The organism is Bacillus aerolatus (assembly GCF_009183655.1).
Lineage (GTDB): Bacteria > Bacillota > Bacilli > Bacillales > Domibacillaceae > Pseudobacillus > Pseudobacillus aerolatus.
In genome coordinates this window covers 1-230,686 of record NZ_WEIO01000004.1, presented here as the reverse complement: position 1 = coordinate 230,686, position 230,686 = coordinate 1, and the positions used below count along the sequence as shown (strand labels likewise).

Here is a 230,686-nt window from a genome sequence, read left to right as displayed (position 1 = left end):
GACTCTTCGGTTCTTTGCTCTTGCTCCGTTAAAGCAAGACCCAGCTGTTTTTTTATTTGGATTGCTGTTAGCATAACTGTATGAGAGTTCTTTTGAATTCTTCCGTTTTGATTAAATGCTCTGCCTAACCAAAGTTCATGATTGGAGCGAGACCAATCTATATTTTGTAATTTTGATAAAATACTTTTCCAGTTATCGAAATGAAACAATCTTAGGTAATGTCCTACTATGCCGATGCTTTCTAGAAAAACGCCGTGTCCAACAATAAAGCTCATTCGCAATTCTTTAGGGGTTAATTCTCTGTTCATTATAAGTTTCCATTCAGTGATAGAATCCGAGAAGAGGTTCCAAAATTCGATTAAAAACTGCTCATCTCCTTCTACAATCAAGTCGCCTTTTTTTATATTCAATAGGCGCAGGTTAGTATTATAGATATGGTTTAATGCAACAATTTTTGGTGAATTTTTAGATAAAGAAACTTTTTCTTTATCGGTGTATCGGCGTAAAAACGCAATCTCTTCTACAATTAATTTTGTAACGAGAGACATTTTATCACGATGGTCATACAAAATTCCAATGGATGACGTTGTATTTACTGCATGTCGGTTTAGATCAGAAAAAATCTGCTGAGAGCGTTTCAGAGCTGTATCATGGTAGAAAACTACTGAAATTGTTTCGTTGCCAAGATCAGGTTGTATTTTTAACGCTTCTTCTATTGCCGCTCTCCGATGCTGGCCATCATTAATGAGGAAACGTGAATCCAAAGAGATGGATAAATTTCCAATATCTTTTTTGCCGGGCTCTTCTGAGAATGCGGTAAAATGAATTTCGCCATCAACAGAAGCAGTTAAAGAAGAAAAGACATAATCATTTCGGTTTTCAACAATATAATTGGTGATGTCAGGGATTCTACTTTTATTCAGAATTCTTTGAGCTCTGTGTTCTGGCGGGATTTCATCTTCATCAAATAAAAAAAGTCTGGGTATAATTTTTAAAGGACACATTGCAATATAATATTCTTTTCCTGCTTGATAACCGCGAATAGCAGGGAAATTATAATTAAATCCGGCTTCCATCTAATCACCTCTACGTACGTAAAATCACCTTCTTTTATTATATTACGTACGTACTAAAGAAGTAAATAATTAACTTCAAAAGGTAGAAATTAAGTATGTTAAAATAAGAGGAAAATTGACAAGGATATGGAGGTTATAAAAATGGGCCAGTACTGCTCGTTTCTTGAACCTTTCAATAAAGAGCTATACGATATTGCTTTAAAAATTGATGATCTTATTTTTCTGGAATCCGCTTCAGCTTTAGTGAAGTCAAGAACTTTTGTTGAATCACTTGTAGAGGATATTTTTAATAGAGAAAAATATGAAGCTATTTATAACGTAAGCCTAAAGGATCGGATTGAGAAGCTATATCAAAGGAAGGTTTTTAAAAATCAAGTATATGAAGCGATGAGCTTTATTCGTATCAATGGAAACAAGGCTGCTCATGAATCGTCCGGTGATTACATTATTAATGCATTAAAGGCTCACCGTGTCATCCATCAATTGAGCAAATGGTATATTAACAAGTATTTAGGCGAGGAGATTGTCTTGCCGGACTACAAAGAACCAAAAGCAAAGCAGCCGGAGATAGACAAAGAAATGATTGAACAGCTTGTCCAGCAACACATTAAAGAGTTAGCTGGTGAAAAAGCACTTCATCCATCCCCTATAGTAGAACCGAGTGAAGGGGCAGAAGAAAGTGAAGCACCAAAAGAATATGCGTTAGAGCCACTAAAAGAAGGTCGGAGTTATCTTGTTAGGGAATTGGAGCGTCTTAGAGCATCTTCAAAAGAAGCGCTAGAAAATGCTGATAAAGGTAGCTTCGACCACTTTAAGAATTACTTGCATGTGGAAAGACCTATCCAGAATTTGGTGGAAGAAGCGCTAGAAAATGCGAAAAATCAAGAGAGAACGCTTATATTTTTAGCTGGAAGCGTTGGTGATGGCAAATCTCATTTAATTTCCTACTTGCAGCAAAACAAGCCAAAATTAGTAGAAGACTTTCTAATTATAAATGATGCAACGGAAAGTGATGACCCGAGAAAAAGCAGTTTGGAAACTTTGGCTGAGAAGCTATCCGCTTTCAGCGATAAGGATGATCCAAAAAAACCGCAAAAAGTCATTGTGGCAATTAACTTGGGCGTTATTAATAATTTTATCTCCACCACGTTTGAACAACAATCTTTTGAGAGAATCCATCAATTCATTCATGAAAGCAGTCTATTTTCAAATGAAGCAAAAATGATGGTTGCTAATAATGAGTTTACCCTTATTAACTTTTCTGCATCACAACCATTTACGTTGACAGAAGGAAAGATGTTTTCCAGCTATTTCTTAAGGCTGATGGAGCGAGTTACCACTCCATCATTAGAAAACCCTTTTTATGCTGCTTACCGAAAAGATATTGAAAACGGAATAAATACAATTGTGCATTTGAATTTTGATTTATTAAGTGATAGTGAATTTCAAAATAAAATTGATTTGTTGTTATGTCAAGTCATTTTAAAAGATAAGCTTGTTGTGTCAACACGTTCTTTTTTAAACTTCTTAGCAGATATTTTAATTCCGAGTGATGTTGACGTTTTTGAGCTAAGACAAGAAAATCTGCTCGAACACGAAAGATTAAGTTATTCACTTGTAAATTTGCTTTTTACAAGAGGAGAACGTTCAGATATTTTAAGAGCTTTCGCCGAAATGGATCCAATTCATACTAGAGATCATTTTTTTGATCAAGTGATGAATGATTTATATAATCTTAATTATTTTAATAAATCTATACAGAAATATTTAAAAGACCACATAACAAGCACACTTTTTGAGCCGATTGCCAAATTAATGGAAAATGATACAGAGGAAACTGTGGTTGGCGATCAGACGTTAAAATTAATTACGGAAACTTTTATAAGAAGTATCTATTTAACAAATAAAGTTAAAATAGAGCAAGAAGAAATTTTTTCGTTGTACGCCAACTATTTATATGCATACAACCGTCAAGATAAAAGGGTGCTTCAAAAACTATATGGATTAGTACACTCGGCTGTTATTAATTGGAGAGGCTCTCCAAAGCAAGGTTATGTTTATTTGAATAAGTTAACTGAGAATTATAGAGTAGCTCAAAAGTTAAATTTTGAGCCAGTCTTTGGAATGAAAAAAGCGATTCTTGAAAAAGAAATGGACACATTTGAAGGAGTCATTCGATTATACGTTTCATATGATGTAGATCACCCTGAAGATGCTATTTGTCTTGAAATAGATTATCCGCTGTTTATTCTTCTTTATCATGTAACGAGAGGGTATAGACCAAGTAATCAAGACCAGGAAGATGGACTGACTTTTGTTCATTTCATGGAAAGTATATTAAGAATCGGCAAGAAAAATCAGCCACTGCTTATTCATCATCATGAGAACAAAGAATTTTATAAACTAAATCAAAATGTTTTCACATCATCTTATGCATTTGAAAAGGTGGAACAATAGATGGAACGTTTTTTCGAATTTGAAGAAATTGAAAGGGTTTTAGCAAAGAAACAATCCAAAAATGGATTAACCCACGATACGGGGACTGTAAAGAGTGCTCTTCCTTTTAATTCTTCGAAGGTTACAAGTGTATTTAAAGATAGTTTCCGAGAGATTGTAGGGGAATTAATTCGCTACACAACGGGTAAAAAAATACCAGCTGCATTACTAGAAGACGAGGATGGTTTCTCGGATAAGCCGTTGGTTAATAAGGTTACCCAAGGGATAGAGTTTGACGATGATGAGTCGGAAGAAGTTTTTATTGGGTTTTTAGAAGATTATTTATACGGCGAAAACAAGAAGGTTCGCCCTTTGCACCTCTATTTATTCTTGTATATTGCCTTAGGGGAAAAAGACGAAAATGAAAAGAAAAAATATGCCCGTTTTATTCACGAGGTTTTCTATGAAGAAAAAGAAGAGATTAGAGAGATTTTCTTAAATAAAGAAACTGATAATCTGCTAACACAGATGATTATCGAATCATTGCCGGTTATGGAAGAAAACAAGAAGAAACAAGCACGGGCGTCTTATTCAAGAGTTAATCAATCATTAGTAAACATATTCCAGCAAGACTTTATTTATCTTAGTGGGAAAAAAGAATACTTTCTTAAACAATTCCCTTTACTGCTTCATTATTATGTTTTTCAATATATTCTCCAACTGTTGCTTTCCTCACAAAGCTTTGGAAGTTATGCTACAAAAGAAGTGAAGGCATTGCACTTTGTTTTAGATTGGGAAACTGGTATAGGGTCTTACCGGGATGCTGTAAAAGATTATAGTCTTGTAAAAGATCATGCTAAAAGTTTGTTTGTTCATATCCATTGCCAATCTCACTTAAGCTATCATTCATTAAATAAAGGAGATTCAAGAGAATTCTTTACCTATCACGAGGTGCTGGAGAAAGTACTTTGTTTATCTGAAGAACAGCAACAAATTGAGAAAAAAGCCCTGCAGGAATGGATTAAAACTTATTGTGAATTTGCAAAGGTAGAGCTCCCCACAGCTTTAGAAGAAGGGCAATTCACAGATTTATTCAGGGAGTTATTTAACTGTCTGAAAAAAGGGATGAGTGAAGAGGTATGCATTAAATATGGAAAGAATATAGATCAAGTTGGTTCTTCCGTAGCTCTTAAGAGCAGGGGAAGGCACGGGAATATACTGAACCTTACACAAGAGCTTTTCCTTTTACTTTGTGCAGTAGCAGTTAAAGATCGGAAGATACCTTTGAAGGAATTATTTGCACAGCTTGAAAAAAGGGGAGTTATATTCGACCGTTATTCAAGAGGAGAAGCCATAAAGCTATTAGACCAATTAAATCATATTGAAAAAAAGAGTGATAGTGGTGATGCACAATATGTCAAACCAATTCTTTAATTTTATTGCTAAATATATTGCTGAATATTTTCAGGAGAAAAGCTTAATGGCTGGAGAACGCTATTATCTCCAGTTGAACTCTCAGGAAGATATCGAGACTTTTATCCAGTCATTAAACGGAATTATAACTACTGACACATTTTCGTACAAATTAAAGAGCGGTGAAGATTATACGACCCCTTTAATATCATATGAGAGAACTCCAGATTTAATTATCGCTTATAATAGTCCTGAAATCACTCCAGATTTTCTTGTAACTCTTAGAAACCGTGTCAGTGATCAGGAGGTAGGAACCGTATGGGAAGGGAAGTCATTACTGCTTCTTATTACAGGAGAGTTAGATTCCATTACTGGTGGAAGTATCTCGCTCCAAAGCGAGAACATGCCTTTCCACACAAATGAGCTTTCGAAAAAAGTAAAAACTGAAATTGCCGAAACGATTGTGGATAAAACAGACAAGATCGTTTTAAGCAAGTATATTGATCAGCTAGATGAAGAACGAAAAACTCACTTCATCAACTTTTATGATTATCGTGACATATTGGAGATTGTCATGAAAGGATCGTTAAGTATAAATGACTACAGCAAAATGGAACTGTTTAAGGACAAAGAGTTAAGCACATTTAAAGGGGGGAACTTACAAAAACGACTTGAGAAAAATCGAGAAATTTTTACCGCGGTAAAAAGAATTAAAGAGTTGAATTTGGATGAGAGTGAGTTGGAAAAGTATTTCATGACCAAGGATATTCCAACTTTTAAAAAAGAAGACTGGGAAGAGGTGCCTTTTCAGTCTGTTTATAAATCTTATGAAGCCCGGCAAAATTTGAATAAGAAAACGAGAGTGGAGCTTAAGGAATTAAAACTTCCGGATCATATTAAATCCTTTAGTCGCCGTCTTAGCGATACGGCTGCTGGAAAAAGAAAGCATCAAGTTATTATTTTTACAGATAATCAAGAAGAAATTGAATTGGAGGCTTTCATTAGTATTGAGCACAGTGAAAAAAGCTCTTTACAATCGTCTTATTTAAAAAAAGGACGCCTTGCTGATATAGAGATAAAGAAGAACCGGTTAAAAATCCACTTCCCGGAAATTGGTAAAGAGCCCCTGTTTGAAAAAATTGTGTATAAGCATGAGGATAGTACGACATTAAGTGTAGAGTTGCATATTTGCATACTCCCTTTAATAACTAATGTTTTAGATCGTTTTCAATACAGTTACGAAGTGAATGTTAGAAGCAAACAACTAGTAATACCGATGGGGGACTATAAAGTACAATTCGGAGAAGTTGGAGAAGAATCTCAAGTCACTTTGCGTGAAAATGGAGAAATAATTGATTATCCGGGTGAGTCGCTGCTAACTTGTAAAGTAGATGAGAAGCTAGCAGAAAGCGAGGAAGTGATCCGCTTTTACTTAAAGGTATCAGACATTTCTCTACCAATTGAATTACAAGGAGACAAAAGTGTCCTTGTACCAATCAACGCGGCCAGATTAGCTCAAGTTAGACGGGAAGAGAAGATGGCGTTTACCTATGATGATGGAAAAGTGGTAAGTAATGAGTTTCACTTTTCTTTAAGCAGCTCATATCGAAACTTTATTGAAATTGAAATTGAATGGCTCAAAAATGGGGTAGCTTCAGGTTTTTATCAAAATGGTTCTTTTATCAAAAATGAAAGTATTATACTACCTGATGACTTGCGGGAAGCTTATAGCCGCTTTTTAACATCATTTTTCAAACAGGCTCCGTCTTTGCATACATGGAGTAGGGAAACAGTAGACAGAGCGGTGAAGTATTTGAAGGTTTTTAACCAACATGTGTCTTCAATAAGTGAGGAGAAACCAGCCGGAAGAATAGGGTTAAATGTTTTTTACCTGGGGGCAATTCATACACCTGAAGAAATATGGCTTACCCCATTTAATCCGTTAAATGTCGCTTTTAGGTTGCAACAAGAAAAAGAAATTGAACAAGAGAAAATTGATTTAACTATACTTGAACGTCTTCGTCCGGATAGTCTTCTTCCGTATATCTTTGGGGAGTCCAATCAAGTATACAGTCCTGATACTCAGCAATCAATTCCGGGATGGGTTGTATATAAAACAATCGATTTAGCTAATGTCGCTGACGCAGACCTGTTCTTGAATAAAGTTGTAAAAGATAAGCTTTCACAATTTGAAAAGCACTTTACCTATTATTTTCTTAGTCAATCAAAGGCACCGTTTAAAATGAATATCGTAAATGTTTTAAATGATTACCAGGCGATTAGAGGGCTCTTACAATGGTATATTGAAAAGTTGGATAAAAACCCTATTGAACCTTTTGTACTACAAGTGTTCATTTATCGAACGAATCTTGGGGAGTCATCAGCTGAATTATTTAGCTCTTTGAAGGATGCCAATGAACTATCGCAATCTTTTCAACTCAAATTAAAAACAACAAATACGGATTTGTCGGAAGATGAGATTTTTAAAATCATTCAACGGAATGTTAGCTTTTATATAAAAGAAGAAATTCGCGATTTAGAATATGCCCATGTGACATTTTATAAAATGCACGCTAAGCAACAGTTTGCTGTACAGCAAATGAATCAACTTGAGTCAGGGGTATCTATGCAGGGTCTATATTCTTCTGTTCCATCTCGTAAATTCGAGGAAGATTACCGAAGCGGATTTGGTACTAAGGATTTAAATATAGATGGCAATCTACTTTTAGCTACAAGTTATTATATTAATGAATTAGCGGCCAATATGGAAAATGGAGCATCTAACACATATGTAAAAGGGCGAGGAATTGTTTCGAGAACTTCTTATGAAGATATTGATATGATCGAAAATATTCTTGAACATTCTGTATGGGCTACGTTTGTTGATCCTGGGGTAGAGCTAGACTTTTTCGAAAATCTTTTCGAGGATCTCATTGTTATTCATTATAGTGATCAGTATTCTTCTTCAACAAAGTATGATGCGATCACTGTAACAAAAAAATCAAAACAATTTTTTGGAGCAATTCAGGATTATTTAAACAAGCTTCCTATTCAGTCTGGAATTAACCCGAGTAAAATACATTCTATTATTTCAGATTTTAATACGATTAATGGTGAATGGCTGTTAAAGATTGTAGGAAGCCGGGGACAATATACTAGAGAAAAGTTAAGTATTATTGCTGCTATCAAGGTAGCTCTAGCATATTTAGATCATGAGCGAATTTTATGGGTTCCTGTTTCCTTGGAAGAAATTCTGCGAGTAGCTGGGGCAGTGAGCTTAAATAAGAGAAATGGTGTATTCACTGCAAAAAATTTAGGGGTTTCCGGACAGCACAGTGATGATTTATTAGTCATTGGGTTAGAGCAAAAACAAGAAGAGCTAGTCATTCATTTGTACCCAATTGAGGTGAAAGTTGGTCGGAATGAATCGAGTGTAATGAAAAAGGCGCAAGAGCAAATTGAAAAGACTGTACGTTTATTGAGAGAGGAGCTAATCAATAAACAAGATGGTTTTATGAAGAAATTCCATCAAAACTTTTTCGTTCAGCTGTTCATTTCTAATGCTAAAAGAATGAATGAAACCAACTTTTTTCCAGCAAGGGAATATGATTTGCCGGCTTCACTATTAGAAAAGTTGAAAAGTGGAGAATATGAATTTTCTCTTGATCTTCGTTCATATATCGGCCAGGGAGGAATAATTTCTTTCAAAACAGAAACTACCATGAGAACTAACAAGTTGCAAGAGGATATCTTAAAAATTAACTTACCTGAAGATGATGTTGGGGAAAGTTTACTGAAAAGCATTGATGAGATTGAAAAGTGGCTATTTATTGATTCATCAGAGCTGGTCAGAGAGAATGTTTTGAAATATTCTTATGGAAATAACGAAGAAGAGGCGTTAGGAGAGAATAAAGTAAATAGGATTATGAAGTATTTCTCATAAAAAAGTGGACAGCCTTTCAAATGGCTGTCCTTCTTTTAATTTAAGATGGCTAAGCGGCTATCACTTATACTGCCTTTTTGTTGAAAGCTTTGTTTCAGCAGGCGCAAGCCTTTTTCAATATAGAAGATCATTTGTTTATGGACATCTTCTTCATTTAACGGCTTATTAGCCTTGTGAATAATTAAATGCTTAAACATTAAAAATTCTTCATTCTTAATAATATTATCTGGAATTGTCCATTTAGGTGTAGAGGATGCATCTACAATTGTTTGTTCTTCCGAACTTAGCCCCTTTGCTAATGCCACCTTAATAACTAGCGGGCGCTCAAGTTCTAACTCTGCTTCTGCCAGATCAAGTATATCCTTTCCATCCTTTGATAAATTCATCTTTCGATTGGACATTTTATTTCACCTCTACTAAGTTAAAATAGCCATGACGAATGATTGTGTATTTTTTCTCTTCATCATAGTCGAGCAAATATTGTTTCGCTGAATGTTTCTCCATTAGCTCAACATACTCTTCCGTTATTTCTGTATCTGTTGACAAGATAATTACCTGCTTGGATAGCTCTGTATAATAATGTTTCACCAAGTGATTCCTGTGAATGCTGTCCAGGCGGCCTAAAGGAGTATCGATTACCATAGGTAATTCTAAGTCTGATGCTTTAATTAATGCCCAAATAAAAGATGATGAGATTAACTGCATTTCACCAGCAGAACGGTCGTACATACTAATTTCCTGTCCGCGATCGTTATATAGTTTAATGCTGTAGCTTGTTCTATCAAACACAATTCTACTAAACTCATTTGTTTTTCTAATAAGTTTATTCAACATAAAACTAAACTGGTCTTGGATTTGCTGGGCTTTCAATTCTGTCATTCGCTCTAAATATTCAGTAGTAAAAGCTTTAAGTCTTGAGATATATTCCAGCTTTTGCTCAATTAATTCAGTTGATTCACCTTGATCAGCAGAGCGGGAAAGCTTATTTTTTAAATTGGTCACAGCTTCGCGAAGAGGTGAAAGCTTAGTATTTGCAGATCTCATTCTAACTTGTAATTCTCCTAGACGCTGATTAAGGACAGAAATGGTATTATTATCTTTAGAGACATCAACTGTCGTCGGAGCATCGAGAATTTGAGCTTCTAACTTTTCATATTGATCATGTAATAGCTCGATTTCTTCAATATATTTTACTAATGTATGCTGATCTAGGATATTTAGAGAAAGTAGTGTCTGGTAATCTTTTGTTGATAAATCATGTATCTCTTCAACTTCTTGAACGTTAAAAGTTTTCTTTTCTTTCTTCAGCCAAATTGCTTCCCCTATTTTTTTTATTTGCCTCAACTGTTCATCAGATAGAGGGGGATCGATTGGTGACTGAAGCAGTTGTTCAATAAATTCATGATAAGGAGCAAGTGATGATTCTTTCATAATTTTTGCGACCTTTTGCTCATTCTCTTTTTTTACCGAAGCTTTCATTTCTTTAATTAAATCAGCAAGAAGAATTAAAACAATGTTATTCTTGTAATGCTTCTTGAAAGATTCCCTTTTTAATTCCAATTGTGTGGAAATTTGAGCTTGTTTTTTTACAAGAAGTTCACGAGATGCTGAATTAGATGTTAATTTTTTATTTCGTTCAGCCGTTACTTCATTTAATTCAGCCTTGATCTTTTCTGTTTTTTTCCGAAAGCCAATGATTCTTTCTTCTAATTTTTGAAGTTGCTCTTCTTTATCTATCAGTTCTTTTTTATAGCTCTCAACAGTGGCAGCGTTCGTAGATGAACGCATCTTTTTGTATAAAGAGCTCTCCAGAGAATCTAAATCTTTTAATAGATGCTTATAAGTATCTAAACCGGTAATTTTATGAATAGCCAACCTCATACTAGAAGCGTCTTGTTTAGTAATCAACTCTCTTATTTCTTCACCATCAAATATAAAGAAAGGAGCAGCGTTATATGGGATGACTCTATCAATAAAGCGGTTAAAAGCATTGATATCTGTAACATTTAAATTTTTGTTGCGAAAGACCCCAACTTTTTGGATAGTTCTGTTTTCGTGGACTCTTCGTTTAAGATGATCAAAAAGCCATTCGACCTTAATGATATATTCTTCGCCATTATCTAATTCAATAATTAGGGAAACTGAAGATTCACGACCGCCTTCATCAAAATAAGTATCATTAATTGTATTGGAAAAGACTCTCTTCTTCTCCTCGTCACTGATGCCTCTTTCGCCAAATAGTACATATTTAATCGCCTTCAAAATCGTTGTTTTTCCGGCTCCATTCAAGCCTCCAAATAGTATGATATTTCTGCTTTCGGATAGATCGTCTTCAGATAAAGAAAGGTTAATTTCCTGAATACCGTAATAAGTTTTATAATTATTAAAGATTAATTTTTTAAAAAGCATATATTATTTTTCTCCCCGGTCTTCGCTAATTTGAACAGCGATTAAGGCTTCAAGCTCATGTAGTTTTTTAGCTTCGCTACGCTGTTCATACATGTTAGCGTTGGATTCTTTTTTTAATTTGCTTATTAAAGAAGAGGAGAGATCATGCTTTTTAAGCAACTCCCTCAATAAGGATTTTTCTTCTATATTCATTTTAATCCACTCCGATTTAAATTTAATAACTAATTAATAATATTAGGATAATGAAGGGTATATACTACTATTATAATAGAAAAAACGAATATTTTGAAACACCCGGATAAAGTTAACAGTATAAAACTAAGTAAGGTTGCGATGATTGAGTATATAAGTTCTAAATATAGAACAAAAGTAAAAAGAGTTAGTTCAGCTGCTGAAGAAGTAATGGCTTTTGAAAGTAAAGATAATCTTCATCAATATACAGATAATAAAAGAAGCTAATGTCCTATATGTAGTAGGAGATTAGCTTTTTTCCTCTTTAAATAGACTTTTCTAGCACCCTTCCTTAGAGTCACAGCCTTTTTGAGTAATCTTAACCAAAGTCAGGTTCTTCAGGATTAGGTTGTATTGTATACACAATTAACCAATCATGATCTTCTTTATCTAATCGTTCAATCTCGGCTTGGTCATCTCTTTCAATTGCATCCTTTACTTTTTTACATGTAAAATGTACTGTATAATCCTCACGAGCAAGAGAGAGTGTTTCTTCATTATCGAATTGTAGCACTAGCGGACTGTTACAAACTACGCAGTTATCTATTTCATAATTATCAAAACCTTTTTCAACATCTTGCAAAAAGCAAGATGGACAATATCCCTTCACTTCAGAACCGTATGATTGAAATTTATCCGTTTTAATAGCTTCTTCAGAATCAATAGCGCGATTACATTTAGAGCATGTAACTTGTGACATCTATTTTACCCCCAAAAAAGTACTTTTTATTAATTATATACTAATACGCGTGTTGATTATCTATAGCTTTCTATAAATAAACGATAAAAAGGACACACTCTTGTAAAAGGTAAGTACTACCAAACAATTTACGAGAAGAGGTGTCCACTATGAAGCAGAATGCTTGTACCTTTCTATCATTCCCTATACTAAGGAGCAAAACCCTATAACTCAATTGAATTAATTGAATACGTTATGTTTGCAATTACCATTGTAAGTATGTTTTTGCTTTTTTGTTAGCGTGGTCCACTTTTCAAAGATGATCTGTCAAAAACAAAATGATTAAGTACCGTTGGATCAGGAATTGCTTAAGCTAACTACTTTTAATATTGGCTTCGATAATTGGATTTATTCTTTTCACGGTAAGGTTAACTCAAGCAGACTTCTATGCATTTCCGATTGATTGGGCAGTTGGCTTAATTAGCGTGTTTACCACACTGTCTTTCCGGACGATATATCACGCTTGTTTGAGTGTCATCGGCAAGAGGGTTGGAGAGAAAGAAGCTCCTTTTATGGCTAAAAAGGTAAAAAAAAATGCTGGAAAAAAAGTTGGATAAAAAGGAGGAAATACTATTTAGCATTTAGGAAAAGCAGAGAATGGGACAGCTGGAAAAGAGGATTTAAAAAAGTAGTAAATGCACTTTCAGATAACATAGAATTCAACCTTTTTCATAAATAGAAAAAGGGAATTATTTGGACAATCCAACTATGAATAAGCCCGCACTTCTTAATCCATCTTATTAAGTGAAGCCAATTAGAAGGGAGACGACTCAAATGAGCCAAAAACGGGAAAAAGGCTACAGCCAAAAAGGAAAACCGAACAGTGACACGGTAAGCCGTACAATTGCTGCGGAGGAGTTAGAAAAAGCCATTCATCCGACAAAACGCCGGAATACTGGACAATAAGCCGCTTGATTAGCGGCTTTAGCTTTTTGTAAAGGTTTTTATTTGTTTGTGCAAACTGGCGCCAATTCATTTTTCAAGTGGATATGAACGAAAGAATCGGGGAAACTATCGGTGACTCATCACAATTGAAAGGGAGGAATGACTAAATGGTTAAGCGTAAAGCTGAAAAAAATGTTTTAGAAAAATATGCGAAAACGCCGAAAGAAAATATTGAGAAAGCGGATTATACCGTAGAATTTTCTGATGGAGAAGATCCAATGAAAGGGGCAAATGGCAACTCTCATCTCGGTCGGAAAGGCAGAGGCAAATGATGAGAAAAAAAGAAGAGTTGAATCACCGTGAAGAATATGGGGCGGAATTTGGAGATGTGAACGCAAGTAAATATTATGAGATCCGGGCAGGAGAAACGGAAAATAAGCAAAAAAAAGAAAAGAAAAGTGACACTAAATGCTAGTCAGGCCGTCGAGAAACCTCGACAGCCTTTGTTTTATTTATACTCACCTAAACAAATCCCCGCTAGCTTCATCTAGTCTGTAGACATTTACTACACATAATCTTTCACCATTTCATTCCTTTTTCTTCTCCTCATCCTGTTGTTTTTTAAGGGCAATCAGGACGTCCTGCATATCACTTTTTCCATCTCCGTTTAAATCGGGAATGATATTTTCATTTGGAGTTGCTGGATCAGAATTTGTGGCTGCCGCTAATTTTGGCTGTTTCGGTTTGATGACGAAGGTGAATACCATTAGAAGGATGATGAGCAATCCTGCCACGCCGTCAACAATATAGAATAGCGTTTGATAGTCAGACCAAAGGATTTTACTGTCATCGATTTTTTTCTCGGAATTGGAAATGTATTGTTTTACTTCCGAATGATTCGGGAAGATCCTTTCGACTGCTTCGAACTTTTCTAATGCATTTTTATAGTAGCCGCCCCAATATAGTATTAAGCCTTCTTTAAAGAGCTTATCTGTCCGGCTGCTTGTGTTTTTTGCCCCTGCTTGATTAACAAATTCTTTAACGGTATTGACAGGCACGGCAAAGTTGAAGCCTTGAACTTCCTGGCCATTTACCGTATCCCCTCTAAATGTCAGTAAACCAATGACTTCCCCTTTTTCATTGATGACCGGTCCGCCGCTATTTCCGTGTGTCGATGCAGCATTTAATTGAATAACCGGGCTTCCTTGTTCTGTCTTTTTTGACGTAGCTGAGATTTGTCCAGCGTTCATGGAAGATTCTAAAGATGAATCAGGTGATAACAACTCTGACTCTGCTGCTGCAGGATACCCAATCACCCAAATATTGTCTTGGTCCGCTATTGTTTCTGAATTCCCGAGTGGCAGAGTAGGAAGGTTCTTTCCTTCAATTTTAAGAACCGCTGCATCTTTTCCTTCATTAATAGGGGCACCATAGCTTTTCACTTCGCCATCGAGAACATCCCCGCCCGGTAAAATTACCTTTAACACTTTAGTCACTTTCGTGTACTGAGTATACTCCACCATATAATCATAGGCTTCGTTATAATCTACTTGAAAATGCTCAGCAACAATGGTGACCAGTTGTTCAAAGGCTGCGTTAGCAAGATCGGCCTCTTCCATTTTGGAGCCTTCCACAACATGGGCGTTGGTGACGATATAGCCGTCAGAGCTAATAATGGCACCCGATCCAGAGCCTCCGATAAGAGTTTGATAATCTATTTCCTGCAGGAGGGCATCGACTTCAGGAAAATAATCATTAAACTGCCATTCAACAACCGCGTAATCGATCACTCTTACTACTGCTGGCTTCGAGTATTCGGACAACTTTTGAGCTTGAGAAACGTTTGAAGTGTCTGGCCTGATATTTAGTAAAAAGAAGGATGTAACAATTACGGCTATGAGCAAAATACTAAACGGCACGGTAAAAAGAGCTTTTTTCTTCAGCATACTCACCTCTTCGTATTGTAATGGGGATTTTAAATCCAATACAATATACTCACATTTGCAGCCAAATGAGCTTTGTACTAAAAAATAAATAAGCAGTAAGGTGCCCAAAGGTGGGGTGCCAGAAATCATCCATTCGCTGAACTATTCACATACATTCATCATACTTGCAACGGCGCTAAAAGAATGAATAGTGTGGATTATTCATTGGGGGCATAAACAAACGCCAAAAAAATTTGTAAATAATTTTAATCTTGCGACAAAATAACAAAGTATATGACATTATTACTGTGATATAAGTAATGTGTGTGCTTTAATAATATTTAGAAAACTTATCATAGAAAAGGGACACATGTTTCGGCAACTACAAGCAGGAATATGGAAACAAAGTTTAAGAAAATAATATGGCGGCGGTGTTTTTATTGAAAACAAATAGATTAGTATTCGTATCTTTGATTCTTTCTAGTTTAGCTTTAACGACAGCTTGTGCAGCTCAGGAAGCGGGTAAACATATTCAAGCAAGCGAAATAACGAAAGATGATGAAATGGAGCAGCCGGTTGTGCCTTCAGAACAAAAAGAACAGCCTAAAACAATCAAGAAAGTGAATGAAACCGAGGAAACATTTCTTAAAATTGAGCCAAAGGAAAATCCAATAATCTTTTCTGAAATCCTTCCAAATGACAAATTACATGAACTAAAATCAGTACATACGTTTCCTAAGGTGTATACGGAAGTGGAAGGTGTGTTAACTTTCCGTGGAAATAATTTGAGAGATGCCCCTAGTTATGGCAAAGTGAAAATGAATCCTGCCTCTTTAGAGAAAATGTGGTCATTTTCTACAGGTTCAAGTCCTAAATGGGGAGGAGGGGCCGGATGGACAGGGCAGCCGGCCATTATCAAGTGGGATTCAGACGTTAGAGAAATGATGAATCTTAAGGAAGAATTTAAAGATAAGGAACATTTCACAGAGGTGATTCATGCGAGCCTTGATGGGAAAATTTATTTCTTTGACCTTGAATCTGGTAAACAATCAAGAAATCCGATTAATATTCACAACCCTATTAAAGGAAGCGTATCCATTGATCCGCGCGGCTATCCGCTGCTTTATACGGGGCAGGGAATCCCTCAGCAAGGAGAAATCGGTTTTCGTATTTTCAGTTTAATAGATGGAGAGGTGCTGCACTTCATTCCAGGGATTGACTCGGATGCCTATCGTCCATGGGGAGCTTTCGATGGTTCTGCTCTTGTGAATAGAGAAACGGATACTCTTGTGATGGGCGGTGAAAATGGATTATTTTACAATGTAAAATTAAATACCGTTTTTAACAAGGAAGAGAAAAGCATTAAGGTTACTCCGGAACAGATTACATATCGCTACAAAGTGAATGGGAATGATTATCAAGGGATTGAAAACTCTACAGCTGTCTATAAAAACCTTGCTTTTTTCGCAGATAATGGAGGAAGTGTTCAAGGGGTCGATTTAGTGACAATGAAACCGATCTGGGCGCTGTCAGGGACTGATGACACGGATGCGTCGATTGTGATTGATGAAGAGGAAACGACTCCTTTCCTATACACAGGAACAGAAGTAGACAAATTAAGAGGAAGCAACAGCCATTCCCTTATACGCAAAATAAATGGGGTAACAGGTGAGGTTATTTGGAAAAAGGGATATCCTGCTTTTTATAACGAAAGTGTTAATGGAGGCATGCTCGCTACACCGATTATTGGAAAAAATGAAATAAAGGATTTAGCCATTTTCACGATTGCCCGGCACAAGAAGATGGACGCCGGATTGATGGTCGCTCTTAATAAAACGACCGGCGAAGAAGTATGGCGATGGGAAATGCCAAGTTACACGTGGTCATCTCCAGTTGCTGTGTACGATAAAAGTGGACAAGCATATTTGATTCAGTGTGATTCAATCGGTACGATGCATTTGTTAAACGGAAAAACAGGAGAGATCATCAATACACTTCATCTAGGATCCAACATCGAAGCCTCACCCGCTGTTTTTAACGACTCCATCGTTGTTGCCAGCAGGGGAGGGCAGATTTTTAGAGTGAAGGTGAAATAGAGGGTTTAGGAAGAGAAAATGAACAAAAACACTGATCTGGCTATCATCAGTGTTTTTGTTTTATTTTTTATCCGGCTGGGTTTAGAGACAGTTTAGAGTGTAGATCAGTTATTTACAAAAATATTTATTCGTCCGTATTACCAGGATTTTGCCTCTCTTGGCTATCTTCCAGTAAGCCTTCGCTGCCTGGAACGATATCATCATTCTCGTCCACGCCATTTCATAATATTCCGGATAAGCTGGAAGGTGAAATGGTAAAATAGTAGATTAATCAATAGAGTAAACTAAAGGCAAAAAATAATGAGCAGGGAGATAGTGTAAGCGACCTTGTTGTTTCAATTTTTATTAACAAGGCTGCTTAATTGCTACTATAAAGCTTTTATGGTGGATTCTATCGTCAAGTGAGATTGTTCGGTTTTTAAGGTGGGCGGTGCGCAAAATTCACGCATCTGCTTTCGTGAACGTGCCAATAACTTATATCTCCTTTGTTTTAAAAGTAACCCCCACACCTATCAGTATGTACGGTGGTGTGAGGAGGCGGGGGTTAGTCATCGTCCTTGCTCGATTAAAATGCTGCTTCGTCTCCATAGCCGAGAATAATCACTTTCGTTTTACTTTGTCCTTCCAGTTCTTTCTTTAATTCTTCATCTTTTCCTATCATCTCTCCCACAACTGGGAAAGACACCAGCAGTGCATCTAACGTTTCAGGATTTGATGCTGTCTCCCTTGTTGGAAAGGTATGGCTTGGAATGACATAATCCACATCAAGCAGATGCTTCACCGCATACGCTGCTTCTTTCGGTCCCATTGTAAATTGACCTGATGAAGAAAGAATGGCAATCGATGGGCGGTAGATATCTTGAAACAATTTCATATCCAACATCACATTAGTATCACCCGAATGATAGACAGTCTCATCATCATGGAAATCAAAGATATACCCCGCGGACTCCCCTGCATAGATGGGCGTGCCTTCTGTTTCACCGTAGCTGGATGAATGGCGTGCCTGTACCATCGTCGCCGTCATATCTTCGTACGCAAAGGAGCCGCCAAGATTGAGCGGATAGACATGTTGAAATCCTTGTTGCATAAGAATCATTGCCAGCTCATATTGAGCGATAATCAGGCAGTCCGGATTCGAATCCCTCAGCTTTTTGAGCCCGCTTACATGATCAAAATGTCCATGAGTCAAAAACACTCCGTCAATGGTTTGTAAATACTCCTTTGTCTGATATTTTGGGGGGCATCCTGGATTCATATCAAAAAACGGATCCACCAAATACCTTTTTCCCTGTTGGCTCGTCAACACATACATCGCATGCCCGATACGTAAAATTTTCATTTTATTTCCCCTTTACACATCTTTTATTCAAAGATATGGTTTTTTTCTCCCTGTCAGTCTATGCACTCTTTTCGTCTTTCAGCACTTTAGTCATAGGGAGAGGCCGACTGAGTGAACATGTCGGTCTTTTTCTTTGGCTAAAAATCAATAATAAAATGTAACGGAACCATAAAAAAAATCCGCTCTGTCTCAAATGAACAGGCGGATTTATGAAAAAGATACAGTTGTAAAAATCAATCGTTTATTCCTCCACTTTGCTTAGGCAGTATTCACATTCAGTGTGATAAGACTCGTGTTGTTCGATGATTTGTCCTCCGCATTGGCAGCATTCTTTTCCTGGAATGTTTCGGTAAAATTCTAATGGCATCATAGTGATGACCTCCTCGTTTTTTATTTATTTATGTGTTGCTGTTAAATTCATTGTATTATAACAGTTAAGAAAAAACAACCCCTGTTATACAATTGTTTTAAAAGTTTTTTAAAAATTTAATTAAATGCTAAAAGGCGGTTACCAAAGGTCGAAAGATTCGATTTTGGCAACCGTGAAATGATTTCATGTTAAAACGACAAAACTAGTGGTTATTTATCCTAAGATTCAACAACCTCGACAATGGTTCTTTCTTATAATGAGAAAAGTGATAAGAAGGAGGTGGAATGAATAAGAAGAGATCAAAGGTACTGGATTGGGGATGAATTTGCTTAATGCATCACTACTGATGATACTTTGTGATAGTGTTCTGATGATTGTAATGCTCTGAATTACTGGAATGTTTTTTAAAAAAAGGAGGTTTTACTATGATTGATCAAGCAAAGAAGGTTTATTTAGAGAAAGATAAGCTAATTCTTGAGAACAACATAAAGCCCCTTATTACGAAGGAGTTAATTGAGGAGCATAGGAAAACCCCAGTTGGGCGACATAGCCACGAATTGACTCTCGTGCTTAACTACTTTCGAAGAAATCACGAAGAAATCGCAGGAAAGGATTTAATTGTTTGCACAGAGCCACATAAAAAATGGTGTCTCGGAGAACATCCAGGTAAACGAGGCGTTCCTTATAAAGTATTTGAGGATGAATGTTTTGATTCGCGTGAGGCGGCAGAGCATGGATTGTTCCTTAAAAGATTAAAAAAGCATGGTTTATTAGATAACTAGATAACTAGATTATTAGATACCTAAATACCTAATGAGGGAGACGATCGTTTATGAAGATTACCGGTTATACTGACCGAATGAGTGTCCAGCCTGGAGAAAATATTAAATTCATGGTGAACAGTCACCATAAGAAATATAAAGCGGAAATCGTCCGGCTTATACACGGAGATTCAGATCCTAAGGGGCCAGGTGTAAAAATTGAAAAAATAGCTGCAAGAGTAAATAAAGAATATAACGGCAGAAAACAAGACATACATATGGGGTCATACATCAAGTTTGATGCCCATCGTATTTTTGAACAAATAAGTAGTTTCTCTTTACAAGCAATGATTTTTCCTACGACCCCGGAATTAGGAACACAAGGGATTCTTACAAAATGGTCGCCTGCAGATCAGACAGGGTATGGATTATTTATTGATGAAAAAGGCTGTCTAGCTTTATGGATTGGAGATAAAAAGGGGAACGTTGAAAAAATAAGTACGAATCAACCATTAGTTTCAGGCTGCTGGTATTTTGTAGGCGGCTCATTTGATGCAGACAGCGGAAAAATGACCATTTTTCAAGAAGCCGTGATCAGTAAAACAAATGGAAGATTTTCATTGCCTTATGGAGCGGACAACCAGAATATAAGCAATGAAAAAAATATCAAGGTTCAACCTTGTGCAGATAACAATGCACCGTTTTTAATTGCAAGTATCTTTGAAAAAAAATCAGAAGGTAAATACAAAGTCATCAACCGATATAATGGGAAAATTGACCGGCCGCGAATGGCTAGTATCGCATTAAGCAAAGAAGAAATGACTGCGTGGATCGATCATCCTTCTGGTGAGGGATTAGTAGCAGCGTGGGACTTCTCTGAAGGAATCACCAAAAAAGGGTTTAAGGAACTAGAAAAAGTATACGATAAGTCTCCAAATCAAATACACGGCGAAACCGTCAACCATCCAACGCGTGCAATGACAGGGTATAACTGGACATCAGAGGAACAAAACTTCGTCCATGCCCCGGAACAATACGGAGCGATTCATTTTCATGATGATGATCTGACAGATGCAAAGTGGGATGTAGACTTTGAGTGGAAAGTGCCTGACAATCTGAAAAGCGGCGTGTACGCAGCTCATGTCTGTGCGGGAGATGATGAGGATTACATCACATTTTTCGTCAGACCTAAGAAAGGACAACCGACTGCGAAAACGGTTCTCATCATTCCTACTGCTAGTTATTTAGCTTACGCAAATAATCGCTTTCAAGATATTCCACTTGCGCAGCTAATGTTTGGACGAGCGCCAGTCGTCCAGCAGGAAGATATGTATCTCGGGGAACACGCTGAATATGGGTTGTCGACATATGACCATCATAATGATGGGACTGGGGTCTGCTTCTCATCTAGCTTACGTCCGATTTTAAATATGAGACCGAAATATCGCCATAACCTTTCGCCTTCCTTATGGCAATTCAATGCGGATCTTCATTTAGTTGATTGGCTGACGGAAAAAGGGTTTGATTTTGATGTCATCACGGACCAGGACCTTCATTTAGAAGGAGCTGAACTGCTCAATCAATACCGGGTAGCCATTACAGGATCTCATCCGGAATATTATTCTGGACAGATGTTAGATGCAATTGAGGATTTCCAAAGCGACGGCGGCCGTTTTATGTATATGGGCTCGAATGGATTTTATTGGGTCGTTGCGTTCCATCCGGAAAATCCAAACATTATGGAAGTAAGGAAAAATTACGGAAACCAAGGATGGAAATCAAAACCAGGTGAGATCCATTTAAGCTTTACAGGAGAGCAAGGAAGTATTTGGAAGCACCGAGGCAGAGCTCCTCAAAAAATATGCGGTACGGGATATGTGGCGGAAGGCTTTGAAGTGTCTTCTTACTACCGTCGAACAGAAGAAAGTTTTGATCCAAAGGTAGATTGGATCTTTGAAGGTATTGATAAGGATGAAAAGATTGGAGACTTCGGTCTAGTGGGCGGAGGAGCGGCTGGATTAGAATTAGATATTTATGATACAGAGCTTGGCACCCCGTCACATGCCGTCATTATTGCTTCATCGGAGAATCACACAAGTGTGTATATGCCAGTTGCAGAAGAACTATACTTTAACATTCCTGGTCTGTCAGGTGCAGAAAACCCGAGAGTGAGAGCCGATATGGTGTATTACCCTACGCCTAATGGCGGAGCTGTATTTTCTACTAGTTCCATTGCTTATTGCGGCAGTTTATCTCACAACAATTATGATAATAATATCTCTCAGCTCACTGAGAATGTATTAAGAAGATTTTTGTCAGACCAGCCACTGCCTTGGGGAGAAAAAGAACAGGCATTAACTAAATCCTAATAATTGGATAAAAGGAAGTATCCTTCTCTGTGTCAATTGACACGGAGGAGGATACTTTTTTTAGGGGGGAAAGCGAAAAATCATTAGATAACTCATTTGCTTCATTATCGCCTCTTTTGTTTTATCATCGAGCTGCGTGCATATTCTGGCTGTTCCTGCGCATGAATCGGACCTGGGACTGTTGCGGTCAACTCTTCGCCTCTACTATAAAAAATAGCAGCACAAATCATGACCGTGATTTGTGCTGCTAAGCTTAGTATGTTTGTGTTATTTACTTTTTTTGGGCTGTATAGCAGCCATAGACGTTTTGGTTTTGTTTAAACCTTGAAACAATGTCATGATCTGCTGGTTAAGAAATTTGTCCTTATTGGCATTTTCAAGATCTTTTTCCGCTTGCCGTTTCTCCTTAGTAAGGATCAATTCTGTTAAATATTCATTTTGTTTTTTCAAGTCTTGTAACAATTGTTTTAACTCGGTCAGTTCATGAGTAATATCTTCAATGCGCTGAGGGGATGAAGCTGTATCTTCCTCTTTTTGTTTTGGAGGCTCTTTTAATACATCTAAAGGTTTGTTTTGATTTAATTTAGCAAGGTCTTTTACAGAACTCATAAGCGCATCATCGGTAAAAAGGTTTGTGGCCATTTTCAATATAGAACCCATATCAATAGAAGTTTCATCATTCAATAAATCGGACGTGAGCTTCATAACAGTTTCCCTCTTAACAGAGTTGTCATCTTTCTCTTGACTTGTTTTAGATTCAACGATTTCCTTATTATTGTCTGTCATAGGATAGTCTCCCTTTTTTAGAAAATAGTCAAACAATCTCTTACATGATGTATTCTATGAAGAAAGAACCGAATAGGTATCATCTGTTTTTTGTTATTATCTAAATACACAAGCACGACTTGCCTGGCCATATTAAAATTCCTGGGAGATCAATCTATTTCTAGTTGATCTCCCAGGAGTGTTGCAGCAGCATTCCATTCTGAGATTTGCCAGTTCTCTAATTTAGATCAATCTAAGGTTATAAATCTTCTTTGGTTATATTCCGTTTTCAAGGGTTATTAACATCCGAGGACAGCGCAGATCGCATCTCTGATTGCCTCTTCTTGCTCAGGAGTGCCAAGTAATGAAGCTAAGAGTAAAGCAACTAACAATACAACCACAATAAGAAATGTCGCAAGGTTAAAGTTCATATATTCCCCCCCTTTCATTTTTTAACTACAATATAAGGACATGTCCTTATATTGATATATTATGTAAAGTCAATAAGATGGCTTGGACTAATATCATAATAGAGAAAAAGAGCAATAAATTTAGTTAATAATAGGCTCTGCTAATTAACTCTGTTGATTTGTGAATCCAAACAGAGTTATTCCGAAAGAGGCTGAACAAAAAGGTTTGGGGAAAGTCATATTATGTATTGTTGTGATCTAACTGAATCTTTGCTCCGGGGTAACTACTTTGGAAGTGAGAAACGAAAAAAGGACATCTCCATGACGAGATGTCCCTTTTCTAGTTATTTATCAAACTGAAGCCGAAGCATTGATACTCACTCTTGCTGCTCTTTCTTTCTTGCCGTGCAGGAAGTAGTAAAGGGCAGAAGTTGCCAGAATCATCACGCCTATAATGACATACAGAGTACTATAGCCGGTTAATGGAATGATGAACCCAAGTAGATAAGGGCGGAATCCAAGTTCTGCATCAAGAAAGATAAAGAAGGTCGACGTCGCCAGTCCCATGCGATGAGGAGGAGTCAATTTAACTGCGACCGCCTGGGTGCTTGACTGCATATTGCGGAAGCATAGACCAATAAGGATACCGGCTAATAATAAAGTTCGCACCTTTCATGTCCATTAAGCGGCCTGTGAATGGGCATGATACTAATACTGCTGCTGCGTATACCACGAAAAAGAAGCTTGCTGTATTCACTAGGTCGATTTCCATCGCAAACGGTTGCTAAGTAACGATAATGTCTTAAAAATCATGTTATTCGTTGCTACCTATTTTACCCTTCTCGAAATCGCAAAACAGCTATCCTTTAGTGAAATTCATTTTTGACGGATAGAATTTCTTTATTTGCAAAAAGTAGTATGGTTTAGTGATATTTAAATTTGAGGAGGCCTATTTTAGAGAATGCTTTTATGAATAGTAACCGGCACGCTTATGACGTATGGCAATACATGGCTAAAAACGGTTATTATCCATTAATGCCAGCATCTGATGAAGCCATTCAAGCCATCAGTGCCATGTATCAGCCTATTCCTGAACAATAGAAATAGCCAATGCTCACTGAAGAGATATTGGCTATTATTTTTTAAGAAGTGAATAGAGACTGCGTTCAAGGAGAAAGAGAATGATTACTTTTATTTAGGTGAAAAATTGGTTGGAATAAATTCAATCGTGCGTCGTAAGGAAGAAAGACATAAGGCAGAACAATTTTCAAATCCATTAATACATAGACGGATTCATGGAAGTGAAATATACGTACCATTAGATCTTGAAAGATTATGGAATGGGTAACATGCTGCGATGCTAATTTGAAGAGGTTCTTATTATTAGCAAGATAAATGTAGTCAACAAAAAGCACTGATTTAGCTATCATCAGTGCTTTTTGTTACGTCTGATTTTATTTTTATCCGGCAGGGTTTGAAGACGGTTTATACTATAGACCTGTTATTTACGAAGGTATTTATTCATCCTTATTATTAGGGTCCTGCATATCTTGATTATCTTCAATTATATCTTCATTATTTTCACCGTTACCAGGAGTCATATCATTATTCTCATTCATATTATTTTCACCATCAGGAACCATCTCATTGTCCCCGTTCGTACCATTTTCACCATCAGGGATTATATCATTACCCCCGTCTGTATTGTTTTCGCCGTCAGGAACTATATCATTGTTTTCATTCGTCTCATTCATATTATCATTTTCAGGTGTTTGCTGCGTATCATTTTCCTCTTCTGCCGGATCATCATTATTACAGCCCATTAACACAACGGCAGATAACAAAAACACAGGTAATATACGTAACCACTTTTTAGGCATTTTCGTTTCCTCTCTTTCCAATATTGTCTTTTTTGTCGCTTTATCATCTTGTTCAATCTATTCAATTTTTATACAATAACTTAACGTCTGCTAAAGGGCAGGGTAATTCAAATGCTTTACTAATCATTTCATTAGCTGTTAAATGGAGGAGAAGATGGGGAGGAAGATACTCCCGTTGCAAAGAACAATCAAAGGAGTTGATTCTTCATGTCTGAACAATTTGAACTGGCAACGTTTGCGGGAGGCTGTTTTTGGTGTATGGTATCTCCGTTTGACGAACAGCCGGGGATTAAAGAAGTGATCTCGGGCTATACAGGCGGCCATGTAGAAAACCCGACTTACGAGGAAGTATGCTCTAATACAACCGGACATTATGAAGCGGTCCAGATTGCTTTTGATCCTGCTGTTTTTCCATATAAAAAATTATTGGAGCTGTTTTGGCAGCAAATTGATCCGACGGATGCGGGCGGACAGTTCAATGACCGGGGGCTGTCCTACAGGACGGCAATTTTTTTTCATAATGAAGAACAAAGGAAAATGGCTAAGGCTTCGAAAGCAGAGCTTGCTGAAAGCGGCCGCTTCCAAAAGCCGATTGTAACAGAAATCTTGCCGGCAGGTCCCTTTTATCGGGCAGAGGAAAAGCATCAGCATTATTATAAAAAGAATTCCTTTCACTATAATCTTTATCAAGAAAGTTCCGGACGGGCGCGCTTCATCCGTGAGAATTGGAAAAAACGTAAAAGCGATGAGCAATTGCGGGAGGAGCTAACGCCGATTCAATACGAAGTAACAAGGAATAATGCAACGGAGCCGCCGTTTCAAAATGAATATTGGAACCATACCGAAGAGGGAATTTATGTCGACATCATTTCAGGGGAGCCGCTGTTTAGTTCGACAGATAAATATGATGCAGGCTGCGGCTGGCCGAGCTTTACGAAACCGCTGCACCGCATGGAAATGGAAGAAAAGTTCGATACCTCGCACGGAATGCGGCGAATCGAGGTTCGTGCTAAAACGTCCGACTCTCACCTGGGCCACGTATTTGATGACGGGCCTGGACCGGATCGTGCGCGATATTGCATTAACTCAGCAGCTCTTCGATTTGTGCCCAAAAACAAGCTCGAAGAAGAAGGCTATGGAGAGTTTGCAAGTTTGTTTGATAATTAATAAAATAAACCATAAAAGAGCAGCCGACTTAATTAGTCCGGCTACTCTCTTGTACTTTTATTCGCAATGATTGTTGTTAACGACATATTAAGAGAAGCCTGGCAGATACAAAAGAGCTGCAAGGGCTTCGCTGCTGCAGGTTAAAAAGGTTGGACAATCCAGGAGAAAGCAAAGAAGATTGCTGGCAAACCTGGCTGGTGAGTACCGGGGGAGAACAAGAGTCAAAAAATTAGGAGACTGTCATAAGCAGCTTACTGAAATAAAAATTTTTAGGCGATATAATCTTCCTTATGAATGTCATCAGACTCACTTTTGCTATAATATTTTCCTTTTGTAAAAATCGCTAGAATCACTGTGAGTACAGCTGCTAAAATTGCAGCAAAGAACGCGGCAGTACTTTGTAAGAATTCTCCCATAAAGCCTAATGCAGCGATTGTTCCTAAAGCGCTTGATACGAGCAAAGACACGACTCCAACAGGGTTCCATTTGTACAAGTACTCCTGTCGGGCCTCATAATAACCGGGGCCGATCTTTAACATTTTTTTCACGATCATGGCATCACTGACTAATATAGCTGCCCAGGCTAATAGAAAGACTCCTTGGAATGTCATGGCTGTATCCAAATGATCCACGATGCCGCCCAGCATTAAAGCCATTGCAATTATACCCGTTACAACAACCCAGAACCGTCTGCCCGGTGTAAAATTAAAGATATTTTCGAAGAAGTTGGCCAGCGATAAGGAACTGCTATATATATTTGTCACATTAATTCGCAGTTGGGTTAACATGGTGAACAATGCGCCGCCAATACCAAGGAGCAAGACGATGTAAACACCCGGATTCGGCTCGCCTAGACGAACACCAAACCATATACCAAGACCGCCCATGACACCAAAACAGAAAATCTGAGGAATAAATCCAATGGCAACTGATCCTATTTTGATATCTTTCGGTTTAAGGAAGCGGGCATAATCCGAAGCAAGAAGGGCTGTCAGACCCATGATTCCATGGTGCATTCCGATACAAAGCAATAAGGCTTTTCCGCCGACTTCAACGCCCTCCGGCATATATGTCCAAAAACTTCCTTCGTATACTGAAGGGGTGTAGATCGATACAACGATGGCAGTTACTAGAAAAACACCGAAAATCGGTAAAGACCATTTTTGTAATTTATCCAGTTGTTTTATACCGAACCAATTCAAAGGGATAACAATGGTTCCGAAGAAGATGATTAGCGCCCATTCTGGGATAACGGGGAAGAAGGTATGAACCGCAGAAACTAAAATCAAGCCTTCAAATGCACAATACATAATGAAGTTTGTTGCATAAATGAACGAAGTTAACGATGCGCCTATGTAGCCGAATCCGCCGCCTCTGGATAATAAATTGACGTTCATACCGGATTTTGCCGAAAGATAAGCAATGAATGTTCCTAGTATACCGGCAACGATGATTGCGTAAACGGAGGATATAATGGCATTAATGGCTCCGAACTGAAGCGCCATAACGCTTCCCATTTGAAAATAAAAAATAGCTGTTGCTATGCCAAAGGTAATATTTGTAATACTTAACCAACCCATATTCCTTTGTTGCCGCGGCACTCTGTCTAATGAATAATCATCCTTCATTTCTTCTGTCACTTTGTGATCTGTTACTCGGACAGATCCCATACTTATCAGCTCCTTATTTGTGTGTAATTTCACAATCTTACTTTTTTTAACTCTTTAATCATAACGATATAATCAAATCGTATCAAACGTCATTATTGCGTTTATTTTGTTATAAGACTGTAAAGGATCCACCTTATCTGCCTATTACTCTTTATATCTTAGAAATAGTGACATATACTACCCGATCGGTGGGATAATGACGATATTTTCAAGTTCATAAAAATCGTTCTAAGTTATTATAGATCAAACCAATGAAAAGATTTGCCCATACTTCCTCGAACTTCTTTTGGTAATTAAGTTCGAGAAAGAAAAAATTTCTACTTAATTCAAATTTGTTAGTTTCTGACATGTAGAACGTCAGCTAACCTCATTTTACTATCGGGTCTTTCACGTGGAGTTATGTTCATAATGAAATATCCAATTATTAGAATTAGGATGACAAGCGAATAAAATAATGTGTTTACAGGGTGATCGTGGTCAACAATAATCAGTCTTATCATTGCTGTGATGCCTATATATAAAAAATATCTAAGAGGGAAATGATATTCTTCTTTGAAGTATTTAACAATCATAGTAATAAACTCAAAATATAAAAAGAAGGTAAGTATATTGGCAAGAAACAGTTTATAGTCATTACTGCCTTTTTCTATCAAAACCTCACTGAAAATAATTAATTCCTTAACTAATAAAAAAGATAGAATAAGCGCTAGGAAAACGAGAGAAGTATTTAATATTATTTGGAGAATCTTAGGAATAATATGTATAAAAAAAGTGAAATCCTTTTTGGTCTTAAACATGCAAACCTTCCTTCCCGTTATTTTAAAATATAGGTGCTAAAAAAGTTATTCCGATTATTAAAAAAACCGAGATGGTTGAAAAAGGGCAGTACATAGTTATCTTCAGTTGGAGAAGATTCTAGTCATTAAAGAATTAATAGCAACTAGAAAGGCTGTCGACAAAATCGACAGCCTAAAATACTCCATCCGAAGATTCAGGCATTTCTCTTATCTGTTTTCTAAGCAAGAACAAACAAGCGATTTTCAGCCAGACTCTTTGTTCAATCGAAATAAACAATTCGGCAGCTATAAGATCTTCCCATATCTAAAGTTGATACGCTTTCTCGTTGGCATAATTTTTAAGCTCTTCTTTGATTCCATTGAATTCTATCAAAACCCTTCGTGTATCAATACTTTGAATATTTACCAATTTTCAATATTTATAATATTACAACTTTTGAAAAGGAAATATAAGTATCAATCCTTATGAAATGTTATATGTTTTTGACTTGGTATTCCTTTTTACTTTCTTTCAACAACATATGAGCAGAAGAAATGAACAGCTTTTTGTATAAGTTCAGTAATTTTACTTGAGCAAATGGCCATGCCAAATATTTTGGCCTATATCCCTTTTGCCATTATATTAATTCTTTTCCTGGCGGCCTCACTGGATTCTGCTGCCTTATTGATCACGTGATCATCCTGTTTCCATTTTGAACGGTTTTACGAAGATTCAATAAACATAGGCATTTGAATCAGTAACAATCCCCACCCATTGTTCATATCTTGTTTGGGAGAGTATTAGAAGCACCTGATTATGTTTTTTCTGTTCCCCTTTCATGTTGCCTGTGCACCCTTATTATTTAATACACGGAGGTTATCAAAATGAATGAATTCCAAAACGAACTTCAAATGATGAATGTTGGCGATTTCCAGACAAGCGAGGCAGTTCCTTTGGATCAAAACCAGTACTATATGGATGATTCGTCTCGACAATTCGTTGGTTTCGGTGGTTTCGGCCGTTGCTTTAGTTGTTTTAGTTGTTTTCGTTGTTTTAACTGCTTTAACTGCTTTAACTGCTTTCGTTGCTTTAATTGTTTCCGTTGTTCTAATTGTTTTCGCTGCTCTAATTGCGGCGGTCGCTGCGGCCGTTGTAGTCGTTGCGGTGATTAATAGTTCTGAGAAGAGATTGTCCCTGCATGAGTTGTTGCAGGGACTTTTCTCTGTAAGATTAGACATAAGAGACAAATTGTCTTACATAGGATTGTAGTGAAAGTGATGATGCAGATTTTAGAATAGCTGCGGATTAGGAGGAACGGAATGACAAATTTAGCACCTTCTATGCGTCTGAAAGTGAAAAGGGACACGTTTTTTCTCCCTGATCCAAACAACGGTGTGTATTTTCGGAACAACTTAAGTTCGTTCCGTATGGAAGGCAGTACGATCGTTCAGTGGATTGAAAAGCTATTACCGATGTTCAATGGGGACTACACGTTGAGGGATTTGACAGATGGATTGCCGGGCCCATACCGGGATCGGGTGTTTGAAATTGCAGAAGTTCTGTACCGAAACGGATTTGTTCGGGATGTGAGTCAAGACCGACCGCATCAATTGGCGGATCAGGTTCTTAAAAAGTATGCTTCTCAAATTGAATTTTTGGACAATTCGGGCGATTCAGGTGCGTACCGTTTTCAAACCTATCGTCAAGTAAAAGTGTTGGCAATTGGCTCTGGCCCTTTTTTAATTTCGTTGGTTTCTGCATTGATTGAATCCGGATTGCCTAAATTCCATACTTTCATTACGGACTCGGTACCGACTAATAGACGGCGGTTGAGGGAACTCGTGGCACATGCACGTAAAACAGACCCCGAAGTAGAGGTAGAGGAGGTCGTCCTGCAGAAGGAAGAGATAAGTTCTTGGAGGGAGATTGTGCAGCCGTTTGATTCGATATTGTATGTGTCACAGGAGGGGGATGTAGAGGAATTACGATTACTTCATACGGTTTGCAGGCAAGAGAAGAAGATGCTGCTCCCCGCTATATGTCTTCACCAGGTAGGTTTGGCAGGACCGCTCGTACATCCGGACTCTAAGGGGTGTTGGGAGTCTGCGTGGCGCCGTATACACCAATCTGTGTTTAATAAAGACCAGCAATTCCCCACTTTCTCTTCCACAGCAGGAGCGATGCTGGCCAATGTGATTGCATTTGAATTGTTTAAAGAGACGACAAGAGTGACCGAATCAGAACAAAACAATCAATTCTTCCTGCTTGATATGGAAACAATGGAAGGAAACTGGCATTCGTTCCTGCCTCATCCGCTGGTGACCGGACATGCGGGAGCCGAATGGGTTCAAGATTTCGATCAGCGGCTCGAACAGAAATCGGGCAGAGGTGAGCCAGGCAGATTGTTTATTCACTTCAGCCGGTTGACATCGGAACAATCAGGCATTTTCCATATTTGGGAGGAGGGAGATTTACAGCAGCTGCCGCTGGCCCAATGCCGCGTTCAGGTCGTCGACCCGATGTCGGACGGACCGGCTGAGCTGTTGCCAGACATCGTTTGTACAGGTATGACACATGAGGAGGCACGAAGGGAAGCGGGTCTGACAGGGATTGAAGCGTATGTGTCGCGAACAGTCAGCCAGCTCGTTACGACTCTGCCTCCACAGCAGGAAGTAGAGAATAATATGGCAGCACTACAGGAATTTGTCGGCGTCGGAGCAGGGGAAACGTTTGCGGAATGTGTTTGCCGCGGGCTGCAAAGGTGTTTAGACGGTGAATTCCGCAAGCGACAGTTCAACGAGAAGAACCTTGTTGCTCGGGTGCAGTTGGACGCGGTAGAAGATGAACGCTGCCGGTTTTATTTACAGGCACTGACCACGATGCAAGGTGTACCGATGATTGGCTTAGGAGAGGAAGTGGCCGGTTACCCTGTCGTATGGGTCGGTACAAATGATAGCTGGCATGGCTGTGTAGGTTTGAATATAACAATGGCGCTGCGGAATGCGTTACAACAGGCAATTATGAAAGCCCAAAATGAAGCGGCTTGCCTCACGGCGGCGCAAGGGTTGGAAGTTTCGACCGTGCTTCAAGAAGAAACAGGACCGCTAAACCTTGTGATTCCCGCGGGTGAAGAGACGACACAATCCGAAGTTTTGCAGTCCGCTATGCAAGTTTTAGAACGGAACCATAAGCGGCTCTTAGTCTTCGAACTAGAAATGGAACCGTTTTTGAAAGAGGAACTGGCAGGGGTGTTTGGTGTGTTGTTGCGAGAGGAGGAATCAAGGTGAATGCTGTCGTGGTAGTTGTCGGAGAAGGAGTGTTGGCAGACCGCGTGTACGGAGAACTGTCCGGCCAATACGAGGTAATTCGCCAGACCGATTTCGAGGCAGGGATACCGGAAACGACTAATATGGCTCTGGTGTTGCAAGATGCCTGGAATCCCTCTGTTCATCAAAAGGCGGAAGAAGTGTTGCGAGCAGCCGGCACTCCTTGGCTGCGAGGTTTCGTTTCATTTGGCGAGGGAGTGATCGGTCCGCTAGTTCGCCCAGGTACGCAGGGGTGCTCCCAGTGTGCAGATTTGCGACATCTCATGGCAGGACGCGACCGTAGAGAGATGAGGGAAATACGACAGCAACTGCAGACGCACGGAGGAATACAGCGTGACGCGGCGGCATCACGCACTGGACTTTTGCAGATGGCTCATCTGATCGGGGCGGAGGTAGAGAAAGTGATGAAAGGTGAGCGGGCTCACTCGGAAGGGCGTGTATCATTAATCAACTTGAAAACATTGAGTAGTTCATGGCATTCTTTTCTTCCCAACCCGTTGTGTACGGTTTGTGGCCGATTACCCGATGATTCACCAACGGCGGCCCGGATTTCACTGCAGCCAAGTCCGAAGATCAGCACCGACAGTTACCGCTGCCGTTCGATGGATGAGTTGAGTAAAGTGCTAGCCAAAGATTATCTAGATCACCGGACTGGCTTTTTGAATGATAAAATGTATGACCTCGTGCCGCCATTTGCCGATGTAAGTGTCAATCTGCCTTTGTTCATCGGGGACGAGGGAGCAGGAGGCCGGACTCATTCATACGCGGTAAGTGAGTTGACTGCCATTTTGGAGGGGTTGGAGCGGTATTGCGGTCTGGAGCCCCGCGGCAAACGGACAGTAATCCATGATAGTTACCGTAATTTGAAAGATCAAGCACTCAATCCTATCGAGTTAGGCGTGCACGCAAAGGAACAATATGCACAACCTGGTTTTCCGTTCAGACCGTTTAATCCTGATCGCTCAATCAATTGGGTATGGGGCTATTCGTTTCTGCAAGAGCGTCCGATTCTCGTTCCAGAGTTGTTTGCTTATTATAGCTTGGGCTGCGGGGAGGGATTTGTTTATGAAACTTCCAACGGATGCGCATTAGGCGGAAGTTTGGAAGAGGCCATTTTCTACGGTATTTTGGAAGTGGTGGAACGTGATTCGTTCCTGATGACTTGGTACGCAGAGCTGCCTCTCCCGCGTCTTGATCCTTATTCGGCTAACGACAAAGAGTTGGAATTGATGATCGACCGCGTACGAGCGGTAGGAGGATATGATCTGCATTTTTATAACTCGACGATGGAGCACGGAATTCCAAGCGTATGGGCGATGGCGAAAAACAGGAAGCAAAAAGGATTGAACATCAATTGCGCGGCCGGAGCTCATCTGGACCCAGTACGGGCGGTAAAAAGCGCGGTTCACGAGTTGGCTGCCATGATGCTGACGCTCGACGAGAAATTTGAGGAAAACCAGGAGGAGTATGTGCGAATGCTGCAAGATTCTTCCCTAGTACAGAAGATGGATGATCATGGCATGCTGTACGGTTTGCCGCAAGCAGAGGAGCGCCTGCAGTTTTTGCTGGATGATAATCGTCCGTTGCGAACGTTTGACGAGGAATTCAAGTGGAAGTCGAATCATACAGATCTGACCGATGATCTGCAGGACATTCTTCAGAAGTTTCGTCGATTGAACCTTGATGTAATTGTGGTGGACCAGACAACACCGGAAACCATACGGAATGGATTGCATTGCGTGAAAGTGTTGATCCCGGGGATGCTGCCGATGACATTCGGACATCACCTTACCCGCGTAACAGGACTGGAGAGGGTGCTGCGGGTACCAATGGAACTTGGATATAGGAAGCAGCCGCTGACACTTGAACAACTTAATCCACATCCGCATCCGTTTCCATAAGCTGTAACTAGGAGGCAGAAGGATGAGTCTAGAGACATTTCTGCACAATCTACACTTTGACATTGACAAGGCAAGCCCGGTGGACTCGGAAGTGGATTGGGAAGATGCACCCCTTCCGTATAAGCTTTACCGTGGCTTGCCTGTTTTTCCATTATCTTTGGAAGTACCGTTGACGCTCGAAGAATGGAAAGCACCAGAACAGCCTGATTTTTGGAAAATCAGTTATTTTCTCTGGTATGTATTTGGCCTTACTCAATTTTCCGAGACAGCCTTTCCTTCCATAGATCAAGCGCCGGAACTAATGCAGTCGTTTCGGCGTTTTGCTCCTTCCGGGGGAGCATTGTATCCAAACGAATTGTACATGTATTTGAAGATGGAGGATTTGCCTGTTGGGGTGTACCATTATGATGTGGCACACCATCGCTTAGTGTTGTTGCGAGAAGGTAATTTCGATTCCTATATAGCCCAGGCTCTTGGTAATCGCTGTGACATGTCCGCTTGTTTTGGTGCTGTTTTTGTGTCGACAATGTTTTGGAAAAACTTCTATAAATACAATAACTTTTCCTACCGTCTGCAAGGGTTGGATGCTGGTGTGCTGATTGGACAGTTGCTGGAAGTGGCGAAACGGTTTGGCTTCGCATCGGGGGTGTATTTCCAATTTCTTGACCGGGCCATCAACCATCTGCTTGGACTATCCGAAAAAGAGGAGAGCGCGTATGCGGTTATCCCGCTATCGGTGGAACCTACAATCTGGTTTACTAATGTCAGTGACACAGGCGGGCTTGTCTCTGCAGCCGAATTGTGCCGAGAGTTGACAGCGATTCAGTGTAATCATTACGTCCGGTCACGGAGAGTCAAAGAGTATCCGATGTTAACCAGAATGAATGAAGCGTCCATGATGGAATCAACGGAGGCGTTTCGGCAGATTAATGCGAAGGAGAATATGAGTTGTGAGGGGCAAGGGATAGCTCTGCCTCCCGCGAAGCGGTTGTCGGATGATCTGGCGTCGGTCTGCCGAAAGCGATATTCACCGGACATGGATTTCGTTTTAGGAAAGGTAAGTCAACCGCAGCTGGCCACTCTGCTGCAGGAGGCGACGGCTTCTTTCTCGTATCGAAATGATTTGGATGGAGCACAAAGGAAGTGCGAGCCCCGTGTCTCACTGTACGGCTGTTTGTATCATGTTGAAGGCATTGCGGATGGTGCTTATCGTTATGACAGTACTGCTCATGCGTTACAACAAGTACATCGCGGGGATCATCGACTCCAGCTGCAATATGGAATGTCTTTAGATAATGTAAATTTGCTCCAAGTACCGCTCTGCCTGCATGTGGCAGGAGACAAGGATTACTCCAAAACAGCACTGGGATACAGAGGATACCGCATCCAACAAATGGAAGCGGGCATGCTCGTGCAGCGATTACTGTTAACGGCATCAGCCATCGGGATGGGGGGGCATCCACTTCTCGGATTTGATGCCAACTTGTGTGATGACATTTACAAGATGGATCCACAAGGAAAAACTAGCCTCATCCAAGTCCCGATCGGTCCCTATCGACATCGCCCTTGGCTGAGGGGAAGCTTGTATAATTAAGCATAAAGAGAAAAGCGCCATGAATTTAAAAAAGCGGTCTTAAAAATTTAGGCGGCGCGCATAATTCCGAAGTTCTCGCGCACAAGTTGGACATGAGCGCGCATAAATTCGTGATTCCCGCGCATAAATCCATAATCGCCGCGCATAAAATTCAAAAAATAGCGCACAAAGCGCTGCTGCTTCATTCTATTTATTTAAAAAGGCGGAGGGTGTCCGAAAAGCCTTGCTTGTCGGATACCCTTTTTGTATCTAATGTTTTATAAGTGCAACAAGGAATAAGATTAATGGTAAAGTTGAGAAATATGGAAGACTTGATAAAGTATATAAACTAGTTGGTTACAATTAAATAGGTATTAATATTAAGGAAGGAAGTGCAAAACTATGGATTTCGAAACAGTTATGCAGGAGCTTGAAGCCCTCGGCAAGGAACGAACTAAAAAAATGTACATATCCAATGGTGCGCACGAGCCGCTTTTTGGCGTGGCTACCGGTGTTATGAAACCAATTGCAAAGAAAATAAAAATAAATCAACGTTTAGCTGAAGAGTTTTATGCCACAGGTAACTACGATGCAATGTACTTTGCAGGCATTATTGCAGACCCAAAAGCCATGACTGAGTCGGATTTTGATCGTTGGATGGATGGAGCGTATTTTTATATGTTGTCCGATTTTGTGGTGGCAGTAACTTTATCAGAGTCAGATATTGCACAAGACGTTGCTGATAAATGGATTGCAACTGGTGACGAGCTGAGAATGTCAGCGGGCTGGAGTTGCTACTGCTGGCTTTTAGGGAATCGACTAGATAATGAATTTTCCGAAAGCAAGATTTCCAATATGCTTGATATTGTGAAAAATACGATTCATGATTCGCCAGAACGAGCGAAATCCGCTATGAATAATTTTTTATACACAGTGGGGATTTCATATTTGCCGCTACATGAAAAGGCAATTGAGACCGCAAAAGAAGTAGGTACAGTAGAAGTCAAACGAGACAAGAAAAAAAGCAGTTTCCTAAACGCTTACGAAAGTATTCAAAAAGAAATTAATAGAGGGAAGCTTGGTTTCAAACGCAAATATGTAAGATGTTAAAAATTAGCTTGGCATCGGGGGGGTGATCCATGAAGGATTGACGCTCTTTTTGTTTATTGTAAAGTTTTAGTTTGCAAGGTTTTTGGACCAAACTTGATAGAAAATTGGATATCTATGTTAAAGTTTAAAAGCGATTGTGAAGATTTGTACTTAAACAAACGGGTTAGTTAAAGAAGAAAAAATTTTTTCAATAAAAACACGGGGGGCAATTAGCCCCCGTGTTGAATTACTTTTGATTCTCTAACGTTAAATTCAATCCTTTTTGATAATATTGCTTCATCATTTCTTCAGGAACCATATTTCCGCCAGTCCCCCAAATAATGTGCGTACCCTTACTCATTTTTTCTGTTAAATTATGCTTCAGTAAATAATCGGTTCCTTCTTTACATAATTTAATGGGTCCTATCATGCCTGCCAGTGCTGAAGGTTCTAAATGAATCCCCTCTGTATCAACTAGTTCCTTTAATAACTTATACAACTGTTCATCGCTAACCGTATAATTACCACTTAGAAACGGTTCTATAGTTTTACCCACAAATCCAGATGGCTTTCCTACAGCAAGTCCATCTGCGTCTGTTACATTATCAATACCAACATCTTCTACAGAAACTTTATCATGAAGTCCAGTCATTAAACCAAGTAACATACAGGGGGAGTGAGTAGGTTCTGCAAAGAAACAGTGAACATGGTCTTGATACAATAATTTCAAACCAAAAGCTATGCCTCCGGGACCGCCGCCTACCCCACATGGGAGGTAAACAAACAAAGGATGATTTTCATCTATTGTTATCTCTAGCTCTTCTAATTGTTTCTTCAATCGAGATGCAGCCACTGCATATCCTAAAAATAGATCGTGAGAATTTTCATCATCCACAAAATAACATGTTGGGTCACTATCTGCTTGGATTCGACCTTCCTCTACTGCTTTACTATAGTCCGCTTCATATTCAACAACCTTAACATTTTTGTTTCGAAGTAAGTCTTTTTTCCATTGTTTTGCATCTGCCGACATATGAACAGTCACATTGAAACCTAACTTTGCACTCATGATGCCTATACTAAGTCCTAAATTTCCAGTCGAGCCTACTGCGATTGAATATTGTGAGAAGAATGTTCGAAACCTATCACTATCTAAAATCGAATAGTCATCTTGAATCGTCAACAATTGATGTTGAAGAGCTAATTCTTCTGCATGTTTGAGAACTTCATAAATCCCGCCTCTTGCTTTTATAGACCCTGATATAGGAAGGTGACTATCACACTTAAGCAATAATTCACCTAATATAGGTTGTTGGTAATTCTGTTCTAAGGATTGTTTCATGGAAGGAATTCTCGCTAAAGGAGATTCTATTATCCCATTCATCTTTTTTGTTTCTGGGAAAACCTTGGCAATATATGGAGCAAAACGTTTCAATCTTTCCTCTGCATCCTTTACATCATCTTGAGTAAGGGGGGATTTTTTAATTCCTGTTTTGAATTTTTCAATATTAGGATTTAACCACAAAGTTTCCTCCATCGAAATAAGTTTGTTTAGTAAAGGATAGTGGTCTTTCCATGTTTGTAGATCGCTGCATTCAATCTCTTTCATTTAGTTAATCCTCCTAATTGACTTGATTATAGCCATCAAAACGAAGTAAAATAAAATATAATTTAATAAACGTTAAATAAAAGTTAACACAAATTATTTTTATTGTTAAGTTTTATTTAAAATAATTAAATTAAAATTAACGATTTATTGTTAAGGAGTGCATAACAGTGGAAAATATAGATATTGGTAAGAAGGTTGAAAAATATAGAAAAGCTAAAGACTTAAGCATTAGAGAATTAGCAAAGTTAGCTGAAATAACGCCTTCAATGTTGAGCCAAATCGAACGTGGTTTAGCCAACCCTTCTATTCAAACTCTTAAAGCTTTAGCGAAATCCCTAGACGTTCCTACATTTAGCTTTTTCATTGAAGAAACAAACACGGTTGATTTAGTTGTTAGGTCTAGTCAACGAAAGAAAATGATCATTGAAAACTTATCTTATGAGCTAGTTTCGCCTGATTTTACTGGAAACCTGGCAACAGCCATTATGAATTTTCCGCCGAACACTGCTTCATCTGAGAAACAGCTGGAGCATAAAGGAGAAGAAGTTGCTTTTGTATTAGAGGGGAAAATTAAAGTGTTTTTAGATGATGAAGAATACATATTGGAACCTGGTGATAGTGTAAAAATACCGGCACAAATGAAGCATAAATGGGAAAATAATTTTAATGAAAATGCTGCCATACTTTTTTCGGTGACTCCATCAGCTTTTTAATTTTCTTGTGGCTTGATCAAAAGCGGGAAAAAGCGATCAGCGGCTCACGAAGAATACATATATCATGCCTGTAAAAGAGAAGTGGTTTGTCTTTTGGGGCGGAGCGAATCAATTCTTCAACTACCACTACGTCATTGAAAGCCAAAGATACGCTTATGATCTAATCATAATGAAAAATGGCGAGTCCTATCATGAATCACCAGATAAAAATGAAAACTATTACGCTTTTAGCAAAAAAATAACGGCCCCAGCGGAAGGAAAAGTTGTCAAAGTATTGGATGGAATCAAAGACAATGTGCCGGGAGAGACGGACCCGATCTGGCCGGAAGGAAACACTGTCGTGATTGAACATGAAGGCGGAGAGTACAGCATGCTTGCTCACTTCAAACAAGACTCCATCCTTGTAGAAGAAGGGCACGTGATCGTCGGCTCATCCAACTTATCTGCTTCCGCATAAGATGGCACGATGGTATTGTTGCGGTGTATTAGGCGAGTTGTACGGCGGAGGATCTGAAACTAGATTTGCTAGAGATCTACCAGAGGTAATTGACTGGACTAAGGGAGGATCGGAACCTAGTACTGTCAGAGATGCTAATTTTGCTGCGGAAAGACTTTATTCACTTCGTACACGTAATAGTGCTGCATACAAAGGGTTACATGTAATGTTAATGAAGGCCGGGGGGAAGAGATTTCATATCTGGAATACCTATTGATGTACAAACTTATTACGGCGGCCAAATAGATATTCATCACATATTCCCGAGAGCGTATTGCGAAAAAAATGCCATAGATAAAAAAATGTATGATTCAATAGTGAATAAAACACCACTTTCTTACAAGACGAATAGAATCATTGGCGGAAACGCACCGAGTAGATATCTCCAAAAAACACAACAACAAAGGCAGATTACTGAAAATGACCTTAATAACATATTAAGAACGCATTTAATTGATTCTAAAGGTAATCTATGCGAATAGAGATGACTCATTCAGATTTGATACGGAGAACCGTGTCACAAATAGTGGTAAAGAAGAAAGTAGAATTAGCCATGGACAAAGAACTGCTATCACAACTGTATTTGGCAATCAATTGATGTAGTAAATGGCGGCATATTTATAAGTGCTATATACTAAATATGCAATCTCATTTTATCGCTTGAAATGGAGTCTCTGCGGACATATTTTATTAAAAAGGAAAGAGCCAATGGCCTTTGAAGACAATTAGCCTAACACGCGGCCACTCCACGTAAAGCGCAGTGGTATGCAAAATTCATACTGCCACAACATACATTTTTTGAGTGTCAACAACAATCACAACTCTTATAATTAAGTCTAATTCGACAATCTCTCCTTCTACAACTATATGTAGGGGGGATTGTCTTTTAATTGTTTGAAACACTTCTTAAATTTCAGGATAACTTAATATAATATATGGAGGGATAGCTCAGCAGAAACAATTTATTATGTTTTAGTATTATAGTTAAGGGAAAAGTACTCATGAACACAAACAAAGGAGGGATTTCGATTATGAAAATAGCCGATATAATGACTTCCAATGTTGAATGGTGTAAACCGGAAAGTAAAATTTATGAAGCGGCCGAGAAGATGAAAGAGCTGGATGTTGGTGTAATGCCGATCTGTGACAGTGGCAGTGTGGTAGGCGTTGTGACAGACAGAGATGTTGTTATCAAGGGTGTGGCCAATAATATACCTGTTGATGCCCAAGTTTCACAAGTAATGAGTACGGATCCAGTCACGGGGAATCGGAATATGCTTGTTGAGGACGCAGCAGAGCTGATGGCAGACCATCAAATCCGCCGTCTGCCAATCGTTGATGATGACAAACTCGTTGGAATAGTTTCTTTAGGAGATCTTGCTGTCAACCAGAACACGGATCGCAAAGCGGGAGAGGCGCTTGAAGATATTTCTTATCCATCCGAGCCAGAGCAGTAAGATAATAGTGCCTATCACTCCCCGAGCTTTGTTGAAAGAATAGTCATATAAAAGAGAAGGAGAGCCACCGCGTAGTAGGGGAATGGCTCTCCTTTTTAGTGAGAGCCGTTATGCAAAGAAAAAAGTAACTGCCTAAGCACATTAATTTAATTATTATACATGAATAGCTTTTTAAAATATATTTGCACACTTAAACAGCGAGCATTACAATTGATATAAATAAATGGTAATGAATGGTGATCATATGGAGAATTTTATTCAAAATTTAGAGGCCTCTTTACATAAGGGATTTATCGATCAAAGTTATAATCAATTTGGAAACTATAAGCCTAAGCTGTTAGTGAATAATGTAAAAGAAAATGAAAATGAAAATGTCTTAACTTCGTTGCTAGAGGAGCTTGAACATAGTAATTCCTTTATTTTCTCAGTCGCTTTTATTACAGAAAGCGGTCTTGCTACTCTTAAATCTCATTTTCTCGATCTTAACCGAAAAGGAATCAAAGGGCGCATATTAACATCGACATTTTTGAATTTCAATCAACCGAAAGTATTTAGAGAGTTGCTGAAAATTACAAATGTAGAAGTGAGGTTGACGAGTGTAAAAGGCTTTCATTCGAAAGGTTATATTTTTGACCATGATACACATTATTCACTTATTGTTGGCAGCTCTAATTTAACGGCACATGCGCTAAAGGTCAACTATGAATGGAATGTGAAGCTCACGTCACATGAAAATGGAGAGATTGTTCACCATTTTAAAAATCAATTTGAGGATGTTTGGAAAAATGCTCATCCATTGACTGAACAATGGGTTGAAGACTATGAAAAAACGTATGTTCAGCTTGTCGATAGAAAGGTAATGGATCAAGTAGTAGAAATGCCTGCTTCCTATACGTCGAATTCTTTGAAAGATTCGATAGAGATTAAGCCGAATAAAATGCAGCAAGCGGCTTTACAAGAGATTCAGACTGTCCGGGAAGCGGGAAAGGATAAAGGATTAATTATTTCAGCAACAGGGACGGGGAAAACCTACCTTTCCGCATTTGATGTGAGACGCTTTGCACCTAAACGAATGCTATTTATCGTTCACCGGGAGCAAATATTAAACAAAGCAAAATCTGATTTTCAGCGGGTGCTCGGTGGGATAGATGAAGAGTTTGGCACGTTAACAGGAACAAGTAAACAAACAAACGCCAAATACTTATTTACGACAATCCAAACGATTTCAAAAAAAGAAACATTGCACCAATTCGATCGGGATTCATTTGATTACATTTTAATTGACGAAGTGCATAAAGCTGGTGCTGAATCGTATCGAAGAGTCATTGATTATTTCACACCTAAGTTTTTGATGGGAATGACAGCAACGCCTGAACGTACAGATGATGTTAATATTTATGAATTATTTGATTACAATATCGCATACGAAATTCGTCTTCAGGAAGCACTTGAAGAAGATATGCTTTGTCCTTTTCACTATTTTGGTGTGACGGACCTTGAGTGTAACGGCGAGATCATTGACGATACGACAGTTTTATCGAAGCTCGTTACTGAGGAACGTGTGAATCATCTCATTGAAAAGATTCATTACTATGGATTCTCTGGCAAGGAAGTAAAAGGACTAATCTTTTGTAGTAGAAAAGAAGAAGCGCGAGAGCTATCTCTTCGGCTAAACGAAAAAGGTTTCCGTACCATTGCTTTAACAGGGGATGATTCGCAAGAGGAAAGAGCATGCCGTGTAAAGGAATTAGAAGATGGTCTACTCGACTATATATTAACTGTGGATATTTTTAATGAAGGGATCGATATTCCGAGCGTTAATCAAGTGGTCATGTTAAGACAAACACAATCGAGTATCATTTTCATTCAGCAGCTTGGAAGAGGACTCCGCAAACATGATTCGAAGGATTTCGTTACGATCGTCGATTTTATCGGTAATTATAAAAATAATTATTTAATTCCAATGGCCCTTTCAGGAGACAAATCGCAAAATAAAGATAATATACGGCGACGAACAAAGGATACAAGTTATATTAAAGGCGTCTCAACGGTGAACTTTGAAGAGATCGCTAAGAAAAAGATTTTTAAAGCCATTAACAGTAGTAATTTGACGGCAATGAGCGTTTTAAAAGAAGCCTTTGTTAATTTGAAAAATAGAATTGGCAGGGTTCCGTATTTATATGATTTTGTATTAAATCATTCGATTGATCCAGTTGTGATTGCAGAGAAGCACTCGAATTATCATCAATTTTTAGTAAAAATGAAAGAAGAAGTTCCTTCGCTAACGAGCTACGAAAACAAAGTGTTAACGATGCTTTCATTAGAAATATTAAATGGAAAGCGGAAGCATGAAATTTTGTTATTGGAGTTGTTACTGCATAAAGGAGAAGTAACGTATGACGATTATGTCCGTTGTTTAGCTGAGTCGAATTGTCGAGCGGATAAAGATACAATTGTGTCTGTTCAGCGCATATTTGATTTATCGTTTTTCACTCAAAGTATGAAGAAAAAGTATGGGGAACAGCCAATTATTGCTTTAAAGGAAGAGAAGAATTTTGTATTTAGTGATTTGATTAAAGAACGTCTGAAGGAAAATAGTTATTTCAAAGAAATGGTCATTGATATCGTCCAAAGCAGTAAAGCCAAAAGTGAATCTTACCGATGCAATCAGCCGCTCACTTTGTATGAAAAATACTCAAGAAAAGACGCCTGCAGGCTCCTAAATTGGAACAGCGATGAAAGTTCGACGATGTATGGATACAAAACAAAGTACGGTACTTGTCCAATCTTTATCACATATCATAAAAACGACGAAGTAGAGTCCAGTGTCAATTATGGGGACGAGTTTCTTAATCAAGATGTTCTTAAATGGTACACAAGAAGCAATCGAACATTGAAATCAGAGGAAGTTCGAACCATTATTGAAGCAGAAGAAAATCATATTGACGTTCATATTTTTATAAAAAAGGACGACGATGAAGGAAGCGACTTTTACTATTTAGGACAGGCTACTCCCGATAAAAAGAGCGTGGAACAAACTGAAATGAAAGATAAGAACGGAAAAAATATTCCGGTTGTTCGCATGAACATGGTGATGGAGCAATCCGTTGATAGTCAGCTTTATCACTATATTAAGAATGAAACAGACGATTAAGAAAGTTGAATCACCTGCACGGAATGATAACCCCATGAGCATAAAATGGCGATTGCATCATCCCGTGCCGGAAGATTTATATATTGATTTTATCCGTTAACAAGTTTATCAATCGTCGGAATATCAGCGGGTGCCCATTCTAATGAGCGAAGCTCTTGGAGGGGCACCCATTTTAATTCAGCATGTTCTTTTGCTGTTGGTGTTCCTTCAATGATCACTGTTTTGTATGTAAGCAAATTGACAATGACATTTGGATATTCGTGTACAACATCCTCAATGAGCTCATGCACTTCCACTGTACAGTCTAGCTCTTCTTGAATTTCTCTTATTAAAGATTCTTCAGGTGTTTCTCCTTTTTCAATTTTCCCGCCTGCGAATTCCCAAAGGTTTGGAAGTGCCATTTCTGGTGAGCGCAATGCACAGAGAACATTGCCTTGTTCGTTTATACAAACTGCCGCCACAACTTTCACTGTTTTTTTCATAAAAGCCTACTCCTCCCACTACTTAAGTTAACTATTTTTTTCGAAATGAATTCATTTTACTTATTTAATCTAACATATTGAGGCTGTTTATGTATTAGGAAAAACAGTATAATTAATTCGGTCCTTTTAGAGTGTTATATATTAGTAGGAAGGAAAATAAGGGAACATGGAAAGGAAGTCTTCTTAATGTTTAAACAGCGAGTGAGAGCTATGATAGCTTTTACATTAATTATTGCTTTTTCGCTAGGTGATATCTTACCGGTTTTAGCGTCAACAGATTTAACCCCGCCAACACTAAAGAGTATAAAGCTTGATAAAACAGCAGTTCAGCCAGGGGATGAGATCCATATTCAAGTCGAGGCAGAAGATTTGGAATCGGGCATCTCGGATGTTACTACACATCGAGTGGTACAAGTAAAGAAGCAAGGTGGAGATACAGATCAATATGTTTACCTAACATATAACTCTACCACCAAGAAATACGAAGGTACGTATAGAGTGCCAAGCAATGCAATCAATGGTACATGGTATACATCATGGATTTACTTTGTTGATAAAGTAGGAAATCAAAGTAGCTTGTTCCCGCGTGAAGGAAGTAACTTTTATCAAACATTTAGCGTTTCTAATGGAAGTAATGATTTAACCCCGCCAACACTAAAGAGTATAAAGCTTGATAAAACAGCAGTTCAGCCAGGGGATGAGATCCATATTCAAGTCGAGGCAGAAGATTTGGAATCGGGCATCTCGGATGTTACTACACATCGAGTGGTACAAGTAAAGAAGCAAGGTGGAGATACAGATCAATATGTTTATCTAACATATAACTCTACCACAAAGAAATATGAAGGTACGTATAGAGTGCCTAGTAATGCAATAAATGGTGTATGGTATACATCTTGGGTTTACTTTGTTGATAAAGTAGGAAATCAAAGTAGCTTGTTCCCACGTGAAGGAAGTAATTTTTATCAAACATTTATTGTTTCTAATGATATAGTTCCTCCGAATTCTCCAATAGTTAATGAAGTGAGCGATAATCATACGAGTGTGACAGGAACAGCCGAAGTGGGATCCATCGTGACGATTAAGGCTGGTGCGACAGTATTAACTAGCGTCACTGTTGGTACGGATGGGAAATTTACCGCAACAATTCCCGTCCAAAAAGCGGGAACAAAGTTAACGGTCACTGCAACAGATAAAGTCGGAAACATGAGCGAGGCGAAAGAAGTGATCGTAAAAGATGCGACCGCTCCAGGCGTTCCAAGTGTAAGTGAAATAACGGAGAAATCCACGAATGTGACAGGAACAGCAGAAGCAGGGTCTACCGTGACGGTTAAGGCTGGCACGACAGTATTAACTACCGTCTCCGTTGATGCTGATGGGAAATTTACCGCAACAATTCCCGTCCAAAAAGCGGGAACAAAGTTAACGATCACTGCAACAGATAAAGAAGGAAACATAAGTGAAGCGAAAGAAGTTATCGTAAAAGATGCGACTGCTCCAGGCGTTCCAGATGTAAATGAAGTAACGGAGAAATCCACGAATGTGACAGGAACAGCAGAAGCAGGGTCTACCGTGACGGTTAAGGCTGGCACGACAGTATTAACTACCGTCTCCGTTGATGCTGATGGGAAATTTACCGCAACAATTCCCGTCCAAAAAGCGGGAACAAAGTTAACGATCACTGCAACAGATAAAGAAGGAAACATAAGTGAAGCGAAAGAAGTTATCGTAAAAGATGCGACTGCTCCAGGCGTTCCAGATGTAAATGAAGTAACGGAGAAATCCACGAGTGTAACAGGAACAGCGGAAGCAGGTTCTACCGTGACGGTTAAGACTGGTACGACAGTATTAACTACCGTCTCCGTTGATGCTGATGGGAAATTTATTGCAATAATTCCTGTCCAAAAAGCAGGAACAAAGTTAACGATCACTGCAACAGATAAAGACGGAAACATAAGTGAAGCGAAAGAAGTTATCGTAAAAGATGTGACTGCTCCAGGCGTTCCAAATGTAAATGAAGTAACAGAGAAATCTACGAGTGTGGCAGGAACAGCGGAAGCAGGTTCTACCGTGACGGTTAAGGCTGGCACGACAGTATTAACTACCGTCTCCGTTGATGCTGATGGGAAATTTATTGCAATAATTCCTGTCCAAAAAGCAGGAACAAAGTTAACGATCACTGCAACAGATAAAGCCGGAAACATAAGTGAAGCAAAAGAAGTTACGGTAAAGCAGGTTGCTTCGGTAATTTCTTTCTCTGATGTCTTAAAAAGCGAACGTTTCTACAATGAGATTTACACTTTAAGTAATGAAGGTATTATTACTGGCTTTCCAGATGGAACATTCCGGCCGAATACAACGGTAACGAGAGCACAGGCCGCGATTATGATTGGCCGTGCATTGGAGCTAACAATCGATTCAACAGAGACGACATTTAATGATGTGTCATCTTCTTCAAAAGCAGCCGGCTACATCGCAGCTGCATATAAGAGCAAAATTATCACGGGTTTTCCGGATGGCACATTTCGCCCGGACGAAACCGTTACCCGCGGTCAGATGGCTATTTTCTTAGCTAGAGCCTTTAAGTTGCAGGACACGACTAAAATCAATTTTTCTGATGTCGCGGAAAATATGGCGGCATATGAATCAATCAAACGCATTCTAGCAGCTCAAATCACAGTCGGTTATCCGGATAATACTTTTAAACCAACAGCAGATGTTACAAGAGGACAATTTTCGGCCTTTTTGACTCGAGCACTGCAAAAAGCTGCTCAATAGAAGAACAATTAAAGAGGAAACAGCCGCTCCTAATAGGTAGTTTTTTAGCCATCCTAGTTTTTCAGGGTGGCTATTTTAATGGAGGAAAACACAATATAGTATATAAATGTTTGGAGAGGGAATTAGGTGCTAGACACTATCAAGATAATATTGAGACTGTTTATGTATTAGGAAAAACAAATTAGGATTGCCCAGCGTGAAGGTATTGAGTTTGCTAAAAAGCAGGGGGAATTCCGAGAAGGGAAAAAAGATACCATGCAAAAATGATATGCATGGTACTCTGTTTTATTAATTTATAATTTTGATTCTCTAACAAATAGCAAAATGGAATTAGCTAATAGCTTCATTCTTGGGATAAAAGTGTCAAGTTCCATATATTCGTCCACCGCATGCCAGTTCCCACCGACGGGACCCATCCCACATATGGTCGGAACGCCTAACGAAGCAGTGAAGCCTGCATCTGCGGCGCCTTTCGTCCGTTGCTCAGTTATTGTTAAATTTAAGACTTCAGCAGCTTTTTGAACAACATTGTACATTTTTGAAACACCTTCGTGCTTTTCCATTGGCTGTATGCCAATTCCGCCTGTTAGTTTACTTTTTGTTCCTGGGATATACGGTGTTGCAACAATTTCTTTAATTTGATCATAAAGCTCGTTAAAATCTTCTTCTGACCAGAAGGCAGAGTGGATTGTAGCAACAGCGTAGGGAGACACCATATTATTACTTATTCCTCCTTCAATTTTTCCAAAGTTTACAGTCGTCCCTTTTTTATCATCCATTAGCTGTTTTATTTTAACCATTTTTAAAGCGAGTTCGTCGTTAGCACTAATACCATCTTCTATGAAAGCTCCGGCATGGGCTGCTCTTCCTTCAATTTCAATCTTCATGTGAGCAGAGCCTTTTCTTGATGTAACGATTGACCCATCTGGTCGAGCGGCTTCTAAGTTAAACACAGCAAGAGCATCTTTGGCTCTCTCTGCAATCACATTTCTTGATATAGGGGAGCCGATCTCTTCTTCGGGTGTAAATAGTAATTCAATGTCACACATTTCTTCGTATGCAAACTCTTGTAAGGCAATGGCGGCATTAATCATGGATACAAGGCCTGCTTTCATATCAGATACGCCTGGCCCACGCAACAGATTTCCTTCAATCTTAAAAGGGCGTTGTAAGGTTGTACCCGGCGGATGAGGGGTATCTTGATGCCCCATTAATAAGATTTTTCCTTGTTTTTTTCCTTTAATCACGGCAATAATGTGATCCCCAAACTCCCCATTCTCACGGATCTCATAAGGGATTCCGGAATCTTCTAGTCTCTTGCGGATAACTGCTCCAACTCTATTAACTCCGTCTTTATCGTAGGAGAAACTATCAATATTAACGATTTCTTCAAGGAATCTTAAAGCATTTTCTTTTTGGCTATCCAAGTAATTATTGATTTTTTGTAACACGGCATCTTCTGTGTAACAATCTTCTTTAAGAAGCTTTTCCATGCTTAACCCTCCTAATTTTATTCCAAACAATTCTTTCAATAACAGAGAAGGTGATGATCCCAATTACAAGGCTTGCCGGCCTAGTAGGGACCCGCGCGTATATTTCACCCATGAAGGACAGCTTCCTTCTTCATATTGTCCTTAATAACTTCGGGATCTGCCTTAGCAATGCCAAACCCTGTAAAAATGTAAATAAGGGCAAATACAACTGCCAGATAGACCACTGGGGTATAGAGAATAAATTGGCCAGTTGGAACATTCAAAGTGCTTGCGATAAAGACACCTGTTGTACTCCAAGGAATCGCTGGTCCAAAAGCGGAACCTGAATCTTCAAGTGTTCTCGATAAGTTTTTTCGATGAAGGCCATATTTATCATACAATGGTGCAAGCATTGGCCCGAATACTGAAAACGATACGTACCAACTACCAGTTATTGTATAAAAGAGACCGTGTATAGATAGACAAGACGCCATCATTGTTTTCCCCGTTTTAGCTACTTTTACGATCTTTTCCAAGATAACTTGAACGACTCCCGATGTTCTCAGTGGGGCACCAAACAAAGCTGCAGCAAATATGACAGCCACTGTACTATACATGCTCGATAATCCGCCTTGCTGTAACATTTCATTGACGATTTTCACATTTGTTGTATCCGTAAAACCATTGTTAAGTGTATTAGCTATTTCTAAAAGATCTCTACCTTGAAAGAACACTGCCAATATACAACCTAGCAAAATTCCAATTCCAAAAACAGGTAAAGTCGGTTTCTGTTTAAAAATTAAGAACAATACGATCAGAGGGGGTAACAAGAGGATTGGACTTAAGTTAAAATTCGCCTCCAGTGTAGACATGATTAATTCTATATTTTTCGTATTTTGGACTTGTTCGTCTAACTGAAAACCTAAGATGATATAAAGAATTAAGGAAATAACAAAACAAGGTATGGTCGTGTACATCAAATGTTTAATGTGTTCAACAATGTTCACTTCCGTTAAAGCAGCTGCCATAATAGTTCCATCAGAAAGTGGTGACAGTTTATCACCAAAGTAAGCTCCTGCCACAATCGCTCCGGCGCTATAATGAGGAGGGATCCCAAATCCGATTGAAACACCCATAAGAGCGACACCAATGGTACCAATCGTCCCCCAGGAAGTTCCTGTCATTAAAGACATTAAAGCGCATGCCAGAGCGGCGGCAACCAAAAATATCGATGGTTTTAAAATTAACAAACCATAATATATGATGACAGGGATCGTGCCTGCTAACATCCAGGCTCCAATTAACATCCCGACACCAAACATAATCAAAATAGGAAGCAACACCTTTCGCAGGGTATCGATAATATCGTTTTCGATGTCCTCCCATTTAAACCCCCACAATAGTGAGAGAATAATAGCCGCTATTCCTGCAGTGATAAGTACAATCGCTGCAGGAGCTTTAACGAACAGTAAGCCTGCAAAGATAATTAGAATTGAAACGATCAATAGTGTAATTGCTTTCGTTAATGAGATTGAATTCTTCATCGCTTTGTCCTCCTTTTAGTTAAATAGCTTCTCGGAATTTGCCGATTCAGGTGGGGAAAGGGGCTCATCCAATTTTCATTCCTCCTGCATGGGGAGGAGAAATTTTGGTGACCACTTGCTTATGGCAAAAAACACTTATGGAACGCCATGTTCAACTGCGAAATACGTTTGTACCTTTGTCAATAAAAAACCAACGTTTATCATTGATAGATAACCTCCAGCTCACTATTTTTGATTAACACATTGCTCAATAACCTCTATAATTTTAATTGGATTACTTTTAGCTAAAGATAAAATTTGCAAGCGTTTTCAAAATTAAAAATTAATAGCAATTTTTATGCGTCGCCGAAAGACTCTTCTCTTCACTGGTGAATCAGGTGCTTTCAAGCTTTCTTGTCCTATGACCGAAGAACATCACGGATTTAGATTATTTTTTGAATAATGTTTTAATTCAGAACTTTATGTTTTTATATTAACTTGGTTTTTTATAAATGTAAAATATATATATTATCTATTATTTATACACGATATGTATATAATGGAATTAATCTAGTTACATTCATTATTGAAAGTGCATTAATAGAGAATTGGAAATTAAGGGGAGGGATTTTGAGACTGTGGATATACAAAAACTTCGTTACTTCGTCGAAATTGTAGAAAAAGGTTCTTTAACAAAAGCAGCAATTGCACTAAATATGACACAACCTCCTTTAAGTTCTGTCATTAAAAAGCTAGAGTTGGAATTAGGAGTTCAATTATTCGACAGAAGAGGGAAAAGGTTAATTCTTACAGATACGGGTCGGTTGCTTTACAATCGTGCAAAAAATCTTATTGCTTCCGCTGATACAATTATGAATGAGTTGGTCGAACAAAATAAAGGCTTAAAAGGGCAGGTTGCTGTTGGTTGTTCAACTAATGCCAATCTAACTATTATTCCAAAGGTGGTACAAAGAATAAATGATACATCAAATATTGTCATTAACGTAAAAGAAGGTAACACATCTTACATATTAGATGAATTAAGAAATCATAAGTTAGATGTTGGTATCGTTAGAAATGTGTTTAAAAAGGATGATTTGCATAATGAAATACTATTCACTGAGCCATTAATGCTAGCTCTTCCTCCTAATCATAGATTATTACGGAAAAAAAGGGATGTAAGGATAGAAGATCTAAAGGACGAGAAGTTTTTATTACAGGCTACTACTTTTGGACATGGAATTTCAGAAATAATTATTGAGGAATGTCAAGCGAGCGGTTTCTTTCCAAATGTTATATATTGGGGGACAGAAACTTTGCCAATGTTGAATATGGTGCAAATGGGTCTAGGAATTGCCTTTTTACCAAAATCCTTCCTGAAACTAGAAAGCTTTAATTTTCCGCCTATAGTTGAAATAGAAGATTCTAGATTAGTCATCAAAATAAGTCTCGTTACATTTAAAGATAGAATTCATAAAGCTTCTACAGATAAATTTTTAGAAATTACCAAAGGGGTAATTGATGATATGTATGACTTCACAGAACTTTATTCTTAAAGAACTGGCAACGTTAACATTATTGTTGTGATGGTCGTTATACAAAGAAAAAAGTAACCGCCTAGCCTCCGACCAAAGAGTAAGGTAGTTACATTTTTTCTAAATACTACTTATTCGCTTTTAGACCAGCCGCTCTTCATGCGGCATGTAGTTGCTTTGATCGAGTGTGAGCCGCCAAAGTATAATGTTAAATAGGTTAAGTGTTCATTTATCTTGAATTTTGTAAAAAGGCTCTTTTCTAAAAGATTGTTGCTTTTAAAACGAAAACTGTTGAAGGTTGATTGGAGCGGAAGTGCGAGACTCCTGCGGGAGAAGCGGGACAGGTGAGACCCCACAGGCGTTTACGCCGAGGAGGCTCACCGCCCGCCCCGCGGAAAGCGAGCAACTGCAGCGGAAATCAACCAATCCGCACTACTTGGTAAATAGCAACAAACTTTACGAAAACAGCCTGTAAAAAACAGTGAGGAAAGGAAGAAAAACATGCTCAAAACATTCACTTTAAAAACGAACAATCGTGATCAAATGATCGATGTCACTCAACAAGTACAGGATTTCATTATGGAAAAGGGCATACGGGACGGAGCAGCCGTTGTTTATTGTCCTCACACAACAGCTGGCATTACGATTAATGAAAATGCCGATCCAGACGTAAAACGTGATATGATCCGGCGCTTTGATGAAGTTTATCCGTGGGAACATGAGCTGGATCGGCACGCGGAAGGCAATACCGCGGCACATATGAAAGCAAGTACAGTGGGTGCGTCGCAGCATGTCATTATAACTGAAGGTCGTTTGCTTTTAGGGACGTGGCAAGGAATTTATTTTTGTGAATTTGATGGACCGCGTACTCGCACCTTTTACGTGAAAATCGTATAAGGGCTCAATAAAGCAAAGAGGAGAAAAGCGCTAAGCAGCTTTTCTCTTTTTTTTTTACCTTCCAGTTAAAAGGGGGCATGTTATTTTTTCATGAACATGGAGATCATTGGACTTATCTGACTTTGTATTTTATTAATTTGCTGCGCAGCGGCTACAATCTTTTCTATGTCCAGATTCCCATCAGAGTTTTGAAACAGGGACATGAAATTTGCTGCAGATGGACTTTGTCGGCCTTGAAATGGTCTACGCGGGGGAACAGAGCGATACGGGGGCATTGGTCGTCGTCTTGGTCCCATAGGAAACATACACATAACACCTCTTTTCTTTAATCCCTACTACATATTATTCACTGGAACGATTTCTGAAAGGATGTATGTCCTAAATTATAAAATTTGTAAAAGGTATAGGAACATTTATTTAAATTCCACAAATGGTGTTAGATGAAATGAGCATTATTCGAACGGATGAGTGGTTACTCGATTCATATCATAAGCCGATCGAAATATGTGAAAAAATAAAGAATTATTTTAATGGTGTTTCAGCTGCTAAAATCTATGGTTACTATATGGATTGCGTTTATACCCAAAAATGGCCGGGTATTGTGTCGAATGCTACTTAGTTAAAAATTGTATGGGGAAAACGGATTAACTTGCAAGGATCTAATGAATGAACGATCTGAAAGAATGGCTAAAATTGAACCCTCTTTATAAGCGTGGAATGATATTCAAACTAAGTTGTAATAGAAGCTTTAACAATGGTCGTTTTTAAGGTTAGATGCTATTTATGCGGCATGTGGCTGCTTGGATCGGGTGCTGGCCGTACTCGATCTTTTTTTATCCGTCAAAAAGCTTATCCACCGTCGGAATATCAGCGGGTGCCCATTCTAGTGAGGGAGGGGCACCTATTTTAATTTGGTATGTTTTTTTCATAAAACCCTGCTCCTCCCACTACTTAAGTTTCTTATTTTTTCAAAATGAATTCAGTTTCCTTATTTAATCTAACACACGACAAGTCCGCGCTGCAGCTCGGGGATGCTTAGAAAGACGAGTCGTTTGATGGAAAGTTTAATAAATGAATAAATAGTATTTTTCGGAACTTAAAGGTCTCTTTTTCTCTTTTTAGGATTAGAAGAGAAGGAAGACTATTTATACAAAAATGGTTTGAAATAGCATTTTGAAGGCTTTGAACAAATTTTTGAAAATTGGCACAATAATTGCAAATCGTTAAATGTATACTGATTTTCCAGTTGAATTGGTCAAGAACATTCAAAAAGGAGTGAGAAGCAGATGGCGGGAACTTATAGCCCTCCTTCTACAGAAGGAAAAGAAGAAGACTTTACTCTTGAAAAAGTACCAGAGCATGCGAAGACAATGAAGTGGGGAAGCCTGGTGAACACGACCATTGGCATTGCGACAGCGATGGTTTTTATGCAGATGGGCAGTATGATGGCGATGCGTTTCGGCTCTATGAACGCGTTAGTCGCAGAAATTTATGCCACGGTATTAACGACGATCCTTGGTGTTGGCATTTGCTATTACTCAGCAAAGTCGGGAATGAACGTGAACTTAATGGCTCGTGGCGGCGGATTTGGGTACATTGGTGCGTCTGTTACATCTATTATTTACGCTTCAAACTTCATTATGTATTGCGCAATTGAAGGAGCGATTATGGCATCTGCTGTACACGCGTATTTGCCTATCGTTCCAGTGCAAGTGTATATGATTTTCTTTGGGCTGGCTGTTATCCCGTTAAATTGGTTTGGTATTAAGCAGCTGGACAAATTACAAAAGTGGTCACTGCCTATCTATCTCGTATTGTTAGGGGCCGCAATTTTTCTCTCATTTAAAATGGTACCTAAATATGAAGGTAGTATTTTTTCATTTCTTCCAGAAGGACAGGAATTTGGCGGAGCAAGTTTACTAGCCTGTATCGGGATTATGAATGGGCTTGTTGGCATTTTGCCGCTTGTAATGACGGACTATGCCCGCTTTATAAAAAAGGATGAGCTGAAAATTGGTGTATTTATGGTAGGGTTTGTTCCTATGCTCATCTCTTTTTTTATAAGCGGTTTAATTGGAATTTATTTTGGCGTACGTTTTGCTGAAGAAAACCCGGGTATTTATTTCGTGCAAATTTTAGGAATTGGCGGAGCGATGTTTACCATTTTAACGCAGCTCCGAATAAACATTAACAATCTTTATAGTGGATCATTATCGCTTGCGAGCTTTTTTGAAAACGTATTCAAATTTAAGCCGAATCGAACATTTTGGGTAGTAGTGGTAGCCTTAGCGGCCATTGGACTAATGCTTTTGAATGTACTTGATTATTTAGGGGCGCTTTTAACATTTCAAGGTGTATTTTTGTTTGCATGGGTATCCATTATTTTAACAGATGCAGTGATCGTCAAACGTCTGTTGAAAATAGGTCCGCCTTATTTTGAATATAGACAGAAATATTTGTATGCGTGGAATCCAGTAGGCGTCGTTTCGTTAGTTGTTTCAAGCTTTATCGGTACACTTGCCGCTTTTAATTACTTCGGACAATTTTTCACAAATACATCTGCCTTTTTGTCAGGAATCATCGCTTCTTTGCTTTATATTGCTTTAGCAATAGCGACTAAAGGAAGGTATTACATGAAACAGAAAGCCGAAGATGTTCTTGAAGATGATCACATTGCTTAAATATCGATGGTTTAGTTTTATATATGCCTACTTATAGAAGGGGTAATAAATTTTTTACTATACGACGGAGGAGAGAACATGGATTTAAAAAATAAAATTGCTATTGTGACGGGAGCCGGCTCAGGGATCGGCAAATCTATTGCAAAGACATTCGCAAAAGCGGGAGCGACGGTTGTCATTGCAGAAATAAACGAGGAAAATGGCCGAAATACAGCAATGGAAATGAAGGAAGAAGGATATCCTTCCATGTATTTGAACACTGATGTTTCTTCATCAGCAAGCGTTCAATCAATGATTGAACAAACGAATGATCAATTTGGCCGTCTCGATATTTTAGTTAATAATGCCGGATTGGAATACTTTACAACGATTGAAGAAACGACTGAAGAGCAATGGTCTAAAACGATGGATGTCAATCTTAAAGGCGTATTTCTCGGTATAAAGCATGCTATCCCGATGATGAAAAAACAAGGACAAGGCAGCATCATCAATATTGCCTCAGTTGCCGGTCTTTCTGCTTGGCCGGGATTGGGTGTTTATTCTGCAGCTAAAGGTGGGGTTGTGCAATTAACGAAAGCAGCGGCGGTCGAAAATGGAAAATACGGTATTCGTGTAAATAGCATTTCACCCGGAGCCATTCGAACGCCTTTACTGGAGGAACAATATATTGGATCTACAAATGATCCCGCTGCACTCGAAGCAGAACTATTAAAGCGTAATCCGTTGAAACGTTTCGGTATGCCTGATGATATTGCGGAAGCAGCTCTTTATTTAGCAGGAGAGCGGTCTCAGTTTGTGAACGGGCATTCCTTAGTTGTTGATGGGGGGCTTACTTCGTTTGTCGGAGAGCTTATTTAAGGAAGAGAAGAAATGAACTTAAAGGTCCAAAAAAATATAAAAAGTGAATTTAATGAACTTGTTAGACATTGTGTAGATTGTAAAATATCAACTTATTTTTCAATAGGATAAATAAATTTATTTTAATTGGTAAATATCGAGAAAAAAGATGTAAAAGCGGAGGGGTTTCTATGAAACTAGCAGGAAAAAAAGCGTTAATAACTGGAGGAGCAACGGGGATTGGCCGCGGCATTGCGGATGCGTTTGCGAGAGAAGGGGCTGATATCGCTATAAATTATTTTGGCAAGGAAGAAGAAGCGATTTCTGTTCAAAAAGAGTTAGCAGCTGAGTATGGGGTTACTGTTGTACTGATTGAGGCTGATATAACAGATGAAAACCAAGTGGAAGAAATGATAACTACAGCTGTCAATGAGCTCGGAAGAATTGATATTTTGGTTAATAGCGCGGGAATTCTCAATCAAATGCTCCTGAAAGATATGACCGTAAAAGATTGGGATCAAATGATTAAAGTGAATCTGCGGGGGCCGTTCCTTTGTACAAAATCTATCTTGCCTCATATGTTGAAAAATAATTATGGGCGTATCATTAATATTGCTTCTCAGCTTGGTCAAATCGGGGGAGTGGAACTATCTCATTATTGTGCAGCAAAGGCGGGAGTAATTGGATTTACAAAGTCAGTAGCTCGGGAAGTGGGGCAATACGGAATTAACATTAATTGTATTGCGCCAGGTCCGATTGAAACAAGCATGATTAAAAACTTAGATCATAATTGGAAAGAACAAAAAGGAAAATCCCTTCCGATTCCCCGTTTCGGGTTAGTGGAAGAAGTGGCGCCGACAGCAGTGATGCTTGCTTCTGATCCAGATGGAAACTTATACACGGGGCAGACGCTGGGGCCGAACTCAGGCGATGTTATGTTGTAAATCATAAGAGATGGCATGTATATTGCATATATAAAGTATATTTTAATTTTTTAAAAATTCAGGGGGGTTAGAAAATGTGTGATTTCCATCTTCAATTAAAACCAGGTAAATTTGAACATCAACGTCAATTAAAAGTAAGTAAAAGTCCTTGGGGACCGGATGATGAGATAGGGAGATTAAATTTAATTACGACAGAATCGAAGGAAAAAGTGCTTTCATCTATTGATCAAACGAAAACATTTGATTTGACTGTTAATTATTTTATGGGGATGCCGTCATGGTCCGCCGCTGGGGATCCACCTTATCAAATTTGGATGACACATACACCGACAGGAAACGTGAACGACAATTTGCTGAACGTATCAAAAGAAAGCAAAGAATTGATCAGCTATTCAGGTGATGCCATTTCTATGTACACGCACTGCGGTACCCATATTGATACATTTAACCACTTCGGTTACAGAGGAGAAATTTGGAACGAATTTAACGAGAAGGAGCATCTCGGAAGCCGTCATTGGAATAAATGTGGACCAGAAAAATTCCCAGTTATTATTGCGCGTGCCGTTATGCTTGATATTCCAGATGCGAAAGGCGTTGAAAGGCTGCCAGAATCTTATGGAATTGGGAAAGCAGATCTTCAAGATGCAATGGATAAGCAAGGAGTATCCATTGAAGAAGGGGATATCGTGATGATCAGAACTGGCCAAATGACTGTTTGGCCGGACCGCGATAAATATTTAACAAATTCGCCGGGACTTAACGTTGAAGGTGCTGAATTTTTAGCTGGTCTCGGTGCGATGATTATTGGAGCAGATAATATTGCGCTGGAACAAAATCCGTCTCCTGAGCCGGATAACTATTTCCCTGTACACACTTACTTATTCTCGGAAGTTGGTATTCCAATCATCGAACTATTGTGGCTGGAAGAACTGGCGAAAGAAAAAATTTACGAAGTAGGATTCGTGGGAAGAGCTATGCCGCTTGTCGGAGCGACAGGAGCACCTCTGCAGCCAATTGCATTCCCATTAAAACGATGACATAAAGGGAGCTGCATCTCGGTGGAAAAGATTGAGTATGGGGAGATATTGAACTGGGATTTAATTGCTGTATCGAAAGCGCTGCAATCTCGGCAACTATCACCTAAAGAACTGACAAAATTAATGCTGGAGCGCATTGAAGCCATCAATCCGGAGTTGAATGCTTTTATTACTGTTCTGCACGAAGAAGCAATGGCTTCTGCTGCGAAGGCAGAGGAGGAAATCATGCAAGGGACTATTAAAAGTCCCCTGCATGGCATTCCGATTGGCTTAAAAGATTTAATTTACACAAAAGGTATTCGGACGACAATGGGCTCAAAAATTTATGAGGATTTTCTGCCTGATTATGACGCTTCTGTTGTCACAAAATTAAAGGCAGCGGGCGCGATTATTGTTGGGAAATTAAATACACATGAATTCGCTTATGGCACAACAGGTGATACATCTTATTTTGGACCGGTACGCAATCCGCATGATACGGCGAAAATAACGGGCGGGTCCAGCAGCGGATCGGGAGCTGCAGTAGCCGCTCATCTATGTTATGCCGCCCTTGGAACGGATACAGGCGGTTCTATCCGTATCCCCGCGTCTTTTTGTGGTGTTGTCGGAATGAAGCCGACATTTGGAAGAGTCAGCAAATGGGGAGTGTACCCGCTTTGCCCAACGCTGGATCATGTCGGGCCGATGACTAAAACGGTAAGAGACAATGCGATGATGTTAAATGCTCTTGCTGGATATGACCCGCAAGACCCTTTTTCCGCGGCAAAAGAACCGGAAGATTTCACGGAAAAGCTGGAGGAAGGAGTGCAAGGATGCGTGATTGGTATCCCCTCTTCTTTTTTCTTCGAACAGCTGGATAGTGAGATTAAAGTGAAAATGGAGCAAGTCATCTCTATTTACAAAGATTTAGGTGCCTCGATCCGTTTTATTGAAATAGAAAATCTAGAAGAATTATCAGAGGCTCATGGTACGGTGTTAAGAAGTGAAGCGTATGCCACGCACAAACTTGATCTCGATAATAAAACGGGTCTGTGGGAAGATGAAGTGAAAGATCGTCTCCAAACAGGTGAAGATGTGAGGGCATTTGAATACTTAGAAGCGCAGGAAATAAGGAAACGGGCCATTCAATCATTCAACAAAGTATTTGAACAGGTAGATGTTCTGCTTACACCGAATACGCCGATCATGCCCCTCAATTTGTATGAGCGCGAAGTGGTGGTGAATCATAAAAAAGAACACATTTTTTCTGTTCTTAATAAATTTACGGGTCCTTCTAATTTAACGGGTTTGCCGTGTATGTCGGTTCCTTGCGGCCTTTCTAATGCAGGGCTTCCTATTGGGTTCCAGCTGACGGGCCGTGCTTTTGATGAGAGCCGTTTGTATCGTTTTGCTTACTCTTTTGAACAAGCAGTATTTAACAAATAAAGAATCGTTTTTTCAGCATCCCCAACTCATTTATATACTGAGTTGGGGATGTGTTTTTTACGGAGGAAACAGGTGATATGATAAGGTTATTAAGTGGGGGTGTCAAAATGAGCAAGGAAAAGGACGTTAACAATTTATTAGAGCAGGCACTTAAAAGTTTAAAAATAGACGTTCACATTTTCGAATCAGCATCCGGGACGAAGCCTGTCATTGATAGTGATTCACTCGTCGAGCATTCCACCAAGTTCAAGGTGGCAGATCGTGATTATACAGCCAATCTTGTCATACATAAAGAAATACTCGTATCTTTGCTGAGTCAATGTCCGGAATATTCCGATATGGAACTAGATTTAAAAACAATTCTTGATCATTGCCGGGAGGTCATCTTCGTTTCAGATGCATGCGGCAAAGCTTTACGGGTGAGCTCTTCATGGAAAGATCTTTGGAAGGCGGAAGGAAAAGACTTTTTTGAAAAAGGAGTGTTTCAAGTTGAAAAAGAAGGAGTTATTTCTCCTTCAGCCACACGGTTAGTTTCCGAGAAAAAAGAACAAGTGCAAATTGTTCAACAGACAAATACGGGCAGAACGTTAATGGTAACAGGTATCCCGATTAAAAATAGAGCCGGCGATATTCAGCGAATAATCAGCATATCGGAAGACATCACCGAAATCAGTTCATTGAAACAAGAGTTGAATAAAGAAAAGGTAAAAAACAAGCGGTTGCACGCGCTTTTATATGATAATGCAGTTCCATCACTTGTATTTAACAGCGATGCTATGAATAATGTCATGTTGATGGTTTTTAAAATTGCCAATGTTGATTCGACCGTTTTAATTACAGGGGAATCTGGGGCAGGAAAAGAAGTGATCGCTCATTATATTCATCAATGGAGCGATCGCGCAGCTAAGCCATTTATTAAAGTCAATTGCGGCTCTATTCCGGAAAACTTACTTGAATCCGAGCTTTTTGGTTACGCAAAAGGAGCTTTTACAGGTGCATTGAAAGAAGGAAAACAAGGGTTATTTGAAGCCGCTGACGGCGGAACAATTTTCTTGGACGAAATTGGGGAAATGCCTTTTTCCCTCCAAGTAAAATTACTGCGGGTGTTACAGGAACAAGAGGTTACGAGAATTGGTGAAACAACGCCAATCAAAATTAATGTACGTGTCATTACGGCAACAAACCGCAATCTTCTAGAAGAGGTAAAGCAAAAGAACTTTCGTGAAGATTTATACTACCGTCTTAATGTGGTGCCTGTTCATATCCCACCTTTGCGTGACCGCCAGGCAGATTTGCTGCCGCTCATTTTACACTTTACGGAGGAATTCAATAGGAAATTCTCTAAAACAAAGGTGTTTTCCCAAGAGGCGATTAAACATTTTTATTCCTACAACTGGCCCGGTAATATACGAGAGCTGCGCAATATCATTGAACGGCTTATCGTGATGACCGATACTGATTATTTGGAGCCCGCTCATTTGTCGTTCTTTTTAAAGCATGAGTCTAAGGAGAATGTAATGACGCAACCTTTGGAGTTGCCTAGAGGTAAAGCGGCCTCTCCTTCCCTTTTGACAACGGATAATCAGCCTTTTTCATCATTAGCTCGGCTGGCACGCCATTACCGAAAACTTGGAATTACCCATGGAGAATGGGGACTTATTTGCGCTATTTTTTCATATGAAGCAGACAATTGGACGTTCTATATATCAGAGGAAGAACTAGCTGCACACTTAGAATGCGGTACTCGCCAAATTCGTAAGTGGTTGTATTCTTTAAGGAAAAAAGAAATGCTGATCGTCGAACGCTCGTGGAAAAAAACAGGTTATAATTTCAAGCCTTTAATGGAGTTAGTTTAGAAATTGCACGTCGGTTTGTGTTATCCGATTGAAACGAACAGGCTGTCAAAACTTGCGAATGAAAACAACAGTCTTTTACTAGTTTCAGATAATAATTTCAATTCCAGCCAGATTTGGATATTCGTGTACGCCTAATTCTTTTATCATCGGGTTGCGCGCACATTTCAGTGGTTCTCGTGCATAAATCAGACGTAGACGTGCACAAATTCGCCAAATTCGTTCACCATACGGCACCGCGCTGCTAGTTGTTTTTTAAGGGCAGGCGGGACATCCTGCATATCATTTTTCTCATCCTAACATATATTGGTATTAATAGGTAAAGGGGTGCGGATATGAGTGTTGTTCGAACGGATGAGTGGCTGCTCGATTTCTATTATAAGCCGATTGAAATATGTAAAAAAATAGAGGATTATTTTGAGGGTGCTTCAGCTGCTGACATCTATGGTGAATTAACTTGGCACGGGATGTATTGCCGCCCGGACAAGAACGGATTTGAAGTAGTAGAAAATTTACAGAAAAACAATGTATGGGAAATTGTGCAAAAAGAGGAGCAAGAACTGAGAAAACTGTGGAGCGGTCCAGATATCCCCATCTTTATTTTGCCATCAGATACAAACAGCCGAAGAATGAAATATGAATATAACGGAAAATCAGGTTTGGCCTTCAAGAATAAGTTATTTTTATTTATTTCGGAAAACAATACGGAAAATGAAATAAGAGCGATACTTACGCATGAATACAACCATGTTTGCCGGTTAGGCAACTATCAAAAAAATGAAGAGGACTATGTATTATTGGACTCTATTATTATGGAAGGATTAGCTGAAAATGCAGTTCGTGAAAGAATTGGCGAAGAATTCGTTGCGGCTTGGACAGCGTATTATTCAACTGAGGAGCTAGAAAAAATGTGGAAAAACCTCATGCTCCCAAATAGAAAGGTGCCGAGAATCCACCGTAAGCATCATAGTATATTATATGGATTGCGATTGTATCCAAAAATGGCCGGATATTGCGTTGGATATTACTTAGTTGAAAAGTATATGAAAGAAAAAGGATTAGCCTGTAAGGACTTAATGAATGACCCATCCGAAAAAATTGCTAAAGTTATGGATTAATAATGGTGATTAGTACAACGTTTTACATTTTACGCTAATAATTGATTTGAAAGGTCATGAAACACGAACAAGAACCACAGTGGTACTTCCAAAATGATATAATATTATAAATAATCTGTCATTTTTTAAGACAAAGTTCATTTGATGTGTTAATCTAAATAAAATGAAATTCACTAGGGGTGCTTTACGGCTGAGAGAAGAAAATGATATTTTCTTCGACCCTCTGAACCTGATCTGGTTAGTACCAGCGAAGGGAAGTGATGTTGTTTAACGTTAATCTTACCATTGATTAATTGGAAAAACAGGATCACTTTATGTGGTGCTGTTTTTTTGTTGCCATTAAATCATTGGTGCAAATGTAAAGTTAAGAGATTTGGCTGAGGACCAGAATTTCGGTAAGTAATAATCACAATTGTATATAGGGAGGAAGACGCATGGAAAGTTTAAAGTTTGGTCTTGAATGGTATTTAAACCCAAATCACCTTCCGTTTTTGGTTGGAATCGACAAGGGGTGGTTTGCAGAGGTTCATTTGGATGTTGAAATGATAGAACCTGAAGCACACTTTGATGCAATTGATGAAATTTATAAAGGGAATATGGATCTTGCTGTTACGGAACCTCTTCATTTAGTGCAGGACCGGCTGCAAAACCATGATGTCGTTGGCTTCTCCAGGTATTTGCAATCCGACAGCGGCGTCATGTTTTTGAAAGATAAAGGGATTACGAGACCAAGGGATATGATTGGTAAAAGATTAACTTATCCGAGTGCTCCAGGGCCAACGGGGTTAGCCTTTATTAAATCACTCATAGAGGCTGATGGAGGACATTGTGATGTAAATGATTTAATTCCGATCAATAAAGGATTTTATCATACGGATGCTTTAATTAACGATGAAGCCGATATCGCTTTTTCCGTACAGCAGCATCATGAATTAATCGAAGCACGGGAACGTGGGTATGAACCAGGATTCTTTTCGTTGAAAGAATGGGGGCTTCCTGCGGGAGGGAATTTAATTTTAGTTACTTCACGAGAGGTTTTCAGTAAACGGCATGAGGAGATTGGCAGATTCCTAGAGGTTTTGAAAAGAAGTAATGAATTTATTCGAAACAATCGTGAGGAAGCAAAAGAGATTTACTATCAATTTACGAAAAAAGATCCAATGAATGCGATCGAAGCGGCTATTGTAAATGCGACATTAAATTATTTTACAGAAGATTTCTCCATGCCGCTCGATTATTTTGATCATTTACAAAAATGGCTTAAGCAATCAGAACTGACCGATTCATTACTAGAGCCTGATGAATTCTGGACAAATGAGTTACTGTTAGAAAAGTCAAGAGGAGGAGTAAATAGTGGAAATTAAAGATCAAGTTGTATTGGTAACTGGAGCAGGCAGAGGATTAGGAGCAGAAATTGCAAAAGCGTTTGGACGTGAAGGGGCGCGCGTCATTGTCAACTATCATCAAAGTGAAAAGAAAGCGAAAGAAGTCGCACAGAATATTGGAGACCGTGCGATTGCCATTCAAGCAGACATCACCGACAAAGAGCAGGTTCAAGCTATGTTTGATGAAGCGGAAAAACATTTTGGCCAGGCGGTGACAACCGTCATTAACAATGCTCTTATTCATTTTAAATTTGATGCTGTGAACAGAAAACACGCAAAAGTGATCGATTGGGAAGACTACGAAACACAACTAAAGGGGAGCGTGAAAGCAGCTTTACATACAACGCAGGCTGCCTGTGAAGGAATGGCTAGATTGAATTTTGGGAGAATCATAAACATTGGAACAAATTTAGTGCAAAACCCTGTCGTCCCTTATCATGACTATAATACAGGGAAGGCAGCATTAATCGGTTTCACGAGAAGCATGGCACGTGAACTCGGAACAGATGGCATTACTGTGAATATGGTTTCGGGTGGGTTATTGCAAAAAACAGATGCAAGTGCATCGACTCCTGATGAAGTCTTTGATCTGATTAGAGACAACACGCCATTAAACCGGGTAACAACTCCGGAGGAACTAGCGGATGCCACATTATTTTTCGCATCACCATGGAGTCGTGCCGTCACAGGACAAAACTTAGTTGTCGACGGTGGACTCGTCATGGATTAAACAATCGTAATAATCAAAAATGGAGATTTGCTGGACCGGCTGAGTGAACATGCCGGTCTTTTTTCTTTGCTGAAAACGAACAAAGAATAGAACGGAGCCACAAAAAAATCCGCTCTGTCTTTTAGAAGAACAGGCGGATCTATGAGCAGGGTTTATGGGCAGCAATCAAATTTATTCCTCCACTTTGCTTAGGCAGTATTCACATTCAGTGTGATAAGACTCGTGTTGCTCGATGATTTGTCCTCCGCACTGGCAGCATTCTTTTCCTGGAATGTTTCGGTAAAATTCTAATGGCATCATAGTGATGACCTCCTCGTTTTTTATTCATTTATGTGTTGCTGTTAAATTCATTGTATTATAACAGAATTTAAAAATCAACATCTGTTATATAATTGTTTTTCGGCATTTTTCGACAAGCTTAATTAGATATAAAAAAACTGTTGCCAAAGCTGGAAAGATTCCGCTTTGGCAACAGGAAATAATTGGTATGAGTGTTTGTGGAACAATGGATGGTTAAGCAGGAAGAAGGTTTCCTAATTTCCTGAAAAGCCATTAACAAAAAAAGTGATCGTTTCCATTTCCTCTTCGCTCAATTTTCTTTGCTTACTCTCAGACATTTCCTGAACGACAGCTTCTTCGTTTCCCTCATGCTTTTTAGTCAAAAAGGCTGCGCTTTTCATAAGCTGAAGGAAGGAGCTGAAATCTTCTTTCGTTAATGGTCTGTCATGATGAGAGAGGAAAAAGATATCCGCATCGTACTTTTCAATTTGCTGAATGAGCTGGAGCGTATTGTCAATCGTGTAATTCCAGTTTTTTGAGTAGAGGTTGGCATACAGGCAATCCCCTAGAAAAAGAGCTTTTTCTTCTTGAATATAGACGATGCTGGAGTCATGGGAGTGATCGCCGCCTACATGTTCGATTAGACAAGTCACCCCGCCTAAATTCACTTTCATGCGGGTTTCAAATGTAAGATCGGGGTCAGGAAGAAAAATATCTCGTTCGTTCCCGAGCTCTTTCTTGATTGCATCTGCACAAAAGGGGATTTCTATTCCTTCTTTCACACGTTGATCTAATTCTTTATCTTCCCAGGACAGCTCTTGTAATTCTTTAATTTTGTTATACGTCTCGTCATGAGCAATAATCGGCGCTTGTATTTCTCGCATGCCAAATACATGGTCCCAGTGCCAGTGAGTGAGAACAAGCAAGTCTCCTTTAATATTACGTTCTTCTAGTTGGTCTAGAAACAACTTGGCATGACTTGACGAGTTTCCGGCATCGATGAGCAGCGTTTTTTCTTCTCCTGTGATAGCTGCTAGTATAGGACGGTCCGTTTCCTGATACGGCGGTAAGTAAAAGAGGCGATTAGAGATTCTTTTTAATGTTTGCAATTTTGTACTCTCCTTGCTGTTTTTATTGATAAGTTTGATTCTTAGTGTGACCACGGTATTTATTTTTAACATAGCATACAAGAAAAGAGAAGAGAAAGGTTTAAATATTAACTGGATATGAGCGAATATGAATGCTTGGATTTACGGTGTTAAAGTTAATTTTTGGGGTTGGAAAATTGGAGAAAAAGAATAAAGAACTCGAAAAGGAGAATAAGCGATTACGTGAAAAGGAAAATGAAAAGATGGCTGAATACTTTAAGGAGATATAAATCTTGTTCAATGAACGGGCAGATTAGTGTAATAAAGAGTCCAAGCGTTATAATTAAGGAGTCAGCCTTATTCAGCTTTTGCTACTTTCGAAAAAATTAAGTAAAAAGAATCGTTGCTCGAATATTCACTAAAAGGCATAATATTAAAGAAAATTATAATTGTTTTATAAACGGCACAATCATATAATTGTGTGAAAAAGGATGCGTATCATGCCAATTAATTCTTTTGATAACTATCCGATGAGCTGGAAGCCATCGATTGATAAAGCTGAAAAGCCTATTTATCAAGCACTCGCAAGGCAATTGGAACAGGATATACTAAACGGAGTTTTGCTGCCTGGAACAAAACTTCCTCCACAAAGAGAACTGGCTGATTATTTGGATTTAAATCTGAGTACCATTTCAAAAGCTTTTAAAGTGTGTGAGTTAAAGGGCTTGTTAAGTGCATCAGTTGGAAGTGGGACATTTGTATCGTATGATGCGTTATCGAATGTGTATTTACTTGAAGATACAAAGCCGAAGCACTTAATTGAAATGGGAGCAACACTTCCAGATAATGCTTCTTACGAGCCACTGTTACTCCAACTAAAAAGTATGCTGCAAGAGACAGATTATGAAAAGTGGTTTGGTTATGGCCGGGCAGGAGAAAGCCTTTGGCAAAAGGATGCAGCTATAAAGCTAATCCGAAGAGGTGGGTTTGAAACAACCGTTGATCACATTTTATTTGCAAATGGGGGTCAAAATGCGATTGCTGCTACACTAGCAAGTCTTTGTAAGCCTGGAGAACGCATTGGTGTTGACCAGCATACGTACCCTGGCTTAAAAACTGTTGCAGCGATGCTTAATGTGCAAATAGTACCGATAAAATCAGAGAACTATGAAATGAGTCCAACGTCTTTTGAATATGCGTGTAAAAATGAAAATATTAAAGGCATTTACTTGATTCCAGATTATCATAATCCGACTGCTTCCTTTATGTCGGTCGAGAATCGAAAAATGATTGCAGCAATTGCCAAAAAGTATAATCAGTTCATTATTGAAGATGGCTCGTACCATCTACTCAACAAAAAACCACTGCCAGCAGTCGCATCATTTGCGCCAGAACAGGTTATCTATATTGCAAGTTTATCTAAATCATTAGCACCAGGCTTACGACTAGCCTATGTAGCAGTGCCGAGTCAATTCAAGGAGCTAATTTCAAAGGCACTTTATAACTTAAATATAACAGTGTCCCCGTTATTAGCAGAACTGACAGCACGTACGATTGTATCGAATCAATTTGAATTCTTAATTGAGAGTCATCAGGAACAAACCATTTGCAGAAACCAAGTCGTAAATCGATATTTGGGTGACTATACGTGTCTAGGTGTTGAAACAGGCATCTTTCGTTGGCTGCTATTACCAGGCAAGATTACAGGTGCTGAATTTGAAACGTTAGCTGCACAAGAGGGAGTACAAGTGTATGCGGCTGAACGCTTTGTAGTTGGAAAAAGTTGTCCAGAAAGGGCAGTAAGGGTTTCTGTCTGTGCACCAAATACGCTTGAAGAGCTTGAGCAAGGATTGATTATCCTTAAACGTTTGCTAAATGATTTTACCTAATATTGTTCGCCATACAATTATAATATTGTATGGTTTTTTTGTGCGTGTTATGATGATTCAAATCTTGTTGGAAGTTTAATAAGAAATAGAATTAGGTTTCTAGAAAGGTAGGTTAGATTATGTTACATAAAGATAGTGTAGAAGCGTTAGACGCCCAAACAGCTTCGTTACAAAGCTACATTCGTTCTTCAGAAAAACAAAAAGCGTTATACAAGCGTACGTTATTCGTCATAAGTGTTTCACAAATTTTTGGCGGAGCAGGATTAGCAGCAGGAGTTACTGTGGGGGCACTGCTTGCACAGCAAATGCTTGGTACTGATGTGTTTGCTGGACTTCCTTCAGCTTTATTTACTTTAGGGTCAGCAGGAGCAGCTTTATTTGTGGGGAGACTTTCTCAACGCTATGGACGTCGTATAGGTCTGACAGCGGGTTTTATGATCGGTGGACTTGGAGCAATAGGAGTCATAATTGCAGCAATAATAAATAGTGTTTTCCTGTTATTTACTTCCCTACTTGTTTATGGTTCAGGGACAGCAACAAATTTACAAGCTCGTTATGCTGGTACGGACTTAGCGAATAGTAAACAACGAGCAACTGCTATTAGTATTACTATGGTTTTTACAACATTTGGTGCAGTTGCAGGTCCGAATTTAGTGAATGTGATGGGGAATTTCGCTCTTTCTATTGGTGTTCCATCACTTGCTGGTCCTTTCATTTTAGCAGCAGCAGCATATATCTTAGCAGGTGTTGTCCTTTTCATAATGCTTCGTCCGGATCCATTCGTTATAGCTAGAATGATAGAAGCAACCAACCAAGAACCTAGTGATAATGGACATTTGGCAACAACTGAACATACAGAAAACAAAAGAGGCATAATCATTGGTGCAACAATTATGGTTCTTACTCAAATTGTAATGGTAGCTATTATGACAATGACACCAGTTCATATGAGACATCATGGACATGGCTTGGGTGCAGTAGGTCTTGTTATTGGTTTTCATATAGGTGCCATGTATCTCCCTTCACTGGTTACAGGTATCCTTGTTGATAAGTTGGGGCGTACTGCGATGGCTATTGCTTCCGGAACTACATTGCTTCTGGCAGGTTTGATAGCAGCATTTGCACCTGGAGATTCTATGGTTCTCCTAGTAATTGCTCTTTCTTTACTTGGATTAGGATGGAATTTTGGTTTGATAAGTGGGACTGCACTTATTGTTGATTCAACTGAAATTTCCACACGGGCTAAAACTCAAGGTACAGTGGATGTTTTGATTGCGTTGTCAGGGGCTGTTGGCGGAGCATTGTCTGGAATGATTGTGGCAGGTTCAAGTTATCTAACATTATCATTTACTGGAGCGATTTTATCCTTATTACTAATTCCAGTGGTGATATGGTCTCGTGGAGGTGAAAAATAAGCCAAATTGTTTTACGAAAACAGTATTTTTGGGGGAAATATTTGTGGAACTAAATGGGGGCGTTAGTTGAAGAAGAAATTAAAAAAAGGACCACACATATTAGACATATCTAAAATGTGTAGTCCTTTTTTTATCAGCTATCTCACCTATCTAACCTAAATATAATAGCTATTGTCATACTGCTAATTTGTATTCTGTTTACTGTGTTATTTTGGACTTATTTATTGTGAAACCACTGATATATCAATAGAAATAGCCAACCATTTTTTAGTGCAACTTAGTCTGCTATTCCTTATGTTTCTTCACAAGAAAGGAACTGTTTAGGCATAAACAGTTCAGCTTTTTTCATATTTTCTTTAAGCCGCTCGATCTTTGATCGGCTTCTTCACAGTCTGCAAAGCAAAAGGACTGTAAAGCAAAATTTCTATAGCCAGAAGCAAAAAGATCACCGGCACACCTGATGCCAAAATAGTTTCCCTTATAAGTATGAGGAAGGCGGCATCCGGTTCAACAAGTGAAGTAAACGTATAAAACATGGCGAACGTAAAGATTCTGCTCCATTGGGTGACGTCGTATGTCCAGAGGCCTTGTTTGAATCCGTAGCGTTTCAGCCGTTTGACGAGGCGCTTCATTTCGATGGCTTCGACGAGTATGAACACGCCGACGACGACGAGCCAGAGTGAGAGAGTCAATTGCCTGCTGACGGCTTCTGACATGATGCAGGCGAATCCGGTAATAGATAAGGCGCCGTGCAAAATGCAGTTTGTGTTGGCCCAGTGGTCTTCGATTGTCCAATCGGCGGTGAAGCGGTGTTTCATAATAAAGAACGCACCGATCAAGTATAGGCTAAGTCCGATCCCGATAAGTGCCCGGTCGAGCATGATCGGTACAGTTTTATGGACGACATTCAGCAGTAGGACGATGGACTGGGTGCTGACGGTTGTCAGCAGCAAAATACCGTGTACGTGTTTGTGGCGCAGTTCATAAAATGAGCGAAGGGACAGCCCGATATAGATGAACCAGAGCCCGACATTGATAGATGAAAGTACGACGGCGGCCATGCGCCAGTGGGTAAATTGTTCAAAAATAAGAATAGCGCAAATGGACGTGCCGGCGATCCACGTGCCGATCCCAAACCGGTTGACGGGATTGGTCATGTGCAGCGCGGTGAACTGCTTATGAACGGCCGCTAGGGTAATGGAAAAGACAAACGCCAGCCACAAGGCGATGTTCAATAAGCTGAACACTTTTAACGACACATGATCGGACGTGTACAGATGATAAAGAACTCCGTGGATGATGATGCCAATCGACATGACGATCGCCATCGTGGATGTTTTAATATAAATTTTTTTTAGAAAAATGATGGCCATCATGCAAAAACTGATGACGGCAAATATAGAGAAGTAGACCATTGTTTTCACCGTTCTCACGTTTATTGTCTCTTTTTAGGATATCACGATTTCTAAATGAAAGGGAGGGGTTTTCGGTAGTGAGGGTGAACAGCACACCGAAATATGGCAGTTCCAAATTCAGTGAATAGCTGATTTTTGGGACTGCCTCATTCAATGAAGCGGTGCCAGATTGTGCACTAGTAATTGGCGTTTATGCGCGGCTATGATAGATTTCTGCACAGGAATCACTGAGATATGCACAGCAAACAGACTTATGCACCGATCCTCGGGCGTTGTGCACGAGTTACACGAATTTCTGCGCGCTCATGCCCGATTTCTGCACGAGAAACATTGGAATATGCACGCCGCCCGATGCCGATGGTAACTGGAGTGATTCATCTCTTATTTTACAGGACCATGATTGATGCTGCTCAGTTGATCGTTCACTTCAAATATCTTTCCATGGACTTCCGCGATTCCGAATCCATTTAATCGTTTTGTGTGTTTCGTTAAATAGTTTTCGGCGTCTTCTTTCGTTTCAAAAAGATAGATGCCGCCCGCTTCTTTTGTTTCTCTATTCTCTGTCCAAATCTTCCAGATGAATCCTTTTTCTTCATTGATGCTTTGCGCTAACTCCATAAATGCACCTGTCATTTCAGCGCCGAATGGTCCTTGATGGTTGAAGTCGACTTGCAGTAAATAGGCCATGTTTCAGTCTCCTTTATTTGGATTGTTTTTCGATATAAGTTTCCCCAAGAATGTCTTTTAATTCGCATTCATCAGCGGAAAGCTGTTGTTGAATAAAAGAAGTCGCTTTCTCTTGCTCAATATCATACATAACTTCTATTTCTTTAGAAAACAATAGCTTTTCTTTTTCAAGGAGCTGGGACAGTCCAGGCTGCGGCTTTGGCTGTAGTTCTACGTTAGGAAGAACTTGTTTTAGTCCATTCACATAATGTTCCAGTGAACGCGCGCCGACGATTTTGGCGCCTTTGTTTTCTTCATTGACCATAATGATCGTTGGGAATCCGCGGACGCCGAGTTTTCCGGCAAGGGCAAAGTCTTGATCCAACAGCTGCTGGGCGCTTGGCTGGCTTGCCTCTTCGACTATTTTTGCTCCGTTGAGCCCGAGCTTGTTCACGATATCAATCAGCACTTGATCATCCCCGATATTGCGGTTAAAAGCAAACACAGCTTCGCGCGCACGGCGTAAAAAGATGATAGCGAGCTGTTCATCTTGCTGCTGAATCACTTTAAATACGCGGGACGGGATATACGATGATTGAACAGGATTGTCATACCACAATGATCCGTCAATCGGCATGCGGGAATGCTCGCCGACTTCACGCCAGTGAGGCGCCACACTGGCAGGGCCAGAAATGCCATTTTTGACATCCGCAAATCCTTCCCAGCCTTTCAGCAAGCCGCCCATGACGGTATGGATGTTGAAGTAGTGGCCGTATTGTATTTCAAACCGGCGAAGAACGGGCTCGAGTGCCCAGCAGTGAGAGCAGATCGGATCAGTTACATAATAAAGCTCGATCGATTTTTTTAAGTGATCCAGCTGGATGATTTCCATTTCTTCTTCTCCGCCTGGCCCGCATACGCCTGTTTCCAAGTCACAAATCATGTTGTTATTCTTCATATAAATCTCCTCTTTTCCTTTGTTTTTTGGCTTCTAAATCCATATGCTCCTGCGCCCATTTTTGAATGGGCTGTAAAGCAATGGAGAGGGATCGCCCTTTTTCCGTTAATTCGTAGGAAATGATGACAGGCGATCCACCCGTCACATTCTTTTCAATTAAACCGTGTTCGATAAGCTCAGATAACTTCAGCGAAAGGGCTCGCGGAGTAATATCCGGAAGATCCCGTTTCATTTCAGTAAAATGAGCCGTGCTATCTTTGCAAAGGGACAAGTAATGAATAATTAACCCGTTCCACTTCTTGCCTAGTATTTGGAATGAAAGCTCTAAATAGGGACAAATATTAATCAGGATCACCTCACTTTAATATAATTAGTATACTACATATAAAAAGTATATCAACAAAAACAAATAAGTTGAATATTTTTAATGTTTAAATAAATTTGTTACTATAGTAAACAAATTAGTAATAGATAAAATACATTGTTGCAGATCTAAGATAAGGAGTTGATGATATGGATGCAATATCCGGTGAATCATGAAAAATTCATTAAAGGCAGATATATTTATCATTTTTATTGGTAATGTTTTCATGGGATTTGCTTATGCAAAGTGGGTGGTACCTAACAATATTATTAATGGTGGGGTAACAAGTCTATCAATGATATTGAATAAAGTTTTACATATACCGCTGCTTTATTTAAGCAATGGAATCACGGCATTATTGTTAATCGTATGCTTACTATTTTTAGGGAAAGAAAACTTTTTAAAATCAATTTGCAGCAGCATTTTTTATGCTAGTTTCTTTTCCTTGTTTTATAGCCTTCCATTTGATTGTACGGTAAATATAAGTGTGGACCTTTTATTAGCATGTATCTTTATTGCTTTCGGATATTATTGTTGTATTTCTACAAATGCATCTACAGTTGGAATCGATGTTATAGCACTTGTCATGCATAAAAGAAACAATAAAGTAAATATTGCAAAATCCATTCGATATATTAACGTTTTTGTATTAGTTTTCGGCTTTGTTGTATTTGGCTGGCAATCAGTAGTAATCGGGATTATATTCACTTATATTTATTCTTCGTTATTAGGTCTATTAATGAAGCGGGAAAAATTATTTTATAATAAAAAATCTTTTTATTAGGCTGTTTTCGTAAACTTTGTTGCTATTAGAAGAGGGTTGGTTGATTTCCGCTCCAGGATACTCGCTTTCCGCGGGGCGGGCGGTGAGCCTCCTCGCCGCTTTGCTCCTGCGGGGTCTCACCTGTCCCGCTAATCCCGCAGGAGTCTCGCACCTTCCGCTCCCATTACACTTTTTGTCATAAGAATATACTACAAAAACAACAATCTTTTAGAAAATAGCCTTTTATTAAGATTTGATTAACTATCTATTCACTTTTAATGCCGCTTTATTAGAAAGAGATTTGAATTATCAGAAAAATATATTAAAATAAATATGAAAGGAGGAAACGTCTAACCGATCATTATTAATAGATGAATGGCCAGGAATTGTGATACATACGATAGTTCAGTATAAAAAATTCTAGATTACTAGGGGGATGGAAACATGAATGTACCGCTTGTTGTCACGCAATTTCTTGATCGGGCTGTTACGTATTATGGAGAGAAAACGGCTGTTATTACAGAGACGAAATCACTTACTTATAAAGAATTGTTTGGCAGAGTGCAGCGCTTGTCTCATGGATTAAAAGAGGAAGGCGTTCAAAAAGGGGACAGGGTTGCTTATCTTGCGCCGAATTCGCTTGAGATGCTGGAAGGGTTTTACGGATTGTATCAAATCGGTGCCGTGATGGTTCCGCTCAATATTCGCTTAAAACCAGAGGATTATTTGTTCATTTTAAACCATAGTGGAGCTAAGCTTCTTTTCGTAGATGATGAACTTTATCCATTAATTGAACCAATCAAAGACAGACTAACGACAGTGGAGAAAGTGATCGTGCACGCCAAGTCTGAAGAATGCCCGGAAGCCGGTTATGACGAGTGGCTGTCGCGTTTTTCTGAAACCGCTTTCAATCGGGAGGACGTTGGTGAAGAAGATCTTGCCAGCCTTTTGTATACGAGCGGCACAACAGGAGATCCAAAAGGAGTGATGTTGACGCACCGCAATAACTATTTGCATGCGATGTCATCGATGCATGCCTTGCGCGTGTCAGACCGGGATGTGTATTTGCACGTGCTGCCTATGTTTCATGTAAATGGCTGGGGGTCTCCATTTTATTATACAGCTAATGGTGCCACTCACATTTGTTTAAAGAAAACAGACGCAAAAGCCATTTTTGAAGCGTGTGCCGTACATAATGTAACGGTGATGCACATGGCTCCAACCGTTTTAAATAGCTTGCTTCAATTTAATGAAGAGAATGCGCCAATTATCCAGCGGAATTTGCGTGTGGTCATTGCCGGGTCTGCGCCGCCGCCAGCTTTTGTGGCACGTGTGGAAGAAGAACTTGGCTGGGAGTTCATCCAAGTGTACGGAATGACGGAATCGTCCCCGCTCAGCACGTATTCTATCATTCGGCCCCAGCACGATACGCTTTCCTTGGAAGAACAATACCGCATGAAAGCAAAAGCGGGATTTGCGATGATAGGCAATGAAGTGCGCGTCGTTAATGAACTTGGGGACGAGGTGCCTCATGACAGAACATCGATAGGAGAATTGACGGTTAGAAGCCACGGTGTAATGAAGGGATACTGGAAAAATGAGCAGGCGACAATGGAAGCGATTCGGAACGGCTGGCTGTACACAGGAGATATGGCCACAGTTGACGAACATGGCAATATCGATATCGTTGACCGGAAAAAAGATGTCATTATTAGCGGTGGTGAAAATATATCTTCCATTGAAGTCGAAGGTGTGTTGTACGAGCATCAAGACATTTTAGAAGCGGCTGTTATCGCTGTTCCACATGAAAAATGGGGAGAGACTCCTCACGCATTTGTCGTCAAGCGGTCTTTTTCGAATGTAACAGAACAAGATTTAATCGATTTCTCAAGAAGCCGCCTTGCCCATTTTAAAGCGATAACAGGAGTTACATTTGTAGAAGAGCTGCCCAAAACGGCATCAGGCAAAATCCAAAAAGTGCATTTGCGCAATGAGTATTGGGACAAGGCAGGCAACACTGGACGTTTTGTGAATTAACTTGCAGTGGCTGCTCCTGTAATTGAGCAGAGAAAAAAGAGCTTGTACCGGCCGAGTTTATCCGGCAGCACAAGCTCTTTTTGTTGTTAAGTCAGCGGGTTATTCAATGGGTCTCTTTTTTCATAAAATGCTTTATAGAGAATCGTTACATTATTATTTTATAATGTGATAAAGCTAAAGTGATTTTACTGTCGTTGGAGGTGGCTGTTTTGATTAAAATTAAGCTCGTTGTTCCGCGCAAAGGATATATTATGGATGCCTTTGAAAGATTTGAAGAATTCAACCGATTGGAAGCGATAGAAAATAGGGGCAATGAATTGGAGGAGTTTGAATTAGAGGAAGTGGTGGTGGCTGCTGATCAGATTGGAAAGTTGAAACTGGATGCTGATGTGGTCATCTCGAGGGGGTTGGTTACGAAACTTTTAAAAGAAAGCAATGAATTTATTCCTATCGTTGATATACCGGTACAAGGAATTGATCTCATTCGGTGTTTGTATGATTGTAAAGCACATTTTGGCAGAAAAAAAGTGGCCGTTATTGGAGCGCTGAATATGATTTATGGGGTGGAAAATCTCGCGGACATTGTTGATTTGCCTATTCAGTCCTATATTTTGAATGATATTGAGTCCTCAGTCAGCTTAGTAGATTTAGCTGCTAGTGATGGCTGTGAGGTGGTGCTAAGTGGGTTGAGTACGTGTAAATATGCGGAAGAGATAGGATTAGGGGCCATTCTCGTTGAAACCGGGAAGGAATCCTTTCGGCAGGCGTTGATTGAGGCGAAGCGAGTAGCCCTCGTCAGCAGAAGGGAACAGGAGAAAGCTAAACGTTATCAAACGATTCTTAATTACGCTTATGAAGGGGTGATAGCCGTAGATTTAAAAGGGAAAATATCTGTATTTAATACGGCGGCTCAGGAGATATTATCCATTTCCAAGGGAAGCTTAATCGGAAATTCTATATACGATGTAGTAAAACAAGGGAAATTTCGTCATATGCTGCTCAGTGATGGGGAATACCAGGAAGATATTGTTGCCTACCAATCGATCCAATTGTCAGTGAAAAAAGTGGGGATATTTTTGAAAGGCAAAAAAGTAGGCGATATGGTCGCCTTTCAAGATGTCACAGGTATTCAGGAGATGGAAGGAAAGATCCGCAAGAAAATTCATTTGCGTGGACATGTGGCTAAGTACACGTTTGAAGACATTTTGTTTCAGAGTGAGGAAATTAAGAAGACGATTGAAACGGCTCAACGTTATAGTGAAGTAGATTCAAACATTCTTATTATTGGAGAAACGGGAACAGGCAAGGAAATATTCGCTCAAAGCATACACAATCATAGCAATCGGAAAAATAATCCGTTTGTAGCGATTAATTGCGCGGCACTTCCTGAAAACTTATTGGAAAGCGAGCTGTTCGGATATGCAGAAGGAGCTTTTACAGGAGCGATGAAAGGCGGTAAACAAGGATTTTTTGAATTAGCCCATAGAGGGACGATCTTTTTAGATGAAATTGGGGAAATTTCTCCTAAACTGCAAAGCCGGCTGCTTCGTGTTCTGCAGGAACGGGAAATTATGCGCATCGGTGATGATAAAGTGATCCCGGTTGATGTGAGAATTGTGGCGGCAACGAACAAAAATTTAATGCATATGGTCAAAAACAGTGAATTTCGGGAGGATTTGTATTATCGCTTAAGTGTATTAGATCTCGTATTGCCTCCTCTTCGTGAACGTAGAGAAGACATTCCGTTATTAGCGAATGCTTTTCTCCAGAAAGGTCTTTCGAATCAAAAACAAATCATGATTACGGATGCGGCCAAGAAAAAGATGAGTGAGGAGAATTGGGAAGGGAATATTCGCCAATTACAAAACTTCTGTGAGCGATTAAGCGTTCTCTATAAAGATAAGATAATTGATGTGTATGATATCGAAAAGTATTTTCCGAATAAGAGTGAAGAGAAACTACTGCTGAATCAAGCGGCAGAAAGGGAGATGTCATCTGGAGAGAATTTATCCGAGCGTGAAAGAATTCTCCAGACGCTAAAAAAGGTTAACTATAATAAAGGAGAAGCTGCCTTTGAGTTAGGGATGAGCCGCACAACTTTATGGAGAAAGCTAAAAGGTTTGAATATTGAAACGAAATGAAACATGATGAAACAATTTGTTTCGTAATGAAACGAATTGTTAACTTTATTGAAGGGTAAATTGGAGAACGAATGGGCTCTTTTCTTGAATAAACTGATGTTTTTGAATCTTGGCATAAATATTGCAAATATATAAACAAAGGCTGGGATAGATTTTTCCTTAGCTATTTTTCCCGGACTTTTTGAACAACCTTTAAAAGATTGGACATCAGTTTAACATGAAAGAGGGGGTTATGTGAGTTATTTAGTGTATATTCCTCAAGATATTGAAGAAGAGGGAAAAAATTATTTATTAGGGAAAGGCTATAAGATTAAATTGGGTTCTGATTTGGCGCAAGAAACTCTTATGAAAGAGGTCAAGGATTGTGATGCAGTATTAACGAGGTCAACGGCTGTTATTAATAAAGAAGTCATTCAAGCCGGTGAAAATCTTAAAGTGATTGCTAAGTATGGGGTGGGCTTGGATAATATTGATATCGAAGCGGCCACAGAGCGAGGCATTTATGTAACGAATACGCCAGAGGCAAATGCGAATGTTGTAGCCGAACATGTCATGGCGTTCATTCTATCTTTATCCAAAAACTTGAGCCAGGCTGACAGAGAACTGCGCAGCGGAAATTTTGCTATCCGCAATCAACTTTTTGGCATGGACTTGGAAGGCAAAACATTAGGGATTATTGGTCTTGGAAGAATTGGAAACATACTGGCAAAAAAGGCTTCTAAAGGCTTCGATATGAAAGTTATTGGCTATGATCCTTATGTGGCAGCCAGCTCGAACCCGGAATTAGAAATAGTGACGGATTTAGAATGGTTATTCAGAAATTCTGATGTCATCAGTCTTCACCTGCCGTTAACGGAAGCAACAAAAGGGACAATAGGAAGCCGGGAGTTTTCCTGGATGAAATCTTCGGCCTATTTTGTTAACGCTTCCAGAGGCGGCGTGGTAAAGGAAAATGATTTAGTAGAAGTTTTGCAAGCAGGCAAAATTGCCGGAGCGGGAATAGACGTATTTGAAGTTGAACCTCCTGACAAACGGAATCCTCTTTTTAAATTAGATAATGTGATTGTCAGCCCCCATAATGCGGCATTGACGAAGGAAGGTTCGATCCGCATGGCTGTCCATGCAGCCATGCAAGTGGATCAAGTTTTTACTGGCGTAAAACCGAGTTGGAATGTTAATGATCCTTTAGTTAAAGGGCTGTCGATATAATTATCTGTTTATTTAGAACAATCTAACAGAAGAGGTGTTTCTCCCGATTGTTGGTCTATTTATTGATAAAGAATAAGGATGGTGAACGAATGAAGAAGATCATTTATGTGACAAGTGTAATTCCAGCATTAGGCTCGCTTTTCGTTATCAATCGAGTCGAACCTTACGTTTTAGGCATGCCGTTCGTTCTTTTTTGGGCCATAATGTGGGTTTGTCTTACATCGATGTTTTTGTTAATTACGAATAAACTTGATCCTGCAAACAAGGAGGAAGAATAATGAACGCAGCCCTTCTTGTTATCCTTTTCTTTCTAGGTCTCTGTATGTGGTTAGGGCTTCAAGCCCGCAAAGGTAAAAATATGAGCTTGGAACAATGGGCGGTAGGTGGACGAGGTTTCGGCGGCGTTTTGATCTTCTTTTTGATAGCCGGTGAAATGTTTACGACCTATACTTTCCTAGGAGCAAGCGGCGGCGCTTATAGATCCGGTATTCCTCCTGCTCTATACGCTTTTAATTGTTTCTACTTTGTAATCGCTTACTGGCTGTTGCCGCCCATTTGGAAGTACGCTAAAAAAAATAATGTTATCTCGCAATCTGATTTTTATGACAAAAAGTACAATAGCCCGGCGTTAGGTGTGCTTGTGGCGGTAATCAGTGTTATTTCGATTATTCCTTATTTGATTATGCAGTTAAAAGGGTTAGGGATTATTGTATCGGAAACTTCCTATGGCACGATCTCTCCAAACATGGCCATAGTTGTAGGGGTCATTGCGATTACGATTTACGTAACAGCTTCGGGTATGCATGGCGTCGCGTGGACGGCCATTATTAAAGATATTATGATTTTGGCGGTTGTCGTCTTTATGGGCATTTATTTCCCTCTTCATTATTACGGTGGTTTGCAGCCGATGTTTGAAGCGATTGATACAGCGAAACAAGGGTTTTTAATATTCCCTGAACAAGGACTGAGTATTTCATGGTTTATTTCCGCTACGGTTATGACAGCACTGGCATTTTACATGTTTCCTCATATGCTGGCGGGAGTTTTCTCTGCAAAAAGTCCGAAATCGCTTCGTTGGAATGCCGGGATTATGCCGATTTATCAAGTAATTATTATTTTTTCACTGTTTATTGGTTTTTCTGCGATTCTTCAAGTTCCGAACTTACAAGGACCTGACGCGGACTTAGCTTTATTTAAGATGGCGAAGATGTCATTTGATCCTTGGTTCGTTGGAGTGATTGGAGCATCAGGGGCGATGGCTGCCCTGATACCTAGCTCATTGGTGTTGACGGCAACAGCTACGATTCTTTCTAAAAATATATATAAGGTATGGAAACCAAATACAACAGATGACCAGCTTGCAAGAGTGAGCCGGATGTTAGTTCCTGTCATTGCTTTGGTGACTCTTTATTTTACGTTTAATGGCGGGGAGTCCATTTTTACGTTGTATCTTATGGCTTATAGTTTTATGGCACAGTTGTTCCCGGCACTATTTTTCAGTCTATGGAAAAAGAATCCCGTTACCGTCCAGGGAGCTTTTGCCGGAATGATTGTTGGGATTTTGATCGTCATCTACTCGACGACTTCAGGTACGACAATTGCTACATTATTCCCATCTCTTCCACAAGTAATAAAAGATCTTGACGTAGGATTAGCTGTATTGCTGATCAACATTGCTGTGACGTTAGGAGTCAGTGCAGCTACAAGGAAACCAGCAATCAAAGTGGAAGAAGAGAATAGAGAAGTTACTGAGCTTGGCAAACTCGTTAAATAGGTTTTAAAAAAGGATTCGAAATGAAGATAAACATAGCTTACTAGAGATAAAAACATGTTCTTGAAAACAGGAGGCTTATTTATGAAAGTTAGTGGAGGTAAAGCAGTCGTTGATGTCATGGTGAAAGAGGGAGTAAAGAAAGCTTTTTGTGTACCCGGTGAAAGCTATCTAGGTGTCATGGATGCGCTTTATCAACATCCCGAAATTGAACTTATTTCAGCCCGTCATGAAGGAGGAGCTTCTTTTATGGCGGAAGGGTATGCCAAGGCATCCGGTGAGGTAGGCGTTTGCATGGCAACCCGCGGAGTAGGGGCTACAAACCTAGGGATCGGAATTCATACCGCTGCCCAGGATTCAACTCCTATGGTTGCACTTATTGGCCAAGTTGAACGACCTTTTAAAGGAAAGGAAGCGTTTCAGGAAGTAAACTTGGCAGACTTCTTCAGTCATTTATGTAAATGGACGGTAGAAATTGATCGTGTAGAAAGAATTCCAGAATTGTTGCACCGGGCATTTCATATGGCGCGTTCGGGGCGTCCAGGTCCTGTTTTAGTGTCTCTGCCGCACGACATGTTAGAAGATGAAGCAGTAATGGCTGATTATTCTTCTTATCAATTGAATCGCCCTTATCCGCATAATGAAGAAGTAGAGCGGGCGGTAGAAGCGATACGACATGCAGAGCGTCCGGTATTGATTGCCGGCGGCGGTGTCATTCATGCGAAAGCCAGCTCACTGCTTACGCAGTTTGCCGAGACAATGAATCTTCCTGTCGTCACCGCTTTCCGCCGGTTTGATGCGTTTCCGAACGTGCATCCTTGCTATGCGGGATGGCTCGGTTTTGGCACACCTTCATATTTGCTTGAGGCAATTCGGGAGGCAGATGTAGTCGTCGCATTGGGGACACGCTTCTCTCAAGTAGGAACACAAGATTACACCTTGCTTTCTGAAAAGACAAAACTGATCCATGTAGATATTTGTCCCGACATTTTCGGGAAAGTGTATGCTCCTTCTCTCGCTATTGAAGCAGATGCCAAGGGTTTCTTAGAGCAGGCGCTGCAAGCAACTGGTTCACAACCAGTTGTATCGGACAATGAGAGAGTAAGAGAATTGCACGCTAAATACATGGAGTTTTCTGAACCGAAGGCTGACTATACGGAAGAATTCGTAGACATGGACGGATTGATGCATGATATTGTTGCCGAGCTTCCGAAGGATACGATTATTACAAATGATGCCGGTAACTTCTTTGGCTGGCTGTCCCGATATTACCGTTTTGAACAGGAAAATACTTACGTAGGACCGACTTCGGGGGCGATGGGGTATGGACTGCCTGCAGCGATTGGAGCAAAGCTGGCACAGCCTCATAAACATGTCGTTTCTTTTTCAGGAGATGGCGGCTTTATGATGACACTCCAAGAGATTGAAACGGCCGTGCGCTATAAAATTCCGACCATATCCATTGTCGTGAACAACAATATTTATGGAACCATTCGAACGCATCAGGAAATGCATTTTCCAGAACGGGTCATTGGAACAGACTTGTCTAATCCAGACTTTGCCGAATTAGCCCGCTTGTTTGGGGCACATGGTGAAAAAGTTGAAAAAAATAGTGATTTTGCGCCAGCGCTGCAAAGAGCGATAGCTTCCGGCCTTCCGGCTGTGATCGAAGTTGCGGTCAATCCAGAGATTTTATCTGTAGGCCAAGATAAGAAAAAAGTACAGAAAAAGCTCGCGTCCAGCAAATAATGGCGGACGTCTAATTGTTGAAATGAAGTTTTAAAAAGAAATGTAGATAACTGGAGGAGAAAATATGCGTTATTTAAATTACATTAATGGACAATGGAAAGAACCAACTACAGGGGAATATAAGGAAAATCTTAGTCCGCATAACGGAGAAAATCTAGGGGAGTTTCCATCTAGTGCGGCAGCTGATTTACATGATGCGGTAGCAGCCGCAAAAGAAGCATTTCCAGCTTGGAAAAACCTTTCGTTTCAACAGCGTGCGGCGTATTTGCAAAAAGCAGCCGACATTTTAAAACAGAATGTGCAGGAAGTAGGCCAAGATCTAATAAAAGAAGAGGGGAAAACATTCGCGGAAGGGATGGGGGAAGCCAATCGTGCCGCCAGCATTCTTGAGTATTATGCAGCGGAGGCACGGCAGCCGCTTGGAGAAGTAATCCCTTCAGCGAATGCGAATACATTTTTGTACACAACTCGTACGCCGCTCGGTCCCGTTGGATTGATTACTCCATGGAACTTTCCTATTGCTATACCTGTATGGAAACTGGCGCCGGCTCTTATTTATGGAAATACAGTCGTCATTAAACCGGCCGATCTTACACCGAAATCGGTCTACCATGTAATGAAAGCATTTGATGAGGCAGGTCTTCCAGCTGGTGTTATCAACTGCGTATTCGGAAGAGGTTCTGTCATTGGAGCTGAATTAGTGGAACATCCGGATGTAAAAGCGATATCTTTTACCGGTTCGAATCAAGTAGGCCAGCAAATTCAAAAACAAGCTGTTGAACACGGGAAGAAAGTGCAAATGGAAATGGGAGGAAAAAATCCGCTCGTCGTCCTCGCTGATGCTGATCTTGAAAGAGCGGTGGAAATTGCTGTCGGCGGAGCCTTTAAATCGACGGGGCAAAAATGCACAGCTACTAGCCGGGTGATTGTCGAAGAAGGAATTTACGAAGCGTTTCGCGATCGTCTTGTCGAGCGTACGAAAGAATTGAAAGTGGGCGACCCACTCAATGAAGAAACATATATCGGTCCAGCTGTATCGAAAGCGCAGCGCGATGGAGTGCTTGAAATGATCGAAGTCGGGAAGTCAGAAGCAACGCTCTTATGTGGAGGCGAGATTCCGGCAGAAGAGGAACTGGCGAACGGATTTTATGTCCAGCCAACGATCTTTGAAAACGTTCCACAAGATGCCCGCATTGCGCGCGAAGAAATTTTTGGACCAGTTATTGCCCTTTTTAAAGTGAAAAATTATGAGGAAGCCGTGAAGATGGCGAATGATACAGAGTTCGGATTGAGCGCAGCCATTTGTACGAATAATTTGTCAGTGGCTCAGCGTTTCATTGAAGAAATCGAAGTAGGACTTGTTCATGTCAATTCGGAAACAGCAGGAACAGAACCGCAACTGCCATTTGGCGGCTGCAAAAACTCAAGCACCGGCAGCCGTGAACAAGGGAAGAGTGCTGTTGAGTTTTATACAGAAGTTAAGACCGTTTATATGGACCGGATGTAACTGGGAATTTAAAAGTTGTAGCGAAGCGGTTTTTTAAAATTAAGTAATTATCAGGAGGGATTTTCATTATGACTACGAAAGAAAATATACAGTTTAGCCCAACGCAACCTTATTCACGATATGTAGATCCGGAGATATTTAATGAAGAAAGAAAAAAGATTTTCGAAAAAAACTGGATATTCGTGGGGCATGCCAGCCAAGTTGAAAAAGTGGGCGACTTCTTGACACTTGATGTTGCCGGGGAGCCTATTATCGTCACTCATGGTACGGATGGTGAGCTTCGGGCTTTCTACAATATTTGCCCGCACCGTGGAATGAAAGTGGAAAAGCGCGACCAAGGAAATAAAAAAGTGCTGCAGTGTGGATACCACGGATGGACATTTAAATTAGATGGCGATGTAAATAGAGCACCCAATTTTAAAACGAATGAGCTGGGGGCACACAGCTGTATGAAATCGATTCGATTAGAAGTTCAGCATTCAATGATCTTTGTTAATCTAGACAAAGATGCTCCTTCGCTTTCAGAAGCATATCAAGAATTTTTAAGTGAAATGAAAAAGTTTTCCTTTTTTGATTCCGTAAAGCTGGTTAGAGAAACCCGCCGCGAAGTGAAGGCGAATTGGAAGTCGGTTATTGATAACTACCTTGAATGTGATCATTGTTCCATTGCCCATCCCGGTTTTGCCAAGTCTTATGACTTATCTAACTTCTGTACCACTACGCATGACAAATTTACTCATCAATATATGGCAGCAAGCAAAAATGCTGATGAAGGTGACCTTGCGCGTTTTTATTGGATCTGGCCAAATATGATGGTTAACGTTTATCCAGGAGACGGCAATGTGAATACGATCCAAGTTATACCTGTTGATGCAGAGACGTCGTTATGTATTTATCGCGATTATTCCCTCGATGAAAAAATAACGAAAGAAAAAGAAGACTATTTTAAATTTGTCGATCAAGTACGCCTGGAAGATTTTCAACTAGTGGAAGAATTGCAGAAAGGCCTGGGCTCCAAGGCATTTGCAAATGGTATCTTTTCTCCAACTGAAAATGCGGCAGTCTATTTCCATGAGCTGATTGAAAAGGCCTTGAAGGATGAATAACTGCACGAGAAAACAGAGCTTGCTAGTAATAATATAAAAGAAAATAACATAACAAAATAACGTGGAAAAAAATCCACGTTATTTTGTTTAGAGTGATTATACAAGCTCAGCTGCTTTATTTCTTTTCTTATAAAACTCTTTTAAAAAACTCTGCTCATACGCAAACCCTGTGCGGATGAGCGTTTTTTCATTATAAGATGCCGCGGCCAGCTGCAATCCGACCGGAAGTCCGTTTGAGGCAAATCCGCTCGGGATCGATAAAGCGGGTTGGCCGGTTAAGTTGAAGACGGCAGGGTAGCGGATCATCGCGTTGAATGTTGTTTCTCTTTTGCCATCGATTTCAAATTCTTCGACGCCGATTTTCTGGGCGGTGTCCGGCAGCGTTGGCGTGGCAATGACGTCGATTTGCTGGAACAGCTGCTCAAATTGTTCAGTGAGTTCCGCTTTTCTTTTTAACGCTTTAATATAATCAAGAGCGGAGAATGTGCGGCTCGCCTCAACAGCGGCGCGGACATCTAGGCCGAACTGATCGATCGCCGTGTTCATGCTATGTTCGTGGATGAAGCCGGCTTCGGAAACAGCAAGGACGGACACTAAAGAGAGGTCGTCCATTGTGAACGGAATATCGATGTCGATAAGCACCGCTCCGAGTGTTTCAAGGTTGTCGAGCGCCTGTTTGTAAAGAGCAGCCGCTTCCTTGTCGATTTGTTCGTTAAAGTAATTTCTCGGGACGCCGACCCGTAAGCCGCGGATGTCTTCCTGCAAGTTCTCAGAATAAGAGACGCCGGTTAACGCTTCCATCATGACAGCTAAATCATCGACATTTTTTGTGAGTGGTCCGACGTGATCAATTGACCAGGAAATGTTTTTGACACCAGACGCATCGACTAAGTTATATGTAGGTTTTAAGCCGACAACGCCGCACGAAGCGGCCGGAATACGGATCGACCCGCCTGTGTCAGTGCCGATCGAAGCGGCGCAAAGAGAAGCCGCAACAGCTGCTCCGGATCCGCCGCTTGATCCACCCGGCGTATATTCTTTATTCCACGGGTTTCTGACCGGTCCGTAAAAAGGGTTGTTCGACGTGATGCCGAATGCGTACTCGTGTAAATTCACTTTTCCGAGATTTACCGCGCCTTCCCGCTGAAGCGTGCGGATGGCGCCGGCATCGGTATCCGGGATAAAATTCTCTTCGATTTTCGATCCGCTCGTCGTTCGAATGCCTTTCGTGTACAAGTTGTCTTTATAAGAAATTGGCACGCCTTCAAGAATGCCCGTCGATTCATTCGCTAAAAATTTTTTCTCGGAGATTTCCGCCTGCTTCAACGCTTGCTCGGTACATATCGTAATGTACGCGTTCAAGTCTCGATTTTGGTTGATCCGGTCTAAATAAGACTGTGTCACTTCCACCGGCGAAAACTCTTTCTTTTCAAAGCCTGCTTTCAGTTCACGAATCGTTAAGTTCCTCATCATCCATCCCCCTTATAGTTCAATAGTCCACCTCCCTCATCGTAGCATATTACTGATCAGAAAAGATCAAATATTAAAATAAATCGAAGTATTTTTGCTCTGTTTTTCCCTATTCTTTGATACAGTAATAGTAGTCAGTAAAAAGGGGGAGAGATGGAAAATGGAGAAAGCGGAACAGCAAAACTTGTTTAAAGAAGTGATGGGGAATTATCCGACGGGCGTAACTGTGGTGACCGGGGTGGCGGAAGATGGAACACCGGTTGGTTTGACGGTGAATTCGTTTGCGTCTGTTTCTCTTGATCCGCTCATGGTGCTCTGGTCGATTGACCATAAAGTGTCGACGATTAAAGCGTTCACGGAAGGCGGCAAATTCGCTGTCCACGTCCTGGCAGGCGAACAGCAGGAGCTTTGCAAAACGTTTGCAAGTAAAGGTGTTGACCGCTTCAGTACGTGCAAATGGGAAATGTCCGAAGGCGGCCTGCCAATTATTGAAGAGGCGTTCGGCGTACTCGAATGTGAGACTTTTAAAGCGGTGGAAGCGGGTGACCACACGATATTGATCGGCAATGTGACGAATATCCATCTTGATAAAGAAAAAGACCCAATGCTTTACCACCGCCGCTTCTTCGGCCCGATTCCGGCAGGATTTTATACGGAAAAATAATAAAACAGCGCCCGCTGGCCAGTTGCAGCGGGTTATTTATTTTAAAAGACGGGAGAAGAGAACAGATGGAAAACAGCAAGATCGAACTCGTAAATTTCGCTGTAAGTATGCCGAAAAAGATGAAATACGGCACAGGTAAAGAAATGGAAACGGGGATTTGTAAAGATACAGTGGAAGAAGCTTTTTTATCAAAGCAAGGGTTTCGCGGCGATGGAGTGGGTGATTTACGCCATCATGGCGGTCTTGACCGAGCTGTTTGTATGTATTCATACGAACATTATTCACTTTGGAATCAAGAATTTCAAACGTCATTGCCTCTTTCGGCATTCGGTGAAAACTTGACTGTTACAAATATGCTGAAACGCGATGTTTGCATAGGAGCTGTGTATCGATTAGGAGATGCTGTTATTCAAATCACACAAGGCAGAATTCCGTGCAGCACGATCACAAAGAGGACCAATATCCCGCATCTTTTAAAAAGAATAGTCGAGACTGGATTTACTGGTTACTTGTGTCGCGTTCTTAAGGAAGGAATTGTTAGAAAAGATTCTGATATCACACTAATAGAACCGCACCCGAAAAGAGTGTCTATTCTTTTCGGGAATAGAGTTTATTTTGACAAGCATCAAGGTAGAGAAGGAATCCAAAAAGTATTAGAAGTAGAGGAATTAGCTGATGACTGGCGCGAAAAGTTAGCTGGACGGTTAGACAAGTTAATATAAATCCTGTATATAGTTCATGTAGAAAAGTGTCCAGGAACGGTACTTTTTTGTGGTTTTATAACTTTCTAAAGAAAAAATAATTGGAAAACCCGTCTTACATATTTACATGAAAGGGGTATTGTTACCATTTACTATAGCTTTTCCGAACGAGAAAACCCATGAAGGGCGTTAGTCCGCCTTTAGGCATGGGGTGATAGGGAGGCCGGTCAAGGGATAACATTGGCTATCCTAATTTACAGAAATTTCACAAAAACAAAATAGATATCCACCTCTAATTGCCATATAATGAATATATAGCAGGGAGATGAAACGATTGACCATGTATGTAACGCAAAGTAATCAAATTAGAGGTCTGTCCAAAGAACAATTCAAACAGTTAAAAGAGATGTGTCACTATGCAAAGAACTTGTACAATGTGGGGTTGTACAATGTTCGTCAACATTACTTTACAGAAAAATCTTTTCTAAAGTACGAAAGCAATTATCATGTATCGAAGACGAATGAGAATTACAAGCTTCTTCAAGCTGGAGTTTCTCAACAAATTTTGAAAGTCGTCGATCGTTCTTTTAAAAGCTTCTTTAATTTAATGAAGAAAGCCAAAAAGGGCGAGTATCGTTTTCGGGACATTAAAATACCAAAGTATTTAAAGAAAGACGGACTGTTCACGCTCATTTTCTCTACAAATGCCATGGCCATTAAAGATGGATATTTTCGTGTACCTGTATCCAATCTATATAAGAAATTGAATTCGGAATACAAAGATATTCTGATTCCTTTCCCTTCAAGGTTAGAAGGAAAGAAGATGAAGGAAGTTCGGATTGTTCCTCGAAACAATGGGCAGTTTTTCAATATTCAATACGTGTATGAACAGCCGTATGAAACAACAGAACTAGATGTTGATAAGGCATTAGCCATTGATATAGGACTCAATAATCTCGCTTCTTGTGTAGATACAGACGGGGCATCCTTTTTAGTGGATGGGAAAAGACTTAAATCAATTAACCGTCTGTATAATAAGAAGAAAGCAAGATTGCAGTCTGTTGCTATGAAACAAGGAATGAAATACACGAAGCAAATAGGTTCCATCACTTTGAAGCGAAATAAACAAGTAAATGATTACATGAAAAAGAGCGCGAGAATCATCATTAATTACTGTTTAAAAAACAAAATAGGAAATCTCGTCGTTGGGTACAACGACGATTTTAAAAGAAACATCAACATTGGCAAAAAGAATAATCAGCAATTCACTCAAATTTCTTTTGGCCATCTTCGAGAACAGCTTCTCCATCTTTGTGAGAGATATGGAATCGAATATGTGGAACAAGAAGAATCCTATACAAGCAAGGCGTCTTTTTTTGATAATGACCACTTACCTAAATGGAAACCAGCAGATGAAGAAAAACACATTTTTAGCGGCAAACGTGTCAAACGTGGTTTGTACCGCACATCTACTGGATATGAACTAAATGCTGACGTAAATGGAGCTTTAAATATTTTACGCAAAAGTAACTTGATGGATTGCAAAATCTTACAAGCTAGAGGGTGTTTGGCTCACCCACTAAGAATAAGGGTCGTTTGACCAAACTTCTTTTAAAGAATCCTACCGAAATACTGTAAAGTATGAGGCTTGTGGCTTTAGCCGTGGGAGAAGTCAACCGAGGGCAATTTCCTTTTGGACCTTCCGGATATAAAGATTGTTGGCAATTAAGCTCAGAATGACAATCATCATTCCTGCCAGTTCAAATAGGCTCAGTTCATATCCTTGAATGACTGATATGACGAAGGTCGTGACCGGCAGCAAATTCATAAAGACAATGCCGTTAATAGGTGTTAGGATTTTATTCCCGGCATTCCAGCTGAACACAGCTAAAACCCCTGCAATTAATGATATATAGATGAGTGCTCCCGATATATCACTAAACATTTTGATAGTTGGAACATCCAGCCAGCCCATTAAAGTAGCGCCGGTAACAATCACTATAATCGAAAGATAACCGTAAATAGAAGTGACTGTTGTATAACGAAGAGGTGACCAATCTGGAAATGAGCTGCCGCCCGATGTATAAATAACCCAACAAACAGCCCCAATTAAAATAAGAAAGTTCGCAAACAAATTTCCGTCTTTTGAAAAAAAGATCGTTATATCTCCTTTTGAAATCACCATGACCACTCCGACAAAAGCTGTCAGCATAAACAAGAACGTTAAAGGCTTTGGTGTGGTCTTTTGGGTGATCCAAATAACAATGACACCTAATAGCGGCTGAGTCGCCATTATTACCGCCGCAATGACAGTGCCAGAAGGACCGGCCAGCTGCTGACCTAAAAACACGAGAAAGCTAAAACCCGCAAAACCCATCGTACCAAGAAACAAGACTTCTTTTAATCGTCCCTCTACTTTCAGATGTTCTTTCCCCTCTGTCATGATTAACCAAAATACAAAAACGATCGAAACTGAACCGTAGCGAAACAATGTAATGTAAAAAGGGTCCATAATTTTTAAAGCGTCTGCCATAACTGGGTACATTCCTCCCCAGGTAAGAACGGCAAATAAACACATAATGATACCTAGTGGAAATTTATCCGCTTTCAATTAGTTCATGTCCTTTCCTTTCTCAATTTTCTGAGTTTTCCTCCACTTTGTCACATGATGTCATTCTTTTCAACCTTTAATTTTGGCTGTTTTCGCAAACTTTGTTTCTATATTACCAAGTAGTACGGATTGGTTGATTTCCGCTGCAGTTGATCGCTTTCCGCGGGGCGGGCGGTGAGCCTCCTCGGCGTAAACGCCTGTGGGGTCTCACCTGTCCCGCTTCTCCCGCAGGAGTCTCGCACTTCCGCTCCAATCAACCTTCAACAGTTTTTGTTTTAAAAGCAACAATCTCTTAGAAAAGAGCCTTAATTTTTTCGATGATGGAGTCAAACGGATTTATATTTATTTGAACATATGATAAGATTACCTACGAACCAATCATCCTACAATTTTGAGGTGTAAGTATGAAGATTGAAAAAACGAATCGCATTTCTCTTGTGGAGCAGGTAGTTTCACAAATGGAAAGTTTAATAGAATCCGGTGCGTGGGCAGTCGGTACTCGGCTGCCGCCGGAAATGGAATTAATGGAACGGTTTGATGTAAGCCGCAACACATTGAGGGAAGCGGTGCGCGCCCTCGTTCACGGCGGCCTTTTGCAGACGAAGCAAGGGAGCGGAACCCGCGTTTGTTCATCCAGCGTTCTAGGGGCTGCCATCGAGCGGCGCCTGCATAAATCAAACTTGCTGGAAACGCTGGAGGTCAGGCACGCGCTCGAGCGGGAAGCAGCGAGATTAGCGGCTGTCCGCCGAAGTGAAGAAGATGTGCAGCAACTGCGCTTGCAAATGGACGCTTGTCTCAAAGCGATTCAAGCAAACGATCACCAAGCTTATGTAGAAGCAGACATCCAGCTGCATCAAGTCATTGCAGCAGCATCTCATAACAACCTGTTGATCGATTTGTATGAACATATGACGGATGCTCTGCATTCCTCCGTTCGTAACTTAGTCGAACTTACTTCTTGTACGGATGTCCATCAACGCATTCACGGGAAGCTCGTAGATGGCATTATTGCACAAAATGAAGACGGGGCGGCTGAAGCGGTCAATGAATATATGGCTCATTTAAAAGAAACGCTGTCTAAAAGTTTGGAGGAATTATAATGGGTGAGCCGCAAGCAGTCGAACAGCAAGGAAAAACAAGCTCAAAAATAAAATTGGGAACAGTGCTGCTGATTATCGGCATTATTTTTATCGGGGCTAACCTTAGAGCCCCTTTGACTTCGGTCGGTCCGTTAGTGCCCGTAATCCGGGACAATTTAGGAATTTCCAATGCGGCAGCCGGTACATTAACGACTGTGCCTTTGCTTGCTTTTGCGCTTTTATCTCCGTTTGCCCCGCGCCTCTCCCGCCGATTTGGGGTGGAACTGACGTTATTCGTCTCTTTGATCGCCCTGACGGCGGGTATTGTGCTTCGTTCCTCAGGGGGAGTGGGCGTATTATTTGCGGGGACGGTTTTGCTCGGCTTGGCTATTGCGATTGGCAATGTCTTAATGCCGGGTTTGATCAAACAGCATTTTGCGCAGCGCATTGGAGTAATGACAGGCGTCTACGCCGTTTCGATGAATTTATGCGGAGCTGTAGCGTCCGGTCTTAGTGTGCCTCTTGCTATGAGTGCCGGTTTTGGCTGGACCGGCGCCCTTGGGATCTGGGCCGTCCTGTCGTTGAGTGCGGTTTTATTTTGGCTGCCGCAATTAGGCCGTCAAAAGAAGGCGGCGGGAGCAGCAGGGAAGAGTCAAAGCACCCGTTTATGGCGTTCCCGGCTAGCCTGGCAAGTCACTTTGTTTATGGGGCTGCAATCGCTGATCTTTTACACGGTGATCGCTTGGCTGCCGGATATTCTTCAACAAAAGGGGCTTGATGCAGAATCAGCAGGCTGGATGCTGTCTTTCATGCAGTTTGCCATTCTTCCGTTTACGTTTATCGTTCCTGTATTAGCGGGGCGGATGCAAAGCCAGCGCGGCATGGCCGCTGTGACCGCTGCTTTATTCATCGCCGGATTAGCCGGTATTTTGTCGGGCGGCAGTTTGCTCCTCCCATTGTGGATACTGATGATCGGTATTGCGGCAGGATCAGCATTTAGCTTATGTATGATGTTCTTTAGTCTTCGCACGCAAAGCACACAAGAAGCGGCAGAATTGTCGGGCATGGCTCAGTCATTCGGCTATCTTTTAGCGGCTGTCGGACCAGTATTGTTCGGCTGGCTGCATGACGTTACACACGGCTGGACCATTCCTTTACTCATGCTCATTGCAGCATCGGCACTTATTTTTGTGCTAGGACTGTCTGTCGGGAAGAAGAAATTTGTTTGAAGAATAGGTAAAAGGGCAAGGGGTTTTTTCTTGCCCTTTTAAGCGTCTTGAATATTTCTATTTTAAGATCGTCGTCTGTTTTCTAAAAGATGCTTAAACAAGTCAGGCTGCAGATACCAATTCTAGCCGATTAGCATAAGTTATAGTAAACGAAGAAGCAAAGAAGGGAAGCGTATGAACGAAGGCACAGGAAACAGTCAAAGCCATGAAGAACAGAATAAGACCGAGCATCTGGAGAGGGTGAGCGAGTCATTATTTCTTATTGGAGATACGCTGGCAACCGTCGGGGGGATTATTTCTTATGCGGGACTGCTCTTAGATTTCGAAGTTAGCAGAAGAGAGAGGATCCAAGAGAAGATGGAGGAGAAACAGAGCGAGTTACAGCAACAACAACTGGATCAGCAGCTCGAAAAAATGCAAAAACAAATCGACCAACTCCAGAAACAAATGAAGAAGCAGCCCTATTGAAAGCCGGTTCAATCTGTGCGCACTGAAAGCGGAACAGATAGGAACCGGCTTTTTTCACGACATCCGTCTGGCTTTTCAGAAAAAACTATCATCTCCAAAATCGCCATTTCCTCCCTTATAATGAACTCAATTAAATAGTGGATGGGATAAGGGGGATGTGGAATGTGGAACATTGTAAGCATTTTGTTCGGCTCGTTTTTGGTTGGGATAGCTTATAACTTCTTTCTGATTCCGCATGAGGTGCTGAGCAGCGGGCTCAGCGGAGTGGCGATTATGTTCGGACTGATCACTCCTTTAAACACAGGGGTCGTAAACTTGCTGCTGAATTTGCCGCTGCTAGTCCTCGGCATGATCAAGCTCGGAAAGCGTTTCATTTGCTACACTATTGTGTCTGTTGTAGCAATTTCAGTCAGCCTGTATGTGATTCCAATTGTTGAAGTGTCAACAGAGCCGATTTTGTCCGCGCTGTTCGGAGGGATCATCACGGGTGCCGGTATTGGCATCGTGTTCCGGGCATCCGGATCATCGGGGGGCTTTGATATCATTGCGATGCTCCTCACGAAAAAGAAAGAATTTCCGCTCGGCTCCATCTTAACGGCAATGAACGTGGTCGTCGTGCTCGCATCCGGCTTTATTTTCAGCTGGGATGCGGCGCTGAATACGATGATCGCGATTTACGCGACGGGAAAAGTCGTCGATATGATCCACACAAGCCATGTGAAATTGACGCTGATGATCATTACCGCCAAAGGGGAAGAAGTGAAAGGAAAGCTTCTGGCGAATTTATATCGCGGCGTCACACAAATGAACGGCGAAGGAGCTTACACGGGGGAAGGCCGGGCAGTGCTCGTCACAGTCATCACTCGCTATCAGCTGACAGATGTGAAGAAAATGATTCACGAAGCGGATCCCTGTGCCTTCGTCAACGTTACGCAAACAATAGAAGTCGTCGGTTCATTTCATAGAGCCTCATAGAAAACAAGCCTTTTCCTTGGCGGAGAAGGCTTGTTTTTTGCTGGTTACGAGCCAAATAGGTAGATTTACTGGCCACTCGGGCTGAAATACTGGCCATATAAAGAAAAATAATGACCAAACCGATTTTACGGCCGGCACACTCCCCGGAATGTTTCCGCATTAGAAAGGAATCGATTCGGAAGTCATTCTACAGTTCGTCGTGATCATTCCACTCCTCGCTTATATGAGATCGCCCCGTGCGATCTCATGTTTGTTTATATAGTAGATTCAACCGCCTGGAACGTTTCAATAAAACGTTCGGCTTTTTTAGACAAATACCGTTCTTTCAGCCAGATAAGGGCAGATTCTGATTGGATCGTACAATCTTCAATTTCGATAATTTTTAAGTCGTCCGTTGGAAAAGAGAGCAACGTTGACTTTGGCAAAAGCGCCGCTCCGAGTCCCGTGCGTGCGAGTGACAGGAGCATCGCTGCATCGGGGCATTCGCAAATAATAGTTGGGTCAAAGCCGTGTTTTTTGCATTCGTTGACGACAAGTTCGTAAAGTCCGACGCCGGTTACCCGGTGCAGCAGCATGAGGGGGACACCGTTGAGCTCATTCATTTGTATGACGGAGGGGCTTTCCCACTCTTGCGGCATGACGGCCACAAATGGATCGGTCGGCAGCGGCAAATAAGAGAATTCTTCCATGTCAAGAGGGAGCCTTACGATAGCCAGTTCTACTTCACGGCTTTTTACGTAATGCGCCAATAAAGAGGAATCGCCTTCTTTTAGCCGGAATGTCACGGATGGATATTTTTCTCTGAAGTGACGGAAGCGCTCCGGTATGTAAGAGAAGCATGTTTTAACGGAACCGATCGACAAAACTCCTTTCAAGCCGTCTCCGACTTCCTTTACTTCAAGAACCGTTTCATCCATTTGTTCCAGCAAATATTTCGCTTTTTTGTATAATACATTTCCTGCTTCCGTTAGTTCGAGAGTTCTGCCTTTGCGTTCCAGCAGCAAAACACCGAGCTCTTCTTCTAAAGCTTTCAATTGCTGACTCAATGGCGGCTGGGCCATGTGAAGCCTTTTAGCGGCCTTTGTAATTTGCCCTTCTTCGGCGATAGCAGCAAAATAACGGAGTTGTCTAATATCCAAATTTGGTACCCCCTAACAGTTATGTATACTTTTTTAATATGGTAAACCAATTATTTAAATATTTTTAATATTCTTATCTCCATGATAAGTTATATGTGTAAGCGATTCCACTACTTTTTCGAAATTTTTAGAAACATTGAATCTAAAAATGTTTGAAGGTCATTAGTGGCAAACGGAAAAATAGATTCTTTAATTTATTAACAAGTTCCATCTTGATTATAAAAAAGGGAGAGAAGGAAACATGTCAAAAGTTCAAGAAGCAAAAGAAAAATTAAAAGGGTCGATTGCACCGGTCATTACTCCGTTCAAACAAGATGAAAGTTTAGATCTAGATACATTTAAAAGTTTAATTGACTGGCAAATTGAAAGCGGCAGTCACGGGATTTCCGTAACAGGTACGTCAGGAGAGCCAAGCTCGTTAACGGTAGAAGAAAGAGAACTTGTGATGGAAACAGCGATCAAAACGATCGACGGCCGCGTACCATTCGCACCGGGAACAGGCTCTGTCAACTACAATGAAGCACTTCGCTTAACGAAAGCGGCTCAGGAAATGGGCGCAGATGCGGCGATGGTCATCGTTCCTTATTACAACAAGCCTTCCCAGCATGCGCTTTACAATCACTATAAAACAATTGCGGATGCGGTCGATATTCCGATCGTTGTCTACAACATTCCAGGACGCACAGGTGTGAACCTCGAAGTGAAAACGTTGGCTCGCCTCGTCGAAGACTGTCCGAATATTATCGGTGCGAAAGAATCAAATAAAGATTTCGAACATGTGAACCGCGTATTGTTAAATTGCGGCAGAGATTTCAAATTGTTCTCCGGCATTGAGCTGCTTTGCTACCCGATGCTGACAATCGGCGGCGCCGGCTCGATCAGCGCAACAGCGAACGTGGCACCGGCGCAAGTAGCGGAAATGCACAATGCGTGGGCGGAAGGAAACGCGGAAAGAGCACTTGAGCTTCACTACGAATTAATGCCATTGAATGATGTGTTATTTAAAGACACGAACCCGGCGCCAGTGAAAGCGGCACTCGGCATGATGGGCAAAATCGAACCAGTTCTGCGCAAGCCGATGGACTTGCCGGCTCAAGCCCTGCAGGATGAAATTCGTGAGGTGTTGAAAACGTACAATATTTTACCAGAAGGCGTATCTGCCAAATAAAGAAATCAATGAAGACAATAATCAGCCCCCGCTTTTCTTAGCGGGGGAATGAAGAAGGAGTGACCATCATGCAAGTGCAAACAGCCGGACAAAATCAATTGATTCACAAGCGGATAGATGATGTAAAGCTGTATATTGACGGCCAATTTACAGACGCTGAATCGGGAGCGAAGTTCGAAAATATTAATCCATTTACGAATGAAGTGAATAATTCCGTTGCGGAAGGCCGCGAGGAAGATATGAACAAAGCGGTGGCAGCGGCGAAAAAAGCGTTCGAAGAAGGTCCATGGGGCAAGTTGAAAGTGGCCGAACGCATGATATACATTAACCGTATCGCTGATTTGATTGATGAAGAAATCGAAGAAATTGCTTATTTAGAATCACTTGATACAGGGCTTCCGATTAGCCAAACAAGAAAAATGACAGCCCGTGCCGCGGAAAACTTCCGTTTTTATGCGCGGATGGTGCAAACGAAGCTGCACGGTGAATCGTACCCGGTGGATGATGAATTCATTAACTACACTGTATATAAACCGCTAGGTCCGGTCGGGCTCATCACACCTTGGAATGCGCCGTTCATGCTTGAGACGTGGAAAGTCGCTCCAGCGCTGGCAACTGGTAACACAGTCGTGCTAAAGCCTGCGGAATTGTCTCCGCTGACAGCGAATAAACTGGCCCAAGTGATTGACAAAGCGGATCTGCCGGCTGGTGTATTCAACATCGTGCACGGCTTTGGCGAAACAGCCGGTGCGGCACTAGTGGCACACCAAGATGTGAAAGCGATTTCGTTCACTGGTGAAACGACAACCGGCTCCATCATCATTAAAAACTCAGCCGATACATTGAAGAAAACATCGATGGAACTAGGCGGCAAGTCACCGCTTATCGTCTTCGACGATGCTGATCTTGACCGGGCGCTTGATGCGGCGGTTTGGGGCATTTTCTCCTTTAACGGGGAACGCTGTACAGCCAACTCCCGCGTGTTCCTTCATAAAAACATTAAAGACGAGTTTGTTGAAAAGTTAAAGAAACGCGTCATGAACATTAAAATTGGCGATCCAATGGATTCCAAAACTCAGCTCGGACCGCTTATTGAAAAAGAGCATTTCAACAAAGTAAAAAGCTATATTGAACTGGCAAAAGAAGAAGGCTGTGAAGTGATTCAGGGCGTCGTTCCTGAAGAAGTGAAAGCCGGCAACTTTGTGCCGCCAACCTTGTTGCTTAATGCGAAAAATGACATGCGAGTATGCCAGGAAGAAATTTTTGGTCCGGTCATGGCGGTTATCGAATTTGAAACAGAAGAAGAAGTGGTTGAGGCAGCGAACAACGTCCGTTACGGTTTAGCAGGATATGTATGGACGAACGATATTAAACGCGGCCATCGCGTCGCACAAGCGGTCGAAGCCGGCATGCTGTGGGTCAACGCCCAAAACGTCCGCGATCTCCGCATTCCATTCGGCGGAACGAAAGACAGCGGCATCGGCAGAGAAGGCGGCCACTATGCGATCTTTGAATTTTATACAGAACCGAAAGTGATCCACGTATCGATTGCGGATCATCATATTCCACAGTTTGGAAAATAAACAGAATATTCAGTAATAATCAGTTGGAGGCGCTGGCGGCTTGAGGTTATAAGTCGAGTTTGAATGACCGCTTCCGCATTTAAGAAAACTATCTAGCTGCGGCTCCCAGGTGCTCGAGGTCATAAGTTGTTCTGCTGTGGTGGCTGAAAAGCTGCCTCCTCGCAGATCATCTTATGCTTGTCGCACCTAGGCGGTCGCCTCGCTTTTAAAACTATCCAGCTGCAGCGCCTAGCCCCTCGAGGTCAAATAACCTTTTCCAAATGAAGTCAAAGAACAACTTCTTTTGGAAAAGAACATTTGCTTGTCGGGGCTGACGAGGCACTTCCGCATTTAATAGAAAAGGAGAGAATGATATGCCAGCTAAAACAGGTAAGGAATACATCGATAGAGTCGATCAAGCGCAAGCGAATGTGTGGATTAACGGAGAGCAGGTTACAGGAAAGATTTCTGAGCATGCGGCTTTTAAAGGGGTTATGAAAACGCAGGCTGAGCTGTATGATATGCAGCACGATCCAGCAAAGAAAGAGTTTATGACGTATGAATCGCCAACATCAGGTGACCGTGTCGGTACTTCTTTCATTCAGCCGAAGACGAAAGAAGATTTGGCGATGCGCCGTAAAATGATGCAAGAGTGGGCAAGACACAACAATGGGATGATGGGGCGTTCCCCGGATTACATTAACGTCGGTATGATGGCTTACGGAACGGCTTCCGAAATGTTTGGTAAACAAGATCCGTTTTACGGTCAAAATATGGCGAAATATTATGAGTACTGCCGTGAGAACGACCTATCTTTAACTCATACACTTATCCAGCCGCAAGTAAACCGCGGCGTGAATTCAGCGCAGTTACCGGATCCGTATATTGCGGCCCGCATTAAGGAAAAGACATCTGAAGGAGTCGTCATCAAAGGTGCGCGCCTGCTCGCTACTCAAGGCGGAATTACAGATGAAATCATGGTATTCCCTTCCACGCTGTTAAAGCAGTCAGAAGAAGAAAACCCATACGCTTACGCTTTCTCGATTCCGAATAATACGCCAGGATTGAAATTCATTTGCCGCGAATCATTCGATTACGGTAAATCCAATTTCGACCATCCACTAGGATCACGCTTTGAGGAAATGGATACGATCGTTGTCTTTGATGATGTTGTTGTTCCTTGGGATCGCGTATTTGCACTCGGAGACGTTGGCGTTTGTAACCAGGCTTACAACGAAAGTAATGCCGTTGTTCACATGACCCACCAAGTCGTCTCGAAAAACGTTGCAAAAACAGAATTTATTCTCGGTTTAGTCCAATTGATGGTAGAAACAATCAACATTGGCCAGTTCCAGCACGTACAGGAGAAAGTATCTGAAGTTATTATGGCACTTGAAACGGTGAAAGCGTATGTAACGGCATCGGAAGCGAACGCGAAAATCGATAAGTGGGGTATCATGACGCCTGATTTTACGCCGTTGAACATCGCCCGTCACTACTATCCAAAAATTTATCCACGCTTCAGTGAAATCATGCAATTGCTTGGAGCGAGCGGCTTAATGGCGATTCCGAACGAAGCTGACTTCAATTCGGACATCCGTCCGGACCTCGACAAATATTTGCAATCGGCTACAGGCAGCGCGTACGATCGCGTGAAGTTGTATCGTCTGGCATGGGATGTGTGCATGAGCGCATTTGGTACGAGACAAACATTGTATGAGCGTTTCTTCTTCGGAGATCCGGTCAGAATGGCAAGCGCCTTATATAACGGTTATGACAAGCAAGAATACGTAGACCGCGTAAAAGAATTTTTAGACCGTTCAGAAAAACTCGTTAAAAATAATTAATTTTTTAAAAGAAAAGGGAGGCAAGGGCAATGGATTTTAACATCATCCGAATTGCGAGAACAGTCATCAACGTAAAGGATCTCGACCGTTCAAGAAAGTTTTATGTTGACGCTTTAGGCATGATCGAAACAGAAAGCAAGGATAACTGCATTTACTTGAGAGGGTTGGAAGAACATGTCCACCACAGTTTAGTTTTGAAGAAGTCAGATAAAATTGGTGTTCACGCACTCGGCTACAAAGTGGAAAAAGAAGAGGATCTTGATAAGCTCGCGGAGTTTTTCCAGTCAAAAGGTTTGAAAACAAAATGGCTTGAAGAAGGAACACAGCATGCTCTTGGCCGCGCATTGCACGTGCATGATGTATCCGGAATGCCGCTTGAATTCTTCTGCAAAATGGAGAAAGCAGAACGTTTGATCCAGCGCTATGACTTGTATAGAGGCGCGAGAATCCAGCGCATCGACCATGTAAACTGCTCCGTGTCGGATGTAGAAAAAGCGTACGATTTCTTCATTAATGAACTAGGCTTTGCCTGCTCTGAGTACACAGCGACGGAAGATGACCGCATTTGGGCGGCGTGGCTGCACCGTAAGCCGACCGTTCATGACCAAGCGTTCATGAACGGGGAAGGCCCTCGTCTTCACCACTTTGCTTACTGGCTGCCGGATCCGTTAGCATTGATTAACTGCTGTGACGTGCTTGCTTCACTCGGCTATGCGGAAAATATTGAACGCGGACCAGGCCGCCACGGCTTGTCCAATGCCTTCTTCTTATACTTAAGAGATCCGGATGGCCACCGCATTGAGCTATACAACGGTGACTACTTAACAAGTGACCCTGATTTCGAACCGGTTCGCTGGGAGTTAAATGACCCAAGACGCCAAACGTTCTGGGGAGCAAAAGCGCCGGACAGCTGGTTTAATGAAACATCTCCTTTCCTTGATATTGAAACAGGAGAAGAAATTCAAACGGAAGCAGCGAAGCTTGAGCAAAAGAAGCCTGAGTTTATTATTTAACACGGTAGTCCCATAAAAATAGAACAACGGGAGGAATCTATGATGGATGATCGTTTATTTCGAAATGCAATGGGGAAATTTGCGACAGGCGTCACGGTGATTACGACCGAGTTGGACGGAGAAGCACATGGCATGACGGCAAACGCCTTCATGTCTGTGTCTCTCAATCCGAAACTCGTTGTGATCTCGATTGGCGAAAAAGCAAAAATGCTCGATAAAATCAATGAATCCGGCACTTTTGCCGTTAATATTTTAGCAGAAGAGCAACAGGAAGTATCGATGTTGTTCGCGGGACAAATCAAGGAAAAACGCGAGGCGGATTTTGACCGCATTCAAGATGTGCCGGTTGTGAAAGATGCTCTGGCTAACATTGTCTGCAAAGTGTATTCCAAGCAAGTAGCTGGGGACCATACGCTCTTCATTGGTGAAGTGCAGGACATCATTCTTCGTGAAGGCACGCCGCTCACATTTTTTGAAGGAAAATACGGCAAGATCGTCGACCGCCAGCTTACTTAAATAATAAGAAAGGGGACGTGCAACTGATGGAAACGATTTACATTGAACATTCAAACTCCATGCAAGCAACTGTTGAATCAGCGCCTTGTGTGCTGGCGCTCGGCTTTTTCGATGGTGTCCATGTCGGACATCGGGGAATTCTTGAAGCAGCAAAAGAAGCAGCGAGACAAAAAGGGTGTAAGTTCAGCGTGATGACTTTTTACCCTCATCCAAGAGATGTCATCTTTCCGGACCGGGAGCCGATGACGTATTTAACACCGCTGCCTGTGAAAGAAGAGCGCTTCCGGGAGCTGGGCGTGGATCAATTGTTCATCGTAAAATTCACTCCTGACTTTGCACGACTTTCCCCTGAAGACTTTATTCAGCACTATATTATTAGTTTGCAATGCAAGCATGTGGTGGCCGGTTTTGATTATCACTATGGCCATAAAGGAAAAGGTAACATGGAAACGCTCACTGAAGCCGGGCGCGGAAAGTTTGACGTGACCACGATCCGAAAAATCGAACAGCACGAAGAGAAAATCAGCTCCACGGCGATCCGCGAACTGCTGTCCGCTGGAAAAGTGGAGACGGTTCCCGGTTTGTTAGGCTGCTTCTATGAAGTAAGAGGAGAGGTCAAACAAAACTCCTTGTTTTATAAAAACCATCAATTTATTAAAGTGGATACTAGCGAAAATTACCGGTTTCCAAAACTCGGAGTGTACCGTGTGGAAGTGGAAATGGACGGAAGGGTGTACAGCGGGATTTGCCACCAAATGTCTGTAGCGGACCGGAAACCATCGTTATTAGTTCAATTACAAAACTGCTTTGCCGAAACGCAAGGAAAACAAATAACGATTAAATGGAAAAAGTATTTGTATGGCAAGCTGAGTGAATCATCTGGAATGAATGATTACATGCAAAGAGATGAACTTGTCATTTAATAGACGCTGATGAAATTAAGTATAAATCCTGGGGAGCGGTTTTCTGCCTCCCCTTTCATCGTTAAAGGAAAAAGGAGTGGGGTAGCTTGTTAAAAGCAAAAGTGAAATTTCGCGGCGTGCCGCAATCAGATGAAGTGAACGTAAGAGCAGCAGAAGGTGTCGTTGAAAAAAACGGCAATCAGCTTGGGCTGAACGAGCTCGCTTTTGATGCTCCAGTGTCGGGTACTATTTACGGCACGCTTTTAAATTATAAAGGAGCCCTTGAAGCGCTCGGTGGGGAAGTCAATGAAGCCCCTTACAAGGCAGCACCCAAAGCACCGATTCTTTATATTAAACCGGCGAACACAATCAACAGCCACAGCCTGCCGATTCCGCTGCCGGAAGGTGTATCAGAGCTTGAAATCGGCGCGGCGCTCGGTGTTGTCATTGGCCGCACGGCGACACGGGTAAGTGAAGAAGAAGCGCTTGAATATGTGGCCGGCTATACAGTCGTCAATGATGTCAGTATTCCGCACGCGAGCGTCTATCGCCCGGCTATTAAGCAAAAAGCGCGTGACGGCTTTTGTCCGGTCGGTCCATGGGTCGTTAACCGCGAGGAAGTCGACAACCCTGATTCATTAATTACACGTGTATTCATTAACGGCGAATTGCGCCAGGAAAACACAACCGCTAATCTGATCCGGCCTGTCGCGAAGCTCATTGCAGATGTGACAGACTTTATGACGCTGAATGCCGGTGATACGCTGCTTGTCGGTGTGCCGGAGAATGCACCGCTCGCAAAAGCAGGAGACGAAGTCCGTATCGAAATTGACGGAGTTGGTTGTTTAGAGAATAAAGTGGTACGTGAAAATGAATTAGCAGGAGGGGGATTCTAATGAAACGAGCAAGAGTCGCTTACGCAGGAGCCATTCACGAAGCGGTGGAAAAAGACGGACGTCTGCAGTTAAATGATGGCCGAATGGTTGAAGAACAAGAAGTAGTCTGGCTGCCGCCGGTCGAACCGCGCACCGTTTTCGCCCTCGGTTTGAATTATGCGGACCACGCGGCAGAGCTGGCATTTAAGGCGCCGGAAGAACCGCTCGTCTTTTTAAAAGGCCCGAATACGTTTATCGGTCACCGGGCAGAAACACGCCGTCCGGCGGATGTCGAGTACATGCATTATGAGTGTGAGCTGGCTGTCGTCATTGGCCGTCCGGCACGCAACGTGAAACGGGAAGAGGCGTATGACTATGTATCTGGTTACACGGTCGCCAACGATTATGCCATCCGCGACTATTTAGAAAACTATTACCGTCCGAACTTGCGTGTGAAAAACCGCGATACGTGCACGCCGATTGGCCCGTGGTTCGTCGATGCAGAAGATATTAAAGATCCGATGAATTTAACGTTGAAAACATATGTAAATGGCGAAGTAACTCAAGAAGGAAACACGAAAGACATGGTGTTTGATATTCCTTACTTGATTGAATACTTGAGCAGCTTCATGACACTGAATGAAGGAGATATTATTTTAACAGGTACGCCAAAAGGATCGGTGGACACGAAAGTCGGCGATGAAGTTATTACGGAAGTTGAAGGCATCGGCCGCCTCGTGAACACAATCGCTGGTGATGATACGTTTTCCATTCGCTCCTCTTCCAAAGAAGAAGCGTCCAAATTGACAACATAAAAAGGGAGGAACAAAGACGTGCCGCATTTCATTATTGAATACACAGATAATATCAAATCGGAGGCGAACATTCCCGCCTTGCTTGAAAAGATCAATCAATCTCTCATTTCCAGAAGCGACGTGTTTCCAATTGGAGGCATCCGCTCTAGAGCAATCGAACTCCATGATTACCGCGTAGCCGATGGTACAGAGGACGATGCGTTCGTCCATGCTGTGTTGAAGATCGGCGCCGGCCGTTCGGAAGCGGATAAAGAAGCCGCGTGCGATGAGCTGTTTGAGATTATAAAAGACCACTTCGCCGCCCTTTTCGCTAAACGATATTTGGCGCTTTCGATGGAATTGATTGAGTTCAGCGAAGCAGGCACATATAAGCAAAATAATATCCATGCACGGTACAAAAAAACACTTACTTAATAAAGTGATTCAAGCTGTCCTATAACAAAAGTCTTCTTTCAAAGAAGACTTTTGTTATGGATGATTTTCATTTCTTTAAAAAGGTTTTTTTATCAATTATTAATAGATGCCCATTTGCTGACTTGATGAATGTACCCCTTGTTTGTGGAATATAACGAACTTTCACGAAAATTAAAAAAAGTGATATACTTTTCTTCTTGAAAAATGTATTATTTTAAGTAGATTGATAATTTTGAATTTAACGAAAATTATGAGGGTCTATTAATCTGAAAGGGGGATTTCTAGAGAGCCATTTTACGGTATGTAAGAAAATAGAATGAGTAAAGAAATGATTTATAACAGGCGGGAGGCGTTCACAATGTTCGGAATGGAAGATCCAATTATTTCCTTTGCGTGGATTGGTACCATTTTATCTATGATCGGTTGTATCATCTTCGGGCTAATTATGTGGAATCGCGGAGAAGAAGGAGAGTGATTTGATTGAACTTTGCTGTATTAATTCCCATTCTGTTGCTTTATTTGGGCATCATGTCGGCGCTTGCGTATTACGGTTATAAAACGACGAGATCAGAGGCTGACTATTTAGTCGGCGGGCGGGATATTAACCCGACCGTTATGGCGCTGTCTTACGGGGCGACTTTTATTAGTACGTCTTCATTAATTGGCTTTGGCGGCGTAGCTTCACTGTACGGCTTTGGCCTTTTGTGGCTTTGCTTTTTAAATATCGTTTTTGGTGTGTTCGTTTCATTCGTCTTTTTCGGAACCCGTATTCGAAAAGTGTCTGCCCAGCTCGAAGCTTATACTTTCGCCGAGCTTTTAGGAAAGCGCTACCAATCAAAATTTATCACGGTGTTTTCGGGCATCATCATTTTCGTTTTTATGCCGGCTTATACAAGTATTGTACTCGTTGGAGGAGGCCGTTTTCTTCAGGAAACACTGTCAATGAACTATAACGTTGCCCTCCTTGTGTTAGCGATTGTAGTCGGATTTTATGTATTAAGCGGTGGGATAAAAGCGGTTATGTATACGGATGCTTTCGCGGCGGTTGTCATGTTTATTGGGATGTCGATCTTTTTATTCATGAGCTATAAGGCCGTAGGAGGCGTTATAGATGGACATGCTGGATTAACTGCCATGAAAGATTTAGTTCCCAAAGCTTTAGTAGAGCAAGGGCATCAGGGCTGGACGTCCATGCCTGAATTGGGGTCCCCGATCTGGTGGACATTAGTCAGTACGATCGTTATGGGTGTCGGCATCGGGGTGCTTGCACAGCCGCAGCTTGCCATGCGGTTTATGACGGTGAAAAACAATAAGGCGTTGTACCGTTCCGTCATCGTTGGCGGTGTCTTCATTTTCTTTATGACTGGAGCCGCTTTCATGATCGGCCCAATTAGCAACCTGTATTTTCAAGATAAAGTAGGACAGCTTTCGATAGAGGCTGCTAAAGGAAATGTTGACCTTGTCATTCCGACATTTATTAATCATTTAATGCCTGACTGGTTTGTCTATTTGTTTACACTTACCTTGCTGTCGGCCGCTATATCAACGATTAGTTCGCTGATTCACCTCCAAGGATCAGCTTTTGGTCAGGATATTTTGAAGAGTTTCGGAGTCAAAAACCTATTCGGAATGGATGCATCGCGTATTGGCGTGCTGATCGGCATTGTGGCAGCTGTCATTTTATCTTATATCTTGCCGGGTGGTGTGATTGCTCAGGCTACAGCATTCTGGTTTGGCATGTGTGCAGCTGGCTTTTTGCCGGTAATGATCGGCGCGTTTTTCTGGGAAAATTCAACGAGAACAGGCGCAAAAGCGAGCATGGTCACTGGGTTTGCGGTCAGTATTTTAGGGTTTTTGTTCCTGCATGAAAAAGAAGCAGCCGTCCTTGGATTATCAAAAGCGCTATTTGGCAAAGATACATTGTTCGCTTATCCGATGACACATGTTGATCCTTTAATCTATGCGCTCCCGCTTTCGGCTATTGTCTTTGTCGTTGTGAGCCTGCTTACGAAAAAGGAAGCAGAAAAGACAGGTCAGCATCATCAAGAAAAAGTTATATAATTTTCAAATAGAAAAACGGCCCGCGCTCATCGGGCCGTTTTTATGGTCATTTCGTGCATCAATTAATTATCGTCGTCATTGTCGCGTTGTTTCGCGCGGGCATTCCCGCCTTTTTCACCGATTTCTTCGTAAAAATCCCTGTCATGATTCTTAGCAGTGGCTTCTCCGCCTTTACGGCCGATTTCCTGATAAAATTCTTTATCATGGTTTTCGGCAGTGGCTTCCCCGCCTTTTTGGCCAATCTCTTGGTAAAATTCTTTATCGTGATTGCGTGCAGTGGCTTCTCCGCCTTTACGTCCTGCTTCTTCCAAACTCATTTTGTTATCGTTGTTTCTGTTTTTGTTGTTTGCCATGTTGTCCATCTCCTTTTTAATAAAATTAGTTACATGGTTTATTTTTCCTTTTTATAATAAGTTAAACATTTTTACGAAAAATCTTTTTCTTTAATCTGAATTTCTTTGTTTCGCGCGGGCTTCTCCGCCTTTTTCACCGATTTCTTTATAGAAGTCTTCTCCATGATTTTCAGCGGTTGCTTCCCCGCCTTTACGGCCGATTTCCTGATAGAATTCTTTGTCGTGGCTGCGCGCAGTGGCTTCTCCGCCTTTGCGTCCCGCTTCTTCCACACTCATTTTGTTATCGTTGTTTCGATCATTTCTTTCTGCCATTTGTGTCAACTCCTTAAGTGAAATATTTGGTGTACGCTCTTTATATATCCGCTTCCAATAGAATAAAACGTTAAAAAAAGAGAAAAATAAACTCATTCGTTTGTCATAGTATAGAGGTAATTAGCAGAAAACTATTGAAAAAATTGAGAGGAAAAAAGATTTTCTTTATATTGAGACAATTTAGTTGGGGAAAGTGAGAAGATTACTATACAATAAAAAGAGACATTTTTTAAAAGAGGAGGAAGTAATGACATTTACGATTGAAAACATTGTTTTGGCTTTTGCTATTTTATTATTAGTCGGCGTCGTGAGCGCTAAGTTTTCTACGAGGCTCGGGCTGCCGTCGCTTGTTTTATTTATTGTCGCAGGTATGGTGCTGAACCAGTTTGTTTTTTTTGACAATGCGTGGCTCGCACAGCTGCTGGCGACGGTGGCGTTAGTCATTATTTTATTTGAAGGCGGGCTGCAGACGAAGTGGGAAAGTGTGAAAACCGTCTATAAGCCATCGTTGTCGCTGGCTACACTCGGTGTGATTGCAACAACGGTTATGGTCGGAATTGCTGCTAAATTTGTCCTCGACTTAACGTGGGCGGAAGGCATTCTCGTTGGGGCTATTGTCGGCTCAACTGATGCGGCCGCCGTGTTCAGTGTGCTCGGCAGTAAGAACGTCAAACCGAAGCTGACGACAGTGCTTGAAGCAGAATCGGCTTCCAATGATCCGATGGCTATTTTTTTGACGATCAGTTTAATTCAAGTGATTCAATCTCCCTCATTTGACCCTCTCAACCTTATTTTAAACTTTTTCTGGCAAATGGGGCTTGGGCTCATACTCGGTGTCGTGTTCGGCAAAGTCTCTGTCTGGGTGATCAACAAAATCAACCTCGATTCTTCCGGACTTTATCCTGTTTTGTCGGTCGCTTTGGCGATTTTTGCTTTCAGTACGATTACGATCATGAATGCGAGCGGGTTTTTAGCAGTGTATGTAATGGCGATCATCATCGGTAATTCTGATTTAACGTACCGCCATTCGATTCTCGGTTTTAATGAAGGCTTGGCGTGGATGATGCAGATGTTGATGTTCATGATTTTAGGTTTGCTCGTTTTCCCGAAAGATTTGCTGGATGTCGCCTGGCAGGGAATTGCGCTTGCTGTTTTCTTAATGGTGGTCGCGCGGCCGGTCGGAGTGTTTGTCAGCTTGATTTTCTCTAAACTAAATGTGAAGGAAAAACTGTTTATTTCATGGGCCGGCTTAAAAGGGGCGGTGCCGATTATTCTCGGGACGTATCCGCTTGTGGAAGGGCTCGAACACGGCCAACTCATGTTTAACGTTGTTTTTTTCGTTGTCCTCTTGTCTGCAGTGATCCAGGGTACAACGATTTCCCAAGCTGCTAAACTGCTTGGCGTAGCAGGAGCCGGAAAAAAAGCTCAGTCGGCACATAGTCTGGAACTTATCTCTATCGGTAAAACGAACAGCGAAATGGTAGAAACGCGAATCCTTGATGGATCGCCGGTGGCTAATAAAGAAATTCAAGACATTTCGTTTCCGCCTAAAACGCTCATTACCGCAGTAATTCGCGGCGATCAATTAATTACGCCTTATGGAGGAACGAAGCTGCTGCCAGAGGATGTCATTTATGTGTTAGTAAAGAAAGATAAAAAAGAAGAACTGAAAAAAATTATCATGAAAAAAGAAGAAGAACAAACAGGCTGACCGGTCTTCCGGTCAGCCTGTTTGTTACTCAATAATAAAGCATGAATTTTTTATACTTTGTTTTAATGTCCAACTCTAGGCGCCATCGGCTCTGTGGTCTAGCCAATCCGCCCAGAAGGTTAAAGAACAACCTTCCAGCCGGCTCGTCTTATGCTTGAGGCCCGCAGGAAGCGGGTCATGCAGATGTTGCCACAGGACGTGGCGATTTTAGTCTGCGTTCCTCGATAAGCGGGCGTCTTCCGCTTTTCTTACTGTCCAGCTCCAGGCGCCATCGGCTCGAGGTCATAAGCCAATCCGTCCAGAAGGTTAAAGAACAACCTTCCAGCCGGCTTGTCTTATGCTTGTCGCCGATAAGCGGGCGCCTTCCGCTTTTCTTATGATTCGCGCATTTTTTCAGGCAAGGTCTGGATCGATTGGATGACGCCGTCAAGCTTCGTTTCAATTCGGTACAGCAAATAAAAGGTGACGGCTATCGGAAATCCGACGTCCTGAATAAAAGGCATGATCTGTTCCATGTTGATTTCCCCCTATATAAAGAAGGGAAAGTCAGGCAGCTGACTTTCCCTTTCATGTTAGTTGACCGGAATGTCTGTGACATTGCGATCGATGAGACTCGCTCCTTTAATACCGGTGAAAGCGCCGGATGTCGAATTAAATACATTGGATTGAATCATTTCTGTCATCGATTGCTTGACAGCCGCGGGGTCAACTGGCTCCTTTGGGTTCTCAAGCGATAAGCTCGCTGTTTTTCCGAGTTCTGTTGTGAATTGCAACTGAAGTGTTTTTGCCATGTTTTACATCCTCCCGTTAATTGATTTCAAAATAGTCGTTACGTGCAACTGTCACCACTGGCTTATCTGTTAAAGCAGCAATGGCAGCCCCGGCCGCTTCCAGCTCATCCGCTGTCGCCAATTCATTCACGTTAGCGAATGTTTTTGATTTGTAAACTGGTTTTCCTTCACCGTTCAATCCATGGTCAAAAATGAGGCTTAAAGTAGATTTCATTAAAACTGCTTGTGCCATCATGATCACCTCCTTTCACCCTCTATATAAAAAAAATGAAGCAAAAAAGACACCTTTTTGTAAGAAGAAATCATGTAATATTTTTAATATTTTCGTAACATTAAAGAGGTGACCATAGTATAATGGGAAAATAACATTTAAAAAATTCCATTTAAAGAAAAAAGGGGTAGGGAAAGATGAGGAAAAAGTGGATGATCATGTGTGTGATGATGCTGTTTTTTCTAGGCGTGGGAGGGGCATCTGCCAGTGAGGTCACGAAAAAAAATATCTATATCGGGCTTCACGATAAGATGCTGCCATTTGCAACAGGAGAAGCATTTATTGTCAACGGCCAGGCGGTGGCTCCGGCTGAAAAGCTGTCACGTTACTTGTATATGAAACAAACAGGCAGCCCACCTAAAGGGGATTATACATTTGAAAAAGGCGATCAGCAGCTGACTTTTAACTTAAAAACAAAAGCGGCTTTTTTAAATGGCAAAGCAACAACGTCTGCTGTTACTTACATGGAAAATGGACAGTTATACATCGGCATCCGCTGGCTTGTGGAATTATTCGGCTTTAAAGTAGATTATCTCAGCAATCATCACACCGTCCGCGTGTATAGGGAAGCGGGAGCTAAGTTGTCTAATGATCAGTTTCTAGCCGCGAATAAATCATTTTTTGACCGAATCAACAGTCGGCCGCCGACAAAAGGTCCCATCGCTTATTTGACATTCGATGACGGCCCGAGTGTCCATGCGGCAAGCATATTGAAAACACTTGCTGCTTATAAGGTGAAAGCGACATTTTTCTATATTGAACCGAACATTACGAAGCACGCTTCTGCCGCCAAGCAGACTGCAGCGGAGGGGCATTATCTCGCTCTGCATAGTGTGACTCACCAAGTCAATCCCCTCTATCAATCACCGCAAAATTTTATGAATGAAATGGCGAAAACAAATCAAACAATGAAACAAGTCACTGGCCACTCATCGGTATTAGTGCGGGCGCCGTTTGGCAGCTCTCCTTATTTGAAACAGCCGTTCCGCGATGCGATGGCCAAAAAAGGTTATCGTCTTTGGGACTGGGACATAGACAGCGAAGACTGGAGATACAGCGCCAGCTCCAAAGCGCGTATTTTACAAAACATTCAGGCCGGTATTAAACAGCAAAAAAAGCGCGGCGACCAGCACGTTGTCATCTTGCTGCATGAGAAAAAAATCACCGCCGACATGCTGCCGCAAATCTTGCAATATTTGAAAAAAGAAGGCTATCAACTTCAAGCCTACAACCCGTCCGCTCACATTGTCCAAAACTTTTGGAAAGATGCGAGACTATAATTTGTATAATAAAAAATTAAGGGAAAAAGTTAAAGCTTATTACTATATTGAAAAATGGCTTTTGCATTTGCGTTTATAGTAAACTCTCCTATTTGGATAGGTGGAGTCGTGTCCGAAGGGGAAGATTGCGAAAAAGCTAATACCATAGGTCTTTGTTCTTCATTATCTCCTCCTTCTGTAATTTTTAGGGGGATTTTTTTTACAGTTACACCTATTGTTCGTGCGATTACTTCTGCTTTTTCCCTTGCATTATGAATGGCTATTTTTAATGCTTCCTGATAATAAAAATTGGGGTTTTACACCTACAGTTAATATTGCTTCATCTGGCTTTACTGTTATTTGTCCGCTGCCTTCTACCGTCATCGTGTAAGCATTTTGGTTTCTATAAGGGGAATGATCATACATTCTTATTCCTCCAGGGTTTGATATATAGTACATAAGCGGTTCACCTTCCTATCAGGATGTATTCTCTTTTCATTCATACGTTTAGTACCAACAGGATAAATTGCATTCCTAAATTTATATGATCATTATGTGAAAAAAGAAGGATAGCAGCTTTGAGCCTATAATCCGTCCGTTTACGACACCAAAAATTTAGGAAGGGATTTGAGATTGTAGAAGAGGAAGCTTAACATGCGTGTCGGTTTTATCGTGATTTTAGGAGATTTTGCTGAATTTTCAAAAAATGTCTTTTCTTTTGCTAAACTCCCATGTATAATGAATTTAAATTGAATAGAAATGACTAGGGGAGTCCAATGAGCTGGGCTGAGAAAGAAACGCGATGAAGTTTCTCGACTCTTAGGACCTGATCTGGTTCATACCAGCGTGGGGAAGTTAGAGCAATCACTCATGCAACACTACTTCTGCATACATATTAGCCGGGTCCAACCATTCGTGGGACCCGGCTTTTTTATGTACTTCGATAAGCTTTTCCACTTGTTATGTGCTGAATCTCGTCCTTTAACTAATAACCCATTGAAAAGGAGAGATTTATTTATGTCAACATCTTCATTAAACGAAAAAAGTATTTCCATCATGTCCAGCTTTTCAGGAAGTAAAAAAGTGTATGTCGAAGGTTCCCGGCCCGATATGAAAGTTCCAATGCGTGAAATTGAGTTAAGTCCGACAACAGGGACGTTTGGTGAAGAAGAAAACCCGCCGGTGCGCGTCTATGACACGAGTGGACCTTATACGGATCCCGAGTACTCTGTTGATATCACAAAAGGTCTGCCTGCCCTTCGAAGCGGATGGATTCATGAACGAGACGATGTTGAAGAATATGAAGCCCGGGAGATTAAGCCCGAAGATAACGGTTATAAGGATGAAAACGATCCGCGTGCTAATCAAAACGTATTTCCACGATTAAAGCGCCGGCCGCTGCGCGCAAAAAAAGGAAAAAATGTTACACAGCTTCATTATGCAAAAAAAGGAATCATTACTCCTGAAATGGAGTTTATCGCATTAAGAGAAAATATGAAGCCAGAATTTGTGCGTGATGAAGTGGCAAGAGGCCGGGCAATTATTCCTGCTAACATCAACCACCCTGAGATAGAACCTATGATCATCGGGCGTAATTTTCATGTGAAAATCAATGCCAATATTGGCAACTCGGCTGTTTCATCTTCCATTGAACAAGAGGTTGAAAAAATGACATGGGCGACACGCTGGGGTGCTGATAATATTATGGACCTGTCCACAGGCAAAAACATTCACACAACTAGGGAATGGATTATCCGCAACTCACCTGTTCCTGTCGGGACCGTTCCAATTTATCAAGCGCTTGAAAAAGTAAATGGCGTGGCTGAAGATCTAACATGGGAGGTTTACCGTGATACGTTGATTGAACAAGCGGAGCAAGGCGTTGATTACTTCACCATTCATGCGGGTGTTCTCCTGCGCTATGTTCCATTAACGGCAAAGCGCGTAACAGGCATTGTCTCCCGCGGTGGATCGATCATGGCTCAATGGTGCTTACATCATCACAAAGAAAGTTTTTTATATACTCACTTTGAAGAAATTTGTGAAATCATGAAATCGTACGATATTTCATTCTCTTTAGGTGACGGCTTGCGTCCTGGGTCGATTGCGGATGCGAATGATGAAGCGCAATTTGCCGAATTAGAAACGCTTGGAGAGCTGACAAAGATTGCTTGGGAGCATGATGTCCAGGTGATGGTTGAGGGACCAGGACATGTGCCAATGCACTTAATTAAAGAAAACATGGACAAACAATTGGAAGTGTGTCAGGAAGCGCCATTCTACACACTGGGACCGCTCACGACGGATATCGCTCCCGGTTATGATCATATTACATCCGCTATCGGAGCGGCGATGATTGGCTGGTATGGTACAGCGATGCTTTGCTATGTGACGCCGAAAGAACATTTAGGTTTGCCAAATAGAGAGGATGTTCGTACAGGGGTGGTTACATATAAAATCGCCGCACATGCCGCTGACTTGGCCAAAGGACATCCAGGAGCTCATAAAAGAGATGATGCTTTATCAAAAGCACGTTTTGAATTCCGTTGGAGAGATCAATTTAATTTATCTTTAGATCCTGAACGTGCAATGGAATATCATGATGAAACGTTACCTGCGGAAGGGGCAAAAACAGCCCATTTTTGTTCCATGTGCGGGCCGAAGTTTTGTAGCATGAGAATCTCTCAAGATATCCGGAATTATGCAAAAGAAAATAAACTTGATACGAATGCAGCCATTGAAAAAGGGATGAAGGAAAAGGCGGAGGAGTTTAAGCAATCCGGCGGCCAGATCTATCAGTAGTTTTCAAAGGAGGTTATTCGGATGAACGTCCAAAAAATTGAAGCGGAAATCAATCAATTGAAAACGAATCTTACATTTTTGGAAAAACGATTAAAAGTAATTCAACAAAATTGTGAGCACAAATATAAAGGGAATCAGTATTATGAAACATGTATCAAGTGTAATAAAGTAAATGTTTTATATTATTAACACGTAAAAATGAAGCCATGAAACCTTGCCTTGATTATTCACTTAGGGCAAGGTTGTTTCATCTTCCAAAAGAAAATAACCGTGATTTAATTTTTCAGAAAAATTAGAAAAAATGCAGGGTAGCATCTTTACTTTATCGACATCATTCGATATGATGAAACAAACAATGAAAAACTGCATATGTAAGCTTGCACTAGGGGTGCCGAAACGGCTGAGATAGGACGCGGAAGAGCGCGCCAATCCCTTAGTACCCGATCTGGATAATACTAGCGTGGGGAAGTGCAGTCGTTATACGGTCAAATTTCTTTCCGTACACCGCTGCATCTTCTATAAGGTGCAGTTTTTTTGTTGTCAAAAAAAACCAAGGGGGAGTTTAAGATGACCAATTTATTTTGCGGCAGCACGAGCCGAATTGTCGGATTTCGTTTTTCTCTTTATCCGATGAGCGATCAATTTGTAGAAGTGATTACTTCGACATTAGCGAAAACGGATACGACGAAAGTGTGGATGCAGACAGATGATATTAGCACGTGCATCCGCGGAAAAATGGAGCACGTATTTGATGTGGCAAAAGCCGTTTATCTTCATGCGGCAAACACAGGCAAGCATGTCGTGTTGAACGGTACTTTCTCGATCGGCTGTCCGGGAGATTCAGACGGGGATACGTATATGTCTGAAGACGATGTGCGCAGCAACGAAGAGAAAGTGGCGGATATACATATCGAAGCGCCGACGCAGTTTGCCCTTTATCCGATGAATGAAGGCGACTACATGCCAATTATCGCTGATGTGGTCGAGATAGCGAACGAAAAAGGAACGCTCACAGGTGGTATTCACTATGCTAGCCGGCTCGACGGCGATGCGCACGATGTGTTCGCCACCCTGGAAGAAGTGTTTCGCTTCACGCAGGAAAAAGTAAGCCACGTCACGATGACGGTTAATGCAGCGGCCAACAGTCCTTCTAGAAAAAATCGCTAACCGAACAGGGGGAGAAAAAGATGTTCAAATGGAATCTTCGTGAAATTGTTGTCATGTCCGCTTTGGCTGTCGTTTTTGCTATCGTATATTTACTGTTTGTCCAAGTGGGGAATGTGTTTGCCGGCTTAATGGGGCCAATCGGGTATGAACCGATTTTCGGCATTTGGTTTATCGTTTCCATCATTACGGCGTACATCATCCGCAAACCGGGCGCTGCTTTTCTGTCGGAAACGATCGCTGCTTTTATTGAAGTGTTAATTGGAAACGTAAACGGGCCAAGACTCATTCTTTCAGGGATGATTCAAGGCCTCGGAGCAGAAGCGGCCTTTGCGGCAACAGGGTGGAAGCGCTACTCTGTCTGGGTACTGATGGCAGCCGGCATGGGGTCTTCCGTCTTCAGCTTCGTCTGGGGATATTTCGTCTCGGGCTATGCGGCGTTGTCTCCGCAATATGTACTCGCAATGTTTGTGATCCGCTTAGTGTCAGGCGCGGTGCTGGCCGGACTGTTAGGCAAGTATGTCGGTGATTCTTTAGGAAGAACAGGTGTGTTGAACGGGATGGCGCTCGGAAAAGAAATGAAAAGGAAAAAAGCGGCATGACTGCGCCGTTGCTCACCGTCGACAACTTCACCTTTTCGTACGATGAAGCGGAAAAGCCTGTGCTGCACAATCTATCTTTTACGGTAGAACAAGGAGAAGCGCTCCTGCTTCTCGGCCCGAGCGGCTCAGGGAAGAGTTCGCTGGCGCTTTGCTTGAACGGCTTGTATCCTGCCGCTGTAGACGGCTCGTCAACAGGCGAGATTTCTTTAGCTGGGAAAAAACTCGACGCTTATTTGCCGGGAGAAGCAAGCCGGCGGATTGGAGTCGTGTTTCAAGATCCGGATGCCCAGTTTTGTATGCTGACAGTTGAAGATGAACTTGCTTTCGGTTTAGAGAACTTGAACGTGCCCCGGGAGGAAATGGCGGACAGAATGGAATGGGCACTTGGGCTAGTCGATCTGCAAAACTATAGAACTTCTCCTATCGCTTCACTTTCCGGAGGGATGAAACAAAAGCTGGCACTTGCTTGTGTATTGGCTATGAAGCCTGATTTGATTATTTTAGACGAACCGACTGCCATGCTCGACCCTGTCACGACAAAAGAATTAGCAGAGACGATAAAAGCGTTACATGCGGAACTCGGTTTTTCTTTACTAGTGATTGAGCATAAACTGGATCATTGGATTTCCTTCATGGACAGGTGCCTCATTTTTACCGAAACGGGTGAAGTCATGTTCGACGGTATTCCAGAAGACGGCTTCTCTTTTTATCTGGACGAATTAAAAGAGCAGGGAGTTTGGCTGCCGAAGCCGCTCGTTTTCAGTGAACAGCTGAATATGGCAGGCAAATTGCCGCTGACGGAAGATGAATTGCTGGCGGCAATGAACTGGCAAGCATTTGAGAAAGCAGGACAATTATTGCAAAAAGAGAGGCGCGAGTATTCGGGGACGATTTTGGAAACACGCAAACTCTCTTTTTTAAGAGGGGCAAAGCCAATTTTGAAGCAGGTAAATGTTCGCTTGCCGAAAGGGGCTTTGACCGCTATTGTTGGTCCGAACGGCGCCGGAAAATCCACGCTTTCCTACACGCTCGCAGGCTTAGAAACACCGGATAACGGAGAAGTGTTGTATGAAAAAGAGCCGCTTGCGCACTTATCCGGTGCAGCGATGAGCGAAAAGATCGGTTATGTGTTTCAAAATCCTGAACACCAATTTATTACCGATTCCGTGTATGAGGAAATTGCTTTTTCCTTGCGCATGCAAAAGAAAAAAGAGGCAGACATTGAACAGATCGTCGGGGAAATTCTGGCCGCCTGCCGGCTCCAAGGGTTGGCACACCAGCATCCGTTCTCATTAAGCCAAGGGCAAAAAAGACGGTTGAGTGTTGCCACGATGCTTGTTGATGAACAGTCTCTTTTTATACTGGATGAACCGACGTACGGTCAGGATCAGAAAGCGGCTGCGGAATTGATGAAAATGGTGGAAAAGCGGCTTGCCGCCGGATTTTCAGCGGTGATGATCACTCACGATATGGAGCTTGTTGCCGCTTTTGCAGATCAAGTGATCGTACTCGTAGAAGGAGAAGTATTATTTGCGGGAGTGCCGCACGACTTGTTTTCCGATCGAAGCGGACTGCTGGAAAAAGCACAGCTAGAGCGGCCGCTGGCTTATTCGATTCGGGAAAAATGGAGATTAAGGGGGGAGTCACTTGCGGCTTCACAAGCTTAATCCAAGCATTAAAGCGTTGACCGTCATTTTATTGGTGTTTCTTTTGTCATTCGTTTTTGATCCGGTGACGCCTCTGCTTTACTGGCTGTTCATTGTTGTGGTCACTTTCAGTCTTGGAAAAGTCGAGACGCGAAAATGGCTGCTCATTTTTGTTCCATTTTTGGTCGTCGCTCTCGGTTACGTGTGGACAACGGCTGTTTTTTCGAATCCGCCTGCAGGAACAGAGCTCGTGACGTATTGGACGATTGGCCCGGTTGAAATAACGAATTACGGTCTTTCCACCGGCCTTGCGCTCGGACTGCGCGTACTCTGTTTTGCCGGCTTGTCACTGCTGTTCATCTTAACGACCGACCCGGTCAAATTTATTTTAAGCCTCGTCCAGCAATGCAAACTGCCGCCAAAACTCGCTTACGGATTATTGGCCGGCTATCGCTTTTTGCCGCTTTTAACAGAGGAAGTGAAAATCATTCGCCACGCCCACAAAGTGAGAGGCGCCAACCGGGAAACAGGTCTCAAAGGGAAACTGTTTGCGCTCAAAAGATATGCGATTCCCTTGCTCGCAAGCGCCATCCGCAAAGCTGAACGGGCCGCGATCGCCATGGAATCAAAAGGATTCACAGGCGGGCGCAGCCGCACATATTATCACCAAATACACATTCAAAAACAAGACTGGCTCTTTTTCGGATTAATGATCGGCTTGTTTTTCCTATGCGTATTCGTCTCCATGCAGCTCGGCACGTTTAGAGGGTACGGTGATATTTAATGAAGCGGCCGCGCTTTCTTCATAAGGAGTTTCTCAAAGGCCCCTTTTGCGTATTAAAATTGCATGTATTTAACGCTCATAAACAGCATTCACCAGGAGAAAATAAAGTAACGAAGTAAAAACAAAGGGTGAATCTGTTGAGAAAAATAATACGCAGTTTGTCGTTGTCGATACTAATCATTTTCTTAGGAGTAAATCCTGTCTTTGGCCAAGAAGTAAGCAAGGCGGACATGGAGGAAGTGTTAACCACTCAGTTCCATAAACAAATATCCGATTCGATAAAAAAATCCTATAACGTTAGATTCCCACAGTTTGAAAGCGCACAAATCATTTCAATCAAAAAAGAATATCTCCCTGAATCTTCAGAAGAACTGAAGCCCGGGAAATTTTATGAAATTAAAATAAGAGTGAAAGTGCTAAATGATTTAAGACAAGGGAATTCATTAGTAATCACACTTAATAACGACAATTCAAGTGGAGAGTTTGTTGTGAAAGAGGTAAAAAAAGAATAAGCATCCTCTTTCTTTAAAGCCACGATTGGGTTGTTCATCAAATCAGCAAGTTTGTTCACGCAAGCGTCGGGTTGTTCACGGAATCAGCGAGTTTGTTCACGCAAGCGTCAGGTTGTTCATCAAATCACCCCAACTTATTCACGCGCTAGAGCGGCCAGCCAACATGTCATAAAAGAATCAGCCTGCACAAAGAGTGCAGGCTGTTCGCTATTATTTTTTGCGGCATGAATTTCTCAAGGTTATCAAGCATAGAGTGGACTGCAATGGCGCCGCCATGATGAGTAAAGGAACGCCGTTTTAATTAGTTGTATTCAAAAACGGCTTTTATATTTGCACTTATAGTCAATTCTCCTGTTTGGATAGGAGGGGGAATGTCTGAAGAAGGTTGTGAAAAAGCTAATACCATAGGCTGCGGTTCTTCAGTACGGTTTCCTTCTGTCATTTTTATAGGAACTTACTACACCTACAGTTAATATCGCTTCGTCCGGCTTAACTGTGATCTGTCCATTTCCTTCTACCGTCATCGTGTAAGCTTGTTGGTTTCTGTAAGGGAGGGGCGTGTATGGGGAATAATCATACATCTGAGAGCCTCCTTATTTAGTATTCATCTCGATGTATATACTATGGAGGGATAGGCTTTGATGTATAGGCTAATACATCAAAGCATTTTGCTGAAAACTTAGTCAACAGCCAACTGGCATGGTAATTGAAGAAGGCGCTAAGTTGATAGTATTTATCTAAAAATGATCAACAAAAAAATCAGCCTGCACAATGAGTGCAGGCTGATCGTTTTTATTTTTTTAGCATGATTTTTTCAATGTCATCAAGCATATGGTTTGCTGCGATGACGCCGCCAGCTGTGTTCCAAGTAGTGTCACTGACTTTGTGGATGTTGCCAGTTTTGGCGACGTTCAAGTTTTTGAAGAGAGGATCATTGATCCATTCTTTTTCAAGTTCGGCTGCTTTGCCGTCTCCTGTGTCATACGTAAAGTAGAAAAGGATGTCTCCGTCCATCGCCGGAATGCGTTCTTTTGTCGCGTTTTTCTCGGCGAAGTCTGGTTTGTCTTGCTCTTTCGGACGGGCAAAACCGAGTTCGTCTAAAACAACGCCGGAGAAAGAGTCTTTATGATAAATGCGGACATCTCCCGCCATGAAGCGGACGATGGATACTTCTTGCTGCAGTTTGTCGCCAAGTTCTTTTTTCATATCGGCAATCCGCTTGTCATAGTCAGCAAGAACTTTTTTGCCTTCCTCTTCTTTATTGACTGCTTTTGCATACAACTTAAAGTTTTCTTTCCAGTCGCCGCGAAGCGTTTCGGAGAAAACAGTTGGTGCAATCGCATTTAATTGCTCATATAATTTTTCCTGACGCAGTTTGTTACCGATAATTAAATCAGGCTTTAACTTAGCGATCGCTTCCACATTCACCGGATCTTCCATTCCAACGACTTCGGCGTCTTTCATTTCTTCTTTAATATGATCATACCATGGGTTTCCTGTCCATGATTGAACCGCACCGACCGGTTTAACTCCTAAGGCTAGCAGTGCTTCTGTTCCTTCGTTCGTTAAAATAACGACACGTTCAGGTGTGCCTTTAATTTCTGTTTTTCCCATGGCGTGTTCGACTGTGTAACTTTCTACAGGTTCTTTCTTTTCTTTAGGCTGCTCTTTCGTTTCTTCTTTGTTGCCGCATGCGCCCAGCACGAGCAAAAGCAGAAGAGTAAGCAGGGCTGCTGAGATTTTTTTCATTCCCATATGTAGTTTTCCTCCCGTATAAATAGAATGGTGTTGAAAAGGGGGGCTGTGCGGGTGGGCATTCGCACAGCCGACGTGCATATTTTTTCTAGTGAGAGAACAGCGACGGGACAAATTGTGCTGTTCATATATTAATCATATTTTAATTGAGAATGAATGTCAACTACAAATGATAATGATTTTCAAATTCATTGACGTTCAGAGAATTCTTTCTTACAATAAAGAAAAAGAAGTGTTGCACTTAGGAAGGATTGCCAGATGAAAAGTAAGGCAGGCAAGCTTGGGCTTTTGATTGGCGGCGCAGTTTCAGTCGTGCTGCTGATGGCTCTAAGCATTGTATATGGATATACAAATACATCATGGTCAATGGCTTACCATGCATTTACAGCCTTTGACGGGTCAACAGAACATTTAGTTATTCAAAGCGTGAGGCTGCCGCGGGCGCTTATTGCTGCAGCTGTCGGCGCGAGCCTGGCGATAGCGGGCGCGATTTTGCAAACACTGACAAAAAACCCGCTTGCTTCGCCAGATATTTTAGGCATTAATGCCGGTGCCGGATTTTTTGTCGTTGTTTCTCTGTCTTTATTCGGCTTCAATAGCAGCCAGGCATTTGCCTTGATGGCATTTATAGGTTCAGCCGTGGCTGTCTTTCTCATGTTCGCTATCAGCTCTGCGGGAAGAGAAGGGATGACGCCGATGAAGCTGACGCTTGCGGGAGCGGCCATTGCGGCCATGTTTTCTTCTTTTACCCAAGGACTGCTCGTATTAGATGAAGCGGCACTCGATCAAGTGCTGTTTTGGCTGGCCGGATCGGTGCAAGGAAGAAAGCTCGAACTCCTGCAGGGAATCATTCCTTACTTGGCGGCAGGCGGGACACTCGCTCTGCTTCTCGCCCGCAAGCTGAATGTGCTGGCAATGGGAGAAGACGTCGCCCGAGGACTCGGGTTGAAAACCGGCTTGATTAAGCTGCTGTCTGCATTGGCTGTTGTGCTGCTTGCAGGCGGATCTGTAGCTGTCGCGGGACCGATTGGCTTTATCGGCATTATCATTCCCCACTTGGCGAAAAAATGGATTGGGACGGATCACCGCTGGCTTCTGCCATTTTCCGGCTTGCTCGGTGCCATTTTGTTAATTGCGGCTGACATTGGCGCGCGGTATGTGATCATGCCGCAGGAGGTGCCAGTCGGTGTAATGACAGCCGTCATCGGCGTGCCATTCTTTATTTACATCGCAAGAAAGGGGATTGGCACGAAATGAAGCGTTATTCGTCCAGACGGCTGTTCAGTGGCCGCATTTCATTTTTAATCGACAAACATGCAGGCAAAAAAATGGCCGTATTGCTGTTGCTGCTATTTCTGCTTCTTACAGCAAGCGCTGCACTCGGAGATATAAAACTGAGCCTGCCGGCGGTGTTTCACACATTTATTGGCGGCGGCACGGATTTTGACCAGTTAGTCGTTTACAGCTTCCGGATGCCGCGGATGGTCGTGGCGTTACTTGCCGGCATGGCCCTTGCGGCTGCCGGAGCCATTTTGCAAGGGCTTGTGCGCAATCCGCTCGCTTCGCCGGATATTATCGGACTGACAGCAGGCGCCAGTGCCGCTGTTGTCGGCTTTTTGACGATATTCAGTAATGAAAGCAATGCGCTGACGGTCAGCATTCAATGGCTGCCGCTTGCGGCTTTTTTTGGCGCTGCTGTTGCTGCCTTGGCTATTTATCTATTTGCATGGAAAAACGGTGTCTCTCCGGTTCGGCTCGTGTTAATTGGAATTGGAGTAGCCGCACTTATGCAGGCAATTAAGACGATGCTCATGATTTTAGGCCCGATTCATCAGGCCGCCAAAGCGAATATTTGGCTGACCGGCACGGTGAACGGAGCGAGCTGGAAAGACGTGGCGGTTTTAGCTCCGTGGACAATTGTGTTATTGGCGGCCGCTTTTTTAGCAGCCCGCCATGTAAATATTCAGGAGCTTGGCGATGAGCTGGCAGTGAATGCTGGTGCCCGCGTGGAGTGGCAGCGGCTTTTGCTGATCATTCTTGCGACTGGGCTTGTCGGAGGAGCAGTCGCTTTCGCTGGGGGAATTGGCTTTGTCGGCTTAATGGCACCGCATATGGCCCGCCGTCTCGTCGGTTCGGCTTTCGGTGCACTGCTGCCGGCTTCTGCTTTAATCGGCGCTATGCTTGTTATGGCTGCCGATTTAGCCGGGCGCACATTGTTTTTGCCGCTGGAAGTACCAGCAGGAGTGTTTACAGCTGGCATCGGCGCTCCTTATTTTATTTATTTGCTTTTTCGAATGAAATAGGCGCAAGCCGCTCATAAGGGAGAGGTGTAGGAAAGGTGTGGACAACAAAAGAGAAACAACTGCTTGAAGAACGGTTTCGCTGTTTAGTTGATGAGTCATTAAATGGAGGAGACATAAAGCTGTCTGATTTAACGGATGAAGAAAAGCTCGCAGCCTTTTTGCAAAAGAAAGCGGACCAAATTTGCAGCGATCAGCCGAAAGTGGCCGGTTCCATTTTCATGAAGCGCTACGCATTTCTGCTCGTCGGCGTGCTTGCTTCCTGGTCTTTGTTCCGCAAGTTGCCAGCCCTCCAAGCAGAAGAGGCGCAGCTTGTCGATTATGAAAAAAACGGCAATTGGCAGCCGAAGTTCAGCATCGGTTCTGAGCTTTCCGTAAACGATCATCCGGGAGAGTGGCTGTGCCATATGGGAGAAGTCGTCGACGCGCTAAGGAAGACGACGAAACTGGCCAACTTAATTGCCTGGGAAAACGTGGCGATTTATATTTTCTGGCTGTACGACACAGTGGCAGAAGAAGAAGCGTTTGCCGCTGTGCGCAACCGTGCGAAAGCGGATTTAGACTGGCTTTTGGCAGACGAACAAGCGTCTCTTTTCGGCTCTTATCACGCCAATCCGCTCGCCAGGTACGACCGGACGAAAATTGAAGTGGAAGGCAGAGATGAAAAAATCAAAGTGCGAAAAACGTGTTGCTTTAATTATCTGCTCGATAAACCGGGTGCGAAAAACTGTAAAACGTGCCCGAAAGTATGTGTGCCGGTGAAAAGAAAGTAAGCGTAAAAGTAAGGGGGTGTTCTCCCATTTGACCGAACTAATTTCCAAAAATAACAAAACACTTCCGTCAAATTGCTTAATAAAAGCAAACTGGGGAAGTGTTTTTTTTATAAGCAGCATTGTAAAATCCTTTGTTCACGAATCCGGGTAGTTGATCATCAATCCGGCCGATTTGTTCACTACAATCTGAACGTGTTCTTATTACTGGCGGCACCGGGAAGTAGAGCACCTTGATACGTATAGAATCTTAACAAATAAGCAGCAACAATAATTGTTGCTATAAGCAGCCAAATATTAAGATAGCCATGGATGACGGCCATTCCAAAAAAGCCGGCCGTAAGCAAATAATAGCTTAAAGGCAGAAGAACGCGGCGGATTAGCACGCCCTCTTTTCCGATCAAGCCAACAGTCGCCGACGCAGCAACTACATTGTGAACACAAATCATGTTGCCGGCTGCACCGCCGACTGCCTGCATGGCGACAACGATGCCGGATTGAGCAGTGTCAAGCCCGATATTGCCGGCTGCACCAAATTGGAAAAGAGAGAACATCATATTGCTGAATGTGTTGCTTCCTGCGATAAACGCGCCAAGAGCTCCGACAGATGGCGCAACGATTGGCCAAAGATCACCAGCGATGACTGAGACGCTTTCGGCAAGAACGAGCGGCATATTTTGGCCTGCCAGTGAGGCAGCTTCAGCAGCGACTTTGTCCGCTGCCAATGAAGTATGCAGAAAGATCTTGATCATCGGTACGGCAAAAACAAGCGCAATCCCTGCCGACGCAGCAGTTATGAACGAGTTTTTCCAAGCGCGTGTGTAATCAGACGGCTTCATGCGGTGCAAGAAAAATGTCAGAATCGACGCGACGATAAAAAAGAAACCTGGTAAAAAAAGCGGCGCTGTTGTTGTCGTAATTCCTGAACCGAACATATTTTCAAACGTAAGAGTCACAGCCGGCGCTTTTAATAAGTTGGTCAACGCATCCATTGTGCGCGACAAAACGAGCAGAACGGCGAGAAGAATGTACGGCAGCCAGGCAAGCCCCATAGAAATTGATCGTTCGGATCCCACTGGCTTTTCCGGCTCATGATTAAGTTTGCCGAACCACTCTTCTTCCCAGCGGCTGCGCGGGGGAAAATCGAATAGATCTTCTTTTTTAGGCATAAATAGTCCGGCGCGGGCAGCTGGAATAACGATAATAAGAGCCGCGAGCGCTCCGAGAAGCGATGGAAACTCCGGGCCGAGTATTGTGCCGATCAAGTAGTATGGAATCGTGAAAGAAACTCCTGCAAACAAGGCAAATTTCCACACTTTGAACCCTTCACGAAACGATTTAGACGGACCGAAAAAGCGCGTCAACATCGCTACCATAAACAGAGGAATAAGCGAACCGACAATCCCATGGATGAACACGACATTTGATGTAACGTAAAGCATGTAGTCGGCGTAATTCATACCGGTTTCCTTTAAAGACGACAGCACAGCAGGCTGGCCGATGAGACCCGTGTTCACACCGATTTGAATGGGCGTACCGATGGCGCCGAACGAAACCGGTGTGCTTTGAATAATTAATGCAACCATAACAGCGGCCATAGCTGGAAAACCAATCGCTACAAGGAGAGGCGCAGCGACCGCAGCCGGTGTACCGAAACCTGAAGCCCCTTCGATAAAAGCACCAAACAGCCAGGCAATAATAATTGCTTGAATGCGGCGATCAGGCGATATCAAAGTGAATCCTGTCCGGATCGTATGTATGGCCCCGCTTTCTTTTACCGTATTTAAAAGCAGTACAGCTCCAAATACGATAAAAATAACTTCAAGCGCTGTGACTAAACCGTTAAAGGCTGCACTGGCAACAACTTGGGTATCTGTCCCCCAAATAAAAATAGCGATTAGAGAAGTCACGATAAGGGCAATTGGCATGGCGCGGCTTGCCGGCCAGTTTAACAGCACGAGAAAAATAAGAATCGTAAGAATCGGCACAATGGCAATCAATGAAAGTATGAGCAAGTTCAAGAAAATCGACCTCCTTTAGTTATCACTTTTCATTAAAACAAGAGAAAACGTTTACAACTTTCATAAGAATGATGATTAGGTCATCTGATGACCTAACGACAATCAATATATATTTTTTGATTATAGAGAGGTTACTTCCAAATTACAAGACAATTATTAATATTTCGTGAAATATTATAAATGTTATTTTAGCTGCCAGCAGACATTCACCGTTTTTGGTTTATAATAGAGATGATAAATTGAGGTGATGATGAATGAAATATAAACAAATTAAACCGAAAAAAATTTATGAGGAAGTAGCGGATGCGCTGCTCGATTCCATTCGTTCCGGTGAACTGAAACCAGGTGACAAACTGGATTCAGTTCAGCAGCTGGCAGAAAGTTTTCAAGTGGGACGGTCAGCTATTCGTGAAGCGTTAACTTCCCTTAGAGCAATGGGGTTGATCGAATTGCGCCAGGGAGAGGGGACGTATGTTAACGAGTTCTCGCCAACGGATATTGCTTTTCCGATCCAAAGTGCCATATTAATGAATAAAGAAGACATTTTTCACTTGCTTGAAGTGCGAAAAATGCTTGAGGCCGGTGTAGCTTCTATCGCAGCAGAAAAGCGAACAACAGAAGATTTGGCAAAAATTCAAACTGCTTTAGAAGAAATGAAGGAACATTCTGGTGATATTTTGCTTGGAGAAAAAGCGGATTTGAATTTCCATCTGGCACTGGCGGAAGCTACAAGGAATCCGCTGCTCGTCAGCTTGATGAACCATGTGTCTGATTTAATGGCGGAATCAATGAGAGAAACACGCCGTATTTGCCTGTACACAGAAGAAGCAACAATAGAGAAACTGTACGAAGAACATGAAGCTATTTTTAAGGCGATTGTTGAACGGCAATCAGAGCAGGCGGCGTTGGAAATGCGTGTGCATTTACACAATGTTGAAACCACTTTATCCACGTATATGTTATCAATTGACAAATGATTATAAGCAGAAAAGTGGTTCATCCAGCTTTAGTATGTTAAAGCAGATGGATCATTTTTTTTGAAAAATTAAGTAAAACGTATAAAAAAGTCTGAATTTATAGTATGATTAACTATACATTGATAAGGTCATCAGATGACCAGTTGATACTTTGATAAAGTAGGTGAATAGAATGAAAGTCAGCTTATTCGTAACGTGTCTCGTTGATATGTTCCAGGCGAATGTCGGTAAGGACATGGTGGAAGTACTAGAACGGTTTGGCTGTGAGTTAACTTTCCCACAAGGACAGGTGTGCTGCGGGCAGCCGGCCTATAACAGCGGCTACGTGGAAGAGTCGAAAGCAGCAATGAAAAATATGATTCAAACATTTGAAGAAGCGGAATACGTAGTGACGCCTTCCGGTTCGTGCGCGACGATGTTTAAAGAATATCCACGCATTTTTAAAGGAGATTCTGAATGGGAGCCGAGAGCGGAAAAGCTTGCTGGGAAAACATATGAGTTTACGGAGTTTCTCGTAGAAGTGCTGCAAGTGGAAGCAACAGGGGCGAAGCTTGAAGGAAAAGCAACGTACCACCCTTCCTGTCACATGACACGGCTGTTAGGAGTGAAAGATGCCCCGATGAAGCTGTTGAACGAAGTTGAGGGACTCGAGTTGATTACTTTGCCGAACGCACATAATTGCTGCGGATTCGGCGGCACGTTTTCCGTGAAAATGGGACCTATTTCTGAACAGATGGTCGATGAAAAAGTGGCCAGTGCAGAACTTACGGGCGCTGATTATTTAATCGGTGCTGATTGCGGCTGTCTAATGAATATAAAAGGACGGATGGAGCGAAAAGGCAAGCCGGTGCGCGTGATGCATATAGCTGAAGTGTTGAACAGCCGGTAAATTTACAAGTGAAAAGGGGGGATCATCATGGCAATGAAGTTTAGCACGGAAGATTTTAAAGAGCGCATAAAAGAAAATATTGGCGATGATTTTATGAGGAAAGCCGTCGCAGGCGCGCAGGAAAGACTGCACACCCGCCGGCTTGATGCGGCTGAAGAACTTGGCAACTGGGAAGAGTGGCGCTCCCATGGAGAAGAAATTCGCCAGCATGTGTTAGAAAACCTCGATTACTATTTACATCAGCTGAGTGAAAACGTAGCGAGCCGGGGCGGACACGTCTTTTTTGCCAAAACAGGAGAAGAAGCAAGCCGGTATATTAAAGAAGTGATTCAGAAGAAAGAAGGCAAAAAAGTAGTGAAGTCGAAATCAATGGTGACGGAAGAGATTCACTTAAATGCCTGCTTAGAAGAAGCGGGCTGCGAAGTGATCGAAACCGATCTCGGCGAATACATTTTGCAAGTTGATGACCACGACCCGCCGTCTCATATTGTCGCGCCGGCACTTCATAAAAATAAAGAACAGATCCGCGATGTGTTTGCCCAAAAGCTGGATTATGACCGGACATCGAAACCGGAAGAACTCGCAATGCATGCGCGCGAAATGCTGCGCAAAGAGTTTTTAACAGCCGATATTGGCATTACTGGCTGCAATTTCGCTATTGCGGAAACAGGTTCGGTTACCCTCGTCACGAACGAAGGAAATGCCCGTCTCGTCTCAGCGCTGCCGAAAACACAAATTACGGTCATGGGCATGGAACGGATTGTCCCGTCGTTTGAAGAATTTGAAGTGCTTGTCAGTTTGCTGACGCGCAGTGCGGTCGGGCAAAAGTTGACGAGCTACGTAACAGCTTTGACGGGACCACAAGGGGAAGGGGATGTGGACGGACCGGAAGACTTCCACCTAGTCATTGTGGACAACGGACGATCCCGCATTTTAGGCACTGAATTTCAGTCGGTTCTTCAGTGCATCCGCTGTGCCGCCTGTGTCAATGTTTGTCCAGTGTACCGTCATATTGGGGGCCACTCGTACGGCTCGATTTATTCAGGTCCGATCGGCGCTGTGCTATCGCCGCTGCTTGGCGGCTATGACGACTTTAAAGAGCTGCCGTATGCCTCCACTTTGTGTGCCGCCTGCACAGATGCATGCCCGGTAAAAATTCCGCTTCATGAATTACTTCATAAGCATCGGCAAGTCATTGTAGAAAAAGAAGGGCGCGCGCCTGTTTCCGAAAAGCTGGCCATGAAAGCGTTCGGCCTCGGAGCGGCTTCTAATCCGCTTTATCAAATGGGTTCAAAAGTGGCTTCGACTGTCATGAAGCCGTTGACGAAAAATGACCGAATTTCCAAAGGACCAGGTCCGCTGAAAGCATGGACGGAGCTGCGCGAATTCCCGGCGCCGGAAAAAGAACGGTTTCGCGACTGGTTTACACATCACCAAAAAGAGAAAGGAGACGGTAAGTCATGAGCGGAACGATTCAAAACCGTGATGCCTTTTTAGCAAATGTCGCCTCGAGCCTTGGAAGAGAAAGAAAACAGCGAGTGGAGCGGCCTGTATGGAAGTTTCAGCCGCAGCATCATGTGTTAAAAGATGCGTCGCAAGAAGAACTCGTCGAAGTGCTGCGCAGCCAGTGCCGGCTCATTCACGCAGAACTGATCGAAACATCTCTTGCAGATTTGCCGAAAAGATTAGCAGCGGCTGTCAACTTATACGGCGGCGGTCCGCTCTCTCTCTGGAAAGATGAACGGTTCAGCGGGTTTGGCCTCGATGAATTAATTCATAAGCAGTGGCCCGCGGAAAAAAAAGAAGTGAACATCTGGGACCCGGTGCTCGGTGAAAAAAATATTGAACTTGCTGAAAAAGCGAACATCGGCATTACATTTAGCGACATGACGCTCGCCGAGTCTGGAACAGTCGTCCTTTTCAGCAGCCCGGATAAAGGCCGTTCCGTCAGCCTGCTGCCAAAACAATACATCGCCATTATCCCAAAAAGCACGATCGTGCCGCGCATCACTCAAGCGGCCGAAGCCATCAGGGGAAAAATTGAAGGGGGTGAAGTCGTGCCATCGTGTATTAACTTCATCACTGGACCGAGCAACTCCGCCGACATCGAAATGAACCTCGTCATTGGCGTGCACGGACCCGTAAAAGCAGCGTATATCCTTGTGAACGACTGCTAAATAGACAAAACCGCTGACGAAATGCTTCTTCGGCGGTTTGTTTCTTTTTCAATAAAAAGAAATAATGAAACATATACATAGAGAGAAAGGGCTCAACTAATGTTGGGGAGGAGATGGATGTGGAAAAGGCGATGAGGAACTTCTTTTTGTTTTTATCAAAAAACAAGCCGATGACGAAGCTGGCGAAGAGGTATGGGCTTCGTTTCGGGGCGGGCCGCTTTGTTGCGGGAAGCAGCATTAATCGGGCAGTGCAAGTGATAAAAGAGCTGAACGCGAAAAATTTATGTGTAACGATCGATTACCTCGGTGAATTTATTGACAATGAAGCGGAAGCGCGGGCGATGGCTGATCAGTCAGTTGCAGCGGTTGAAGCGATCGGCCGGGAAAAGCTGGATTCGCAGCTGTCATTAAAGCTGACGTCGCTCGGGCTGGATCTGTCACCGGAGCTGGCTGTTGCCAATATGCGCCGAGTTTTAGAAGCGGCGAAGAAACATCACGTCTTTGTCACTATTGATATGGAAGATTATTCGCGCTGTGGTCCAACGATTGACATATTTAAGCAGTTGAAAAGCGAATATGAAAACATTGGTACAGTCATCCAGGCGTATTTGTATAGAACGATGGATGACATGAAAGATCTGGACGCTTTTTCCCCTAACCTGCGGCTCGTCAAAGGTGCGTACAAAGAATCGCCTAAAGTTGCTTTTCCGACTAAAAAAGATGTGGACAACAATTTTAAAAAAATCATTCGTATACATTTATTGAACGGTCATTATACTGCTGTGGCGACACATGACGACGCGATAATTAATTTCACGAAAGGGTTTGTCAAAAAACACGGTATTCCGAATGAACAGTTTGAGTTTCAAATGCTTTATGGCATTCGGCCGGAGCGGCAGCAGGAACTTGCTGACGAAGGGTTTAAAATGCGCGTGTACGTGCCATACGGAAAGGATTGGTACGGCTACTTCATGCGCCGGCTTGCGGAACGGCCGGCCAACGTCGCTTTTGTTTTAAAAGGCATACTAAAAAAATAAAGAGAGCGGAATGATTCTGCTCTTTTTGTAGTTTAAAATTTCTAAATTTTCATTTTAATCGTTGCGCCGTGTTTGTGATTAGGTTATATTAGTAATAGAAATAATGAATGAGTATTCATTCAAAGAGTGTGGAGGGGGAAATAATGGTGGTTCAGCACATTCAAAAGGCTGCCGTTCTAGGTTCGGGAGTAATGGGGTCAGGTATTGCGGCCCACTTAGCGAACATCGGCATTCCGTCCTTACTATTAGATATTGTTCCACGGGGACTCACGAAAGAAGAGGAATCAAAGGGGTTAACGCTAAATGATACAGAAATTAGAAATAAATTTGCTGCAGGAGCATTAAAAAAGCTGTTAAAACAAAAGCCGGCTCCGCTCACATCAAAGAAAAACGTGCAATTAATTACAGTAGGAAATTTAGAAGATGATGTAGAGAAATTAAAAGATGTCGACTGGATCATTGAAGTGGTTGTAGAAAACCTCGACGTGAAAAAGCAAGTATTTGAAAAAGTGGAGAAACATCGCAAACCGGGCAGCATCGTCAGCTCGAATACTTCGGGAATTTCCATTGAAGAGATGGCAGCCGGCCGTTCGGAAGAATTCCGCCGCCACTTTCTCGGCACACACTTTTTCAATCCGCCGCGTTATTTAAAATTGCTTGAAGTCATTCCGACGAAAGACACGGCTCCGGAAGTGCTCAATTACATGAAAGCATTCGGTGAAGACGTGCTCGGCAAAGGAGTCGTGCTTGCGAAAGACACACCGAATTTTATCGCTAATCGTATCGGTACATACGGCCTGTTGAAAACCGTTCAGGAAATGCTGGCTTCAGGCCTTTCTGCCGGTGAAGTAGATTCGATTACCGGACCGCTGATCGGGCGTCCGAAAAGCGCAACGTTCCGCACGTTAGATGTAGTTGGGCTCGATACATTCATTCATGTCGCAAATAACGTGTATGAACAGGTGGAGGGTGAAGAAAAAAGAGTATTTGCTGTGCCGGACTTTATGAAGAACATGCGTGATAACGGCTGGATTGGCGCGAAAAGCGGCCAGGGCTTTTTCAAAAAAGAAGGAAAGTCCATTCTCGAGCTGAATCCAGAAACAATGGAATACAGTGAGCGGAAGAAATTGAAAGCAGCTTCAGTGGAAATGGCGAAGCAGCAAAAAGGAAACTCGGCCAAATGGAAAACGCTTGTCTACGCTGACGACAAAGCAGGGGTCTTCCTCTGGAAGATTCTCGCCCCTGTCCTCGCTTATTCAGCCGAACTGACAGGGGTAATTGCCGATGATATTGTGGCCATTGATCAAGCAATGAAGTGGGGCTTCGGCTGGGAGCAAGGACCGTTTGAAGTATGGGATTCAATCGGCCTTGAACAATCCGTTCAGAAAATGGAAGCAGAAGGGTTAACCGTGCCGATATGGGTGAAAGAGATGATCGCGAACGGCTCCGCCTCTTTTTATAAAGAAGAAAACGGCGAAACTTATTTTTATCATAATAGCGAGTACGAACGAGTGCCAGTCAATGAGAAAACCATTGATTTGAAGAAGCTGAAGAAACAGGGGAAAGTGCTGAAAAAGAACAGCGGAGCAAGCTTGATTGATGTCGGCGACGGGGTGGTTCTGCTTGAATTCCATTCGCCGAACAATGCGATCGGCATGGATATTGTGCAGATGCTCAACTATGCAGTAGAAGAAACCGAGAAAAATTACAAAGGGCTCGTGATTGGGAACGAGGGGAAAAACTTTTGTGTCGGTGCCAACTTGGCGATGATTTTGATGGAAGTACAAGATGACAATTTGTGGGAAGTAGATATGGTCGTCAAAGGCTTCCAGCAGGCGATGATGAAAGTGAAATATAGCAGCAAGCCGGTCGTTGCCGCACCGTTCTCTATGACACTCGGCGGCGGCACGGAAGTTTGTCTGCCAGCTGCCCACATTCAAGCAAGTTCAGAAACGTATATGGGGCTTGTTGAAGCAGGCGTCGGACTCATTCCAGGCGGCGGTGGAAACAAAGAACTATATATCCGGCACTTAGAGCGAATGGCCAATGGCGTCCAGTTTGACTTGCAGGCAGTCGCCAATACAGTATTTGAAACGATTGCTACAGCTAAAACATCCACATCAGCTGCTGAAGCTCGGGAAAATAATTTCCTATCGCAGGCGGACGGCATCAGCGTCAATGGCGATCATTTATTATACGATGCGAAGCAGGCAGCTCTTCATCTTTATGAAAGAGGCTACCGGGCACCGAAAAGAAAAAAAGTGCCGGTCGTCGGCGAAACAGGCTATGCCACCCTTTTGTTGGGCGCGCGGGCGATGTTGAAATCCGGCTTTATTTCGGAGCATGATTTTAACATTGCCTCGAAATTGGCCTACGTAATTGCCGGAGGGAAACTGCCGTTTGGCACAGAAGTTGACGAAGACTATTTACTTGATCTCGAACGGGAAGCTTTCTTGAGCTTAATCGCTGAACCGAAATCACAGCAGCGCATGCAGCATATGCTCGTCAAAGGAAAGCCGCTGCGCAACTAACCGGGTCGACTATATACATGAAAATGCAAGGGGGAGAAAGCAAATGAAAGAAGCGGTCATTGTCGCCGGTGCAAGAACGCCGGTCGGACGTGCAAAAAAGGGCACACTCGCCACAGTCCGCCCGGATGATCTGGGTGCTATTGCGGTCAAGGAAACGGTAAAGCGTGCGGGGAATTATGATGGGGAAATCGATGATTTGATCATCGGTTGTTCGATGCCGGAAGCAGAGCAGGGGCTGAATATGGCGCGCAATATTGGCGCGCTTGCCGGCCTTTCTTACAACGTGCCGGGCATTACGATTAACCGCTACTGCTCTTCGGGACTGCAAGCCATTGCCTTTGCAGCCGAGCGGATTATGACCGGGCAGGCCGAGACGATTATTGCCGGCGGAGCGGAATCAATGAGTCTTATACCGATGATGGGGCATGTCGTCCGTCCGAACATCCGCATCGCAGAAGAAATGCCCGAATATTACATGAGCATGGGGCATACAGCTGAAGAAGTGGCGAAAAAATACGGCATTACCCGCCAAGAGCAGGATGCGTTTGCTGTCCAAAGTCATGACCGGGCAGCGAAAGCGGTCACAGAAGGCAAATTCGCGGACGAAACCGTGCCGGTGGACGTCACGCTCCGCCATCTCGGACTAGATAATAAAGTAATAGAGAAACAGATTACTTTTTCACAGGATGAAGGCGTCCGTCCGGGTACGAACATGGAGACACTGGCAAAGCTGCGTCCCGCTTTTTCAGTCACTGGTTCGGTTACAGCCGGAAACTCTTCGCAAACGAGCGACGGTGCGGCCGCTGTTATGGTGATGGAACGGGAAAAAGCTGAATCCCTTGGACTGAAACCGATGGCGAAATTTCGTTCATTCGCTGTCGGCGGCGTACCTCCGGAAATTATGGGTGTTGGTCCGGTCGTGGCCATTCCGAAAGCATTGAAGCTTGCCGGGCTGGAACTGTCAAATATCGGCTTAATCGAATTAAATGAAGCGTTCGCTTCCCAGTCAATTCAAGTGATCCGGGAGCTCGGACTCGACGCGGAAAAAGTCAACGTCAACGGCGGGGCGATCGCCCTCGGCCATCCGCTCGGCTGTTCAGGAGCGAAACTGACATTAACATTGCTTCATGAAATGAAACGGCGCCAGGAGCAATTTGGTGTCGTGACGATGTGTATTGGGGGCGGCATGGGAGCAGCAGGTGTATTCGAGCTGTTATAAATAAAACGATAAAACGGGGGGAATGAAACATGGCAAACCAAGCAGAAAGACAGGCGGTAAAAGGCGGAGCGTTTTTAATTGAAGATGTCACATATGATCAAATATTTACGCCGGAGGACTTTTCCGATGAGCAGAAAATGATTGCCAAAACAACGGAAGATTACGTGAATAACAGCGTCGTTCCGCAAGTTCCTTATTTGGAGAAGCATGAATTTGACCGCTCCGTAAAGCTGCTTCAAGAAGCGGGCGCTCTCGGACTGTTAAGCGCAGATGTACCGGAAGAATACGGCGGGCTCAATCTTGATAAAATCAGCTCGGCAATCATTGCTGAAAAAATGGCCGGAGCGGGTGGTTTTTCGATTACTCACGGCGCGCATGTCGGCATCGGGTCATTGCCAATTGTCTTATTCGGCAATGAAGAACAAAAACAAAAATATTTGCCGCAGTTATCGACTGGCGAAAAAATTGCCGCTTATGCGTTGACAGAGCCGGGATCTGGATCGGACGCACTCGGGGCAAAGGCGACGGCAAGGCTGAACAAAGCAGGCACTCATTACGTGCTGAACGGGGAAAAACAATGGATTACGAACTCGGCCTTTGCTGATGTGTTCATCGTTTATGCGAAAATCGACGGCGACAAATTTTCTGCTTTTATCGTGGAAAGGGATTTCCCAGGTGTTTCAACCGGTGCGGAAGAAGATAAAATGGGAATCAAAAGTTCATCGACGCGGACATTGATTTTACAGGATGCCGAGGTGCCGAAAGAAAACTTGCTCGGCGAGGCGGGCAGAGGCCATGTCATCGCCTTTAATATTTTAAACATTGGCCGTTACAAGCTTGGAGTAGGCACCGTCGGCAGCTCAAAGCGCGCGCTGGAGATTTCTTTAAAATACGCGAACGGACGCCAGCAGTTTAAAACGAAAATTTCTTCTTTCAACTTAATGAAAGAAAAGTTTGCCAATATATCTTCGAAGATTTACGCGAGTGAAAGCGCCATTTATCGTACAGTCGGTTATTTCGAAGACCGCATGAGCCAGCTGTCTGAGGAAGAACAAAAAGATGGATTGGCCGTCGCTGCGTCCATCGCTGAGTATGCTATTGAATGTTCTCTCGGTAAGTTTTTTGGCTCGGAAGTGCTTGATTACGCGGTAGATGAAGGCGTGCAAATTCATGGCGGATACGGCTTCATGGAAGAATATGAAATTGCGAGAATGTACCGCGACTCCCGTATTAACCGGATTTTTGAAGGGACAAATGAAATTAACCGTCTGCTCGTGCCTGGTACGTACATTCGTAAAGCATTTAAAGGTGAATTGCCGCTGTTTGAAAAAGCACAGGAGCTGCAAAATGAACTAATGATGCTCATGCCAGAAGAAGTCGGCACAGAAGCGCTTGAGCAGGAAAAATATTTAGTGAAAAACGCGAAGAAAATCGGTTTGCTTGCAGCTGGGCTTGCCGTCCAAAAGTATGGAAAAGAGCTGGAGAAAGAACAGGAAATTCTGGCGAATATTGCAGATATTGTGAACAATATTTATGCGATGGAGTCGGTTGTGCTCAGAACAGAAAAAGCAATGGCGAACACTGGCGAAGCAAAAGCGAAGCAAAAACTGTTATACACGCAAATTTACTGCCAAGAAGCGTTCAATGAAATTGAAACCCATGCAAAAGAAACGGTGATTGCTGTCGAAGAAGGCGACACGCTGCGCATGATGATGTCCGTTCTCCGTAAATTAACGAGATACACGCCGGTCAATGTGATCGCGAAAAAGCGCGAAGCAGCCGATCGTCTGATTGATGCCGAAAAATATGTAGTGTAAGCTTGTATGAAAGCATCTGCTGACTCGGCAGGTGCTTTTTAAAACAGTAATACGCTTTTAATAATAAAAAAGAATATATTCTAAAAAGAGCAGGAGATTTAGAAAATATGTCGAAAATGATTAAAAGCCGGAAATCTATGCAGAATGGAGGCCGACTGGGAAATGGCATTGACGTTTTATTGGTATCCGAAATGCGGGACTTGCCGCAAAGCGAAGAAGTGGCTGGAAGAACAAGGTATTGAGTTTCAGGCCGTACATATTGTGGAGCATCCGCCTTCAAAAGAAGAATTGAAAGATATGTATGAAAAGAGCGGACTTGAATTAAAGAAGTTTTTCAACACGAGCGGTCAGAAATACCGCGAGCTCGGGTTGAAAGACCAAGTGAAAACAGCTTCTGACGACGAGCTGCTGGAGATTCTTGCTTCAGACGGCATGCTGATTAAGCGCCCGCTCACAACTGACGGAAAGAAAGTCACGGTAGGTTTTAAAGAAGAGGAATTTGAGAAACAATGGTTGTAAAGCGAGCATGAAGCTTTTTTTACTTGCTTTGTGCCTTTATAATAAGTAAAGTTTTACTTGAAACCAGGTAATGGAGGGATTAACATGAGTACACCGAAAGAATTACGTTATTCAGAAGAGCATGAGTGGGTAAAAACAGAAGGAGAGAAAGTCCGCATTGGGATTTCCCATTTCGCGCAATCGGAACTTGGCGACATTGTGTTCGTTGAGCTTCCATCTGTAGGCGATGAAATCAAAGCCGATGAGCCGTTTGGCAGTGTAGAATCTGTAAAAACAGTTTCAGAATTGTATGCACCTGTCAGCGGGAAGGTTGTTGAAGTGAACGAGGATCTTGATGACAATCCTGAATTCGTCAACGAATCTCCGTATGAAAAAGCATGGATGATCGTTGTCGAATTATCTGATCCTGCTCAACTGGACAGCTTAATGACGGCTGAGCAGTATGACGAAATGACAAAAGAAGACTAATTACGAAAGAACACTTTCCGTGCGAAAGTGTTCTTTTGCAATTTCTTGTTAAATAAAGGACAATAAAAGAACGAGGCAAGTATCGCGACGGTGAAGGATGATGATCATGTTCACAGGGAAAACGATTATTGTCGAAGGCACTTCTGACCGGAAAAAGGTGCAGGAGATCATTAATGAGCCGGTGGAGATTATTTGTACGAATGGCACGATTGGTGTAAGCCGGCTGGATGAGCTGATTGAAGGTTTATATGAGCGGGATGTGTACATTCTTGTTGATGCGGACCGGGCGGGGGAAAAGCTGCGCAAGCAATTTATCCGCGAGTTTCCGGAAGCCCGCCACTTATACATCGACCGTGTCTACAAAGAAGTCGCTACTGCTCCTTACCGTCACCTGGCTTCTGTGTTACTTAGTGCCAATATTGACGTACATGGAGAGTTTTTGCAAAAGGATGGGTAAGATGCGAATGGAACAAGATATGCAGGCAATTGTGCAATCGAACAACTTAACAGCGGTATATGCATATACGCCGATATGCGGGACGTGCCAACTTGCCGGAAAAATGATTGATGTGGTAGAAAAAGTGGCGGATGACTTTAGATGGGTCCGCCTCGATTTAAACTATTATGAAAGTTTTGCGATTGAACACGCGGTTGAAAGTGTGCCGTGTTTGCTTATTTTTAAAGACGGACAGTTAAAGGAAAAGCTTTATGCTTTCCAGTCGGTTCCCCATGTGTATGAAAAATTGAATCAATATGTCTAAATGCTGCTTCTAAATTGGAAGCGGCTTTTTTTGGCGAAAAATGCGGGAGACAGGCGCGCACTTTGTCGAGCAAATAATAAAGGAACTTCTCCCTTTTGCCTTGAATTCTTTTGAATTAATGAAAGAGGTGCAGAGGGGGAAATGAGATGGAAGAGAAATTGTTTGCTATGCAGGCAGCCTGTCAGGATCGAACTCATATTTGGCCGTTGCTGCCGCGGGAACCTGTCCGTGTGCTGCTTGAGTGCAGAGGCGGCAGCTGGCTGCTGACGATCAGCGATCAAGGAATGGACGTGTCGAACAATGCATCAGGAAACTGGCAGCTTAAGTTGAGCGGCGAGGTGGAACCGCTGTTGGCCGGTGAGGGACAGCTGCGCTTGCATGAACGTATGGGAGCGGTGAAAATTTCAGGCTTTTACCGGTTTCAGCTCTGGTTTGAATCACTGCTTTGGCTGTGCCGGCCTTATCGTGAAGGAAAATAACGGCAGGAACAAATTTTCGACGGAGCGATTGACAATTTTCGCGGAAAAATGATAAAATCAATCCACTGAGAAAGTTACATTACGCATACTGCTCTTATCAAGAGAGGCGGAGGGATGTGCCCGATGAAGCCCGGCAACCGTCAACAGCTGTTTTTGCTGTTGAAAAGGTGCCAATTCACACAAAGCGACATGCTTTGGAAGATGAGAGAAAGGAATCTGACAAAGTCTGCCTTTCTGCTCATTGAGCAGAAAGGTTTTTATTTTTTAAGGCAATGCTGAATGGAGGAATACCGCAACATGATTTCAATAGCTAATGTGAAAAAGGTCTTTTCCACGAAAAACGGAAAAGTCACGGCAGTAGATCATATAGACTTAACGATAGATAAAGGCGAAATTTTCGGTGTTATCGGGTATAGCGGCGCCGGAAAGAGTACGCTCATCCGGATGCTGAACGGACTGGAAACCCCGTCTTCTGGTTCAGTTGTTGTTGCCGGCCGCGAAGTATCGAAAATCCGGGGAAATGAACTGCGCCGGGCACGCCAGGAAATTGGCATGATTTTTCAGCATTTCAATCTTCTCTGGTCAAGAACAGTGCGGGAAAATATCGCTTTTCCGCTTGAAATTGCTGAAGTGTCGAAGCTTGAGCGGGATCAGAAAGTAGATGAGTTGATCAAGCTTGTCGGCCTCGAAGGCAGGGAGGATTCTTATCCTTCCCAGCTGAGTGGCGGGCAGAAGCAGCGTGTCGGCATCGCCCGGGCGCTGGCGAATGACCCGAAAGTACTTTTATGTGACGAAGCGACATCCGCGCTCGACCCGCAAACGACCGATTCCATATTGGATCTGCTCGTTGACATTAATAAGCGTCTCGGATTAACGATCGTGCTCATTACTCACGAAATGCACGTCATCCGGAAGATTTGCCACCGGGTCGCTGTGATGGAAGAAGGCCGTGTCGTGGAGCTTGGCCCGGTGCTTGACGTCTTTAAATCACCGGAGCAGCCGATTACGAAGCGGTTCGTCCAGCAAGTGACAGAACTGGAAGAATCAAAAGAAACTATTGAACACTTGCTTGAACAGTTTCCAGACGGGAAAGTGGTCAAGCTTACTTTTATCGGGGAAAGTGCGGAGCAGCCGATCATTACGAATCTAATCCGACAATTCAATATTGCTGTAAATATTGTGCAGGGGAAAGTTTCGCAAACGCAAAATGGCGCATACGGTTCACTTTTTGTTCATTTAACGGGTGCGCCGGAAGAAGTGGCGCAAGCGGTGGCTTATCTTGAAAAGCAAGAAGTTAGTTCGGAGGTGATTAGTCATGCTTGAACAATGGCTTCCGAATGTAAATTGGGAAAAGATGTGGGAAGCAACTGGTGAGACCCTTTATATGACCGGTATTTCGGTTCTCGCGACGTTTATTTTGGGGATATTGTTTGGATTGCTGTTATTTTTAACGGCAAAGGGGAATATATGGGAAAACAAAGCGGTGTATAGTGTCGTTGCTGCTTTCGTCAACGTGTTTCGCTCGGTTCCTTTCATTATATTAATCGTGTTATTAATTCCGTTTACGAAAGCGATTGTTGGAACGATGATCGGTGAAAATGCTGCGCTGCCGGCGCTCATTATCGGCGCTGCTCCTTTTTACGCACGTATGGTCGAAATCGGCTTGCGTGAAATCGACAAAGGTGTCATTGAAGCGGCAAAAGCGATGGGAGCGAAAACGAGCACGATCGTTTTTAAAGTGCTGCTTCCTGAATCAATGCCGGCGCTCGTTTCCGGAATTACAGTTACAGCGATCGCTCTTGTCGGCTACACGGCAATGGCCGGTGTCATTGGTGCCGGCGGTCTCGGAAACCTCGCTTATCTTGACGGTTTCCAGCGCAGCCGCAGCGATGTTACTCTTGTGGCAACGATCGTCATTTTGATCATTGTATTTGTGATTCAATTGATTGGTGACCTCGTCACTAATAAATTAGATAAAAGATAATTTCAGGAGGGGAAATAAAGAATGAAAAAGTGGTTACTGACTTTATTAACAGCACTAGCTGTATTCGCGCTTGCTGCTTGCGGCGGCTCAGATGAAAAGAAAGAAGAAAAAGCCGGCGGCAAAGAAGATAAAGAAATCGTTGTCGGAGCATCAAACGTGCCTCACGCTATTATTTTGGAAGAAGCAAAACCATTGCTTGAAGAAAAAGGCTATGACCTTAAAATTGAAACATTCCAAGATTATATTTTACCGAATAAATCATTGGAAGAAGGCGACCTGGATGCGAACTATTTCCAGCACATTCCTTTCCTTGAATCACAAAAGAAAGAACACGGCTATAAATTTGTAAACGCCGGTGGAATTCACATTGAACCAATCGGTGTTTATTCTAAAAAGTATAAAAGCCTGGACGAGCTTCCGAAAGGCGCCAAAATTTTAATGAGCAGCTCGGTTGCTGACCATGGCCGTATTTTGACAATGCTTGAAAAAGAAGGACTTATTAAGTTAAAAGAAGGCGTAAAGAAAGAAGAAGCGACAACAGAAGACATTGCTGAAAACAAAAAAGATTTGAAATTTGAATATAATTATGAAGCGGCATTTCTTCCGCAAGCGTATAACAACGGAGAAGGCGATGCTGTTTTAATCAACTCCAACTACGCAATTGACGCCGGGTTAAACCCAACGAAAGATTCTATTGCGATTGAAGACAAAGAATCTCCGTACGTAAACGTAATCGCTGTTCGCGGCGGTGATGAAGAGAAAGAAAAAATTAAAGCGCTCGTAGAAGTGCTTCATTCAAAAGAAATCCAGGATTTCATTATGAAAGAGTGGAAAGGATCGGTCGTACCGGTTAACGAATAATGACGAAACCTGCAAGGATGCCTCCTTGCAGGTTTTTTCTTGTGAAGAGCTGCAGCAGCGGTGCATAAAGTTCAGAAGTGCGTGCACAAATACGAAAAGCAGGTGCGCAAACTATAACAACTGGCTTCCGATCAATATACTCTTATATGTTTTCCTGCCATTCTTTCCTGAATAAAGTCATCTTGCTTGCTACATATTAAAAAAGATAAAAATAGAGGAGGTCATCACATGGACCAAGAAAATTTAACTTCAATGGAAGCGGCGCTGCTTGATTATAAAGAAGGGCTTGGTGTGTTTACGGAAAAGATGCCAGAACTTGCGCGGCATTATCAGAACTTTACAGCCGAGTGTTTTAAAGAAGGAGAAGTCACGCAAAAAGAAAAACAACTTATTGCCCTTGGGATCAGTGTGTTTGCCCAGGATGAGTACTGTATTATTTATCACGTGAAAGGCTGTCTTGATCAGGGCTGCAGTGAAAAAGAAATATTGGAGGCGCTCGGTGTAGCTGCTGCTTTCGGTGGAGGAGCTGCGATGAGCCAGGCTGTTACTCTCGTGCAAGAAGCAATCGAAGAGTTGAAAATGAATCATTAAAAAATGATAAATAAAGAAACAGAGAAATAAGTTTTTGTTTTTCCTTATATACCAACGACTTAAGGGCTTATTTACTCAAGAAGAAATTTCGGAAAATTAAGAATAGGAGAGTATATGGTTTAAATTTTAAGTATGCGGTTATATATATGATAGTAAGCACGTAAAATCATGTGTGAGCAGGTGAGAGGAAGTTATATGCCTTTTGAGAAAAAAAGGAAAGCCTGTTACCATGAATAGTGTAAGAAAAAATGATTTTAAAAACCGAAAGGATTGATTCCCCATTAACTCGTTAAACTCACTGAATATGCAGTACACAGAAAGTATGGAAAAGGCTATGCATGGATCCCATGGAATAGGATACGAGGTGTACCGCCAAAATCATGAAGTGAGAATGAATGTTGAACGTCAACGTCAAGAGGAATATGTGGAAAGCCGCCGGATGGTTGCGGATCATAACCGCAAAATTACGAACTATTTATCATAATTATGCCAATTGAAGTGAAACGATTGAAAAGCCAGCGTGAGACGCTGGCTTTTCTTATGATATGAAAAAATGCAAATAAGATAGCTGGGAAGCGGAAAAGCTAAAGGGAAGCGGCTGCCAGCTCTCTTGATGTTGACTAAAGAGTGAACTATCATTGAATATCCGGTGTAATTCGTTCAGACCGGTTGAATATAATTTTCATTTGTTATAAGATTGTAATGAGAATAAATTGAGAATGACAACAAACATCGTGCATTTTCGATAATGACGGAGGTATGGACATGACAGCTTCAACATTAATAATTAAAGATTTACACGTAGCTATTGACGGAAAAGAAATTTTAAAAGGTGTAAATCTTGAGATAAAAGGCGGAGAGTTCCACGCCATCATGGGACCGAACGGGACAGGTAAATCCACTTTATCTGCAGCTATTATGGGCCACCCTAAATATGAAGTAACGAGCGGAAGCATTGAGCTTGACGGTGAAGATGTATTGGAAATGGAAGTAGACGAACGCGCGCGTGCCGGCCTTTTCCTTGCGATGCAATATCCGAGCGAAATCAGCGGTGTAACAAATGCCGATTTCTTGCGCTCTTCAATTAACAGCCGCCGTGAAGAAGGCAATGAAATTTCCTTGATGAAATTCATTCGCGAAATGGATTCGAAAATGGACCTTTTAGAAATGGACCAAGATATGGCGCAGCGTTATTTAAATGAAGGCTTCTCAGGCGGGGAGAAAAAGCGCAATGAAATTTTACAACTAATGATGATTAAACCTAAAATCGCGATTCTTGACGAAATCGACTCTGGCCTTGATATCGATGCGTTGAAAGTTGTTGCTGAAGGCATCAATGAAATGCGCGGCGAAAGCTTCGGCTGCTTAATGATCACCCACTACCAACGCCTGCTTAACTACATTACACCGGATCACGTCCACGTGATGATGGAGGGACGCATTGTTAAATCTGGTGGAGCAGAGCTTGCTCATCGCCTTGAAGCTGAAGGCTACGACTGGATCAAACAAGAACTAGGCATCGAAGACGAAACAGTAAGTCAATAACGAAAAGCGGAAGGCGCTCGATCAGCGCGATAGCGGATTTATAGCTCTCTCTGTCGGAGTCGTTCTTCAGACTCCGACAGAGAGAGCGAAATCAGCGTACGCGCTAGCGCCTGCAGCTGGACAAATGAAAAGCGGAAGGCGCTCGATCAGCGTACGCGCTAGCGCCTGGAGCAAGACAAAAGTGAAGAAGCTGCTTCTTCATTGATACATGAAAGTTGGATAACTAGGAGGACGGACATGACTGTAGAAACAAACCTACCAGTAGATCAAGAGTATATTCGCTCTTTTTCAGCGGAAAAAGGCGAAGCCCAGTGGCTGGCGGATTTGCGTCTTGCTGCTCTTGATAAGGCAGAAGAGCTGCCGCTGCCAATCGCGGAAAAAACGAAAATTAATAAATGGAACTTCACGCAATTTACATCTCATTCTGTGAAGAGTGAGCCGTTTGCTTCCCTAGGGGAACTTCCAGAAGAGTTGAAGTCCTTAATCAATGTTGAAGAAGTCAACAAAAACCTTTATATACAACGCAACCAAACACCTGCTTTTCTTTCTGTTTCACAGGATTTAACAGATCAAGGCGTGATATTCACTGATATCGCGACAGCGGTGAAGGAACATGGCGATCTCGTTCAAAAATATTTCATGACAGATGCAGTGAAGCCGGACGAACATAAGCTGACTGCTTTGCATGCGGCTTTAGTGAACGGCGGAGCTTTCTTATATGTTCCAAAAAATGTTGAAGTGAAAGAACCGATTCAAGCTGTGTACGTCCACGATAACGAAGAAGCAGCGCTGTTCAACCACGTGCTCATTGTGGCAGATGACAACAGTGTGGTCACATATGTGGAGAACTACGTATCGACCGTTGCTCCCGAAAGCGGCGTAGCCAACATCATTGCAGAAGTGATCGCTGGAACAAACACGAAAGTAGTATATGGAGCTGTGGATAATTTGGCAAGCGGAGTAACGACTTACGTGAACCGCCGCGGTACAGCCGGCCGCGATGCCCGCATTGAATGGGCGCTTGGCATGATGAACGATGGCGACACTGTTTCTGAAAACGTCACAAACCTAATGGGTGATGGATCATTTGCGGATACGAAGCAAGTCGTTGTTGGCCGCGGAAACCAGTCGGAAAACTTTACGACAAAAGTCGTTCACTTCGGCAAAAACACAGAAGGCTTTATTTTAAAGCACGGCGTCATGAAAGATGCGGCCAAATCGATCTTTAACGGTATCGGTAAAATCGAGCACGGCGCTTCTAAGTCGAACGCGGTACAAGAATCACGCGTATTGATGCTTAGTGAAAAAGCGCGCGGCGATGCGAACCCGATTCTTCTTATTGATGAAGATGACGTAACAGCTGGACACGCGGCATCTGTCGGCCGGGTTGATCCGCTTCAGCTTTACTACTTAATGAGCCGCGGCATTACCCAACAAGAAGCAGAACGCCTTGTCATTCACGGATTTTTGGCTCCGGTTGTTGAAAAATTGCCAATTGAAGGCGTTAAGAAACAGCTGACTGAAGTGATTGAAAGGAAAGTACGCTAATGAATGCGAAGGAAATTAAACAATATTTCCCCATTCTCGACCAAAAAGTGAACGGCCATCCGCTTGTTTATTTAGACAGTGCCGCGACTTCACAAAAGCCTATACAGGTTATTGAAGCGTTGAATAAATATTACCGGGAAGATAATTCGAACGTCCACCGCGGCGTTCATACACTCGGTAACCGGGCAACGGACGCTTATGAAGGCGCACGTGACAAAGTGCGTAAGTTCATTAATGCGAAAGCTCGTGAAGAAATTGTGTTTACCCGTGGTACGACAACATCGCTTAATACGATTGCGCAAAGCTACGGCCGCGCTAACGTAAAAGAAGGCGACGAAATCGTCATTACGTATATGGAGCATCACAGTAACATCATCCCGTGGCAGCAGCTGGCTAAAGAAACAGGCGCTGTGTTGAAATATTTGCCGCTGCAAGACAATGGTTCAGTTTTACTTGATGATGCAAGGGAATTGATTACTGAGAAGACAAAAATCGTTTCCATCATGATGGTGTCCAACGTACTCGGTACGATCAACCCGATTAAAGAAATCACGAAAATAGCTCATGAAAAAGGTGCTATCATGATTGTGGATGGAGCGCAGACAGCCCCGCACATGAAAATTGATGTGCAAGATCTCGATTGTGATTTCCTCGCTTTTTCGGGCCACAAAATGTGCGGACCGACAGGCATTGGCGTCATGTATGGCAAAAAAGATCTTCTTGACAACATGGAACCGGTGGAGTTCGGCGGAGAAATGATTGATTTTGTCGGTCTCTATGAATCAACCTGGAAAGAGCTGCCCTGGAAGTTTGAAGGCGGCACGCCAATTATTGCAGGAGCCATTGGGCTTGGCGCAGCCATTGATTTTCTTGAAGAAATCGGGCTTGATGAAATTGAACAGCATGAACACCGTTTAGCTGATTATGCGATGGAGCAGCTTAGCACGATCGAAGGCATGACGATTTATGGACCGCTTGCCGGTGAAAAACGTGCCGGTCTTGTTACATTTAATGTAGGTGATGTCCATCCGCATGATGTGGCGACTGTGCTTGACGCAGAAGGGATTGCTGTCCGTGCCGGCCATCACTGTACGCAGCCTCTCATGAAATGGCTAGAATGTTCGGCAACGGCCAGAGCAAGTTTCTACTTGTATAACACAGAAGAAGACGTTGACAGACTCGTACAGGGACTCGTTCAAACAAAGGAGTATTTCAGCGATGTCTTTTAATAACTTAGATCAGTTGTACCGGCAAGTGATTATGGACCATTATAAAAATCCGCGTAACAAAGGACAGTTGGAAGACGGTACTTTAACCGTTGATATGAACAATCCGACGTGCGGAGACCGCATTCACCTCACATTGAATGTGGAAGACGGAAAAGTATCAGCGGCGAAGTTCGACGGAGAAGGGTGCTCCATCTCTATGGCTTCGGCTTCGATGATGACACAGGCTGTCAAAGGAAAAGATATAGAAACTGCATTGAAGCTTTCACAAGTTTTTTCTGACATGATGCAAGGAAACGACTATCCTGATGACCTAGACCTTGGCGACATTGAGGCGCTGCAGGGGGTATCGAAATTTCCTGCCCGAATTAAATGCGCAACACTCGCATGGAAAGCTATGGAAAAAGGCTTGTCTGAGGACGGAAAATAAAAATTAACAGGAGGAATAGATCATGGCTAAACAAATGCCGGAAATCGGGGATTACAAATATGGCTTTAAAGATAAAGATGTGTCCGTTTACCGTTCAGAGCGTGGATTAACACGTGAAATCGTGGAAGAAATCTCTAAGTTAAAAGACGAGCCGCAATGGATGCTCGACTTTCGCTTAAAATCGCTCGAACATTTTTATAATATGGCTATGCCACAATGGGGCGGAGACTTAGCACCGTTAAACTTTGACGAAATCAACTATTACGTAAAGCCTTCTGAGCGCACAGAGCGTTCATGGGATGAAGTGCCGGAAGAAATTAAACAGACGTTTGACAAGCTTGGTATTCCTGAAGCGGAACAAAAATACTTGGCAGGTGTATCTGCACAGTATGAATCCGAAGTAGTGTACCACAACATGAAAGAAGATTTGGAAGATCTCGGTATCGTGTTTAAAGACACGGATTCCGCTTTGAAGGAAAATGAAGATATTTTCCGTAAATACTGGGCAACAGTTATTCCGCCGACAGACAATAAGTTTGCGGCATTGAACTCCGCTGTCTGGTCAGGTGGATCGTTTATCTACGTACCGCCAGGCGTAAAAGTAGATACGCCGCTGCAAGCGTACTTCCGCATCAACTCAGAAAACATGGGTCAATTCGAGCGTACACTGATCATTGCGGACGAAGGCTCTCACGTACACTACGTAGAAGGCTGTACAGCTCCTGTTTATACGACAAATTCCCTGCACAGTGCGGTCGTTGAAATTGTTATCCATAAAGATGCGTACTGCCGTTACACAACGATTCAAAACTGGGCGAACAACGTCTACAACCTTGTGACGAAACGTGCGGTGTGTGAAGCGAACGCTACAATGGAATGGATCGACGGAAACATCGGCTCGAAATTAACGATGAAATATCCAGCGGTCATTTTAAAAGGTGAAGGCGCACGCGGCTTAACGCTTTCTATCGCTTTAGCAGGTAAAGGCCAGCATCAGGATGCCGGAGCGAAAATGATTCATTTGGCGCCAAACACGTCTTCCACGATCGTATCGAAATCAATTTCGAAGCACGGCGGAAAAGTAACGTACCGCGGCGTTGTCCACTTCGGACGCAAAGCGGAAGGCGCGCGCTCTAACATTGAGTGCGATACGCTCATCATGGATAATCAATCGACGTCAGATACGATTCCTTACAACGAAATCTTAAACGACAACATTTCACTCGAGCACGAAGCGAAAGTGTCGAAAGTATCTGAAGAACAATTATTCTACTTGATGAGCCGCGGCGTTTCCGAAGAGGAAGCAACAGAAATGATCGTTATGGGCTTTATCGAGCCGTTCACAAAAGAACTTCCAATGGAATACGCGGTCGAAATGAACCGCCTGATCAAATTCGAAATGGAAGGTTCAATCGGTTAATCTTTTTATCCAGAAGGGCTGTCCACGAGACAGCCCTTTTTTCTATGGGGAATTATGAAGCAAGCAGCCGAAATGATGAACAACACATGAACATCGTGAAGAAAGCCGCTAAAATGCTGAACAACGCGTGGGAATCGTGAAGAAAGTGGCCGAAATGACGAACAACGTGCGGGAGTCATGAGCAAAAAGGCCAATTGTGTTAGTTTTCGGCTGTGAATGGATAATACATAAGAAAGAACCGTTTTATCAGATTTTCAGGCGAGAATACCCCCATCTTCAAATACGTGAAGGGCGCAGCCTAGTATTAAGTAGGGGATGAATCGCCTTCGGACAAGGGATAGCCTCGTCTATCTCGATTGTCCGACTGTTCGAGTGCTACTTGCAGTAAATGAAAAATAGTTTGTGTACGGGCGCCAAATCCTTTTTTCTCTTTGTATTCGCCAACTCTTTTCAAAAGTGTTTTAGGAACTCGTCATACGACTGTTTGTTTTCCTTGATTTCACTTCCGAAATAATACGAAGTTAATGACTGATATGGCATAATAAGTATATAAAGAGACGCGAGGAGGTGAAAGTCATGATGGTGAACAAGGCCTATAAATTCAGGATATATCCTACTGAAGAACAGGCCGTCTTAATTAATAAGACAATCGGCTGCAGCCGGTTTGTATTCAATCACTTTTTGTCTCTTTGGAATGATTCCTACAAGCAAACAGGAAAAGGGTTGTCCTACAACAAATGTTCCAAACAACTCACGCAATTGAAGAAAGAAATCACCTGGTTAAAAGAGCCAGATAGTGTGGCCTTACAATCTTCCCTTGAAAACCTTTCGGATGCGTTTGACCGTTTTTTCAAAAAACAAAATGATGTTCCGCGTTTCAAATCCAAGAAAAACAATGTTCAGTCCTATAAAACAAAACACACAAATGGGAACATTGCCATTGTTGAACATACAATCAAACTTCCGAAACTCGGACTTGTCAAGTTTGCTAAAAGCCGGGAAGTGGAAGGCCGGATTTTAAGTGCAACGATCAGGCAGAATCCGAGCGGAAAATATTATGTATCTATCTTGATAGAAACAGAAGTAAAAGAACTTCCTAAAATGAACTCTTCTGTTGGTGTAGATGTCGGCTTAAAAGATTTCGCCATTCTAAGCACAGGAGAAGTATTCAGCAATCCTCGATTCTTCCGAACATTAGAACGAAGATTAGTGAAAGCACAGCGCATCATGAGCAGACGGAAAAAAGGTGGCTCTAATTGGAATAAAGCAAGAATCCAGGTTGCCCGCTTACATGAGAAAATCACCCATGCCAGAAAAGATTACTTAGACAAACTTTCTACCTATATTGTCAAAAGCCACGACATCATAGGCATAGAGGATTTGCAAGTATCGAATATGCTGAAAAACCGCAACCTTTCCAAAGCGATTAGCGAAGCAAGCTGGTCAGAGTTCCGTCACATGCTTGAATACAAAGCAGAATGGTATGGAAAACAAGTGGTGGTGGTGTCTAAAATATTCGCCAGCAGCCAGCTTTGTTCCGCTTGCGGTCATCAGCATAAAGAGGTAAAAAGTCTCGTCTTGCGTCAGTGGGACTGCCCTTCTTGCCACACGCATCACGATAGAGATAAAAACGCAGCCGCCAACCTTAAAAATGAAGCACTAAGAAGGTTAACGTTAGATGCATTGTCGGAGACGTGAGCCGCTTGTACGACCTAACCGCAGGAACTGCGGGGATCGCCTGCTTAATAACTGGTGGATACACTGGTGTTCGCAGGAAAAAGAATCCCCCACTTCAAACAACTCGAAAGAGTGTTAAGTGGCGGGAGGGTTCAAGATAAAATAAAGGTGAGGTGGAGTTCGATGTTGTATGTTGGTGTAACCGGGTGGGGAGATCATAATACGCTTTATAAAAGCGGAATTGCTTCTCGGGACAAGCTAAAAGAATACGGTGCCCATTTTCCAGCGGTGGAAGTCGATGCGAGCTTTTACGCGGTCCAGCCGCTGCGCAATATGCAAAAGTGGGTCGACGAGACGCCTGAAGGATTTCAGTTTATCGTGAAGGCGTATCAAGGGATGACGGGGCACGAGCGGGGAGATATCCCGTTTGAGACGAAAGAAGAGATGTTTGAAGCATTTTTGCAGTCGCTTGCGCCAATGACGGAAGCAGGGAAACTGGCGATGGTGTTGTTTCAGTTTCCGCCGTGGTTCGACTGTCAGCGCAAAAATGTCGAGTATTTGCGGTATTGCAAAGAACAGATGGGCGGTGTGCCGCTCGCTGTCGAGTTTCGTCACCAATCATGGTATTCGGCTGCCTTCTTAGAGAAAACGATTGATTTTCTGCGGAAAGAAAAGTGGATCCATACGGTTTGCGATGAACCGCAGGCCGGAGAAGGCTCTGTACCGATTATTTTACAGGCGACCGACCCGGAAAAAACTCTCGTGCGCCTGCATGGCCGTAACAGACAAGGGTGGCGCAAGCAAGGCAATAAAAACTGGCGGGACGTACGCTATTTATACCGCTACAATGAAAACGAATTAAATCAATGGGTTAGTTTTACCAAAGAGCTGCAAAAACAAAGCCGGCATGTGTACGTACTATTCAACAACAATTCGGGCGGTGATGCGGCGGATAATGCCAAGCAGTTTATTGATTTATCCGGTGTTACATACGAAACTCTGGCTTCACGCCAGCTGGATTTATTTTAAAAAGGGGGGCTGCAGATGGAATGGATGCTGCTCGCGGCGATCGGATTTACAGCCGGCTCACTTGGGGCACTCGTGGGTCTTGGCGGTGGAGTCATAATCGTACCGGCTCTTCTTTTTTTCGGCACAGCAACAACTTTATTAATGGGGATCTCTCCGCAGCAGGCGGTCGGGACATCGCTCGTTATTATGATCTTTACTGGCTTGTCTTCCACACTAGCTTACATGAAACATAAAACTGTTGATTATAAAAGCGGGGTGCTGTTTTTCGCAGGGAGCGGACCTGGCGGGATTGTGGGCGCTTTTGTTAATAAAACGCTGAGCGCCGATTCTTTCAACATCTACTTTGGGATTTTTATGATATTGATGGCGTTTGTTTTAATGATCCGCTCGAAAATAAAGCCGCTTCCATCAAAGCACAAAGGTGGAGTTGTCCGTGAATTTACAGAGCGGAGCGGCGAGGTCTATACATATAGCTTTCAACCGGGCACGGCGATCTGCATCGCTTTTTTCGTCGGTTTTTGTTCGGGGGTATTCGGAATTGGCGGCGGATCGCTTATGGTGCCCGCGATGATTTTGCTTTTTGCGTTTCCGCCGCACGTAGCCGTGGCGACGTCAATGTTCATGATCTTTTTGTCGTCGGTAGTCAGTTCGGTCACGCACGTGGCTTTAGGAAACGTACTCTGGCTTTATGCGGCCGCTTTAGTGCCAGGTGCCTGGTTTGGCGCCAAATTCGGCGCTTACTTAAACACGCGGCTGCAGTCCAAAACACTTGTGACCGCCCTGCGAATAATTTTAATTTTGATCGGCATACGATTAATTTATGATGGACTGGCGTAATGGAATGGGGTGAAAGTTTGAAGAAAACGATCCATGTTTATCATACGAATGATCTTCACAGCCATTTTGAAAATTGGCCGCGGATCCGCCGCTTTCTTCAAGACCGTAAGAAGTGGCATGAAGAAGAGGGGGAAGACGTGTTCATTTTTGACTTGGGCGATCACGTGGACCGGTCGCATCCGATGACTGAAGGCACGCTCGGCAAAGGAAACATTGACTTGCTGAATGAAGCAAATTATGATGCAGTGACAATTGGGAATAACGAAGGCATCACCTTGCCGAAAGAAGGACTCGATACTTTGTATGACAATGCTTTATTTCCGGTCACGCTCGCCAACCTTTTTTACGAAAGCGGTGAGCGTCCGGAGTGGGCGCTTCCTTCCATTGTGTTCGAGTTATCTCACGGAATGAAAATTGGATTAACTGGAGCCACGGCTTTTTTTTCGGGAGCATATGAACAGCTCGGATGGAAGTTGACACCGCCTATAGAAGAATTGAAAAAACAAGTAAACGAATTAAGCAAGCAAGCGGATTTAATCGTTGTTCTCTCTCATTTAGGCATCTATGAGGATGAAAAAATAGCTCTTGAAATTCCGGAAGCGGACGTTGTGATTGGCGCTCATACCCACCATTTGCTGCACGAAGGAAAAGAAGTCAATGGCACGCTATTAGCGGCGGCTGGAAAGTTCGGTTATTATGTCGGCCACGTTATGATTGAAGTGGATATAGAAAGAAAGCAGATAACTGGCAAAAAAGCACGCGTGTATAAAACGAGTGAAGAATTGGACGCGCCGCTGGATGAACAAAGGCAAGTCAATAAGTTTATTGAGGCGGGAAAGCAGGCGCTTAGTCAGCCAGTTGTTCATTTGCCTGCTCCACTTTCGAGTGAATGGTTTGCCCCTTCCGAGCTGCCACAGCTTCTTTGTGAAGCGCTGAGAGAGTGGTGCGGGGCAGATTGTGCTATTTTAAATGCCGGTATTGTGCTTGAAGGTCTTGAAGCCGGCATCGTCACGAAATATGACATTCACAAAATGCTGCCTCATCCGATTAATCCATGCCTTATCGAGCTTTCAGGAGCAGAGCTAAAAGAGGTGTTAAAACAAACACTGGACGATAAATGGCCGCATTTAGTGATTAAAGGACTGGGCTTTAGAGGAAAATTGATGGGCCAGTTTGTGTACGACCGCTTAGAAGCGGACTTGGACCATTATTTATTTACTGTGGGAGGCGAGGACATCCATCCCGATAAACAGTACAAGCTGGCGACACTCGATATGTTCGCATACGGCCAGTTTTTTCCGGAAATTTACCGGGCACCGGTAAAAACATATTTTATGCCTGAATTTTTGCGCGATGTGATGGAGTGGAAGCTGCTCCATCATGGTTACCAGCTCGAAGAATAAAACTTTATTGCATGATCCTTTCTTTTTTGAGCATAGATTAGCTTAAAGAAGGAGGGATTTTTTTGGCTGCGCAAAAAAGGTGGAAATCGAAGAGAGGGCCACTCCCTCTTCCATACGTTTTTTTAATCACTCTCGTTTTATTTACATTTTCGACCTCTGCCAGCTTGTGGGTTATCAATAAAAACGTAAAGCCAACATTGCTTGGCTATGCCCATGCAGAAACGAAAAAAATTGCCACTATGGTGATCAATAAGGCAATCAACAAAAAGGTAGCAAGCGTTATGGACATTAACGATATTATTGAAACTGATCCCGCCAGCCCTTCCACGACAAAGCTGAACACAAAAATCATTAACCGGGTGATGGCTGAAACGACAAACCTTGTCCAGTTAAATTTAAAAGAAGCGGAAAGAGGAAATCTGCAGGCGCTGGAATTGCTGTCTGATGTGGAAATTGAAGCGGAAGAAACGGAAAACGCCGAAGGGATCGTTTACTCCGTTCCACTCGGGCAAGTGACAAACAACGCTTTACTCGGAAACCTCGGGCCGAAAATCCCGATTCGTTTTCATGCCATTGGGGATGTGATAACGAATGTTAAATCCAACGTTAAACCGTACGGCATCAATAATGCATATGTCGAAGTGTTTATTGAAGTCGAAGTGAATGTGCAGATTATCGTGCCGTTCGCCACTGAAATGGCAACGGTGAAACAAGACATTCCGGTTGCGATGGGAATGATTCGCGGAGAGGTGCCGAATTTTTATAATAACGGCGGAGATATGTCTCCTGCCATCGAACTCCCAACTAATAAATAGGGCTTGGCAAAAGGAAAGATAACTGGTACTATTTGATTAGTAAATTAAATAACCTTATCAAAATCCGGTGGGGTAGAGGCTGCAAAATTGATGATTAAACGGCGTGAGGATGACAACGAAGATCGCGGTTGAAAGGTGATTTTGCCGAAGTGCCAGAAGGAAAGTCGTACCTTCTGGCATTGGGGTTACCTTGAAAAAGGGTGACACTCTTATTGCAAAGAAAATATTTGCAATAGGGAGCTACAGATCGCGATGGAGAATTGACTTGCATTACAAAAAGTAATGATAGTTTTCTCTATCATTGCTTTTTTTATTTTTCAGCGTCTGTTTAAAGCTTTTCCTCAGGCAGCATCGGTGGGAGGAGAACATCATGGAAAACACAATTTTTTCTTTAATACCGCCGGCTCTGGCCATTTTAATGGTCATTTTAACGAAGCGCGTCCTGCTATCTTTAGGAGCAGGGATTGTTGCATCAGCTTTGCTGCTGGCAAACTTTCAGATTGGCAAAACGCTCCAAATTATGTGGGATGCCCTTTCTGGTAATATATATGCGGACGGGGAATGGAGCACGTGGAATATTTATATTGTTTTCTTCTTGCTGCTCTTAGGAGTGATTACGGCATTTATTAATATTTCCGGCGGAAGCCGTGCGTTTGGAGAGTGGGCTGTCCAGCGGGTAAAAACACGCGCCGGGGCTCAAATTATGTCCGCGCTTCTCGGTATTCTTATTTTTATTGATGACTATTTTAACGCTTTGGCAGTCGGGCAGATTTCTCGTCCGATTACTGACCGCCAGCGCGTGTCACGGGCTAAGCTCGCGTACATTATTGATTCAACGTCGGCGCCTGTGTGCGTTGTATCACCGATCTCGAGCTGGGGCGCTTATATTATTGGGATTCTCGGCACCGTTTTAGTGGCTCATGGAGTAACAGAATACAGCGCTTTTTCTGCTTTTATTCAAATGATTCCGATGAACTTTTACGTATGGACCGCTCTTGGACTCGTTTTTTTAACTGCTTGGATGCAGTTTGATTTTGGACCGATGAAAGAACATGAAAAGCGGGCGATCGAGTCAGGAGAAGTCATGCCTCCTGACCGGGAAGCGCCGGGGGAGCTAAAAGAAGATTTGCCAGTCAGCTCTAAAGGAACAGTTGGTGATTTGATTTGGCCGATCGTATCGTTAATTATCGGCACGGTCGCTGCGATGATGTGGACGGGTGCGCAAGCGACGGAAGGCAGCGTGACGATTTTAAAAATCTTTGAAAATACAGATGTAGCTAAGTCACTTCTGTATGGCGGTTTGCTTGGACTCGCTGTTTCTATTGCCATGTTCCTTCGTCAAAGCATCGTCTTAAAAGGCGTGGATAAAAATGTATTTGGCACTGGCTTGTGGGAAGGTGTCAAATCAATGCTGCCGGCTGTATACATTTTATTTTTTGCCTGGACAATCGTTACTTTGATTGGCGTACTAGGGACAGGTACTTATTTAGCGGGGCTCGTTGAACAGTCTAATTTGAATGTTGGACTGCTTCCATTTATTTTATTTGCCGTTGCGGGTGTGATGGCTTTTTCTACAGGTACATCATGGGGATCTTTCGGCATTTTGCTTCCGATCGCCGGAGAAATCGCCGCCGCAACAGACGTGTCACTTATTTTACCAGCGATGGCGGCGGTCTTAGCTGGAGCGGTATTTGGGGATCATTGTTCACCGATCTCGGATACAACGATTTTGTCATCAACAGGGGCGGGAAGCCATCATATTGATCACGTTGTGACTCAAATCCCATATGCCTTGTTATCAGCGGTTATTTCAGCGGTCGGCTTTTTAATTGTCGGCTTTACTCATAACACTTGGCTGGCACTTGCTGTTACACTCGCTCTGTTACTAGTCACAGCGTTTGTTTTAAAAGGAAAAAAACAAATGAAAGCTTCTGCTAAAGCTTGATTTTGAAAAGATCCGGATTAGTTCCGGGTCTTTTTCTTATTTATTAAGATATATTTCATTGGTCAAAATATTAATAAATTTGATAAGAAAACAAGGAGATTTAAAATCCACATGAAGAAAAATAGAATAACATATGCAACAAGTGCATAGAATATATTGTCGGAAAAATCCTATAACCACCTAAGTGCAGGTGTATTTCCCTTCAAAAAAAATTATTTTCATAAAGTGAAAAAAGATATTTACTAATCCTAAATTCCCGTTTATACTATAATAGATTATCGAAATTATCTGAAAATACTTTCTTTTCGGAAAGAAAAACAGGAGGGATTTTTATGGATCAGCAACGTCCTATGTTTGGATCTAGAGCCGGATTTATATTTGCTGCAGTCGGTTCTGCCATTGGTTTAGGAAACATTTGGCGTTTTCCAGCAGTTGCTTATGAAAATGGAGGAGGAGCGTTTTTCCTGCCATATTTATTCGCTTTGTTGACAGCCGGAATTCCGTTGCTTATTTTAGAATTCACAATGGGTCATAAGTATCGGGGATCAAGTCCGTTGTCCTTTGCCCGTATGAACAAAAATGCAGAATGGCTCGGCTGGTGGCAAGTCGCCATTTCTTTTGTTATCGCCACTTATTATTCAGTTATTATCGCCTGGGCATTATCTTATACGATATTTTCTTTTAAATTGTCTTGGGGAAGTGACCCGACAACGTTCTTATTATCAGATTATTTGCAAGTAGCGGAAGCAGGTGCGTTTGGCGGAGTCGTCCCACAAATATTAATTTCTCTGGCGGTCACCTGGATTGTTGTGCTCGGTGTATTAATAGCCGGAGTAAAAAGAGGAATCGAAACGGCAACGAAAATAATGATTCCATTACTTGTTTTCTTGTTCTTGATCGTCGTTATCCGAGCATTAACACTTGAAGGAGCGGTTGACGGATTAAATGCGTTCTTTAAACCGGAATGGTCACAGTTGACGAACGGTAAAGTGTGGATTGCCGCATACGGCCAGATTTTCTTTAGCTTATCAATCGGGTTTGCCATTATGATTACTTATTCAAGTTACCTTCCGAAAAAATCGGATATTACAAATAACGCCTTTATTACAGGGTTTAGTAACTCGGCATTTGAATTGCTTGCGGGCTTTGGTGTTTTCTCCGCTCTCGGCTTTATGGCTATGCAGCAAGGGGTAGGCGTGGATGAAGTCGTCAAAAGCGGTGTGATTCTTGCTTTCGCAGTGTTCCCGCAAATCATTAATCAGTTTCCATTTGCGAATGAGTTGTTTGGTTTCTTGTTCTTCGGCTCACTCGTACTTGCCGGTTTTACTTCCCTTATTTCCATCGTGGAAACATTTGTAGCCGGTGTACAAGAGAAATTTAATGTCTCCCGTACAAAATCAGTTTTGATTGGCGGCGGAGCAGCAGCGCTCATCTCGATTCTTTATGCGACAAGAGGCGGATTGAACTTCCTTGACACGGTCGACTACTTCATTAACAACTTTGGTGTCGCGTTTGCTGGACTCGTTGAAGTTATCCTTCTCTCATGGGTATTCAAACAATTGGATCCATTGAAAAGCCACGCGGATGCGGTTTCAGACATTCAGCTTGGCGCTTGGTGGAAAATTTGCTTAAGCATTATCACACCGCTCGTTCTTGGCTACATGATGTTTGACAACATCCGTCAAAATATCGCCGGACCGTACGGTGACTACCCGCAAAACTTCGTTAACACGTATGGATGGACAGTAGCCGTTGGTGCAATTGTCTTTGGTGTCGTCTTTATGTATGCGAAACGCTGGAAAGCAGGCACGCTTGAGGCGCCAACTTCTTCATCCGCATCTTCTTCTGATAAGGAGGTTTTATAATTATGGACGGAAGCGCAATTGCCATGATGGTGGCAGGTGTTGTTATTATATGGGGCGGCTTGGCCGCAAGCATTGCCCATGCAGTGAAAAAAGCGAAAGAAGCAAGACAACAATAAACGAAAGCTGGCTCCTGATGGATTAGGGGCCAGCTTTTTTATTTACCAAGCAATGGCTGACAGCGAGGAGGCAGTATTCCAGCCACCACAGCTGACAGACATTTGACCTCGAGCGGCTAGGCGCTGAAGCTGGACCAAGAAAAGCGGAAGCACTTACGGCTAGATCATCAACTTATTCATTTCTTTCCCATTGTCTAAGGTGGGGATAAGGATCAAACGACCATTCCGTGCGGCCATTGTCTTTGTACATGCCAAAGTGCAGATGAGGCGGGAATTTGCCGGATGTGCCAGGCGGACCGTATCCGGTGCTGCCTACTCCCCCAATAACGGTGCCTGGTTTAACAACTTGTCCGAGCGTCAAATCTTTTGCAAAGCCGTTTAAATGTGCATAATAATGGTACGTATTGTTGATGTCACGAATGCCGATCCTCCAGCCTCCAAATCTGTTCCAGCCTTTCATTTCTACTATTCCATACGAAGTGGAGCGGACAGGTACGCCGTGGCCGGCAAAAATGTCTGTCCCTTCATGAATACGGCGTCCGCCCCAGCCGCGCGCCGCTCCCCATGTGTTTTTAAACGAATAATTAAAGTTGCGGGGAAGAGGAAACACTTTATGCTGAAGATTAAGCTTCCCGAACGCTTTATACATTCTGGCATTCCCAATGACGATGCTGACGGCTTTGTCGCGGCCATAATAGCGCCAGAGGGCGATTTTGATGTTGTCGTGTTCTGTTCCGTATGTCAAAAGATAATTGCCAACAGCGGCGAGAACGTCTTCTCCGTTCAGTCGATCTGCTTTGCCGTCGCCATTCCCATCTGCTCCAATACCTTGGAATGCTGCAATAGTAGACGGGTTTTCGTCTTCTTGATCAGGATTCAACGGGCCGGCCCATTTGGTTTCGGGAACGTAAATAGAAACTGTATCTGGTTCAGGCAAATCTTTTCGTACGAAGCGCAAGTTTCTTTCATACTGATCCATGCCTGCAAAATAATACCATGGAATCGACGTGGCTGCTTCCATCTTTTTGAATAATTCCATGCGCTCTTTATACATTTGTTCATCTTTTTTCGAGTCCGCTGCTTGAACAGGCATGGCCATCAAGAAGAAAAAGATGAATGAAAGCCAAATCAACTTTTGCAATGAATCCCTCTCCCTTTTATGATTCTTTGTTTATTTTGTGGAATTGCGCTTTTTTCATGCAGAAAAACTCGGGAAATTCATGAAAACAGCAAAAGTTGTGTTAAAATATTTACTATGATAAGGTGGCTACAGAATAGTATTTCTTTCTAGAAAGGTTCTGTTTTGCCAAAGCAGAATGATGGGAGATGAAGAGATGAGCAAGAAAGAAGAACACCTGCGTAAACCGGATTGGTTAAAAATAAAGTTAAACACGAATGAAAACTATACAGGCTTAAAGAAAATGATGCGGGAGAAAAAGCTTCATACCGTTTGTGAAGAAGCGAAGTGCCCGAATATCCATGAATGCTGGGCCGTACGCCGGACAGCTACATTTATGATTCTCGGTGACGTCTGTACACGTGCCTGTCGTTTCTGCGCAGTAAAAACAGGTCTTCCAACTGAATTGGACTGGGCAGAGCCGGAACGGGTAGCTGATTCTGTTCAGCTTATGAATTTAAAGCACGTAGTTGTGACAGCCGTTGCGCGTGATGATTTAAAAGATGGCGGAGCCGCCGTTTTTGCGGAAACCGTGCGGGCGATTCGCCGCAAAAGTCCGTTTACATCCATCGAAGTTCTTCCTTCTGACATGGGGGGAATTGAAGAAAACTTAAAAATGCTGATGGATGCACGTCCTGATATTTTAAACCACAATATTGAGACGGTGAAGCGTTTGACGCCAAGAGTCCGTGCGCGTGCTACATACGACCGCTCGCTTGAATTTTTGCGCCGGGCGAAAGAAATGCAGCCTGACATTCCGACGAAATCAAGCATCATGATCGGCCTTGGTGAAACGAAGGAAGAGATCATTGAAGCGATGGATGACCTTCGCGTCCACAACGTCGACATTGTCACAATCGGACAGTATTTGCAGCCGTCTAAAAAACATTTGAAAGTACAGAAATATTATCATCCGGATGAATTCGCGGAACTTCGCGACATCGCCATGACAAAAGGCTTCAGCCATTGTGAAGCAGGCCCGCTCGTCCGTTCTTCTTACCATGCAGATGAGCAAGTAAACGCAGCAACGAAAGCAAAACAAAAACTCGGTGAAGTAGAAACGCTTGAAGCGTAATCATAAATAAAAGTACCCGGCTTCTCCCGTCATCAAAAAGCGATGCATAAAGGAGAAACCGGGTGTTTTTGGTTTTAGTAAAAGTTTTATTTAGTTGTTAGTGTTTGGATTGGCGTTTCCAGGTGTATGGTTTGTTGTTCCGCCTTGATCGTTCGGTCCAGTTGTCCAATTTGTTCCCGGTGTCCCGGTTGTTCCATCCGTCCCGCGCGTCCCGTCGTTGCGGGTATTGTCTTTTTCTAACTCTGTATAGCCTTGTGGAGAGTTTTGTTTCATAAGCTTGATCGTTCGGTTGATTGTATCTCGGGCTGTGCCCATGTCGCCGTTGATTTGAGCGATATTTTCAATTTCGCGGCGCAAATTAGTATCATCGGTGACGTACACATGATACCAGCGCGGAACGACACTCATCGCCGTTTTCTTTACTTGCTGGGCCGTTTCTTTGTGGTCTTTATTCGTATTCGCATTTGTATCGTAAGCGATTAATACTTCCTGATCTGTCACGAGCACGGAGCTGTCATTGACTCTTGGAAGTGCTACGCTTAACCTGCTGATGGCATCGGCTGTTCGTTCACGGTCAATCGTATGCATATTTCTATAGGATACGTTTTCTCCCTGGATCGGGCTTTTCTGCTGGCGAACATAACCGAAGTCGTCGTTTCGATCGTTTGTCAACAATCCGCCTCTGCCATTGTTGTTGCCTTCGTTCACCATATCGTAACGGTCTCTATCATACCGGTCGTTAACGTTCATTGCATTGTTATTGTTGTTGTTGTTATCATTCCGGTCACCGAAACCACCAGCTAAGTTATTTTGATCATTTGCGTTACAGGCAGCCAGCATCAAAAAACTGGAAAATCCTGCAGCTAACATTGCCTTTTTCATGTTAACACCCCCTCACCATCTAGATTGCCCGTTTTCATTTAATTTTTTCTTAGTAATTAATGGCTGATGGGCTATAATGTAAAGAGAGAAAGGAATGATGACAAATGATTTGCATTCAAAATCATTGCTATGAAATCATTGACGAGCGGAGCAACGGTTTTAATGAAGAAGTATTTCGGGAACGGTACAGCGACATTTTGACGAAATATGATTACATAGTGGGGGACTGGGGGTACGGCCAGCTTCGCCTAAAAGGCTTTTACGAAGATAAAAATCAAAAAGCCACATTTGATTCAAAAATCAGCACGCTCAAAGAATACCTATATGAATACTGCAACTTCGGCTGCGCGTATTTTGTTGTTAGAAAAATGCAAAAGTGAAAAAATCGAGCGGGCTGCTCGATTTTTTTCATGTGTTGGGCCGAATATTTTTATACTCAACTTGCTGGCTTTTTTCCGGGTCATCGTGAGGCGGATGAGCCCCGTCATATTGGCGTGGCAAGTTTTGGTGAAGTGATTTATTTTCGTAATTGTACGGTGTGTGGTATCGCTGGCCTTCCTTCCACGGGGTGGATTTATTTTCCACGGGCTCATATTTGTTGCGCGGCGCTCCGTAAGGCCCTTCCGGCATATGTTCTACCGTTAAGTAATTGCGCATCGTTTCTACATTTGAAAAATCAGTATATTCTTCTTCCTCTTCGTTAAACAATACAGTGATCACCTCGGGCTGCTTTTTTATTATCTAGCTCCAGCGCTTAGCCCCATCGGCTCAAGTTTTTAAGTTAATCGCCGATAAGCGGGCACTCTGCGCTTTTATCTCTATCATACCCGGCGTTTGGCTGTCTATTCGTTTAAATCACTTCATATAAAAAGTCACGCAGTTCTGCGGCTTCTTCTCCTGTCAGTTTAAATACTTGCTCAAGATAGCCCGGTTCGTCGAGGTCATCACGGCCGATGATGGCGAAGCGGCTGCCTTGAATATCCAGCACAATCCGTTTTCCGTAGTAGTGGTCGGTCTGGATGAGAGCAAGATCAAACCGCTGGTGCTCACCCATAAAGCTAATATAGCGTGTGGTCGTTGATTCTGTTTCATCGTAAAGGAAAAATCTTTCAGTCACATTCGTCACTCCTGTTCGTTTCCTTCGATTGTACCATGATTGTCCCCGGGTGAAGATATGTTTTGTTTGTGGATTCATGGTAAAATAGAAACGAACAACAGAAAGGAAATGGAAGAGGTGCCCGTTGTGTATTTCGTGGATCGTGAAAAAATTGAAGAAACGCTAAAGTTTATGGAGGTCCAGTTGTCCGCGTTTGCCAAACAACAAAGTTGGGAAACGACGATTGAGCAGGCCGCTTTGGAGCGGATCGCCCATACGGTCATTGAATCCATGCTCGATGTGGGCAATGCGATGATTGATGGGTTTATTATGAGAGATCCCGGCAGCTATGAAGACATTATTGACATTTTGGAAGATGAGCAAGTGATCGAAAAAGAAACGGCTGCTTCTCTAAAAGTGGTTATTGCTTTAAGAAAAATGCTCGTCCAGCAATATATTGCTGTCAGCCATTTGGAAGTGGAGAGGACTTTTAAAGGCAATTATGAAGCACTTGAACAGTTTCCTCAAAAGGTGAGGCAATATTTAATAAACGAATTAGGACCGGTTTCGGCATTTAAGCCTTAAAGGGCAGCGCTTTCACACTTGAAAGCGTTTTTTCATCGTCCAGCTCCAGCGCCCAGCCCCTCGAGGTCAAATAACCTTTCACTAATGAAGTCAAAAGGCGGACTTCTTTATAGAAAAGCGGAGCCGACTGTTCTGAGGCGACAAGTATATGACAGGCTGACGAAATGGCGTTTTTTCAGCCATGCAGTCAGACTGGCATATGACCTCGAGCTCCAAGGAGGCGCAGCTAGACATTGGTGAAAGAACATTTTTGCCTAAGGCTGATCAAGGCGCTTACGCATTTGTTCTTCAAATACATATCGAGGTGAAAACATGAAAGCTTATAAAGGATATTTAATTGATTTAGACGGAACGATGTACCAGGGAACGGAAGAAATAAAAGAAGCGCGGGATTTTATTGCTCGCTTAAATGAAAAAAATATTCCTTACTTATTTGTGACGAACAACTCATCGCGCACGCCGGCTCAAGTGGCAGGGAAGCTGACGGAATTTCAAATTCCGGCTGCACCGGAGCAAGTGTTTACGACATCGATGGCGACAGCTAATTTTATTTCCAATCAAAAAGAAGACGCCTCTGTTTATGTGATTGGTGAAGAAGGCATTCGTTCGGCGCTTGAGGAGAAAGGGCTAACACTTGTTGAACATGAGCATCCGGATTTTGTCGTAACAGGAATTGACCGCGGCATCAGTTATGAAAAGCTGGCGATGGCTTGTCTTGCCGTCAGAAATGGAGCAGCATTTATTTCTACGAATGGAGATATTGCCATCCCGACTGAACGCGGCTTACTGCCAGGTAATGGATCTTTAACTTCAGTCATTGCGGTTTCGACTGAAACAAGTCCCGTCTTTATCGGCAAACCGGAAGCCATCATTATGGAACAAGCCCTTCAAGTGCTCGGAACAAAAAAAGAAGAAACGCTTATGGTCGGTGACAATTATCAAACCGATATTTTGGCAGGCATTCGGGCAGGAATAGACACGCTCCTCGTTCACACAGGCGTAACCCAAAAAGAACACCTGAATCACGTAGAAAAGCAGCCAACCCACATCAGAAACAACCTTGGCGATTGGGAGATTAAATAAAAGGGGGAGCGTCCTGGCTCGTAAACCCACGAATCTGACCTGTAAGTGAAGGATGGCAGCCAAATACGGCTTATGACCTCGATCAGTCAGTTTCTAAAGAACAAACAACCGGTTTGGCTGTGTGCCAAACCGGTTGTTTGTTCATTCCGCATTAGCCGCCTTATGGGCTAGCCGACTGGAAGCAGCCGCCGCTATGGCGCCAACAATATCATCAAGAAACGTATGCACTTTGCCGGTTGATTTATCATTCAAGTGCTCTAAAATACCAGGCTTTTCTTTATCGATGTATCCATAATTTGTAAAACCGATCGATCCGTAAACATTCACGATAGCGAGTGCCAGAATTTCATCAACGCCATACAGGCTTTCATCGCTGGCAATAATCGATTGCAGCGGTTCTTCCAGCAAGCCTTTTTCTGACAACATGTCGAGCTGGATGCCTGTTAAAATCGCATTTTGCACTTCGCGTTTCTTTAATACTTTTTCTATATTTTCTTTACATTCTTCGATTTCCAAGTTTGGATGGTACTTCTTTTGCAGAAACATTACTAGCTCCGCAATGTCATCTACGGTTACACCTCGTTCGCCCAGCCAGCGCCGCGCTGTTTTTTCGGACATGCTCATTACTGATTTATCGTCGATAGTCATACAATCACCTTTTTCTCTAATATGTTAATATTGGGCATTTCCTTACTAGAAGAATTCCAGATGAAGCAGCGAAATTCCTTTTTTTTAGAAAAGCTTTCTGTTACCTATATTCCCTTAAGCCAAACGGTCTATTCAAATGAAAAGCGTTTGAAGAAAGAGGAGGAAAGCGAATGGACGGGAAAGAACTGTTAAAGAAGCACTTTCATATAGAGGCAGACCGGATTCCGTACAGATCAGAAGCGATGTGTTATGAAAGCAACGGCCTACTTTATCTTATTGTTGAGGTGACAAAGAAGGAACAACAATACTTAAATGAATTGCATCAAATGTCTCAGCACATGATTAGACAGGGAGAAAAGAGAATAGCGGCATTTATGCCGGACCAAAGCGGTTACTTTTTAATTGTGGAGGGAAAAAAGGAGTTCGTCGTTCTCGTGAGTAAACGTTATTCTTCACAGCCGACTTTAACCGGGGGAAAGTTGGCGAGATTTCATTTACGAGGCCGTTCGATTCCTGTTCAAATGACGTCTGTGAACGAATTCGGCCGCTGGAAAGAAAATTGGGAGCAGCGACTTGAAAAGCTGGAGAAAGCAGCCGGCCAATTAGTAAAAGAACAAGATGATCCATTTGCCCGCCTTGTGGTTGAGGCATTTCCTTACTATATGGGACTAGCAGAAAATGCAATTCAATATGTGGCAGATACGGAAATGGATGAATCGCCGGGGAAGTGGGATACAGGGACCATTTGCCAATGGACATTCAGTGAAAAAGCATGGCTTAGCGAACCGGCCATCCGTCAGCCGTTTGATTGGGTGTTTGATCATGCGGCGCGCGATATCGCAGAGTGGATCCGTTCCCATTATTGGCAAGGTTCTTTATTTTATCGTTCTCGTTTTACGCAATTTTTGCAGGAATATGAACAAGTAAGGCCGCTTTCTCCGTTTACTTGGCGGCTTATTTACGCACGGCTGCTGTTCCCGGTACATTATTTCGAATGCGCAGAAAATTATTTTTCTGCCGCTTCTCTTCATATAAAAAAAGAAAATGAAGAAAAATTAAAGAAATACACGGTTCATTCGCCTGAACACGAGCAATTTTTAGCTTTCTTTTATGAGTGGGCGGGCGTACCAGTCAAAAAATTAAAAATACCCGATGTGCAATGGCTGAAATAATTTATCACATGAAGCGCAGAGCTTATTTTCATATCTTGTACTGAAGGAAGGAGCATTTTTCTGAATTATGTTAAAATGAGGAGGTGAATAAAAAAGAAAGCAGGTGTATATGTGAAGCCGCTCGTGTATGTAACCCGGAAGCTGCCCGAAGAAATTATAGTAAGGCTGCAGGAAAATTATGAAATTGATATGTGGTCAAAAGCAGAAGTTCAAGTACCACGTGAAATTTTATTGGAAAAGGTAAAAAAAGCCGATGCGCTGCTGACGGTCATTTCAGACAGGCTCGATGAAGAGTTATTTTCCAAAGGGGAAAACTTAAAAGTGGTCGCCAACATGGCGGTCGGTTATGACAATGTCGATCTTGATGCTGCAAGCAAGTACGGCATTGCCATTTGCAATACGCCAGACGTATTAACGGATACGACGGCTGATTTGGCGTTTGCTCTGCTCTTGGCGACAGCTCGCCGCATGGTAGAAGCAGCAGAATTTGTGAAAAATGGCGAATGGAAAAGTTGGTCGCCGATGCTGTTGGCCGGCACGGATGTCCACCATAAAACGATCGGCATCGTCGGTATGGGAAAGATTGGCACAGTTGTCGCCAAACGAGCTGCTGGTTTTGATATGGAAATCATTTATCATAACCGCCGCCGACATGAAGTGGCCGAAGAAATGCTCGGCGCGCGCTACTGTTCTATGGATGAATTGCTAGAAGAAGCCGATTTTGTTGTATGTCTTGCGCCGCTCACGGAGGAGACAAAAGGGATGTTCCAGCGGGAGCAGTTCCAGAAAATGAAAAAAGACGCTATTTTTATCAATGCCAGCCGCGGCCCGATCGTCAACGAAGAAGCGCTTTACGATGCTCTTCAAGCTGGGGAAATTGCGGCCGCTGGTCTCGACGTTTTCAATGAGGAGCCAATTGGTGCCAATCATCCGCTCCTCGCACTGACAAACGTTGTCGCCTTGCCGCATATTGGCAGCGCAACGAAAGAAACGCGGATCGCCATGATGGAAACGTGCTGTGACAACCTCGACGCCATTTTTGCTGACCGTACACCGAGAACACTCGTCAACAAAGATTTTTTGAGTTCAAGGCATTAAACTGCAAACAAAAAGAAGAGGTCCCGTGACGGGATCTCTTCTTTTCATTAAAAGACTTGTTCTACTTCAACAACACCAGGTACTTCTTCTAACAGGGCACGTTCGATGCCTGCTTTGAGTGTGATTGTAGAGCTTGGGCACGAGCCGCATGCACCGAGGAGGCGAAGTTTGACGATGCCGTCCTCTATATCTACTAGTTCACAGTCGCCGCCGTCACGAAGTAAAAACGGGCGTAATTTATCTAATACTTCTTGTACTTGTGTTTCCATTTGTTGTTCTGCCACTTTGATCGACTCCTTTCTCATTCTCCTTCTTATTATAATGATTATCATGAGAAAAATCCATTGATTGATAAACAATTTCATCAAGTGGATGTTTTTGTTCCGAAAACACTGATTTTTCGGTAAAATGGATGTAATACACTGGAAGGTGGGGGAATCATGGAAAGAAAAGTAGAAATCATTATATACGGTACGGAACAGCTTTGTCCGAGTTGTGTCAATTTGCCGTCTTCAAAAGAAACGTATGAATGGCTGGAAGCGGCTATTTCTAGAAAATATCCGGATCAGCCGTTCACGATCAGTTATGTGGACATTCAAGCACCGCCGGAAGACGAGAAGAAAAGAGCGTTTGCGGAAAGAGTCATTGAAGAAGATATGTTTTATCCGGTCGTGCTTTTAGAAGACACAGTTGTTGGGGAAGGAAACCCGAAGTTGAAAGTGATCTATCGTGAAATGGAGAAGTATGGATATACGAGCAATGAAGCGCTGTAGGGAAACGATCAATTAAATAAGTCACTTAAGACTCGATTGAGTCTTAAGTGACTTATCAAAAGTCTGTTTATTCACAATAATTGAAGTGTTTACGCCTTTTTTAAGTTGGCACGCTTTTTGCAATACTCCTAATTAAGAAATGATTTTTGAAAAGGAAAGGGGTATAGAAATGACGAGAAAGTTTGCTAAAGTCAATGGCAGCCTGCCAGGAGAAAAAGCGAAAAAGTTATTGGAAAGAAGAGGCCAGGCGGTTCCTAAAGGTGTCTCCAATGGGGTGCCGACGTTTGCTGAGAAGGCAGAAGGCGCGTTAATCCATGATGTGGACGGCAATACGTTTATCGATTTCGTCGGCGCGATCGGCACGATGAACGTCGGCCACTGCCACCCGAAAGTGACCGCAGCCCTACATAAGCAAGTGGATCAATATATCCATCCCGGCTTTAACGTGATGATGTATGAGCCGTATATTGAACTAGCTGAAAAACTGGCGGCGATTGCGCCGGGAGAGCATGAAAAAGAAGTGATTTTATTTAACAGCGGAGCAGAAGCAGTAGAAAACGCAGTGAAAATCGCCCGTAAATATACGAAACGTTCCGGCGTCGTTTCATTTTCCCGCGGTTATCATGGCCGTACGCTTTTGACGATGACGATGACGAGCAAAGTAAAGCCTTACAAGTTTGAATTTGGTCCGTTTGCGCCGGAAGTGTATAAAGCACCTTATCCGTACAATTACCGCCGCCCGGACAGCACGACAGAAGAACAATATGAAGACTTCATCATCGGGCAGCTCCATGAGTTCTTCGTCAATGATGTGGCGCCGGAAAGCATCGCCGCTGTTGTTATGGAGCCGGTTCAAGGAGAAGGAGGATTTATCGTTCCTTCAAAGCGCTTCGTTCAAGCAGTGTACGAAGAGTGTCAAAAGCACGGTATTCTCTTTATCGCCGATGAAATTCAAGCAGGATTTGGCCGCACTGGCCGTTACTTCGGCATGGAGCACTTTGATATCGTTCCTGACTTAATTACCGTTTCTAAATCGATGGCAGCCGGTTTGCCGATCAGCGGTGTGATCGGCCGCAAGGAGATTATGGAAGTGTCTGCGCCGGGAGAGCTGGGCGGCACGTATTCCGGCAGTCCACTCGGCTGTGCTGCAGCGCTCGCTGTTCTTGATATTATTGAGGAAGAAAAGTTGAATGAGCGCGGGGAAAAACTAGGTCAAGTTGTGATGAGCCGTTTCCGCCAGCTCGCTGAGAAATATGATGAAATCGGCGACATTCGCGGCCTCGGATCCATGTGTGCCATCGAACTCGTCAAAGACCGCAAAACGAAAGAGCCGAATAAAGAGCTGACCAATTTGATTATTACAGAAGCAAATAAACGCGGCCTGCTTGTACTGAGCGCCGGTGCATACGGCAACGTTCTGCGCTTGTTGATGCCGCTCGTTATCACAGATGAACAGGTGGCAGAAGGGCTGGATATTCTTGAAGAAGCGATGGAAGCAGCCGTCTCACAGCAAGTTGTTAACGCCTGATCTATAAAAGTGAATAACAGACAAGTTTATCTCCCGGTCGTATTTTTGTTATAATATAAACAATGACTATCCGGGAGGAGGCTTGTCATGAATGAGGCCCGCGATCCTGTGCGCGAAGAATTATTTGATATTTTTGAATCGTCTTTCGATGAGATACTTGTCACTAATGCGAGTGGCATTGTCATTCGCGTGAATGCTACATGCCGGAAGAATTATGAGCAAATAGCGGATGGATTAATCGGCAAGCATGTAAAGGACTTGGAGAAAATGGGGATTTTTTATCCGTCCGCTACGCTGAAGGTGATTGAAAGCCTGCAGCCGATTGAATTGTTTCAAACGTCCAATACAGGCCGCTATTATCACGTTCGTACAAAACCTGTCTTTCATTCGGACGGCTCATTAAAAAGCGTCATTAGCTACTCGCGCGATTTAACGGAAATGATGCAGCTGCGAAAAAAAATCGAAGAAATGGAAGACGAACTGGCAACGTACAAAAAAGAATTAAAAGAACCGTTTGAATTTGACGGCCTTATTTCGAAAAGTGAACAAATGGGCAAAATCATGCTGCTCGTGCGCAAAATTGCCAAAGTAAATTCAACCGTGCTGCTGCTTGGGGAAACAGGTGTCGGCAAAAGCAAAATTGTCCGTTCCATCCACCAGTTGAGCGAGAGGCGGGATCATCCGCTTCACGATATTAACTGTGCTGCGCTTCCTGAACAGCTGATTGAATCAGAGTTATTCGGCTACGAAGGCGGAACGTTTACCGGCGCTTTCCGGGAAGGGAAAAAAGGACTGATTGAACTGTCCAATCACGGTACATTGTTTTTAGATGAAGTCGGAGAACTGCCGCTCGCTGCCCAAGGAAAACTGCTTCACGTCTTGCAGGAAAAGCAAATCCGCCCGATCGGCGGCCGGCAGCCGATTTCATTAAACTTGCGGATCATTGCCGCTACAAATAAAGATTTAAAGAAAATGGTGGACAGAGGCAGCTTCCGCAGGGATTTGTATTACCGGCTGAATGTCGTGCCGATTCAAATCCCGCCGCTTCGTGAGCGAAAAGAAGACATCATTCCGTTAACGTATCACTTTTTGGATTACTTTAATCAGCTGTATGAAACGAAGGTTCGCTTTTCGCCACAAGTGCTGCACGCTTTTCTAGATTTTGAGTGGAAAGGCAACATACGCGAACTGGAAAATATGGTGGAGCGGCTCGTTGTGACAGGAGATGAAATCGTCACATGGAATGACTTGCCAGCGGAGCTGTTTCAGCAGGAATTAACGGAAAAAGGCACGACTTTGCCGGAGATCATCGAAGAAGTGGAACGGAAATTGATTGTGCAGACGTACAGCCAAGAAAAATCGACTTATAAACTAGCGAAGATACTCGGCATCAGCCAATCAACAGCTGCAAGAAAAGTGAGAAAGTATATTGGAGAAATAGAAGAATAAGAGATTAAGAGGAGGAAAAAAGAATGAAAAACTGGAAAATTTGTATTAATGGTGAGTGGATCGAAACAGAAAAGACAATTGACGTCATTAACCCGGCGACAAATGAAGTGATTGCAACGATTCCAGACGGCGGCACAGAAGAAGCGGAACGGGCAGCCGATGCCGCTCATGAAGCGTTCAAGCAATGGTCGAAACTGACAGCGAATGAGCGTGCAGAATATTTAATGAACTGGTACCGCTTAATTGATGAGAATAAAGAAGAAATCGGCAAATTGATGACAGAAGAACAAGGAAAGCCGCTAAAAGAAGCAATCGGTGAAGTCGTTTATGCAAACAGCTTCCTTTCCTGGTACGCAGAAGAAGGAAAACGCATTTACGGTGAAACGATTCCTGCTTCCCATCCACGTAAGCGCCTGTTCGTTCAAAAAGAGCCAGTCGGTGTGGTTGCAGCGATTACGCCGTGGAACTTCCCGGCAGCAATGATTACAAGAAAAGTCGGCCCTGCTTTAGCCGCTGGGTGTACAGCGATGATTAAGCCGGCGACGCAAACGCCTTTAACAGCGATCCGCCTCGTAGAACTAGCTGAAGAAGCGGGCATTCCAAAAGGGGTCGTTAACGTAGTGACGGGAAGTGCGCGTCAAATTAGTGAAGCCTGGATGAAAGACGGCCGCGTCCGGAAAGTATCTTTCACTGGTTCTACAGAAGTCGGCAAGCTGCTTATGCGCGGTGCGGCTGATACAGTGAAGAAAATTTCTCTTGAGCTTGGCGGACATGCGCCATTTATCGTCACAGCGAACGCCGATGTGAAAAAAGCAGCGGTCAACTTAATTGCTTCTAAATACCGCAACGCCGGCCAAACGTGTGTGTGTGCCAACAGAGTGTACGTGCATGAATCCATCGAAGCTGAATTTGCCGAAGCGTTCAAGCAAGAAGTAGCCAAGCTGCAAATGGGGAATGGACTTGATGAAGGCATTGATATCGGACCTTTAATTGATGAGCAGGCAGTGGCGAAAGTGATTGCCCAGATTGAAGACGCGAAACAAAAAGGCGCGAAAGTTCTTGCCGGCGGTAAAGAAGCGGAAGGCGAAAAAGGCTTTTTCATTGAGCCGACAGTGATCACGAACGTAACGGACGACATGCTCTGCATGAACGAAGAAACATTCGGTCCGCTTGCACCGATTGCAACATTCAAAACGACAGAAGAAGTCATTGAGCGTGCGAACAACTCGCCGTACGGCCTGGCTGCTTATGTGTTCAGTGAAAACATCACAGAAGCAATTGACATTGCTGAAGGTCTTGAATATGGCATCATCGGCTTAAACGACGGGCTGCCATCTGTCGCTCAGGCGCCATTCGGAGGTTATAAGGAAAGCGGACTTGGCCGCGAAGGCAGCCATTTCGGCATTGATGAGTATTTGGAAATCAAATATATTTCTTTAGGACTATAGTGAAAAAACAGACATTCGGGTGTTTCCGGGTGTCTGTTTTAATCTATTCAGTAATGCCTGTGTTCCTGATACGAACGTTCATATGAAACTCGACGGGAACATTTGGGTAGTGGTCTTTCCAGGCTTCTTTATCAAAATGCCGAAAATGGCTCCGGACTTTTTCGCCGATTCCGAGCGGATCGACATGTAATTCCTGAAATTTTTTCATTATCTTTTCCGCTCTTTTCGTCATTTCTTTGCTCCACTCCTTCTCCACTTCTTTTAGGGTGTCCCCTTTCAACACCACGCTGGAAGCATCTCTCACCTCTCCCATCATTGAAACATGGATGGCCACCCGCGGGTTGTCCTGGCTGCCGGACACTTTATATTCCGTTTTGGAGCGGATATTTTCAATAGAGATGTACTTTTTATTCTTGAATCTTATTTCATACGTGCCTGTTTTAGACTTCTCGTAAAGGAGTTTAAATACATAACTATCTTTATTGGAAAGCGCTCCTGCGTATTGATCATCCTTAAAAAGGGCGAGGCCTTTATAACGAATATGATCTTCTTTTTTTTCGAGAATAGGAAGAAACGGATCTTGGCCGAACCCGTCATACTGAGACAGGAAAGCATGAGTAGTCGGATGGGGAACAATATCTTTCAAAGTTTTCTCCATGAAATCGGAAAGATATTGAGCAGAGGTCGGCGCATTCGGATATGTAAAAGTCAACAACTCCTCGGCGCTGCCGTCGACGACCGCCATATGAACATCCCTGCCGACAGCGGTAGAGCGGGCGAGCGGATCAGTGAGCTTGTCGACTCCATTCTTTGCCAGTTCTTTACTAATCAAAAAAGCCTGCAAGCGTCCCGTAGCGAGCTTTCTCTGGGCCTGTATTTGCTGCTTTTCTAAGATGCTTAAAACATTATGCCCCACACCTGTAAAGAAAGCGTTGAGCGGCTGAACATCCACCCCCGGAGGATAAAAAGGGGCGGCAGCTGTTCCTTTCATCCGATGCTCGTCTACATAGTCATAACCAATGGCAGAAATATGCTGAATATCTTCAAGTATCTTTGTTTCAATTGAATAACCGAATAGCAGGGCGAGCGTGAAGACGCTCCAAAATAGGAAAGCTTTCATAATGTTTTCCTCACTTTGCTTTTAATCAGCTGGTAAAAGAAGACAAAAGGAATGTAAGCATACATGACGTAAAAACTCACTGAGCTTAGCATTGTATTTAGCTGCTGGATTTGTTCGCGGTCTTTCAAGAGAACAGCCGCCACACTTATTATGACAAGAAGGACAATAAGGCTATGTTTTTGCTTCACGGTAAATAACTGCTTTATTCCTCTCGTAGCGGCCCAAATAAATAAACAAGTACTAGGAAGAATGTTAAACAACCAGATGGCGAGGTTTAAGTACTCAAATCTTTCAAGAAAAGGAAAATCCACAACTTTCCAGAGAGTAATTGTCGGCCAAATCGTCTGAATTAATTGATTCTTATTAAAGTACATGATGGAGATGATCGTTACGGCTAAATAAATGAATGTAGTGAAAGCTGCCCCATATTGTGCCCACTTTTGAGAACTGCGGGCATTTTTTATAAACGGATAAAAGAAAAAAATTGTTTCAAACCCTGAAAAGTACAAAGTCATCTTTTTAGAGGCGGATAAGATCTCAGCCGCGGAATGATCAAAAACAGGAAAAAGATGAGAAAATTGCGCATCCTGTAAAGGGAACCATAACGTTACAATTAAAGGAAAGTTGAAAATGAAACTGAGACAGCAAATCCCAACAACGACTCGAAAGCCTCCGATAACATACACATACACGAGCGCAGAGAGGATCAATGCCATATACCATGTGTCCAATTGCGGAAAGATCCAGACCTGAATCATTTCGATATAACCGCGGAGCGTGGATGCTGCCACAAGCAGCAAATAAACAATCAATGCCAAACTGAGGAGTCCGCCAAGCCACTTTCCAAACAGTTCCTTGTGGGTAACGGTAATATCATTCGTTCCTTTATTTAATATTTGATAAACCATCCACAGAATGACATGAATGGAGAGGGCAGTAATAATAATAGCGATCCAGGCATCTTGGCCCGCGGATTTGACAATATACCGTGGCAAGCTGAGAATACCCATGCCAATTTGCGCACTGGTGATAAGATAAAAAACAAAGAAAGGGGAGACTTGTCGCTTTTCCGGTGGTAAGGGCAGCATACAGACACCTCCGTGTGTGAATTAGTCGTCAATATCCCAGTCGTTTTTTGGCGGAGTCTCCGGCTGAAATCTTACAGGGTTTTCCGCTCTTATTTGTATAGGACGGAGTGCCTGCTTGCTGAACGGCAGGCGAAAAATAGAGTCTTTGAAATCCTGCACACGCAACGGGTATATAGGCTCAAGAAAAGGGTGATTGAGAGAAGTCAGCTTTAATAAATGAGCCGTAAGAAAAGCAAAGCCGACGGCGACTCCGACAAGACCGAGCAGCTGGGCAAACAGGAGAAATGGAAAGCGAATCAGGCGGATCGCGTTGCTGACCTGGTAGACAGGCGTAGTAAAAGAAGCAAGCGCGCCCGTAGCGACGACAATGAGCAGTACATTGCTTGTCAATCCTGCTTGAACAGCAGCTGTTCCGAGCACAATCCCGCCGACAATCCCAATCGTTTGACCAATCTTTGTCGGCAGCCGGGCGCCTGCTTCCCGCAAAAGTTCAATCGCCAATTCGAGCAAAATAGCTTCCAAAAAAGGTGGGAACGGAATGGTTCCCCGGGATGTAATTAGTAAGCTCAGTACATCCTGGGGGATCATTTCGTAATGATACGTTAAAATGGCTACATAAGTCGATGTGGCTAAAATAGAGAAAGCAATCGCAAACAGTCGGATGAGCCGGAAAATAGATGCGATATTCCAGATTGAAACGTAGTCCTCAGCTGTCGAGAAAAATGTAAAGAATGACACAGGCCCTGTCAGCACGAAAGGAGAACCGTCAGTAAAAATAGCCACTTTGCCCTCAGAGAGTACGCTTGCCACGTGGTTAGGGAGCTCTGTATTAATTAACTGCGGAAACGGCGAGTTTTTATTGTCGGCAATCATTTGAGAGAGAACCGCACTATCAGAAACGGCATCGTATTCGATTCCTTGAATTCGCTGAATGACTGTATTGACATTTTCCGGATTGGCGACTCCGTCAATATAAGCAACAATAACTTTTGTTTTTGATAGTTTTCCTATGGTCAATTCTTTCGTTCGTAACCCGGGAGTTGGCAGGCGTTTGCGAACAAGATTCAAGTTTGTATTGATGGACTCAACAAACGCTTCTTTTGCTCCCGTTACGACGTATTCCGTTTCCGGAGTAGATACTTGCCGTTTCTCGACGGCTGGTGCGGGAACGGCAAGGCAGGCAGACTGTGCTTCTTTCTGGTAGAAAAGCAAGTGTCCGGTCATTAATTTATTTTGAATGTCCGGTACATTGTCCGTGAGAGAAAGATCCTCGATCGGCAGCTTTTCTTTTATTTCTTCTAATGAAGAGACTTCCTGTTGTTTAATGATAGTCAGTATATCTTTATGAACAATGTTCGGATCGACTAATGGTTTAAAATAGGCAATGAAAAAGGGCGAGTTTTCATGAAGCTGGAACGTGAGAAAGTCTGCTGACTCTCCGCACGCTGTTAACAGCTTAGCAAGTTCGCTTTCTTGAAAAGCTAAATCTTTTTGTTTAGACTTTTTCCGCATTGGAAATCCCCCCTCTCCATCCCGCTTTGTCTGAAATGCGAGAAAAACAGTCGCTTTTATTATGAGCCAAGAGAGGAAGAATTATAACTTCATAAAAAACAAAAAACGACGGGGAACCCCCGTCGTTTTTTGTTGCATATCGGTTCTTTTTCTTTCAAAAACCCCGATACATCACCATTTTTCGCATATTTTCATTTGTTTGTATTATCCGTTATGATATTTATACATCCAGAGAACGCCGGATTTTAAGAAACGGGCTACGCGGCCGGTAATCGCCCGGTCAGCGACGAAGCCGAAGCCTTGTTTTTTGCCGAGCGAGCCTAAAATGCCTTTTAGTTTCATTTGCGGCATTTCCGCAGGCAGCGGCTCGTTTTTCCAGCGTTTCACAAGCACTTGGACGATTTGTTCCGCCTGTTCCTCAGCGAGCTGGGCGCTCGGGGCGTGCGGCAGGCTGGCGCAGTCACCGACGACATATACATGTTCATCTTCCGGCAAGTTGTGATGCGGCGAGAGCTTCACGCGTCCGGAACCGTCTTTTTCAACGTCCATTTCACGGACAATTCGATTCGGTTGAATGCCGGCAGTCCAGACGACTGCATTCATTGGGTACGCATCATCGTGATTGTAGATCGTGTGCGGTTCGACTTTTGTAATATTTGCGCTGTTAATCACTTCCACACCGTGGTCAACAAACCATTTATGAATGTATTTACTCAGCCGTTCAGGGAAGTCTTTTAAAATACGCGAGCCGCGGTCAAATAATGTAATATCGAGATCCGGACGGCTTTCGCGCAATTCGCTCGCCAGTTCAATTCCGCTCAGACCAGCACCCACGATACCGACTTTTGAACCAGCTGGCATATTTGAAAGCGTCTGGTACGTCTGGCGCGACTTATCAATCGATTGGATGCTGTGCGTATATTCGTCAGCACCAGGTACGTTATGATACTTATCCTCGCATCCGAGACCGATGACAAGATCATCATATGGAATCGCATCATTGTCTTTAATAAGAACTTGCTTGCTTTCCAAGTCGATCTTCGTTATTTCCCCGTATACAAGGTTCAAGCGAGGATGTTCGGGAAACGTAACCCGCACCTCTTGATCGGATATCGTTCCGGCTGCCAGAGCATAATATTCCGTTTTTAAGCTATGGTATGGAAACTTATCCACTAATGTAATAGTGACATCTTCAGGTAATTGATTTGGCAGCAGCCTAAGCAATACGCGCATGTTTCCGTAGCCGCCGCCAAGCAGCACTAAATGTTTCATCTGAATTTTCCCCTTCTGTACAATATGTATTTGAATGTTGACGTCCTCGAAGGCACCGTCAAAAAAGCCGCAATTTTTATCTGCCATCATGAGTATATCTAAATGCAGCGCTTTTCACAACAGACATCATGGATTTTCACAGATAAGTTTTCTCCTTTTCAGCAGGCGGAAGAGATAGTAGAATAAAGATTAGAGGTGAAGGAAAAAAATGAAACCGATTATCGAGTTTTGTGTCAGCAATTTAGCAAGTGGTGCGCAAAAAGCGCTTGAGATATTAGAACGTGATTCCAATTTGGATGTAATCGAATATGGCTGTCTCGGCTATTGCACGAGATGCGCGGAAGGTATGTTTGCTTTAGTGAATGGAGAGCCGGTCGACGGTAATACTCCGGAAGAGCTTGTCGACAATATATATGAGTATTTAGAAGAAAATCCAATGTTTTGAAGAAGAGACCAGCGGAGGAGAAGGGTACCCGCTGGTTTTTTGTATTTTTATATCTATTGTTTAAGTGAAATGTTCATTTGATTTCCAATTTAAATAAAGGGGCAAAAATGATTCATATTGAAATTGAGCCTTCTGCCGTAAAGGCATCTGTTTTGGGAGCTATCCAGTCATTCGGCAATGACTGGCCGCCTAAGTTGATGGTTTGCCTTGTCCCCTTTTTTTTCTATTTTTAAAAAATGCGATAATGAGAAGCAAAAGCGGAAGGATGATTTGAAATGGCAGGTGCAAGTAAACGGGGACGATTTGTAAACCTTCCCGAAAATGCTCCATTATATTACTTGCGATAATGATGGACAAAAATAAAAGGACAAACCCGATCGGAAAAGCGAGCTGCGAAGGTTTTTTAATATGGAATAAGTCGGCCGTGCCGATCACAGCCGCGTAAAAGAATAAGCTGATTTTAAAGAATCCGAGGACGATTACAGCAAGCATAAAAAATATATCGAGACGTTCCAAAAACTCCGCTAACTGGATCATTTGTATCGTACTAAGGAGCGGAAATTGTGTACGTAAAACTTGGGAAACGCCAAGGACACCAATATTCACTGTCATACTAATCGCTAAATTAATTCCGCTTAGTCCTAAGGCCGATAAACCTATGATTTTCGCTTTTTTCGGGTTATTCAAATAAGGCAAAATCATTGCAAATACGACCGCTTCTCCAAACGGAAAAAACAAAGATTGAGTAAAGGCTACTTTTATTACCGGAGAAAGACCTTCCTCCAGCATCGGCTTTAAGTTATTTAAATCGATTAAACCAGAAACAAGAAGCAGTATGAACCCGCTAATTGCGAGAAGGTAAATTAAAACAAAAAACAGCTCACCTGTTCTCGCCAACACTTCGATGCCTTTACGGACCGTATAAATAACAACAAGCACTAAGAATGCGTGATTGAGAGTTATAGGTGTTACGGGATAAGCAATGACGGCCAGCACTTCTCCAAAATCCCGCAGCACCCTTGCAGCAAGGTACAAAAAATATATCATGTAGAGAAAGGCGAGTATCCGTCCACAAAACTTTCCTATTATTTTTTGCACATAGGTGGTCGGCAAACAATCAGGATAGTATAAATAAAGGCGGTGATACATGAAAAAGATGAAAAAACCGCCTGTCATTCCAAGCAGAATGGCGAGCCACGCATCCTGTTTTGCCTCGATGGCAAGTGGAACCAGCAAGGCGCTGCCAATTTCAAACAACACGATAAGGACGAACAGTTGGTATGCGCTGATTTTCGCCTTCTCCACGGCTGTATCACTTCCTTTTTTTAATGATTGTTTTCCACCTCAGAAAGGTACGATTTGTTTCGTAAGCCGCTGCGGCGCACAAAGGCATCCACTGTCATATTCACCTGCAGTTCTGGAAAGTAAAGATCATTCCACTCGTGTTTCCATTTTTTCCATGCTGCGGGATCGGATCGATGGACGGCTTCACCGAAACCGAAAATGTCTGCTTTCTCCTTTTGAACATGCCGGATGGAGTTATCTACCTGCTTCTTAATTTCTTGTTCCACTTTCTTTTCTATTTTCAAAAGCGTCTGCTCGTCGGTTAGATCCACAGGCGCCGTCACCTCGCCAATGTCTCCTTCTGCCCGGATGTGAATGGAAATGCTCGGTGTGTTATTTTTTATATGGGCAGAAACATTCGTTTGTTGACGGATGACTTCGTAGGCGATTGCCGCTTTTTTCTCTTTCCAATTAACGATGATTGCTGTGTTTTGAATTTTATCCAGCACCCACACCGCTCCTTTAGCTGTTTCCCCGTCAAGCCAGCCGGTCAATTTACCGTCTTTAATGATGGCAAGGCCGTCAGCTTGAAGGAGTGCTTCCGGGGTGGTGTTTTGGAGTTTTTCCAATTTTTCGGCCTGTTCACCATCCCCGGTGAAGCGAAAACCGGTAATGACAGGCTCTTTGCCAGGGGAGATGAGGTCAGTTATCACTTCGTGGAGGGCGACATCAATATTCTCCCCCCACCTTTCTTCCGTATATTTCATTGTCTTCAGCACATAGTTAGCTGGAATTTTATCGATAGGTGATAACGCTTTAAGCACATCTTCCGCCGTTCCATTTTGGGCAATCACAACGGATGCCGTCGTCCGAAATTCAGGATCGCGGTCCAAAACATCAAGAATAGTCAGAATACCTTCTTCCTTTGCTAAGTCCTCACCGATGACTAACAAGTTAGTGTGGGCAAAGTATTGTTTTCGCGAGAGATGCGTGCTTAAGCGTCTGCTCATTTCCATCATATTATCTCCAGTAGATTTACGGACGGTAACGGGGGCGCTTTGTCCACCCGCCCCGCCTTGCAGACCTCCCGCCACATACCCCGGATTGACGATTTGAAAGGTGCCAACATATTCACCCTTTTCATTTTTATCAATACCAAGGGCCGACACTATTGCCAAGTTCGTTAATTCTCTTTGGCTCCAGCATCCTGAGAGCAAAACGGCACTGATCATAATGAAGAAAAGCAAAAATAATCTACGGCTCATTTCGATCTCCTTTTTCCGTGCGGCTATTGACCATTCCCCGGTCTGAAGGAGGTGCGGGCTGTTGATCTTCTCCTTGACGAATGAGATTTTCATCACTGGCAATTAATCTTGGTCTTTCCTTGAAGGCCCACCAAGGATAACGGACGACCGTATCTTTCATATTCGCTGGAATAAGCGGGGCGAGCGGGGACATATATGGCACTCCGAAGGAACGGAGGCTGCATAAATGAACGACTAACATAATGCCTCCCAACACAATTCCGTAGAAGCCAAAGGTGGCTGCCGCTGTCATAAATCCAAAACGGATCAAACGAATGGAGATGCCCATTGAAAAAGCGGGAGTGGCAAAGCTGGCAATGGCTGTAATCGCCACGATAATAACCATAGCCGGCGACACAATTCCAGCTTGCACCGCGGCCTGGCCAATGACAAGAGCGCCTACGATCGAGACAGCCGAACCGACGGCTTTTGGCAGCCGGACTCCTGCCTCCCGTAAAATTTCAAACGTCACTTCCATAATTAAAGCTTCGACAAACGCGGGGAAAGGAACGATTTCCCGCTGAGCGGCAATGACGATCAACAGCTGTGTTGGGATCATCTCTTGATGAAAGGTCGTAGCGGCAATATATAAAGCGGGCGCGAAAAGAGAGATGATCAAAATTAACGTTCGTAACAGGCGAAGGAAAGTGGCAATATCAAAACGGGTATAATAATCATCAACGGACTGGAAAAATTGAATAAATACAGCGGGTGCAAGCAATACGAATGGAGTTCCATCCACGAAAACCGCAATCCGTCCTTCCAGCAAATTACCTGCGACGATATCCGGCCTTTCTGCTTGATAAGTCGTTGGAAATGTGGTCGCCGTTTGATCCTGAATAAGTTGCTCAATATAACCGGATTCAAGAATACTATCAGTGTCAATCCTTTTTAAGCGTTTCCGCATTTCCTCAATGATTTTGTCATTGGCGATTCCGTTGACATACATAATGGCCACATCTGTATTCGTGACTTTGCCGATTTTCATCGTCTCCACCCATAAATTAGGGTTTTTAATGATTCGGCGTACCATCGCTGTGTTCGTTCCAATGGATTCAGTAAATCCGCCTTGTGGCCCTAAGATTGACATTTGCGTACTCGGTTCCTGGATTGACCGTTGTTCTCCGCCTTTTGTGTCCGCACTGAGTGCTCCATTTATTCCGTCGATCAGAACAATTGTTTCACCTGACATTAAGGAGGAAAACAGCTCGTCCCAGTCACGCACCGGCTTGACACTGCCGATCGTAACGACACCTTCTGCCATTATTTCAAACGCTTCCTGCTGAATCAGCAAATCACCCAAATCATGCTTTTCCATGATCGCTTCGATTAAAAAGTCATTGATCGACTGACCATCGACAATTCCGTCCACATACACGAGAGCTATTTTAATTTCAGGGTTGGTGCCAACTTTTAACGTCCGAGTAATCACATCTGGACTGTTTCCTGTCTTTTGTTTAATGATGTCAAGATTAGCTGTTAAAGAACTATCAAAGGACTGTGATGGATGATTGTCACTGCTTTTTTTTGGCTTTTTCCGTTTAAAAAATGAAGGCATAGCATACACAATCCTTTCTTTATTTTTCATTCTCCGTTTTAGCCAAAGAAGCTCTTTTTTATAACATTTTCTTATAAAGTCGTTTGCTTGTTTTTCATAGACGGGCTTTAGAATGGGAAGAATATTCATTGGAGAGTGATAAAAATTGAAAATTGCCGGTATCATCATTTTAATGCTGGGGCTTTTAATGGCCCTTTCCCTGAGCATGGACATTCTTTCAGGGGCTGATCTGAAGAGGGCGCTTCTAGATATGATTAGTCCTTTGCAGGTAATGGAACTTATCGAGCTGATTATTTTTGGCCTTTATTTTTTATTGCTGATCATTCAACCGATCTTTTCCTTTTATCGAAAAAGAAAGCAGAAGAAAGCGGTATAAATTGAACAAAGGGGCTGTTCCAACAGTTAGTGAATAACTGGCTGTTGGAACAGCCCCTTTTTCTGAGGGCAGTGTATGTTGTGGCTGCGGTTATTTAATGGATTATTTTTTTCCTATTATTTTTTTTAGTGTAAATCCGACAATCAACCCTGGAATCACACTCAACATCGGAAGCCAAATGGGGCCTAATAATACACCGAATAATGTTATTTTCGAGGAAAAAATGGTGCCTACGGTCACAAAATAAGCCGCAAATACAAATGGAAGGAAGGAATACGGTTTTTTTCCTCCACCTGCATCCTTAAACGCATCCCACATCGCGAAAAAGTAAAGACATGGATAAAACATAAGCCATTGAAAATCGGCTTGAATAATCGCTTGTTCGATATCACCGTGAAAGCTTGAAATAATGACTTCGTTAAAATGCGCTTGTATGTTGACTAAAAACTCTAAAGCAATGAACACAAATCCTTTAAAATATTTTCCGTTTAATAATTGCCCAAAGCCGGGAAGGGCAATGCTCCAAAACAATTTTTCTTTTGCATCCACATCGGTTTAACCCCCTGCTAAATCTTTTCGGTCGGGAGCTGAAGGCGGTTTTTCGAGCCAGCCATTATCAACCATAATATTTGCCCCGTCTGTTGCAAATTCCCCAACCTCGATTATTAAACGGCCATAAGCAGCTCCTAAATCTTTTCTTGAACTTCCTCCCATACTCATTCCATAAAAACCGATTCCGGCATTATATAAGGCAGCTGTATGAAACATAAGTAATTTATCGGAAAATACAGGTTCTTCGGCAGTTGTTACGGTTAAACTCCACGAAATCGGCGTTGGCAAGTTGCTTTCTCCTAAGAACTTACTGAAAACGGCACTATGGTGCTGGGCAATCTCTGCCCCTCTTGTCATAAACCTGCGAACCTCTTTTGATTGTGCTATTTGAGAAAACCCTGTCAATAGGGCACTTCCAAGCGCGTTTCGATACAAATTCGTAAATAAAAATGAAATTTCCGTGCTCGTTAAAGGTCTTTGCTCGCCCATCCACCCAGCTAAAAAATGCTGCTTATGCACAAATTCCGTCTGTTTCGGATACGGGATATAGGGAGAACGAACGTACAGTCCTTTTTCCTGCAATACATTTGATGAACGGTTATACAATTCAGCAGACGATTGTAAACAAGATGTAAAATGTTCCCGAATATCATGACGGGATGAATTCGGAATAGCAATACTATAAGCGTTTAACCCCATTGAACCTATATTTTGAGCGTAATGCAGCATCAATTCATCACTAAAAAGCCTTGGGGCGTTTACATTGACATCTTGTTCCGTAAATCCCACGGGAACGGGAAGGCCTTCCCCTTTAAATATGATCCGATTCATGTCAACATGCATTTCCGCTAATTCTAACGCATATTCCAAACAAGATTTCACATCCGGGTCTTCCACATGCTCTAAAAAGTACGAGATGACACAAATCCCCAATGTATCGTTCAAATACGATCCAAACAAAACAGACAGTTCACTTGACGTTAATTTAATATGGTCATGACTTGTCACTTAACTAACCTCCCACTGAGTCTATCGGTTATCACACGTATAGTATCTCCTATGATAGGAAAAGTTATGATTGTCTTTCTAAAATACAAAGAATAGATCAACACCCACCTATTTTTGGAGGTTAACACGATGAGCGAAAAGAAAATTCCTTTAACATCGGCTGAAATTGCTTCTCTTTGGACGGCGTATATGAATGACAGTATGGCCAAACATTTCTTGGAGTACATGCTAAAGCATATCGAAGATTCAGGCATAAAACCTGCTGTTCAGCTTGCCTTTGACATGGCATCCAGTCACTTGAAACAGTTGCTCACCATTTTTGAGCAAGAACAGTATGCCGTCCCTAACGGTTTTACGGAGAAGGATGTAAACATGGACGCCCCTTGGCTTTTTTCAGACATATTCTGTTTAACGTATGTGAATTATATGGCAAAAGTGGGGCTGCTCGCTTATGGCGGGTTTGTCGCCATGAGTACAAGGGAAGATATGCGAAGTTATTTTACACAAGGGTTAATCGAAACGACCACTCTTTATAACAAAACGGCGGACATTGCCCTTACTAAAGGAGTATATGCCAGACACCCTTATATTGAAGTGCCAAAAGAAACCGATTATGTGGATAGTAAAAAATATTTGAGTGGATTAAATCCATTTGGCAGCAAACGGCCATTAAACGCCATTGAAATTGCTCATTTGTATATGAATGTGATGACAAACACAATGGGAGCTAAACTTTGCCTTGCGTTTGCTCAAACCTCTTCATCTAAAGAAATTCAAGAGTATATGTTACGGGGAAAAGATATTTCAAATAAACATATTCAAATTTTTGTTTCTGCTCTTTTGGATTGCGACATTCAAACACCACACTTACCAGATATTTCAGTGAGTGATTCAACTACCCCGACATTTTCAGACAAATTGCTGATGTTTCATATGTCACTTTTAGGTGCCGCTGGAATAGGGAACTATGCGACTGCCGCAGCTGCCAGCCAGCGAAGCGATTTAGCGTTCAATTATGAGCGGTTATCGCTGGAAATCGCCCAATTTGCCAAAAGTGGAGCCGACATTATGATTAAACATAATTGGCTTGAACAACCACCAGGAACGAAAGATCGAGATCAATTATCAAAAAACAAACAATGAAAAAATACTTTTATATAATCCATCAATAGTGTTGTGTAAATTAAACGCTCGTTTCATTTTTCTTCATTTCGTCCCGCAGTTCGTACCAGCGGTCTCTTGCCATTTCAATGAGCTGTTTTTCTTGCGATTCCCGCTGTTTTTTAAGAATTTTCGAAAAATAGGGAACCGCTTTTCCCCATTGGCCAATCCGTACATGTAATTCGGCGAGTAAATACAGCAAATTTATATCAGACATGGCCGTTAGCGTTAAATCTTCATTAATATATGCTTCTTCGTACTGTTTGGCAGCAAGAGCAAGGAAGCGTTTTTCTTCCTCTTCATTTGCTGAGTCACGGTAAAGCCACGCTGTGCGAAGAGCCAGGCCTGCCAATGTTAAATGTTTTTCTTTTTTAATCAAACCGGAATAGAGAGCGAGCTTGTAACTGTTAATCGCTTGATGAATAGTCCGCTGCTTGCCGTAGTCTTGTGATTTCCAATTACCGCTCACTTTTTCTTTCAATTCATTTTTCGTACCTGGAGCGAAAAAATTGGAAAAGTCATCTGTGAAGGAATAACCGCAAAGAGGGCATACTTTTACATTGTAAAGCAGCGGGTTCATTTCGGAATCTATGTATAGCGGCTTTAAATCTGTGTCCCGGCCCGCCAGTTTGACGAAGCGGTTTCTCAATTTCGTAGATTGGAATGAATGTTGACATAAGTGGCAAGTTTCTTGTTTTTCATAAAAAGGAGAAAGTTTTTCCATTTTAATTGCCTCCTGAATTGTTTCTTGTGAGTCGAAATGCTTATTTCGTTAAAATGATTATACCTCTTTTATGTAAATAGAACTATGAAAAAAGAACTTTTTTACGTACTCATTTGAAAATGAGAAAGCTGTTTTGTTGAGAAGGAGGTTAGCGGCGTATATAATAATAGTAACGATAAAAGAATGGAGGGGTTCCATTGCAAGAACAAGAAGTAGTCAAGATTACAGAAGCAGCTGCTTTTCAGATAAAAGAAATGATGAAACAAAATGAAGAAGAAGGTTCCACTTTGCGTGTCACTGTACATGGCGGAGGCTGCAGTGGTTTATCGTACGGCATGGGATTTGACCAAGATATTAAAGAGGACGACATCAAACTCAGTCAATACGGAATTGACATTGTTGTTGACCAGGAAAGCGCCCCAATTTTAAGTGGGACAGTCGTTGACTATAAAGAATCTTTAATGGGCGGAGGGTTTACGATCGAAAATCCGAACGCCATCGCGTCTTGCGGCTGCGGTTCTTCGTTCCGGACAGCTGTAAATGCCGGCAAGCCGGAAGATTGTTAAATAGAAAAAAGCGCCCTCTTCAAGGCGCTTTTTATTTTGCCTGCCGAATGCAGGGGGGTTCTGTCATGTTCTCGTTAACGCTTCTTTGATCGGCGTGCTGCCGCTAATAATTTCAAATGTTTTACCTTCTGCTTCTTTTGTCAGCAGGGACTCTACTAGCACTTGAGCAACATCGTCACGGGAAATGGTGCCTCCCACAGGTGAGAATTGCGCAGCTAGATCGATCATACCCGTCCCTGGTTCATCCGTTAAGCTCCCTGGGCGCACGATCGTAAAGTTCAGTCCGCTTTTCATCAAATATTCGTCTGCTGCTTTTTTCGCTTCCAAATAGGGCTGAAGAGCGGGGGGAGCTTCTTCAGGAGTTTCCGTTCCCATGGAGCTGAGCATAATAAATCGTTCGATTCCTTTTTCCTTCGCGAAATCGACCGCTTTTTTCGCTCCTTCCTGATCAATCGCGACCGTTTTATCGTGGCCCGTAGCTGAACCGGATCCGGCGGCAAAAATGACGGCATTCACGTCATTCATCGTAAAGCTGAAGTCCTGCTCCAAGTCGGCAAGAATGGCTTTTGCACCAAGCTTCTCCATCTCATCAGTCTGCTCAGCTTTTCGGATCATGGAACGGACGAGATGCTGGTTGCTTTCGGCTAGTCGTTTGACTACTCTTTTACCGGTTAATCCCCCTGCTCCAATGACAAGTACGTTCAAAGTAATCACCCTTTTCTTAAAAAAGTCTTGTTAAATAATGTACCCTATTTCAATTCAAAAAAACGGGGGGAAATAGAGAGGAAGCAATTGAATGAAATCCGCTAAATGGCTTGAAAAAGAAGTATAAAAAGCATATTATTGAAGTAGATATGCCTTTGTTAAAATTTCATGACATTTTTTTATTGTGTTTTTTTACAATTATTCGTGAAGAAAATCACATTTTTAACGAATAGCTGGCAAACTATGAATACATTCATGCGAAACACTCGCAAAAATATGTACAAAAGGTGGTAGGGATCATTATGAGAAAACCAAAAATTGTTGTTCTAGGTGCAGGTTATGGTGGATTGATGACAGTGACTCGTCTTCAAAAAGCATTAGGTCAGGACGAAGCCGATATCGTTCTTGTAAACAAAAATGATTACCATTACGAAACAACTTGGCTGCATGAAGCATCTGCAGGCACGCTTCACCACGACCGCGTCCGCTATGATATTGACAGCGTTATCAACCGCAGCAAAGTCGAATTCATCCGTGCGGAAGTACAGGATATTAAAACAGATGAAAAGAAAGTTATCTTGAATACCGGCGAAATTGACTATGACTACTTAGTGTTCGCTCTTGGCGGAGAGTCAGAAACATTTGGCATTCAAGGCTTGAAAGAGTACGCGTTTACGATTTCCAACGTTAACGCAGCCCGTCAGATCCGCGAGCATATTGATTACCAATTTGCTACATATGCAATGGAAACAGAAAAGAAAGATGAGCGTTTAGCGATTGTTGTCGGCGGCGCCGGCTTCACTGGCATTGAGTTCCTTGGCGAGCTTGTTAACCGTGTGCCTGAGCTTTGCCGTGAGTATGACATTGATTATTCCAAAGTACGCATTTATTGCGTAGAAGCCGCTCCGATGGTTCTTCCAGGATTTGATCCGGAGCTTGTTCAATATGCAGTCGCTTTGCTTGAGAAAAAAGGCGTTGAATTCAAAATTGGCACAGCTATTAAAGAAGCAACTCCTGAAGGCATTAAAGTGGCTAAAGGCGAGGAAGAAATGCAAGAAATTAAAGCTGGTACGGTTGTTTGGGCAGCTGGGGTCCGCGGAAATGCCGTCATTGAAAAAGCCGGTATCGATAACATGCGCGGCCGTGTGAAAGTGAACCTTAACTTGACAGCTCCAGGCCATGACAACATTTTCGTCTTAGGCGATTCTTCACTTATGATTAATGAAGAAATCAACCGTCCATATCCTCCAACAGCTCAAATTGCGATGCAGCAAGGAGAAGTGTGCGCCCGCAACTTAGTGAAGCTTGTAAAAGGCGGCGAAGGAGAGCTTGAAACATTCAAGCCGGACATTAAAGGTACAGTATGTTCTTTAGGTGACGACGATGCGATCGGTGTTGTTTTCGGCAAGAAAGTAACAGGTACAAAAGCGTCATTTATGAAGAAAATGGTCGACAACCGCGCATTGCTAATGATCGGCGGACCATCACTCGTACTGAAAAAAGGTAAATTTAATTTACTATAAGATAATAAAAAGAGAGGCCAGCATAAATGCTGGTCTCTTTTGTCGTTGTTTATTTCTTTGGACTTTGTTTTCCTTTGCAGCTTGGACACGTTTCTGATCCTCCGAGCAACAACTGAAAATATCCTTGACCATCACAATAACTGCAAGGCTTCGTCGGCGTTTGAACTGTCATTTAATCTCCTCTTTCGGTTTTGAATTTTCTGATAATATAACACGTACATAAAACCCAATCAATCTCCTTTTTCGCTCAAACCTATCTTAAAGGGAGAATAACTTTAATGCTTTAAAGGAATGGGGGTCAGTCCCCCGCTGCTTTAAAGCAGCAGAGGACTGACTCCCGAAAAAAGCGGGATGGCTTCAGGTGGTTGACGTTTTGGGCAGAATTGAGTACACTATTCAATAGTGATTTAGGGGGGAAACAGGATGCATATAGCCATTTTACTTGTCTCGGTTTTGCTGTTTTTCGTGCTTTTTTTCGGCATTGGCTTTTTGCTGAATATGCTGCTTCGAATGACTTGGGTAATGGCGATTCTTTATCCGCTTGTAACAATTGCGATTGTGGATGGAATCAGCACATTTGACTATATTTTTAACGCGAATGAAGCGTTTAGCGTATTAGGAACTAAAATGACATCTTTGAAGCTGGCGGATTTAATTATTTTGACGAGTGGCCTTCTCGGTGCGCTTACATCTGGCATTACGATGAGAGTATTACGCCAAAAAGGTTATCAAATGTTTTAACGGCTTATTTAAAAGCCGTTTTTTTATTGTTTAGGAAACTATAAAGTATTCGCATTGTGGATCACTTTGCTATGGAGCGGGGGTGTGTCTAGCTCTGTCCGGCTCCGCTTTTCGTGTTGTCCAGCTCCAGCGCCTAGCCCCTCGAGGTCAAATAACCTTTCACCAAGGAAGTCAAAAGGCGAACTTCCTTGGTGAAAGAACATTTTTGCCTGAGGCTGATCAAGGCGCTTGCGCTTTTCGAAATGAAAAGCAGCGAACGCCGTTTAGCGGGCTTCGCTGCTTTTTTGAAAGATAGGGGCTAGTTCAATGGATTGAAAAGCCTCTGGGTGGGTCATGTTTGCTAATTTATGCAAGCCGACAACAAGCCGCGGCGACGGGCGGCAAAAGAAGTCTTCTTCCATGACAACGACACGTTGCTGCTGTACGGCTGGAAGCTCGCTCCAGCCCGGACGTTTGTGGACAATGGCGGGATCGATTTTTTCCGTACGGACACCGACCCATGAAAGTAAAATAAAATCAGGATTTCTCTTTTTCACTTCTTCCCAGTCCGTCTGGAAGTTGGCTGTGGCTTCGTCAGCAAACACATTCCGGGCTCCGGCCAGCTCGCTGATTTCTGTTAGCCAATTAATCTTCCCGGGCGTGAACACAGGCTTCGGCCACCATTCCCAATAAAGAGAAGGGCGTTCGTTAATAAGCGAAGCGACTGACCGAAACTGCGCCAGCTGCGCGCGGTATTGGTCCGCTGCCCGCTTCGCTTGCTCAGGCACGCCGCACGCTTTTCCCATTTCTTCAATCGACTCGCCAATTTCCGTAAGCGACTGTGGATTTGTGACGATAAACGGAATTCTGCGTTTTTTTAATTCTTCCACATTTTTCTCCATGCCCGGTACACTTAAGGAAGCAATGACTAAATCGGGCTGCAATGCTTCTACTTTATCCATATCAATATTCAAGTCGGGTCCGAGCTTCGGCAAATGATCGACATCAGCCGGCCAGTCGGAAAAATCATCGACACCAATAAGTTGGTGAGTCAAACCAAGAAACTCAATAATTTCTGTATTGCTTGGACAAATGGAAATAAGCTTCATATTGTCCCTCCTTTTACAAACGTTGCTTCTATTGTATCATGCCTTCCATTCGTCCCGGGAAATTCTTTCCTGTATAATGACGATGGAGGTGGGTGTATGTTTACAGTTAAAAATAATTTGTTTTTTGAACAAAAAGAAGAAGTTGTTATCGTCGGGCTTTATGACCGCCCGATCAAGTTTGAAGGGGAACTTGCCAAGCTGGATGAAGCAATGACTGGCGAACTGACCGAGCTTGTGAAAGAAGGCGATATTTCAGCAAAAAAACACGAAGCAGCCATGATTCCTGCATTAGGGAGAATTCCTGTGAAAAGGCTCCTTTTTATCGGGCTCGGCAAAGAAAAACAAGCAGATTTTCACGAAATGAAAGAAGCTATCGGTACAGCTGTTCAGCAAATGAAAAAGTTGAAACTTGCCTCTGCAGCGGTAGCGCTTGATAGTTTCGTATGCGAAAACATTAGTGTAGACGATGCTGCGCATGCATTCAGTGAAGCGTTCGGACTCGCTTCTTATGAATTTAAAGGGTATAAACAGCCGTCCAATGATCCTGAGCAGTCTATCGAACAAATCGCTGTGTATACGAAAGCAAATGCAGAAGAAGTGAAAGCCGCTCTTCATGTTGGGTACGTGCTGAGCCAAGGGACAAACTCTGCCCGGACACTTGTCAACACGCCAGCAAATATGCTGACGGCTTCTGGCATGGCAGACCATGCAAAAAAGTTAGCCGAGACTTACGGGTTCGAAGTGGAAATTCTCGAAAAAGAAGAGATGGAAAAGCTCGGCATGGGCGCTTTTTTGGCGGTTAATAAAGGATCGGTGGAACCACCAAAAATGATTGCGCTGAAATACCAGCCGCAAGAAGAGTGGAAAGACGTGCTCGGTCTCGTCGGCAAAGGAATTACGTTTGATACCGGTGGTTATTCTATTAAGCCGAAAGACGGCCTTGTCGGCATGAAAATGGATATGGGCGGCGCAGCCGCTGTACTTGGAGCGATGGAAATTATCGGTGAATTAAAGCCTGATCAAAATGTCGTCGCCGTCATCCCTTCGACGGATAACATGGTCAGCGGTGAAGCATTTAAGCCGGATGATGTGATTACATCGATGAGCGGGAAAACAATTGAAGTGCTGAACACTGATGCAGAAGGACGTCTCGTGCTGGCAGATGCGATGACATATGCCAAGTATCACAAAGCAGACTATTTAGTAGATGTCGCTACATTAACCGGGGGAGTGGTCGTGGCGCTCGGTACGGATAAAACAGGGGCGATGACGAATAATGACGCTTTTTTTGAAGAAGTACTTGACGCGTCCAAGGAAGCAGGCGAATTCGTCTGGCAGCTGCCGCTCACGGAAAAAGACAAGCAGCGCATCCGCAACAGTAAAATTGCTGATTTGAATAATTCGCCAGGGCGTGAAGGCCATGCGATTATGGGCGGTGGTTTTGTCGGGGAATTCGCGGAAGACACGCCGTGGGTGCATCTCGACATTGCCGGCACAGCAGATATGAACAAAGCAGGAGCTTTAGGGCCGGCAGGAGCGACAGGCGTAATGGCCCGGACGCTTGCACTGTTAGCAATGAGAAGAACGAAATAGTAACGATGTAAATGAAGAGATTTGCCGGGAAAAGGACTTCTTTTTTTGGCAAATCTCTTTTTCCGCTGCGTCATTTTTGTGGAAAAAATAATTCTATGTTTCAATACTCTTTTTTGGATTATAATAAAATTAAAAGAAAATGGGGAAGTGAGACATGTTGAAGCGCATTTCGAGTGTGGCGGCCTATTTAAATGAAAACGCAGAAAAGTTAGCTAATGAAATTGTACATAATATTGTCCAAAGGTTTGAATTTGAAGTGCCTAAACAGGAAATTGACGCGGCCATTATTGTCTATACAGACTTTATCAGCCTTTTAGGTGAAGCCATTATATTTGAGAAAGACGATGCGCCAGAGGGGCTGATTGAATGGAGCAAAACAAATGGAGAACGCACGGCTGCTCAAGGAGAAAAGGTCTCTATCATTATTGCGCGTTATCCGCATACTCGTCTGGTTTTTATTGAAAAACTGACGAACATCTCTATAGAGTTCGGACTGCCAGCTGAAGAAGTCGTTTTTATTAATAAACGATTTAACTATATGCTTGACATCAGTATTAAAGAAACTGTTCTTGCCTTTGAACGAGTGACAGACGAAATAATTAAAGAAGCGCGTTCAGAAATACTAGGTTTATCTGCACCTGTTGTCCCGCTTCAAGATGGATTGGCCGTGCTGCCGCTCATTGGTACAATTAATGAAGAAAGAGCGAAATATTTAGTGGAAGCGACTATTCCTAAAATTGCTGAATGGCAGCTGGAATACTTAATTATTGATTTTTCAGGTATTCTGCACATCGATGACATGGTTGAAAAACATTTATTTGAGATTCATCGTATCCTCAAATTGCTTGGCATTAAAGCGATCGCCACAGGCATACGCCCCGACTTAGCACAAAAATTTGTCAGTATCGGAGTAGATCTTTCATCGATTGAAACGTATGCGACGGTTAAGCAAGCCATGGAACGAATGAAATAAGCTGGTTGTCAACAATGGCATATTTAGCTTGTTAAAACCTTCAATTCCCTTGAAGGTTTTTCTTTTTGCGACAAATATCGACACGTTATTAAAAGGAGTTTTGAAAAGGCATTGACAATTCCCTACAAAATTTGCTATCTTGATTTTAGTTCTCTACCAATTTAGCAAACTAAAGTGAAAGGGGCATTTCAGATGAATGCTGTTGTTATAGCTGTTATCGTCATGCTCCTCCTCAGTCTATTTCGTGTAAATGTTGTATTTTCATTGATTACGGGTGCACTGATCGGGGGAGTCATTGGCGGCTTAGGAGTAGAAGGAACGATTGGTGCTTTTTCAGAAGGGGTTGGCGGCGGAGCGAACGTTGCGCTGAGTTATGCAATGCTCGGAGGCTTTGCGGTGGCTATTTCAAGTACCGGACTGCCGAATGCGCTTGTTGAAGTTGTATTGAAGTATGTGGGAAATAAAGAAGAAGCGCGGACGAAAAAGCTGCCAAAGGCACTTATAGTATTTTTTATTTTATTAATGGCTTGTTTTTCGCAAAACTTAATTCCTATTCATATTGCCTTTATTCCATTATTAATTCCACCGCTTCTCCAAATTTTAAATGAATTAGAAGTGGACCGGCGTCTCATAGCCTGTGTGCTGACATTCGGCTTAGTTACACCGTATATGTTGCTTCCGGTCGGATTCGGCCAGATTTTCCATGAAATTATCGTCACAAATATAACGGAAAGCGGATTGACAGTCGCGATGGATGATATAACGAAAGCGATGATTTATCCGGCGGCTGGAATGCTTTGCGGTTTACTGATCGCTGTCTTTTTCTCTTACCGGAAGCCGCGGAAGTACGAAAAGTCTGTCATGCCTGCTGCGGCTGCTGCAACAGAAGGCTATTCGAAGTCGGGTGTAGCTATTTCAGTGGCAGCGATTATTGCCGCACTTGCAGCCCAGATTTGGACAGAATCGATGGTGTTCGGCGCGCTTGCGGGGATTGTTGTTTTATATGCATCAAGGGCTTTACGCTGGAATGAAGCAGACAACCTGCTGACAGACGGCATGCGCATGATGGCGTTTATCGGCTTTGTTATGATTGCTGCTTCCGGCTTTGCGAATGTGATGAGTGCGACAGGAGATGTCGAACGACTAGTGGAGCAAGCAGCTGCTTTGATTGACGGCAATCAGACGCTCGGTGCGCTCTTAATGCTTATTGTCGGTTTGCTCGTAACGATGGGCATCGGTTCATCGTTTTCTACGATTCCGATTATCGCCACTATTTTCGTTCCGCTCGCGCTGGAGCTCGGTTTCAGCCCGATGGCTACTATTGTTCTTGTCGGAACGGCAGCAGCGCTCGGAGATGCCGGATCACCTGCTTCTGATAGTACGCTCGGTCCAACGTCTGGTTTGAACGTGGATGGGCAGCACAATCACATTTGGGATACGTGCGTACCGACGTTTCTGCACTACAATATTCCGGTCATTTTATTCGGTTGGATCGCTGCTTTAATTTTGTAAAAGAATCGTCCATCCAAATCGGTCTTATAGACAGGCCTGCAGAAAAACCGCCCATGCCTTTTGCCTGTGCTTCGCATACAACATAGTAGGCAAAGAAAAAGGAGGTTTTCTGATCGATGTATCGAAACAACCGCATTATCCCTTTTTTTGGCGGCCCGTTTGTCGGTGGACTGCTCGGCGGTCTTATTGGGGGAGCGATTGCGCGTCCATATTACCCATATCGCCCTTATTATCCACCGTATTATGCTTACCCGCCTTATCCATACTACGGTCCGGGCCGGCCGCCGTACGGCTATTATTAAAGAAAAGGACCTCCAGCCCGGAGGTCCTTTTCTTTTTCTATGAATAAAGCGTTTACAAAAAGAGGCTCAATAAGCTTCCGATGTGCGGCCGATGTCATTTTCAACGGGCTCGTCCATTGACAGTTCTTCCGCTTCCAGACGGTCGATCTCTTCTTGAGAAAGCTTTTTAATTTTAAAACCGGTGTAACCGTAAATGACAGCGATCAATGGGCTGATGAAGCATAAGAAGGCGTACGGGGCATACTGGAATGTCGAGACGCCAAGAGTAGCTGTCATAAAAGCCCCGCACGTATTCCACGGAACGAGCGGAGACGTCATCGTACCGGCGTCCTCTAATGTCCGGGACAAGTTTTTCGGATGAAGGCGGCGTTTTCGGTATGCTTTAATGTACATTCGTCCAGGAAGAAGAATGGACAAGTACTGGTCGCAGGCGACGACATTAGCTGTCATGCATGTAACGACTGTTGTGGCGATCAAGCTGCCAGTCGACTTGGCCAGCTTTAGTAAACTCGTGACAAGTGTTTCAAGCACACTGCTCACTTCAAGAATGCCTCCGAAGCTCATGGCGATCATAACGAGGGACACCGTATACATCATTGCTTCTGTACCGCCGTTGTTCAATAAATTATTGAGTACTTCGTTGCCCGTTTCCATTTCAAAGCCGTACACCATAATGCTTAAAATATCTCCTACAGTCACACCTTGGACAGTAATCGCTACGATCGCGCCTAAAATAGAGCCGATTACAAGACCGGGGAGAGCCGGAGTTTTCAGCGCAATCAACCCAAGTACAACGACCGGTACGAGCAGAAGCCACGGGCTAATAATGAAAATATCGTTTAAATTTTGCTGCAAAGCAGCCACCTCATCCATTCCAGCTCCTTTACCTTTAAAAGAAAGCCCGATAAAGAAATAAATGATAACAGAAATGAATAGGGCGGGGATCGTCGTATATAACATGTGGCGAATATGATCAAACAATTCCACACCGGTAATGCCGGGAGCCATGTTCGTCGTTTCTGATAACGGGGAAATTTTGTCGCCGAAGTAACAGCCGGAAATAACGGCTCCCGCTACCATTGCCAAGTTGACGCCAAGGCCGGCGCCAATTCCCATGATCGCAATGCCGATTGTCCCTGCTGCTGTCCAGGCATTCCCTGAAGCAATCGCCACAATGCTGCAAATAATTGCAGCAGCCGGGAGGAAATAGGCAGGAGACAAAATATCGAGCCCGTAATAAATCATCGTTGGCACAATGCCGCCGGCCAGCCACGTGCCGATAATCGTGCCGATGATCATTAAAATTAAGAGCGCCTGCATGGCCAGTGTCACAGCGTTAATGATTCCCTTTTCAATATCCCGCCACGTATGCCCGAGATATATCGCAATAACAGCGGCCACTGTTCCGCTTAATAAAAGCGGAATGTGGGGATCTGCTTCATACACAAAAATTCCAACGAATAAAAAGGTCACCATGGCGATAATCGGAATTAAAGCAAGGCCAAGCGACGGTGCTTTTCGTTTATTCATCCTTATCCCTCTTTCTCTTAGTAATTAATCAATTGATTTATTGCAAAAATCATGCCAATATATAAAATTTTCAGAACAACGAGAAGGCGGTAAAATGCTTGTTTTTATTGTCTTTCATAAAAAAGCAATAGTTTATTCCTATACAGTGGTGCATATGTTATTCATAGATGCATAGAAATAAACAGCGTTTAAAAAAGGAATTAGGATACGGAAAGAGAATATATATAATGAACGGCTATTCATTTTTAAAGAGAGAGGAATTTTTAAATGACAGAAAAGCAAACGTTAATAAAAACACTTGGAATGGAAGTTGTGGAAATCAGCGAAGGAAAAGTTGTTATGACGATGCCAGTCGATGAACGGACTCATCAGCCGTTAGGGTATTTACATGGCGGTGCTTCCGTCGCTTTGGCAGAAACAGCCGCAAGTGTCGGTACAGCCCATTTAATTGATAGGGAAACTCAGCTGTGTTTTGGCCTCGAAATTAACGCCAACCATATTAAAGCGAAGCGGGAAGGAACGGTTACTGCAGTCGCCGAAGCTGTACACCGCGGGCGGACAACAATGGTTTGGGAAATCAATATCCGTGACGAAGAAGGACAGCTTATTTGTCTGTCGCGCTGCACAGTGGCGGTTGTGCCTAAGAGAACTTAAGTAAGTTTTTTGAAAGGTGGAAACGGGAAAAGAAGGGTAATCTAATAACGAGGAGGGATTCAGTATGCCTTGGAATAAAAAAGATTACCCCGATTCCATGAAAAACCTGCCAGATAATGTGCGCGAAAAAGCGATTGAAATTGCTAACGCTCTGCTTGAAGACGGCTGCGAAGAAGGGAGATCGATCGCCATCGCTATCGATCGTGCCCGCAGTTCAGTTGGGAAGGGACATGGCAGCGATGAAGGCCGGCCGGTGTATCATTTGCAGCCAAAAGAAAATGATGATGGCTGGCAGCTCATTAAAGAGGAAGGCAAACGCAGCATTTTGTCGGATGAAACGAAAGGCGGTTTATCCGACGAGGCAAAAGATTACGTGAAAGAGCACGACGGCATCCTTGTTGTCCACCGTGAAGACGGAAGCGAGGAAAGAAGATTGTATGAGAACTAATTTTCCAGTTGCCTCGTCTCAACTGCTTGTTGGCGGGGCAGCTGCTATACGTTCTTGGAGTGTTGTTCAGCAAAGAGAAAGAGAATGTGGATTTTGTTCATACTTTCAGCGCTGCAAAACAATCCATGCGCATAGAAAAAGCCAGCGGCAGCCCCGCTGGCTTTTCCATTATTTTTTGTTTTTCAAATCGTCCCGCACGCTTTTTTCCCAGAGCTTTACACCGGAATTGTAAGCTGCACGGCTGATCAAGTGACCACCCACGGGAGCAGTAATAAAGATAAAAGCGATCCCGAGCAGGACGCGTGAACTGAAGTGCCCTTCGATTAAATAGAAATAAAGAAAGCAAGCGAGCAGGATCAACATGACACCGAGTGTGGCACTTTTTGATGCTGCATGGTTGCGAGTATATACGTCAGGCAGCCGGATCACCCCGAAAGCGGCGGCAAGGGTGAGAAAGACACCAAGCAGCAAGAAGATGATGATCACGATTTCAGCGGTTGCGGTCATTTTCAATGATCTCTCCTTTCTCAAGAAACTTGGAGAAAGCGGTTGTCCCGATGAATGATAAAATGCCGAGCAGTAAAATGACATCTAAAAACGCATTCGTTCGAAGCAGCATGGAAAGAATCGCGATCATAGCTACAAGGGTAATACCAATTGCATCTAAAGCGACGATTCGGTCGGGAATGGAGGGACCTTTAATGAGCCGGTAAACGAAACCGATCATGGCGATCGTAACTAAAACGAGTGAGAGTTGCATAACAGTTTCCAGCATTAGCGGCTCACCTCCATAATTGCTTTTTCAAAAGAGTCTTTAATGCCCTTAATGGCGTCCTGAACATCAGGTACATCAATTGCGTGAACGTACAATATTTTCTGGTCGTCTGATACATCAATCACTAGCGTACCTGGCGTTAAAGTAATTAAATTAGCCAGCAGCGTAATTTCCCAATCTGTTTTCAGCTCGATCGGCAAGGCGAAAATACCCGGCTGAATATCGAGTTTTGGCTTTAAAATAACTTTTAATACATCAATATTTGCCATGAATAACTCTTTAAAAAACAGCAGCGTTAAATAAATAACGGCGAGCACCCGGCGCATGTAAAAATCAGCTTTAAAAAAGCGGCGCATGCCGTAAAGTACGATTAAGCCAAGAAGGTACCCGACGAAAAAAGTAGTTCCGTCAAAGGACACTTGCAAAAACATCCAAAGAAACGCTAAAAAGAAATTAAGTAAAATTTGAAAAGCCATAAGACATTACTCCTTTAACACTGCATCAATGTAGATTGTCGGATTTACGAGTGCATCAGTGGCTTGAGAAATAATCGGATACATTACTTCTGCGCCCACCCCATAAAGGATAGATGTGAGCACGAGAATCGCCCCTGGCACCCACAAAAAGGTGACGGGCTGGCTGTCTTCGCCCGGGTATTCTTTCGGAGCTTTCCAGAAACCGTTCATAAAGATTTTAATGACAGAGTAAAGGACGACGAGACTCGACAGCAGAACGATCAGCGAGCTGACATATTCTCCCTCTGCAAAACCGCCCCGTACAATCAATAGCTTACCGACGAACCCGCTGAGCGGAGGAATACCGGCGAGCGCAAAAGCGGCAATTAAAAATGTCCAGCCGAGTAACGGGTATTTTTTCATGAGTCCGCCCATTTTTCGTAAATCGCTCGTGCCGGTGATCTTGATCATCACGCCGATTAATAAAAACAAAGCGGCTTTAATAATCATGTCATGGATCGTATAAAACACCATGCCTTTATACGATTCTTCTGTAGCAACTGAAATTCCGTAGACGAGCACGCCAACCGCTACGATGATGTTGTAAATAATGATTTTCTTAACATCCCAGTAAGCGATGGCACCGATGCCGCCGATGATCACTGTAATAATGGCGAGGATGCCGAGCAGCTCGTGCGTGAATGCCTGGTCGTGATAAAAGAACAGCGAGTAGCTCCGCAAAATGGAGTAGACGCCTACTTTAGTCAGCAACGAGCCGAATAAAGCGAGTACTGGTACAGGCGGCGCATAGTAAGAGCCCGGGAGCCAAAAATAAAGCGGGAAAATGGCTCCTTTTAAACCAAATACAATTAAAAAGAGCACCGCGATGACTGTTAAGATGGGCAACTGGCCGATTTCAGCAATGCGCTGGGAAATATCCGCCATGTTCAGCGAGCCGACGACTGAATATAAAAGAGCGACGGCAATAACGAAAAGAGCGGATGAAATCACATTCACAAGAATATATTTAATCGATTCCCGCAGCTGAATTTTCGTGCCGCCGATAACAATCAATACGTACGAAGCCATAAGCATGACCTCGAAAAAGACGAACATATTGAAAATGTCACCTGTCGTAAAGGCGCCGTTTACTCCGACGAGCAAGAACTGGATCACGGAATAATAATAAAAACGTTCGCGGGAGGCTCCGATGGAACGGAACGAGTAAAGAATGACGCACAGTGTAATGAGTGACGTCGTTGTAACGAGTAAAGCAGACAGCATATCGGAAACGAGTGTTATGCCGAATGGCGCTTCCCAACTGCTTACATTGATCGTTTGAATGCCTTCGTTTTTAACCGTTAGTAACAAAACGATCGAAGCAGCAAGTGTACCAATGGTAGAAATCACGGAAATAACCCGCTGAGCTCCAACTGATTTCGTTAAAAAGATTAATACAGTGGCGGTCACGAGAGGAATTAAAAGCGGCAAAATTAACAGATTAATCATTGGCTTCATTACCTCTCATTTCATCCATGTTATCCGTGCCTAGTTCCTGGTAAGCTCTGTACGCCAATACGAGGAAAAAAGCAGTGACACCAAAGCTGATGACAATGGCGGTCAAAATAAGTGCCTGCGGCAGCGGGTCCACGTATGCAGCTGCTTCTTCACCGAGAAGAGGAGCTGCGCCTCTCTTCAGACCGCCCATTGTTATGATTAATAAGTGGGCGCCGTGGCTTAACAGCCCGGTGCCAATAATAATGCGCAATAAACTTTTCGAAAGCATCAAGTAGACGGCGCTCGCGAGCAATGCGCCGATCACTAAAGACATTAATATTTCCATTATTCACTCTCTCCTATCGTTTGAATAATGGTCATGGTCACACCAATGACAACTAAATAAACCCCTGTATCAAACAACATGGCTGTATGCAACGATGTCTTTCCTAAAACCGGCAAAGTAACGTCACCGAACGCATGCGTGAAAAAGGGAATGTTGAACAACAGAGAGCCGGCTGCTGTGCCGACTGCGAAAAGCAGGCCGATTCCGACTAAAATTATGTAATCAATCGGAAATCCTTTGACTACTGTTTTAATATCAAAAGCGAGAAGAAGCAAGACGATCGCCCCTGAAGTCATTAATCCGCCAACGAATCCGCCGCCGGGGTTGTAGTGCCCGGCAAAGAATAAGTGGATGGCAAAGAGGACAATCATGAAAAAGACCACTTTACTCGTTGTTTGTAAAATCACATCATTAGTTTTCATCTGCTTCTTCTCCTTTCTTCGATAATCGAAGCTTGATCATGCCGAAAATACCGAGACCGGCAATGGCGAGTACACTAATTTCGAACAACGTGTCAAATCCGCGGAAGTCAACAAGGATGACGTTTACCATATTCTTACCTGCGGCTTTTTCATATGTGTTGGCTACGTAATAGCTAGAGATTGAATCGAACATTTTATTACTGTGGGCGGAAATGGCCATTAGCGTGACCATCGCGCCGACTCCGAGTGAAACGAGTACATTGCCGAGTTTAAAGCCCATCCTTTCTTCATGGCGGCTAAGCTGCGGCAAATGGAAGAAGCACAGCAGGAACAAGGCGACAGATACTGTTTCAATGACTAATTGCGTCAACGCCAAGTCCGGGGCCCGGAAAATAACGAAGAATAAAGAAACGGTGTATCCGACAGCTCCTAAAGCAATAATCGAGGTTAAGCGTGATTTCGCCATTAAAATAGTGATAATACCGGCCGTAATAATAACGACAAGTACGATTTCATACACACCGATCGGAGCTAAATTATTTTGATTAAAAGTAAACGCATTTTCAGTCCACATCGTGAAACCAAGGATGCCGATAAAGAAGACAAAAATATAAACGAGATATGTACGGATAAAGCCGTTCATATAAGATTTTGTCATCGAATAAGCTCCGCGTTCAGCTGCGTATAAGCTAGTATCATACAAATTATTTAAAGAAACTTTCCCTGGAAATACGGTGTACAATTTGATCCATTTACTTAGTGTGACATACATAAGAGCCCCGAGAGCTACTACACCAATTGTCATCAGCAGTTCAGTAGAAAATCCGTGCCAGTGGGAAATATGAACAGATAGCTTTTCACCAGGACCGACGAGCGAAGGAATAATCGCAGCAGCGGCCGGCTGGATTAAGCTGTATGACAGCAAATTCGGGAAAAGACCGAATACGACAACAAGCGCAGCGAGGATCATTGGTGAGATAAGCATGCCGACAGGAGCTTCGTGCGGTTTTTTGTCGAGTTTTTCGGGCTGATATTTCCCGGAAAATGTTTTAAAAACAATCATCATGCTGTAAATAAACGTAAAGACACTTCCAACCCAGGCAAGAATCGGGAATAAAAGACCCCATGTCTGCAAGTTAAAGATGTTTAGTTCAAGAAGCTGAATCATACCTGTGAAAAACATTTCTTTACTCAAAAAGCCGTTGAATGGAGGCAGGCCCGCCATAGAAAAAGCGCCAATGACAGCAATAGTAAAGGTGACAGGCATAAAGCCGAGCAAGCCGCCGAGCTTACGAATATCCCGTGTGCCGGTTTCATGATCGACAACACCGACAACCATAAACAAACTGCCTTTAAATGTGGCGTGGTTGATTAAATGGAAGACAGCAGCAATCGTGGCAGCGGTATAAATGTTATCATCCAAAGCATCAAAGTGAAGAGCAGCAGCCCCTACCCCGAGCAGCGACATAATTAAACCGAGCTGGCTCACTGTGGAAAAGGCAAGAATCCCTTTTAAATCGGTTTGTTTGACTGCATTGAGTGATCCCCAGAATAACGTGAAAATCCCGACTGCACCGACAATCCAAAACCAATAGCCTGAAAAAGCGAATATCGGACTAAGGCGGGCAACTAAGTAAATGCCTGCTTTCACCATTGTAGCGGAATGCAAGTAAGCACTAACAGGTGTAGGCGCTTCCATGGCATCAGGGAGCCAGATGTAAAATGGAAACTGTGCCGATTTCGTAAAAGCCCCGAGCAAAACGAGTATCATCGCAAATAGGAAGAGAGGGTGTTCATTTAGCTCACCAGCTTGCGAGATGAGTTCACGCACACTGAACGTATCTCCCATGAGGGACAGAAGCAAAATTCCGCCGAGCATGGAAAGACCGCCAAATACTGTTAATAGCATCGATTTCAGCGCGCCATAACGGGAGCGTTCACGATCGTACCAATAGGCAATCAACAGGAAAGAAGAAATAGAGGTCAGTTCCCAAAACATATAGAGCGTAATGAGGTTATCCGACAGTACAACACCAAGCATTGCGCCCATAAACAGCAGCAAATACACATAGAAGTTGTGCAGGCTTTCTTTTTCCTTTGATAAGTAAAAGATGGAATAAAGAACGACGAGCGCACCAATCCCGGTAATGAGTAAAGCAAATAGAAGTCCCAGCCCGTCTACATAAGCGGTAAAGCTGATGCCGAGCGATGGAATCCAGTCGAATGATTTTTCGACTGCCTGATTGTTTCGGGTAATCGGAAGGAACCCGAGAAAGTAAGTAAACAACAAAATAGGCAGGACGAGAACAAACCAGCCTGTATGTATGCTTCGAAGCCCCTTATAAAAAAAAGGAACTAACATAGCCATTAAAAAAGGAGAAAAGATGGCCAAGTGAAGTAAAGACAAAGAAATCCCCCCTTGTGGACTAATTAATATGTGTACAAAAAATAAAAGAACACCGAATGAAGAGAAAGGCGTTCGCTGGCGTGTACCAATTCCTTTTTAACTGTGTGCTTATTTGTTTTGCCACGCAATTTAAAACCTCCAAAAGCATTATAACGTAAAAAATCACTTCATGCATTGTCTAAAAACGAAACTTGCTGAAAACTCGATCAATAATAATAAATATGAAGAAACATGGAATAATGACTCGTTAAAAAATTTTTAATCCTCCTTATTGCCTGTATCTTTTCTGCCAAAAAAGGTGTGCATTTTCCAAAAAATATTAAAAAAGAACTTGTCTTTGTTTGTCAGCTCTTGCATAATAAAATGGATTGAACGGAACAGGAGCGTATAATCTTCATGAAAAATACTTATTTAACTGGCTATTTGCCTCTAGTAGCTATTTTGTTATTTAGTTTATCTCTTGCTTTATTTGCCCAAAGTCTTATCATTTCACTCTTTAAACAAGTCGGTTTATACACAGAAATCCTCGAATTGTTCACCGAGACGGAAATGAAGCTGGCCATCACTTTTGCTTTAATGCTAATGTTCTTTTTTGTGATCGCAGGTTTAAAAGTTGTCGCGAATACGTTGAATGAACTGTCACTTTTGTTTTTTTCTAAAGATACAGAAGGGGATTTGTTAAAAGCAGTCCGAAACGGGTCAATCATCTTTTTTGCCGGTGGTTTAATTTCATTAATCAGCTTTTCATCGCTGATCGGGATTGTAGTTATCTTTCTATTAACTGCAGCAGGCTATCTTATTTTCTTTGTTTATAAAGCAAGCCCGGCGCTTTCCATGGCAAATTTAATTGGCATTATCACTTTTCAAGTCGTTTCATGGTCTGCATTTGGCATTACACTGGCTCTGATCGGAATGAAAATCTACAACGGACTGCTCGGCAGCCTGCCGTTATAAAAAAACCGCTTTGGCGGTTTTTTTATTTGCGTTTTTGCGGGGAAACTTCGGAAAAACAATCAAAGTAATGAACAAAAGGGAGAAATGGTGAATAAGGGACAGGGATCGTGGACAAACAGAGCAAAATGGTGAACAACGCAAAAAGTTTCATTAAATCCTATTAAACTATAAAAAAAGCAACAAGGAACAATTCCTCGTTGCTTTTTTCGTCAGCGCATAATTTTGCGCCAAATCACTTGGTTCGGTGCATAGCTTTCTAAATAGCGGATGCTCTCAGGACGATCTTTTCCGACCCAGACGCTGGCTGTGTATTGATCCGTTAAACCGGCGAACCAGAGGTCTTTCGTACTGTTCGTTGTGCCGGTTTTGCCGCCGGCATACGATTTACCAGGATTCGCTTTTTTACCTGTTCCATTGTAAATAACATCTGCTAACAAGGCGCGCATTTTATACGTTGTTGCTTTGGACCAGATTGTTTGCGGCTCATCTTTCCACTCATAGAGCAAGTTGCCTTGACGATCTGTTACTTTTTGAATGGCACGCGGTTTTGTAAATGTACCGTCGATAAAGGAGGTATATGCTCCCGCGATTTCGAGTGTAGTCATGCCGTATTTAAAGCCGCCAAGTGCTTTGCCGTATGCACCTGGATGCCGGTCTACATCTGTCATTCTTTCGAAGTTAAATTTCTCTAAATAGGAATAAGCTCTTTCTGGACCTGTTTTCACGTATAAACGCACGGCTGCTGTGTTGTATGACTTGGATAACGCTGTTTTAAGCGTCACCATGCCGTATTCTTTGCCGCTGTAGTTTTTCGGGCACCAGCCTGCAATACAATATTTATCGGCGCTTACCATGCTAGTAACGCCAGCGTTAGTCGTATTAATGTAAGGCGCAAAATCAAGCAGCGGTTTAATCGTAGATCCGGGCTGGCGGAACCCTTGAAAGCTCCTATTAAACTGGGTTCTATCAAAATTTTTCCCGCCAACAAGAGCAACTACATCGCGCGAGTCATTTTTAATGACGGCTGCTGATGCCTGCACGGATGAGCCAGCGAGCGTTGAATTGACGGCATTTTCTGCTTTTTGTTGAAGAGCAGGATCAAGCGCAGTATGAATAACAATACCGGATGATTTTACTTTTTCTACACGGTCTTTCAATTTGTGTTCGATCAAGGTTTTTTCTTCGCCTTTTGCATTTTTCATCTGCTGGTCGAAGCCTTCTGTTTTGGCGATTAACTGTTTTAATTCATCTTCTACGTAAGTAGAGTAGCTGGCATATTTGTCTATTCGGTCTCTAACTTGGAGCTTGATCGGCTCTTTTTTAATTGTTTCTGCTTCTGATGCAGTGATAAATTCTTCCCGCTGCATCACATCAATGAGCCGTTCTTGCCGCTTTTTCGTGTTATCAAAATGGCGGATCGGGTCATATAATGACGGGTTGTTTGGAATAGCCGCAATAAATGCCATTTGTGCTTTCGTCAGTTCATTGACGTGCTTTTTAAAGTAAAACTGTGAAGCAGCTTCAACGCCGTATACTTGATGATTAAAATAAATAGCATGTAAATAAAGGTTTAAAATTTCATCTTTCGATAGCCTTTTTTCAAGTTCATATGCATATAATACTTCTGATACTTTCCGGACAAGAGTCCGATCATGCGACAAATAAATATTGCGGGCAAGCTGCTGCGTGATCGTGCTTGCTCCCTGTTCAATCCCATCAGCTTTCGCATTGACGAGCAGCGCCCGCATGACAGCCGCTGCGTTAATACCGGAATGATCATAAAAGTGCTGGTCTTCTGACTGCAGAAAAACTTCTTTTAAAAAAGGAGGAATGTTTTTGCCGTCTGTAATGATCCGGTACGGCTGATGAATCTCCAAAAAAGAGTTCCCGTCCTTATCGACTAATTTGCTTGCTTGAGGAAGATGAACTTCATTAATGACAATCTTTTCTTCCACTACTTCATCAAAGCTCCTGACTTTTTGTGCTTCTGCGTTCGCGAAGTAAAATAAAAACACAGCTACAGGGAGGAGCAAAACTATTAACATATAACCAAAAACCGTCCTCATTCCGTAAACCGCCTTCTCCATCTAGTTTGTTGTGCCTGTGAGAAAATAAGTAAAAATAATCCTTCCATCATCATAATCGAAAGATGGCGATTTAGAAAGAGTCTATGAAGATAAAAATAGGAAAATTTAAGAAGTATTAGTGAGTAGAGGAAAGGTGAAGAAGAAAAAGAAGAATCTAATTTTTTTGAAAATTAATGGTATAATAGAAAACAAGAGATTCGTTTTGATTGGAGGAGAGGATTTCGTGAATAAAAAATTGTTTTTTATCGATTTTGAATTTTCGATGCCGGATGCCGAGTTGACGGCGCAAGGCTTTTATCCTGAAATTATCGAAGCGGGCTTAGTAGCTGTCGAAGGGGAAAAAATCGTTCATACGTTTTCTTCGTATGTAGTGCCGACCGCTTTTCCGAAACTGACAAAAAGATGCAAGCGCTTTCTTAAAATCAGCCAAAAGCAAGTGGATGAAGGATTGCCGTTTGCGGAACTAATCCGTTTGCTTGCAGAACTGAATGGAATGGGAGAACACACGGTTGTTACATGGGGCAATATGGATATGAAGGTGCTGAAAAGAAATTGTAAAGAAGCCAATCTTCTCTTTCCGCTAAAAGGGCATTTCATCGATTTGTCGATGGAATATAAAAAGTTTTTTGGCGATCGCAATCAGACAGGCTTATGGAAAGCTGTTCAGGAATATGGCAAAGAAGGGACAGGCAGGCATCACCGGGCGCTCGATGACGCATTGACCACCTACAATATTTACAATCTCGTTGAAAAAGACAAGACGTATATGAAAAAATCAAAGCCGCCGACGATCGGCGACCGCGTTGATTTTTCAAAACTGTTGAATCGCATGGCTTAAGGCCATGCAAGATTGTACATAAGTTCATATTCTCTTTGAACAGCTTTCAGCGCTTCGAGACTTTTTTCGGAAAAGGCGGTTCCATCCTGCTCCAGTCTGTTTTTTAATGTGAGGACCGCTTCTTTCAGTGAGTCGTTATAATTTAGAATGCTTCCTTCATAGGGCTGAATAGTTGTCGCCGGAATGTTGGCCTGCTCCCGGAATGCAAGCGCTTTTCTTTCATGAAAAAATGGTACATCCGTCTGCTTCGGATTATGGAGATCTCCCTGGGCAGGATGGCGCAGGACGGCCATTATTTTGACAGTACAGCGATCCGGATAGACAGCTGTTACTTCCCCAATGTATTTCCCCGTTTTATAAAATGCTGTGACTACATCTCCCGTTTTCATTGTAAAAACCTCCTTTGCTCTTTTACTCTACCAAAATCAAAGCACGAAAGAAATATATAGCCGCCGGAAGATGGCAGGTGATTTTTTTTTGACAATCAGTTAAAGTGGAAAAGGCAGGGGTGAAGATATGTATCGATTTTACATTATGGCAATATCTATTTTCTTTCTTTTACTTGTTGGCTGCAGCAAAGAAACGGAATCCAAAAAAGAATCAACTGAGCTTCCGGAGCTGGCCGTGGAAGAAAGAGAACAACAGGAAGGAGATAAAAAAATGAACTATCCCCAATTAACAACAGAAGTCGCAGAAAACGAACAGCTCGTCGAAATGAGAACGAATAAGGGCACGATTAAAATTAAGCTATTCCCTGAACAAGCCCCGAAAACAGTGGAAAACTTTGTGACACACAGCAAAAATGGCTATTATGACGGCCTTATTTTTCACCGTGTCATTCCTGACTTTATGATCCAAGGCGGCGACCCGCAAGGAACAGGAATGGGAGGAGAAAGCATTTACGGTGAAACGTTTGAAGATGAATTTTCCCGTGAACTATTCAACTTCCGCGGTGCTCTGTCTATGGCCAATGCCGGCCCAAATACGAACGGCAGCCAATTTTTCATCGTACAAAACAGCAAAATGGACCCGGGTTTTAGAGAACAAATGGAGAAAGCCGGCTATCCGAAAGAAGTGACAGATTTTTATATGGAGAACGGGGGCACACCGTGGCTTGACTTCCGTCACACCGTGTTCGGGCAAGTTGTGGAAGGCATGGATATCGTTGATGCGATCGCGAGTGCGCCAACCGCTGCCCAAGACAAGCCGAAGGAAGACATTGTGATTGAAAAAGTAACAGTAGTAGAGTAATTGCCGGCAGGACAGGCGCCTCCGCTTTTAATTTATCCAGCTGCAGCGGCCAGACTCTCGGTCATAAGCCGTCACGCCTGTGTGGCAAAGAGCGCCACTTCGGCGGTCCGTCTTATGCCTGCCGAGTCTGAACGGCCGCTGCCGCTTTTACTACTATCCAGCTGCAGCGCCTAGCCCCTCGAGGTCAAATGTTCTTTCCCCAATGAAGTCAAAGAGCGACTTCTTTGGGGAAAGAACATTTGCTTGTCGGGGCAGGACAGGCGCCTCCGCTTTTAATTTTATGAACATTGTTTGACGCAGCTGCTTTTGGCGGCTGTTTTTTAGTTGTGGGCGGTTGGTTTGGAAAAGGGAACTTGTTATAATAAGGGAAGGCACCTGAATAGAGATTAAGCTGCTTGAGCAGCTGAAAGGAGAAGGGCTTGTGCTAAATTCATTAGTGTTAAGTATGTTCTTTTTGTACTTCCCCGAAGATAAGACTGAATACATTCCGGCAGTTATTTCGATGACTATTTTTATGGCGGCGTGTGTGATTGTATTTTTGTATATTAAAAAAGTGTCCAAGAGAGAAGCAGAAAAGGTAGAGGAAAAATATAAAGGTATCAAGCATAAATAAAGCAGCGGATGGTTGCTTTTTCTATTTTAAAATATCATTCATGTATGGTATAGTGTACGGGACTAAAAGGAAGAATTCTGCTTTATGCAGGAGAGGTTCGCGAACTCCCTCTATAAAAAACTACGGGAAAGCCTGTCTGAATGAAGACGGTTTTTTTCTATTGCCTTAAAAAGGTCTTTTAGAGTGACAGTTCTAGAATCTCTTTCCTCTTTCAACTAAAGAGAAGGAAGATGAAATATGAAGAAAGAAAAAGCGATTGTTGTATTCAGCGGCGGCCAAGACAGTACGACGTGCCTGTTCTGGGCAAAAGAGCGCTTTGATGAAGTGATTGCTGTGACATTTGATTACGGCCAGCGCCACCGCCTTGAACTAGATTGTGCAGCTGAAATTGCAAAGGATTTACATGTGCCGCACCACATTTTGGATATGTCTTTGTTAAATCAATTGGCTCCGAGCGCCTTAACTCGGACGGATATGGCGATCACTGAAAAAGACGGGGAGCCGCCTTCTACCTTTGTAGAAGGCCGGAATTTGCTGTTTTTATCCTTCGCTGCTGTGCTAGCGAAGCAATATGATGCCCGCCATATTATTACGGGTGTATGCGAAACAGATTTCAGCGGCTACCCGGACTGTCGAGATGTGTTTATTAAGTCATTGAATGTGACGTTAAACTTGTCGATGGATTATTCTTTTGTCGTTCATACGCCGCTCATGTGGCTCGATAAAGCGGAAACGTGGGAGTTAGCCGATGAACTCGGCGCTTTTGATTACGTGAAAGAACGCACGCTTACTTGCTATAACGGCATAAAAGGGAGCGGCTGCGGCGAATGCCCGGCGTGCAAGCTCCGCAATAACGGCCTTGAACAGTATGTAGCGAAAAAGGAGGCTAGATAAAAATGATTCAGCAAATGTATCCGGCGCCTATGCATTCTTACAGATATGAATTGAATAAAGATTTTCAGTTTGCCGCGGCTCATTATGTGCCGCATGAAGATGCCGGCGCTTGCCGCCGCCTTCATGGCCATACGTATTTTGCCAATGTGACGGTTGTTGGAAACGACTTAAATGAGTCCGGCTTTTTAGTGAACTTCCAAGATATAAAAAACTTAATCCATAAACGATTTGACCATACAGTGTTAAATGAAGATTCTTTATTCAATGAAATGGATCCAAACCATTTTCCGACGACAGAAGTTGTGGCAAGAAAGTTTTGGGAAGTGATTCAGGAGTCATTGAATAAATTGCCGAACGCACCACGATGTGTGCAAGTCTTTTTGCGGGAGACGCCGACAAGCTATGTAATTTTCCGTCCGCAGGAAGAGGATTTTCAATGAGGAAAATTCCTGTACTAGAAGTGTTTGGTCCGACGGTGCAAGGCGAAGGAGCCGTCATTGGCCGCAAAACGATGTTTGTCCGGACAGCTGGCTGTGACTACCGCTGTGCTTGGTGCGATTCCGCTTTTACTTGGGATGGATCGGCGAAAGAACAAATCCGGCTTTTATCCGCGGATGAGATCTGGGCAGAACTCGTAAAAACGGGTGGAGACACATTTGACCACGTGACGATCTCCGGAGGGAACCCGGCGCTGTTGCCGCAAATCGCCGCTTTACTTGCCAAGCTGCACGAAGAAGGTATTAAAACGGCACTTGAAACGCAAGGCAGCCGCTGGCAGGACTGGTTTTATGAGATTGATGAATTGACGATTTCCCCGAAACCGCCGAGTTCAAAGATGGAGACCGACTTTGATCAGTTGACTCTCATCGTCAGCCGGCTCGCGGAAAAAGAAAAAGCTATCAGTTTAAAAGTGGTTATTTTTAATGAAGAAGATTTAGCTTTTGCGAAACATGTGCATAAGCTGTATCCAGATGTCCCGTTCTTTTTGCAGACCGGAAACGACAAAGTGCAAGAACAAGATCCAGCCGGGTTGCTGTCGTATCTTGTCGGAAAATATGAATGGCTCATTAACAAAGTGATGCCCGACGACGAGTGGAAAAACGTCCGCGTCCTCCCACAGCTGCATACGTTTGTGTGGGGGAATAAGCAAGGAGTATGATAAAAGGAGATGCCGCATTTCGGGCATCTCCTTTTTATTTCGTCGGCTGGCGAGTAAATGTTCAGTTTTGGCTCGTAAATGTCTGAAATTGGCCAGTAAATTGGTTCATCCACCTTGCAAAAGTGATGATCCCGCCAGTAGCGTTATACTTATTCGTTCGAAAGCGCTGTTTTCAACCGCGTTAATCCGTCTTCAACGACCGAACGCGGGCAGGCGACGTTCATGCGCATAAAGCCTTCGCCGCCGGCACGGTATTTCGATCCTTGGCCGAGGGCGAGTTTGCCTTTTAGAAGAAGTTTCTTCATTAAATCTTCATCGCTGAGGCCGAGCTTGCGGCAGTCAATCCAGACTAAATAGCTTCCTTCCGGCTCAATCACTGTTAATTCCGGCAGTTCGCTTTCTATAAATTCCTTCACAAGACGGACGTTGCCACGAATGTATTCGATTGCTTCATCAAGCCACGGTCCGCCTTCACGGTATGCAGCTTCCATTGCGGCAATTCCCATCATGTTTAATGTGAAAAAGCCTTGTTTGGCAAGTGCTTTTTGCAGTTTGGCGCGCAGTTCGCCGTTTGGCACGATCATAGCAGACGACTGCAGGCCCGCAAGGTTGAACGTCTTGCTCGGAGCGATACATGTGATGACCATGTCTTGAAACCCTTCCCGAATGGCTGCAATCGGCGTATGTTTATGAGGTTCGGCCGTTAAATCGCTGTGAATTTCATCTGATACGATTAAAACACTGTGCTTCTGGCATAGTTCAGCGACTTTTGTCAGTTCTGCTTTTGTCCAAACACGGCCGCCTGGATTATGAGGGCTGCAAAGTAAAAACAGCTTCACTTCTTCACGAGATAACTTTTCTTCAAAGTCTTCAAAATCGATCTCATATTGACCGTCGCGCAAGACGAGTTCGCTGTTGACGACGAGGCGTCCGTTGCGCTCAATCATATCGAAAAACGGCGTATACACCGGTGACTGCAAAAGAACAGAGTCGCCCAGGTCGGTAAATGCTTCTATCGCAGTGCCGAGTGAAGGGACGACTCCATGGCTGAACAGCAGCCAGTTCGGTTCAATGTTCCAATTGTGGCGTTCAGCCATCCAGCCTTGAATCGCCTCTCTCGTAGAATCCGGGATAGCTGTGTAGCCATATACACCATGCTCTGCCTGCTTTTTAACAGCTTCTTTCACAGCGTCGGGTGCTTCAAAGTCCATATCGGCAACCCACATCGGCAGCGCATCTTCCACGCCGAATACCGCTTTTATATTGTCCCACTTCACAGCGCCTGTGCCTGTGCGGTTAATCACTCGATCAAATGTACTCATTGTTTCCACCATCCTGAAAAGTAATATATAATCATGTTAAAGTATTTGTAGCGGAAAGGGCAATGATTAACTTTTCCGTTTTTTAATTGATCAAAAAGGCAGGGGAAAGAAATGGACAAAGATATCAGAACGAACATCAAGTTTGGCCGCATTCTTAGGAAATGGGATCCGTTTAAAGTGGGCGGCGACTTTTATGATACAGAAACGGCGGATACCATTCAGGCTGTGCACCAGCTAGACGATGCGAACAAGCTGGCTCATAGAATTCAAGAAATTTACGAGTTTTCTTTTGAAAAAAAACTTCCGCTGGAAAGCTGCCAAAAAGTAGCTTTGCAGCTGCTGCAAGTAAAAAATGATGCAGCTTGTGAATTATAATCCAAGAATAAACGCCTTTATTAGCGCGGCTGTCTCCTCCGGTTTTTCTTCCGGCAGGAGATGGCCGGCTTTTTTTATGACCTCCAGGCAGCTGTTGGGCAAGTCGGCGGCGAGCTGCTTTCCTGTGCTCAGCGGTACAATGCGGTCATGCTCTCCCCAAATGAGCAGGCACGGCGTCTTTAGCTGGTGGATTTCTTCACTCGTCAAGTCCCCTTCCCGGTGGCGCAAAAAACGGGCAAGCCCGAGAAAAATATCTCTTTTTTCGAATGGAAGACTGTAGCCGTTGACCATTTCTTTATCAATTAACGATTGGTCAAAGACGACGTTTTTTAAATTTCCTTCTACGCCGCTTTTCTCTAGCCACCTCTTCACAAGCAGGTCAACGAACGGCATATAGCTCGCCGCAATTAAATGTTTTTTTGCTTTTGGAATATAGCCTGAGGCGCAAAGAAGCACGGCTTTATCGGCAATTCCGGGATGGTATTTCAACAAGTGCAGCACAAGCTGGCCGCCCATGGAATGGCCGGCGAGAGTGATAGGTCCGGAAGTAAGCTGGTTAATTAAATGAGCAATTGTTTTGGAAATGTTTTCATATGAATACACATAGCGCTTCGGTTTTTCACTCGCTCCAAACGGCGGCCAGTCCACGGCCAGCACGGAAAATTGCTCTGTTAACAGCGGAACGAGCTTTCGAAAACTGAAAGAAGAAGATAAAAAGCCATGCAGCAGCACAATCGTGCCAGCTGCGTCTGGATGCGGCGACCATTCATAAGAAAGGCGAATGCCGTTAACGGTTTCTTCTTTTTTCATGAAAAAAGCTCCTTTCTCAATAAATAAAAAAATATTTAAACAATTTCTTTAGTTCACAAGATTTTTTGTTATAATTGTATCATTTAATGAAAAAGTGGAGGAATTCTTGTGAAAATTACTAAAAAAGAGTTGGAAATCCTCGAGATTCTTGAAAAAGATGCCCGTTTAACGGCAGCCGATTTGAGCAAAATGATCGGTGAAGGGGAAGAAGAAACAAAAGCAATGATTCAACGGCTCGAAGAAGCGAAAGTGCTCGTCCATTATACCGCTCTTGTTGACTGGTCGAAAGTTGAAGCCCGCGAGAGGGTCACAGCGATGATTGATGTGAAAGTGACACCGAAGCGCGGAGTCGGTTTTAACGAAACAGCGGAAAGAATTTATCGTTTTAAAGAGGTCAGCTCTGTCTATTTAATGTCAGGCGCTTACGATTTATCGGTTACTGTCGAGGGACAATCGATGAACGAAGTGGCCCGGTTCGTATCAGAAAAATTATCTGTGCTGGATTCAGTTGTTTCTACAACGACTCATTTTCAGCTGAAAAAATATAAGCATGACGGCATCATCTTCGAAGAAAAGCAAAGTGATAATAGAATCGTGGTGTCTCCGTGATGCCAGTGACAAAAAGCTATATTGCTAAGTCCGTCGAAACGATGCGTCCATCCGGTATTCGTAAATTTTTTGATTTGGCTGCCGGAATGGAAGGAGTAATCTCCCTTGGAGTCGGTGAGCCTGATTTTGTTACTTCCTGGTCTGCACGTGAAGCAGCGATTCTTTCGCTGGAACGTGGGCATACGTCTTATACAGCCAACGCGGGATTGCTCGAGTTACGAGAAGAAATTGCTCGTTATGTCAGCGGCCGTTTTTACGTGCCTTATAATCCAAAAGAAGAGATCATTGTCACGGTCGGAGCAAGCCAGGCGATTGATTTAGCGCTGCGTGCCATTCTTGATCCTGGAGATGAAGTGATTGTCGTCGAGCCGTGCTTCGTTTCCTATACTCCTCTTGTCGAGCTGGCAGGCGGTAAGGCTGTAACTGTAGAAACGACTGGCGAGCAGCAATTTAAACTGCAGCCGGAAGCGCTTGAGCAGGCGATTACGCCGAAAACGAAAGCGCTGCTGCTTTGCTCGCCTAACAACCCGACCGGTGCCCAACTTGGCAGGGAAGATTTGCAAGCCATTGCCGCCATTGTCAAGCAGCACGATTTACTTGTTATTGCCGATGAAATTTACGCAGAACTTGCTTACGATGTTCCGCATACATCGATCGCAAGCTTGGACGGCATGAGAGAGCGGACCATCTTGATTAATGGTTTTTCCAAAGGGTTTGCGATGACTGGCTGGCGGCTCGGATTTATTTGCGCGCCGGGTGAACTTGCAGAGGCGATGCTGAAAATTCACCAGTATGCGATGATGTGCGCTTCAACTCCCGCCCAGTATGCAGCACTTGAAGCGCTGAAAACGGGCATGAGCGACGTCGAAGAAATGAAGAAAGATTATCGCCGGCGCCGCAACTACATCGTTCAGTCTTTTAATGAAATCGGGCTTGAGTGCCATCTGCCGGGCGGAGCGTTTTACGTCTTTCCTTCTATCCGGAACACGGGTTTGACGTCAGAGGAATTTGCTGAGTCGCTGTTAAGGGAAGAGAAAGTAGCTGTCGTACCAGGGTCTGTTTTTGGAAAAGGAGGAGAAGGGTTTATCCGCTGTTCGTATGCTTCGTCAATGGAGCAGCTCCAGGAAGCGGTAAAGCGGATTGGGCGTTTTGCAGGCAAGTAAAAAAAATAGAAAAGAAGGCGGCGAAAGCTGTCTTCTTTTTATTTTGCTGCCGGCGAGGGCAGGTTTTAAAAAAGCAAGGAGTGGAAAAGAAATGATAATTGTAAAAGGAGGGATACAGGTGAAAGTAATTGTTATCGGGGCAAACAGCCAGGTCGGTGAATTCGTCATTAAATGTTTGGCGGAAAATGGCTATCAATCCGTCGCTGTCATCAATGAAGAAAACAAAGTACCGGATATGAAAAAACTCGGAGCGACAGAAGTGAATGCCAATGGGCGGGGCGATTTTTCCGCTGCTTATTCGGGTTGCGCTGCTGCCATCTTTATTTCTGACTCTAGTCCGAATACAGGATCGGACAAGACCGTTTTAGTCGATCAGCGTGCTGTCATTGACGCCGTCAAAGATGCGAAGCAAAACGGGGTCAGGCGCTTTGTGATGATGAGTGCGATTCGGGCGGATGAAAGCTCAGGAGGAAGCGCTGAAACGATCGGTGCTAAGCATATGCCGGATGAGCTGCTCAGACAAGAAGAACTCGCGTACACTATTATCCGGCCGGCCGAAATGACAGATGAACCTGGCAGAGGAACGGTAGCTGTTGCTGCCTCTCTTGCGGAAAATGGCGGGACCATTCCCCGGCAGGATGTTGCTTCTGTCTTGGTGGCTGTACTTGAGAATGAAATGGCTTTCAATAAAACATTTGATGTATCCGGGGGAGATACGCCAATTCGCGAGGCGCTGCAAGCTCTCAAGTAAATATCAATCTTGTCTTTCGCAAATAGATACAAAGGGGGATTTCCATGAGTTTAACGTCTGTAATTACTGCTCTTATTGTTTTTATCGTGCTGGCAATTGTTGTGCCCGTTTGTTTCTTTTTATATTTATACGTTAAAGACGACAGGCAGAAGCAGCATGCGATTTTGCGCAACTTTCCAGTGATCGGAAAAGTCCGCTATTTGACCGAACATATAGGACCGGAACTCCGGCAGTATTTATTCGATAACGATAATGAAGCGAAGCCTTTTTCGAGAAAAGAGTACCAGGATATCGTAAAAGCGGGCAAGTACAATGAACGGCTGATCGGCTTCGGCTCTAAGCGTGATTTTAATGAAGAAGGCTTTTATATCCGCAATACATTATTCCCGAAACAGCGCGATGAAATGAAAGTCGATAATACAGAAAAAATTAAAACGAGAGTATACAAGGTGGATTCAGATAATTTATTTACTCGTAAAGAGCACGGGGAGGAGAGGCTGATTGATCCGTATTATTTACGGGATGAAGATGCGGTCATCATCGGCGGGGAAAGGTGCCGCCACCCTTTTAAAGTAAAAGGATTAATTGGCCAGTCTGGTATGAGTTACGGGGCGCTCGGTGAAAGAGCGATTACGGCGATGTCCAAAGGCTTAGGGCTTGCCGGGGGAACATGGATGAATACCGGAGAAGGCGGTTTGTCGGAGTATCATCTCGAAGGTGGTCCCGATATGATTATGCAGATTGGTCCCGACTTATTTGGCGTACGTAAGCCGAGCGGAGAGTTTTCATGGGAAGAATTTAAAAGAAAAAGTGAAATGGAAAAAGTGAAAGCCTTTGAATTAAAGCTGGCTCAAGGAGCAAAAACACGGGGCGGCCACGTGGAAGGGGAAAAGGTAACGGAAAAAATTGCCGCAATTCGCCTTGTGGAACGGGGGAAAACAATTAACAGTCCAAACCGGTTTTACGAATTTGATGACGTCCCATCGATGTTTAATTTTATTGAACAATTACAATCTGTCGGCGGCAAGCCGGTTGGTATTAAAATTGTCGTCGGTGACCTGGACGCGCTGGAAAATATGGTTTCCTACATGAAAGAAAGCGGGAAGGGCCCTGATTTTATTACAGTAGATGGCGGAGAAGGTGGAACGGGTGCGACGTTTCAAGAGCTCGCCGATACAGTCGGTCTGCCAATTATGTCCGGTTTGCCGGTCTTGGATGAAATGCTGAGAAGGTATGAAATTCGCGACAGAGTGAAATTAATTGCCTCTGGAAAGCTAATTACGCCTGATAAAATAGCGGTCGCTCTTGCGATGGGAGCCGATCTCGTCAATATTGCCCGCGGGTTTATGATCAGTGTCGGCTGCATTATGGCGCAGGTGTGTCATACAAATACGTGTCCGGTCGGAGTAGCGACAACCGATGAAAAGCTGCAGGACGGCTTAATTGTTGAAGAAAAACATTACCGCGTATGTAATTATGTTGTTTCGCTTCGAGAAGGATTGTACAATTTAGCTGCTGCTGCTGGCATTGACTCACCAACGAAGTTTGAGCGGAAACATATTGTTCATAAAGATGAACTCGGCCGGCTGTCGCCGCTTGAAGACATCATTATTGCCGCGGAACGGGCCCAGCGAAAAAAAGAAGCTTAAAGTGCGTATTCAAATTCTCCAGGTATGTTAAACAACTTCATAAAAAAGAAGGCAGCCATTTCGGCTGCCTTCTCTAGTCAGGGGGAGAATAGGGAATGTTGCTTAATTTAGTAGTTCCCCGTTTATCCAGAGTTTATTCCTATTTCATTAAAATAATCCAAAAGATTGTAGAATCACTAAAATAATAGCGGCTGGCGCAATGGATTTTACCATACACTCCAGCGTTTGAAACTGGGCTTCCTTAAACTTTTTGTCCTCTTTTTTGAACACGCACTATGTAGAGAAAAGTGAGATGTTTAGAAATTCATAAGTAAATGTGTTATAATTTTGTGATGCGTAGATAATGAAATTAATATTTAGGAGTGTTTGGATGGGAAATCAAATTGAACAAGGGCAGATTATCACAGGCAAAGTAACAGGAATTCAGCCTTATGGCGCGTTTGTCGCATTGGATAACGGCACACAGGGGCTTGTCCATATTTCAGAGATAACTCACGGATTTGTAAAGGATATTCATGAGCACCTTCAAGTGGGCGAAGAAGTAAAAGTGAAGGTCATGTCTATTAACAAAGACGAGGGGAAAATCAGCCTGTCGATCCGGGCAACGGAAGAAGCGAAGCCAGCTGCCGCACAGCCGGCCCGCCGCCTGAAAATCGATGAAAACAGCGAAGGATTTAACACATTAAAAGACAAGTTGCAAGAATGGATCGACCAATCTGGAGAAAACAAATAAAGCAGTAAAAAAGCATGAGCGCATAAAGCGTTCATGCTTTTTTACTGCTTAGGAAACTATAAAATAATCGCACGGGGGATCACTTTGCTAATGAGGCGGGTCTGTGTCTAGCTCTTCCTCCTTGGGGCTCGAGATCATATGCCAATCTGGCTGTGCGGCTAAAAGCGCCGCTTCGCCAGCTTGTCATATGCTTGTTGCCCCAGGGCAGTCGGCTTCGCTTTTCATCCTGTCCAGCTTCAGCGCCTAGCCCCTCGAGGCGCTTACGCATTTGTTCCTTTCTACAAAAATAAAGATGTGCAAATGGACAAATCTGTGTATAATGAAGTTTGAAAATTCGGATTAATTTTAAAGTTGAAAATGAGAGAACTGTAACGCGGCTGATTTTGAAAAAGGGGGAGAAAAAGTGAAAGAAAAACAACAAGATATTCAAATTCCATTCACTTTGGCTATTATTCCTATGATCGTGATGGTCGGAATTATGGCAGTCACAATCATTAAATTTGAAGGAAGTCCTCACGTTCCTCTTCTCGTTGGTGCGGCTGCAGCGGCTTTTATTGCCTGGAAACTCGGTTATAAATGGGAAGTAATTGAAGAAGGAGCGTACAATGGGATCCGCCTCGCTTTGCCTGCTATTCTAATCATTATTATGGTCGGGCTGACAATCGGTGCCTGGATTGGCGGCGGCATTGTAGCAACGATGATCTATTACGGTTTAAAGATTATTACTCCCTCTTTATTTTTAGTGTCGATCAGTGTTATTTGTGCGATCGTTTCACTAGCTATCGGCAGTTCGTGGTCGACGATGGGGACGATTGGCGTAGCGGGAATGGGCATTGGCATAAGTATGGGCATACCGGCGCCGATGGTCGCGGGCGCGATCATTTCGGGTTCATATTTCGGTGATAAAATGTCGCCGCTGTCTGATACGACCAACCTAGCTGCCGGTATTACGGGAACAGAATTATTCGATCATATTAAGCACATGTTTTACACAACGATTCCCGGGATGGGGCTAGCTCTTATCGTTTACTTTTTTCTTGGCCGGAAATTTTCCAGTTCAGCAGTCGATGCAGAAAAAATCAATGGTGTAATGGAAGTATTGCAAGACAGCTTTGTTATTTCTCCGTGGCTCCTGCTCGTTCCGGTGGCGGTCGTCGTCTTAGTCGTCAAAAAAGTAACAGCTGTTCCGGCACTTGCAGCTGGAATCTTCCTTGGTTGGGCGTGTCATGCTTTTGTCCAGGGAGCACCGCTCGCAGAAGCGGTTAACACTCTCCACGATGGCTTTGTAATCGAAACGGGAAATCAAATGGTGGACGACTTGTTTAACCGCGGCGGCATTGATTCAATGATGTACACAGTTTCACTTGCCATTATTGCAATGACATTTGGCGGAGTAATGGAACGGACCGGCATGCTGAAAGCGATTGTCCACCAGATTTTAAAGGTGGCCCGTTCGGCTGGCAGCCTGATTACCGCAACGATTACTTCTGCCTTTTTAACGAACGCAACGGCTTCCGAGCAATACGTTTCGATTCTTTTACCGGGGCGGATGTACGTAAAAGCTTACCGGGATAAAAAGCTGCACTCAAAAAACTTATCGCGCGCGCTTGAAGATGGCGGAACGATCACGTCTGCACTCGTGCCCTGGAATACGTGCGGTGTATTTATTTTAGCCACGCTCGCTGTCCATCCGTTTGCTTATGCGCCGTATGCCGTGATGAATTATGCCGTACCGCTGCTTGCGATTTTAATGGCGTTTCTTGGCTGGAAAGTGGAGTACTTAACAGATGAACAAGTAAAAGAACTAGAAGCAAAAGAAGCGGAACAGACGGAAACCGCATAATATAAAAGGGAGTTCCTCGTTACAGGAGCTCTTTTTTACGTCAATTCATGAGTCATCACTTTTTCCAATATTGTATTTTCGAATGCGGTATTGCAGGTTTTGCCGGCTCATCCCTAGAGCTTTAGCTGTCTTTGTCACGTTGAAATTATGATGTTGCAGCGCTTTTTTAATATAATACGTTTCTGCTTCATGAATATAATCATCCAAAGGCAAAATGGTTTTGCCAGGCTGGTAAAGAAATCCTTCAATTTTTTCTAAATCGTTCGTCCGGCCGCCGCTCCCTGATTTATAGCGAAACTGGATAGGAAGGTGGCCGAATGAGAGCGTTTCCTCATGTTCCATTAAGTTCATGGCGCCTTCGATGACGTGCTCTAATTCACGAATATTGCCCGGCCAGTCATATTCAAGAAAATAACTTTTTACTTCTTTATCGATAGAGCTGACTTTCATGCCGAATAGATGGTTATACTTTTCGGTGAAAAAGGAAGTGAGTTCATCGATGTCTTCTTTTCTTTCCCTCAGCGGTGGAATAAAAATGGAAATAACGCTTAAACGATAATACAAATCTTTTCTTAGCTTGCCAGCCGCAATCGCGTCAATCGGATCTTCGCTGATAGTGGCAAGAACGCGGACGTCAATGGGGATGTCTTTCGTTCCCCCTGCGCGGCGCACTTTTTTCTCCTGGATGACCTGCTGCAGTCTCATTTGCAGAGAAGGGCTTAATGAGTCAATTTCATCAAGCAAAACAGTGCCGCCATCCGCCTGTTCCAACAACCCTGGCCGGCCTTCTGTTTCACCTTGTTCTTCCGTGCCGAACAGCAGCGTTTCCATAAAGGTATCTGGCAGGGCAGCGCAATTTTGAGCAAGGAACGCTTTAGCGGACCGGGAACTGCCGTTGTGAATGCTGTGTGCAAACAGCTCTTTGCCCGTTCCGGCTTCACCGATGATTAAGACGGAAGAGGCGGTAGGGGCAGCCCGCTTGCTCGTTTCAACTGCTTCTTTCAGTCGTTCGTTTTGACCGAGAATTTGATCAAACGTATAAGGGGCGTGCCCTTTTTTGTATATGTTTTCCTGAATCATTTTTTCCAGTTTTGTTACATCTTTAGCAATTTCAACGGCACCGGTGATCAAGCCATTCTCTTGAATCGGAAACGTATGGTTGATCGTTGTGATTTCCTGGCCTTTGTTGTTAAAGTAGGTTTGCTTTACATTCTGTATGCTTTCCCCGTTGTTCAGCGCTCGCAGCAAGGTGCTTTCGTCGGCAGAGCCGAAGCGGAAAACATCAAGCAAGTTTTTATCGAGTACATCATTAATATTCATTCCTTCAATTTCCCGCATTTTTTTATTATAAATAATTGTTTTTCCAGTGGAATCAATGACGTGGATACCAAGATCCACTTTTTCTACGACTTCTTTATACATCGTTAACAGTGATTCTAAATTTTTAGCAATCATAAAACCCCCCCTTTTTTTCAAATATATCTTTATATTAGGAAAAACCACTTGAAAAAAGCAATAAAATTTTGCATCATTATAAATGTAAAAGATTTTTATTGCAAAAAATATTTGCGCTCAAACGTAGTCATCGTTTCAAAATAATGATTAATCATTTTGAAGGGGGAAATATATTGATTCCATATAAACACGAACCGTTCAATGATTTTTCAAGCGAAACGGGCTGCTTTGTTCAGCCGGCGATCATTGCCGATTTCGATCCCAAGGCGCGCCTAATACAGGGGGAAACCTTTAGCCTGGATTACTTGCAGCTGCACATGCAAGCAAAAACAACGTCTGAAACGTTTTAATCATAGACTAAGGTAGTAAGGGTCTCCGATTGGGAGATCTCTGAAAGTGAAAACAGGGGGGAAAACGATGGTTAAATTAATCCGTTCACAAGAAATTATTAAACAAACAGAACAGTACGGAGCGCAAAACTATCATCCGCTGCCAATTGTTATTTCTGAAGCAGAAGGTGTTTGGGTGAAAGATCCAGAGGGGAATAAGTACATGGATATGCTCAGTGCCTATTCAGCTGTGAACCAGGGACACCGCCATCCGAAAATTATTCAGGCATTAAAAGACCAGGCAGATCGGGCAACTTTAACGTCCCGTGCGTTTCATAACGACCAGCTCGGCCCTTGGTGCGAAAAGATTTGTCAATTATCGAACAAAGAAATGGCCCTTCCAATGAATACTGGAGCGGAAGCGGTAGAAACAGCGATGAAGGCAGCGCGCCGCTGGGGATACGATATAAAAGGCATTCAAGATGGCCAATCTGAAATTATTGCTTGCGAAGATAACTTCCATGGTCGTACAATGGGAGCAGTATCGTTGTCATCTGATGCGGAATACAAACGCGGCTTTGGACCGATGCTGCCGGGCATCAAACTCGTGCCATACGGTGATCTTGATTCTCTTAAAGCAGCCATCACGCCAAATACGGCCGCTTTTATCGTTGAGCCCATTCAAGGAGAAGCTGGAATTAACATCCCGCCGGCCGGTTATTTAAAAGCGGCTTACGAGCTTTGTAAAGAAAATAATGTTATGTTTATAGCGGACGAAATTCAAGCGGGGCTTGCCCGTTCAGGAAAAATGTTTGCCTGCGAATGGGAAGGCTTTGAGCCGGATATGTATATTCTCGGTAAAGCGCTTGGAGGTGGTGTCTTCCCCATTTCTTGCGTAGTGGCGAATAAAGATATCCTTGGTGTATTTAACCCGGGATCGCACGGTTCCACTTTTGGCGGCAATCCACTGGCTTGTGCTGTGTCGCTTGCAGCTCTAGAAGTGCTCGAAGAAGAAAAGCTGGCTGAGCGTTCTCGAGAATTAGGAGACTATTTTCTGGGTAAGCTGAAAGAGATTAATAATCCAATTATTAAAGATGTACGAGGCAGAGGTTTATTTATCGGCGTGGAACTAAGTGAGCCGGCACGTAAGTATTGTGAAGCGCTGAAAGAAGAGAGCTTGCTTTGTAAAGAAACTCATGACACGGTGATTCGTTTTGCTCCGCCACTCGTTATCTCAAAAGAAGAGCTGGATTGGGCGATCGAACGAATTCAACAAGTGCTGGGTACGACTGGCACAAACTAATGATTAAATAATAAAAGAGGCGAATTTCAAAATGGCGGAAAATCTAAATTTATTCACATCAACTCAGAATGTCATTAAGGAAGCTTTGACAAAATTGGGTTACACGGAGGAAATGTATGAACTCCTGAAAGAGCCGCTGCGCATGTTGACGGTCCGTATACCTGTGCGCATGGATGATGGTTCTACAAAAGTATTTACCGGGTATAGAGCACAGCACAACGACGCGGCTGGTCCTTCCAAAGGCGGCGTGCGCTTTCATCCGGACGTGAATGAAGAAGAAGTGAAAGCATTAGCAATGTGGATGACTCTCAAAGCAGGGATTGTTGACTTGCCATACGGCGGAGGAAAAGGCGGAGTCGTGTGCGATCCGCGCCAAATGTCAATGGGAGAAGTAGAACGTCTGAGCCGCGGCTACGTCCGTGCCATCAGTCAGATGGTTGGCCCGACGAAAGACATTCCAGCTCCGGACGTTTATACGAACTCGCAAATCATGGCGTGGATGATGGATGAGTACAGCCGAATCCGCGAATTTGACTCTCCTGCCTTTATTACGGGGAAACCGCTCGTGCTGGGTGGTTCACATGGACGGGAAAAAGCGACAGCGGAAGGCGTAACCATTTGTATTAAAGAAGCGGCGAAAAAGCGCGGCATTGATATTGAAGGCGCACGCATCGTCATTCAAGGGTTTGGTAATGCGGGCAGCTTCTTATCCAAATTTTTGCATGATGCTGGAGCGAAAGTAATCGGAATTTCCGATGCGTATGGCGCTCTGCATGATCCGAACGGACTTGATATCGATTATTTACTCGACCGTCGGGACAGCTTTGGCACGATCACTACTTTGTTTGACAATACGATCACGAATCAAGAATTGTTAGAGGTGGATTGTGATATTTTAGTGCCGGCAGCGATTTCTAATCAAATTACGGGAGAAAATGCGGCAAATATTAAAGCATCCATTGTGGTAGAAGCGGCTAACGGCCCGACTACACTGGAAGCGACTAAAATATTGACAGAACGTGGTATTCTGCTCGTTCCAGATGTGCTCGCAAGCTCGGGGGGAGTGACGGTTTCTTACTTCGAGTGGGTACAGAATAACCAGGGATATTACTGGACAGAAGAAGAAGTAGGCGAAAAACTTCATACAACGTTGATTAACGCCTTTAACAACATTTATGAAACAGCCCAAACACGCGGAGTAAATATGCGTCTGGCCGCTTATATGGTCGGTGTCCGCAGAACAGCAGAAGCTTCTAAGTTCAGAGGATGGGTATAATTAGATAAAAAACCAAAAAGAACAGCCTCCATCATACAAGGCCGGTGAATATTCACCGGCCTTGTCTTTATGTATAAAAGGAAGTGAAGTGCGGGGCGCAGGCTCACTAGTGTGACAATATTAGTATGCGCCGCTGTTTCGCTTCTATACATCGGGCGGCAGATCTTGATTTTTTGAAAAACTCAAATGAATACATAATAATAAAAAGCAAGGAGGGGGAAGAAATGAATCGGTTTATTCAATACAACCCGGTTAAATGGATTTTTGGAAAAGGATCCATGAAAAGACTAGAGGCGGAGGTTGCCGGTTACGGCAAGAATATACTCGTTGTGTATGGCGGGGGCAGTATAAAAAAGAACGGTTTACACGATGAGGTTACGGGAAAGTTGAACGCAATGGAAGCGCGTGTCTTTGAATTACCGGGGGTGGAACCAAATCCGCGGCTTTCTACTGTCCACAAAGGAGTCGAGATCTGCCGAAAAGAAAACATCGATTTTGTTTTAGCTGTGGGCGGCGGGAGTGTCATTGATTGCGCCAAAGCCATTGCGGCCGGCGCTAAATATAACGGCGATGTTTGGGATCTTATTTTGCGGGGAGAATCAATAGAAGAGGCGTTGCCGATCGGCACGGTGCTTACTTTAGCAGCGACCGGATCTGAAATGAACGCAGGGCTTGTCATTACAAACGAAGAGACGAATGAAAAAATCAGCTGGCACAGCCAGCATTTGTTTCCTAAATTTTCAATTTGTGACCCGGCTTATTCGGTTACGGTCCCCCATGACCAAACGGTTTTTGGAATCGTGGATATTATGTGCCATATTCTTGAGCAGTACTTTCACAACGGAGAGAAGGCTGATTTGCAAGATAGCTTTAGTGAAATCACGCTGAAGAAGATAATAGAGACGGCCCCGCTGCTTTTGAAAGATCTCGAAAATGAGGATCACCGTGCTAAGGTCATGTATGCGGGAACGATTGCTTTAAACGGCACGCTGCAATCAGGGTATCGCGGCGACTGGACCGCTCACATAATTGAACACGCGGTATCCGGTGTATATGACATTCCTCATGCCGGCGGGCTGGCCATTTTGTTTCCGAACTGGATGGAATACACGCTGGAAGCCCATCCGGCTCGTTTTAAACAATTGGCTGTCCGTGTATTGGGAGTCGATGACGCAGGCAAGTCCGATGTAGAAGCCGGCTTTGAAGGTATTAGAGCTCTGCGGCAGTTTTGGACAAGCCTCGGAGCGCCGGCACGCCTTGCTGATTACGGTATTGACAGCAGCCGCTTTGGAGAGATAGCGGATCAAGCTATGCTGCGCGGCGAATTCGGCCGGTTCTATCCAATGAATAGAAACCGAGTGCTAGATATTTTACAAGCATCACTTTAATGAATGAAATGAAAAAAATTCCGCGGCAAAAAACGCGGGATTTTTTTATTGTTGGAGATGCTATAGAAAAAGAGAGGGGATGAGCTTATGATTGAACTATCTTCTGCATTAGAAGGAAAAAGCTTTAATTTATATGAACTAGAACAAAAACTAAAGCCGCTTGGCTATTCAATCGGCGGCAATTGGGATTATGACCACGGCTTCTTCGATTATAAAATTAACGCTGAAGAGGGGTACCAATTTTTGCGCCTTCCTTTCACCGCCATAGACGGCCAGCTTGACTCGCCGGGCGTGACAGTAGAGTTTGGCACGCCGTTTGTCCTGGCCCATGTTTATGAGCGGGGACTTGATGATTTCGCTTCTTCAGGAAACATCGGAGGAGCGTTCAACCAATTTTCCGAGCCGGAAGACCCGGATGCGGAAATAAAAGAAAGATATGTGATATCCGGGAAGCGGCTGCTTGAAGAAGCGGAAAAAACGCTTAATGTTTAATAACGAGCAATTTATCTGAAGTCTTTATTTCAATAGAGAGCGGGGGATTGATCATCGTTTCCTCCGCTCTTTGAATGCCGATCAGCAGCGTGCGCTCTTGGAGAAGAAGAACGGCGAGCTCTCCGAATGTCGTATTGTTCCATTCTTCCAGCGGTTCCATCGATTTTAAATGTCCTCCATTTAACGGGTTAAGTAATTGCTTAAGTGATTTTGAAGCGCCTTCTTGATGAAGACTGTTCAGCATGACGGAGCTTGCATGTTTATTTGTTTCGATCACTTCGTCCGCTCCTGCCCGCTCAGCATTGATGACTTGATCGTTCGTTAAAATTTCGACTATGCAATGAAGAGTGTGATTGCTGCCTTTCATCGCCACCAGTGATAATATTGAGTTCATATCGGCATGCATTTCATTTTTATTTTGATCAGATGTAATTAAAGCGATTGCTGCATCCTTTAAATTTGCTTTTTTTAATATTTCATCTCTGTAAGGGGCGCCCTGAATAAAGTGCACCGTTTTTTCTGAGTAAGGATTGGCTCTTAACGAATCATCGATAAGCACAATGTGGCGGGAAAAAGGCATCGCTTGCAAATGATCGATAATCTCTTTTGTTCGCTCATTCCAGCCGACGATGATTAAATGATTTTTATTCGTATAAACTGCTTTTCCTTCACGCAGGGAATTTTGCGAGGTCACGGCAACAGCGGCAAGATTAATGAAATAGGCAGATAAAAAACCCGCGCCGGCAAAGATTAGTCCGATTCCAAGCAGTCGTCCGGCTGTTGTTTTAGGAGCATAATCACCGAACCCGACCGTAGAGGCTGTAACGACAGCCCACCAGATTCCTTCGAAAATGGTGGGAAACGTTTTCGGTTCAATAAAGTGGACAGCTGTTCCGAAAGAGACGATAAAAAAGACAGCGATCCCAAATATTCGGACTAAAATAGGAGCTTCAATGAATTTATAATAAGCTGATTGGAGCATTTGGAGTTTCCTCCTCGATTATATTTTTTGAAAATTCTTTCTTTTTGTAAAGGTATTGCTATTTCAATTGAATTGAATATAATATTAATAGAACGTTGAACGGGGCATTAGCTCAGCTGGGAGAGCGCTACACTGGCAGTGTAGAGGTCAGCGGTTCGAGCCCGCTATGCTCCATTACTTAAACCCTTGCTATGCAAGGGTTTTTCTTATGTTCAAAAAGATCGTGCAGCCGGATATATCGGACTCCAACTCTTTTCGCAAATCGCTGCGACCAGGTAAAGAGGGGTGTCGGATAAAAGTGGGTTCCATCAATATTGCAAAACAGCCACTCCCGTTCTTTTTCTACCCAATCCTCACCAGCCTTCAACCTTTCTTTTTGCAACTGATGAATATAATGTTTTAATTCCAAAGAAACGGAAGCAGGCAAAGAAATCAATCGCTCAGATGCATCACTTTTTATATCATTAATGACAGGTTTTCCATTTTTGCCGCGAACAATCGCCTGATCGATAAAAATTTCTTGCTTTTCGAAATTAATTTTAGCTAATTCAATCCCCAGCAGTTCACTTCTCCTTTGGTTAAAATTATAACTTTCCTGCTATTTGTCGACAAAAAACAGTGACAGTCATGAAGACGGGTGAGAAAAAGGGAGCTCCTCCACCTATCCGCCCATCACTTGTTAAAAAGAGCGGAATATACTGTAGAAGCAAAGAAAGATATAAAAATTAAGCGGCTTAATACGCAGGAAAAAATCATCCTCAGAACAGCTGGCGGAAATGGAGGAGGAGTTCAATTGAAAATGGAAACGGGAACGATCGTGCGGACGGTCATACTTTTTGTTGCTCTCATTAATCAGGGCTTGGCAGCATTCGGTTATTCAATATTGCCATTCAGCGACGAAGAAATTGATTTGTTTGTATCGACGGTAATCACGGTGATAACAGCAGTTGTTGCTTGGTGGAAAAACAACAACATTACTCGTAAGGCTCGGAGAAATGAAGAATATTTGAAACAGAAAAAGATGAAATAATGAAAACAAACGTAAAATTTATTGACGGCTTGCCGAATAGTACGTTAAATATGAATAAGTAGAGCCCCTTTCTTATAAGAAAGGGGCTCTACTTATAGAAAATGTGTGAAGAATGGGATTTTGTTAAGGATGCTTTTATACTTGTGCATGAAAAAAGATGAAAAGTTTGTTTTATTCATTGTTAAAGCTTTTGAATCAGCAGAAATGAGACAGACAATTCTTTTTTTCTCTCCTCGTCTGTAAAAACATTCACCCTGCAAAAAACATAATCGCAATAATAACTGCTGAAAGAATCGACCCTCCTGTAAGCCGCGTCCATTTTGTTGTCATACAATTCCCCTTTCTATTATTTATTTCCGTATAAGTCCCTCTTCTATATATTCCCTGATTTACAGAAAATATCCTTGTTATTTTTAAAAATTATGATGCCATATGGGATGAAAGTGTATTTGCTTGCTTATAAGCTTTCTATCTCAATGTTTTCGACGTATGGAATTTCAGTGATCGTATAATAAACTTCTGTTGTTTGCCGCTTGAAATTGACTGCGACCTGCAGTTCGAGTAGATGAGCCTGCTCTTCTTTTAAATCTTTAATACGCAGGCCGGAAACAAAAATATCTTCTTTTTCGATATTTTTAATGACCTCGTTAATATGATCTTTATTTTTGATCGACATTTTTAGAAGTAAATTTTTCTCCTGGAGACTGGAAGGACCGAATACAAAAAAAACCATTGGGATGATTTCTACGCTGAAAATTAATAAAGCTACACCGGCGATGGCTTCAGCATAAAATCCGGCTCCGACAACGATTCCGATTCCGGCTGCTCCCCAAATCATAGCGGCCGTAGTTAAGCCTGAAATGCTGTCGTTGCGGCGGTGCAAAATGACACCGGCGCCGAGAAATCCGATACCGGAAACGATTTGTGCTGCGAGACGAAGAGGGTCCATCGTGATATTAATATCGCCGCTTCCTGGTGATTTATAAGCAGATTCCATCGAAACGATTGTCAACAGGCAGCTGACGATAGAAATGACGAGACTCGTCTTTAATCCGACCGGTTTTCTTTTCAGTTCGCGTTCTAACCCAATAATTAAACCTAGTATGGAAGAAAGGCCTAATTTTAATAGAATTTCCACATCAAATAGCCATTCCATATCTGCACCTTCTTTCATTCGCTGGCAATATGGCAAAGCAAGCTTTATTATTGTAAATGGTTTTTATTTTTAATGAACACATCTAGAAGTATTGGGGGAGACCGTCTATGGATAGTCCAAAAATCAATCCTTACGCTGTGCTGCTGATTGGCGTTCTTTCTGTTTCCACGTCAGCCATATTCGTGAAGCTTTCATCAGCCGACGCAGGTATCATCGCTTTTTACCGCCTTCTATTTACGGTTTTACTAATGGCACCTCTGTTTCTTTTTAAATATGTGGGGGAGTTGAAAGCTGTTTCGAGAAGAGATTGGATCTTTTCTCTTATTGCTGGTATTTTTTTAGCGTTTCATTTTATTCTATGGTTCGAATCCTTGAATTACACCTCAGTGGCGAGCTCGACCGTGCTTGTTACTTTGCAGCCGCTGTTTGCTTTTGCTGGTACGTACTTTATTTTTAAAGAACGGTTTACATTGGGGGCGTTAACCGGAGGGGCAGTGGCTATTGCAGGAAGCTTTATTATTGGCTGGGGAGATTTCCAAGTGAGCGGTCAGGCTCTTTATGGTGATATACTTGCCCTTGCTGCCTGCGCGCTCATTACTGGTTATTTGTTGTTCGGACAGACGATTCGCAAACGAATGTCTCTCATGACATATACGTTTATCGTCTATTTCAATTGTACGGTTGTGCTTTTTTTCTATGTCTTAATTAAGCAGGAATCATTTTATCCTTATCCAGTTAATGAATGGATCAACTTTTTGATGCTGGCCATTATCTCTAATTTGCTCGGGCATACGCTGTTTAACTGGTCACTCAAATACATCAGTACCTCATCTATATCTATGGCGATTTTGTTAGAACCGGTTGGGGCCAGTATCCTTGCCTGGTGGCTGCTTGAGGAAAAAGTAATGGCTGCCCAATTTATAGGCGGAGCGATTGTATTATCAGGTCTTTTGCTTTTTGTCGCGGATCCGAAAAAGATTAAAAGCATGCTTCATAAACGAAAGCAGCGAGTGCATTAATAGTGAGGTAAGTTACAGTTATACTTCAGGGGGAGCGGTCTTGGCTCTTCCTTTTGTCTTTGTAAAAATAAGTTATTCAAAAAATGTTTTCAAAGAATGCCGGGAAGTGCTAGAATGAAAACGTTGTTATTTTTGGAATAGAATAATCCAAATAACTTTTTAAAACTTTTTCAGAAAAACACTTGCTATCGTTTTGATCCCGTGATATATTATTACTTGTCCGAAAGACAGAAACGAAAAAGTTTTTGACAGGGCAAACTGAGTGTGCTATAGTATTGAAACGCACTTAAGGAAATTGATCTTTGAAAACTGAACAAAATACATGCCAGTAAGTTAATTCTTATTTTTAAACATGAGCTATGCAAACATCTTTTTGGAGAGTTTGATCCTGGCTCAGGACGAACGCTGGCGGCGTGCCTAATACATGCAAGTCGAGCGGACTTGACTGGAGCTTGCTCCAGTTCAAGTTAGCGGCGGACGGGTGAG

At 42.8% G+C, this 230,686-nt stretch carries 217 protein-coding genes, 1 tRNA gene, 1 rRNA gene, 3 pseudogenes and 6 riboswitches (1 of these 228 cut by a window edge); of the genes and pseudogenes, 150 read left to right on the top strand and 72 right to left on the bottom strand.

Annotated elements, in window-relative coordinates; translation table 11 throughout:
• A protein-coding gene (gene dndB, locus F9802_RS08905; RefSeq protein ID WP_152151062.1) for a DNA sulfur modification protein DndB crosses the window boundary here: on the bottom strand, positions 1 to 1,076 show its 5' portion. Its footprint begins 25 nt before the window's first position; 1,076 of the gene's 1,101 nt are visible here — the first part of the coding sequence; the start codon lies at positions 1,074 to 1,076; the stop codon falls past the left edge of the window.
• 141 nt (positions 1,077 to 1,217) lie between these two features.
• Here dndB and dptF point away from each other — a divergent pair, with 141 nt between their 5' ends.
• Genes dptF through dptH form a run of 3 tightly spaced genes read left to right on the top strand, consistent with a single transcriptional unit; the run spans position 1,218 to position 8,868 of the window.
• Positions 1,218 to 3,533 (top strand): DNA phosphorothioation-dependent restriction protein DptF, encoded by a 2,316-nt coding sequence (gene dptF / locus F9802_RS08900; protein ID WP_191991819.1) that lies wholly within the window; start codon positions 1,218 to 1,220, stop codon positions 3,531 to 3,533.
• On the top strand, positions 3,534 to 4,946 hold the full coding sequence (gene dptG, locus F9802_RS08895; protein ID WP_152151058.1) for a DNA phosphorothioation-dependent restriction protein DptG: 1,413 nt from the start codon (positions 3,534 to 3,536) through the stop codon (positions 4,944 to 4,946).
• Positions 4,918 to 8,868, top strand: a complete 3,951-nt coding sequence (gene dptH / locus F9802_RS08890; protein WP_318636108.1) for a DNA phosphorothioation-dependent restriction protein DptH — start codon at positions 4,918 to 4,920, stop codon at positions 8,866 to 8,868. Before dptG ends, dptH begins: the two co-directional genes overlap by 29 nt.
• Before the next feature lie 35 nt (positions 8,869 to 8,903).
• Here the strand turns inward: dptH and F9802_RS08885 are convergent, their stop codons facing one another.
• The 4 genes from F9802_RS08885 to F9802_RS08870 form a co-directional block, all read right to left on the bottom strand.
• On the bottom strand, positions 8,904 to 9,269 hold the full coding sequence (locus F9802_RS08885) for a hypothetical protein (protein ID WP_152151054.1): 366 nt from the start codon (positions 9,267 to 9,269) through the stop codon (positions 8,904 to 8,906).
• A 1-nt stretch (position 9,270) separates the two neighbouring features.
• The gene (gene dndD / locus F9802_RS08880; RefSeq protein WP_152151052.1) at positions 9,271 to 11,277 is read right to left on the bottom strand and encodes a DNA sulfur modification protein DndD; all 2,007 of its coding nucleotides are present in this window, start codon (positions 11,275 to 11,277) and stop codon (positions 9,271 to 9,273) included.
• Positions 11,278 to 11,280: 3 nt separating this feature from the next.
• A complete protein-coding gene (locus tag F9802_RS08875; RefSeq protein ID WP_152151050.1) occupies positions 11,281 to 11,469 on the bottom strand; it encodes a DNA modification system-associated small protein in 189 nt (62 codons plus the stop codon).
• Positions 11,470 to 11,827: 358 nt separating this feature from the next.
• Complete coding sequence (locus tag F9802_RS08870; RefSeq protein WP_152151048.1) at positions 11,828 to 12,208, bottom strand: hypothetical protein; 381 nt, start codon at positions 12,206 to 12,208, stop codon at positions 11,828 to 11,830.
• 813 nt (positions 12,209 to 13,021) lie between these two features.
• Here F9802_RS08870 and F9802_RS20075 point away from each other — a divergent pair.
• The 3 genes from F9802_RS20075 (at position 13,022) to F9802_RS19600 (ending at position 13,607) form a co-directional block, all read left to right on the top strand.
• A complete protein-coding gene (locus F9802_RS20075; protein ID WP_263862294.1) occupies positions 13,022 to 13,153 on the top strand; it encodes a hypothetical protein in 132 nt (43 codons plus the stop codon).
• A 146-nt stretch (positions 13,154 to 13,299) separates the two neighbouring features.
• Positions 13,300 to 13,464, top strand: a complete 165-nt coding sequence (locus tag F9802_RS19605; protein ID WP_191991816.1) for a hypothetical protein — start codon at positions 13,300 to 13,302, stop codon at positions 13,462 to 13,464.
• On the top strand, positions 13,461 to 13,607 hold the full coding sequence (locus tag F9802_RS19600; protein ID WP_191991815.1) for a hypothetical protein: 147 nt from the start codon (positions 13,461 to 13,463) through the stop codon (positions 13,605 to 13,607). Before F9802_RS19605 ends, F9802_RS19600 begins: the two co-directional genes overlap by 4 nt.
• 112 nt (positions 13,608 to 13,719) lie before the next feature.
• On the opposite strand, the gene F9802_RS08865 is transcribed toward F9802_RS19600, so the two are convergent.
• Entirely contained in the window at positions 13,720 to 15,078 is a 1,359-nt protein-coding gene (locus F9802_RS08865; RefSeq protein WP_191991814.1) for a S1C family serine protease, read from the bottom strand.
• Positions 15,079 to 15,497: 419 nt separating this feature from the next.
• Here F9802_RS08865 and F9802_RS08860 point away from each other — a divergent pair, with 419 nt between their 5' ends.
• Complete coding sequence (locus tag F9802_RS08860; protein WP_152151045.1) at positions 15,498 to 17,153, top strand: outer membrane protein assembly factor BamB family protein; 1,656 nt, start codon at positions 15,498 to 15,500, stop codon at positions 17,151 to 17,153.
• Between the two features lie 565 nt (positions 17,154 to 17,718).
• On the opposite strand, the gene F9802_RS08855 is transcribed toward F9802_RS08860, so the two are convergent.
• Together F9802_RS08855 and yhfH (F9802_RS08850) are read right to left on the bottom strand one after the other, a co-directional pair.
• Entirely contained in the window at positions 17,719 to 18,495 is a 777-nt protein-coding gene (locus F9802_RS08855) for a metal-dependent hydrolase (protein WP_152151042.1), read from the bottom strand.
• Positions 18,496 to 18,736: 241 nt separating this feature from the next.
• A complete protein-coding gene (yhfH, locus tag F9802_RS08850) occupies positions 18,737 to 18,865 on the bottom strand; it encodes a protein YhfH (RefSeq protein ID WP_152150974.1) in 129 nt (42 codons plus the stop codon).
• A gap of 425 nt (positions 18,866 to 19,290) precedes the next feature.
• On the opposite strand from yhfH (F9802_RS08850), the gene F9802_RS08845 reads away from it, so the two are divergent.
• Complete coding sequence (locus F9802_RS08845) at positions 19,291 to 19,647, top strand: inner-membrane translocator (protein WP_152151041.1); 357 nt, start codon at positions 19,291 to 19,293, stop codon at positions 19,645 to 19,647.
• Between the two features lie 50 nt (positions 19,648 to 19,697).
• Positions 19,698 to 21,995, top strand: coding sequence for a N,N-dimethylformamidase beta subunit family domain-containing protein (locus F9802_RS08840; protein ID WP_152151039.1), 2,298 nt, complete (start codon positions 19,698 to 19,700; stop codon positions 21,993 to 21,995).
• 267 nt (positions 21,996 to 22,262) lie between these two features.
• Here F9802_RS08840 and F9802_RS08835 read toward each other — a convergent pair whose 3' ends face one another.
• From F9802_RS08835 to F9802_RS08830, 3 genes and pseudogenes are all read right to left on the bottom strand, one after another.
• On the bottom strand, positions 22,263 to 22,781 hold the full coding sequence (locus F9802_RS08835; RefSeq protein WP_152151037.1) for a hypothetical protein: 519 nt from the start codon (positions 22,779 to 22,781) through the stop codon (positions 22,263 to 22,265).
• Between the two features lie 278 nt (positions 22,782 to 23,059).
• A complete protein-coding gene (locus tag F9802_RS20070) occupies positions 23,060 to 23,191 on the bottom strand; it encodes a hypothetical protein (protein ID WP_263862293.1) in 132 nt (43 codons plus the stop codon).
• Between the two features lie 330 nt (positions 23,192 to 23,521).
• A pseudogene (locus F9802_RS08830) lies at positions 23,522 to 23,948 on the bottom strand (MFS transporter); the annotation flags it as partial.
• A gap of 191 nt (positions 23,949 to 24,139) precedes the next feature.
• Here F9802_RS08830 and F9802_RS08825 point away from each other — a divergent pair.
• On the top strand, positions 24,140 to 24,271 hold the full coding sequence (locus F9802_RS08825) for a hypothetical protein (protein ID WP_152151035.1): 132 nt from the start codon (positions 24,140 to 24,142) through the stop codon (positions 24,269 to 24,271).
• 416 nt (positions 24,272 to 24,687) lie between these two features.
• Here F9802_RS08825 and F9802_RS08820 read toward each other — a convergent pair whose 3' ends face one another.
• Positions 24,688 to 25,050: a hypothetical protein gene (locus F9802_RS08820; RefSeq protein ID WP_152151033.1), complete on the bottom strand. Its 363-nt coding sequence runs from the start codon at positions 25,048 to 25,050 to the stop codon at positions 24,688 to 24,690.
• 207 nt (positions 25,051 to 25,257) lie between these two features.
• Here F9802_RS08820 and msrA point away from each other — a divergent pair, with 207 nt between their 5' ends.
• Positions 25,258 to 26,217 carry a peptide-methionine (S)-S-oxide reductase MsrA gene (gene msrA / locus F9802_RS08815; RefSeq protein ID WP_152151031.1) on the top strand — a complete coding sequence of 320 codons (960 nt, stop codon included), beginning with the start codon at positions 25,258 to 25,260 and terminating at the stop codon, positions 26,215 to 26,217.
• 269 nt (positions 26,218 to 26,486) lie between these two features.
• Here the strand turns inward: msrA and F9802_RS08810 are convergent, their stop codons facing one another.
• On the bottom strand, positions 26,487 to 27,887 hold the full coding sequence (locus F9802_RS08810; RefSeq protein ID WP_152151029.1) for a purine-cytosine permease family protein: 1,401 nt from the start codon (positions 27,885 to 27,887) through the stop codon (positions 26,487 to 26,489).
• A 335-nt stretch (positions 27,888 to 28,222) separates the two neighbouring features.
• Positions 28,223 to 28,684 (bottom strand): phosphate-starvation-inducible protein PsiE, encoded by a 462-nt coding sequence (gene psiE / locus F9802_RS08805; protein ID WP_152151027.1) that lies wholly within the window; start codon positions 28,682 to 28,684, stop codon positions 28,223 to 28,225.
• An 864-nt stretch (positions 28,685 to 29,548) separates the two neighbouring features.
• Here psiE and F9802_RS08800 point away from each other — a divergent pair.
• From F9802_RS08800 to F9802_RS08780, 5 genes are all read left to right on the top strand, one after another.
• Positions 29,549 to 29,836 carry a heterocycloanthracin/sonorensin family bacteriocin gene (locus F9802_RS08800; RefSeq protein WP_152151025.1) on the top strand — a complete coding sequence of 96 codons (288 nt, stop codon included), beginning with the start codon at positions 29,549 to 29,551 and terminating at the stop codon, positions 29,834 to 29,836.
• 147 nt (positions 29,837 to 29,983) lie between these two features.
• Positions 29,984 to 31,951, top strand: coding sequence for a putative thiazole-containing bacteriocin maturation protein (locus F9802_RS08795; protein ID WP_152151023.1), 1,968 nt, complete (start codon positions 29,984 to 29,986; stop codon positions 31,949 to 31,951).
• Positions 31,948 to 33,891, top strand: coding sequence for a TOMM precursor leader peptide-binding protein (locus F9802_RS08790; RefSeq protein WP_152151021.1), 1,944 nt, complete (start codon positions 31,948 to 31,950; stop codon positions 33,889 to 33,891). The genes F9802_RS08795 and F9802_RS08790 overlap by 4 nt, the downstream gene beginning before the upstream one ends.
• 22 nt (positions 33,892 to 33,913) lie before the next feature.
• A complete protein-coding gene (locus tag F9802_RS08785) occupies positions 33,914 to 35,485 on the top strand; it encodes a SagB family peptide dehydrogenase (protein ID WP_152151019.1) in 1,572 nt (523 codons plus the stop codon).
• Positions 35,486 to 35,866: 381 nt separating this feature from the next.
• Entirely contained in the window at positions 35,867 to 36,574 is a 708-nt protein-coding gene (locus F9802_RS08780) for a DNA alkylation repair protein (RefSeq protein WP_152151017.1), read from the top strand.
• Positions 36,575 to 36,800: 226 nt separating this feature from the next.
• On the opposite strand, the gene F9802_RS08775 is transcribed toward F9802_RS08780, so the two are convergent.
• Positions 36,801 to 38,162 carry a D-serine ammonia-lyase gene (locus F9802_RS08775; protein ID WP_152151014.1) on the bottom strand — a complete coding sequence of 454 codons (1,362 nt, stop codon included), beginning with the start codon at positions 38,160 to 38,162 and terminating at the stop codon, positions 36,801 to 36,803.
• A gap of 167 nt (positions 38,163 to 38,329) precedes the next feature.
• On the opposite strand from F9802_RS08775, the gene F9802_RS08770 reads away from it, so the two are divergent.
• From F9802_RS08770 to F9802_RS08755, 4 genes are all read left to right on the top strand, one after another.
• Positions 38,330 to 38,875 carry a cupin domain-containing protein gene (locus F9802_RS08770; RefSeq protein ID WP_152151012.1) on the top strand — a complete coding sequence of 182 codons (546 nt, stop codon included), beginning with the start codon at positions 38,330 to 38,332 and terminating at the stop codon, positions 38,873 to 38,875.
• Positions 38,876 to 38,939: 64 nt separating this feature from the next.
• Positions 38,940 to 39,332: a hypothetical protein gene (locus F9802_RS08765; RefSeq protein WP_152151010.1), complete on the top strand. Its 393-nt coding sequence runs from the start codon at positions 38,940 to 38,942 to the stop codon at positions 39,330 to 39,332.
• 1,070 nt (positions 39,333 to 40,402) lie between these two features.
• Positions 40,403 to 40,828 (top strand): CBS domain-containing protein, encoded by a 426-nt coding sequence (locus F9802_RS08760; protein ID WP_152151008.1) that lies wholly within the window; start codon positions 40,403 to 40,405, stop codon positions 40,826 to 40,828.
• A 244-nt stretch (positions 40,829 to 41,072) separates the two neighbouring features.
• On the top strand, positions 41,073 to 43,982 hold the full coding sequence (locus F9802_RS08755; protein WP_152151006.1) for a DUF3427 domain-containing protein: 2,910 nt from the start codon (positions 41,073 to 41,075) through the stop codon (positions 43,980 to 43,982).
• Between the two features lie 89 nt (positions 43,983 to 44,071).
• On the opposite strand, the gene F9802_RS08750 is transcribed toward F9802_RS08755, so the two are convergent.
• Positions 44,072 to 44,464, bottom strand: a complete 393-nt coding sequence (locus F9802_RS08750; protein WP_152151004.1) for a (deoxy)nucleoside triphosphate pyrophosphohydrolase — start codon at positions 44,462 to 44,464, stop codon at positions 44,072 to 44,074.
• Between the two features lie 186 nt (positions 44,465 to 44,650).
• Here F9802_RS08750 and F9802_RS08745 point away from each other — a divergent pair, with 186 nt between their 5' ends.
• Positions 44,651 to 47,242, top strand: a complete 2,592-nt coding sequence (locus F9802_RS08745; RefSeq protein WP_152151002.1) for an Ig-like domain-containing protein — start codon at positions 44,651 to 44,653, stop codon at positions 47,240 to 47,242.
• Between the two features lie 293 nt (positions 47,243 to 47,535).
• Here F9802_RS08745 and F9802_RS08740 read toward each other — a convergent pair whose 3' ends face one another.
• Both F9802_RS08740 and nhaC (F9802_RS08735) read right to left on the bottom strand, forming a co-directional pair.
• Positions 47,536 to 48,735, bottom strand: coding sequence for a M20 family metallopeptidase (locus tag F9802_RS08740; RefSeq protein ID WP_152151001.1), 1,200 nt, complete (start codon positions 48,733 to 48,735; stop codon positions 47,536 to 47,538).
• Positions 48,736 to 48,839: 104 nt separating this feature from the next.
• A complete protein-coding gene (nhaC, locus tag F9802_RS08735; RefSeq protein ID WP_152150998.1) occupies positions 48,840 to 50,258 on the bottom strand; it encodes a Na+/H+ antiporter NhaC in 1,419 nt (472 codons plus the stop codon).
• 617 nt (positions 50,259 to 50,875) lie between these two features.
• Between nhaC (F9802_RS08735) and F9802_RS08730 the strand changes: the two genes are divergently transcribed.
• Positions 50,876 to 51,793 (top strand): LysR family transcriptional regulator, encoded by a 918-nt coding sequence (locus F9802_RS08730; RefSeq protein ID WP_152150996.1) that lies wholly within the window; start codon positions 50,876 to 50,878, stop codon positions 51,791 to 51,793.
• Between the two features lie 480 nt (positions 51,794 to 52,273).
• Positions 52,274 to 52,669: a secondary thiamine-phosphate synthase enzyme YjbQ gene (locus tag F9802_RS08725; protein WP_152150994.1), complete on the top strand. Its 396-nt coding sequence runs from the start codon at positions 52,274 to 52,276 to the stop codon at positions 52,667 to 52,669.
• An 80-nt stretch (positions 52,670 to 52,749) separates the two neighbouring features.
• Here the strand turns inward: F9802_RS08725 and F9802_RS20230 are convergent, their stop codons facing one another.
• A complete protein-coding gene (locus F9802_RS20230; protein WP_225435276.1) occupies positions 52,750 to 52,944 on the bottom strand; it encodes a YppG family protein in 195 nt (64 codons plus the stop codon).
• Between the two features lie 1,011 nt (positions 52,945 to 53,955).
• On the opposite strand from F9802_RS20230, the gene F9802_RS08715 reads away from it, so the two are divergent.
• From F9802_RS08715 to F9802_RS08675, 9 genes are all read left to right on the top strand, one after another.
• On the top strand, positions 53,956 to 55,350 hold the full coding sequence (locus F9802_RS08715) for a purine-cytosine permease family protein (protein ID WP_152150990.1): 1,395 nt from the start codon (positions 53,956 to 53,958) through the stop codon (positions 55,348 to 55,350).
• 78 nt (positions 55,351 to 55,428) lie between these two features.
• Positions 55,429 to 56,208 carry an SDR family NAD(P)-dependent oxidoreductase gene (locus F9802_RS08710; RefSeq protein WP_152150988.1) on the top strand — a complete coding sequence of 260 codons (780 nt, stop codon included), beginning with the start codon at positions 55,429 to 55,431 and terminating at the stop codon, positions 56,206 to 56,208.
• 170 nt (positions 56,209 to 56,378) lie between these two features.
• Positions 56,379 to 57,131 carry a 3-oxoacyl-ACP reductase family protein gene (locus F9802_RS08705; protein ID WP_152150986.1) on the top strand — a complete coding sequence of 251 codons (753 nt, stop codon included), beginning with the start codon at positions 56,379 to 56,381 and terminating at the stop codon, positions 57,129 to 57,131.
• A gap of 74 nt (positions 57,132 to 57,205) precedes the next feature.
• The gene (locus F9802_RS08700; RefSeq protein WP_152150984.1) at positions 57,206 to 58,168 is read left to right on the top strand and encodes a cyclase family protein; all 963 of its coding nucleotides are present in this window, start codon (positions 57,206 to 57,208) and stop codon (positions 58,166 to 58,168) included.
• A 21-nt stretch (positions 58,169 to 58,189) separates the two neighbouring features.
• A complete protein-coding gene (locus F9802_RS08695; protein ID WP_225435253.1) occupies positions 58,190 to 59,593 on the top strand; it encodes an amidase in 1,404 nt (467 codons plus the stop codon).
• A gap of 107 nt (positions 59,594 to 59,700) precedes the next feature.
• Entirely contained in the window at positions 59,701 to 61,449 is a 1,749-nt protein-coding gene (locus tag F9802_RS08690) for a sigma-54 interaction domain-containing protein (protein ID WP_191991812.1), read from the top strand.
• Between the two features lie 332 nt (positions 61,450 to 61,781).
• Positions 61,782 to 62,564, top strand: a complete 783-nt coding sequence (locus F9802_RS08685; protein WP_152150980.1) for a DUF2268 domain-containing protein — start codon at positions 61,782 to 61,784, stop codon at positions 62,562 to 62,564.
• Between the two features lie 165 nt (positions 62,565 to 62,729).
• Positions 62,730 to 62,837, top strand: a riboswitch (TPP riboswitch).
• A 161-nt stretch (positions 62,838 to 62,998) separates the two neighbouring features.
• Positions 62,999 to 63,928: an ABC transporter substrate-binding protein gene (locus tag F9802_RS08680; protein WP_152150978.1), complete on the top strand. Its 930-nt coding sequence runs from the start codon at positions 62,999 to 63,001 to the stop codon at positions 63,926 to 63,928.
• The gene (locus F9802_RS08675) at positions 63,918 to 64,679 is read left to right on the top strand and encodes a 3-oxoacyl-ACP reductase (RefSeq protein WP_152150976.1); all 762 of its coding nucleotides are present in this window, start codon (positions 63,918 to 63,920) and stop codon (positions 64,677 to 64,679) included. The genes F9802_RS08680 and F9802_RS08675 overlap by 11 nt, the downstream gene beginning before the upstream one ends.
• A 171-nt stretch (positions 64,680 to 64,850) precedes the next feature.
• Here F9802_RS08675 and yhfH (F9802_RS08670) read toward each other — a convergent pair whose 3' ends face one another.
• Entirely contained in the window at positions 64,851 to 64,979 is a 129-nt protein-coding gene (gene yhfH, locus F9802_RS08670) for a protein YhfH (protein WP_152150974.1), read from the bottom strand.
• Positions 64,980 to 65,212: 233 nt separating this feature from the next.
• On the bottom strand, positions 65,213 to 66,067 hold the full coding sequence (locus F9802_RS08665) for an MBL fold metallo-hydrolase (RefSeq protein ID WP_152150972.1): 855 nt from the start codon (positions 66,065 to 66,067) through the stop codon (positions 65,213 to 65,215).
• A gap of 131 nt (positions 66,068 to 66,198) precedes the next feature.
• On the opposite strand from F9802_RS08665, the gene F9802_RS08660 reads away from it, so the two are divergent.
• The 3 genes from F9802_RS08660 (at position 66,199) to F9802_RS08650 (ending at position 69,350) form a co-directional block, all read left to right on the top strand.
• Positions 66,199 to 66,336, top strand: coding sequence for a hypothetical protein (locus tag F9802_RS08660; RefSeq protein ID WP_225435251.1), 138 nt, complete (start codon positions 66,199 to 66,201; stop codon positions 66,334 to 66,336).
• Positions 66,337 to 66,546: 210 nt separating this feature from the next.
• The gene (locus tag F9802_RS08655; protein ID WP_152150971.1) at positions 66,547 to 67,935 is read left to right on the top strand and encodes an aminotransferase-like domain-containing protein; all 1,389 of its coding nucleotides are present in this window, start codon (positions 66,547 to 66,549) and stop codon (positions 67,933 to 67,935) included.
• A gap of 116 nt (positions 67,936 to 68,051) precedes the next feature.
• A complete protein-coding gene (locus tag F9802_RS08650; protein ID WP_152150969.1) occupies positions 68,052 to 69,350 on the top strand; it encodes an MFS transporter in 1,299 nt (432 codons plus the stop codon).
• 356 nt (positions 69,351 to 69,706) lie between these two features.
• Here the strand turns inward: F9802_RS08650 and F9802_RS08645 are convergent, their stop codons facing one another.
• The 4 genes from F9802_RS08645 to F9802_RS08630 all read right to left on the bottom strand — a co-directional run bounded on the left by F9802_RS08645 (position 69,707) and on the right by F9802_RS08630 (position 72,735).
• Positions 69,707 to 70,783: a TDT family transporter gene (locus F9802_RS08645; protein ID WP_152150967.1), complete on the bottom strand. Its 1,077-nt coding sequence runs from the start codon at positions 70,781 to 70,783 to the stop codon at positions 69,707 to 69,709.
• A 363-nt stretch (positions 70,784 to 71,146) separates the two neighbouring features.
• On the bottom strand, positions 71,147 to 71,452 hold the full coding sequence (locus F9802_RS08640) for a monooxygenase (RefSeq protein WP_152150966.1): 306 nt from the start codon (positions 71,450 to 71,452) through the stop codon (positions 71,147 to 71,149).
• Positions 71,453 to 71,465: 13 nt separating this feature from the next.
• Entirely contained in the window at positions 71,466 to 72,389 is a 924-nt protein-coding gene (locus F9802_RS08635; protein WP_152150964.1) for a DsbA family oxidoreductase, read from the bottom strand.
• Entirely contained in the window at positions 72,379 to 72,735 is a 357-nt protein-coding gene (locus F9802_RS08630; protein ID WP_152151366.1) for a winged helix-turn-helix transcriptional regulator, read from the bottom strand. Before F9802_RS08630 ends, F9802_RS08635 begins: the two co-directional genes overlap by 11 nt.
• Before the next feature lie 190 nt (positions 72,736 to 72,925).
• Between F9802_RS08630 and F9802_RS08625 the strand changes: the two genes are divergently transcribed.
• The 9 genes from F9802_RS08625 to F9802_RS08585 all read left to right on the top strand — a co-directional run bounded on the left by F9802_RS08625 (position 72,926) and on the right by F9802_RS08585 (position 85,036).
• Positions 72,926 to 73,537 (top strand): YitT family protein, encoded by a 612-nt coding sequence (locus tag F9802_RS08625; RefSeq protein ID WP_152150962.1) that lies wholly within the window; start codon positions 72,926 to 72,928, stop codon positions 73,535 to 73,537.
• Positions 73,538 to 73,960: 423 nt separating this feature from the next.
• Complete coding sequence (locus tag F9802_RS08620) at positions 73,961 to 75,553, top strand: long-chain-fatty-acid--CoA ligase (protein ID WP_152150960.1); 1,593 nt, start codon at positions 73,961 to 73,963, stop codon at positions 75,551 to 75,553.
• Between the two features lie 209 nt (positions 75,554 to 75,762).
• Complete coding sequence (locus tag F9802_RS08615) at positions 75,763 to 77,694, top strand: sigma 54-interacting transcriptional regulator (protein ID WP_152150958.1); 1,932 nt, start codon at positions 75,763 to 75,765, stop codon at positions 77,692 to 77,694.
• A gap of 234 nt (positions 77,695 to 77,928) precedes the next feature.
• The gene (locus tag F9802_RS08610) at positions 77,929 to 78,903 is read left to right on the top strand and encodes a hydroxyacid dehydrogenase (protein ID WP_152150956.1); all 975 of its coding nucleotides are present in this window, start codon (positions 77,929 to 77,931) and stop codon (positions 78,901 to 78,903) included.
• A gap of 89 nt (positions 78,904 to 78,992) precedes the next feature.
• A complete protein-coding gene (locus tag F9802_RS08605; protein WP_152150954.1) occupies positions 78,993 to 79,181 on the top strand; it encodes a DUF3311 domain-containing protein in 189 nt (62 codons plus the stop codon).
• Entirely contained in the window at positions 79,181 to 80,677 is a 1,497-nt protein-coding gene (locus F9802_RS08600) for a sodium:solute symporter family protein (protein ID WP_152150952.1), read from the top strand. The genes F9802_RS08605 and F9802_RS08600 overlap by 1 nt, the downstream gene beginning before the upstream one ends.
• 81 nt (positions 80,678 to 80,758) lie before the next feature.
• The gene (locus F9802_RS08595; protein WP_152150950.1) at positions 80,759 to 82,423 is read left to right on the top strand and encodes a thiamine pyrophosphate-dependent enzyme; all 1,665 of its coding nucleotides are present in this window, start codon (positions 80,759 to 80,761) and stop codon (positions 82,421 to 82,423) included.
• Between the two features lie 64 nt (positions 82,424 to 82,487).
• Positions 82,488 to 83,930, top strand: a complete 1,443-nt coding sequence (locus F9802_RS08590) for an aldehyde dehydrogenase family protein (RefSeq protein WP_152150948.1) — start codon at positions 82,488 to 82,490, stop codon at positions 83,928 to 83,930.
• Positions 83,931 to 83,998: 68 nt separating this feature from the next.
• Positions 83,999 to 85,036 (top strand): aromatic ring-hydroxylating oxygenase subunit alpha, encoded by a 1,038-nt coding sequence (locus F9802_RS08585; protein WP_152150946.1) that lies wholly within the window; start codon positions 83,999 to 84,001, stop codon positions 85,034 to 85,036.
• Positions 85,037 to 85,132: 96 nt separating this feature from the next.
• Here the strand turns inward: F9802_RS08585 and F9802_RS08580 are convergent, their stop codons facing one another.
• Complete coding sequence (locus tag F9802_RS08580) at positions 85,133 to 86,509, bottom strand: amidase (protein WP_225435250.1); 1,377 nt, start codon at positions 86,507 to 86,509, stop codon at positions 85,133 to 85,135.
• Positions 86,510 to 86,666: 157 nt separating this feature from the next.
• Between F9802_RS08580 and F9802_RS08575 the strand changes: the two genes are divergently transcribed.
• From F9802_RS08575 to F9802_RS08565, 3 genes are all read left to right on the top strand, one after another.
• Entirely contained in the window at positions 86,667 to 87,170 is a 504-nt protein-coding gene (locus tag F9802_RS08575; RefSeq protein WP_152150944.1) for a flavin reductase family protein, read from the top strand.
• A gap of 65 nt (positions 87,171 to 87,235) precedes the next feature.
• Positions 87,236 to 87,892: an MOSC domain-containing protein gene (locus tag F9802_RS08570; protein ID WP_152150942.1), complete on the top strand. Its 657-nt coding sequence runs from the start codon at positions 87,236 to 87,238 to the stop codon at positions 87,890 to 87,892.
• Positions 87,893 to 88,211: 319 nt separating this feature from the next.
• Positions 88,212 to 89,471: an RNA-guided endonuclease InsQ/TnpB family protein gene (locus tag F9802_RS08565; protein WP_152151362.1), complete on the top strand. Its 1,260-nt coding sequence runs from the start codon at positions 88,212 to 88,214 to the stop codon at positions 89,469 to 89,471.
• Positions 89,472 to 89,543: 72 nt separating this feature from the next.
• Here F9802_RS08565 and F9802_RS08560 read toward each other — a convergent pair whose 3' ends face one another.
• Positions 89,544 to 90,449: a DMT family transporter gene (locus tag F9802_RS08560; protein WP_152151360.1), complete on the bottom strand. Its 906-nt coding sequence runs from the start codon at positions 90,447 to 90,449 to the stop codon at positions 89,544 to 89,546.
• Between the two features lie 437 nt (positions 90,450 to 90,886).
• Between F9802_RS08560 and F9802_RS08550 the strand changes: the two genes are divergently transcribed.
• The 4 genes from F9802_RS08550 (at position 90,887) to F9802_RS08535 (ending at position 94,233) form a co-directional block, all read left to right on the top strand.
• Positions 90,887 to 91,582: a FadR/GntR family transcriptional regulator gene (locus tag F9802_RS08550; RefSeq protein WP_152150940.1), complete on the top strand. Its 696-nt coding sequence runs from the start codon at positions 90,887 to 90,889 to the stop codon at positions 91,580 to 91,582.
• Positions 91,582 to 92,790: a CynX/NimT family MFS transporter gene (locus F9802_RS08545; protein WP_152150939.1), complete on the top strand. Its 1,209-nt coding sequence runs from the start codon at positions 91,582 to 91,584 to the stop codon at positions 92,788 to 92,790. Before F9802_RS08550 ends, F9802_RS08545 begins: the two co-directional genes overlap by 1 nt.
• Before the next feature lie 174 nt (positions 92,791 to 92,964).
• A complete protein-coding gene (locus F9802_RS08540; RefSeq protein ID WP_152150937.1) occupies positions 92,965 to 93,258 on the top strand; it encodes a hypothetical protein in 294 nt (97 codons plus the stop codon).
• A gap of 162 nt (positions 93,259 to 93,420) precedes the next feature.
• Complete coding sequence (locus F9802_RS08535; protein ID WP_152150935.1) at positions 93,421 to 94,233, top strand: YitT family protein; 813 nt, start codon at positions 93,421 to 93,423, stop codon at positions 94,231 to 94,233.
• 254 nt (positions 94,234 to 94,487) lie between these two features.
• Here F9802_RS08535 and F9802_RS08530 read toward each other — a convergent pair whose 3' ends face one another.
• Positions 94,488 to 95,372 carry a LysR family transcriptional regulator gene (locus tag F9802_RS08530; protein WP_152150933.1) on the bottom strand — a complete coding sequence of 295 codons (885 nt, stop codon included), beginning with the start codon at positions 95,370 to 95,372 and terminating at the stop codon, positions 94,488 to 94,490.
• Positions 95,373 to 95,613: 241 nt separating this feature from the next.
• On the opposite strand from F9802_RS08530, the gene hpaI reads away from it, so the two are divergent.
• From hpaI to F9802_RS08480, 11 genes are all read left to right on the top strand, one after another.
• Positions 95,614 to 96,540, top strand: coding sequence for a 2,4-dihydroxyhept-2-ene-1,7-dioic acid aldolase (gene hpaI / locus F9802_RS08525; protein ID WP_152150931.1), 927 nt, complete (start codon positions 95,614 to 95,616; stop codon positions 96,538 to 96,540).
• 68 nt (positions 96,541 to 96,608) lie between these two features.
• On the top strand, positions 96,609 to 98,123 hold the full coding sequence (hpaE, locus tag F9802_RS08520; RefSeq protein ID WP_191991811.1) for a 5-carboxymethyl-2-hydroxymuconate semialdehyde dehydrogenase: 1,515 nt from the start codon (positions 96,609 to 96,611) through the stop codon (positions 98,121 to 98,123).
• 353 nt (positions 98,124 to 98,476) lie between these two features.
• On the top strand, positions 98,477 to 99,949 hold the full coding sequence (hpaB, locus tag F9802_RS08515; RefSeq protein WP_152150929.1) for a 4-hydroxyphenylacetate 3-monooxygenase, oxygenase component: 1,473 nt from the start codon (positions 98,477 to 98,479) through the stop codon (positions 99,947 to 99,949).
• 29 nt (positions 99,950 to 99,978) lie between these two features.
• Positions 99,979 to 100,962: a 3,4-dihydroxyphenylacetate 2,3-dioxygenase gene (gene hpaD, locus F9802_RS08510; protein ID WP_152150927.1), complete on the top strand. Its 984-nt coding sequence runs from the start codon at positions 99,979 to 99,981 to the stop codon at positions 100,960 to 100,962.
• A gap of 42 nt (positions 100,963 to 101,004) precedes the next feature.
• Positions 101,005 to 101,478 (top strand): flavin reductase family protein, encoded by a 474-nt coding sequence (locus tag F9802_RS08505; RefSeq protein ID WP_152151356.1) that lies wholly within the window; start codon positions 101,005 to 101,007, stop codon positions 101,476 to 101,478.
• A 26-nt stretch (positions 101,479 to 101,504) separates the two neighbouring features.
• Complete coding sequence (locus tag F9802_RS08500; RefSeq protein ID WP_152150925.1) at positions 101,505 to 102,401, top strand: cytidyltransferase; 897 nt, start codon at positions 101,505 to 101,507, stop codon at positions 102,399 to 102,401.
• Between the two features lie 86 nt (positions 102,402 to 102,487).
• Positions 102,488 to 103,276: a fumarylacetoacetate hydrolase family protein gene (locus F9802_RS08495; RefSeq protein WP_152150923.1), complete on the top strand. Its 789-nt coding sequence runs from the start codon at positions 102,488 to 102,490 to the stop codon at positions 103,274 to 103,276.
• Entirely contained in the window at positions 103,276 to 104,070 is a 795-nt protein-coding gene (locus F9802_RS08490) for a fumarylacetoacetate hydrolase family protein (RefSeq protein WP_152150921.1), read from the top strand. The genes F9802_RS08495 and F9802_RS08490 overlap by 1 nt, the downstream gene beginning before the upstream one ends.
• An 18-nt stretch (positions 104,071 to 104,088) precedes the next feature.
• Positions 104,089 to 104,484: a 5-carboxymethyl-2-hydroxymuconate Delta-isomerase gene (locus tag F9802_RS08485; RefSeq protein ID WP_152150919.1), complete on the top strand. Its 396-nt coding sequence runs from the start codon at positions 104,089 to 104,091 to the stop codon at positions 104,482 to 104,484.
• Between the two features lie 358 nt (positions 104,485 to 104,842).
• Positions 104,843 to 104,959, top strand: a complete 117-nt coding sequence (locus F9802_RS20225) for a symporter small accessory protein (protein WP_404799152.1) — start codon at positions 104,843 to 104,845, stop codon at positions 104,957 to 104,959.
• A gap of 5 nt (positions 104,960 to 104,964) precedes the next feature.
• The gene (locus F9802_RS08480; protein ID WP_152150917.1) at positions 104,965 to 106,545 is read left to right on the top strand and encodes a sodium:solute symporter family protein; all 1,581 of its coding nucleotides are present in this window, start codon (positions 104,965 to 104,967) and stop codon (positions 106,543 to 106,545) included.
• A gap of 62 nt (positions 106,546 to 106,607) precedes the next feature.
• Here F9802_RS08480 and F9802_RS08475 read toward each other — a convergent pair whose 3' ends face one another.
• Both F9802_RS08475 and F9802_RS08470 read right to left on the bottom strand, forming a co-directional pair.
• Positions 106,608 to 106,898, bottom strand: coding sequence for a KGG domain-containing protein (locus F9802_RS08475; RefSeq protein WP_225435248.1), 291 nt, complete (start codon positions 106,896 to 106,898; stop codon positions 106,608 to 106,610).
• A 93-nt stretch (positions 106,899 to 106,991) separates the two neighbouring features.
• Positions 106,992 to 107,210, bottom strand: a pseudogene (locus tag F9802_RS08470) (KGG domain-containing protein); the annotation flags it as partial.
• Between the two features lie 247 nt (positions 107,211 to 107,457).
• Between F9802_RS08470 and F9802_RS08465 the strand changes: the two are divergent.
• Positions 107,458 to 108,921, top strand: coding sequence for a potassium/proton antiporter (locus tag F9802_RS08465; protein WP_152150910.1), 1,464 nt, complete (start codon positions 107,458 to 107,460; stop codon positions 108,919 to 108,921).
• Positions 108,922 to 109,295: 374 nt separating this feature from the next.
• Here the strand turns inward: F9802_RS08465 and F9802_RS08460 are convergent, their stop codons facing one another.
• Genes F9802_RS08460 through F9802_RS08450 form a run of 3 tightly spaced genes read right to left on the bottom strand, consistent with a single transcriptional unit; the run spans position 109,296 to position 109,947 of the window.
• Positions 109,296 to 109,436, bottom strand: a complete 141-nt coding sequence (locus F9802_RS08460) for a YvrJ family protein (protein ID WP_152150908.1) — start codon at positions 109,434 to 109,436, stop codon at positions 109,296 to 109,298.
• Between the two features lie 57 nt (positions 109,437 to 109,493).
• Positions 109,494 to 109,712 carry a DUF2922 domain-containing protein gene (locus F9802_RS08455; protein ID WP_152150906.1) on the bottom strand — a complete coding sequence of 73 codons (219 nt, stop codon included), beginning with the start codon at positions 109,710 to 109,712 and terminating at the stop codon, positions 109,494 to 109,496.
• A 16-nt stretch (positions 109,713 to 109,728) separates the two neighbouring features.
• On the bottom strand, positions 109,729 to 109,947 hold the full coding sequence (locus F9802_RS08450; RefSeq protein WP_225435246.1) for a DUF1659 domain-containing protein: 219 nt from the start codon (positions 109,945 to 109,947) through the stop codon (positions 109,729 to 109,731).
• 173 nt (positions 109,948 to 110,120) lie between these two features.
• On the opposite strand from F9802_RS08450, the gene F9802_RS08445 reads away from it, so the two are divergent.
• Positions 110,121 to 111,263, top strand: coding sequence for a polysaccharide deacetylase (locus F9802_RS08445; RefSeq protein ID WP_152150904.1), 1,143 nt, complete (start codon positions 110,121 to 110,123; stop codon positions 111,261 to 111,263).
• Between the two features lie 29 nt (positions 111,264 to 111,292).
• Here F9802_RS08445 and F9802_RS20220 read toward each other — a convergent pair whose 3' ends face one another.
• Both F9802_RS20220 and F9802_RS19595 read right to left on the bottom strand, forming a co-directional pair.
• A complete protein-coding gene (locus F9802_RS20220; RefSeq protein WP_404799158.1) occupies positions 111,293 to 111,490 on the bottom strand; it encodes a hypothetical protein in 198 nt (65 codons plus the stop codon).
• A 22-nt stretch (positions 111,491 to 111,512) separates the two neighbouring features.
• Entirely contained in the window at positions 111,513 to 111,668 is a 156-nt protein-coding gene (locus F9802_RS19595; RefSeq protein WP_191991810.1) for an SIMPL domain-containing protein, read from the bottom strand.
• Between the two features lie 329 nt (positions 111,669 to 111,997).
• Positions 111,998 to 112,112: riboswitch (TPP riboswitch) on the top strand.
• 147 nt (positions 112,113 to 112,259) lie between these two features.
• Between F9802_RS19595 and thiC the strand changes: the two genes are divergently transcribed.
• The 7 genes from thiC (at position 112,260) to F9802_RS08405 (ending at position 118,752) form a co-directional block, all read left to right on the top strand.
• On the top strand, positions 112,260 to 114,044 hold the full coding sequence (thiC, locus tag F9802_RS08435; RefSeq protein WP_152150902.1) for a phosphomethylpyrimidine synthase ThiC: 1,785 nt from the start codon (positions 112,260 to 112,262) through the stop codon (positions 114,042 to 114,044).
• A gap of 21 nt (positions 114,045 to 114,065) precedes the next feature.
• The gene (locus F9802_RS08430) at positions 114,066 to 114,233 is read left to right on the top strand and encodes a serine protease (RefSeq protein ID WP_152150901.1); all 168 of its coding nucleotides are present in this window, start codon (positions 114,066 to 114,068) and stop codon (positions 114,231 to 114,233) included.
• Positions 114,234 to 114,418: 185 nt separating this feature from the next.
• Positions 114,419 to 114,528, top strand: a riboswitch (TPP riboswitch).
• An 83-nt stretch (positions 114,529 to 114,611) separates the two neighbouring features.
• Positions 114,612 to 115,211, top strand: a complete 600-nt coding sequence (locus F9802_RS08425) for a YkoF family thiamine/hydroxymethylpyrimidine-binding protein (protein ID WP_152150899.1) — start codon at positions 114,612 to 114,614, stop codon at positions 115,209 to 115,211.
• A 20-nt stretch (positions 115,212 to 115,231) separates the two neighbouring features.
• The gene (locus tag F9802_RS08420) at positions 115,232 to 115,810 is read left to right on the top strand and encodes an ECF transporter S component (protein WP_152150897.1); all 579 of its coding nucleotides are present in this window, start codon (positions 115,232 to 115,234) and stop codon (positions 115,808 to 115,810) included.
• Positions 115,807 to 117,477 carry an ABC transporter ATP-binding protein gene (locus F9802_RS08415; RefSeq protein ID WP_152150895.1) on the top strand — a complete coding sequence of 557 codons (1,671 nt, stop codon included), beginning with the start codon at positions 115,807 to 115,809 and terminating at the stop codon, positions 117,475 to 117,477. Before F9802_RS08420 ends, F9802_RS08415 begins: the two co-directional genes overlap by 4 nt.
• On the top strand, positions 117,458 to 118,240 hold the full coding sequence (locus F9802_RS08410) for an energy-coupling factor transporter transmembrane component T family protein (RefSeq protein ID WP_152150893.1): 783 nt from the start codon (positions 117,458 to 117,460) through the stop codon (positions 118,238 to 118,240). The genes F9802_RS08415 and F9802_RS08410 overlap by 20 nt, the downstream gene beginning before the upstream one ends.
• Positions 118,241 to 118,377: 137 nt before the next feature.
• On the top strand, positions 118,378 to 118,752 hold the full coding sequence (locus F9802_RS08405) for a DUF3888 domain-containing protein (protein ID WP_152150891.1): 375 nt from the start codon (positions 118,378 to 118,380) through the stop codon (positions 118,750 to 118,752).
• Positions 118,753 to 119,171: 419 nt separating this feature from the next.
• Here the strand turns inward: F9802_RS08405 and F9802_RS19590 are convergent, their stop codons facing one another.
• Entirely contained in the window at positions 119,172 to 119,333 is a 162-nt protein-coding gene (locus F9802_RS19590) for an SIMPL domain-containing protein (RefSeq protein WP_191991809.1), read from the bottom strand.
• A 211-nt stretch (positions 119,334 to 119,544) separates the two neighbouring features.
• Positions 119,545 to 120,507, bottom strand: a complete 963-nt coding sequence (locus F9802_RS08400) for an ABC transporter substrate-binding protein (RefSeq protein WP_404799151.1) — start codon at positions 120,505 to 120,507, stop codon at positions 119,545 to 119,547.
• A gap of 258 nt (positions 120,508 to 120,765) precedes the next feature.
• Between F9802_RS08400 and F9802_RS08395 the strand changes: the two genes are divergently transcribed.
• The 3 genes from F9802_RS08395 to F9802_RS08385 are packed head-to-tail and all read left to right on the top strand — an operon-like array spanning position 120,766 to position 123,580.
• On the top strand, positions 120,766 to 121,764 hold the full coding sequence (locus tag F9802_RS08395) for a FecCD family ABC transporter permease (protein ID WP_191991808.1): 999 nt from the start codon (positions 120,766 to 120,768) through the stop codon (positions 121,762 to 121,764).
• Positions 121,761 to 122,810: a FecCD family ABC transporter permease gene (locus tag F9802_RS08390; protein ID WP_152150889.1), complete on the top strand. Its 1,050-nt coding sequence runs from the start codon at positions 121,761 to 121,763 to the stop codon at positions 122,808 to 122,810. Before F9802_RS08395 ends, F9802_RS08390 begins: the two co-directional genes overlap by 4 nt.
• A gap of 35 nt (positions 122,811 to 122,845) precedes the next feature.
• Entirely contained in the window at positions 122,846 to 123,580 is a 735-nt protein-coding gene (locus tag F9802_RS08385) for a (2Fe-2S)-binding protein (protein WP_152150887.1), read from the top strand.
• Between the two features lie 179 nt (positions 123,581 to 123,759).
• Here the strand turns inward: F9802_RS08385 and F9802_RS08380 are convergent, their stop codons facing one another.
• On the bottom strand, positions 123,760 to 125,598 hold the full coding sequence (locus F9802_RS08380; RefSeq protein ID WP_152150885.1) for an L-lactate permease: 1,839 nt from the start codon (positions 125,596 to 125,598) through the stop codon (positions 123,760 to 123,762).
• A 254-nt stretch (positions 125,599 to 125,852) separates the two neighbouring features.
• Here F9802_RS08380 and F9802_RS08375 point away from each other — a divergent pair, with 254 nt between their 5' ends.
• The 31 genes from F9802_RS08375 to F9802_RS08225 all read left to right on the top strand — a co-directional run bounded on the left by F9802_RS08375 (position 125,853) and on the right by F9802_RS08225 (position 157,764).
• Complete coding sequence (locus F9802_RS08375) at positions 125,853 to 126,575, top strand: FadR/GntR family transcriptional regulator (RefSeq protein WP_152150883.1); 723 nt, start codon at positions 125,853 to 125,855, stop codon at positions 126,573 to 126,575.
• Positions 126,576 to 126,747: 172 nt separating this feature from the next.
• On the top strand, positions 126,748 to 127,464 hold the full coding sequence (locus tag F9802_RS08370) for a (Fe-S)-binding protein (protein WP_152150881.1): 717 nt from the start codon (positions 126,748 to 126,750) through the stop codon (positions 127,462 to 127,464).
• Positions 127,465 to 127,491: 27 nt separating this feature from the next.
• The gene (locus tag F9802_RS08365) at positions 127,492 to 128,928 is read left to right on the top strand and encodes a LutB/LldF family L-lactate oxidation iron-sulfur protein (protein ID WP_152150879.1); all 1,437 of its coding nucleotides are present in this window, start codon (positions 127,492 to 127,494) and stop codon (positions 128,926 to 128,928) included.
• On the top strand, positions 128,925 to 129,641 hold the full coding sequence (locus F9802_RS08360) for a LutC/YkgG family protein (protein ID WP_152150877.1): 717 nt from the start codon (positions 128,925 to 128,927) through the stop codon (positions 129,639 to 129,641). Before F9802_RS08365 ends, F9802_RS08360 begins: the two co-directional genes overlap by 4 nt.
• Before the next feature lie 119 nt (positions 129,642 to 129,760).
• Positions 129,761 to 130,678, top strand: coding sequence for a proline dehydrogenase family protein (locus tag F9802_RS08355; RefSeq protein WP_152150875.1), 918 nt, complete (start codon positions 129,761 to 129,763; stop codon positions 130,676 to 130,678).
• A 143-nt stretch (positions 130,679 to 130,821) separates the two neighbouring features.
• Complete coding sequence (locus tag F9802_RS08350; RefSeq protein ID WP_152150873.1) at positions 130,822 to 133,209, top strand: 3-hydroxyacyl-CoA dehydrogenase/enoyl-CoA hydratase family protein; 2,388 nt, start codon at positions 130,822 to 130,824, stop codon at positions 133,207 to 133,209.
• A gap of 43 nt (positions 133,210 to 133,252) precedes the next feature.
• Positions 133,253 to 134,428: an acetyl-CoA C-acetyltransferase gene (locus F9802_RS08345; protein ID WP_152150871.1), complete on the top strand. Its 1,176-nt coding sequence runs from the start codon at positions 133,253 to 133,255 to the stop codon at positions 134,426 to 134,428.
• Positions 134,429 to 134,457: 29 nt separating this feature from the next.
• Positions 134,458 to 136,245 (top strand): acyl-CoA dehydrogenase family protein, encoded by a 1,788-nt coding sequence (locus F9802_RS08340; RefSeq protein WP_152150869.1) that lies wholly within the window; start codon positions 134,458 to 134,460, stop codon positions 136,243 to 136,245.
• Between the two features lie 162 nt (positions 136,246 to 136,407).
• Complete coding sequence (locus F9802_RS08335) at positions 136,408 to 136,764, top strand: arsenate reductase family protein (protein ID WP_152150867.1); 357 nt, start codon at positions 136,408 to 136,410, stop codon at positions 136,762 to 136,764.
• A gap of 84 nt (positions 136,765 to 136,848) precedes the next feature.
• Positions 136,849 to 137,232, top strand: coding sequence for a glycine cleavage system protein GcvH (gene gcvH, locus F9802_RS08330; RefSeq protein ID WP_152150856.1), 384 nt, complete (start codon positions 136,849 to 136,851; stop codon positions 137,230 to 137,232).
• Between the two features lie 106 nt (positions 137,233 to 137,338).
• On the top strand, positions 137,339 to 137,689 hold the full coding sequence (locus F9802_RS08325; protein ID WP_404799150.1) for a toprim domain-containing protein: 351 nt from the start codon (positions 137,339 to 137,341) through the stop codon (positions 137,687 to 137,689).
• Between the two features lies 1 nt (position 137,690).
• On the top strand, positions 137,691 to 137,993 hold the full coding sequence (locus tag F9802_RS08320) for a thioredoxin family protein (RefSeq protein ID WP_225435245.1): 303 nt from the start codon (positions 137,691 to 137,693) through the stop codon (positions 137,991 to 137,993).
• Between the two features lie 146 nt (positions 137,994 to 138,139).
• On the top strand, positions 138,140 to 138,472 hold the full coding sequence (locus tag F9802_RS08315; RefSeq protein ID WP_152150852.1) for a hypothetical protein: 333 nt from the start codon (positions 138,140 to 138,142) through the stop codon (positions 138,470 to 138,472).
• Positions 138,473 to 138,563: 91 nt separating this feature from the next.
• A riboswitch (SAM riboswitch) is annotated at positions 138,564 to 138,680 on the top strand.
• Between the two features lie 89 nt (positions 138,681 to 138,769).
• Positions 138,770 to 139,795 (top strand): methionine ABC transporter ATP-binding protein, encoded by a 1,026-nt coding sequence (locus tag F9802_RS08310; RefSeq protein WP_152150850.1) that lies wholly within the window; start codon positions 138,770 to 138,772, stop codon positions 139,793 to 139,795.
• The gene (locus tag F9802_RS08305; RefSeq protein ID WP_152150848.1) at positions 139,788 to 140,456 is read left to right on the top strand and encodes a methionine ABC transporter permease; all 669 of its coding nucleotides are present in this window, start codon (positions 139,788 to 139,790) and stop codon (positions 140,454 to 140,456) included. Before F9802_RS08310 ends, F9802_RS08305 begins: the two co-directional genes overlap by 8 nt.
• Before the next feature lie 21 nt (positions 140,457 to 140,477).
• Positions 140,478 to 141,317, top strand: a complete 840-nt coding sequence (locus tag F9802_RS08300; RefSeq protein ID WP_152150846.1) for a MetQ/NlpA family ABC transporter substrate-binding protein — start codon at positions 140,478 to 140,480, stop codon at positions 141,315 to 141,317.
• Between the two features lie 228 nt (positions 141,318 to 141,545).
• Entirely contained in the window at positions 141,546 to 141,908 is a 363-nt protein-coding gene (locus F9802_RS08295; RefSeq protein ID WP_152150844.1) for a carboxymuconolactone decarboxylase family protein, read from the top strand.
• A gap of 322 nt (positions 141,909 to 142,230) precedes the next feature.
• Positions 142,231 to 142,392, top strand: a complete 162-nt coding sequence (locus F9802_RS08290) for a hypothetical protein (RefSeq protein WP_225435244.1) — start codon at positions 142,231 to 142,233, stop codon at positions 142,390 to 142,392.
• Between the two features lie 281 nt (positions 142,393 to 142,673).
• Positions 142,674 to 143,453 carry a Fe-S cluster assembly ATPase SufC gene (gene sufC / locus F9802_RS08285; RefSeq protein WP_152150840.1) on the top strand — a complete coding sequence of 260 codons (780 nt, stop codon included), beginning with the start codon at positions 142,674 to 142,676 and terminating at the stop codon, positions 143,451 to 143,453.
• Positions 143,454 to 143,690: 237 nt separating this feature from the next.
• Entirely contained in the window at positions 143,691 to 145,001 is a 1,311-nt protein-coding gene (gene sufD, locus F9802_RS08280) for a Fe-S cluster assembly protein SufD (RefSeq protein WP_152150838.1), read from the top strand.
• On the top strand, positions 145,001 to 146,230 hold the full coding sequence (locus F9802_RS08275; protein ID WP_152150836.1) for a cysteine desulfurase: 1,230 nt from the start codon (positions 145,001 to 145,003) through the stop codon (positions 146,228 to 146,230). Before sufD ends, F9802_RS08275 begins: the two co-directional genes overlap by 1 nt.
• Positions 146,220 to 146,657, top strand: a complete 438-nt coding sequence (gene sufU / locus F9802_RS08270; protein ID WP_152150834.1) for a Fe-S cluster assembly sulfur transfer protein SufU — start codon at positions 146,220 to 146,222, stop codon at positions 146,655 to 146,657. The genes F9802_RS08275 and sufU overlap by 11 nt, the downstream gene beginning before the upstream one ends.
• Positions 146,658 to 146,679: 22 nt before the next feature.
• Positions 146,680 to 148,077, top strand: a complete 1,398-nt coding sequence (gene sufB, locus F9802_RS08265) for a Fe-S cluster assembly protein SufB (RefSeq protein ID WP_152150832.1) — start codon at positions 146,680 to 146,682, stop codon at positions 148,075 to 148,077.
• A gap of 576 nt (positions 148,078 to 148,653) precedes the next feature.
• On the top strand, positions 148,654 to 149,775 hold the full coding sequence (tnpB, locus tag F9802_RS08260) for an IS200/IS605 family element RNA-guided endonuclease TnpB (RefSeq protein WP_152150829.1): 1,122 nt from the start codon (positions 148,654 to 148,656) through the stop codon (positions 149,773 to 149,775).
• A 162-nt stretch (positions 149,776 to 149,937) separates the two neighbouring features.
• Entirely contained in the window at positions 149,938 to 150,783 is an 846-nt protein-coding gene (locus F9802_RS08255) for a DUF72 domain-containing protein (protein ID WP_152150827.1), read from the top strand.
• 15 nt (positions 150,784 to 150,798) lie between these two features.
• Entirely contained in the window at positions 150,799 to 151,620 is an 822-nt protein-coding gene (locus F9802_RS08250; protein ID WP_152150826.1) for a sulfite exporter TauE/SafE family protein, read from the top strand.
• 17 nt (positions 151,621 to 151,637) lie between these two features.
• A complete protein-coding gene (locus tag F9802_RS08245) occupies positions 151,638 to 153,023 on the top strand; it encodes a bifunctional metallophosphatase/5'-nucleotidase (protein WP_225435242.1) in 1,386 nt (461 codons plus the stop codon).
• A gap of 62 nt (positions 153,024 to 153,085) precedes the next feature.
• Positions 153,086 to 153,838: a sporulation protein YunB gene (yunB, locus tag F9802_RS08240; RefSeq protein WP_152150821.1), complete on the top strand. Its 753-nt coding sequence runs from the start codon at positions 153,086 to 153,088 to the stop codon at positions 153,836 to 153,838.
• Between the two features lie 65 nt (positions 153,839 to 153,903).
• A riboswitch (Lysine riboswitch) is annotated at positions 153,904 to 154,089 on the top strand.
• 119 nt (positions 154,090 to 154,208) lie between these two features.
• Positions 154,209 to 155,783 (top strand): Na+/H+ antiporter NhaC family protein, encoded by a 1,575-nt coding sequence (locus tag F9802_RS08235; protein WP_152150819.1) that lies wholly within the window; start codon positions 154,209 to 154,211, stop codon positions 155,781 to 155,783.
• A gap of 332 nt (positions 155,784 to 156,115) precedes the next feature.
• A complete protein-coding gene (locus F9802_RS08230) occupies positions 156,116 to 157,648 on the top strand; it encodes a sodium-dependent transporter (RefSeq protein ID WP_152150817.1) in 1,533 nt (510 codons plus the stop codon).
• Positions 157,649 to 157,650: 2 nt separating this feature from the next.
• Positions 157,651 to 157,764 carry a methionine/alanine import family NSS transporter small subunit gene (locus F9802_RS08225; protein WP_152150815.1) on the top strand — a complete coding sequence of 38 codons (114 nt, stop codon included), beginning with the start codon at positions 157,651 to 157,653 and terminating at the stop codon, positions 157,762 to 157,764.
• A gap of 172 nt (positions 157,765 to 157,936) precedes the next feature.
• Here F9802_RS08225 and F9802_RS08220 read toward each other — a convergent pair whose 3' ends face one another.
• A complete protein-coding gene (locus F9802_RS08220; protein WP_152151343.1) occupies positions 157,937 to 158,863 on the bottom strand; it encodes a M23 family metallopeptidase in 927 nt (308 codons plus the stop codon).
• A 220-nt stretch (positions 158,864 to 159,083) separates the two neighbouring features.
• On the opposite strand from F9802_RS08220, the gene lipA reads away from it, so the two are divergent.
• Positions 159,084 to 160,016: a lipoyl synthase gene (gene lipA, locus F9802_RS08215; RefSeq protein ID WP_152151341.1), complete on the top strand. Its 933-nt coding sequence runs from the start codon at positions 159,084 to 159,086 to the stop codon at positions 160,014 to 160,016.
• A 90-nt stretch (positions 160,017 to 160,106) separates the two neighbouring features.
• On the opposite strand, the gene F9802_RS08210 is transcribed toward lipA, so the two are convergent.
• Complete coding sequence (locus F9802_RS08210) at positions 160,107 to 160,898, bottom strand: YhcN/YlaJ family sporulation lipoprotein (protein ID WP_152150813.1); 792 nt, start codon at positions 160,896 to 160,898, stop codon at positions 160,107 to 160,109.
• Between the two features lie 104 nt (positions 160,899 to 161,002).
• Between F9802_RS08210 and F9802_RS08205 the strand changes: the two genes are divergently transcribed.
• On the top strand, positions 161,003 to 161,278 hold the full coding sequence (locus tag F9802_RS08205; RefSeq protein ID WP_152150811.1) for a YutD family protein: 276 nt from the start codon (positions 161,003 to 161,005) through the stop codon (positions 161,276 to 161,278).
• A gap of 28 nt (positions 161,279 to 161,306) precedes the next feature.
• Here the strand turns inward: F9802_RS08205 and F9802_RS08200 are convergent, their stop codons facing one another.
• Both F9802_RS08200 and F9802_RS08195 read right to left on the bottom strand, forming a co-directional pair.
• Positions 161,307 to 161,555, bottom strand: coding sequence for a cytosolic protein (locus F9802_RS08200; protein ID WP_404799157.1), 249 nt, complete (start codon positions 161,553 to 161,555; stop codon positions 161,307 to 161,309).
• A 193-nt stretch (positions 161,556 to 161,748) separates the two neighbouring features.
• On the bottom strand, positions 161,749 to 162,015 hold the full coding sequence (locus tag F9802_RS08195) for a DUF3055 domain-containing protein (RefSeq protein ID WP_152150806.1): 267 nt from the start codon (positions 162,013 to 162,015) through the stop codon (positions 161,749 to 161,751).
• Between the two features lie 126 nt (positions 162,016 to 162,141).
• Here F9802_RS08195 and F9802_RS08190 point away from each other — a divergent pair, with 126 nt between their 5' ends.
• Positions 162,142 to 162,579, top strand: a complete 438-nt coding sequence (locus F9802_RS08190) for a DUF86 domain-containing protein (RefSeq protein ID WP_152151339.1) — start codon at positions 162,142 to 162,144, stop codon at positions 162,577 to 162,579.
• A gap of 312 nt (positions 162,580 to 162,891) precedes the next feature.
• Entirely contained in the window at positions 162,892 to 163,662 is a 771-nt protein-coding gene (locus F9802_RS08185; RefSeq protein WP_152150804.1) for a TIGR01457 family HAD-type hydrolase, read from the top strand.
• Between the two features lie 141 nt (positions 163,663 to 163,803).
• Here the strand turns inward: F9802_RS08185 and F9802_RS08180 are convergent, their stop codons facing one another.
• A complete protein-coding gene (locus F9802_RS08180; RefSeq protein ID WP_152150802.1) occupies positions 163,804 to 164,310 on the bottom strand; it encodes a phosphatidylglycerophosphatase A family protein in 507 nt (168 codons plus the stop codon).
• 170 nt (positions 164,311 to 164,480) lie between these two features.
• Between F9802_RS08180 and yutH the strand changes: the two genes are divergently transcribed.
• Both yutH and F9802_RS08170 read left to right on the top strand, forming a co-directional pair.
• On the top strand, positions 164,481 to 165,482 hold the full coding sequence (gene yutH / locus F9802_RS08175) for a spore coat putative kinase YutH (protein WP_152150800.1): 1,002 nt from the start codon (positions 164,481 to 164,483) through the stop codon (positions 165,480 to 165,482).
• Between the two features lie 111 nt (positions 165,483 to 165,593).
• Positions 165,594 to 166,580, top strand: coding sequence for a 2-hydroxyacid dehydrogenase (locus F9802_RS08170; protein ID WP_152150797.1), 987 nt, complete (start codon positions 165,594 to 165,596; stop codon positions 166,578 to 166,580).
• A gap of 47 nt (positions 166,581 to 166,627) precedes the next feature.
• On the opposite strand, the pseudogene F9802_RS08165 reads toward F9802_RS08170, so the two are convergent.
• A pseudogene (locus F9802_RS08165) lies at positions 166,628 to 166,849 on the bottom strand (NifU family protein); the annotation flags it as partial.
• 171 nt (positions 166,850 to 167,020) lie between these two features.
• On the opposite strand from F9802_RS08165, the gene F9802_RS08160 reads away from it, so the two are divergent.
• The 4 genes from F9802_RS08160 to F9802_RS08145 all read left to right on the top strand — a co-directional run bounded on the left by F9802_RS08160 (position 167,021) and on the right by F9802_RS08145 (position 171,778).
• Positions 167,021 to 167,353: a YuzD family protein gene (locus F9802_RS08160; protein ID WP_152150793.1), complete on the top strand. Its 333-nt coding sequence runs from the start codon at positions 167,021 to 167,023 to the stop codon at positions 167,351 to 167,353.
• A gap of 169 nt (positions 167,354 to 167,522) precedes the next feature.
• The gene (gene gabT / locus F9802_RS08155) at positions 167,523 to 168,881 is read left to right on the top strand and encodes a 4-aminobutyrate--2-oxoglutarate transaminase (RefSeq protein ID WP_152150791.1); all 1,359 of its coding nucleotides are present in this window, start codon (positions 167,523 to 167,525) and stop codon (positions 168,879 to 168,881) included.
• An 87-nt stretch (positions 168,882 to 168,968) separates the two neighbouring features.
• A complete protein-coding gene (locus tag F9802_RS08150) occupies positions 168,969 to 170,330 on the top strand; it encodes a sigma-54 interaction domain-containing protein (protein ID WP_152150789.1) in 1,362 nt (453 codons plus the stop codon).
• 23 nt (positions 170,331 to 170,353) lie between these two features.
• Positions 170,354 to 171,778 carry an NAD-dependent succinate-semialdehyde dehydrogenase gene (locus F9802_RS08145; protein WP_152150787.1) on the top strand — a complete coding sequence of 475 codons (1,425 nt, stop codon included), beginning with the start codon at positions 170,354 to 170,356 and terminating at the stop codon, positions 171,776 to 171,778.
• Positions 171,779 to 171,821: 43 nt separating this feature from the next.
• Here the strand turns inward: F9802_RS08145 and F9802_RS08140 are convergent, their stop codons facing one another.
• The 4 genes from F9802_RS08140 to F9802_RS08125 all read right to left on the bottom strand — a co-directional run bounded on the left by F9802_RS08140 (position 171,822) and on the right by F9802_RS08125 (position 176,770).
• Positions 171,822 to 172,898 carry a Ger(x)C family spore germination protein gene (locus tag F9802_RS08140; protein ID WP_152150786.1) on the bottom strand — a complete coding sequence of 359 codons (1,077 nt, stop codon included), beginning with the start codon at positions 172,896 to 172,898 and terminating at the stop codon, positions 171,822 to 171,824.
• Positions 172,895 to 173,986: a GerAB/ArcD/ProY family transporter gene (locus F9802_RS08135; RefSeq protein WP_152150784.1), complete on the bottom strand. Its 1,092-nt coding sequence runs from the start codon at positions 173,984 to 173,986 to the stop codon at positions 172,895 to 172,897. The genes F9802_RS08140 and F9802_RS08135 overlap by 4 nt, the downstream gene beginning before the upstream one ends.
• A 21-nt stretch (positions 173,987 to 174,007) precedes the next feature.
• Positions 174,008 to 175,498: a spore germination protein gene (locus tag F9802_RS08130; protein ID WP_152150782.1), complete on the bottom strand. Its 1,491-nt coding sequence runs from the start codon at positions 175,496 to 175,498 to the stop codon at positions 174,008 to 174,010.
• A 204-nt stretch (positions 175,499 to 175,702) separates the two neighbouring features.
• Positions 175,703 to 176,770 (bottom strand): NAD(P)/FAD-dependent oxidoreductase, encoded by a 1,068-nt coding sequence (locus tag F9802_RS08125; protein WP_152150780.1) that lies wholly within the window; start codon positions 176,768 to 176,770, stop codon positions 175,703 to 175,705.
• A 208-nt stretch (positions 176,771 to 176,978) separates the two neighbouring features.
• On the opposite strand from F9802_RS08125, the gene F9802_RS08120 reads away from it, so the two are divergent.
• Positions 176,979 to 177,215 (top strand): YuzB family protein, encoded by a 237-nt coding sequence (locus tag F9802_RS08120; protein ID WP_152150778.1) that lies wholly within the window; start codon positions 176,979 to 176,981, stop codon positions 177,213 to 177,215.
• Between the two features lie 189 nt (positions 177,216 to 177,404).
• Here F9802_RS08120 and F9802_RS08115 read toward each other — a convergent pair whose 3' ends face one another.
• Genes F9802_RS08115 through F9802_RS08105 form a run of 3 tightly spaced genes read right to left on the bottom strand, consistent with a single transcriptional unit; the run spans position 177,405 to position 181,361 of the window.
• Complete coding sequence (locus tag F9802_RS08115) at positions 177,405 to 178,520, bottom strand: GerAB/ArcD/ProY family transporter (RefSeq protein ID WP_152150777.1); 1,116 nt, start codon at positions 178,518 to 178,520, stop codon at positions 177,405 to 177,407.
• 20 nt (positions 178,521 to 178,540) lie between these two features.
• Complete coding sequence (locus F9802_RS08110; RefSeq protein ID WP_152150775.1) at positions 178,541 to 179,764, bottom strand: Ger(x)C family spore germination protein; 1,224 nt, start codon at positions 179,762 to 179,764, stop codon at positions 178,541 to 178,543.
• A complete protein-coding gene (locus F9802_RS08105) occupies positions 179,754 to 181,361 on the bottom strand; it encodes a spore germination protein (protein ID WP_152151337.1) in 1,608 nt (535 codons plus the stop codon). The genes F9802_RS08110 and F9802_RS08105 overlap by 11 nt, the downstream gene beginning before the upstream one ends.
• A gap of 145 nt (positions 181,362 to 181,506) precedes the next feature.
• On the opposite strand from F9802_RS08105, the gene F9802_RS08100 reads away from it, so the two are divergent.
• Entirely contained in the window at positions 181,507 to 181,737 is a 231-nt protein-coding gene (locus F9802_RS08100; RefSeq protein ID WP_152150773.1) for a hypothetical protein, read from the top strand.
• A 102-nt stretch (positions 181,738 to 181,839) separates the two neighbouring features.
• On the opposite strand, the gene F9802_RS08095 is transcribed toward F9802_RS08100, so the two are convergent.
• Positions 181,840 to 182,286 carry a hypothetical protein gene (locus F9802_RS08095; RefSeq protein ID WP_152150771.1) on the bottom strand — a complete coding sequence of 149 codons (447 nt, stop codon included), beginning with the start codon at positions 182,284 to 182,286 and terminating at the stop codon, positions 181,840 to 181,842.
• Positions 182,287 to 182,292: 6 nt separating this feature from the next.
• Positions 182,293 to 183,297 (bottom strand): DUF3231 family protein, encoded by a 1,005-nt coding sequence (locus F9802_RS08090; protein ID WP_152150769.1) that lies wholly within the window; start codon positions 183,295 to 183,297, stop codon positions 182,293 to 182,295.
• Positions 183,298 to 183,426: 129 nt separating this feature from the next.
• Between F9802_RS08090 and F9802_RS08085 the strand changes: the two genes are divergently transcribed.
• Positions 183,427 to 184,440 carry a DUF3231 family protein gene (locus tag F9802_RS08085; RefSeq protein WP_152150767.1) on the top strand — a complete coding sequence of 338 codons (1,014 nt, stop codon included), beginning with the start codon at positions 183,427 to 183,429 and terminating at the stop codon, positions 184,438 to 184,440.
• A 40-nt stretch (positions 184,441 to 184,480) separates the two neighbouring features.
• Here the strand turns inward: F9802_RS08085 and F9802_RS08080 are convergent, their stop codons facing one another.
• Positions 184,481 to 185,182, bottom strand: a complete 702-nt coding sequence (locus tag F9802_RS08080) for a DUF2225 domain-containing protein (RefSeq protein ID WP_152150765.1) — start codon at positions 185,180 to 185,182, stop codon at positions 184,481 to 184,483.
• A 197-nt stretch (positions 185,183 to 185,379) separates the two neighbouring features.
• Here F9802_RS08080 and erpA point away from each other — a divergent pair, with 197 nt between their 5' ends.
• Positions 185,380 to 185,748 carry an iron-sulfur cluster insertion protein ErpA gene (gene erpA, locus F9802_RS08075; RefSeq protein WP_152150763.1) on the top strand — a complete coding sequence of 123 codons (369 nt, stop codon included), beginning with the start codon at positions 185,380 to 185,382 and terminating at the stop codon, positions 185,746 to 185,748.
• Positions 185,749 to 185,811: 63 nt separating this feature from the next.
• On the opposite strand, the gene F9802_RS08070 is transcribed toward erpA, so the two are convergent.
• Positions 185,812 to 186,453: an SDR family oxidoreductase gene (locus F9802_RS08070; RefSeq protein WP_152150761.1), complete on the bottom strand. Its 642-nt coding sequence runs from the start codon at positions 186,451 to 186,453 to the stop codon at positions 185,812 to 185,814.
• Between the two features lie 302 nt (positions 186,454 to 186,755).
• Between F9802_RS08070 and F9802_RS08065 the strand changes: the two genes are divergently transcribed.
• Entirely contained in the window at positions 186,756 to 187,976 is a 1,221-nt protein-coding gene (locus F9802_RS08065) for an NAD(P)/FAD-dependent oxidoreductase (RefSeq protein ID WP_152150759.1), read from the top strand.
• A 49-nt stretch (positions 187,977 to 188,025) separates the two neighbouring features.
• Here F9802_RS08065 and F9802_RS19585 read toward each other — a convergent pair whose 3' ends face one another.
• Positions 188,026 to 188,148, bottom strand: a complete 123-nt coding sequence (locus F9802_RS19585; RefSeq protein ID WP_191991807.1) for a YuiA family protein — start codon at positions 188,146 to 188,148, stop codon at positions 188,026 to 188,028.
• Positions 188,149 to 188,399: 251 nt separating this feature from the next.
• Here F9802_RS19585 and F9802_RS08060 point away from each other — a divergent pair, with 251 nt between their 5' ends.
• A complete protein-coding gene (locus F9802_RS08060; RefSeq protein ID WP_152150757.1) occupies positions 188,400 to 188,717 on the top strand; it encodes a YuiB family protein in 318 nt (105 codons plus the stop codon).
• A gap of 263 nt (positions 188,718 to 188,980) precedes the next feature.
• On the opposite strand, the gene F9802_RS08055 is transcribed toward F9802_RS08060, so the two are convergent.
• On the bottom strand, positions 188,981 to 189,805 hold the full coding sequence (locus F9802_RS08055; RefSeq protein WP_152150755.1) for a cobalamin-binding protein: 825 nt from the start codon (positions 189,803 to 189,805) through the stop codon (positions 188,981 to 188,983).
• A gap of 96 nt (positions 189,806 to 189,901) precedes the next feature.
• On the opposite strand from F9802_RS08055, the gene F9802_RS08050 reads away from it, so the two are divergent.
• The 4 genes from F9802_RS08050 to F9802_RS08035 all read left to right on the top strand — a co-directional run bounded on the left by F9802_RS08050 (position 189,902) and on the right by F9802_RS08035 (position 194,185).
• Complete coding sequence (locus F9802_RS08050) at positions 189,902 to 191,398, top strand: leucyl aminopeptidase (protein ID WP_152150753.1); 1,497 nt, start codon at positions 189,902 to 189,904, stop codon at positions 191,396 to 191,398.
• A gap of 154 nt (positions 191,399 to 191,552) precedes the next feature.
• Positions 191,553 to 192,371 (top strand): STAS domain-containing protein, encoded by an 819-nt coding sequence (locus tag F9802_RS08045; RefSeq protein ID WP_225435240.1) that lies wholly within the window; start codon positions 191,553 to 191,555, stop codon positions 192,369 to 192,371.
• A gap of 192 nt (positions 192,372 to 192,563) precedes the next feature.
• Positions 192,564 to 193,883 carry a Na+/H+ antiporter family protein gene (locus F9802_RS08040; RefSeq protein ID WP_152150752.1) on the top strand — a complete coding sequence of 440 codons (1,320 nt, stop codon included), beginning with the start codon at positions 192,564 to 192,566 and terminating at the stop codon, positions 193,881 to 193,883.
• Positions 193,884 to 193,999: 116 nt separating this feature from the next.
• Positions 194,000 to 194,185 carry a hypothetical protein gene (locus tag F9802_RS08035; RefSeq protein ID WP_152150750.1) on the top strand — a complete coding sequence of 62 codons (186 nt, stop codon included), beginning with the start codon at positions 194,000 to 194,002 and terminating at the stop codon, positions 194,183 to 194,185.
• A gap of 66 nt (positions 194,186 to 194,251) precedes the next feature.
• Here the strand turns inward: F9802_RS08035 and nhaC (F9802_RS08030) are convergent, their stop codons facing one another.
• On the bottom strand, positions 194,252 to 195,715 hold the full coding sequence (gene nhaC / locus F9802_RS08030; RefSeq protein ID WP_152150748.1) for a Na+/H+ antiporter NhaC: 1,464 nt from the start codon (positions 195,713 to 195,715) through the stop codon (positions 194,252 to 194,254).
• Between the two features lie 267 nt (positions 195,716 to 195,982).
• Here nhaC (F9802_RS08030) and F9802_RS08025 point away from each other — a divergent pair, with 267 nt between their 5' ends.
• Together F9802_RS08025 and F9802_RS08020 are read left to right on the top strand one after the other, a co-directional pair.
• Positions 195,983 to 196,369 carry a hotdog fold thioesterase gene (locus F9802_RS08025; RefSeq protein ID WP_152150746.1) on the top strand — a complete coding sequence of 129 codons (387 nt, stop codon included), beginning with the start codon at positions 195,983 to 195,985 and terminating at the stop codon, positions 196,367 to 196,369.
• A 64-nt stretch (positions 196,370 to 196,433) separates the two neighbouring features.
• Positions 196,434 to 196,817, top strand: a complete 384-nt coding sequence (locus F9802_RS08020; protein ID WP_152150744.1) for a DUF2188 domain-containing protein — start codon at positions 196,434 to 196,436, stop codon at positions 196,815 to 196,817.
• Between the two features lie 168 nt (positions 196,818 to 196,985).
• Here F9802_RS08020 and mnhG read toward each other — a convergent pair whose 3' ends face one another.
• From mnhG to F9802_RS07985, 7 genes are read right to left on the bottom strand one after another with little or no spacing between them, the layout of a single operon-like run.
• Positions 196,986 to 197,324, bottom strand: coding sequence for a monovalent cation/H(+) antiporter subunit G (mnhG, locus tag F9802_RS08015; protein ID WP_152151332.1), 339 nt, complete (start codon positions 197,322 to 197,324; stop codon positions 196,986 to 196,988).
• Positions 197,308 to 197,592 (bottom strand): Na(+)/H(+) antiporter subunit F1, encoded by a 285-nt coding sequence (locus F9802_RS08010; protein WP_152150742.1) that lies wholly within the window; start codon positions 197,590 to 197,592, stop codon positions 197,308 to 197,310. Before F9802_RS08010 ends, mnhG begins: the two co-directional genes overlap by 17 nt.
• Positions 197,592 to 198,068, bottom strand: coding sequence for a Na+/H+ antiporter subunit E (locus tag F9802_RS08005; RefSeq protein WP_152150740.1), 477 nt, complete (start codon positions 198,066 to 198,068; stop codon positions 197,592 to 197,594). The genes F9802_RS08010 and F9802_RS08005 overlap by 1 nt, the downstream gene beginning before the upstream one ends.
• A gap of 6 nt (positions 198,069 to 198,074) precedes the next feature.
• Positions 198,075 to 199,556 (bottom strand): Na+/H+ antiporter subunit D, encoded by a 1,482-nt coding sequence (locus tag F9802_RS08000; RefSeq protein WP_152150738.1) that lies wholly within the window; start codon positions 199,554 to 199,556, stop codon positions 198,075 to 198,077.
• Positions 199,549 to 199,890, bottom strand: coding sequence for a Na(+)/H(+) antiporter subunit C (locus F9802_RS07995; protein WP_152150737.1), 342 nt, complete (start codon positions 199,888 to 199,890; stop codon positions 199,549 to 199,551). The genes F9802_RS08000 and F9802_RS07995 overlap by 8 nt, the downstream gene beginning before the upstream one ends.
• Positions 199,890 to 200,312 (bottom strand): Na(+)/H(+) antiporter subunit B, encoded by a 423-nt coding sequence (locus tag F9802_RS07990; RefSeq protein ID WP_152150735.1) that lies wholly within the window; start codon positions 200,310 to 200,312, stop codon positions 199,890 to 199,892. The genes F9802_RS07995 and F9802_RS07990 overlap by 1 nt, the downstream gene beginning before the upstream one ends.
• Positions 200,302 to 202,719: a Na+/H+ antiporter subunit A gene (locus tag F9802_RS07985; protein ID WP_152150733.1), complete on the bottom strand. Its 2,418-nt coding sequence runs from the start codon at positions 202,717 to 202,719 to the stop codon at positions 200,302 to 200,304. The genes F9802_RS07990 and F9802_RS07985 overlap by 11 nt, the downstream gene beginning before the upstream one ends.
• Before the next feature lie 396 nt (positions 202,720 to 203,115).
• On the opposite strand from F9802_RS07985, the gene F9802_RS07980 reads away from it, so the two are divergent.
• On the top strand, positions 203,116 to 203,673 hold the full coding sequence (locus F9802_RS07980; RefSeq protein ID WP_152150731.1) for a DUF5366 family protein: 558 nt from the start codon (positions 203,116 to 203,118) through the stop codon (positions 203,671 to 203,673).
• 209 nt (positions 203,674 to 203,882) lie between these two features.
• Here F9802_RS07980 and F9802_RS07975 read toward each other — a convergent pair whose 3' ends face one another.
• The gene (locus F9802_RS07975; protein WP_152150729.1) at positions 203,883 to 205,739 is read right to left on the bottom strand and encodes a transglycosylase domain-containing protein; all 1,857 of its coding nucleotides are present in this window, start codon (positions 205,737 to 205,739) and stop codon (positions 203,883 to 203,885) included.
• Positions 205,740 to 205,983: 244 nt separating this feature from the next.
• Between F9802_RS07975 and kapD the strand changes: the two genes are divergently transcribed.
• Complete coding sequence (kapD, locus tag F9802_RS07970; RefSeq protein ID WP_225435238.1) at positions 205,984 to 206,598, top strand: 3'-5' exonuclease KapD; 615 nt, start codon at positions 205,984 to 205,986, stop codon at positions 206,596 to 206,598.
• Here the strand turns inward: kapD and F9802_RS07965 are convergent.
• Entirely contained in the window at positions 206,595 to 206,987 is a 393-nt protein-coding gene (locus F9802_RS07965; RefSeq protein WP_152150727.1) for a kinase-associated lipoprotein B, read from the bottom strand. The two genes, kapD and F9802_RS07965, sit on opposite strands and share 4 nt — an antisense overlap.
• Before the next feature lie 271 nt (positions 206,988 to 207,258).
• On the opposite strand from F9802_RS07965, the gene F9802_RS07960 reads away from it, so the two are divergent.
• The 5 genes from F9802_RS07960 to queE all read left to right on the top strand — a co-directional run bounded on the left by F9802_RS07960 (position 207,259) and on the right by queE (position 210,515).
• Complete coding sequence (locus tag F9802_RS07960) at positions 207,259 to 207,849, top strand: peptidylprolyl isomerase (RefSeq protein WP_152151328.1); 591 nt, start codon at positions 207,259 to 207,261, stop codon at positions 207,847 to 207,849.
• Between the two features lie 421 nt (positions 207,850 to 208,270).
• Complete coding sequence (locus F9802_RS07955; protein ID WP_152150726.1) at positions 208,271 to 208,462, top strand: hypothetical protein; 192 nt, start codon at positions 208,271 to 208,273, stop codon at positions 208,460 to 208,462.
• Positions 208,463 to 208,548: 86 nt separating this feature from the next.
• Positions 208,549 to 208,592, top strand: a riboswitch (PreQ1 riboswitch).
• 107 nt (positions 208,593 to 208,699) lie between these two features.
• A complete protein-coding gene (gene queC, locus F9802_RS07950) occupies positions 208,700 to 209,356 on the top strand; it encodes a 7-cyano-7-deazaguanine synthase QueC (RefSeq protein WP_152150724.1) in 657 nt (218 codons plus the stop codon).
• 2 nt (positions 209,357 to 209,358) lie between these two features.
• On the top strand, positions 209,359 to 209,796 hold the full coding sequence (locus F9802_RS07945) for a 6-carboxytetrahydropterin synthase (RefSeq protein ID WP_152150722.1): 438 nt from the start codon (positions 209,359 to 209,361) through the stop codon (positions 209,794 to 209,796).
• A complete protein-coding gene (queE, locus tag F9802_RS07940; RefSeq protein ID WP_152150720.1) occupies positions 209,793 to 210,515 on the top strand; it encodes a 7-carboxy-7-deazaguanine synthase QueE in 723 nt (240 codons plus the stop codon). Before F9802_RS07945 ends, queE begins: the two co-directional genes overlap by 4 nt.
• Before the next feature lie 149 nt (positions 210,516 to 210,664).
• Here queE and F9802_RS07935 read toward each other — a convergent pair whose 3' ends face one another.
• Positions 210,665 to 211,837: a MalY/PatB family protein gene (locus tag F9802_RS07935; protein WP_152150718.1), complete on the bottom strand. Its 1,173-nt coding sequence runs from the start codon at positions 211,835 to 211,837 to the stop codon at positions 210,665 to 210,667.
• Between the two features lie 111 nt (positions 211,838 to 211,948).
• On the opposite strand from F9802_RS07935, the gene F9802_RS07930 reads away from it, so the two are divergent.
• Positions 211,949 to 212,212 (top strand): DUF1871 family protein, encoded by a 264-nt coding sequence (locus F9802_RS07930; protein ID WP_152150716.1) that lies wholly within the window; start codon positions 211,949 to 211,951, stop codon positions 212,210 to 212,212.
• Here the strand turns inward: F9802_RS07930 and F9802_RS07925 are convergent.
• Positions 212,207 to 213,022 (bottom strand): alpha/beta fold hydrolase, encoded by an 816-nt coding sequence (locus F9802_RS07925; protein WP_152150714.1) that lies wholly within the window; start codon positions 213,020 to 213,022, stop codon positions 212,207 to 212,209. The genes F9802_RS07930 and F9802_RS07925 overlap by 6 nt on opposite strands.
• A 108-nt stretch (positions 213,023 to 213,130) precedes the next feature.
• Between F9802_RS07925 and F9802_RS07920 the strand changes: the two genes are divergently transcribed.
• The 6 genes from F9802_RS07920 to nhaC (F9802_RS07895) all read left to right on the top strand — a co-directional run bounded on the left by F9802_RS07920 (position 213,131) and on the right by nhaC (F9802_RS07895) (position 219,770).
• The gene (locus tag F9802_RS07920; RefSeq protein WP_152150712.1) at positions 213,131 to 213,631 is read left to right on the top strand and encodes an Lrp/AsnC family transcriptional regulator; all 501 of its coding nucleotides are present in this window, start codon (positions 213,131 to 213,133) and stop codon (positions 213,629 to 213,631) included.
• Complete coding sequence (locus F9802_RS07915) at positions 213,631 to 214,794, top strand: aminotransferase (RefSeq protein ID WP_152150710.1); 1,164 nt, start codon at positions 213,631 to 213,633, stop codon at positions 214,792 to 214,794. The genes F9802_RS07920 and F9802_RS07915 overlap by 1 nt, the downstream gene beginning before the upstream one ends.
• Before the next feature lie 118 nt (positions 214,795 to 214,912).
• Complete coding sequence (locus F9802_RS07910) at positions 214,913 to 215,545, top strand: NAD(P)H-binding protein (RefSeq protein WP_191991806.1); 633 nt, start codon at positions 214,913 to 214,915, stop codon at positions 215,543 to 215,545.
• 44 nt (positions 215,546 to 215,589) lie between these two features.
• Positions 215,590 to 217,194 carry an FMN-binding glutamate synthase family protein gene (locus tag F9802_RS07905; RefSeq protein WP_152150706.1) on the top strand — a complete coding sequence of 535 codons (1,605 nt, stop codon included), beginning with the start codon at positions 215,590 to 215,592 and terminating at the stop codon, positions 217,192 to 217,194.
• Positions 217,195 to 217,564: 370 nt separating this feature from the next.
• Positions 217,565 to 217,927, top strand: coding sequence for a S1 domain-containing post-transcriptional regulator GSP13 (gene yugI, locus F9802_RS07900; RefSeq protein ID WP_152150704.1), 363 nt, complete (start codon positions 217,565 to 217,567; stop codon positions 217,925 to 217,927).
• 403 nt (positions 217,928 to 218,330) lie between these two features.
• Positions 218,331 to 219,770 carry a Na+/H+ antiporter NhaC gene (gene nhaC, locus F9802_RS07895; RefSeq protein WP_263862292.1) on the top strand — a complete coding sequence of 480 codons (1,440 nt, stop codon included), beginning with the start codon at positions 218,331 to 218,333 and terminating at the stop codon, positions 219,768 to 219,770.
• Positions 219,771 to 219,815: 45 nt separating this feature from the next.
• On the opposite strand, the gene F9802_RS07890 is transcribed toward nhaC (F9802_RS07895), so the two are convergent.
• On the bottom strand, positions 219,816 to 221,225 hold the full coding sequence (locus tag F9802_RS07890; RefSeq protein WP_152150702.1) for a sigma-54 interaction domain-containing protein: 1,410 nt from the start codon (positions 221,223 to 221,225) through the stop codon (positions 219,816 to 219,818).
• A gap of 173 nt (positions 221,226 to 221,398) precedes the next feature.
• Between F9802_RS07890 and F9802_RS19580 the strand changes: the two genes are divergently transcribed.
• The 5 genes from F9802_RS19580 (at position 221,399) to F9802_RS07870 (ending at position 226,013) form a co-directional block, all read left to right on the top strand.
• Positions 221,399 to 221,575: a hypothetical protein gene (locus F9802_RS19580; RefSeq protein ID WP_191991805.1), complete on the top strand. Its 177-nt coding sequence runs from the start codon at positions 221,399 to 221,401 to the stop codon at positions 221,573 to 221,575.
• Between the two features lie 67 nt (positions 221,576 to 221,642).
• Positions 221,643 to 222,857 (top strand): ornithine--oxo-acid transaminase, encoded by a 1,215-nt coding sequence (locus F9802_RS07885; RefSeq protein ID WP_152150700.1) that lies wholly within the window; start codon positions 221,643 to 221,645, stop codon positions 222,855 to 222,857.
• A gap of 31 nt (positions 222,858 to 222,888) precedes the next feature.
• Positions 222,889 to 224,133 (top strand): Glu/Leu/Phe/Val family dehydrogenase, encoded by a 1,245-nt coding sequence (locus tag F9802_RS07880; protein WP_152150698.1) that lies wholly within the window; start codon positions 222,889 to 222,891, stop codon positions 224,131 to 224,133.
• 224 nt (positions 224,134 to 224,357) lie between these two features.
• Complete coding sequence (locus F9802_RS07875) at positions 224,358 to 225,521, top strand: iron-containing alcohol dehydrogenase (RefSeq protein WP_152150696.1); 1,164 nt, start codon at positions 224,358 to 224,360, stop codon at positions 225,519 to 225,521.
• A gap of 87 nt (positions 225,522 to 225,608) precedes the next feature.
• Positions 225,609 to 226,013 carry a YugN-like family protein gene (locus tag F9802_RS07870; protein ID WP_152150694.1) on the top strand — a complete coding sequence of 135 codons (405 nt, stop codon included), beginning with the start codon at positions 225,609 to 225,611 and terminating at the stop codon, positions 226,011 to 226,013.
• Here the strand turns inward: F9802_RS07870 and F9802_RS07865 are convergent.
• Positions 226,003 to 226,995: a potassium channel family protein gene (locus F9802_RS07865; RefSeq protein ID WP_152150692.1), complete on the bottom strand. Its 993-nt coding sequence runs from the start codon at positions 226,993 to 226,995 to the stop codon at positions 226,003 to 226,005. The genes F9802_RS07870 and F9802_RS07865 overlap by 11 nt on opposite strands.
• A 101-nt stretch (positions 226,996 to 227,096) precedes the next feature.
• Between F9802_RS07865 and F9802_RS07860 the strand changes: the two genes are divergently transcribed.
• Positions 227,097 to 227,169 (top strand) — tRNA-Ala (locus tag F9802_RS07860).
• Positions 227,170 to 227,794: 625 nt separating this feature from the next.
• The gene (locus F9802_RS07850) at positions 227,795 to 228,025 is read left to right on the top strand and encodes a phage holin (RefSeq protein ID WP_152151322.1); all 231 of its coding nucleotides are present in this window, start codon (positions 227,795 to 227,797) and stop codon (positions 228,023 to 228,025) included.
• 457 nt (positions 228,026 to 228,482) lie between these two features.
• Here the strand turns inward: F9802_RS07850 and F9802_RS07845 are convergent, their stop codons facing one another.
• Positions 228,483 to 229,181 (bottom strand): MgtC/SapB family protein, encoded by a 699-nt coding sequence (locus tag F9802_RS07845; RefSeq protein WP_152150691.1) that lies wholly within the window; start codon positions 229,179 to 229,181, stop codon positions 228,483 to 228,485.
• A 107-nt stretch (positions 229,182 to 229,288) separates the two neighbouring features.
• On the opposite strand from F9802_RS07845, the gene F9802_RS07840 reads away from it, so the two are divergent.
• Together F9802_RS07840 and F9802_RS07835 are read left to right on the top strand one after the other, a co-directional pair.
• Entirely contained in the window at positions 229,289 to 230,200 is a 912-nt protein-coding gene (locus F9802_RS07840) for a DMT family transporter (RefSeq protein WP_152150689.1), read from the top strand.
• A 370-nt stretch (positions 230,201 to 230,570) separates the two neighbouring features.
• Positions 230,571 to 230,686: ribosomal RNA gene (locus F9802_RS07835) — 16S ribosomal RNA — on the top strand; the annotation flags it as partial.

Coding starts and splice junctions, on each gene's coding strand:
- F9802_RS08445 (WP_152150904.1), top strand. CDS start 110,121: ATGAGGAAAAAGTGGATGATCATGTGTGTGATGATGCTGTTTTTTCTA.
- F9802_RS07930 (WP_152150716.1), top strand. CDS start 211,949: ATGGACAAAGATATCAGAACGAACATCAAGTTTGGCCGCATTCTTAGG.
- F9802_RS08795 (WP_152151023.1), top strand. CDS start 29,984: ATGACAAATTTAGCACCTTCTATGCGTCTGAAAGTGAAAAGGGACACG.
- yutH (WP_152150800.1), top strand. CDS start 164,481: ATGGACGGGAAAGAACTGTTAAAGAAGCACTTTCATATAGAGGCAGAC.
- F9802_RS08560 (WP_152151360.1), bottom strand. CDS start 90,449: ATGTGTTTATTTGCCGTTCTTACCTGGGGAGGAATGTACCCAGTTATG.
- F9802_RS08365 (WP_152150879.1), top strand. CDS start 127,492: ATGGCAATGAAGTTTAGCACGGAAGATTTTAAAGAGCGCATAAAAGAA.
- F9802_RS07925 (WP_152150714.1), bottom strand. CDS start 213,022: ATGAAAAAAGAAGAAACCGTTAACGGCATTCGCCTTTCTTATGAATGG.
- F9802_RS07960 (WP_152151328.1), top strand. CDS start 207,259: ATGAACTATCCCCAATTAACAACAGAAGTCGCAGAAAACGAACAGCTC.
- F9802_RS07965 (WP_152150727.1), bottom strand. CDS start 206,987: ATGAAAACGGGAGATGTAGTCACAGCATTTTATAAAACGGGGAAATAC.
- F9802_RS08275 (WP_152150836.1), top strand. CDS start 145,001: ATGAATGCGAAGGAAATTAAACAATATTTCCCCATTCTCGACCAAAAA.
- F9802_RS08625 (WP_152150962.1), top strand. CDS start 72,926: ATGAAAAATTCATTAAAGGCAGATATATTTATCATTTTTATTGGTAAT.
- F9802_RS08660 (WP_225435251.1), top strand. CDS start 66,199: ATGCTTGGATTTACGGTGTTAAAGTTAATTTTTGGGGTTGGAAAATTG.
- F9802_RS08750 (WP_152151004.1), bottom strand. CDS start 44,464: ATGAAAAAAACAGTGAAAGTTGTGGCGGCAGTTTGTATAAACGAACAA.
- F9802_RS08010 (WP_152150742.1), bottom strand. CDS start 197,592: ATGCTGGAAACTGTTATGCAACTCTCACTCGTTTTAGTTACGATCGCC.
- F9802_RS08865 (WP_191991814.1), bottom strand. CDS start 15,078: ATGCTGAAGAAAAAAGCTCTTTTTACCGTGCCGTTTAGTATTTTGCTC.
- F9802_RS08620 (WP_152150960.1), top strand. CDS start 73,961: ATGAATGTACCGCTTGTTGTCACGCAATTTCTTGATCGGGCTGTTACG.
- F9802_RS08250 (WP_152150826.1), top strand. CDS start 150,799: ATGGAATGGATGCTGCTCGCGGCGATCGGATTTACAGCCGGCTCACTT.
- F9802_RS08045 (WP_225435240.1), top strand. CDS start 191,553: ATGTTGAAGCGCATTTCGAGTGTGGCGGCCTATTTAAATGAAAACGCA.
- gcvH (WP_152150856.1), top strand. CDS start 136,849: ATGAGTACACCGAAAGAATTACGTTATTCAGAAGAGCATGAGTGGGTA.
- F9802_RS08575 (WP_152150944.1), top strand. CDS start 86,667: ATGGAGAAAGCGGAACAGCAAAACTTGTTTAAAGAAGTGATGGGGAAT.
- F9802_RS08460 (WP_152150908.1), bottom strand. CDS start 109,436: ATGGAACAGATCATGCCTTTTATTCAGGACGTCGGATTTCCGATAGCC.
- F9802_RS08710 (WP_152150988.1), top strand. CDS start 55,429: ATGGATTTAAAAAATAAAATTGCTATTGTGACGGGAGCCGGCTCAGGG.
- nhaC (WP_152150998.1), bottom strand. CDS start 50,258: ATGAAGAATTCAATCTCATTAACGAAAGCAATTACACTATTGATCGTT.
- F9802_RS08715 (WP_152150990.1), top strand. CDS start 53,956: ATGGCGGGAACTTATAGCCCTCCTTCTACAGAAGGAAAAGAAGAAGAC.
- F9802_RS08595 (WP_152150950.1), top strand. CDS start 80,759: ATGAAAGTTAGTGGAGGTAAAGCAGTCGTTGATGTCATGGTGAAAGAG.
- F9802_RS07865 (WP_152150692.1), bottom strand. CDS start 226,995: ATGCTCCAATCAGCTTATTATAAATTCATTGAAGCTCCTATTTTAGTC.
- F9802_RS20225 (WP_404799152.1), top strand. CDS start 104,843: ATGTTCGGAATGGAAGATCCAATTATTTCCTTTGCGTGGATTGGTACC.
- F9802_RS08605 (WP_152150954.1), top strand. CDS start 78,993: ATGAAGAAGATCATTTATGTGACAAGTGTAATTCCAGCATTAGGCTCG.
- F9802_RS08640 (WP_152150966.1), bottom strand. CDS start 71,452: ATGGCCTATTTACTGCAAGTCGACTTCAACCATCAAGGACCATTCGGC.
- thiC (WP_152150902.1), top strand. CDS start 112,260: ATGTCAACATCTTCATTAAACGAAAAAAGTATTTCCATCATGTCCAGC.
- F9802_RS08590 (WP_152150948.1), top strand. CDS start 82,488: ATGCGTTATTTAAATTACATTAATGGACAATGGAAAGAACCAACTACA.
- sufB (WP_152150832.1), top strand. CDS start 146,680: ATGGCTAAACAAATGCCGGAAATCGGGGATTACAAATATGGCTTTAAA.
- F9802_RS08840 (WP_152151039.1), top strand. CDS start 19,698: ATGAAGATTACCGGTTATACTGACCGAATGAGTGTCCAGCCTGGAGAA.
- F9802_RS08160 (WP_152150793.1), top strand. CDS start 167,021: ATGGAAAGAAAAGTAGAAATCATTATATACGGTACGGAACAGCTTTGT.
- F9802_RS08235 (WP_152150819.1), top strand. CDS start 154,209: ATGGAAAACACAATTTTTTCTTTAATACCGCCGGCTCTGGCCATTTTA.
- F9802_RS08825 (WP_152151035.1), top strand. CDS start 24,140: ATGAATAGTAACCGGCACGCTTATGACGTATGGCAATACATGGCTAAA.
- F9802_RS08505 (WP_152151356.1), top strand. CDS start 101,005: ATGGATGATCGTTTATTTCGAAATGCAATGGGGAAATTTGCGACAGGC.
- F9802_RS08000 (WP_152150738.1), bottom strand. CDS start 199,556: ATGATTAATCTGTTAATTTTGCCGCTTTTAATTCCTCTCGTGACCGCC.
- F9802_RS08020 (WP_152150744.1), top strand. CDS start 196,434: ATGCCTTGGAATAAAAAAGATTACCCCGATTCCATGAAAAACCTGCCA.
- F9802_RS08110 (WP_152150775.1), bottom strand. CDS start 179,764: ATGAGCCGTAGATTATTTTTGCTTTTCTTCATTATGATCAGTGCCGTT.
- F9802_RS08725 (WP_152150994.1), top strand. CDS start 52,274: ATGCTCAAAACATTCACTTTAAAAACGAACAATCGTGATCAAATGATC.
- F9802_RS08430 (WP_152150901.1), top strand. CDS start 114,066: ATGAACGTCCAAAAAATTGAAGCGGAAATCAATCAATTGAAAACGAAT.
- F9802_RS08370 (WP_152150881.1), top strand. CDS start 126,748: ATGAAAGTCAGCTTATTCGTAACGTGTCTCGTTGATATGTTCCAGGCG.
- hpaE (WP_191991811.1), top strand. CDS start 96,609: ATGCAAGTGCAAACAGCCGGACAAAATCAATTGATTCACAAGCGGATA.
- F9802_RS08040 (WP_152150752.1), top strand. CDS start 192,564: ATGAATGCTGTTGTTATAGCTGTTATCGTCATGCTCCTCCTCAGTCTA.
- dptH (WP_318636108.1), top strand. CDS start 4,918: ATGCACAATATGTCAAACCAATTCTTTAATTTTATTGCTAAATATATT.
- nhaC (WP_152150748.1), bottom strand. CDS start 195,715: ATGAATAAACGAAAAGCACCGTCGCTTGGCCTTGCTTTAATTCCGATT.
- F9802_RS08055 (WP_152150755.1), bottom strand. CDS start 189,805: ATGAAGCTTATTTCCATTTGTCCAAGCAATACAGAAATTATTGAGTTT.
- F9802_RS08200 (WP_404799157.1), bottom strand. CDS start 161,555: ATGCGCAATTACTTAACGGTAGAACATATGCCGGAAGGGCCTTACGGA.
- F9802_RS08635 (WP_152150964.1), bottom strand. CDS start 72,389: ATGAAGAATAACAACATGATTTGTGACTTGGAAACAGGCGTATGCGGG.
- F9802_RS08535 (WP_152150935.1), top strand. CDS start 93,421: ATGTGGAACATTGTAAGCATTTTGTTCGGCTCGTTTTTGGTTGGGATA.
- F9802_RS08310 (WP_152150850.1), top strand. CDS start 138,770: ATGATTTCAATAGCTAATGTGAAAAAGGTCTTTTCCACGAAAAACGGA.
- F9802_RS08705 (WP_152150986.1), top strand. CDS start 56,379: ATGAAACTAGCAGGAAAAAAAGCGTTAATAACTGGAGGAGCAACGGGG.
- F9802_RS07990 (WP_152150735.1), bottom strand. CDS start 200,312: ATGAAAACTAATGATGTGATTTTACAAACAACGAGTAAAGTGGTCTTT.
- F9802_RS07890 (WP_152150702.1), bottom strand. CDS start 221,225: ATGATTGCTAAAAATTTAGAATCACTGTTAACGATGTATAAAGAAGTC.
- F9802_RS08420 (WP_152150897.1), top strand. CDS start 115,232: ATGTTCAAATGGAATCTTCGTGAAATTGTTGTCATGTCCGCTTTGGCT.
- F9802_RS08835 (WP_152151037.1), bottom strand. CDS start 22,781: ATGACAGACAATAATAAGGAAATCGTTGAATCTAAAACAAGTCAAGAG.
- F9802_RS08140 (WP_152150786.1), bottom strand. CDS start 172,898: ATGAAAGCTTTCCTATTTTGGAGCGTCTTCACGCTCGCCCTGCTATTC.
- F9802_RS07945 (WP_152150722.1), top strand. CDS start 209,359: ATGATTCAGCAAATGTATCCGGCGCCTATGCATTCTTACAGATATGAA.
- F9802_RS07975 (WP_152150729.1), bottom strand. CDS start 205,739: ATGAGGACGGTTTTTGGTTATATGTTAATAGTTTTGCTCCTCCCTGTA.
- F9802_RS08320 (WP_225435245.1), top strand. CDS start 137,691: ATGCGAATGGAACAAGATATGCAGGCAATTGTGCAATCGAACAACTTA.
- F9802_RS08490 (WP_152150921.1), top strand. CDS start 103,276: ATGAAACGAGCAAGAGTCGCTTACGCAGGAGCCATTCACGAAGCGGTG.
- F9802_RS08210 (WP_152150813.1), bottom strand. CDS start 160,898: ATGAAAAAGGCAATGTTAGCTGCAGGATTTTCCAGTTTTTTGATGCTG.
- F9802_RS08225 (WP_152150815.1), top strand. CDS start 157,651: ATGGACGGAAGCGCAATTGCCATGATGGTGGCAGGTGTTGTTATTATA.
- F9802_RS08180 (WP_152150802.1), bottom strand. CDS start 164,310: ATGACTATCGACGATAAATCAGTAATGAGCATGTCCGAAAAAACAGCG.
- F9802_RS08765 (WP_152151010.1), top strand. CDS start 38,940: ATGCCTGTAAAAGAGAAGTGGTTTGTCTTTTGGGGCGGAGCGAATCAA.
- dndD (WP_152151052.1), bottom strand. CDS start 11,277: ATGCTTTTTAAAAAATTAATCTTTAATAATTATAAAACTTATTACGGT.
- F9802_RS08775 (WP_152151014.1), bottom strand. CDS start 38,162: ATGAAAGAGATTGAATGCAGCGATCTACAAACATGGAAAGACCACTAT.
- F9802_RS08185 (WP_152150804.1), top strand. CDS start 162,892: ATGAAAGCTTATAAAGGATATTTAATTGATTTAGACGGAACGATGTAC.
- F9802_RS08700 (WP_152150984.1), top strand. CDS start 57,206: ATGTGTGATTTCCATCTTCAATTAAAACCAGGTAAATTTGAACATCAA.
- F9802_RS08800 (WP_152151025.1), top strand. CDS start 29,549: ATGAATGAATTCCAAAACGAACTTCAAATGATGAATGTTGGCGATTTC.
- F9802_RS08425 (WP_152150899.1), top strand. CDS start 114,612: ATGACCAATTTATTTTGCGGCAGCACGAGCCGAATTGTCGGATTTCGT.
- gabT (WP_152150791.1), top strand. CDS start 167,523: ATGACGAGAAAGTTTGCTAAAGTCAATGGCAGCCTGCCAGGAGAAAAA.
- tnpB (WP_152150829.1), top strand. CDS start 148,654: ATGATGGTGAACAAGGCCTATAAATTCAGGATATATCCTACTGAAGAA.
- yhfH (WP_152150974.1), bottom strand. CDS start 18,865: ATGATGCCATTAGAATTTTACCGAAACATTCCAGGAAAAGAATGCTGC.
- dptG (WP_152151058.1), top strand. CDS start 3,534: ATGGAACGTTTTTTCGAATTTGAAGAAATTGAAAGGGTTTTAGCAAAG.
- F9802_RS08820 (WP_152151033.1), bottom strand. CDS start 25,050: ATGCCTAAAAAGTGGTTACGTATATTACCTGTGTTTTTGTTATCTGCC.
- F9802_RS08220 (WP_152151343.1), bottom strand. CDS start 158,863: ATGGCCATGCCTGTTCAAGCAGCGGACTCGAAAAAAGATGAACAAATG.
- F9802_RS08060 (WP_152150757.1), top strand. CDS start 188,400: ATGCATATAGCCATTTTACTTGTCTCGGTTTTGCTGTTTTTCGTGCTT.
- F9802_RS07880 (WP_152150698.1), top strand. CDS start 222,889: ATGGCGGAAAATCTAAATTTATTCACATCAACTCAGAATGTCATTAAG.
- F9802_RS07885 (WP_152150700.1), top strand. CDS start 221,643: ATGGTTAAATTAATCCGTTCACAAGAAATTATTAAACAAACAGAACAG.
- F9802_RS08690 (WP_191991812.1), top strand. CDS start 59,701: ATGAGCAAGGAAAAGGACGTTAACAATTTATTAGAGCAGGCACTTAAA.
- F9802_RS19585 (WP_191991807.1), bottom strand. CDS start 188,148: ATGACAGTTCAAACGCCGACGAAGCCTTGCAGTTATTGTGATGGTCAA.
- F9802_RS08125 (WP_152150780.1), bottom strand. CDS start 176,770: ATGAAACATTTAGTGCTGCTTGGCGGCGGCTACGGAAACATGCGCGTA.
- queE (WP_152150720.1), top strand. CDS start 209,793: ATGAGGAAAATTCCTGTACTAGAAGTGTTTGGTCCGACGGTGCAAGGC.
- F9802_RS08360 (WP_152150877.1), top strand. CDS start 128,925: ATGAGCGGAACGATTCAAAACCGTGATGCCTTTTTAGCAAATGTCGCC.
- F9802_RS08500 (WP_152150925.1), top strand. CDS start 101,505: ATGGAAACGATTTACATTGAACATTCAAACTCCATGCAAGCAACTGTT.
- F9802_RS07995 (WP_152150737.1), bottom strand. CDS start 199,890: ATGGAAATATTAATGTCTTTAGTGATCGGCGCATTGCTCGCGAGCGCC.
- F9802_RS08550 (WP_152150940.1), top strand. CDS start 90,887: ATGAAGATTGAAAAAACGAATCGCATTTCTCTTGTGGAGCAGGTAGTT.
- F9802_RS08025 (WP_152150746.1), top strand. CDS start 195,983: ATGACAGAAAAGCAAACGTTAATAAAAACACTTGGAATGGAAGTTGTG.
- F9802_RS08325 (WP_404799150.1), top strand. CDS start 137,339: ATGTTCACAGGGAAAACGATTATTGTCGAAGGCACTTCTGACCGGAAA.
- F9802_RS08580 (WP_225435250.1), bottom strand. CDS start 86,509: ATGATGAGGAACTTAACGATTCGTGAACTGAAAGCAGGCTTTGAAAAG.
- F9802_RS08745 (WP_152151002.1), top strand. CDS start 44,651: ATGTTTAAACAGCGAGTGAGAGCTATGATAGCTTTTACATTAATTATT.
- dptF (WP_191991819.1), top strand. CDS start 1,218: ATGGGCCAGTACTGCTCGTTTCTTGAACCTTTCAATAAAGAGCTATAC.
- F9802_RS08350 (WP_152150873.1), top strand. CDS start 130,822: ATGGTGGTTCAGCACATTCAAAAGGCTGCCGTTCTAGGTTCGGGAGTA.
- hpaI (WP_152150931.1), top strand. CDS start 95,614: ATGTCAAAAGTTCAAGAAGCAAAAGAAAAATTAAAAGGGTCGATTGCA.
- F9802_RS08570 (WP_152150942.1), top strand. CDS start 87,236: ATGGAAAACAGCAAGATCGAACTCGTAAATTTCGCTGTAAGTATGCCG.
- F9802_RS08450 (WP_225435246.1), bottom strand. CDS start 109,947: ATGATGGCACAAGCAGTTTTAATGAAATCTACTTTAAGCCTCATTTTT.
- F9802_RS08885 (WP_152151054.1), bottom strand. CDS start 9,269: ATGTCCAATCGAAAGATGAATTTATCAAAGGATGGAAAGGATATACTT.
- F9802_RS08080 (WP_152150765.1), bottom strand. CDS start 185,182: ATGGAAAAACTTTCTCCTTTTTATGAAAAACAAGAAACTTGCCACTTA.
- F9802_RS08870 (WP_152151048.1), bottom strand. CDS start 12,208: ATGTCACAAGTTACATGCTCTAAATGTAATCGCGCTATTGATTCTGAA.
- F9802_RS08760 (WP_152151008.1), top strand. CDS start 40,403: ATGAAAATAGCCGATATAATGACTTCCAATGTTGAATGGTGTAAACCG.
- F9802_RS08395 (WP_191991808.1), top strand. CDS start 120,766: ATGAAAAGTAAGGCAGGCAAGCTTGGGCTTTTGATTGGCGGCGCAGTT.
- F9802_RS07935 (WP_152150718.1), bottom strand. CDS start 211,837: ATGAGTACATTTGATCGAGTGATTAACCGCACAGGCACAGGCGCTGTG.
- F9802_RS08680 (WP_152150978.1), top strand. CDS start 62,999: ATGGAAAGTTTAAAGTTTGGTCTTGAATGGTATTTAAACCCAAATCAC.
- F9802_RS08315 (WP_152150852.1), top strand. CDS start 138,140: ATGGAAGAGAAATTGTTTGCTATGCAGGCAGCCTGTCAGGATCGAACT.
- F9802_RS20230 (WP_225435276.1), bottom strand. CDS start 52,944: ATGCCCCCGTATCGCTCTGTTCCCCCGCGTAGACCATTTCAAGGCCGA.
- F9802_RS08255 (WP_152150827.1), top strand. CDS start 149,938: ATGTTGTATGTTGGTGTAACCGGGTGGGGAGATCATAATACGCTTTAT.
- F9802_RS20070 (WP_263862293.1), bottom strand. CDS start 23,191: ATGAACTTTAACCTTGCGACATTTCTTATTGTGGTTGTATTGTTAGTT.
- F9802_RS08755 (WP_152151006.1), top strand. CDS start 41,073: ATGGAGAATTTTATTCAAAATTTAGAGGCCTCTTTACATAAGGGATTT.
- F9802_RS08465 (WP_152150910.1), top strand. CDS start 107,458: ATGACATTTACGATTGAAAACATTGTTTTGGCTTTTGCTATTTTATTA.
- sufU (WP_152150834.1), top strand. CDS start 146,220: ATGTCTTTTAATAACTTAGATCAGTTGTACCGGCAAGTGATTATGGAC.
- F9802_RS08290 (WP_225435244.1), top strand. CDS start 142,231: ATGGAAAAGGCTATGCATGGATCCCATGGAATAGGATACGAGGTGTAC.
- F9802_RS07980 (WP_152150731.1), top strand. CDS start 203,116: ATGAAAAATACTTATTTAACTGGCTATTTGCCTCTAGTAGCTATTTTG.
- F9802_RS19595 (WP_191991810.1), bottom strand. CDS start 111,668: ATGTATGATCATTCCCCTTATAGAAACCAAAATGCTTACACGATGACG.
- F9802_RS08455 (WP_152150906.1), bottom strand. CDS start 109,712: ATGGCAAAAACACTTCAGTTGCAATTCACAACAGAACTCGGAAAAACA.
- mnhG (WP_152151332.1), bottom strand. CDS start 197,324: ATGACCGCAACCGCTGAAATCGTGATCATCATCTTCTTGCTGCTTGGT.
- F9802_RS07845 (WP_152150691.1), bottom strand. CDS start 229,181: ATGGAATGGCTATTTGATGTGGAAATTCTATTAAAATTAGGCCTTTCT.
- F9802_RS08300 (WP_152150846.1), top strand. CDS start 140,478: ATGAAAAAGTGGTTACTGACTTTATTAACAGCACTAGCTGTATTCGCG.
- F9802_RS08050 (WP_152150753.1), top strand. CDS start 189,902: ATGTTTACAGTTAAAAATAATTTGTTTTTTGAACAAAAAGAAGAAGTT.
- F9802_RS08345 (WP_152150871.1), top strand. CDS start 133,253: ATGAAAGAAGCGGTCATTGTCGCCGGTGCAAGAACGCCGGTCGGACGT.
- F9802_RS08585 (WP_152150946.1), top strand. CDS start 83,999: ATGACTACGAAAGAAAATATACAGTTTAGCCCAACGCAACCTTATTCA.
- yugI (WP_152150704.1), top strand. CDS start 217,565: ATGGGAAATCAAATTGAACAAGGGCAGATTATCACAGGCAAAGTAACA.
- F9802_RS08685 (WP_152150980.1), top strand. CDS start 61,782: ATGAGTGTTGTTCGAACGGATGAGTGGCTGCTCGATTTCTATTATAAG.
- F9802_RS19590 (WP_191991809.1), bottom strand. CDS start 119,333: ATGTATGATTATTCCCCATACACGCCCCTCCCTTACAGAAACCAACAA.
- F9802_RS08845 (WP_152151041.1), top strand. CDS start 19,291: ATGATTGATCAAGCAAAGAAGGTTTATTTAGAGAAAGATAAGCTAATT.
- F9802_RS07870 (WP_152150694.1), top strand. CDS start 225,609: ATGATTGAACTATCTTCTGCATTAGAAGGAAAAAGCTTTAATTTATAT.
- F9802_RS08135 (WP_152150784.1), bottom strand. CDS start 173,986: ATGCTGCCCTTACCACCGGAAAAGCGACAAGTCTCCCCTTTCTTTGTT.
- F9802_RS08005 (WP_152150740.1), bottom strand. CDS start 198,068: ATGGCTTTTCAAATTTTACTTAATTTCTTTTTAGCGTTTCTTTGGATG.
- F9802_RS07915 (WP_152150710.1), top strand. CDS start 213,631: ATGCCAGTGACAAAAAGCTATATTGCTAAGTCCGTCGAAACGATGCGT.
- F9802_RS08295 (WP_152150844.1), top strand. CDS start 141,546: ATGGACCAAGAAAATTTAACTTCAATGGAAGCGGCGCTGCTTGATTAT.
- F9802_RS08400 (WP_404799151.1), bottom strand. CDS start 120,507: ATGGGAATGAAAAAAATCTCAGCAGCCCTGCTTACTCTTCTGCTTTTG.
- F9802_RS08145 (WP_152150787.1), top strand. CDS start 170,354: ATGAAAAACTGGAAAATTTGTATTAATGGTGAGTGGATCGAAACAGAA.
- F9802_RS08565 (WP_152151362.1), top strand. CDS start 88,212: ATGTATGTAACGCAAAGTAATCAAATTAGAGGTCTGTCCAAAGAACAA.
- hpaB (WP_152150929.1), top strand. CDS start 98,477: ATGCCAGCTAAAACAGGTAAGGAATACATCGATAGAGTCGATCAAGCG.
- F9802_RS19605 (WP_191991816.1), top strand. CDS start 13,300: ATGGTTAAGCGTAAAGCTGAAAAAAATGTTTTAGAAAAATATGCGAAA.
- F9802_RS20075 (WP_263862294.1), top strand. CDS start 13,022: ATGAGCCAAAAACGGGAAAAAGGCTACAGCCAAAAAGGAAAACCGAAC.
- F9802_RS08785 (WP_152151019.1), top strand. CDS start 33,914: ATGAGTCTAGAGACATTTCTGCACAATCTACACTTTGACATTGACAAG.
- F9802_RS08340 (WP_152150869.1), top strand. CDS start 134,458: ATGGCAAACCAAGCAGAAAGACAGGCGGTAAAAGGCGGAGCGTTTTTA.
- msrA (WP_152151031.1), top strand. CDS start 25,258: ATGTCTGAACAATTTGAACTGGCAACGTTTGCGGGAGGCTGTTTTTGG.
- hpaD (WP_152150927.1), top strand. CDS start 99,979: ATGGATTTTAACATCATCCGAATTGCGAGAACAGTCATCAACGTAAAG.
- F9802_RS08230 (WP_152150817.1), top strand. CDS start 156,116: ATGGATCAGCAACGTCCTATGTTTGGATCTAGAGCCGGATTTATATTT.
- yhfH (WP_152150974.1), bottom strand. CDS start 64,979: ATGATGCCATTAGAATTTTACCGAAACATTCCAGGAAAAGAATGCTGC.
- sufC (WP_152150840.1), top strand. CDS start 142,674: ATGACAGCTTCAACATTAATAATTAAAGATTTACACGTAGCTATTGAC.
- psiE (WP_152151027.1), bottom strand. CDS start 28,684: ATGTTTAAGACCAAAAAGGATTTCACTTTTTTTATACATATTATTCCT.
- F9802_RS08085 (WP_152150767.1), top strand. CDS start 183,427: ATGAGCGAAAAGAAAATTCCTTTAACATCGGCTGAAATTGCTTCTCTT.
- F9802_RS08130 (WP_152150782.1), bottom strand. CDS start 175,498: ATGCGGAAAAAGTCTAAACAAAAAGATTTAGCTTTTCAAGAAAGCGAA.
- F9802_RS08305 (WP_152150848.1), top strand. CDS start 139,788: ATGCTTGAACAATGGCTTCCGAATGTAAATTGGGAAAAGATGTGGGAA.
- F9802_RS08600 (WP_152150952.1), top strand. CDS start 79,181: ATGAACGCAGCCCTTCTTGTTATCCTTTTCTTTCTAGGTCTCTGTATG.
- F9802_RS08415 (WP_152150895.1), top strand. CDS start 115,807: ATGACTGCGCCGTTGCTCACCGTCGACAACTTCACCTTTTCGTACGAT.
- F9802_RS08120 (WP_152150778.1), top strand. CDS start 176,979: ATGAAACCGATTATCGAGTTTTGTGTCAGCAATTTAGCAAGTGGTGCG.
- F9802_RS08655 (WP_152150971.1), top strand. CDS start 66,547: ATGCCAATTAATTCTTTTGATAACTATCCGATGAGCTGGAAGCCATCG.
- F9802_RS08780 (WP_152151017.1), top strand. CDS start 35,867: ATGGATTTCGAAACAGTTATGCAGGAGCTTGAAGCCCTCGGCAAGGAA.
- F9802_RS08740 (WP_152151001.1), bottom strand. CDS start 48,735: ATGGAAAAGCTTCTTAAAGAAGATTGTTACACAGAAGATGCCGTGTTA.
- F9802_RS07840 (WP_152150689.1), top strand. CDS start 229,289: ATGGATAGTCCAAAAATCAATCCTTACGCTGTGCTGCTGATTGGCGTT.
- F9802_RS08065 (WP_152150759.1), top strand. CDS start 186,756: ATGAGAAAACCAAAAATTGTTGTTCTAGGTGCAGGTTATGGTGGATTG.
- F9802_RS08150 (WP_152150789.1), top strand. CDS start 168,969: ATGAATGAGGCCCGCGATCCTGTGCGCGAAGAATTATTTGATATTTTT.
- F9802_RS08205 (WP_152150811.1), top strand. CDS start 161,003: ATGATTTGCATTCAAAATCATTGCTATGAAATCATTGACGAGCGGAGC.
- queC (WP_152150724.1), top strand. CDS start 208,700: ATGAAGAAAGAAAAAGCGATTGTTGTATTCAGCGGCGGCCAAGACAGT.
- F9802_RS08375 (WP_152150883.1), top strand. CDS start 125,853: ATGAAATATAAACAAATTAAACCGAAAAAAATTTATGAGGAAGTAGCG.
- F9802_RS08855 (WP_152151042.1), bottom strand. CDS start 18,495: ATGAAAATTTTACGTATCGGGCATGCGATGTATGTGTTGACGAGCCAA.
- F9802_RS08810 (WP_152151029.1), bottom strand. CDS start 27,887: ATGGGATCTGTCCGAGTAACAGATCACAAAGTGACAGAAGAAATGAAG.
- sufD (WP_152150838.1), top strand. CDS start 143,691: ATGACTGTAGAAACAAACCTACCAGTAGATCAAGAGTATATTCGCTCT.
- F9802_RS08540 (WP_152150937.1), top strand. CDS start 92,965: ATGAACGAAGGCACAGGAAACAGTCAAAGCCATGAAGAACAGAATAAG.
- F9802_RS08335 (WP_152150867.1), top strand. CDS start 136,408: ATGGCATTGACGTTTTATTGGTATCCGAAATGCGGGACTTGCCGCAAA.
- F9802_RS07875 (WP_152150696.1), top strand. CDS start 224,358: ATGAATCGGTTTATTCAATACAACCCGGTTAAATGGATTTTTGGAAAA.
- F9802_RS08105 (WP_152151337.1), bottom strand. CDS start 181,361: ATGCCTTCATTTTTTAAACGGAAAAAGCCAAAAAAAAGCAGTGACAAT.
- F9802_RS08545 (WP_152150939.1), top strand. CDS start 91,582: ATGGGTGAGCCGCAAGCAGTCGAACAGCAAGGAAAAACAAGCTCAAAA.
- F9802_RS08390 (WP_152150889.1), top strand. CDS start 121,761: ATGAAGCGTTATTCGTCCAGACGGCTGTTCAGTGGCCGCATTTCATTT.
- F9802_RS08035 (WP_152150750.1), top strand. CDS start 194,000: ATGTATCGAAACAACCGCATTATCCCTTTTTTTGGCGGCCCGTTTGTC.
- F9802_RS07850 (WP_152151322.1), top strand. CDS start 227,795: ATGGAAACGGGAACGATCGTGCGGACGGTCATACTTTTTGTTGCTCTC.
- F9802_RS08875 (WP_152151050.1), bottom strand. CDS start 11,469: ATGAATATAGAAGAAAAATCCTTATTGAGGGAGTTGCTTAAAAAGCAT.
- F9802_RS08475 (WP_225435248.1), bottom strand. CDS start 106,898: ATGGCAAACAACAAAAACAGAAACAACGATAACAAAATGAGTTTGGAA.
- F9802_RS07905 (WP_152150706.1), top strand. CDS start 215,590: ATGAGTTTAACGTCTGTAATTACTGCTCTTATTGTTTTTATCGTGCTG.
- lipA (WP_152151341.1), top strand. CDS start 159,084: ATGGGAGATGAAGAGATGAGCAAGAAAGAAGAACACCTGCGTAAACCG.
- F9802_RS19600 (WP_191991815.1), top strand. CDS start 13,461: ATGATGAGAAAAAAAGAAGAGTTGAATCACCGTGAAGAATATGGGGCG.